Below are 209,451 nucleotides of genomic sequence, written 5' to 3' on the forward strand. Positions count from 1 at the left end.
ACTGACTCGGGCCGGCGGCTGCCGTACGGCGTACCCTGCCGATCATGCTTGTCGCCGCCGCAGTCTGTCCCTGCCCTCCGCTGCTCGTGCCCGAGGTGGCCGCGGGCGCCGCTCACGAAATGGATGCCGCGCGCGCGGCCTGCGCCGACGCGCTCGGTGTGCTCGCCGCCGCCCGCCCGGACCTCCTGGTGGTCGTCGGCCCCGCCGAGCAGAGCGGGCGCGGATCGTTTCCGCAGGGCACTCCCGGGTCCTTCCGCGGCTTCGGCGTCGACGTGGAGGTCCGTCTGGGCCCCGCCGAGGAGGCCGTCTGCGCGCGCGAGCTGCCGCCGTCGCTGGCCGTCGGCGCCTGGCTGCTGGAGCGGACCGGCTGGGCGGAGGCCCCGATCGAGGGACTCGGTGTCGGGGAACCACTCGCGCCCGAGCGGTGCATCGAAGCCGGAAGGGAGATCGGCGCCAAGGCCGGGCGGGTGGCGCTGCTGGTGATGGGAGACGCCAGCGCCTGCCGCACCGTCAAGGCGCCGGGTTACCTGGACGAGCGGGCGGCACCCTTCGACGCGGAGGTCGCCCGGGCGCTGGGCGCGGCGGACGTGGCGGCCGTCCAGGCGCTGGACGCCGAGCTGGCCCAGGAACTGAAGGCTTCCGGCCGGGCCCCCTGGCAGGTACTGGCCGGCGCCGCCGAGGGCGTGGGCCTCGGCGGCGCTCTGCTGTACGAGGACGCGCCGTACGGCGTGGGATATGTGGTGGCCACCTGGTCCTAGTGCGGCTCGGTGGCCACCCGGTCCTGGGGGACTCCGGTGTACGCGGACCGGCGGACGGCCGGGAGCGGTTGTGCTCCACGACCGTCCGCCGAGCCGCCCGCCGTGCGGCCGCACGCCCGTTCAGGAGGCTCGTGCGCCTCCGTTCAGGCTCAGGAAGCCGGTGGCGGGCCCTCCGGCCGGGCGGGCCGGGTGGGGGTCGTCGGATTGCCGCCGGTCCTCTCCGGGCCGTGACCTTCCTTGTGCGCGAGTCGGTCGACCGCGTGCTTGGCCTTGCCGGTGCCCGCGTGGATCTTGTCGCTGTACTTGTGCTTGGTCCGGTCGTCCACGGCCTTCGCGGCCTTGTCGATACCGTGCTGGACCTTGTCCCCGTGCTGTCGCGCGAGGTCCGACACCTTGTCCCTGGCCGGGCCGAGCTTGGCCTTCATGTTGTCCAACAGACCCATGGTCCACCTTCCCTCGCGGGGGAGTTACCTGCGGGCGCCCTCGCCGGCCTCGTTGTCGGCGGCCTCCTCGGCGGACTGCTGCTTGGGGATGCCGGAGCCGTCGGACGCGTCGTCCACGGCGTCGTCCGACCGCGTCGCCACGTCCTCGCTCCCGTCCCCGGCCGACCCCGTCGCCTCCGCAGACCCGGCCGTCCTGGCCTCCGCCGACTCCGCTTCCTCCGCCTCGGCTCCTTCCGGCTCCGCACCGGCCGGTGCCTCGGCGGCCGAGGTCTCCGGAGTCGTCTTCGACTTTCCGAAGAATCGAGCAAAAACGCCCATATCCACTCCATACGGTACTCGTGCGGGCGAATTCCCGCGTTACCCGGTGCGTACGGTTGCGCCGCCCGGGTCACCGCCTCCGGTGATCCGGATGGCGGTATCCGCCACGGGCAACGACCCGGGACCCCACCCGTCACGTAACTCGTTCGAGGCACGGCCTGGAGGTTTGCGAGACTGGTGCGGTGAGCCGTGCACCCTCCACCCCCCGTGTCATCGCCGTCGTCGGACCCACCGCGGCCGGAAAGTCCGATCTCGGTGTTTTCCTGGCCCAACAGCTCGGCGGGGAGGTCGTCAACGCGGACTCCATGCAGCTGTACCGAGGGATGGACATCGGCACCGCGAAGCTGACGCCCGAGGAGCGCGGCGGCATCCCGCACCACCTGATGGACATCTGGGACGTGACGGTGACCGCCTCCGTCGCCGAGTACCAGAAACTGGCCCGCGCCCGGATCGACGCACTGCTCGCCGAGGGCCGCTGGCCGATCCTGGTCGGCGGTTCCGGCCTGTACGTCCGCGGGGCCGTCGACAACCTGGAGTTCCCCGGCACCGACCCCGACGTCCGCGCCCGCCTGGAGGAGGAGCTGGCCCTGCGTGGCCCGGGCGCGCTGCACGCCCGGCTGGCCGCCGCCGACCCGGAGGCCGCCCGCGCGATCCTGCCCAGCAACGGCCGCCGTATCGTCCGGGCGCTGGAAGTGATCGAGATCACCGGCAGGCCCTTCACCGCCAACCTGCCGGGCCACGACTCCGTGTACGACACCGTCCAGATCGGAGTCGACGTGGCTCGCCCGGAACTGGACGAGCGCATCACGCGCCGGGTCGACCGGATGTGGGAGGCGGGTCTCGTGGACGAGGTGCGCGCACTGGAGGCGGAGGGGTTGCGCGAGGGGCGCACGGCGTCGCGTGCGCTGGGTTACCAGCAGGTGCTCGCGGCGCTGGCCGGGGAGTGCACCGAAGCGGAAGCCCGGGCCGAGACCGTACGCGCGACCAAGCGCTTCGCGCGCCGTCAGGATTCGTGGTTCAGGCGCGATCCCCGGGTGCACTGGTTGAGTGGGGCCGTGGCCGACCGCGGGGAACTTCCGCACCAGGCCCTGGCGTTGGTCGAACGACCGGTTACAGCCTGATCACGTCATGGCATCGGGATGCGCCGCCGGTCTTCGCGGCCTTCGGCGCCGTGCCATCATCGAGCTTCGATCGACCAAGTGGAGCCTAGTTGGGAGGGCGCGTGGCGATGGAGGCCGGCCCTCGCGACACCGCACAGAGTGCCGAGCAGGTCACCACTGCCGGTGACGAACCGGCTCCGGGCGGGCGTCTGGCTGACGACTGCCTGGGCGAGGACCGTCTGACCGAAGAGCGTCTGAACGGAGACCGCCTGGCCGGTCACCGGCTGCCCGAGGGCCGTCACACCGCGGACCTGCAGGCGGACGCCGAAGGCCGGCCGGCGGAGGACTCGCTCCCCGATGACGGGCTCGTCGACGACCGCCTCACCGACGACCGGCTCGTCGGCGCCCGGCTTGCCGATGATCGCCTCGCCGAGGATCGGCTCACCGCGGACCGGCTGACCGACGACGGCCTCGACGAGACGCCGGACGGCGTGACCGACGACGGGCCGGAACCCGAGGAGATGTACCCGGGCGGTCCGGAGGTCGAGGTCGAGCTGCGCCCGCAGCGCAGGCTCCGCCTCTGGCAGCTCGCTCCCATCGTGGGACTGTCCGCCGTCGGCTCCCTGATGTTCGCCTTCCCGCTCGCCTTCGACTTCGGCGACAGCGGCGCCGTCATCGCCATGCTCGGCCTGCTGATCTGCTCCTGCGCCGCCGGCTGGGGCATGATGGCCGCCCGCCGCGTGGGCTACACCTGGCCCGGCCTCCCGCCACGGGGCTCGGACCACCGCCCGGACTGGCGGGTGGTACTGGGATACGTCCTCCTGGTGGCAGTGGTCGTGGTCCTGGCGGTCTGGCGCGTGGCAAGGCTCCGCTGAGGCGCGACCCAGAAGGGCGCGGGGAACTGCACGGGCCCCCACCGGCCCGCAGCCTCGCGTGACCCTGCACCACCCCCTGCCTCCTTCGGCCAACCCAGCGGAGCGCTCCCGTACGATCGAGGAATGAGCACGCGCACGCGAATCGCCTTCCTCAAGGGTCACGGCACCGAGAACGACTTCGTGATCGTCCCGGACCCGGAGAACGCCCTCGACCTGAGCCCGGCCGCCGTCGCCGCCCTGTGCGACCGCCGGGCCGGCATCGGCGGTGACGGGGTGCTGCACGTGGTGCGCTCGGCCGCGCACCCGGAGGCCGAGGCGATGGCGGCCGAGGCCGAGTGGTTCATGGACTACCGCAACGGCGACGGCTCGGTCGCCGAGATGTGCGGCAATGGAGTTCGTGTGTTCGCGCGCTACCTCCAGCACGCCGGACATGTGGGCGAGGGCGACCTCGCGATCGCCACGCGCGCGGGCGTGAAGACCGTCCACATCGCGAAGGACGGGGACATCACCGTCGGCATGGGCCGCGCCCGCCTGCCCGAGGGCGAGGTCACGGTGAGCGTCGGCGAGCACAGCTGGCCCGCGCGCAACGTGAACATGGGCAACCCGCACGCGGTCGCCTTCGTCGACGACCTCGCGCAGGCCGGCAACCTGTACGACCCGCCGCCGTTCAGCCCGGCCGCAACCTACCCCGACGGGGTCAACGTCGAGTTCGTCGTCGACCGAGGCCCCGGCCACGTCGCCATGCGCGTGCACGAGCGCGGCTCCGGCGAGACCCGCTCGTGCGGCACGGGCGCGTGCGCCGTCGCCGTGGCCGCCGCCCGGCGCGACGGGGCCGACCCGGCCGTCACCGGCACCCCGGCCACGTACACCGTCGACCTCCCCGGCGGCCGTCTGGTCGTCACCGAGCGGCCCGACGGTGAGATCGAGATGACCGGACCCGCCGTGATCGTCGCCGAGGGCGAGATCGACGCCGGATGGCTGGAAAACACCCTCCGCTGACCCGGCGTCAGCGCGAGGAGGACGTCCCGCGGCTCCCGGATCAGCGGTTTCCGGGGCGCCGGGGCGTTCGAAACGGCGGTCGAGACCAAGATGGTTGGCGCAAACCCTAAACCTCCTTTTCATCGCTCGAATGGGTGATCCGTTTCACGCTCGGCGAGAGGCGGTCTGTCGCGCGTGGTGGGCTCGATAGCATCAAGCACCGGCACGGACGGGGGAACGTCGCCATCCCTGAGCCGCTACGCCCTGGGGCCTCCGTCCGCCGGTCCACGAGCCGGAGGTGCCCATGAGTGCGGAGGCCACAAACCCTGCGACCCCTGGCCCGGTAGCGCCCACCGCGTCCGCGGCGGCCACCGCCCCCGCGGTGCCCAGGGCGGACCGCAGGAAGTCCCGGCCCCGGATCGACCTGCGCAGGCTCGGCCGGGCCGCGCTGCTCGGCCCCGCGGTGCGCGGCAAGCTGCCCGACGCCATCAGCCATGTCGTGGAGGCGCACCGCGCCCATCACCCCGACGCGGACCTCGACCCGCTGCGCCGCGCCTACGTCCTCGCGGAGTCCTCGCACCGCGGCCAGATGCGCAAGAGCGGCGAGCCGTACATCACCCATCCGCTCGCCGTGACGCTGATCCTTGCCGAACTGGGCGCCGAGACCACGACCTTGACGGCCTCCCTGCTCCACGACACCGTCGAGGACACCGATGTGACGCTCGACCAGGTACGGGAACAGTTCGGCGAGGAGGTCCGTTATCTCGTCGACGGCGTCACGAAACTGGAGAAGGTCGACTACGGAGCCGCCGCCGAGCCGGAGACCTTCCGCAAGATGCTCGTCGCCACCGGCAGCGACGTGCGCGTGATGTCGATCAAACTCGCCGACCGTCTGCACAACATGCGCACCCTCGGCGTGATGCGCCCGGAGAAACAGGCGCGGATCGCCAAGGTCACCCGCGACGTCCTCATCCCGCTCGCCGAACGCCTCGGCGTGCAGGCCCTGAAGACCGAGATGGAGGACCTGGTCTTCGCCATCCTGCACCCCGAGGAGTACGAGCACACACGCCAACTCATCGCCGAGAACGCCGCCCGCCCCGACGACCCGCTCGCCGAGGTCGCCGACGAGATGCGCGGCGTGCTGCGCGAGGCCGGCATCCAGGCCGAAGTCCTCATCCGCCCACGGCACTTCGTCTCCGTCCACCGCGTGGCCCGCAAACGCGGACAGCTGCGCGGCACCGACTTCGGCCGCCTGCTCGTGCTGGTGAACGAGGACGCCGACTGTTACGGCGTCCTCGGCGAACTGCACACATGCATGACGCCGGTCGTCTCGGAGTTCAAGGACTTCATCGCCGTACCGAAGTTCAACCTGTACCAGTCGCTGCACACCGCCGTCGCCCTCCCCCAGACTCGAACCGACTCGCCCGGGGGGACGCCCATCGCCGCCCAGGTCGTCGAAGTCCTCATCCGCACCCACCAGATGCACAAGGTCGCCGAGGCCGGCGTCATCGCCCTCGGCAACCCGTACGCCCCCGCCACCGACGCCGCCGCCTCCGCCCCCGACGCCCCCGCCGACGGTGAGCGCGCCGACCCCACCCGTCCCGGCTGGCTCTCCCGGCTCCTCGACTGGCAGCAGGCCGCCCCCGACCCCGACACCTTCTGGTCCACGCTGCGTGAGGACCTCGCCCAGGACCGCGAGATCACCGTCTTCCGCCCCGACGGCGGCACACTCGGCCTGCCCGAGGGCGCCACCTGCGTGGACGCCGCGTACGCCCAGTACGGCGAGGACGCGCACGCCTGTATCGGCGCCCGTGTCAACGGCCGCCTGGCCACCCTCAGCACCGTCCTGAAGGACGGCGACACCGTCCAGCTCCTCATGGGCCAGGACCCGGCCTCCGAGCCCTCCCGGGAATGGCTGGAGCACGCCCACACCCCGGCCGCCCGCATCGCCATCCAGCGCTGGCTGGCGACGCACCCCGGCGGCGGCGCCGGTGCGGAGGACATGACCGGCACCCGCGCCGAAACGGCCGAGGGCACGACCCCCGCACGGCGCGCCGATGCGCCCCCGAGCACCGCCGCATCCCGCCCGGTGGACACGGCACCCGCCGAGGGCACCCCCGCTACCCGGTCCCGCGGCGCCGACGTCCTCGTGGACCGGCCGGGGGCCTCCGTACGGCTCGCCCGGTGCTGTACGCCCGTGCCGCCCGACGAGATCACCGGCTTCGCGGTACGCGGGGGAGTGGTGACCGTGCACCGGGTGGAGTGCGCCGCGGTGGCGCACATGAAGGGCAGGGGGCGCGCGGAGATCGGCGTGTGCTGGGGGGACACCACCGAGTGCCGGGTCACCTTGGTCGCTGAATCGTTCGGCCGCCCCCATCTGCTCGCCGACCTCACCGAGGCGATCTCCTCGACGGGCGTCGACATCGTCTCGGCGACCGTGGAACCGCCCAGCCAGCAGCGAGTACGGCACACGTACACTCTCCTGCTCCCCGACGCGGCCGCCCTCCCGGCCCTGATGCGCGCCATGCGCGACGTCCCGGGTGTGTACGACGTGGCCCGCGCCCAGCACCAGGCCCCGGGCTCCTGAGGGCGCGGGTGTGACCGAGGAGCGCCGGGATGACCGCCGTACGCGGCTGAGGCGAGCCGGACCGGCGGGCGCCGGGGCCTGAGGGGGTGCTCGGCACGGGACCGCCCCGCCGGGTTGGATCATGGGCTGCCGCGCTTGGATCAGAAGGCCCTCGGAACCGAACCCGATCGGGTGGGCCGGGTGCGAGTCGCCGTCGTAGCGCGGGAACGCACTGGTAGCGGTGGGGCATGCTGCTCAACCCCCGCGTCGGCCCGCGTGTCTGCTCCGAGTCACGGACCCAGCCCGGGACCGAATCCCGGCCACATTCCCGGCCCCGGCCCCGGACCCGGCCCCGGGTCTCCCGGCACCGGAAGGCGGCCCTGCTCGCCACCGCCGTCTCCGTCTGCCTCCTCGCCGCCGCGGGCCCGGCCGAGCCCCTCGGCATCGGCGACCGGCTCTACCCGGACCTGGGCAACCCGGGCTACGACGTGGCGTCGTACGACCTGTCCATCACCTACCCCGGCACCAACGACAAGCCTCTCCAGGCCGTCACCACCATCGACGCCTGGACCACCGCCGGCCTGGACCGGATCAACCTCGACTTCACGCACGGCACCGTGCAATCCGTCGAGGTCGACGGGCGACCCGCGGCCTTCGCCGGCGCCGGCGAGGACCTGGTCGTCACCCCGGACCACGGCATCGCGAAGGGCAGCTGGACCCGGATCACCGTGAAGCACACCAGCGATCCCGTCTCCGCCAAGGACCAGGACGGCGGCTGGGTGCGCACCAAGGACGGCCTCGTCATGGCCAATCAGGCCGACGCCGCCCACCTGGTCTTCCCGTGCAACGACCACCCGTCCGACAAGGCGATGTTCACCTTCCACATCACCGCCCCGAACGGCTACACGGCCGTGGCCAACGGTCTGCCGGCCGGAGCGGACCGGGTCGGCCGTACCACCACCTGGACCTACCGCACCCAGCACCCCATGGCGACCGAACTCGCCCAGGTGTCCATCGGCCGTTCCGCCGTGCTGCACCGTGAGGGACCGCACGGGCTGCCGATGCGCGACGTCGTGCCCAGCTCCGACGCCAAGGCCCTCGAACCGTGGCTCGCCAAGACGCCCGGCCAGATCGCCTGGCTGGAGAGCAAGGTCGGCAAGTTCCCCTTCGAGACGTACGGCCTGCTCATGGCACAGGCCTCCACCGGGTTCGAACTGGAGACACAGACCCTCCCCCTCTTCGAGAAGAACCTGTTCACCGAGCCCGCCTACCCCAAGTGGTACATCGAGTCGATCATGGTGCACGAGCTGTCCCACCAGTGGTTCGGCGACAGCGTCAGCCCCGGCACCTGGTCCGACGTCTGGCTGAACGAGGGGCACGCCACCTGGTACGAGGAGCTGTACGCCGAGGAGACCGCGCACCGGCCCATGGCGGACCGGATGAAGGCCGCGTACAGCGCCTCCGACCGCTGGCGCGAGGCCGGCGGCCCGCCCGCCCGACCCAAGGCGCCCGCCCCCGGCCAGAAGATCGGCATTTTCCGCGCCAACGTGTACGACGGCGCCGCGCTGGTCCTCTACGCCCTGCGCCAGAAGATCGGCCGGCCCGCTTTCGAGCGGCTGGAACGGATCTGGGTCCGCGCACACCGGGACTCCACCGCCACCACCGCCGACTTCGTCCAGCTGGCCTCGACGGTCTCCGGTCGCGACCTGAGCGGCTTCCTCAAGGACTGGCTGTACGGCGAGAAGACCCCGCCGATGCCCGGCCACCCGGAGTGGAAGCAGCAAGCACCGACCGAGACCGCCGGGCCCGTGGCACCGCGGAGCGCGCGATAACACGGTGACGAGACGGGCCGCCTCGTGCGACCATCATCGGGTCGGCGCGAGACGGGACAACGGGAATCTCCCGGGGTATTCGTACGTTGACCACATAGACGCGGTCCAGTGGGACCGGTTACCGACGCCGTAACGGCATCCATCGACGTAAGGATCCAATGACCTCCTCTTCTTCCCCTTCCCAGGAGACCAAGCGCCTCGCGTACGCCTATCCCGAGGGTCTTCGGGCCGATGCCCTGATGGAAGAGGACGACGCCTGGAGCTACGAGATCGACGGCGAGCGGGACGGCGACCAGTTCGACCGCTCCGAGCGCGCGGCGCTGCGCCGTGTGGTGGGCCTGTCCACCGAGCTGGAGGACGTCACCGAGGTCGAGTACCGACAGCTCCGCCTGGAGCGGGTCGTGCTCGTCGGGGTGTGGACCACCGGCACGGCTCAGGACGCCGAGAACTCCCTCGCGGAGCTGGCCGCCCTCGCGGAGACCGCGGGCGCGCTCGTGCTCGACGGTGTGATCCAGCGCCGCGACAAGCCCGACGCGGCCACCTACATCGGCTCCGGCAAGGCCCAGGAGCTGCGCGACATCGTCCTCGAAACGGGCGCCGACACGGTCATCTGCGACGGTGAGCTGAGCCCTGGCCAGCTGATCCAGCTGGAGGACGTCGTCAAGGTCAAGGTCATCGACCGTACGGCCCTGATCCTGGACATCTTCGCCCAGCACGCCAAGTCCCGAGAGGGCAAGGCGCAGGTCGCGCTCGCGCAGATGCAGTACATGCTGCCCAGGCTGCGCGGGTGGGGTCAGTCGCTGTCCCGGCAGATGGGTGGCGGTCGCGGCGGCCTCGCCACGCGTGGCCCCGGTGAGACCAAGATCGAGACGGACCGGCGACGGATCCGCGAGAAGATGGCGAAGATGCGCCGGGAGATCGCGGACATGAAGACCGGTCGCGAGATCAAGCGTCAGGAGCGCCGGCGCAACAAGGTGCCGTCCGTCGCCATCGCGGGCTACACCAACGCCGGCAAGTCCTCCCTGCTCAACCGCCTCACGGGCGCCGGCGTCCTGGTCGAGAACGCCCTGTTCGCGACCCTGGACCCGACCGTCCGCCGGGCCGAGACCCCCAGTGGCCGGCTGTACACCCTGGCGGACACCGTCGGATTCGTCCGTCATCTGCCGCACCACCTGGTCGAGGCGTTCCGCTCCACCATGGAGGAGGTCGGCGACTCCGACCTGATCCTGCACGTCGTGGACGGCTCGCACCCGAACCCTGAGGAGCAGCTCGCCGCCGTGCGCGAAGTGATCCGGGACGTCGGCGCCACCGACGTGCCCGAGATCGTCGTGATCAACAAGGCGGACACAGCAGACCCGCTGGTCCTCCAGCGGCTGCTCAGGGTCGAGAAGCGCTCCATCGCCGTCTCGGCACGTACCGGACGGGGCATCGAGAAACTGCTCGGCCTGATCGACAACGAGCTGCCCCGCCCGTCGGTCGAGATCGAGGCGCTCGTGCCGTACACCCACGGCAAGCTCGTCGCCCGCGCCCACACCGAGGGCGAGGTGATCTCCGAGGAGCACACCGCGGAGGGCACCCTGCTCAAGGTCCGGGTGCACGAGGAACTGGCGGCGGACCTGGCGCCGTACGCACCGGTGTCCGCGGCCTGATCCAAGGCCATGCGAAAGGCCCGCTCCCTTTTCAGGGGGCGGGCCTTTCGCGCCGCGTCAGGGGCGCGGGGAACTGTGCGAATCACCCACGACGGCCGTCAGCCGCCCGCGCTCAGTCACCCCTACGGCGAAGACGGTGAAGGCAACCGTCCTTACTGCCCGGCAAACTTCTTGCTGACCGACTCGTACACGCCCTTGGCCACCGACCCCAGCCGCGGCCCGGCGAGCCAGCCCGACGTCACCGGACCGATCGAGGTGTTGGACACCAGCGCCGGCTTACCGTCGGAACCGGTCTCCACCCAGCCACCGCCGGAGGAACCCGCGGTCATCGTGCAGCCGATCCGGTACATCGTCGGAGCCGACTGGTCGATGGACAGCCGGCCCGGCTTGTCCTTGCACTGGTAGAGCAGCTGACCGTCGAACGGAGCCGCCTCCGGGTAGCCGGACGCCGTGATACCGGCGACCTTCGGCACCGCCGGAGCGTTGAAGTTCACCGGCAGCGCCCCGCCGACGGTCTCCTCCAGCGACTTGCCGCCGTTGCCCTGCTCCGGCGTCACATGGATCACCGCGAAGTCGTAAGGGGCACCGTTGCCGCCGGTCTCACCGCCCTGGTCGATCCACTGCTGCGAGGTCCGCGCCGCATCGGCCCACCAGACACCGTACGGGGCGATCTCGGACCGGCTGGCGTTCTGCAGCTGAGCGACCGACTTGCCGGAGTTGTTGTACGACGGCACGAACGCCATGTTGCGGTACCAGCCGCCGCTCTTGCCGGCGTGTACACAGTGCCCCGCCGTCCAGACGAGGTTGGACTTACCCGGGTGCGCGGGGTCCTCCACGACCGTGCCCGAGCACACCATGTGGCCCTCGGGGGAGTCGAAGAACACCTTGCCCGAGGCGGCCGCGTTGGTGTGGTACGGCGGCGTGACCGCCTGGGCCTTCACCGGCTGCGGGGTCGGGTCCGTCACGCCCTGGTCACCGGAGATGTCGTTGTCGTTGACACCCTTGTTCGGGTCGTTGGCGTGGCGCATCCGGTTGGGATCCCACAGGCCCTTGATGATCGGGTTGATGAAGTCGTTGGCCTCGCGCAGCCAGTCTTCCTTGTTCCAGTTCTTCCAGGCGCCGTTCTTCCACTTGTCGATGTCGATCCCGTGCTCCTTGAGCCTCTGCTTGAGGTCGTCCGGGATCCTGATCTTGCCGTCGACGGTGCCGCCCGCGGTCGCCGAGGCGGCCGGCTTGTCGTCGGCCTTGTCGTCGCCGTTGCAGGCAGTGGCGGTCAGCGCCAGCGCCGAGGCGAGGGCGACCGCCGCCAGTACGGGGGAGGTACGGCGGGCGCCCCTCCCTCGCCGAACAGTGAACGACGGCCGTATGGATCGCATGCTGTGACTCCCCCTGCTGTGAAGGTACTCGGCGCTTCGGCCGTGCCACCGGCCGAGAACTCATGGGGAGTTCATGCCGGCCTCACGACCGTCTAGGAACGGCATCACACACTATGCGCTCGCTGTGGGGGACTTCCGACGGAACGGCAACGGTTCGGCTACAAGCCGTCTGACCAGCCAACCATCCGTGGATCGGCCGATTTGACGTCCACTCACCGAACCCGCTCTCCCCGTTGCCGTGTCCCTCCGGCGGCGTTTCCCGGCCGTCCGACCGCCCGGACCGCGCCGCAGCACGGAGCCATGCATTCCGCCGGCAGACCGCCCTCCCGTGACACCGCACTGGGCCCGCCGCCGCCCCGTCCTGGCAATGATCTTGTGCCAACCCGTAACTCGCCGAACGGTCCGCGGTTGTAGCGGTGGGGGGCCAGCTGCCTGTACCCGGTCCCCGCGGATCAACTCGCCTCTGGACAGCGGGGAGGACAGCGAGCCGTGGCCGTTACGGAGTCGATGGCTGCAGGGATGCACGGCGAAGAACGTGCTGTGCACGAGGGGATCCTCAGACGCCAGTCGGCGCGTGAATCCTCGGCCCGCACCTATGCCCGGGCCCTGCCCATCGTCCCGGTCCGGGCGCGAGGGCTCACCATCGAGGGCGCCGACGGCCGCCGCTATCTGGACTGCCTCTCCGGCGCCGGAACGCTCGCCCTCGGTCACAACCATCCGGTCGTACTGGAAGCCATCCGCAAGGTCCTCGACTCCGGTGCTCCCCTCTCCGTCCTCGACCTGGCGACCCCCGTGAAGGACGCCTTCATCACCGAGCTGTTCCGCACCCTCCCGCCCGGCCTCGCCGACCGCGCCCGCGTCCAGTTCTGCGGCCCGGCCGGTACCGACGCCGTCGAGGCCGCCCTCAAACTGGTCCGGGCCGCGACCGGCCGCACCGGCATCCTCGCCTTCACCGGCGCCTACCACGGCATGACCGCCGGCGCCCTGGCCGCCTCCGGCGGAGCCCGGGAGGTCCAGGTGGCCCGTCTGCCCTACCCGCAGGACTACCGCTGCCCTTTCGGTGTCGGCGGACAGCGCGGCGCCGAACTCGCCGCCCGCTGGACCGAGTCCCTCCTCGACGATCCCAAGTCGGGCGTGCCCCTGCCCGCCGGGATGATCCTCGAACCCGTCCAGGGCGAGGGCGGGGTGATTCCCGGCCCGGACGACTGGCTGCGCCGTATGCGCCGGCTCACGGCGGACCGGTCCATCCCACTGATCGCCGACGAGATCCAGACCGGAGTGGGCAGGACGGGCGCCTTCTGGGCCGTCGACCACAGCGGCATCACCCCTGACGTGATGGTCCTGTCCAAGGCCATCGGCGGCAGCCTCCCACTGGCCGTGATCGTCTATCGCGACGATCTCGACGTCTGGCAACCAGGCGCCCACGCGGGAACCTTCCGGGGCAACCAGCTCGCCATGGCCGCGGGCACCGCCACCCTCACCTATGTGCGAGAGAACGGCCTCGTCGAACGAGCGGCCGACCTCGGCTCCCGCATGCTGAACCAACTCGGGGAACTGGCCGACACGTTCGCGTGCGTAGGCGAGGTGCGGGGACGTGGACTGATGATCGGGGTCGAGCTGGTGGACCCGGCACGCGCCGGATCCGAGCCCCTCGACCACCGCCCCGCGGCCACGGGTCTGGAGCCCGCCCAGACCCCGTATCCGGCCGCGCCCGAACTCGCCGCGGCAGTACAGCGGGAGTGCCTCCAGCGCGGCTTGATCGTCGAACTCGGCGGCCGCCACTCGGCCGTGGTCCGGCTGCTTCCCCCGCTCACGATCAGCGAGGAGCAGGCGGCGGCCGTTCTGGACCGTCTGTCGGACGCGGTGGCCGCGGTCGCCCGCAGTCACGAAGACCACGGTCCACAGGGCCCACACCGTGGCAGACACCATGGCCCTGGCCAACGCGCGGGCTGAGAGCCGCACCCACACCGCCCGGCCCTCGAAGCCGGCACCAGCCTTCCGAACCCTGACCTTGCTCATCCAACTGCATCTCCTTCCAAGGACGCTCAGGCCGAAACGGGCTCCCATGACCCACCCCCAGCCCTCTCGCCCACGCTCGCTCTCCCCGCCGACCTGGCCCTTCGACGCGGCCGAGCCCACCGTCGACGCCGCCGAGACCCTTCGGCGCGAGGGAACGGTGCCCGAGCGACGGCACGAGCCCAGCACCACCCAAGCCAGCCACGAGGAGCCGTCATGAACGCCACTCCCACTCCCGACGGCAGCTCCGGCGCTCCCGAGGAACAGGGAGACTCCGCCACCCCGGCTCCTCCCGTGCCGCTCGCCGAGTCGGTTCCCCAGCAGAAGAGACGCACCGCGGATCTCACCCGTGTGACCGAGCCCGGCGCCGACCTGCTGGAACATCCCGACCCGCAGATCGCGGCCCAGGCCGCCGCCGTGGAGAGCCTGCTGCGGTGCTGGGTACGCGAGACCAACCTCGCCGCCCCCACCAGCGGGACTCTCCGCCTCCCCCTTCCGGTCAGCGGCGTCTCCCTGCTAGTGCCGGTCCGCTACTGGTCGCCTACCGGCACGCACCGCTTCGGTCCACCACGCCTGACCAGCGCCCCCGAGGACGCCCCGGCCGTCGACGCCGTCACCTTGGCGGCACTGCTCGCCCGGGAAACAGCCGGAGACACGGGCAGCACCCCTCGCGCCCAGGACCCCAGTGCAGCCGGCCCCCGCGGCGACGGCGATCTCGTGGCCAGGGTGGCCGACTCCCTCCGTCGCACCGCGATCTTCATCCGCGACCGGCGCGAGCACCCCACCGACGCGCCCGACCGCTTCCTCTCCGCCGAGCAGGCCCTCCTCCTCGGACACCCCCTGCACCCGACCCCCAAGAGCCGGGAAGGCCTGACCGAGACGGAAGCCCGCCGCTACTCACCAGAGCTGCGTGGCTCCTTCCCCTTGCACTGGATGGCTGTCGCCCCCTCCCTCCTCGCAACCGACTCGGCCTGGACCGAGCGCGGCCGTCCCGTCCCCGCCGGCCACCTCACCCGGCGCCTCGCCGCAACCGACCTGCTCCTGCCCGACGGCCATGCCGCCCTCCCCCTGCACCCGTGGCAGGTCCGCGAGCTGCGCCATCGCGAACCCGTCGCGGCCCTGCTCGACTCCGGTCTCCTCCGTGACCTCGGTCCCCTCGGCACCGACTGGCATCCCACGTCCTCCGTGCGCACGGTCCACCGATCCGGCGCCCCCGCGATGCTCAAGCTGTCTCTGGGACTGCGCATCACCAACTCCCGCCGGGAGAACCTGCGCAAGGAACTCCATCGGGGAGTCGAGGTGCACCGGCTGCTGCGCACCGGCCTCTTCAAGCAATGGCAGGCCGTACACCCCGGCTTCGACATCGTCCGCGACCCGGCCTGGCTCGCCGTCGACGACCCGGACGGCCGGCCCGTGCCCGGACTCGACGTGATGATCAGGCACAACCCGTTCAGTCCCACCGACAACGTCGGCTGTGTCGCCGGACTGGTCTCGCCCAGGCCCGTTCCCGAACCCGAAGGCAGCTTCTGCATCCAGCAGTCGCCCCGGCCCATGCGTTCCCTGCTGGCCCAGCTCGTGGCGAGGCTCGCCGCACGCACCGGGCGGCCCGTCGGAGCCGTTGCCGCGGAGTGGTTCCTGCGCTACCTGGAGCAGGTCGTCCGCCCCGTACTCTGGCTGGACAGCGAGGCCGGCATCGCCCTCGAAGCCCACCAGCAGAACACCCTGCTTCTGCTCGACGGCGACGGCTGGCCCGCCGGCGGCTACTACCGCGACAACCAGGGCTACTACTTCCGCGAGTCCAGGCGAGCCGAACTGGCTGCCCGGCTGCCCGGTATCGGTGAGCGCAGCGACACCTTCGTCTCCGACGAGGTCACCGACGAACGCTTCGCCTACTACCTCGCCATCAACAACGTGCTGGGCCTGATCGGTGCCTTCGGCTCCCAAGGCCTGGCCGACGAACGACTCCTCCTCGCGGCCTTCCGCCGTTTCCTCACCGACGTCGCCGCAGGACCCAACGCCCTGCGCACCTCCCTGCCCCGCCGCCTGCTCGACTCGCCCGTGCTGCGGTGCAAGGCCAACCTGCTGACCCGGCTGCACGGCCTCGACGAACTCGTCGGCCCGGTCGACACACAGTCCGTCTACGTCACCATCGCCAACCCCCTTCATTCCTGAGCGAATCGAACCGTCTCTCCGCACTTCCGAGGACCATGACCCACCTCGTCTCCTGAGAGGAGCGCACCATGCCTCCCACCGACGCGAACGCCGGCTCCGGCCCCGCCCGTCCGGGAGCCCCCGCCGGCCCTGGCGCCCCTGCCCACCTGGGGGTGCCCCCGCGCGAGCGAAGCCGAGCGTGGGGGAGCGCCGCCGGCCCCCGAGCGGACAGCATGGGTGCCCTGCGGGCCCCGTTCACCGGGTTCGCCGTCGAGGACGACGACGGGGACTGCGAGGACACGCTGGACCTGCATCTGCCCCCCGAGTTCCTCGCGCTGTTCGCCGGAGGCACGGCCTACCTCCTGGACCAGCTCCCCACGTGGGGCCCGGTGGTCACTCGCGTCGGCTCCTTCCAACTGGTTCCTGTCCGTATCGATGAACACCTGCCACTCATCCATCGCTGGATGAACGACCCCGCCGTCGCGGAATTCTGGGAGCTGGCCGGGCCCCAGAACCGGACGGAGGACCACCTGCGCGCCCAACTCGACGGCGACGGACGCAGCATGCCCTGTCTGGGCGTGCTGGACGGCACACCGATGAGCTACTGGGAGATCTACCGGGCAGACCTGGATCCGCTGGCCCGCCACTATCCGGCTCGTCCACACGACACCGGGATCCACCTCCTCGTCGGCGGAGCGGCGGATCGAGGGCGGGGGCTGGGATCCGCCCTGCTCCGCGCCGTAGCCGACCTGATCCTGGACCGGCGCCCCGCCTGCGCACGTGTCGTGGCGGAACCCGATCTTCGCAACACCCCCTCCGTCGCAGCGTTCCTGAGCGCCGGCTTCCGGTACGCGGACGAGGTCGACCTGCCCGGCAAGCGGGCCGCCCTCATGATCCGGGACCGAGTCCTGCGCGATGTTCTGTAGCGCTGTGTGACTGTGCGCTCACATGTAGTACGAAGCTCGGGTCGCTGGAGTTCCCGCGTTCCGAGAAAATTCTCGAAGCCGATTTCCCTCAGGAGCCCGGCCGTGATCCCGCCCTCCCTCTCCGTCTTGACCGCCCGTTTGTCAGTGCCGGGCCGTAGGGTGGTCGGGCTATGACGAAGCCCTCACTCCCCGAACTCCTCCATGCCGCTGTCACCGCTGTCGGCGGCACGGAGCGCCCCGGCCAGGTGACCATGGCCGAAGCGGTCGCCGAGGCGATCGACGACGGATCCCACCTGCTGGTCCAGGCCGGCACCGGCACCGGTAAGTCGCTCGGCTATCTCGTGCCGGCGCTCGCGCACGGGGAACGGGTGGTCGTCGCGACAGCCACACTCGCACTGCAGCGCCAGCTCGTGGAACGCGACCTGCCGCGCACGGTCGAGGCCCTGCACCCGCTGCTGCGCCGCCGCCCGGAATTCGCGATGCTCAAGGGCCGGTCGAACTACCTGTGCCTGCACCGCCTGCACGAGGGCATGCCGCAGGACGAGGAGGACGGCCTCTTCGACCAGTTCGAGGCCGCCGCGCCCACCAGCAAGCTGGGCCAGGACCTCCTGCGGCTGCGGGACTGGTCGGACGAGACGGAGACGGGCGACCGGGACGACCTCACTCCAGGCGTGTCGGACCGCGCCTGGACGCAGGTGTCTGTGTCGTCGCGGGAGTGTCTGGGCGCGTCGAAGTGCGCGTACGGCGCCGAGTGCTTCGCGGAGATGGCCCGCGAGCGTGCCAAGCTCGCCGAAGTCGTGGTCACGAACCACGCGCTGCTCGCCATCGACGCCATCGAAGGCGCGCCGGTGCTCCCGCAGCACGAGGTGCTGATCGTGGACGAGGCCCATGAGCTCGTCTCACGGGTCACCGGCGTCGCGACCGGCGAGCTCACGCCCGGCCAGGTCAACCGGGCGGTGCGCCGCGCCGCCAAGCTGGTGAACGAGAAGGCCGCCGATCAGCTCCAGACCGCTGCCGAGGGCTTCGAGCGGCTGATGGAGCTGGCCCTGCCCGGTCGTCTGGAGGAGATTCCGGAGGACCTCGGCTACGCCCTGATGGCGCTGCGGGACGCCGCCCGGACGGTCATCTCCGCGATCGGTGCGACGCGCGACAAGTCGGTGCAGGACGAGGACGCGGTCCGCAAGCAGGCGCTGGCCTCGGTGGAGACGGTCCACGACGTGGCGGAGCGGGTCCTGGACGGCTCGGAGTGGGACGTCGTCTGGTACGAGCGGCACGACCGCTTCGGTGCGTCCCTGCGGGTCGCTCCCATGTCGGTCTCGGGCCTGCTCAGGGAGAAGCTCTTCGCCGACCGCGCCGTCGTCCTCACTTCCGCGACCCTCAAGCTGGGCGGTGACTTCAACGGCGTCGGTGCGTCCCTGGGCCTCGGCCCCGAGGGTGTGGAGGGTGAGGACCTGCCGAAGTGGAAGGGCGTCGATGTCGGCTCGCCCTTCGACTATCGCAGGCAGGGCATCCTCTATGTCGCCAAGCATCTCTCCCGCCCTGCGCGTGATGGAGAGCGTTCCGACATGCTCGACGAGCTGACCGAACTCATCCAGGCCGCCGGTGGCCGCACCCTCGGGCTGTTCTCGTCCATGCGGGCCGCGCAGCTCGCGGCGGAGGAGCTGCGCTCCCGGATTCCCGAGTTCCCGATCCTGCTCCAGGGCGAGGAGACCCTCGGTGAGCTGATCAAGAACTTCGCGGCCGACCCGAAGACCTGCCTGTTCGGCACCCTGTCCCTGTGGCAGGGCGTCGACGTGCCCGGCCCGAGCTGTCAGCTGGTCGTCATGGACAAGATCCCGTTCCCTCGTCCCGACGATCCGCTGATGAGCGCCCGGCAGAAGGCGGTGGAGGACGCGGGCGGCAACGGCTTCATGGCGGTGGCCGCCACCCACGCGGCCCTGCTCATGGCCCAGGGCGCCGGCCGGCTCGTCCGCGCGTCGGGGGACCGGGGCGTGGTCGCCGTACTGGACCAGCGGCTGGCCACGGCACGGTACGGCGGCTATCTCAAGGCGTCACTGCCGGACTTCTGGTACACCACGGACCGTAACCAGGTGCGCAAGTCGCTCGCGGCGATCGACGCGGCGGCGCAGGCCGCGGAAGCGCGGCAGGCCGAGGCGAAGTGATCGTGGGCCGGCCTGACCGGCGCCGGTCAAGCCGGCCCACGATGCACAAACTCAGGGGACCGCGTTGGACACAGCAGGGCCCCGGAACCGGCGCAGGGGTTCCGGGGCCCGGTCAGGGAGCGAGCCGGCCGTGCGGCCCGCCCGCCGCAGGCGTCACACGCGCCGCAGCACCGCGACGACCTTGCCCAGAATGGTCGCGTCGTCGCCGGGGATCGGCTCGTAGGCCGCGTTGTGCGGGAGGAGCCAGACATGGCCGTCCTCGCGCTTGAAGCGCTTGACGGTGGCTTCGCCGTCGAGCATCGCCGCCACGATGTCGCCGTTCTCGGCGACCGGCTGACGGCGGACGGTGACCCAGTCGCCGTCGCAGATCGCGGCCTCGATCATGGAGTCACCGACGACCTTCAGCACGAACAGTTCACCGTCGCCGACGAGCTGGCGGGGGAGAGGGAAGACGTCCTCGACGGACTCCTCCGCGAGGATGGGGCCACCTGCGGCGATGCGGCCGACCAGCGGGACGTACGACGCGGCGGGCTTGCCGGCGGTGTCCGTGGGCTGCACGGTCACGGCCTGGTCCGAGCCCCGGACCTCGTACGCGCGCGGGCGGTGCGGGTCGCGGCGCAGAAAGCCCTTCCGCTCCAGCGCCATCAGCTGGTGGGCGACCGAGGAGGTGCTCGAGAGGCCGACGGCCTGGCCGATCTCCCGCATCGACGGCGGGTAACCGCGCCGCTGTACGGAGTCCCGGATGACTTCGATCACCCGGCGCTGCCGGTCGGTGAGCCCGGAGCTGTCCGCCCGGATGCCTGGAGGTCGGCCCGGCAGGGAGCGCTTGTGTCCCTCGGGATTCGTGGCTTCGTTCATCACGTGTACCGGCTCGACTCGTCCCTGGGAGCGGTCCTGGGCGGTGATGGTGGCACTGTCTGCGGTGGTGGTCACGTCGGCCCCTCTCGATGGTCTCCCTGCTGCACAACGGTAGTTGCTTTCGAAAGGTTGCGCCAAACACACGTTCGAGTGAAAAAGTGCGATTCACCTGACGCGATCATGTGTCTGGGTGTATCGCCGACACGCCACCTGGCGGGCAAAAGCGCCCATTGTTGTACTCTTCACCGCTGGAGTAGCCGACCTCGTGGGCCGCTGCCCCAGTCTGCCATCCGGAACCAACTCGTCCGGGCTCCGGGTGTCTTCTGTGCCGGAGTCCCACGCGTCCTCCGTGCGGCGCCCACGGTATCTCCGTAAGCCTCACAGCGATACGGCTCTGCGCCCGCGTGTCTCTGCGGGCCGTCTGCAGGTCGGCGTCCGCTTCCGTTTCTCGCGACACGCGATTTGGCCTCGGTGTATGAGCCAATCCCCACATCTAGTGGTTGGATGGCTACACCGGCCCAGAAGTTGTGGTCCCCCGGGTCTGAGGCGGCTCGGCGATCGCCTATGCTTAGGGCTGCTTCGCGGGGCCCATGTGGCTCGTGAGGTTTTTGAGTCTGCTGTGAGGAGGGTTGGAGATCATGCACTGCCCCTTCTGCAGGCACCCCGACAGCCGTGTGGTCGACAGTCGTACGACCGACGACGGCACGTCGATCCGCAGGCGCCGCCAGTGCCCTGACTGCTCCCGTCGTTTCACGACCGTGGAGACGTGCTCGCTCATGGTGATCAAGCGGTCCGGGGTCACCGAGCCTTTCAGTCGTACCAAGGTCATCAACGGCGTGCGCAAGGCATGCCAGGGACGGCCTGTCACCGAGGACGCACTCGCCCAGCTCGGCCAGCGGGTCGAGGAGGCGGTGCGGGCCACCGGAAGCGCCGAGCTGACCACCCACGACGTGGGGCTGGCCATACTCGGCCCGTTGCAGGAGCTCGACCTCGTCGCCTATCTGCGATTCGCCTCCGTCTACCGGGCGTTCGACTCGCTCGAGGACTTCGAGGCTGCCATCGCGGAGCTGAGGGAGGCGACGCGAGGCCCCGCCGCGGACGAGGAAGTCGCGGGAGCGGGGAGCCAGGAAGACGACCGCGGGCCCGGCGGGACCACTCAGGTCCGCGTGCCCGCCCACGCCGCCGACTGACCGGCGGGCCGGAATCCGGAGGAGAGCCGGTTCCGGCCGGGAAGCGGCGACCGAAGACCTGTTGCGGGCGGCAGCTGAGGGTGCCCGCAACACAAGACAGAACACCGTGCCACGGGAACAAACGGGGCACTTCAGGGCGTTTTTGCCCGTACAGGGAGGCGGCATGACAGAGACGGCGAGCGGTCCGGCACGAGGTTCCCGAGCCAAGGGCACCAAGGCGGGTAACAAGGGACTGCACATCGAGCGCATCCACACCACCCCCGGCGTACACCCGTACGACGAGGTGTCGTGGGAGCGCCGTGACGTCGTCATGACCAACTGGCGCGACGGCTCGGTCAACTTCGAGCAGCGTGGCGTCGAGTTCCCCGACTTCTGGTCGGTGAACGCGGTCAACATCGTCACCAGCAAGTACTTCCGCGGTGCCGTCGGCACCCCACAGCGCGAGACCAGCCTCAAGCAGCTGATCGACCGCATCGTGAAGACGTACCGGAAGGCCGGCGAGGACTACAAGTACTTCGCCTCGCCCGCCGACGCCGAGATCTTCGAGCACGAGCTGGCCTACGCCCTCCTGCACCAGATCTTCAGCTTCAACAGCCCCGTCTGGTTCAACGTGGGCACCCCGCAGCCCCAGCAGGTCTCCGCCTGCTTCATCCTGTCCGTCGACGACTCCATGGAGTCGATCCTCGACTGGTACAAGGAAGAGGGCATGATCTTCAAGGGCGGCTCCGGTGCCGGCTTGAACCTCTCCCGCATCCGCTCCTCCAAGGAACTGCTGTCCTCCGGCGGCAACGCCTCCGGTCCGGTCTCCTTCATGCGCGGCGCCGACGCCTCCGCCGGCACCATCAAGTCCGGTGGTGCCACCCGCCGCGCCGCCAAGATGGTCGTGCTCGACGTCGACCACCCCGACATCGAGGACTTCATCGAGACCAAGGTCAAGGAAGAGGAGAAGATCCGTGTCCTGCGCGACGCGGGCTTCGACATGGACCTGGGCGGCGACGACATCACCTCCGTCCAGTACCAGAACGCCAACAACTCGGTCCGCGTGAACGACGAGTTCATGAAGGCGGTCGAGGAGGGCGACAAGTTCGGCCTGCGCGCCCGTATGACCGGCGAGGTCATCGAGGAGGTCGACGCCAAGGCGCTCTTCCGCAAGATCGCCGAGGCCGCCTGGGCCTGCGCCGACCCCGGCATCCAGTACGACGACACCATCAACAACTGGCACACCTGCCCCGAGTCCGGCCGGATCACCGCGTCGAACCCGTGCAGCGAGTACATGCACCTGGACAACACGTCCTGCAACCTGGCCTCGCTGAACCTGATGAAGTTCCTGAAGGACGACGGCAAGGGCAACCAGTCCTTCGAGACCGAGCGCTTCCAGAAGGTCGTCGAGCTGGTCATCACCGCGATGGACATCTCGATCTGCTTCGCGGACTTCCCGACCCAGAAGATCGGCGAGAACACGCGCGCGTTCCGCCAGCTCGGCATCGGCTACGCCAACCTCGGCGCCCTGCTGATGGCCACCGGCCACGCCTACGACTCCGACGGCGGCCGCGCTCTCGCCGGCGCCATCACCTCCCTGATGACGGGTACGGCCTACCGCCGCTCCGCCGAGCTGGCCGCGGTCGTCGGCACGTACGACGGCTACGCCCGCAACGCCGACGCCCACAAGCGGGTCATGGCGCAGCACGCCGACGCCAACGGCAAGGCCGTCCGCATGGACGACCTGGACACCCCGGTGTGGGCCGCCGCCACGGAGGCCTGGCAGGACGTCGTCCGTCTCGGTGAGAAGAACGGTTTCCGTAACTCCCAGGCGTCCGTCCTCGCCCCGACCGGCACCATCGGTCTCGCGATGTCCTGCGACACCACCGGTGTCGAGCCCGACCTGGCGCTCGTGAAGTTCAAGAAGCTGGTCGGCGGCGGCTCGATGCAGATCGTCAACGGCACCGTCCCGCAGGCCCTGCGCCGCCTGGGCTACCAGGAGGAGCAGATCGAGGCGATCGTCGCCCACATCGCCGAGCACGGCAACGTGATCGACGCCCCCGGCCTGAAGCACGAGCACTACGAGGTGTTCGACTGCGCCATGGGCGAGCGCGCCATCTCCCCGATGGGCCACGTCCGCATGATGGCCGCGATCCAGCCGTGGATCTCCGGCGCCATCTCCAAGACGGTCAACATGCCGGAGACGGCGACCGTCGAGGAGGTCGAGGAGATCTACTTCGAGGCCTGGAAGCTGGGCGTCAAGGCGCTCGCGATCTACCGCGACAACTGCAAGGTCGGCCAGCCCCTGTCGGCCAAGAAGAAGGAGACCGAGGAGAAGAAGGCCGAGGAGCCCGCAGCCGTCGAGACCAAGGTCGAGAAGGTCGTCGAGTACCGCCCGGTCCGCAAGCGCCTCCCCAAGGGCCGCCCGGGGATCACCACCTCCTTCACCGTCGGTGGCGCCGAGGGCTACATGACCGCCAACTCCTACCCGGACGACGGTCTCGGCGAGGTCTTCCTGAAGATGTCCAAGCAGGGCTCGACCCTCGCGGGCATGATGGACGCCTTCTCCATCGCGGTCTCCGTCGGCCTCCAGTACGGCGTGCCGCTGGAGACGTACGTCTCGAAGTTCACCAACATGCGCTTCGAGCCGGCCGGCATGACGGACGACCCGGACGTGCGGATGGCGCAGTCGATCGTCGACTACATCTTCCGCCGCCTGGCGCTGGACTTCCTGCCCTTCGAGACCCGTTCCGCGCTCGGTATCCACTCCGCCGAGGAGCGTCAGCGGCACCTGGAGACCGGTTCCTACGAGCCGAACGAGGACGAGGTCGACGTCGAGGGTCTGGCCCAGTCCGCGCCGCGCACGCAGGAGCTGAAGGCCGTCGCCACGCCGAAGGCCGAGTCCGAGGCGGCCAAGCCCGCTCCGAAGCAGGCCCACACCAGCGCCGAGCTGGTGGAGATGCAGCTGGGCATCCAGGCCGACGCCCCGCTGTGCTTCTCCTGCGGTACGAAGATGCAGCGGGCCGGTTCCTGCTACATCTGCGAGGGCTGCGGCTCGACCAGCGGCTGCAGCTGATGAAGCGCGTTTTCTGAAGTGAAGTAAGGGGCGCCGGCTGAGGCCGGCGCCCCTTACTGCTACTGGGCCCTGCCCATGACCCGGGTGAAGGTCGCCGGGTCCTCCTCGAAGCCGTGCACGCCGGGACGGAAGCTCCACTCCCCGGAGTCGTCACGGACGAATTCCGCGATCGTGGCCGCCGTCGCGCCGAGGACCGAGCCGAAGTCGTCCTGGGCGAGCACGGTGTAGCGGTCCACCCGGATGCGCATGGCCGGATTCAGCACGTTGACGAACGTCCTGCGGCCGAACCGCTGTTGGATGACGACACCGACCACCACGCGCGCGTACCGGCCGTCGAGCCGGTCCAGTTCCAGCGTCATGACCTCGTCCCAGCCGAAGCCCCTGCCGTCCGTGCTGTCCCGGTTGAGGAAGATCGTGCCGTCCGGTGAGCGGCTGTCGAAGTGCACCACATAGGCCGGGGTCCCGTACGGGTCGCCCGACAGGAACGTCCCGGCGACGAGGTCGAGATCGGTGGGCGGCTGACCCGCAGGACTGGGGTCCCACTTGAGCCCGACCTCGACCTTGCCGATTCCCTTGCTGAAGCCGGTCAACGGGCTTCCCCTTCCCCCTGGTGGCTGCCTCACTCCCCAACTCGGGTGCAGTCAGGGCTCCTTGTCCATCGTGCCACGCGCGCGGGGCGCACGCGCGGGCGATCTCCGCCGTAGCGTGACCGACGCCACGCCCGGTGGCCTTACGATGGCGCGGTGCTGGTCAAGTGGATTCGCTGCACCGTGGTGGACCGCCGCGGCTTCGAGCGGGGGCAGCGGAAATGGGCGGGGCTTCTGGGGGAGCCGGGTTTCCGGGGGCAGGGTGGAGGGTGGAGCCGGCAGCGGCCGGGGGTGGCGCACATCTTCGCCTTCTGGGAGAGCCGTGCCTTCTACGACTCCTTCATGGCCCGCTCGCACGACCGCCTGGCGGCCGCCCAGTCCGGCACGTTCAAGGACGCGCAGGTCAAGCTCTTCGAGTACCGCTTCGATGTGAAGACGGGCTTCGAGCCGCGGTTCACCGACTCCGATCTGATCCGTGTGGCCCTGTGCCGGATCCACGAGGAGCGCGTCGAGCATTTCACGCTCATGCAGGAGAAGGTCTGGAACCCCGCGATGGCCGGTTCGCCCGGCATGATCCGCGGCATGTTCGCCGAGGCGCCGGAACAGGAGTTCCTGGTCCTGTCGATGTGGCGGTCGGCGGCCGAGCACGGCAAGTACCGTACCGAGCGCGTGGAACGTCTCGCGCTGCGCGCCCAGACCGAGGCCGACGTCGCGGCGCTCTCCGGTGACATCGTGGAGCTTGAGCCGTCCTGGACGGTCTGAGGCCACCGTCGTACGTTTGAATACCAAACTCACGGCCTGGAGGTGCGACTCAACGGGCCCGGGAACGGCCCTGGCAGCGGGATTTGTGTGACCTACGCCGTATGGGGCCGGTACGGGTGCTCGATCCTCCCTCGTTCGATCTAGGGTTTTGGCATGGCACGACCACGGCGCATCGTCCTTGTCCGGCACGGCGAGTCCACGGGCAACGTCGACGACTCCGTGTACGAGCGCGAGCCCGACCACGCTCTCGCGCTGACCGAGCGCGGCTGGCGGCAGGCGGAGGAGACCGGCAAGGAGCTCCGGGAGCTCTTCGCCCGGGAACGCGTGAGCGTGTACGTCTCCCCGTACCGCCGGACGCACGAGACACTCCGCGCCTTCCACCTCGACCCCGACCTCATACGGGTCCGGGAGGAGCCGAGGCTGCGCGAACAGGACTGGGGCAACTGGCAGGACCGCGACGACGTGCGCCTGCAGAAGGCCTACCGCGACGCGTACGGCCACTTCTTCTTCCGGTTCCCGCAGGGCGAGTCCGGCGCCGACGTGTACGACCGGGTCGGCGGCTTCCTGGAGAGTCTCTTCCGCAGCTTCGAGGCCCCGGACCACCCACCGAACGTCCTCCTGGTGACACACGGACTGGCGATGCGACTGTTCTGCATGCGCTGGTTCCACTGGACGGTCGCGGAATTCGAGTCACTGTCCAACCCCGGGAACGCCGAGATGCGGATGCTCGTGCTCGGGGACGACGGCAAGTACACGCTCGACCGGCCCTTCGAGCGCTGGCGGAAACCGGTGCCGTACTGGGCGAACGGATAGAGTGGCGGAGCGATGACCGCTGACTCCTCTTCCTCCGGATGCCTGGAGCGCGCCCTGGCGAGCCTGCGCGGACTGGCCGTGGGGGACGCCCTGGGCTCCCAGTTCTTCGTCCCGGCGAACTACCCCCTGCTGAAGCGACGCGCACTGCCCGCGGGGCCCTGGCAGTGGACGGACGACACCGAGATGGCCTGCTCCGTGGTGGCCGTCCTCGCCGCCCACCGGCGCATCGACCAGGACGCACTGGCCCGCTCCTTCGCCGAGCACCACGACTTCGACCGGGGCTACGGCCCCGCGGTCAACCGGCTGCTGAGACTCGTCCGGGAGGGCGAGGACTGGCGTGAGCTGGCCGCCGCACTGTTCAACGGACGGGGGTCCTGGGGCAACGGAGCCGCGATGCGGATCGCGCCCCTCGGCGCCTGGTACGCAGGCGATCCGGAACAGGCGACCCACCAGGCGGAGATCTCGGCCTACCCCACCCACCAGCACCGTGAGGCCGTCGTCGGCGCCATGGCCGTGGCTGCCGCGGCGGCGCTGGCCGGCTCGCCGGACGGACCGCCCAGCCCGGAGGCGCTCCTCGACGGCGTCATCGCCCTGGTGCCGAAGAGTGCCGTCGGCCAGGGACTCCGGCGCGCCCGGGACATGCTCGACTACGGCGACGCGGGCACCGTCGCGGCGGTGCTGGGCTGCGGACGCCGTACGACCGCCCACGACACCGTTCCCTTCGCCCTCTGGTCGGCCGCGCGGAGCCTGGGCGACTTCGAGACGGCCTTCTGGACGACGGCCGGGGTCGGCGGCGATGTGGACACGACCTGCGCGATCGTGGGGGGTGTGCTCGCCTCCGGCAAGGCCGGGACACCGCCCGCCGAGTGGGTGGAACGCTGCGAAGTGCTGCCGGACTGGGTGCCGACCGGGCTCTGACGGGGTCCGGCGGCGGTGGCCCGGGCGTACGGGTGCGATCTCGTGTCCCGAGCCGGTGCTTTTCGCGACCGGGCAGGCGGACCTGGAGACTCTCCGTGTCTGTCGGGAACTCTCCGTGACCGCGACCCGTTCCTCCCATGTCCGTCGTACGCGTCTGCCGTACGCCGCGGCTTACGGCGGCAGGTCGGCGGACAGGCGGAGAGCGGCGGTCGGAGGGGTGGAGATGGCCTACCTGGTGGCAGTGGCGGTGGTGGTTCCCGTCCTGGTGCTCCTGTCGGCGTCGGCGGCCGGGGTGCGGTCGGCCGGACCGTCGCGTGTGCCGTCCATCCCAGGGCGGCGGTCCGGCCGACTGTGGCTCCGTGTGGCTCGGGACGGGTCAGCCGATGCCCGGGCCGGCCACGCCGGCGAGGGAATCGAGATCGCTCTTGCGGACCCTGATCACCAGCCAGGAGGTGAGGAACGCGACCCCGGCCATCGCGGCAGCCGGCACGAAGGCGGTGGAGATGCCGTGGGCGAGCACCTCGTGTCCCCAGGGCGCGGGCAGCTGGTGCGTCTTGGCGAAGTGGGCCTGCTGCTCCGGCGTGCCGTTGGCGAGGAACTTCGGCAACTGCTTCTTCGTCTCGTCCTTGGCGGCCGAGCCGAACACGGTCGTCAGGATGGACAGTCCGAGCGAACCGCCCACCTGCTGCATGGCGTTGAGAAGTCCGGAGGCGGCACCCGCCTCGTGCTGGGCGACGCCGGACACCGCCGTGACCGTGGCCGTCACGAAGTTCAGGCCCATGCCGAAACCGAACACCAGCATCGGCCCCAGTACGCCGCCGACGTAGGAGCTGTCCGGCCGGATGAAGGTCTGCCAGGCCAGCCCGATCACCACGAGCCCCGTGCCGGCCATCATGAACGGCCTCGGGCCGAGCACCGGAAGGAAGCGCTGGGACAGTCCGGCCCCGACCGCGATCGCGACCGTCACAGGAAGGAAGGCCAGACCGGCCTTGATCGCGCTGTAGCCGAGTACGTCCTGTACGAACAGCACGATGTAGAAGAACATGCCGAACATCGCCGCGGCGAGACTCAACATGATCACGTAGGTGCCCCAGCGGTTGCGGTCCGCGAACATCCTGAGCGGGGTGATCGGCTCCTTCGCCCGTACCTCGGTGAGGACGAAGGCGACCAGCAGCACCAGGGCCGCGCCGAAGGAGCCGAGGGTGAGGTCGTCCCGCCAGCCGTTCTCCGAGGCGCGGATGAACCCGTAGACGAGCGAGGCCATGCCCGCCGTCGAGGTCAGCGCACCCGTGATGTCGAAGCGCCCGGGATGCCGCTGGGACTCGTTGATGTACAGCGGCGCGAGCGAGGCGATCAGCACGCCGATCGGCACGTTGACGAACAGGACCCACCGCCAGTCGAGCCAGTCCGTGAGCATGCCGCCCGCCAGCAGGCCGATGGCGCCGCCACCCGCGGACACGGCGGCGAACACACCGAAGGCCCGGTTGCGTTCCGGGCCTTCGGGGAAGGTCGTGGTGATCAGCGCCAGCGACGTGGGCGAGGCGATCGCGCCGCCCACGCCCTGCAGGGCCCGTGCGGCCAGCAGCTGCCAGGGTTCCTGGGCGAGGCCACCCAGCAGGGAGGCGAAGGTGAACAGGAGGATGCCGGTGATGAAGACCCGGCGGCGGCCGAGGATGTCACCGGCCCGCGCACCGAGCAGCAGCAGGCCGCCAAAGGTGAGCGTGTAGGCGCTGACCACCCAAGTCAGGTCCGTAGTACTGAACTTGAGTGCGTCTTGAATGTGCGGGAGCGCGATGTTCACAATCGTCGCGTCGAGCACCACCATGAGTTGGCAGGCCGCGATGACGGTGAGTGCGATGCCGGGATGCCCCTCCCGGCGGGCCACGCCCGGTTTTGGTTCCTGAAGCAGCTGAGAGGTCGTCACTATGGGTCCCCCATAAAGGCGTTAGTGAACGCTCGCGTTCACTGTCGCGTCCACGGTAGTGAGTCCGCAACAGTGAACGCAACCGTTCACTTAATCCTGCGCCCCGCTTTGCGTCCCCCTGTTGCTGCGGCGCGGCGCACCCTTCCCCCGGAATCCCCGCTTCCCTTGTTGGAGGGACACAGATGGTTACCTCGCGCTGGACGGCCGCTCCCGATCGGGCGGCTTCCCCTCGTCGGCGCGGAGTGGTGCTGGAGCGTGCGATCCTCGACGCCGCGCTGGAGCAGCTCGGTGAGGTCGGCTGGAAAGGCCTGACCATGGAGGGAGTCGCCGCCGGTGCGCAGACCGGCAAGGCCGCGGTGTATCGCCGCTGGCCCTCCAAGGAGGACCTCGTCGCGGACGCTCTGGTCGCCGGACTGCCACGGGTCGACACGGCCCCGGACCTCGGCAGTGTGCGCGAGGACCTCCTCGCTCTGTGTCGCGAGGTGCGGCAGATCATGTTCTCGCCCCCGGGTGTGGCGCTGCGCTCGGTGATTCACGAGTGCGATCAGGCCCAGGCGGAACGCTTCCACGAGGTGATCGCCGGAGGGGTGGTGGAGCCGACCGTCAAACTCCTTGGTGAGGTCATCACCCGCGGAATAGAGCGGGGCGAGGTGCGTCCGGATGCGGCCAACGGCTATGTCTTCGACGCCATCCCAGCCATGATGATGTACCGCTCGAAGATGTGCGCCAGTGAATGGAGCGATCGGGATCTCGAAGAGATGATCGACCAGTTGATGCTCCCGTTGCTGCGGCCCTACGGAAGCTGATCCCGGGCGGTGGCGATCCGTGCGGCAGTGGGGCGACCGGGGTGTCGGCCGACGACCCCGGCGGCGTACCCTAAGGGCGCCATGCCGTACGAACCGCCTACCCACACCGTCGAGCGCTCCCTGCGCGCCACGACCGGAGCGAAGGTCATTGCCGGTCTCGACGAGGTGGGGCGCGGTGCCTGGGCCGGACCTGTCACCGTCTGCGCCGCGATCACCGGACTCCGCCGCCCGCCCGAGGGGCTGACCGATTCCAAGCTGCTGACGATCAAGCGGCGCACGGAACTGGCGGAGGTCCTGCAGACGTGGGTGACGGCCTATGCGCTGGGGCATGCTTCTCCCGAGGAGATCGACGACCTGGGGATGACGGCCGCGCTGCGGCTCGCCGCGGTCCGCGCCCTGGACGTCCTACCGGTCCGCCCCGACGCCGTGATCCTCGACGGGAAGCACGACTACCTCGGCACACCCTGGAGGGTGCGCACGGTGATCAAGGGCGATCAGTCGTGTGTGGCCGTCGCTGCGGCATCGGTGATCGCCAAGGTCCAGCGCGACAAAATGATGGCCGAACTGGGTGTCGACCATGCACACTTCGGGTTTGCGGACAACGCCGGGTATCCGTCGCCCGTGCACAAGGCCGCGCTGGAGGAGTGGGGGCCCACCCCGCACCACCGTTTGTCGTGGGCGTATCTTGATGCGTTGCCTCAGTGGCGGCACCTCAAGAAGGTCCGCAGCTGGGCGGACGGAAGCGTTCCGGAAATCGAGGGTCAGCTCGGCTTCGATTTCTGACGGTTCCGCTCGCACTGATGTGTCACCCGGTCACCCGCGCCGCACCAATGTTTGATAAATATCAGCTCATGCCTCTCATTCCCGAGGAGCCTCAGATTCACGAGAGTGCCCAGGGTCCCCGCGCCACTCCGGCCAGCGGCCGTACCGCGCCGACCCCCCGCCCCGTACCCGGCCCCCGCCCCGCGGCTCCGTCCCGCCCCGGTCGTCCCGGCCCTCCGCGGCCGGCCCCGCCGGTGCAGCGCACGCCGCGTGACGCGGCTCCGGCCAAGCCGGGCCCGTCCGGCCCGGCCGCTTCCGCCGCCGCGGCGGCCACCCCGCAGATCCAGCTGATCCCGGCCTCGGCCGAGGGCGCGCTCGACGCCGCCGAGGAGGCGGTGGACCTGCTGCTGGACTCGGGCCGCGCCCCCGGCGACGTACTCGTGATCACCACTGGGTCCCAGCACCCGTGGGCGGAGCACGAGCTGTCCTTCGGTGAAACTTCCTACTGGGCGCAGCACGACGCCGGTGACGACGTCTTCTATGCGGACGCCGCCGTCGCATCCCGCGCCGCGTCTCGTCCCGTGGTCGTCGTGGCCGTCAACGGGGGCCCTGCTTCCGCTGCTGCCTCGGTCCTTCCGCTGGCTCACACCCGGGCCGGTGCCCTGCTGATCGTCTGCGGCGACCCGCAGCAGATCAATTCGGTGCTGGGCGCAGGCGTCTGAGCCGACTCCGACGTACCTCGGGGTTCCGGGGTGACGAGGATCCGCTCCGGTGGAATCCGCACGGCGTGGCCATGGGCATGCCCGCACGACGGCGGCCGTTCGGCTCGTGGACGGCTTCCCGGCACTACGCCAGGACGCCGAGTGCGGAGCAGCGGTTGCAGGGCGGAGACGGGACCCCGGCTCACGCCGCCGGCCTGTCGAGTCCGAACCGTCGGCTTGCTTGGCGCGGCACAGCCCCGTGTCCCCCGGGCACGGTATGGCCCTTACGCCGCTTCGGTCACGGGCGACCCTTGCGTTCCTCCGGCCACCACACGGCCTGGTGCGGCGCGGCGTCCTGGCGGTCGAGTGGTGAACGGTCGGCTCGCCGTCGGTGTGGGCAGGGCGGTGGCCGGCCGATGGTCGGGCGCGGGCACCTGTGGGGCCCTTCAGCGAGCCGCCGCGCGGCGCAGGACCTCTGAGACCGGGCCGCCGGTGCGCGGTGCCAGCGGCGGGGTCTCGGACGTGGCGAAGGGTTCCGGTGTGGAGTCGGCGTTGGGACGGCGGCCGCTGCGTCCTTCGCCGAGCACATGCCAGCCGTCGTGGGTCAGTGTGATGTACGCCCCGCATCGCAGCCCGTGCAGGGTGCAGGCGTCACGGAGGCCCCACATCCAGGCGCCGTCCTCCTCCGTCCAACGCGCGTCGCCCTCACGGCAGTAGACGAGGATGGCCGTGCGCACCGGGGTCCGGCGTCTCAGGTCGTGCGGAATCACCCGGCGCAGCTGGGCGAGCAGCGCGTTGCGGAACATCCAGCCGTCGGCCGGGGCCGGACGACGTGTGAACGACGCGCTGGCGCACAGCCGCTCGTCCGGATCGAGCACCGCCACGATCGCCGTGGAGGGCCTCGGCCGATGGCGGGCGTGCAGCCCGCTGACGACCTCACGGGGGTTGCGCAGCAGAGGGATTCCGGCTGCGGCCCATTCGGCCGGCTCGAGCAGACGACTGGCGGAAGCGGCGGACACGGAGGTCGACAACGAGGCCGCCGAGGACGAGGCGAATCCGAAGGTCACGTTCCTCCCTTCGGCTACGCGCCCATACTGCGGGCGAGGTCGGATTCGAGGGACCGCGCACCGCAGCAGAGCCCAACCGATCACGGACTAGCCGTGCGGGGAGCGGACCTCAATTCTTCCTGCCGAACTTGGATGCGGCAACGAGCAATTGGCGCCACCGACTGTTATCTGGTGGTGCGTGGCTAATATCCCTACCCAAAGGTAAGCCCGATGACGCCTGAGGTGTCGGGCCGAGTCCCGTACAGATGTCGCGGCGGGTGCCCGGTCAGCCCTGGACGGCCAGGACCAGCGGCAATACCGCCCGCGCGCCGGACTTTCTGAGCAGCCGTGCCGCGACCGCGAGGGTCCAGCCCGTCTCCGTGAAGTCGTCGACCAGCAGCACGGGGCCGTCGGCTGCGGTGAGCGCCGAAGCGAGGGCGAGCGGTACCGTCAGCGCACCGTCGAGGGCCTTCAGCCGCTGCGCGCTGTTGCTGCGCGACACCCGCGGCACATCCTCGGCGTACTCCACGGAGCCGAGCAGTGGCAGCCGGCCGATCTCGGCGATCCGGGCGCCCAGGGAGTGGATCAGCAAGGGCCGGGTTCGCGAGGCGACAGTGATGACGCCCACCGGCCGGGCCTGGGCGTCGGACGCCCCCGAAGCCCAGCCGCCGGGGCCCTTCGCCCAGTCGGCCAGGACACCGACCACGGCCCGCGCCACGTCGTCCGGCACAGCGGTGTCCGGCGCCTGGGGTGCGAGAAGCGGACGCAGCCGGTTGCCCCAGCCGATGTCCGACAGTCGACCCAGAGCCCGCCCCGAAGAGGCCTGTTCACCGGCCGGAATGCGTCCCTTGAGATCGATGCCGATGGCCGGCAGGCCCGTCGGCCACATGCGGCGGGGCTCCACCTCGACGCCGGCCCGGCCCAGGTCGCTGCGTGCGGCGTCCACCGCCGCCATCGACGTGTCGGCGGTGAAGCGCGGTCCGGCGCAGTTGTCGCAGCGGCCGCAGGGCTGGGCACCCTCGTCATCCAGCTGGCGCTGCAGGAACTCCATCCGGCACTCGGTAGTGGCCGCGTAGGCGCGCATCGCCTCCTGCTCGGCCGCCCGCTGCCGGGCCACCCAGTCGTAGCGCTCCGTGTCGTACGACCAGGGCTGCCCGGTGCTGATCCAGCCGCCCTTGACGCGGCGGACCGCTCCGTCCACGTCGAGGACCTTCAGCATCGTCTCCAGCCGGGAGCGGCGCAGTTCGACCAGGGGCTCCAGCGCGGGCAGCGACAGGGGGCCGTCCGCCCGGGCGAGGACGTCGAGGGTGCGCCGGACCAGTTCCTCCGAGGGGAAGGCGAGCGACGCGAAGTACTGCCAGATCGCCTCGTCCTCCTTGCCCGGCAGCAGCAGTACCTCGGCGTGTTCGACGCCGCGGCCCGCCCGGCCGACCTGCTGGTAGTAGGCGATGGGGGAGGAGGGGGAGCCGAGGTGGACCACGAAGCCGAGATCGGGCTTGTCGAAGCCCATACCGAGCGCGGAGGTGGCGACCAGCGCCTTGACCCGGTTGGCGAGCAGATCGTCCTCGGCCTGCTGACGCTCGGCGTTTTCCGTCTTGCCCGTGTACGAGGCGACGGTGTGCCCGCGCTGTTTCAGGAACGCGGTGACCTCCTCGGCAGCGGCGACGGTGAGCGTGTAGACGATGCCGGAGCCCGGCAGGTCGTCGAGGTGGTCGGCGAGCCAGGCCATCCGGTGCGCCGCGTCCGGCAGCCGCAGCACGCCGAGGCTGAGGCTCTCCCGGTCCAGCGGCCCGCGCAGCACCAGGGCGTCCGAGGTACCGCCGGTACCCAGCTGCTCGGCGACATCCGCGGTCACCCGGGCATTGGCCGTGGCGGTGGTGGCCAGTACGGGGACACCGGGCGGGAGGTCGCCGAGCATGGTGCGCAGCCGCCGGTAGTCGGGACGGAAGTCGTGACCCCAGTCGGAGATGCAGTGGGCCTCGTCCACGACCAGCAGGCCGGTCGCGGCGGACAGCTTGGGCAGAACCTGGTCGCGGAAGTCCGGATTGTTCAGCCGCTCCGGGCTGACGAGCAGGACATCGACCTCGCCGGCCGCGATCTCGACCTGCACGGCGTCCCATTCCTCGGTGTTGGAGGAGTTGATGGTGCGGGCGTGGATGCCGGCCCGGGCCGCGGCCTCCACCTGATTGCGCATGAGCGCGAGCAGGGGCGAGACGATCACCGTGGGTCCGCTGCCTCTGGCCCGCAGCAGCGAGGTCGCCACGAAATACACCGCGGACTTGCCCCACCCCGTGCGCTGCACGACCAGGGCCCGGCGCCGCTCGGCGACCAGCGCCTCGATGGCCCGCCACTGGTCCTCGCGCAGCCGGGCCTCGCCCGTGGCATCCCCGACGAGCCGGGCGAGGACGGCGTCCGCCTGCGCCCGGAGATCCGCGTTGCTCGTGTGCTCCATGCGTCCCATACAACAGGACGGGACCGACAAGCGGGCGGGCCACTGCCCCGGGCTGTGGACAATCGGGACGGTCTTGTCGTGTCCCTGATCCGACTTGTCCACAGGTTCAACCGGAATCGCAAAATCCGCGAGATCGTCTGCCGCATGACGAATCACAGCGAAACCACCGGACCATTCGAAAACAGCGACATCTCGGGACAGGCCCCGTTCACCGGCCCGTCTGCGCACGACACGCAGGTCACGCTGCGCACCCCCGCCGAGCTGGCCGACGCCCTGCCCTACCTCCTCGGCTACCGGCCGGAGGACAGCATGGTGCTGGTGGCCCTGCACGACCGCGAAGGCCGGGGCAGGTTCGGAGGCAGGGCCAGGCTCGGCATCCCGGCGAACGAGGAGGACTGGGAGGCGGCTGCACGCCAGCTGGCGCACGGACTGGTGACCGGCAGTGAACGGCGCGGCGCCCGGCCCGAACAGATGGTGGCCTACGTCTGCCAGGAACCGGCCCCGGGAGAGTCCGGTCGCGACGTCAAACGACGGCTCGAGCGGCTGGCCCACCTGCTGCGCACCCAGTGCGGCGAGCTCGACGTGCCGGTCATCGAGGCCCTGTGCATCTCCGACGGCCGTTTCTGGTCGTACTGCTGCCCGATCGAGAGCTGCTGCCCCGAGGACGGTTCGCCGATGGGCCTCCCCGGCACTTCCGTCCTGGCCGCCGCGGCCACCTACGCCGGCATCCAAGTGCGCGGCACGCTCAGGGAGTTGCGTGCCAGGCTACAGCCCTGGGAGACGACCGCGGCCCTGGAACAGGAGATCGCCCTGGACGCGGCCGGTATGACCCTGGTGCCCCGCATTCTCGACGAGGCGTCCCGCGCGGAAGTTGCGGAGGAGACCCTGGGCCTCGCCGAGCGCATCATCCACCGTTTCGCCGCCGCGGCACCGGTGTCCGGCACGCATCCGGAGGACCTGCGCGACGACCGCCTGCTCGCACACGACGAGGCGGCGACTTTGATCCTCGGGCTCCAGGACCGCACGACCCGCGACCGTGCGGCCGCGTGGATGGAGGGCGACGAGGCGGGTCCTGCCCTCCGGCTCTGGCGGGCCCTGGCCCGGCGCTGCGTCGGACCCTACGGCGAACACGCCGCGGCCCCGCTGACCCTGGCCGGCTGGGTCGCCTGGTCGACGGGTGACGAGCTGGAGGCCCGTGAGGCGCTGGCCATGGCGCTGGGCGCGGATCCCGACTATCTGTTCGCCCGGCTGTTGCACCAGGCCTGCAACGAAGGCCTCGACCCTGAAGCGGTCCGCCGCTGCCTGCGTGCGAACCGGGCGAACCGGGCGGACCGTGTGGACCGGGTGGCGGCGGAGACCGGCTCACAGCCGCACACGGAGAAGAAGACGGCTCGCGCCGAGCTCCCGGCAACCGAAGACGCAACAGCGACCGCCCGAGCGGACGACCAGGGCGGCGCCCAAGGGGGCCGAGAGACGGGCACGCGCCGACGGCGCCGTGTGCGACCGGCCGACGGCGGCGATGCCCCTCGCGCGGCCGGGCTCACGGGCGGACGGCGGAGGCCGGCCGGTTCCCATCCCGGCCCGTCGACGGCCGAACCTTCGCGCCCCGGCAGCCGCGGCCTCGGCAGCGCGCGCACGCGTGTGGCGGAAGGCACCACGACCGGCGCAGCCCCGTCGAAGAACGACCACCGGAAGCCCGAAGGGGAGGGGTGATCGCCCTGCGGGGGAATACCGGCGGGTACCCGGTCTAGCAGGTCTGCCCGGGGAAGACGCCCGGCGCATCGACGGAGTCTGCGGCGTGCGGCGCCCGCCCCCGGAGGCTGCTCCGGAACCGATCTCGCGCGAGCCGGTGCGGCGGCCGCGGCGGTGGTGCACTACTGGGCCTCCTGGCCGGCCGGGTCCATCGGTCATCCCGGACTGCTCGGGGCGCCTACGAGGGCCGATTTCGCGTCCGTTGGTGGAAGCGGCTCGTGACCGCCCTGAGCGGCACCGTCCGGCTCTTGCGCCGCCATTCGGTCGGCTTCCCCGACGCGGGCCGTGACCCGCACGAGCCCCCTTCCGTTCACCTGAGTGGCGGAACGCCAGGACGGCCCCTGCCGCCGCACGCCCCTTGTCCGAGGGGGCGTCCCACGGATCGCCCAGCATGTTCGAGGCGCCGCGAGCGCGGAGGAAGCCACCCCATGCACCAGCAGCCGACTCCGCCCACCGCCGCCTACGACGAACGTCCGCCCCGGGACCCGCGCGAGTGGTCGTCGCTGGACGGTGCCGATGTCATCGCACGGGAGGCCATCGGCTCGCCGCCGTCACCCAGGGACCTTGGGACGAACTCCGCGACAGCCCACGACAGACCACCGGCGTCGGATCCAGGACCAGGCCGGGGCAGATCACCGGCATCGGCCCCGGTCCCAAGGCAGGGCAGGTCACCAGCGTTGGCTGCGGCCCCGGGCCAGGGCAGGCCGCCGGTGCCTGCGCCGGGCCCCAGGCCGCGGCCGTCGGCCCGAAGCAGCCCCGTCGGTGCGCACACCACGCGGCAGTCGACCGGTGCCCGAGCTGCCTGCTGGAAGCGGCAGAACCCTTCGGCCGCCGGCTGCCGGAGATGCTCGCCGGTGAACAGCGCCACGCCGGAAGCACTCCCCTCCCGCACCCTGCGGCCTGCCTGCCGGCCGGCGGCCACCGCGGCAGCCTCGGGGATCATGATGCTCACCGCGCTCGCGGGCATCCGCCCCGACACCCCAGCCCGCACGGTCACCCCTGCGACCCGTGCGCAGCGCGCCGCTCGGCGAACGCGGCCTGACCGGGCTGCGCGTCGCCGGCGCCTCCCCTTCGCCGTGCGCATCAGCCGACTGGGGCTCGCCATGGTCGAGGCGGGGGGCGGCCTGCAACCGGGAGTGTGACCTCGTACGACACCAGGGAAGCAAGAACGGGAGCCGGTGCTGCGCGCCATACCAGAACGAAAGTGGAATCACCATCGATGCGGCCGGGGAAGGGAGTGTTTATCGTCAGGCAGACGACTATGATCGCGGCATGCCCTACGACCCGTCAGCCTTTCCGCCTTTCGCCGTCACCGTGGACCTGGTCGTGCTGACCGTGCGCCGTCATGCCCTGTGTGCGCTGGCGGTCCGCAGGGGCGAGCCCCCGTTCCAAGGGCGCTGGGCGCTGCCCGGAGGGTTCGTACGGGCCGACGAGGACCTCTCCCAGGCGGCCGCGCGCGAGCTCGCCGAGGAGACCGGGCTGTGTGCACACGACCCCTCGGCCCCGGCCCAGGACAACGGGGCTCATCTCGAGCAGCTCGCCACCTACGGAGACCCCAAGCGGGACCCGCGCATGCGTGTGGTGAGCGTCGCGCACCTCGCGCTCGCGCCCGACCTGCCCGCCCCGCGTGCGGGAGGCGACGCCAGCAACGCGCGCTGGGCACCGGTGGAGGAGCTGCTGCAGCAGGGCGGTTACGGCCGAGACGGCGAGCCCGTGGCGCCGCTCGCCTTCGATCACGCCCAGATCCTCGCCGACGGGGTGGAGCGGGCCCGATCCAAGATCGAGTACTCGTCGCTGGCCACCGCGTTCTGCCCGAGCGAGTTCACCGTCGGCGAGTTGCGCCGGGTGTACGAAGCGGTGTGGGGGGTGGCCCTCGACCCGCGCAACTTCCACCGCAAGGTCACCGGAACCCCTGGATTCCTCGTGCCCACCGGAGGAACGACCACGCGCCAGGGCGGGCGGCCGGCGCAGCTCTTCCGGGCGGGCGGCGCCACCCTGCTCAATCCGCCGATGCTGCGTCCCGAGGTCTGAGGGGCACAGGCGGTCGGCCGCGCGGACGATCAGGTGGGCCGACCGCAGAGCTGGGGCGGCGGTTCCCCCGAACGGCGGATCTGAACCAGGTTGGTCGGCAGCACGTGTGGTATTGGATCGGGAGATACCCGAAAAAAAGGAAATCGCACGCTATCTTGCTGCAGGTGATCCAGGCCTTCGGACTGACCAGCAATCCCCGCAAGGCGCACCCGCCCGCCGTCGACGACGTGTCCTTCGAAGCGCAACCGGGGCATGTCACCGTGCTCCTCGGAGGCGCCGGCGCGGGCAAGACGACGGCCCTCAGGCTGATGCTCGAGCTTCAACAGGGGCGCGGCATCACCTACTTCAGAGGGCGGCCCCTGCACCGGATCGCCCATCCCTCGCGGGAGGTCGGCGTGCTCCTCGGCGATGTCCCGGGGCATCCGGCCCGTTCGGTCCGCGGACATCTGCGCATGTTGTGCGCCGCCGCGGGAGTTCCGGCGCGACGGGCCGACGAGGTCCTCGAAGTGGTCGGCCTCGTCAGCTTCCGTGAGGAGCGCCTCGGCACGCTCTCGCGCGGGATGGACCGCAGACTCGGCCTGGCCTGCGCTCTGCTGCCCGATCCGCACACACTCGTCCTGGACGAGCCCGCCTACGGTCTCTCCGCCCGTGAGGCGCAATGGCTGCACGGTACGCTGCGCGCCCACGCCGGACAGGGTGGCACGGTGCTCTTCACCACGGCCGACCCCAAGGAGGCCGCGCGCACGGCCGACCGGGTCGTGACCCTCGACGGCGGCAGACTCGTGGCCGACCAGGCGGCCGGCGAGTTCGCCCGCACCCGGCTGCGTCCGCGCGTGGCCGTCCGTAGTCCGCACGCGGCTCGTCTCGCGGCCCTGCTCGCCAAGGAGGCCCGTACCGCGCGCCGGTCCGTCGAGGTCGTACGGGAAGGCGGCAATCGCCTGTCGGTGTACGGCTCGACGACCGCCGATGTCGGCGAGACGGCGTTCCGCCACGGCATCCCCGTGCACCAACTCGCGGACGAGACCGGCGACATGGGGCCGGGATCCGGTGCCGCGATCGGAGGCTCGTCGACGGAGGCGACCGCGGAGGCGGAGAACGAGCCCCACGCGGAGCTGGAGCACGCCGGGCCCGGCTCGTCGCCCGCGCAGCCCGAGCCGACGGTGCGCGGCCGGCCGGCGGTGGAGCCGGGTGCCCCGGGGATCGGCCTGGCCGCGTCCGCGTCCGGCATCCCGGCGCCCGGTTCGTCGGCGGCCGAGTCAGGCGCGTCGTCGTGGGACGCGTTCGTGTCGGGGCAGGCCCCTGTGGCATCCGCCCTGTCGTCGGGCGAGCGGGGCGTCATGGTGTCGGGTTCCTCGGGGAAAGAGCGGTCCGCCATGCCGTTCGGATTCTCGGTGGGGGAGCGGGGAAACGGTCCAGCGCACACGCCGGCGGCGCAGCGGGCTGTGTCCAGCGTCTCCTCGGGCGAGGAACCGCCGGCGGATGAGGGGGCCCAGGCCGCCGGCGGCGGGCAGCCGTCGCTCGGCGACACGTCCGAGGCCCGGCGTGGGACGGAGCACTCGGAGCCCATCCAGCGCGTACCGGCCGAGGGCGCCTCGCCGGACGACGCGGCCCCGGGAGCCGGCGGGACGGCACACGGCGATGTCGGTTCCTCTGGTGGGGACACGCTCGGCGGAAGTGTCGGAGTGGTGCCCGCCGAAGTGCTCGCGGGAGCCGACGGTGGCCGGGCCGCCGACGCGGCGGCTACCACGGACGCCGGGCGCGACGCGGCCTCGGCGGCCCAGGAACCGCAGCCCGGCGGCTCAAGCGCTGTGGCAGCGAGCCTCTCCGCCCTGCGCACCCGCCTCCCCGGCGCCAGGAAGCCCGGCACCCGTCAGTCGGAGGCCACCCGCGCCGCCCACCCCGACGGTGTCCGTTCTCCCGATCCCCTTTCCCCCCTCCCGCCCCCCATCTCCGTCCGCCCCGCCCCCAGCCCCCTCCGCCCCCTTCGCTACGAGATCCGGCGCGCCACCGGCACCGGCGCCGGCTTCGTCACCTGCGGTGCCGTACTGGCGGTGTCCGCGCTCACCGCCGTACTGCTGGCCAGGATCGGGCACACCCCGCAGGCGCGGCTGTTCGCCGCATGGCCGCGGGAGCTGCCGCTGCCGCCCGCGGCGCTCGCGGCGGGGTTGCTCGGTGCGCTGGCCTTCGGGGACGAGTTCCGCCACCCAGCCCTCGCGGCGGACCGCGGCACCGTGCCCCGCCGGCTGGGGCTGCTCACCGCGAAACTGCTCGTCTCCGGAGCCACCGCGGCCATGCTCGCCTTCCTCACCGTCGGCTGCGACGCCGAAGCGCTCTACATCGTCTACGGGCGAGAGCTGACACAAGTTCCCGCGGACTGGCTCTCGCTGGGCGCGAGTTGGTTCTGTCTGGTCGTCGGCTGCGCCTGGGCCGGTGTACTGGCGGCCGGTGTGTTCCGGTCCACCACGGGGGGCCTGGCCGCCGTACTCGCCGTACCCGTTGTCGTCGTCCCCGTCGTGCACAAGGCGATGGAGGGGCCCGCCCTGCGCATGGCCGCCGGGTTCCCGGTGCGGATGCGGGAGATTTTCCTGCTGCAGTGGCCCTTCGGCGGCGAGCGCTACCTGCTCGGGATGGCGCGGGTGCTCGCCCAACCCGTGGGCAGCGCACTGGCGTTGTCGCTGGCGGCGCTGCTGTGCGCGTATCTGTTCACGGCGCTGCGCACCCGGTTCCGGTGACGTGCGTGCGTCCACTTCCGATCCCGCCGTGTGCACAACTCCGCACGGGAAGCCCATTTCTTTCCGATAAGGCGTCAATTGCGACGGGGTGAGCGATCACCCTTTCGTGTGCTTTTCACCAAAGACCTCAAGGGAGTTGGAGGCGGCGCCGACAAAGGATCCGTGAGTACCCTTGCGCACACCATGATGACCGCCGCCCGCTCCACCGACTCCGGTCTGGCCGGCCCGGGCGAACTCGACCGCTACCCCTACGCAGAGCCCCAGGTGGCCGACCGCGTCGGAGCACCCTCCTGGGAGGGCGCGGACCCCGAGCTGGGCCGCGTAGGCCGACGCGCCGCGGGCAGCCGCGGACGTGGACTGCACGGCCAACTCGTTCAGCAGCTGGGCCAGATGATCGTATCCGGCGACCTGGGCGCGGACCGTCCGCTGGTGCCCGAGGAGATCGGCCAGCGCTTCGAGGTCTCCCGCACCGTCGTCCGCGAGTCCCTCCGGGTCCTCGAGGCCAAGGGCCTGGTCAGTGCCCGCCCGAACGTCGGCACGCGCGTGCGTCCCGTCAGCGACTGGAACCTGCTCGATCCGGACATCATCGAGTGGCGGGCCTTCGGGCCCCAGCGCGACGACCAGCGCCGCGAGCTGAGCGAGCTGCGCTGGACGATCGAGCCGCTCGCCGCCCGCCTCGCCGCCGGGCACGGGCGGGAGGACGTGCAGCAGCGCCTGTGCGACATGGTCGAGATCATGAGCCATGCCATGGCGCAGGGCGACGCGCTGACGTACTCGCGCGCCGACAACGAGTTCCACGCGCTGCTCATCCAGATCGCCGGCAACCGCATGCTGGAGCACCTCTCCGGGATCGTCTCGGCGGCCCTCCAGGTCTCCGGCGGTCCGGTCACGGGTTGTGACCGGCCGAACGAGACGTCGCTCGCGCAGCATGCGCGGATCGTCGACGCCCTCGGCACCGGCGACGGCGCGGCCGCCGAGACGGCCATGCGCCAACTGCTCACGGTCCACCCCGAGGTCGAGCGCGTGGTGCCCGCCCCGCGCGAGCACTGACCCCCGCGGTCGCGGTGTGCGGCGTGCTCGTGGCGGCGCCGGGCTCTTTGCCGGCCGCCGCTGGACCCCGCCGGACCCTGTGCGGTCCGGCGGGGTCCAGCGGTGCGACGGGCCGCCGGGGTCATGTGCGCGACCAGGCAGGACGGCAACGGTGATCTCGTCTGTCTATGTCTGACTGCTTTTGACCGCTTACGAGGTGTGACTCGGGCCACGCAGATTGGGCGTAACGCTCGTGGGAACAGCGCGATGACCTAAGAGGTGACAGCCGCGGAGGGAATACGGACGCCGACACAGGCGCTGTGCATCTTCCCGGCCCCCGCCCGCGCCGTCGGCCCATCCCCAGGCCGGTGGTCGGCTCCTGTCCGCAGTGGACGGTGCCGGAAGCCGTTTTCCAACGTTCCGAGAGGTTGTTCGTGTCGGCCAGCACATCCCGTACGCTCCCGCCGGAGATCGCCGAGTCCGTCTCTGTCATGGCGCTCATTGAGCGGGGAAAGGCTGAGGGGCAGATCGCCGGCGACGATGTGCGTCGGGCCTTCGAAGCTGACCAGATTCCGGCCACTCAGTGGAAGAACGTACTGCGCAGCCTCAACCAGATTCTTGAGGAAGAGGGTGTGACGCTGATGGTCAGTGCCGCAGAGCCCAAGCGCACCCGCAAGAGCGTCGCAGCGAAGAGCCCGGCGAAGCGCACCGCCACCAAGACGGTCGCGGCGAAGACGGTGACGACGACGAGGAAGGCCACCGCCACCACGGCCGCCCCCGCGGCGCCCGTCGCTTCTGCCGCAGCCGATTCCGCCGAGGAAGCCGCACCCGCCAAGAAGGCCGCGGCCAAGAAGACGACCGCCAAGAAGGTGGCCGCCAAGAAGACCGTCGCCAAGAAGACGGCGGCCAAGAAGACCACGGCCAAGAAGGACGACGTCGAACTTCTCGAGGACGAGGTTCTCGAGGACACCAAGGTCGCCGACGAGCCCGAGGGTGCCGAGAACGCGGGCTTCGTCCTGTCCGACGAGGACGAGGACGACGCGCCCGCGCAGCAGGTCGCCGCGGCCGGCGCCACCGCCGACCCGGTCAAGGACTACCTGAAGCAGATCGGTAAGGTCCCCCTGCTCAACGCCGAGCAGGAGGTCGAGCTGGCCAAGCGCATCGAGGCGGGTCTGTTCGCCGAGGACAAGCTGGCCAACGCCGACAAGCTGGCGCCGAAGCTCAAGCGCGAGCTGGAGATCATCGCCGAGGACGGCCGCCGCGCCAAGAACCACCTCCTGGAGGCCAACCTCCGTCTGGTGGTCTCCCTGGCCAAGCGCTACACCGGCCGCGGCATGCTCTTCCTGGACCTCATCCAGGAGGGCAACCTCGGTCTGATCCGCGCGGTCGAGAAGTTCGACTACACCAAGGGCTACAAGTTCTCCACGTACGCCACCTGGTGGATCCGCCAGGCCATCACCCGCGCCATGGCCGACCAGGCCCGCACCATCCGTATCCCGGTGCACATGGTCGAGGTCATCAACAAGCTCGCGCGCGTGCAGCGCCAGATGCTCCAGGACCTGGGCCGCGAGCCCACCCCGGAGGAGCTGGCCAAGGAGCTCGACATGACCCCGGAGAAGGTCATCGAGGTCCAGAAGTACGGTCGCGAGCCCATCTCGCTGCACACCCCGCTGGGTGAGGACGGCGACAGCGAGTTCGGTGACCTCATCGAGGACTCCGAGGCCGTCGTCCCCGCCGACGCCGTCAGTTTCACCCTCCTGCAGGAGCAGCTGCACTCCGTTCTGGACACCCTGTCCGAGCGCGAGGCCGGTGTCGTCTCGATGCGGTTCGGTCTCACCGACGGTCAGCCGAAGACCCTCGACGAGATCGGCAAGGTGTACGGCGTGACGCGTGAGCGCATCCGCCAGATCGAGTCCAAGACCATGTCGAAGCTGCGCCACCCCTCGCGTTCCCAGGTGCTGCGCGACTACCTCGACTAGGTCACGGTCGTACGACGGCGAGGGCCCGGTTCCGCTCGCGGGAGCCGGGCCTTCGTGCTGCGCGCGACCACGCGGTGGATCACTCTGGGTGTTCCGGTACCACCGAGAGTGAGGAGTCTGCATGCGCCGTTCCGTTGCGCGGGCCCTGACCCGGCCGCTGGTCCTGGCGGCGGCCATCACCGCCACACCTCTGGTGAGCGCGGCTCCCGTGGCCGCCGACAGCGTGGTGGTCGGGGGCTTTCCGATAGACGTGTCCCAGGCCCCGTGGACCGTCGCGCTGTCCAGCCGTGACCGGTTCGGAGGTACGCGGGCGGGTCAGTTCTGTGGCGGGGTGGCCGTCGCACGGACGGCGGTGCTCACCGCGGCCCACTGCCTGGCCGAGGACGTCCTCGGAGCGCCCCCGGACCGCGTGCGCGACCTGCGGGTCATCACGGGCCGCACCGACCTGCTGTCGGCCGAGGGGCAGGAGATCGCCGTACGCGATGCCTGGGTCAATCCGGGGTACGACAGCGGGACCAACGCCGGCGACTTCGCCGTGCTCACACTCGCCAAGCCGCTGCCGCAGAGTGCGGTCGTCGGCATGGCGGGCGCGGGTGATCCGGCCTACACCCCGGGCACGCAGGCCACGGTCTCCGGATGGGGGGACACGACCGGCGGGGGCGCCTATGCGCACAGGCTGTACGCCGCACGCGTGCGCGTGCTGCCCGACGACGTCTGCGCCCGCGCCTATCCGGGCGGTCCCGACGGCGCCTATCGGGCCGGCAGCATGCTCTGCGCCGGAGAGGCTGCCGGGGGCCCGGACGCCTGCCAGGGGGACAGCGGCGGCCCGCTGGTGGCGGGAGGGCGACTGATCGGGCTCGTGTCTTGGGGCAGCGGCTGCGGCAGGCCGGGCAGCCCCGGCGTGTACACGCGCGTGTCCGACGTCGTCAGAGCCCTGGAGGCGGTCCCGGAGAACCGCGGGAGGCCCCACGGAGGCTCCTGAAGCATCCACACAGGGACATGAGCACGGGCGGCCGCTCCTCGCCGGAGGAGCGGCCGCCCGTTCACCGGCCTGTGCCGGGGCTGGCTCGTCGTGTGTGCGAGATTCAGCGCTCTTGCTCGGAAGCGGTGTTCGGAACGGAGGTCAGCCGCTCCGTCTCGTCCTGTATCTCAGCGGCGATCTTCTTGAGTTCCGGCTCGAACTTGCGACCGTGGTGGGCGCAGAAGAGCAGTTCTCCGCCGCTGAGCAGGACGACGCGCAGGTATGCCTGGGCGCCGCAGCGGTCGCAGCGATCGGCGGCCGTCAACGGGCTCGCGGGGGTCAGAACAGTAGTCACGTCGCCTCTTCTCTAGCTCGACGAGCTGTCGTACCAGGGTCAACATCCAACCAGCCCGAAAACGTTCCCGCTCGTGGCTTTTCCTCGAAAAAATCTTCCGGGCGGCTGTCTGCTGCCGGTTGGCGGCGAATGTGCCGTAGTACGTCTCTTGTGGTGCTTACGGTTTCGCGCAGTGTTGTGTCTCGGTCCTCCAGGCGGGGTTGCCTGTTGTTCAGGAGGACGTGCCCGGAGCCTAAATGGTTCATGCCTCCAAGGGAACGTGATATGTACTTCACTCCATCGAGGGATCGAACATGCATACGAGCCTGGACTAGTCTGAGTTCTCGACGAGGGTGGCGTTACACCGGCTCTACCAGGCCTCGGTACCCTCTGAGCGGCGACCGAAGCCGTCCCCTTACCCAGTAGGGGGCCAACTGAAATTCAGCGAGGAGCGAACCGCGTGACCGCCGATACGTCCGTGCCGTCCACAGCGCTGCTGGCAGGAGCAGACCGGGACGGTTCCAACTACACCGCGCGGCACCTGCTCGTCCTCGAGGGCCTCGAGGCCGTGCGCAAGCGCCCGGGCATGTACATCGGCTCGACCGACAGCCGCGGTCTGATGCACTGCCTGTGGGAGATCATCGACAACTCCGTGGACGAGGCACTCGCGGGCGTCTGCGACCGCATCGAGGTGATCCTGCACGACGACGGTTCCGTGGAGGTGCGCGACAACGGCCGTGGCATCCCTGTGGACGTCGAGCCCAGGACCGGCCTGTCCGGCGTCGAGGTCGTCATGACCAAGCTGCACGCGGGCGGCAAGTTCGGCGGCGGCTCGTACGCCGCCTCCGGCGGTCTGCACGGCGTCGGTGCCTCCGTGGTCAACGCCCTCTCCGCCCGCCTCGACGTCGAGGTGGACCGCGGCGGCCAGACGCACGCCATCAGCTTCCGGCGCGGCGTGCCCGGCGCCTTCGCGGCCGACGGCGCCGATGCGAAGTTCGAGGCCAAGAGCGGCCTGCGCAAGACCAAGAAGATCCCCAAGACCCGCACCGGCACGCGCGTGCGGTACTGGGCCGACCGCCAGATCTTCCTCAAGGACGCCAAGCTCTCCCTGGAGAACCTGCACCAGCGCGCCCGGCAGACCGCCTTCCTGGTGCCGGGTCTGACGATCATCGTGCGCGACGAGTTCGGCCTGGGAGAGGGCGGCAGCAAGGGCGAGGAGTCCTTCCGCTTCGACGGCGGCATCAGCGAGTTCTGCGAGTACCTGGCGGGCGACAAGCCGGTCTGCGACGTCATCCGCTTCTCGGGCAAGGGCACCTTCAAGGAGACCGTCCCCGTTCTCGACGAGCACGGTCAGATGACCCCCACCGAGGTCACCCGTGAACTTGGCGTGGACATCGCGATGCGCTGGGGCACCGGGTACGACACCACCATCCGGTCCTTCGTCAACATCATCGCCACCCCCAAGGGGGGCACCCACGTCTCCGGCTTCGAACAGTCCCTGACGGGCGTGTTCAACGACGTGCTGCGCGCCAAGAAGCTGCTGCGCGTGGCCGAGGACAACATCGTCAAGGACGACGCCCTCGAGGGCCTCACCGCCGTCGTGACCGTGCGCCTGGCCGAGCCGCAGTTCGAGGGCCAGACCAAGGAGGTTCTGGGTACCTCGGCGGCCCGCCGCATCGTGAACAACGTGGTCACCAAGGAGCTGAAGGCGTTCCTGACCAGCACGAAGCGGGACGCCGCCGCGCAGGCCCGGGTCGTCATGGAGAAGGTGGTGGCCGCCGCCCGTACGCGCGTCGCGGCCCGCCAGCACAAGGACGCCCAGCGCCGGAAGACCGCCCTGGAGTCCTCGTCCCTGCCGGCGAAGCTCGCCGACTGCCGCAGCGACGACGTCGACCGCAGCGAGCTGTTCATCGTCGAGGGCGACTCCGCGCTCGGTACGGCCAAGCTGGCACGGAACTCCGAGTTCCAGGCCCTGCTGCCGATCCGCGGCAAGATCCTCAACGTGCAGCGGTCGTCGGTGACCGACATGCTCAAGAACGCCGAGTGCGGCGCGATCATCCAGGTCATAGGGGCGGGCTCGGGCCGGACCTTCGACATCGACCAGGCCCGCTACGGCAAGATCATCATGATGACCGACGCCGATGTGGACGGTTCCCACATCCGTTGCCTGCTGCTCACGCTGTTCCAGCGCTACATGCGGCCGATGGTCGAGGCCGGCCGGGTCTTCGCCGCGGTGCCGCCGCTGCACCGCATCGAGATCGTCCAGCCGAAGAAGGGCCAGGACAAGTACGTCTACACGTACTCCGACCGTGAGCTGCGGGACAAGCTCATGGAGTTCCAGAGCAAGGGCATCCGGTACAAGGACTCCATCCAGCGCTACAAGGGTCTGGGCGAGATGGACGCCGACCAGCTGGCCGAGACCACGATGGACCCGCGCCACCGCACGCTGCGCCGGATCAACCTGTCCGACCTGGAGGCCGCCGAGCAGGTCTTCGATCTGCTGATGGGCAACGACGTGGCGCCGCGCAAGGAGTTCATCTCCAGCTCGGCGGCGACGCTGGACCGGTCGCGCATCGACGCGTAGCCGCTGCGCTGGGCCTCGGCCGACGGGACGTGCCCGAGGTGGGCTGACCTGGTCGGCCGGGGGCGGCGACGGGGATTGGTCGGCTGCGGAGGGGAATGGTGGTCTGCCCCGCCGGGTGAGTGGTCCTCCTCGGTCGGCTGGGTGGTCCTCCGGGGTCGGCGGGATGGTTCTTCTCGGTTGGCCGGAAGGGGCTCGCCGGGGGCAAGTGGTCTTCCTCTGGCGGTTGCGTGCGGTGGCCGGTGAGCTGTGGCCTGACACGGCAGAACCTGTCTTCGACTGCGACGACCGGCTGCTGGGCGCCGGCCGAATAGCCGGCATCGCACCGGCGATGCCGGCTACGGCTGCGGTACCGGCCTGCGTGGGCTGATCTTGCTGGCGTGACAGACCCGCCGGCGCTTGTGTCAGCCCCACGTTCCCCGTTCGAGTCGTCGTGAGCACTGGGAAGGCCCGGCCCTGCCTGCGGGTCGGTGCTGGACTCCGCGCCCACCCCCGTCACCGGCCCTGTCGGCCAGGAGCCTGCGCCCCTCGCAGTCGGTCAGCCGGACCTCCCCCCGATCGGCCTGCGCCTCCGCCCCGGCTCGGCCTGCGCACCCGCGGGATCTACACCCGTGGGTGGAGACGAGCCGCCCCAGGTTTCCACCCGTGATCCACCCCGGCTCCGATCTCCCGACCTGCGCTTTTCCGTAGCTTCGTAGGTGTCGGCAGCACCCGCTCCCGGCACCACCTTCTCGCTCACGGAGGCTTTGATGTCCGGGCTGGTCAACGCGCTGGTGATCGTGGCCGTCGCCGCCACAGTGATCGCGCGGCAGTTCCGCGCCCGCGCGATCAACACCGACCGGCGCTGGTGGCTGATCCCCGTGGTTCTCGCCGCCGTCGCGCTGCGCAAGCCCGGCATCCTCGACGCCCACCATCATGCGGAATCCGCCGCGCTGCTCGCGGTGGAGCTGATCATCGGTGTGGCCACCGGCGCCGGCTGGGCCTGGACGACCCGCATCTGGAGAGAACCGGACGGCGTCGTATGGACCAAGAGCACCAAGGCGAGCGTCGCAGTATGGATCGTGGGCATAGCCCTGCGCATCGGTATCTACGCCATCGGCGCCGTACTCGGCCTGCACCAGAACAGCTCGGCCCTGATGTGCGCTCTCGCCGTCACCCTGCTGGTCCGCGGCGGAATCCTGGCCTGGCGGGCGCAGTCCCTCGACGCCGTGAACCACCCTGCCCCGGCATACGGTGACGGCATGCGGTCGGTAAGGAGGGAGCGCGCGTGAGGGAAAACGCCTGGACACGCTGGCCGTCACGGGAGGCTCTCGGCCGCGACGGAACCACCCGGCCCCGGCGTCTGATCGCCTGGTCCGTCAGGTGCCTGGTGATCGGCATGCTCCTGTGGGGCGCGTACAACCAGAGGCACATCGGCCTCTGGGGCGCTCTCGTAGCGATGGCCGGGGTCCTTGTCGCCGCTCTCCTGGCCTGGGCTTTCTTCCGGACCACCTACCAGCACCGGCTGGTGCCCTCCCTGACACTGATGGGCGCACTCATGGGCATCGCGGTCGCCGCTGAGGCCACAGGGTTCAGGGGACCGGCCCTCGTGATCTGGTGCGGCTGTGGGATCGGCGCCCTGGAGCGGCTGCCGCTCGCTGCCGCGGCTCCGGTGACCTCGGTGGGCCTGGCCGCGTACTCCGCTTTCAACAACGACGTCTGGCTGACCACGGCCGCCTCGGTCGCGGGCATGGCCCTCGCCGGATACGTCCTGCGGCTGGACGCCGAAGCCCGCGGCCACGCGCAGCAACTGCTTGCCCAGGAGCGCGCAGCCCGGGCGGCCGAGGCGGAGTCCGCGGCGCTGGCCGAGCGGGCCCGCATCGCACGGGAGATCCACGACGTGCTGGCTCACAGCCTCTCGGCGCAGCTGGTGCACCTCGAGGCGGCCCGGCTGCTGATCGAGAAGGGTGCGGACCGTGACCGCATCCTGGAGCGGGTGGTGGCCGCCCGGGGCATGGCCCGCGACGGACTCGCCGAGACCCGGCAGGCCCTGTCCGCGCTGCGGGGCGAGCTGACCCCGCTGGAGGACTTCCTGAGCGAACTCGTCAGCGGGGCCGACGACGCCGAGGTCACCGTGACGGGTGAGCGCAGACCCCTGCCGGCCGAGGCCTCCCAGGCCGTGCGCAGGGTCGCCCAGGAGGCGCTGACGAACGTCCGCAAGCACGCACAGGGCGCCAAGGTGCACCTGCGACTCGACTACAGCGAGCACGAAGTGAGGCTGGACGTACGGGACACGGGCGGGCGGCCGGGCGAACTCACGGGCTCCGGAGCCGGGTACGGTCTGCTGGGTATGCGCGAGCGGGCCGAGCTGCTGGGCGGCTCACTGGACGCGCGACCGCAGGAGGAGGGGTTCGTGGTGACGCTGAAGGTACCCGTATGACGGAGGGGGAGAAGAAGCCCGCACGGGTCGTGGTCGCCGACGACCAGACCGTGGTCCGGGAGGGCATCGTGATGCTGCTCGGGCTACTGCCCGGGGTGGAGGTCGTGGGTGCCGCGGGAGACGGCGAGGAGGCGGTGCGGCTGGTCGGGGAACTGGCCCCGGACGTCGTCCTGATGGATCTCAGGATGCCCCGCTGCGACGGTGTCGAGGCCACCCGGCGGATCCGGGCGCAGTACCCCGGGACCCAGGTCGTGGTGCTCACCACGTTCGCGGACGACGAGTCGCTTTTCCCGGCGCTGCGCGCCGGAGCCCGGGGTTATCTGACCAAGGACGCGGGCGGTGACGAGATCGTGCGTGCTGTGGAGAGCGTGCTGTCGGGAGACGCGGGTCTGTCGCCGAGTGTCCAGCGTCGGCTGCTGGAGCGGCTGTCGCAGCCCGAGCCCAGCCCGCCGGCGACCGTCCAGGCGCCGCCCGACGGACTGACCGCGCGGGAGACCGAGGTACTGCTGCTGATCGCCGAAGGGCTCAGCAATCAGGAGATCGCCCGCAAGCTGCATGTGTCGACCGCGACTGTGAAGACACACATCAACAATCTCTTCGCCAAAACAGGCCTCAAGGATCGGGCACAGGCGGTGCGTTACGCCTACAGCAAGGGGCTGGTGAGGCCGCCCACACAGTGAATCACCTGATGGGGTGAAGAGCCGGAGGAAGAAGAGTCAGGGATCTTCCCGATCTGTCCATCCTTGGGCATGCAGTCAAGCAACGGTCGTGCCCGGGGAGCCGGGGACGGTCCCGAGAGTTCGGCCGAGAACCGGCAAGACCACGGCGCGCCCTCCCGCGACGTGCCGTACGAAGATCCTTGGTACGACGCACTGGCCTCCGGGTGGGGCGAACTGGACGGCACCGGTGTGCCGGCGCCGGCGGTGCCACCGGCTCGCCGGGAGCGGAACGGAACGGCGGTGCGCGCACGTGATGTGTACGTCCAGGTGCAGCGCAGCGCGGACTTCAAGGAGGTGCGCACCAGGTACCGGCGGTTCGTCGTTCCGGGAGTCGCCGCCTTCCTCGCCTGGTATGTGGGCTATGTGGTCACCGCCACGACCGCGCCGAGGCTCATGGCCCGGCCCGTGGCAGGCGCGGTGAACGTGGCCATGGTGGCCGGGCTCGGACAGTTCCTCACCACGTTCCTGCTCACCTGGGCCTACGCCCGGCATGCGCGGCTCCGTCGGGACCGGGCGGCGCTGGAGCTGCGCTGGGACACCCAGGAACTCACCCGCGAAGTGCGGGGAGGTGCCTCGTGACCGGTGAGCATCAGACGCTGGCGCTCCTGCTGTTCAGCGGTTTCGTGGCCGTCACTCTCGGGATCACGACGTGGGTGAGCCGTCGCCGGCGTGGTTCGGCGGAGGAGTTCTATGCCGGAGGGCGGCTGTTCTCTCCCATGGAGAATGGTTTTGCCATCGCGGGTGACTACATGTCGGCCGCCTCCTTCCTCGGGGTCACCGGTCTCATCGCGCTGTACGGGTACGACGGGATGCTGTACGTCGTGGGCTTCCTGGTGGCCTGGCTGGTCGTGCTGTTCCTCGTGGCCGAACTGGTGCGCAACTGCGGGCGGTTCACCCTGGCCGACGTGGTGGCCGCGCGGATGAGCGAGCGGCCGGTGCGGATCGCCGCGGGAACTTCCTCGGTCACCGTGTCCGTTCTGTATCTGGTGGCGCAAATGGTCGGCGCGGGCAGTCTGGTGGCGCTGCTGCTGGGGCGGACGAGCGGGGCTGAGCAGGCCTGGGCGGTCATCGGGGTCGGCGCGCTCATGGTGATCTATGTGGCGTTGGGAGGGATGCGGGCCACCACCTGGATCCAGATCGTGAAGGCGGTCCTGCTGCTGAGCGGCACCATCGTGCTGACCGTCCTCGTACTGCTCCGCTTCCACGGCGATGTCGACCGCCTGCTGCTCACGGCCGCGGACCGCAGCGGTCATGGCAGGGCGTTCCTGGCGCCGGGACTGAAGTACGGCGGGACCTGGACCGCTCGCCTCGACTTCATCAGCCTGGGGCTCGCCCTCGTGCTGGGCACAGGCGGACTGCCGCACATCCTCTCCCGCTTCTACACCGTGCCCACCGCGCGGGCCGCCCGCCGTTCCGCCGTGTGGTCCATCGGGCTGATCGGCGGCTTCTACCTGATGACGATCGTCCTCGGCTTCGGGGCGGCCGCGGTGGTGGGCACGCATGCGGTGCGTGTTTCGAACGCGGCCGGGAACACCGCGGTGCCGCTCCTCGCCCTCGACCTGGGCGGTGGCGCGGGCTCCACCGGTGGCACGGTCCTGTTCGCGGTCGTCGCCGCCGTCGCCTTCGCGACGATCCTCGCCGTGGTCGCAGGCATCACCCTCGCCTCGTCGGCGTCGGTGGCGCACGACCTGTACGCCTCGCTGCGGCGCTCGCGAGGCAAGGCGCGCAGCGAGGTGGCGGTGGCGCGCTGGGCGGCGGTCGGCATCGGTGTCGTGGCGATCGCGCTCGGTCTGCTGGCCCGTGACCTCAACGTCGCCTTCCTCGTCGGCCTTGCCTTCGCCGTCGCCGCGTCGGCGAACCTCCCGGTGCTGCTGTATTCGCTGTTCTGGTGCGGCTTCACCACCCGCGGCGCGGTGTGGGCCGTGTACGGCGGGCTGATCCCGGCGCTCGGACTGGTGCTGCTCTCCCCGGTGGTGTCCGGCAGCCCCACCTCGCTGTTCCCGGACGTCGACTTCCAGTACTTCCCGCTGCAGAACCCGGGCATCGTCTCCATCCCGCTCGGCTTCCTCGCCGGCTGGCTCGGCACGATCACGTCCGACGAGGTCGCCGACGAGGCCAAGTACGCCGAGACGGAGGTCCGGTCGCTGACCGGCGCCGGAGCCGTGTAGCCGGGCCCCGGCGCCTCGCACGGATCGCTACGGCGCCACCCAGGCGTACCGGTGCTCCGGCCGGCCGGTGTCGCCGTACTTCAGGAAGAGCCGGAGCCGGCCGGCCTGTTCCAGGTGGCGGAGATAGCGCTGGGCGGTGGAGCGGCTCAGACCGGTCCTGGCGGCCACCTCGTGGGCGGACAGCGGCTGGTCGGCGCGGTGCAGGACGCCGCAGATCAGATCGGTCGTGGGCTCCGAGTGGCCGCTCGGCAGGCCGGGCGCGGACGGTGCGGGAGACGTCCGCAGCGCCCCGAAGATCCGGTCGACCTGTTCCTGCCCGGTCAGGCCGCGGCCGCCCACCCGGTCCACCGTGCGACGCAGTGCGGCATAGGAGTCCAGGCGGGCGCGCAGGGCGGCGAAGGTGAAGGGTTTGACCAGGTAGTGCAGGGCGCCCAGGCGCATCGCCTGCTGCACGGTCGTCACATCGCTGGCCGCCGTGATCATGATGACGTCCGTGCCGTGGCCCTGCTCCCGCATGCGGTGCACGAGATCGAGACCCGTCTGGTCCGGCAGATAGTGGTCGAGCAGGACCAGGTCGATGGTGCCGCGTTCTACGGCGGCCAGGGCCTGGGCAGCGCTGTGCGCGCGGGCGGTCACCCGGAAGCCGGGAACCTTGCCCACGTACTTGGCGTTTATCTCAGCGACGCGGAAGTCGTCGTCCACGACCAGGACGTCAATCATCGGGCCTCTCCTTCAAGGCCGACGAGCGTTAAGCCCGTGTTTCGGCTCCGCAGTTGTAGCGCGAGCAAAAAGAGCACAACAGGCTCTTGAGAGCAAAAGAACGGCTTGCGCTCACAAGACTCCTGCTGTGGCCGGGGCCACACCTACCGTCCCGGGCCATGAGCGCACACACCAGCCCCGCCATCGAGCTGCGGGGCGCGAGCAAGACCTTCAGAACCCCGTCAGGGGGACTGCACACAGCCGTGCGCGGTCTGGACCTCACCGTCGGGCGCGGTGAGTTCGTGGCCGTGGTCGGCCCGACCGGCTGCGGCAAGTCCACCACGCTCACGCTGGTCAGCGGCCTGGAGGAGCCCACTGAGGGTGAGGTGCTGGTGGCCGGCGAGCCGGTCGGCGGCGTCGGCGACAAGGTCGGCTTCGTCTTCCAGCAGGACGCCACGTTCCCCTGGCGCACGGTCCTGTCCAACGTCATGGCCGGCCCCCGCTTCCGGGGCGTACCGAAGCCCGAGGCCAAGGAGAAGGCCCGGGAGTGGCTGGCCCGCGTCGGCCTCGCCGCCTTCGAGGACCGTTACCCGCACCAGCTCTCCGGCGGTCAGCGCAAGCGCGTGGCGCTCGCCGCCACGTTCGTCAACGACCCCGAGATCCTGCTGATGGACGAGCCGTTCTCGGCACTGGACGTGCAGACCCGGGCCCTGATGTCGGACGAGCTGCTGGAGCTGTGGGAGGGCACGGGCGCCTCCGTCGTCTTCGTCACGCACGACCTGGAGGAGTCCATCGCGCTCGCCGACAAGGTCGTCGTGATGACCGCCGGACCCGCGACCGTGAAGCAGGTCTTCGAGATCGACCTGCCCCGGCCGCGCAAGGTGGAGTCGGTGCGCCTGGAGCCGCGGTTCATCGAGATCTACCGCGAGATCTGGGAGTCCCTCGGCGAAGAGGTCCGCATCACCCGCGAGAGGGGTGCCGCCCATGTCGCCTGAGGTCATGCCCGAGGCTCAGGTCGCGCCGGCCACGACCGAGCCCGCCGACAAGACGAACCGCGCGCAGACGCGCGCCCAGGCCGCCCGCCGCCGCAAGGCTTTCGTCGCCGTTGTGCGCGTGCTGCTGCTGGTGGCCGTCCTCGGCCTGTGGGAGGGACTGTCCCGGACGAAGGTCATCGATCCGTTCAACTTCTCGATGCCGTCGAAGATCTGGGACCAGATCTGGACCTGGGTGACCCACGGAACCGCGCTCGGCTCGCTGGGCGAACAGATCTGGTACACGCTCTACGAGGCACTGCTCGGCTGGGTCATCGGTGTGGTCGCCGGTGTGCTCCTCGGTATCGCGCTCGGACGGATCAGGTTGCTCGCCGAGGTCCTTGGTCCATACATCAAGGTGCTCAACTCGATCCCCAGGATCGTCCTGGCGCCGATCTTCCTGATCTGGTTCGGGCTCGGCCCGTCCTCCAAGGTCGCCTCCGCGGTCGTGCTGGTGTTCTTCCCGGTGTTCTTCAACGCCTTCCAGGGCGCCCGGGAGGTGGACCGCAACCTAGTGGCCAACGCCCGCATCCTGGGCGCCGGCGACCGCCGCGTGACGCTCCAGGTGGTCATCCCGTCGGCCACCTCCTGGATCTTCACCAGCCTCCACGTCAGCTTCGGCTTCGCCCTCATCGGGGCCATCGTCGGCGAGTACATCGGCGCGACCAAGGGCATCGGCCTGCTCGTCGCGCAGTCGCAGAACACCTTCAACGCGGCCGGCGTCTACGCCGCGATGGTCATCCTCGCCGTCGTCGCACTCGCCGCCGAGGGGCTGCTGACCTTCGCCGAGCGCCGCATCTTCCGCTGGAAGCCCTCCGGTTCCGACAGCTGACCGGCCCTTCCCCGATCCGTCGCAGGCCCCACCCCGGCCCCCTCACCGGCCACCCCTGGGCCCTCCAGGACCAGCCCCCCACGCCTTCCCCGTACCGCCCTCTCACAAGGACGTGAACCGCATGCGCAACACCGCCAGATACGCCTCCCTGGCCGCCGCCGGCCTGCTGGCACTCTCCTCGCTCACCGCCTGTGCCAACGACGCGGCCAGCTCCACGGCCGACACCGGGAGCGACTCGGGCGGCGGCAAGGGCGAGACCGTCAAGATCATGGTCGGCGGCCTGGACAAGGTCATCTACCTGCCCGCGATGCTCACCCAGCGCCTCGGCTACTTCAAGGCGGAGGGTTTGAATGTCCAACTCCTCAGCGAGCCCGCCGGTGTCCAGGCCGAGACCGCGCTCGTCTCCGGCCAGGTGCAGGGGGCGGTCGGTTTCTACGACCACACCCTCGATCTGCAGACCAAGGGCAAGTCGGTGGAGTCGGTCGTCCAGTTCTCGCACGCGCCCGGCGAGGTCGAGGTCGTCTCGAACAAGGCGGCCGGCGACCTCACGTCGCCCAAGGACTTCAAGGGTCGGAAGCTGGGCGTGACCGGGCTCGGTTCCTCCACCGACTTCCTCACCAAGTACCTCGCGGTCAAGAACGGCGTGCAGGTCAACGAGTTCACCCCGGTCGCCGTAGGCGCCGGACCCACGTTCATCGCGGCCCTCCAGAAGGGGGCCATCGACGGCGGCATGACCACCGACCCGACCGTCGCGACGATCCTGGACAAGAAGGCGGGCAAGGTCCTGATCGACATGCGCACCCCCGAGGGCTCGCGGAAGGCGCTCGGTGGGCCGTACCCGTCGTCAAGTCTGTACATGCAGACGGACTGGGTGAACGGACACAAGGACACCGTCCAGAAGTTGGTCAACGCGTTCGTCAAGACGCTCAAGTGGATGTCCACCCACAGCGCCGACGAGATCGCCGCCAAGATGCCCGCCGACTACTCCCAAGGCAACAAGACGCTCTACGCCCAGGCCATCAAGAGCACCCTGCCGATGTTCACCGACGACGGCGTGATGCCCCAGGGCGGCCCGGAGACCGTTGAGAAGGTCCTCAAGTCGTTCAACCCGAACATCAAGAATGCAAAGGTCGACTTGAGCAAGACGTACACCACCGAGTTCGTCGACGCTGCCAAGTAAACACTGTCAAGCACAGACGTCCGCTCAGCCGCGGGTCGCCCACACGTAACGGTGTTCGGGGCGGCCCGCGTCGCCGTACTTCAGGGTCAGCCGCGCCCGTCCGGTGCGCTCCAGGAGCTTCAGATACCGCTGGGCCGTCTGCCGGCTCACCCCGGTCCGCTCGGCGACCTCCTGGGCGGACAGCGGGCCTTCGGCGTTCATCAGCGCCTGGCGCACCAGTTCGGCCGTCGTCGGGGAGTGCCCCTTGGGCAGCTCGGGCTCCGACCTCGCGGACAGGGCGCCGAAGATGCGGTCCACCTCCGCCTGTTCGGCCTCGCCGCCGCCGTCCAGTGTGCGCCGCAGCCGGGCGTACGCCTCCAGCTTGGCGCGCAGACCGGCGAAGGCGAACGGTTTCACCAGGTACTGCAGCGCCCCCTGCCGCATCGCGGCCTGGACGGTCGACACGTCCCGCGCCGCCGTCACCATGATCACATCGGCCTGGTGGCCGCGCCGGCGCATCTCGCGGACGACGGCGAGGCCGGTGTCATCGGGCAGGTAGTGGTCCATGAGGACCAGGTCCAGCCGCGGCAGCGTCTCCACCTGCCGCAGCGCCTCGGCGGCGTTGTGCGCCTCGCCGGCCACATGGAATCCCGGCACCTTTTCCACGTACGCGGCGTTGACCCGGGCGACGCGGGTGTCGTCGTCCACGACCAGGACCTCGATCATCGGGTCTCCTCCTCGGTGACGGCAGCGGGCTCGAGGGGCTTCTCGGGCACCGCGGGTTCCAGCTCCGGCTCGGTCAGCGCCTCCGGCAGGACCACGGAGAACTCCGCGCCGCCGCCGGCCGCCTCGCCCACCGTCGCGCTTCCGCCCTGTCGTTGGGCGAGCCGGCGCACCAGCGAGAGCCCGAGGCCCCGTTTGCCGTGCGCGGGCGGCTTCTTGGTGGACCAGCCCTCCGTGAATACCAACTCGCGCTGATCCGCCGGGATCCCGGGGCCCGTGTCGTGCACCCTGAGGACGACCGTACGGGCCTCGGTGCGCAACTCGACCTCCACGCGCGCGTGCAGCGTGCCGGCGACCGCGTCGAGGGCGTTGTCCACCAGGTTGCCCACCACCGTGACCAGACCGCGCGGATCGATCAGCCGGTCGGGCAGCCGGGTGTGCTCGGACACCCACAGCGCGACGCCGCGCTCGGCCGCCACGGTCGCCTTGCCGACGAGCAGCGCGGCCAGCAGGGGATCCTGGATCTTCTCGGTGACCTGCTCGGCGGTGGCCCGGTGGTCGCCGACCACCTCGCCGACGAACTCCACGGCGTCGTCGTACATCTCCAGCTCCAGCAGTCCGAGCACGGTGTGCATGCGGTTGGCGTGCTCGTGGTCCTGGGCGCGCAGGGCGTCGATCAGCCCGCGCGTGGAGTCGAGTTCGCGCCCCAGCTGCTCCAGTTCGGTGCGGTCGCGCAGGGTGGCCACGGCGCCGCCGTCGTCGGTGGGCATGCGGTTGGCGACCAGCACGCGCTGGCCTCGCACGGTGAGCAGATCGGTGCCGGTCACCCGGCCGGCCAGGACGTCCGTCGTACGGCCCGCGCCGAGCGCCTCGTCCGGGGTCCGCCCGACGGCCTCGTCGCCGATGCCGAGCAGCCGCCGCGCCTCGTCGTTGAGCAGGCGGACGCGACCGCCCCGGTCGAGGGCGACCACGCCCTCACGGATGCCGTGCAGCATCGCCTCGCGCTCTGCGAGCAGCGCCGAGATGTCGGAGAAGGCCAGGTCCCGGGTCTGCCGCTGGACCCGCCGGGAGATCAGCCAGGCGGCCAGCGCGCCCACCGCGAGAGCGCCCCCGGCGTACGCGAACAGGCCCGGGATCGCGCTGATCAGCCGTGCCCGCACGCTGTCGTAGGCGATGCCGACCGAGACCGCGCCGATGATGCGGTGGCGGGCGTCGTACAGGGGCACCTTTCCGCGGGCGGAGCGGCCCAGGGTGCCGTTGTCGATCTCCATGACCTCATGACCGGCCAGGGCCTGCTTGGGGCTGGTGGAGACGTGCCCGCCGATCTCCGAAAGGGTGGTGTGCGACCAGCGCATGCCCCGCCGGTCCATCACCACGATGTACTCCGCGTGCGTGGCCCGTCGGATCCGCTCGGCCTCCTTCTGCACCGGACCGTTCGCGGTCGGTGAGGTGGTCAGCACGCCCTCCGCGATCTGCGGATCCTGGGCCGTCGTCTGCGCGATGGCCAGCGCGCGGTGCTCCGCCTCCTGGTCCAGCTGCCTGCTCAGCGGTGCCAGGAACAGTCCGGTCGCGAGCACCGCGACTCCCGCGGCGATCGCCACCTGCATCAGCAGCACCTGCGAGAACACCCGCCGCGGCAGACCGAGGCGCAGACGGCGTGCGGGGGGAGTGGGACTCATGCCCATGACGGTACGTGGGGTGACCGGACGTGCCCCAGGGGATGTGGTGGGGATCTCTTGACCAGTTCTTGAAAGAGGCGGTCGCTGTGGGAAGGCGGTCGCTCAGCCCGCCAGCGCCGTAGGCCTGAGCTCGCGCACGGCCACGACGTCCATCCGCGCCGGCGTGCCCAGCACCGCCGCACCGCAGCTCTCCGGGCGGGGCGGCAGCGACGCCCCCTGGGCCACGGTCACCCGCCAGCGGCGGCCGTCGGCGTGTCCGACGGTGACCTCCCAGCGCGGGGCCGCACCCTCGGTCCGTACGACGCTCAGCAGCCCCGCCCGGTACTCGCCCGCCACCGAACGGACGGCCAGCTCGGCCGCTTGACCGGGCCGTTCCCAGGCGGAGCAGCCGCGACACGCCTCGACCACCACGCGCCCCTCCTGCGCGCCGTGCAGCGCCTCCTTGATGGTGTGCGCCTCGGCGCGGCCGTAGGCGTAGCCGTACGGCAGGACGAGCACGGTCGGCGAGAAGCGATGTCCACCCAGATGGGTGACCTCCCAGACGCCGCGCACCCCCGAGGCGCACAGTTCGGCGGCGAGGGGACGGCCCAGGAGAGCGCAGCAGCGGTCGCGTTTGCCGTTGGTGCACACGAGCGCGAGCGGGTCGCCACCGTACGGCTGCCCGCCGAGCGCGGCGCCGAAGGAACGGTGGTCACCCGCTCCGAGGGCGGCGAAGTCGAGGCCGAGCAGTCGGCGCGGATCCCGGGTCGTGGCGCTGTGCAGCCAGACGCGACCCGGCACGGTGTGGGCGGCGTACACCTGCCGGACGGCGGACGTGCCGGGGTCGGCATGGCGCCCGGGCCGCCGGATGAGCGCGACGCGTACGCCGGTTCCCCCGGCCGCCGCCTCCAGCGCCCGCCCCACGGCGGGGTCGAGGTGGCTCGAAGTGAGCGCCTTGGCGCCCCAGGGGCCGGGCTGTTCCAGGAGCAGCCACGTCGTCGCCGTGGCCGCGGTACCGGAAACGGGCTCGTCGAGGCTCCGGGAGACGGTCGCGCACCTACTCACAGAGGTGAGCCTAACCTGACTCTCCCGGGGGCGACTTCCGGCCGTGGTTGTGTCCTACTCCGGGCGGGTTTCGGGGGCGAGTCGTTCCGGCAGTGGTTGCGGAGGGCGCGGGCCGACGTACTGGCCCACCGGGCGCATGCGCAGCGGGCGCTCGCCGTACTCCTCCAGGGCGTGGGCGATCCAGCCCGCGGTCCGCGCGACGGCGAAGACGGTCTCGCCGGCCGTGGCGGGCATGCCGCTGGACGCCGTGAACACCGCCAGGGCCAGGTCGACGTTGGCGTGCAGCGGGGTGTGCCGGGCGGTCGTGGCGACGATGTCCCGGGCGGCGAGCAGGGCGGACTCCGCGCGCGGAACCTGCTCCAGGAGGCCGAACAGCACGCTCGCGCGCGGGTCCTCGCCGGTGTACAGCCGGTGGCCGAGCCCCGGGACCCGGCGGCCGGCGCGCAGTTCGTCGGCGATCACCGGGACCGCTGTGCCCTGGTCGAGCACGTCGAGCAGCATCCGGTGGGCGTTGCCGCTCGCGGCGCCGTGCAGGGGGCCCTCCAGGACGCCGAGCCCGGCCGAGACGGCCGCGTAGGCGTGCGCGCGGGCCGAGGCGGCGACCCGGACCGCGAGCGTGGAGGCGGCCAGGTCGTGGTCGGCGAGCAGGGCGAGGGCGGTGTCCAGGACGCGCAGGGACGCCTCGTCGGCGGGATGGCCGGTCAGCCGGCTCCAGAGGCGGTGGGCGAGCGGGCCGTCGTCCTTGTGGTCGCGCCGGACCGGCGGCAGCGCGTCGACGAGCGTGGGGATCAGGATCCGCGCGGTGTTCAGCACGGCGCCCTCGGACAGGTCGAAGCGCAGCGGGTCCTCGGCCGCTGCCGCGACGGCCGCCACGCGCAGCCGGTCGGTGGGAGAGGCGTGCTCGGACAGCGCGTTCACCGCGCGGCGCGCGACCTCGACGGTGGGGCCGGGCGCGGAGAAGGTGACGCCGGGGGTGAGCCGGCCCGTCCACAGCCACTCCGCGACTTCCTCGTAGGAGTGACGGAGCGCCAGCTCGACGGCGTCCACACCCCGGAAGTAGTACCGGTCCTGCTCGATCAGAGTGATGCGGGTCCGCACGGACAGGTCCCCGCCGGAGCCGGGAGTTCCGGCCGCCTCCCGGCGGTGGCGCCGGGCGAGGGCCTCGACCTCCTTCGCCTCGAAGGTGCTGGCACGGCCGCCGGGCTCGCGCCTGCTGCTGAGCAGGCCGCGGCTCACGTACGCGTACACCGTCTCCGGCTTCACGCCGAGCAGTTCGGCGGTCTCCTTGGTGGTCAGCCTGCGCCCGGGACGGCCGGGAGCGGGTTCGTGATCGCGCATGGGGGTCACCGTAGCCTCCTCCGCACCTGTTGATCGATGACATTGATTCAATCAATATTGACATGAAATTGGTCAAGCATGGACAGTCGGATCAAGTCCAAGAAGGAGAATCATGGCCATCAACAGGACCGCAACCCCGTTCATCGACGCACCACGCGGACTCGCCGGCGTCGTCGTCACCGAGACCGAGATCGGTGACGTCCGGGGGCGCGAGGGCTTCTACCACTACCGCCAGTACTCGGCCGTCGAACTCGCGCGCACCCGTGGCTTCGAGGACGTCTGGCACCTCCTGGTCCACGGCACGCTCCCGGACGCGGAGCGCCGCGCCGCCTTCACCACCGAGACGGCGGCGCTGCGGCGGCTGCCCGAGGAGGTCGCCTCGGCGCTGCCCGCCATCGCCGCGGCGAGCCGCGTCTCCGGCCCGCTATCCGGGCTGCGCACGGCCCTGTCCCTGCTGGGCTCGGCGCGCGGACTGCGGCCGGTGTACGACATCGACGCCGACCGGCGCCGCGCCGACACCCTGGCCGTCTGCGCGGCCGTACCCACGCTGCTCACCGCGCTGTACCGGCTCGGGCAGGGCCTCGACCCGGTCGAGCCGCGCGAGGACCTGCCGTACGCGGCCAACTACCTGTACATGCTCACGGGCGAGGAGCCCGAGCCGCGACGGGCCCGTGCGGTCGAGCAATACCTGATCTCAACCATTGATCATGGATTCAATGCATCAACCTTCACGGCCCGCGTCATCGCCTCCACCGGAGCCGACGTGGCCGCCTGCCTGACCGGGGCCGTGGGCGCCCTGTCCGGGCCGCTGCACGGAGGGGCGCCCAGCCGGGCCCTGGACACCCTGGACGCCATCGGCACCCCGGACCGGATCGACTCCTGGATCCGCGAACGGGTGCTCGCCGGCGACCGGATCATGGGCTTCGGGCACGCCATCTACCGCACGGAGGACCCCCGGTCCCGGATGCTGCGGGAGATCGCCCAGAGCTTCGGCGGTCCGCGCGTGGACTTCGCGGTGGAGGTCGAACGCCGCGTCGAGGCGATCCTCGCCGAGCTGAAGCCCGGCCGCGAACTCCACACCAACGTCGAGTTCTACGCCGGCGTGGTCATGGAACTGTGCGGACTGCCCCGTGAGATGTTCACCCCCACCTTCGCCGCGGCGCGGGTGGTGGGCTGGAGCGCCAACATCCTGGAACAGGCGGCCGACTCCAAGATCATCCGGCCGATCGCGCGGTACGTGGGGCCGACGCCGCCGGTCGCGGTGCCGGCCGCCGGCTGACGCACCCGCCCCACGGGCCCCTCCTATCCTGGACCGGCAGCCGGTCCACACGAGAGAGGTCGCCCGTTGGGGAACAGCCTGGCGAACAGCCCGGACAGCAGTCGCAGCCCGCAGCAGATCCCGGTCGTCGTGCTCGCCGGTTTCCTCGGCTCCGGCAAGACCACGCTCCTCAACCACCTCCTGCACCGCAGCGGAGGCAGCCGGATCGGGGCGATCGTCAACGACTTCGGGGCCGTCGAGATCGACGCGATGGCCGTCGCGGGCGCCCTCGGCGACTCGACCGTCTCGCTCGGCAACGGCTGCCTGTGCTGTGCCGTCGACGCGAGCGAACTCGACCGCTATCTGGAGCGGCTGGCCGACCCCGGCACCGGCATCGACGTGATCGTCATCGAGGCCAGCGGGCTCGCCGAGCCACAGGAACTCGTGCGGATGGTGCTGGCCGGCGAGCACCCGAGGGTCGTCTACGGCGGCCTGGTCGAGGTCGTGGACGCCGTCGAGTTCGACGACACGCGCGCGAAGCACCCCGAGCTCGACCGGCACCTGGCGCTCGCCGACCTCGTCGTCGTCAACAAGCTGGACCGCGCGGAAGACGCCGACCGGGTTCTGGGCCTCGTCCGCTCGCTCACCGACCGGGCCGCCGTCGTCCCGGCCACCTACGGCCGTATCGACCCCGAGTTCCTCTTCGACTGCAGGCCGAGCGAGGAGCGGATCGGGCAGCTGTCCTTCGACGACCTCCACGAGCACACCGGGGACGATGAGCACGCCGGTCATCTGCACACCGGCTACGACAGCCTGTCCTTCACCTCCGAGGTCCCCCTGGAACCCCGCCGGCTCATGCGGTTCCTGGACAGCCGGCCGGAGGGGCTGTACCGGATCAAGGGCTATGTCGACTTCGGGCCGTACGACACCCGCAACCGGTATGCCGTACACGCCGTCGGCCGGTTCCTGCGCTTCTACCCGGAGCCCTGGGCCGCTGCCGGCGATCGCCTCACCCAGCTCGTGCTGATCGGCTCCGGCATCGACGGCGAGGCCCTCGGTCAGGAGCTCAAGGGGTGCCGCAACGACGCCCCACACGCCGACGAACACGGCATGTGGGGCGTCCTGCGCTATGTCCAGGGCCCGGACGGGGCGGACCTGGAAGATCCGCCGGCCTAGAGCACCGGTCCCGCGACCACCGCCACCGTCTTCGGCAGCGACGTGCCCGAACCGTCCCGGCGCGGGTCCAGCTCCGGAAGCTCCGCCGGGGTGCCGTTCTTCTGCGCCGCGAGCGCGGGAGCCGGGCCCGCCCAGGCCAGCGACAGACAGTCCTCGCCCTTCAGGAACCGCTGGCAGCGCACACCGCCCGTGGCCCGGCCCTTGCGCGGGTACTGGTCGAACGGGGTCAGCTTGGCGGTCGTCTGCACCGAGTCGTCCAGCGTGCCGCGCGAGCCCGCGACCGTGAACACCACCGCGTCGGCCGCCGGGTCGACGGCCGTGAAGGAGATGACCTTCGCGCCCTCGGAGAGCTTGATGCCCGCCATACCGCCGGCCGGACGGCCCTGCGGGCGCACGATGGACGCCTGGAAGCGCAGCAGCTGCGCGTCGTCCGTGATGAAGACCAGGTCCTCCTCGCCGGTGCGCAGCTCCACCGCGCCGACGATCCGGTCGCCCTCCTTCAGCGTGATGACCTCCAACTCCTCCTTGTTGGAGGGGTAGTCGGGCACCACGCGCTTGACGACGCCCTGCTCGGTGCCGAGCGCCAGGCCCGGGGACGACTCGTCGAGCGTGGTCAGGCAGACCACCGTCTCGTCGTCCTCCAGGGAGACGAACTCCGCCAGCGGCGCGCCTCCGGAGAGGTTCGGCGCGGTCGCCGTCTCCGGCAGCTGGGGCAGGTCGACCACGTTGATCCGCAGCAGCCGGCCCGCCGAGGTCACCGCGCCGATCTCGCCCCGCGCGGTCGCCGGGACCGCCGAGACGATCACGTCGTGCTTGACGCGCTTCGCGCCCGCGTGCTCCGGGAACGGCTCCGCCGTCGCCGTACGGGCCAGCAGCCCCGTCGAGGACAGCAGCACCCGGCAAGGGTCGTCGGCCACCTGCAGCGGCACCGCGGCCACCGGGGCGCTCGCGGACTCCAGCAGGACCGTACGCCGGTCGGTGCCGAACTTCTTGGCCACGGCGGCCAGTTCGGCCGAGACCAGCTTGCGCAGCTCCGCGTCGGAGTCCAGGATCCGGGTCAGCTCCGCGATCTCCGCGGTGAGTTTGTCCTTCTCCGTCTCCAGCTCGATGCGGTCGTACTTGGTGAGCCGGCGCAGCGGCGTGTCGAGGATGTACTGCGTCTGGACCTCGCTCAGCGAGAAGCGCCGCATCAGGCGCTCCTTGGCCTGCGCGGAGTTCTCGCTGGACCGGATCAGCCGGATGACCTCGTCGATGTCGACCAGCGCGGTCAGCAGGCCTTCGACCAGGTGCAGCCGGTCCCGCTTCTTGCCGCGGCGGAACTCGCTGCGGCGCCGGACCACGTCGAAGCGGTGGTCGAGGTAGACCTCCAGCAGCTCCTTCAGGCCCAGGGTGAGCGGCTGGCCGTCCACCAGCGCGACGTTGTTGATGCCGAAGGACTCCTCCATCGGGGTCAGCTTGTACAGCTGCTCCAGGATCGCCTCCGGCACGAAGCCGTTCTTGACCTCGATGACCAGGCGCAGGCCGTGCTCGCGGTCGGTGAGGTCCTTGACGTCGGCGATGCCCTGGACCTTCTTGCTGTTGACCAGGTCCTTGATCTTCGCGATGACCTTCTCCGGGCCGACCGCGAAGGGCAGTTCCGTGATGACCAGGCCCTTGCGGCGGGCGGTCACCGTCTCGACCGAGACCGTCGCGCGCATCTTGAAGGTGCCGCGGCCCGTCGCGTACGCGTCCCGGATGCCGTCCAGGCCGACGATCCGGCCGCCGGTGGGCAGGTCCGGGCCCGGGACGTGCTTCATGAGCGCGTCCAGGTCCGCGTTCGGGTGCCTGATCAGGTGGCGGGCGGCCGCGATGACCTCGCGCAGGTTGTGCGGCGGCATGTTCGTCGCCATGCCGACCGCGATGCCCGAGGAGCCGTTGACCAGCAGGTTCGGGAAGGCGGCGGGCAGCGCCACCGGCTCCCGCTCCTGGCCGTCGTAGTTCGGCGCGAAGTCGACCGTGTCCTCGTCGATCGACTCGGTCATCAGGCTGGTCGCCTCGGCCTGCCGGCACTCCGTGTACCGCATGGCGGCCGGCGGGTCGTCGTTGCCCAGCGAGCCGAAGTTGCCGTGGCCGTCGACCAGCGGCACGCGCATGGAGAACGGCTGGGCCATGCGCACCAGGGCGTCGTAGATCGACGCGTCGCCGTGCGGGTGCAGCTTGCCCATGACCTCGCCGACGACACGCGCGCACTTCACATAGCCGCGGTCGGGGCGCAGGCCCATCTCGTTCATCTGGTACACGATCCGGCGGTGCACCGGCTTGAGGCCGTCACGGGCGTCCGGCAGGGCGCGCGAGTAGATGACCGAGTACGCGTACTCGAGGTAGGAGCCACGCATCTCGTCCACGACGTCGATGTCGAGGATCTTCTCCTCGTAGGAATCGTCGGGCGGCGGGGTCTTCGTGCTGCGGCGGGCCATCGCTGCCGGCTCCTTGCTACTGAAGCGTTTGATGGATCTGACGCGGACCATTGTGGACCGCGGCACTGACAACCCGGGCCATGGCCCGGTCTTCCATGGTCCGCCCGGCACCGCAAGGCACACCGGACCGGCACCGCACAGTGCCCGCCGGCCGTCCTGCGGGCACGCGAGTCGCAGGCTACGCGATCCGCTGTGGGCGTACGTCCCGCGGGAACTTCGCCGAGGCCCCGCGCGGTTTGCATACAGTGGCAGGAACGGCAGGAAAACCGCGGTTTTCACAACCGCCTCCGCTCGCGAAGGGATGTACATGCCCATGGGTCACACGACCACAGCCGAGGCAGGCTCCGGGGGCCTGACAGCGACCGAGCACCGCCTGGCCAACGGTCTGCGCGTGGTGCTCTCCGAGGACCACCTGACCCCGGTGGCGGCGGTCTGCCTCTGGTACGACGTCGGCTCCCGCCACGAAGTCAAGGGGCGCACCGGCCTGGCTCACCTTTTCGAGCACCTGATGTTCCAGGGCTCGGCGCAGGTCAAGGGCAACGGTCACTTCGAGCTGGTGCAGGGCGCCGGCGGCTCGCTCAACGGCACCACCAGCTTCGAGCGCACCAACTACTTCGAGACCATGCCCGCCCACCAGCTGGAGCTCGCCCTCTGGCTGGAGGCCGACCGCATGGGCTCGCTGCTGGCCGCCCTGGACGACGAGTCCATGGAGAACCAGCGGGACGTCGTCAAGAACGAGCGCCGCCAGCGCTACGACAACGTGCCCTACGGCACCGCCTTCGAGAAGCTGACCGCCCTGTCGTACCCGGAGGGCCACCCCTACCACCACACGCCGATCGGCTCGATGGCGGACCTGGACGCGGCCACCCTGGAGGACGCCCGCCAGTTCTTCCGCACCTACTACGCGCCGAACAACGCGGTGCTCTCCGTGGTCGGCGACATCGACCCCAAGCAGACCCTCGCCTGGATCGAGAAGTACTTCGGGTCGATCCCGTCCCACGACGGCAAGCCCGCCCCCCGCGAGGGCTCCCTGCCGGACGTGATCGGCGAGCAGAAGCGCGAGGTCGTCGTCGAGGAGGTACCGGCGCGCGCCCTGATGGCCGCCTACCGCCTGCCGCACGACGGCACGCGCGCGTGCGACGCCGCCGACCTCGCCCTGACCATCCTCGGCGGCGGCGAGTCCTCCCGCCTGTACAACCGGCTGGTCCGCCGCGACCGTACGGCCGTCGCGGCCGGCTTCGGCCTGCTGCGGCTCGCCGGCGCGCCCTCCATGGGCTGGCTGGACGTGAAGGCCTCCGGTGACGTCGAGGTGCCGGTCATCGAGACCGCCATCGACGAGGAGCTGGCCCGGTTCGCCGAGGAGGGCCCCACGCCCGAGGAGATGGAGCGCGCCCAGGCCCAGCTGGAGCGCGAGTGGCTGGACCGGCTGGGCACGGTCGCCGGCCGCGCCGACGAACTGTGCCGGTACGCCGTCCTGTTCGGCGACCCGCAGCTCGCCCTCACCGCCGTCAAGCGCGTCCTGGAGGTGACCGCGCAGGAGGTCCAGGAGGTCGCCCAGGCCCGTCTGCGCCCCGACAACCGCGCGGTCCTGGTCTATGAACCGAAGTCCCCGGAGAAGGCCCCGGACGCCGACGTTCCCGAGGACCCGGAGCAGGAAGCCACCGTAGAGGCCGGTAACGAGAACGAGGAGACGGCCAAGTGACCGAGCTCGCCACCATGGACTTCCACCCCCAGCCGCAGGCCGGCGAGGCCAAGCCCTGGGCCTTCCCGGCCCCCGAGCGCACCGCGCTCGACAACGGCCTGACCGTGCTGCGCTGCCACCGCCCCGGCCAGCAGGTCGTCGCCGTCGAGGTGCTGCTGGACGCGCCCCTGGACGCCGAGCCCGCCGGCCTGGACGGCGTCGCCACGATCATGGCGCGGGCCTTCTCCGAGGGCACCGACAAGCACTCCGCCGAGGAGTTCGCCGCCGAGCTGGAGCGCGCGGGCGCCACGCTGGACTCGCACGCCGACCACCCCGGCGTCCGGCTCAGCCTGGAGGTCCCGGCCTCGCGCCTGGCCAAGGGCCTCGGCCTGCTCGCCGACGCGCTGCGCGCGCCCGCCTTCGCCGACAGCGAGGTGGAGCGGCTGGTCCGCAACCGCCTGGACGAGATCCCGCACGAGCTGGCCAACCCCTCCCGCCGGGCCGCCAAGGAGCTCTCCAAGGAGCTGTTCCCGGCGGTCTCGCGCATGTCGCGCCCGCGCCAGGGCACCGAGGAGACCGTCGAGAAGATCGACGCCGCCGCCGTACGCGCCTTCTACGGCCGGCACGTACGCCCCGCCACGGCCACCGCGGTGGTGGTCGGCGACCTCACCGGAGTCGACCTGGACGCGCTGCTCGCCGACACCCTGGGCGCCTGGACCGGCACCCCGGGCGAGCCGCGGCCCGTGCCGCCGGTGACCGCCGACGACACCGGGCGCGTGGTCATCGTGGACCGGCCCGGCGCCGTGCAGACGCAGCTGCTCATCGGCCGCGTCGGCCCCGACCGGCACGACCGGGTGTGGCCCGCCCAGGTGCTCGGCACCTACTGCCTCGGCGGCACCCTCACCTCCCGCCTGGACCGCGTCCTGCGCGAGGAGAAGGGCTACACCTACGGTGTGCGCTCCTTCGGCCAGGTCCTCCGGTCCGCGCCGGACGGCACGGGCGCCTCGATGCTCGCCATCAGCGGCTCCGTGGACACCCCCAACACCGGCCCCGCGCTGGAGGACCTGTGGAAGGTGCTGGGCACCCTCGCGGCGGACGGCCTGACCGACGCCGAGCGGGACGTGGCCGTGCAGAACCTCGTCGGGGTGGCGCCGCTGAAGTACGAGACCGCGGCGGCCGTCGCGAGCACGCTGGCCGACCAGGTCGAGCAGCACCTGCCCGACGACTTCCAGGCGACGCTCTATCAGCAGCTCGCGGCGACGGGCACGGTGGAGGCCACGGCGGCCGTCGTGAACGCCTTCCCGGTGGACCGTCTGGTGACCGTCCTCGTCGGTGACGCCTCGCAGATCAAGGCACCGGTGGAGGCGCTCGGCATCGGTGAAGTGACAGTCGTGGCGGCCGAGTAACCGCACGCGCGCGTGGGGCCCTGTCGGTCTACGGACCGTCAGGGCCCCTGCCGTTTTCGCTCCCTTACGGGATGCCCGATTTGAGGTGGAGGTTGCCTGTCTGCCCTGTGGGATGCGCTACAAAAGCCCGGATCCGTTTGGGGTTCGAAAGCCGGCTTACGTAGCGTCACCCGGGCTGTTCGTCGTAGGCAGTGCGCCGCACCCGCGGCACCGGACAGCAATCGCCGAGTCCCCGTACGGCGCGAGCCAGGGGAGCCGGGGACCCACGCAGTCCCTGGGGTGAATCGGGCGCCCGCGCGAGCGCGAGGGGGCCCGTAGGAGACCTTCCTGCTCCGAACCCGTCAGCTAACCCGGTAGGCGAGAGGGAAGGAAAGGACCAGCCACTCCATGGCGTTCATGTGCGCCACCGGGAAGCACCGCAAGCCCGGCCGGGTCAAGCGCACCACCGCTCAGGCGGCGGGCATCGCGGCCCTCACCACCACCGGTGCCATCGGCACCCTCGCCGCCTCCCCGGCGCTCGCCGCCGAGAACACCGTGGGGCAGACCGGCCTCACACCGGTCCTCACCCTGAGCGACGACGTGGCCGAGCACATCGCCGCGCAGGCCGCCGCGCAGAAGCAGGCCGCCGAGCAGAAGGCGGCCGAGGAGGCCGCGGCGAAGAAGGCGAAGGAGGAGCGCGAGGCCAGGGCCCGCGCCGCCCGGGAGGCCGAGCGCAAGCGCCTGCTGAACACCTTCGTCGCCCCGATCGCGAACTCCTACGTCTCCACCGGCTACAAGGCGAGCAGCTCCCTGTGGTCCTCCGGCTCGCACACCGGCATCGACTTCCACGCGGCGAGCGGCACCCCGGTCCACGCGGTCGGCTCCGGCACCGTCGTCTCCACCGGCTGGGGCGGCGCGTACGGCAACCAGATCGTGATCAAGATGGCCGACGGCATGTACACCCAGTACGGCCACCTGTCGTCCATCGGCGTCTCGGTGGGCCAGCAGGTCACCCCGGGCCAGCAGATCGGCCTGTCCGGCGCGACCGGCAACACCACCGGCCCGCACCTGCACTTCGAGGCCCGTACGACCCCCGACTACGGCTCGGACGTCGACCCCGTCGCCTACCTCCGCAAGCACGGCGTGACCGTCTGACGCCCCTTCGCGCGACCTGCGAAGCCCCGGCTCACCGAGCCGGGGCTTTCGTCGTTTTTTCACGGGCGCCACCCGATCCGCTGACCAAAAAATATCCATGGATTCCGGCCCGCCGTCGGAAATTCCGGCTCATTGGAATAGAGTCACGGAACACGCGTCCATCGTCGACGTTTCACGGGGATTAAGGCGGAGGTCGGTCATGCGTATTCCGGCGCACTCGGTGTGCACGGCCATCCGGGACGACATCGTCGCGGGTGTCTACGAGCGCGGCGGCCGGCTGACCGAGGAAGTCCTGGCCCGCCGCTACGGCGTCTCGCGCGTCCCCGTCCGCGAGGCCCTGCGGACCCTGGAGGCCGAGGGCTTCGTGGTGACCCGCCGGCACGCGGGCGCGTGCGTGGCCGAGCCGACCGAGCAGGAGGCCGCCGATCTGCTGGAGATGCGCCTGCTGCTGGAGCCGCTCGGTGCCGCCAGGGCCGCCCAGCGGCGCACCGAGGCTCATCTGAAGGTGCTGCGCGGCCTGGTCAGGCTGGGCCAGGAGCGGGCTCGCAGGGGCAACAGCGACGATCTGCGCTCGCTGGGCGGCTGGTTCCACGAGACGCTCGCCCAGGCCTGTGGCAGCCCCTCGCTGACCGCGATGCTCAGCCAGCTGCGGCACAAGATCGCCTGGATGTACGCGGTGGAGGCGCCGCCGAGCCCGGTGGACTACTGGGCGGAGCACGGCGCCATCGTCGATGCGGTGGCGCGCGGCGACGGGGAGCGCGCGCGGGCGCTCACGGCGCTGCACACCGAGCGCGCGACGGCCGTGCACCGGCTGCGTTTTTCCGGGACCGGCGAGCGTGTGAGGACTTCGCAACACGCCGTAAACATGTCGGGCCTCCGGCATTAACACGGGCGCCGTATACAAAGAAGAGGTATTCGGCTGCGCTGTATTTCCCGCTGCCTCAATTCCGGTGTGCGCGCAAAGAGCCCGGAAACGCAGAGCCGCGCCGCCCGAAAAGGGGCGACGCGGCTCCGGCGTATCAGCGTGCTGCTGTTCAGACCGTCTCGGGCAGTTCCTCGAGGCCCTCGGCGACCAGCTTGGCCAGCCGGTCGAGGGCGACGTCCGCGCCCTCGGCGTCGGAGGCCAGCACGATCTCCTCGCCGCCCTGGGCGCCCAGGCCCAGGACGGCCAGCATGGAGGCCGCGTTGACGGGGTTGCCGTCAGCCTTGGCGATCGTCACCGGGACGCCTGCGGCCGTGGCGGCTCGGACGAAGATGGAGGCGGGGCGGGCGTGGAGGCCCTCGGCCCAGCCGACGTTGACGCGGCGCTCAGCCATGTGTTGCTGCCCTTCAGTCTTCAGGGTTGTCTAGACCAGTTTCCCATATCGTGAAGCGTGCCCCGAGCGGACCTTCGTCCGCCCGGTGTGGCGTCGGAACCGCGGCCTCGGTTCCGGCTTCCGTCCTCCACAGACTGCCCTGCGCCGTTGTCGGACGCGAGCCGTACTCTGGGGCCCATGCAGACCTCGGCGGACCGGCAGGACCGGCACCAGTACCCCGCCCACTGGGAGGCGGACGTGGTGCTGCGCGACGGTGGTACCGCGCGCATCAGGCCCATCACCGTTGACGACGCCGACCGCCTGGTCAGCTTCTACGAGCAGGTCTCGGACGAGTCGAAGTACTACCGCTTCTTCGCGCCGTACCCCAGGCTCTCCGCCAAGGACGTCCACCGCTTCACGCACCACGACTTTGTGGACCGGGTGGGACTCGCGGCCACCATCGGCGGCGAGTTCATCGCCACCGTACGCTATGACCGCATCGGCGCCGACGGCATGCCCGCCTCCGCACCCGCCGACGAGGCCGAGGTCGCCTTCCTGGTGCAGGACGCGCACCAGGGCCGCGGGGTCGCCTCCGCCCTGCTGGAACACATCGCGGCGGTCGCCCGCGAGCGCGGCATCCGCCGCTTCGCCGCCGAGGTGCTGCCCGCCAACACCAAGATGATCAAGGTGTTCACGGACGCCGGCTACACCCAGAAGCGCAGCTTCGAGGACGGCGTCGTACGCCTGGAGTTCGACCTCGAACCCACCGACCGCTCCCTCGCCGTGCAGCGAGCGCGCGAGCAGCGCGCCGAGGCCCGTTCGGTACGGCGGCTGCTCATGCCCGGCTCGGTGGCGGTCGTCGGCGTCGGCCGCGCCCCCGGCGGCGTGGGCCGCAGCGTCCTCGGCAACATCCGGGCAGCCGGCTACGGCGGCCGGCTGCACGCCGTGAACAAGGCCTTCCCGCAGGACCTCGGTGAGGTCGACGGGGTGCCGGCGTACCGGCACGTGCGGGACATCGGCGGTCCGGTGGACCTCGCCGTGGTCGCCGTACCGGCCGAGCATGTGCCCGACGTGGTCGCCGAGTGCGGGGAACACGGGGTGCAGGGGCTCGTCGTGCTCTCCGCCGGGTACGCCGAGAGCGGGCCCGAGGGGCGCGAGCGGCAGCGGGCCCTCGTGCAGCAGGCACGCGCGTACGGCATGCGGATCATCGGCCCGAACGCCTTCGGGATCATCAACACCGCGCCCGGCGTCCGGCTGAACGCGTCCCTCGCCCCGGAGATGCCCCGCACCGGCCGCATCGGGATGTTCGCCCAGTCCGGCGCCATCGGCATCGCCCTGCTGTCCCGGCTGCACCGGCGCGGCGGAGGGGTCACCGGGGTCACCGGCGTGTCCACCTTCGTCTCCGCCGGCAACCGCGCGGACGTCTCCGGCAACGACGTCCTCCAGCACTGGTACGACGACCCGGAGACCGACGTCGTCCTCATGTACCTGGAGTCCATCGGCAACCCGCGCAAGTTCACGCGCCTGGCGCGGCGGACGGCGGCGGCGAAGCCGCTGGTCGTGGTGCAGGGGGACGGTTCCGCGCCGCAGGGGCATGCGGTGCGGGCCACCCGGCTGCCGCACGCCACCGTCTCCGCGCTGCTGCGGCAGGCCGGGGTGATCCGGGTCGACACGATCACCGAGCTGGTCGACGCGGGGCTGCTGCTCGCGCGGCAGCCGTTGCCGGCGGGGCCGAGGGTGGCGATCCTGGGGAACTCCGAGTCGCTGGGCGTGCTGACGTACGACCGGTGTCTGGCGGAGGGGCTGCGTCCTTCGCGTCCGCTGGACCTGACGACCGGGGCGACGGCGGAGGACTTCCATCGGGCGCTGGGCGCTGCGCTGGCCGACGAGACGTGCGACTCCGTCGTGGTGACGGCGATCCCCGCGATCGGGGAAGCGTCGCCGGGGGATGCGGAGCTGGCGGAGGCGTTGCGGTCGGCTGCGGCTGCCGTTCCGGGGAAGCCGGTGCTGGTGGTGCATGTGGAGCTCGGGGGGCTTGCGGAGGCGTTGTCGGCGGCGGCGAGTACCGCACCTCACGCCGTTGAAAAGGCACCCGGCACTGAGGGGGGTGCGCACCGTCCCCCGCTCTCGGCTTCGTTCGAGCGGGGGGAGCCCCATCGCCCTGCGGAACGATTGCCCACCGCGGTACCGGAAGCGGCCAGTCCGCCGGAAGGCATGCACCTCATCCCCGCCTACCCCGCCGCCGAGCGTGCCGTCCGTGCCCTGGCCGAAGCCGTCAGGTACGGGCAGTGGCGGCGGGAGGCCATGGACCCGGGGAAGGTGCCCGAGTACGACGACATCGACGAGAAGGGGGCCGCGCGGCTGATCGGTGAGCTGCTCGCGCGCGGGGAAGGACTCACGATCTCCGACGCGGAGACCTGCGAGCTGCTCGGCAAGTACGGCATCCCCGTGCGGCGCGCCCTGCCCGCGCCCACCTCCGACGCCGCCGCCGAAGCCGCCCGCGCCCTCGGCTACCCCGTCGCCCTCAAGGCCACCGCCCCGCACCTCAGGCACCGCGCCGACCTGGGCGGCGTCCGTCTCGACCTCGCGGACGAGGAGCAACTGAGGCGGGCGTACGCCGAGTTGACCGAGCTGTTCGGCAAGCCGGAGGAGCTGCGGCCGGTGGTGCAGGGCATGGCACCGCGCGGCGTCGACACCGTCGTCCGGGCCGTGATCGACCCGGCGGCCGGGGCCGTGCTGTCCTTCGGGCTCGCCGGCGCCGCCTCCCAACTGCTCGGGGACATGGCGCACCGGCTCGTCCCGGTCACCGACCGGGAGGCGACCTCGCTGGTGCGGTCGATCCGCACGGCGCCACTGCTGTTCGGCTGGCGCGGCTCCACGCCCGTCGACACACCGGCGCTGGAGGAACTGCTCCTGCGGGTGTCCCGGCTGGTCGACGACCATCCGGAGGTGGTCGCCGTCACCCTGGAACCGGTCGTCGTCGCCCCACACGGCGTGAGCGTCCTCAGCGCCACGGTACGGCTCGCGCCGCCACCGGCCCGCGACGACCTGGGCCCGCGCACGATGCCGGCCTACTGATCACCTGCTGATCAGGGGAGGGGGACCGCATGGAGATCGCCGGCCGTCCGCTGCCCGAGGGCAGCTGGTGGGACTGGGAGGTGATCGTCCGGGACGGCGGGCAGCTGCGGCTGGCCGCCGGGTACGACCTCATGCATCACCACGGCCTGGAGATCGTCTTCACCGACCCGGGCTTCGTCTCGTGCCCGTCCGCCTTCCAGGACCCCGTCTTCCGCGAGCCCACCGCCGAGGAGGCGGCACGGCTGCGGCGAGCGCTGGGCGAAACGCTGCCCGTCGTGGTCGCGTTCGAGGCGGACGGCGGCGGACCCGAACCCGTCTCCTGCCTGATCGCCGCGCAGGGGCTGGACATCCTGCCGGGGCTCGTCCCGCGGCGCCCACGCGTGCGTGCGCAGGCCGAAGCCGGTCTTCGTGACTGGCCCGGAGCCCCCATGCCCACGGATTAGGATGGACGCCATGGCCAAGACCAGTACGACGACCCAGGGGCTGCGCGCGGCGATCGAGCGCAGCGGCTACTACCCGGCCCTCGTGGCCGAGGCGGTGGAGGCCGCTGTGGGCGGCGAGCCCGTCCGGTCGTACCTGGTCCACCAGGAGACCACCTTCGATCAGAACGAGGTGCGGCGGCATGTGACCGTGCTCGTCCTCACCGGCAACCGTTTCATCGTCAGCCACACCGACGAGCAGGCCGCCGACAGCACCTCTCCGACGCCGTACGCCACCACCTCCACCGAGTCCGTGAAGCTCGGCCGGATTTCGTCGGTCGTGGTCAGCCGGGTGGTCGCCAACCCCGAGCAGTACGCGCCGGGCACCCTGCCCCGCGAGGTCGTGCTGACCATCGGCTGGGGCGCGGTCAGCCGCATCGACCTGGAGCCCGCCGCCTGCGGCGACCCCAACTGCGACGCCGACCACGGCTACACGGGCAGCTCCACGGCGGACGACCTCAGCCTGCGCGTCAGCGAGGCCGGAGACGGCCCGGAGACGGTGCGCCAGGCGCTCGCCTTCGCACAGGCCATCTCGGAGGCGACCGCGGACATCGCCCGCTGATGTCCCAGCTCTCCGCCTGGGACCACCCGGAACCGCTCGCCCTGGACACCGCACCGCTGCCCGAGTACGGCACCGGCTCCCTCGCCGATCTGCTGCCCACCCTGGCCGCCGGCCTGGGTGTCCCCGGCATGACCGCGACGATTTCCGAGCTGACCGCGGCCGACCGGGTCTGTGTCCTGCTGATAGACGGGCTCGGCTGGGAGCAGCTGCGGGCGCACGCCGACGAGGCGCCCTTCCTGACCTCGCTGCTCGGCACCTCGCGCGGCGGCACCGGTCGTCCGCTCACCGCCGGCTACCCGGCGACCACCGCCGTCTCCCTCGCCTCCGTCGGCACCGGCCTGCCGCCCGGCGTCCACGGCCTGCCCGGCTACACGGTGCGCAACCCGGCCACCGGCGAGCTGATGAACCAGCTCCGCTGGCAGCCGTACACCGATCCGCGCGCCTGGCAGCCGTACCCCACCGTCTTCCAGCTGGCCCAGGCAGCCGGGGTGCACGCCGCCCAGGTGACCTCGCCCATCTTCGAGCACACCCCGCTCACCAAGATCGCGCTCAGCGGCGGCAGTTTCCACGGCCGGCTCAGCGGCGAGGAGCGCATGGACCTCGCGGCGGAACAGCTGGCCGCCGGGGACCGCTCGCTGGTCTACACGTACTACTCCGAGCTGGACGGCGCCGGACACCGCTACGGCGTCGCCTCCGACACCTGGCGCGGCCAGCTGATGTACGTCGACCGGCTCGCCCAGCGCCTCGCCGAGCAACTCCCGCCGCGCAGCGCGCTCTACGTCACCGCCGACCACGGCATGGTCGACGTCCCGTTCGACGACGAGCACCGCATCGACTTCGACACCGACTGGGAGCTGCGCGCCGGGGTCGCCCTGCTGGGCGGCGAGGGCCGGGCGCGGCACGTGTACGCAGTGCCGGGCGCCGAGAACGACGTACTGGCCGTCTGGCGCGAGGTGCTCGGGGAGCAGTTCTGGGTGGCCTCGCGGGACGAGGCGATCGCGGCGGGCTGGTTCGGGCCGCACATCGACGAACGGGTGTACCCACGGCTCGGCGACGTGGTCGCGGCCGCGTACGACGACGTCCTGATCATCGCGTCCGAGCGGGAGCCCAAGGAGTCGTCGCTGGTCGGCAACCACGGTTCGATGACGCCCGCCGAGCAGCTGGTCCCGCTGCTCGAAGTACGCTCCTGACCCCCGACCTGCCCGACCTCTCGCCGAAAGGTGCTCAACTCCTCATGCCCGAGCTGGTGTTCTTCTCCGGAACGATGGACTGCGGGAAGTCGACGCTGGCTCTGCAGATAGAGCACAACCGCTCCGCCCGGGGCCTCGTCGGCATGATCTTCACCCGGAACGACCGCGCGGGCGAGGGCAAGCTGTCCTCCCGGCTCGGGCTGGTCACCGACGCGGTGGAGGTCGCCGACGACCAGGACCTGTACGCCTCCCTCGTGGAGCACCTCTCGCAGGGCCGCCGGGCCGACTACGTGATCGCGGACGAGGCACAGTTCCTCGCGCCCGCGCAGATCGACCAGCTCGCGCGCGTGGTGGACGATCTCGGCCTTGATGTGTACGCCTTCGGGATCACCACCGACTTCCGCTCCAAGCTCTTCCCCGGCTCGCAGCGGCTGGTGGAGCTGGCCGACCGGATCGAGGTGCTCCAGGTGGAGGCCTTGTGCTGGTGCGGCGCCCGGGCCACGCACAATGCCCGCACGATAGGCGGCGAGATGGTGGTCGAGGGCGCCCAGGTGGTCGTCGGCGACGTCAACCAGGCGGCGGGCGAGGTCGGCTACGAGGTGCTGTGCCGGCGCCACCACCGCCGCCGCATGACCGCCGCAACGGCCCGCGCGGCGGCCCTGTCGCCGGACGTGCTGCCGGTGTCGTCCAGCTGACTCCGACTCGGGGACGGGCTGATCCCGCCCCGAAGGCCCAGTGCGGGCTCTGATCCTCCCCGCAGTGCTCAGTGCGGGTTCTGGATCACCGAGAACTCCGCGCCCTCCGGGTCCGCCACCGTCGCCACCCGGCCGTGTGGGCTGTCGTGCGGCTGTCTGATGACACGCCCGCCGAGGTCCGCCACCTGTCGCACCGTCGCGTCGGTGTCGGCGACCTCGAAGTACGTCTGCCAGTGCGGTCCGCGGTCGCGGGGCAGGCCATGGCCCACGCCGTGCAGTCCGGCCACCGGACGGCCGGCGAGATGGAGGGTCACGTAGTCGAAGTCGGCGGAGACCACCGGCTCCCGCTCGTAACCGAACACGGTCGCGTAGAACTTGGAGACGCTCTCGGTCTCGAAGGTCACCAGCTCGTTCCACGCGGGCGTGCCGGGCACTCCGGTGACCGTGGTGCCGAGGTGCGGGGAGCCCTGCCAGATGCCGAACACCGCCCCGGAGGGGTCCGCGGCGATGGCCAGCCGCCCGGCCTCGGCGGCGTCCAGCGGCCCGACCGCCACGGTGCCGCCGCACTCCCGCACCGTGTCGGCCGTCTGGTCCACGTCGTCCGAGGCGAGGTACGGCGTCCAGGCGATCGGCAGCCGGTGGTCCGGCGGCAGCTGACCCATGCCCGCCACCTCGTGCCCGTCGAGCAGTGCCCGCACGTACGGGCCGAGCTGCTGCGGGCCCGGCCGGAACTCCCAGCCGAACAGGTCACCGTAGAACTCCTCGGTGGCGGCCAGCCCGTGCGCCATGAGGCTCACCCAGCAGGGCGTGCCGGACGCACGCCGCGCGTGCGGGCCGGCCGGCTCCCGTGCCTCGGTCATCGATCACTCTCTCCCCGGCCCTCTCGGTGGCCGTGTCGCTTCCGCTCCCCGGAAGGGGAGTCCACGCCGGCGGCGGGTACGCCCGTGCCGGTGCCCGCATCCTCCACGCCGCGACGGGACTTACCGCGCCGACGCTCGGCGACACCTCTGGGAGGATGCCTGGTCTGCCGTCTTTCGCTGCTTCCTGACGAAGGCCGGCGGGTGCCCGCCGGCTGTACAGCACGTGCTCGATCCCGTACGCCGGGTGATCGAGACTGTCCGGCCGAGCAGAGTAGCCGGACCTGGACGCCGCGGCCACCCCTGGCGTATGCATGGCGCCATGACAGCCATCATCACCGCATCAGATCTCGCACACGAGCTGACCGGGGACCGCCCTCCGGTGCTGCTGGACGTGCGCTGGCAGTTGAGCCTGGCGAAGGCGGCGGGCGCGCCGGCCTTCGACGGGCGGGCCGAGTACGCGGCCGGGCACATCCCCGGCGCGGTCTTCGTCGACCTGGACCGGGAGCTGGCCGGCGCGCCCGGGGAGGCGGGCAGGCACCCGCTGCCGGACCTCGCGGAGTTCGGCGCCGCGATGCGCCGCGCGGGCGTGTCGGCCGACCGGCCGGTCGTCGTGTACGACGGCGGCCAGGGCTGGGCGGCCGCGCGCGCCTGGTGGCTGCTGCGCTGGACGGGTCACCCGGACGTGCGGGTCCTCGACGGCGGATTGCCGTCCTGGCAGGGCGAGCTGTCCACGCAGGTGCCGGCTGTGGCCGAGGGCGACTTCCGGCCGGCTCCTGCCGCGTCGGGCCTGCTGGACGCGGACGGGGCCGCGGCCCTGGCCCGCGCGGGTGTGCTGCTGGACGCGCGGGCGGGGGAGCGGTACCGCGGTGAGGTGGAGCCGATCGACCGGGTCGGCGGGCACATCCCGGGCGCGGTCTCGGCGCCGACGACGGAGAACGTGGGCCCCGACGGCCGCTTCCTGCCCGCGGTGGAGCTGCGGGACCGCTTCAAGGCCCTGGGCGTCTCCACGGACACCGAGGTGGGCGTGTACTGCGGCTCGGGCGTCTCCGCCGCCCACGAGGTGCTCGCGCTGGCCGTGGCGGGCATCCCGGCGGCCCTGTACGTCGGTTCCTGGTCCGAGTGGTCCTCGGACCCGTCCCGTCCGGTGGCGGTGGGCGCGGATCCGCAGTAGCGGCGGTCGAGAAGCGGGGCACGCACGCGTGCAGCCGGAAGTGGGGGCACGCGAGCGTGCCCCCACTTCCCGTTTCCTACGGCCGGTTACTCCTGCTTCTTGCGGCGCGTGCCGAACACGATCTCGTCCCAGCTCGGCACGGCGGCGCGGCGGCCGGGGCGGACGCCGTCGGCCTCGGCCTGGCGGTCGGTGGCGCCGATCAGCCGGTCGCGGTGGCTGCCTACGGAGCGGGGCATGAGGACGTCCGCGTAGGCCGAACCGGCCGAGGCGGCGGGGGCCGGGGGCTCCTCGGCGGCCGGCTCGCCGTCGGGTTCCTCCGGGTTCTCCGCCGGGCGCTCCGGGACCACCAGGTCGCCCCGGAAGCTCGGTACCGCCTCCAGCAGGCTGGTCAGCGAGTCGCGTTCGCCCGTGCTCTCCTCGGGAGGCTCGGAGGCCTGCGCGGGCAGAGTCGGCCGCTCCCGCTCGCCCCGGTCCAGCGCGCGGTCCATCGAACGCTCGCGTGGCAGGCGGGCGATGCGCGGGACGAACGGGAAGCTCGGCTCGGGCACGGCGAGGTCGTCGGACTCGCCGATCAGCGAGCGCGCCTCGTCGTCCACGGCCTGCACGAGCCGCCGGGGCGGGTCGTACGTCCAGCTCGCCGAGTGCGGTTCGCCCGCGACCCGGTAGACGAGGAGCACCTCCCAGGTGCCGTCGTCGCGGCGCCAGGAGTCCCACTGCACGGTGTCCTTGTCGGCGCCGCGCAGCAGCAGCCGCTCCTGCACGGCCTCGCCGAGCAGCGGCCCGGAGTTCTCGCCGGGGCGGCGGACCGGGGTCTTGCGGGCGCGCTCGGCCATGAAGGCACGCTCGGCCAGCACGGGCCCCTCGAAGCGCCGGACCCGGTCGACGGGGATGCCGGCGAGTTGCGCGACCTCTTCCGCGGTGGCACCGGCGCGTATACGCGCCTGGATGTCACGGGGGCGGAGATGGCTCTCGACCTCGATCTCGATCTGGCCGAGGCGCGGCCGGTCGCCGCGCACGGCGGCGCGCAGCCGTTCGTCGATCGGAAGGGTGTACTCCGTTGCGTCGGCAGCCTTGAGCACCAGCCGTGTGCCGTCATTCGAGACGGCCACGACACGCAGTTCGGGCATGGGGACCTCCCGGGTGGTGCCTGCCGACGTCACGTGCGTCGCTGCTTCCGCTAGTCGAGTGTGGCCTGCCCGGGTGCAGCCTGCCACAACCTTGCCGAGTTGCCCGGCGTGTCGGGCACGGGCCCTGGGCCGCCGTTATGGCACGGTTACCTATTCGCAACGCTAAGTGACCAAATTCGTCACCCTGTGCAACTAGCCCCCTCCCGGCGGTCCTTCAAGGCCGCGGACACCCTGGTAGGAGACCGGACCCAGGGTTCGCAACAGTACTCCATTTGGACCATGTGCGTGGATGGGCGCGCCGCCCAACTTCTGGCAAGGCGTGCGACTTGGTCGTCGGCAACCGGTTTCGCCGATCATGAACGTGGCGAACTTCACGCAATCCCCAGAAACGGAACTAATGGTTTCCGTCGTACGTCCCTATCTCGTGCAGTCGGTGGATCAATGTCGATCAAGTACGGGAAAGGCGGGCAAGTTCCGGGTATGCGTGAGACGCCCGATGCGGGTCGCAAGCGGATCGACCTGAGCGTCCCCCAGGTCGCGGGCAGTGCCCTCGCGGCCGTCGTGGCGGCCAAACTGGCGTCGTACTTCGGGGTCTACGGCACGATTCTCGGCGCGGGAGTCGTCAGCATCGTGGCCACCTGCGGGGGCACGCTGTTCCAGCACTTCTTCAAGCGGACCGGGGAGCAGCTGAGGGAGGCGGCGGTCGCGGTCCGTCCCAGGGAGCAAGTGCCACCGGCTCCGGGCGAGTTCAACGGGGGCACGGTCTACCGCGCGCGGGTGAAGAGCCGGCGGCGGCCGGTGCTCGCGGCCGCCGTCGTGTTCGGGGTGACCATGGCCGGCATCACGACGTATGAACTGGTGTCCGGCGACAGCTTCAGCGGCGGCACGGGTACGACGGTCAGCGGCGCCGTCACCGGTCGGGGCTCGTCCTCCTCGATGTCCGACACACCCGTCAAGTCCGAAGAGACACCGGCCCCTTCGGCCACACCGTCCCGCGAGCACGCGTCCGGTGCCGGCGACGGCAGGGCCCACAGCGCGACGCCGACGCCCGGCGACTCCCCGGGCGGAGAGGCGAGCGACGGCCCGAGCCCGTCGCCGACCCCCACGCCCAGCGCGTCCGACGCGACGCCTACGACCCCAGAACCCTCCGCAAGTAGTCGTTCTGGAACAGCCGTTCCGGGTCAAGACGGTCCCTCAGCGCAGTGAACTCGCCGAAACGCGGGTACACGCGCGTGAAGTACTCGGCGTCCCGGGTGTGCACCTTGCCCCAGTGCGGCCGGCCCTCGTGCGCGGTGAAGATGCGCTCCGCCGCGGTGAAGTAGGCCTGGTAGGGCGTGCCCCGGAACATGTGGACGGCGACATAGGCGGTGTCCCGGCCGGAGGCGGTGGACAGGGTGATGTCGTCGGCCGGGGCTGTGCGCACCTCGACGGGGAAGCTGACGCGCAGCCCCGAGCGCTCGACCATGTTCTTCAGCTCGCCCAGCGTCTCCGCCAGGGCCGCGCGGGGGACGGCGTACTCCATCTCCACGAAGCGCACCCGGCGCGGTGAGGTGAACACCTTGTACGGGATGTCCGTGTACGTCCGCGCGGACAGGGCCTTGCTGGAGATCTGGGCGATGGCGGGAATGGTGGCGGGGGCGGCGCGGCCGACCCACTGGGCCACCTGGAAGACGCCGTTGGAGAGGAACTCGTCCTCGAACCAGCCGGCCAGCTGCCCCACGGGCTGTTCGGGACCGGCGCTGCGGTTGTTCCGCTTGGTGTTGGTGTTGCCGGTGTGCGGGAACCAGTAGAACTCGAAGTGCTCGTTCTCCGCCCAGAGTTGGTCGAACTCGGCGAGGACCCGGTCGAGGGGCATCGGCTCCTCGCGCGCGGTGAGCAGGAAGATCGGCTCCACGGCGAAGGTGATCGCGGTGACGATGCCGAGGGCGCCGAGGCCTATCCGGGCGGCCGCGAAGACCTCGGGGTTCTCCTTCTCGGAGCAGGTGAGCACCGAGCCGTCCGCCGTGACGAGTTCGAGCCCTTTGATCTGGGCGGCGATCGAACCCGACTCGCGGCCCGTGCCGTGCGTGCCGGTGCTGGTGGCCCCGGAGACGGTCTGCTCCATGATGTCGCCCATGTTGGTGAGCGACAGCCCCTCGCGCGCCAGAGCCGCATTGAGTCTCTTGAGCGGGGTGCCGGCCTCGACCGTGACCGTCATGGATTCACGATCAATCTTGCGAATGCCCGTCAACAGTTGAGGGCGGATCAATACACCGTCGGTGGCGGCTATAGATGTGAAGGAGTGGCCGGTCCCGACCGCCTTCACCTTCAGGCCGTCCTCGGCGGCCCGCCGCACCGCCGCCGTCAGCTCCTCCACCGACGCCGGCGTGACCTGCCGGGCGGGCCGGGCGGAGACGTTCCCGCCCCAGTTACGCCAGGTGCCGTTCTTCCCGCTCGCTGTGCTGCTCAACGGTGCCTCCCCGACCCGCGGCCGGCCTGCGCAGCCGGCGGTACCCGAGGAAACCGACCGCGACCGCGACGGCGCCGGACACGGCCGGAACCCCGTACCCCGCCCGCGCCCCGGCGGCGTCGATCACCGATCCGGCCACGGACGAGCCGAGCGCGACCCCGACCGCGAGGCCGGTGCTCACCCAGGTCATGCCCTCGGTGAGCTGCGCGCGAGGTACGTGCTCTTCGATGAGGGACATCGTCGTGATCATCGTCGGTGCGATGGACAGCCCCGCAACGAACAGCGCCACGGCCAGAAGCGGCAGGTTTCCGACCAGTAGGAGGGGGATCATACTCACGGCCATCGCCGCCACGCCCAGCAGCCAGCGGCGTTCCGGCGTCCCGGCGAACCGCAGCAGCCCGAAGACCACCCCGGCCACGCAGGATCCGGCCGCGTACAGCGCCAGGACCACGCTCGCGGCGCCCTTGTGGCCGCGCTCGTCGGCGAAGGCGACGGTGACCACGTCCACCGACCCGAAGATCGCGCCGGTCGCCACGAAGGTGGCCACCAGCACCTGCAGCCCGGCCGAGCGCAGGGCCGTACCGCCGCCGTGGTGCTCGCGCGGGTGCGGCTCCGGTTCGGTGGCGCGCTGGGCGGTGAGCCAGAAGACGCCGGCGGCCAGGAAGCAGGCGGCGAGCAGCGGCCCCGCCTCCGGGAACCAGGCCGTGGACAGCCCGATGGAGATGATCGGGCCGAAGATGAAGCAGACCTCGTCGACGACCGACTCGAACGAGTACGCGGTGTGCAGCCTGTCGGTGCCCCGGTACAGCGCCGCCCAGCGGGCCCGGATCATCGCGCCCAGGCTCGGCACCGAACCGATCCCGGCGGCGCACCCGAACAGCACCCGGTCCGGCCACTTCAGGTGCGCGGCGAGCAGCAGCCCGGCCGCCGCCGTGAGGGCCACCAGGGTCGCGGGACGCAGCACCCGGCGCTGCCCGTGCCGGTCGACCAGCCGGGAGATCTGCGGCCCGATCGCCGCGGCGGACAGCGCGATGGTGGCCGACAGCGCCCCGGCGAGCCCGTACCGCCCGGTCAGCTGGGAGACCATCGTGACCACGCCGATGCCCATCATCGACAGCGGCATCCGGCCGAGGAATCCCGCGGCGGAGAACGCCTTGGTGCCGGGTTCGGCGAACAGGGCTCTGTAGGGGCTGGACACGGGGTCTCCGAAGCGGCTCGGTAAGGCGCGAATGCGGCTGATACAGCTTACGAATTAGGTGACCCTAATTGCATCTCGTTTAACGCCGGGAAAAACCGGCATAAACCGGCTGGGACCCGACTCGTCACCCGGCTGTTTCCTGGCTGTCAGTACCGAGTGGCAGGATCGAGACATGCCAGACGCGCTCGATGCCACCCCGTACGACGCCCTGCTCCTGCTCTCCTTCGGCGGCCCCGAAGGCCCGGACGACGTGGTCCCGTTCCTGGAGAACGTCACGCGCGGGCGCGGCATCCCGAAGGAACGCCTGAAGGAAGTCGGGCAGCACTACTTCCTGTTCGGCGGGGTCAGCCCCATCAACGACCAGAACCGCGCCCTGCTGGACGCCCTGCGCAAGGACTTCGCCGAGCACGGCCTGGACCTGCCGGTCTACTGGGGCAACCGCAACTGGGCGCCGTATCTGACGGACACCTTGCGCGAGATGGTCGCCGACGGCCGCCGCCACATCCTCGTGCTCGCCACCAGCGCCTACGCCTCCTACTCGGGCTGCCGCCAGTACCGCGAGAACCTGGCCGACGCGCTGGCCACCCTGGAGGCCGAGGGCCTGCCGCTGCCGAAGATCGACAAGCTGCGGCACTACTTCAACCACCCGGGCTTCGTCGAGCCCATGGTCGACGGCGTGCTGCGCGCCCTCGAAGACCTCCCCGAGGACGTCCGTGCGGGCGCCCACATCGCCTTCACCACCCACTCCATCCCGACCTCCGCGGCCGACACCTCCGGTCCCGTCGAGACCCACGGAGAGGGCGGCGCCTACGTCGAGCAGCACCTGGACGTGGCCCAGCTGATCGCCGACGCCGTCCGCGAGCACACCGGCGTCGACCACCCCTGGCGGCTGGTCTACCAGTCGCGCTCCGGCGCCCCGCACATCCCGTGGCTGGAGCCGGACATCTGCGACCACCTTCAGGAGCAGCACGCGGCGGGCGTCCCGGCCGTCGTCATGGCGCCCATCGGCTTCGTCTCCGACCACATGGAGGTCCTCTACGACCTCGACACCGAGGCCAAGGCCAGGGCCGAGGAACTGGGCCTGCCGGTACGCCGCTCGGCCACCGTCGGCGCCGACCCCCGGTTCGCCGCCGCCGTCCGCGACCTGATCACGGAGCGCGCCGCCGTGGAGCGCGGCCAGGAGGTCACCCCGTGCGCCCTGGGCGCGCTGGGCGCGAGCCACAACCTCTGCCCGGTCGGCTGCTGCCCCGCCCGTGCGCCCCACCCGGCCGCCGCCGGCGCCGACAGCCCCTACGCATGAGGAGACCCGTGACCGACCCCCTGCCCCGGGAACTGCTGGAGCTGGCCCAGGAGGCCGCCCGCCGCGCCGGTGAGCTGCTGCGGGACGGCCGACCGGCCGACCTGGCCGTGGCGAGGACCAAGTCCAGCCCGATCGACGTCGTCACCGAGATGGACATCGCGGCGGAGAAACTGATCACCGACCTGATCTGCGGCCGGCGGCCCGACGACGGCTTCCTCGGCGAGGAGGGCGCCTCCGTGGCGGGCACCAGCGGCGTCCGCTGGGTGATCGACCCGCTCGACGGCACGGTGAACTACCTGTACGGGCTGCCGACCTGGGCGGTGTCCATCGCGGCCGAGCAGGACGGCGAGACCGTCGTCGGGGTCGTCGCCGCTCCGATGCGCGGCGAGACGTACCACGCGGTACGTGGCGGCGGCGCGTGGGCCACCGGCGCATGGGAGGGCGAGCGGGCGCTCGCCTGCCGCCCCGCGCCCCCTCTCGACCAGGCGCTGGTCTCCACCGGCTTCAACTATGTCGCCGCGGTCCGCGCCCACCAGGCCGAGGTGGCCGGCCGGCTGATCCCGCTGCTGCGGGACATCCGGCGCAGCGGCTCTGCGGCGGTCGACCTGTGCGATGTGGCCTGCGGCCGGCTCGACGGGTACTACGAGCGGGGGCTGAACGCGTGGGACTTCGCGGCGGGTGACCTGATCGCCCGGGAGGCGGGCGCGCTGGTCGGTGGGCGGCCCGGAGAGCGGCCGTCGCCGGATCTGACCGTCGCCGGGTCGCCGGGGGTGTTCCAGCCGCTGCAGGGGCTGCTGGAGGAGTTCGGGGCGTGGCACGACTGACCGAGCCCGCAGGTGAGAAACGGACAGGACCCCCGGCGCTGGATTCGCCGGGGGTCCCGCTGTTGCGCTTTCGGGCCGATCAGACGCGTGACGCGCCGACCTCCACACCGTGTTCGGCGGCGAGGCGTCGCAGGTCGTCGAGCTCTGCCTGCTCCACTTCGACGAGGAAGTCGTCACCCTCGTCACGAGCCCGCGACAGGTCGGACTCGGTCGCCCTTATGCGCTGCAGAAGTCCTGCGGTGAAAGCGTCCATGCTGCGCCCCCTCGTCCTGGGTCGTGGGTCGGTGGCACGGGGGTGTGCCTGTTTGGGAAAGGGGCGATCACGTCTCTCACGGGTGCCCAGCGCTGCCCTGCTGGGCGGCGACGGTGCCGGACACCCGCGCCCACTCTGCGGAAGCGGATCGCGGAGTACCGCATGGTGCTGCGGCACATGCAGAGCGTGATCGCGGGGTGTAAAGCCGTCCTCCCCCCGCTCCCTCACCCGGAAACCTCAACCGGAGGAGAAAATCTCGTATTCCCGCCCCGGGGCGCGGATCTGTGCGGTCCGCAACCCGCCTTACAGCCGACTTACGGCCGAAAAGGGCAGGATGGAGGTCACACCCCACGAACACCCCTGCCCGCACGCGCCCACGGCGCGCTACGCGGGTGGACATGAGGAAGGACAAGCGACGTGCGCGTACTCGTCGTCGAGGACGAGCAGCTGCTCGCCGATGCGGTGGCCACCGGACTGCGCCGGGAGGCCATGGCCGTCGACGTCGTGTACGACGGTGCGGCCGCCCTGGAGCGCATCGGCGTCAACGACTACGACGTGGTCGTCCTCGACCGCGACCTCCCGCTGGTGCACGGCGACGACGTCTGCCGCAAGATCGTCGAGCTGGGCATGCCCACGCGCGTGCTCATGCTCACCGCGTCCGGCGACGTCAGCGACCGGGTCGAGGGCCTGGAGATCGGCGCCGACGACTATCTGCCCAAGCCCTTCGCGTTCAGCGAGCTGATCGCGCGCGTGCGTGCGCTCGGCCGTCGTACGAGCGTTCCCCTGCCGCCGGTCCTGGAGCGCGCCGGCATCAAGCTGGACCCCAACCGCCGTGAGGTCTTCCGCGAGGGCAAGGAGATCCAGCTCGCGCCCAAGGAGTTCGCGGTGCTGGAGGTGCTCATGCGCAGCGAGGGCGCGGTGGTCTCGGCGGAGCAGCTGCTGGAGAAGGCCTGGGACGAGAACACCGACCCGTTCACCAACGTCGTGCGGGTGACCGTGATGACCCTGCGGCGCAAGCTGGGCGAGCCGCCGGTGATCGTCACCGTCCCCGGCTCCGGCTACCGGATCTGATCCGCCATGGCCGCCACACCCGCGCCGCCCCAGGCGCCACCGAAACCCACCTGGGACCCCAGGAGGCCGCAGCCCCCCTTCCCGTGGCTGCGCCCGACCATCCGCATACGGCTCACGCTGCTCTACGGCGGCATGTTCCTGATCGCCGGCATCCTGCTGCTGTCGATCATCTACCTGCTGGCCGCGCAGGCGATCAGCACCGGAAACCAGCCACTGTTCAAGATCGTCAGCGGGACGAACATCCGGGTCACCAGCGACAACTGCCCCGCGATCACCGCGATCAACTCCAACCCGGTGCCGCTGTCGGACTTCAACGAAGTGATCGCCCACTGCGTGGACCAGCAGCGCCAGGCGGCTCTGGACGACCTGCTCAGCCGCTCCCTGCTGGCTCTGCTGGGCCTCGCCGTGATCGCCTTCGCGTTCGGTTACGCGATGGCCGGCCGCGTGCTGTCCCCGCTCGGCCGGATCACCCGCACCGCCCGTCAGGTGGCCGGTTCCGACCTGTCCCGCCGGATCGAGCTGGACGGCCCGGACGACGAGCTGAAGGAGCTGGCGGACACCTTCGACGACATGCTGGAGCGGCTGCAGCGGGCCTTCACCGCCCAGCAGCGCTTCGTCGGCAACGCCTCCCACGAGCTGCGCACCCCGCTCGCGATCAACAGAACGCTTCTCGAGGTCCATCTGTCGGACCCGAACGCGCCGGTGGAGCTGCAACAGCTGGGCAAGACGCTGCTGGCCACCAACGAGCGCAGCGAGCAGCTCGTCGAGGGCCTGCTGCTGCTCGCCCGCAGCGACAACCAGATCGTCGAGCGGGGGCCCGTCGACCTGGCCGAGGTCGCCACCCAGGCCATCGACCAGGTGCACGCCGAGGCCGAGGCCAAGGGCGTGAAGATCCGCGGCGAGCGCAAGCCGGCGGTGGTGCAGGGCAACGGCGTGCTGCTGGAGCGGATCGCGCTGAACCTGGTGCAGAACGCGGTGCGGTACAACGTGTCCGATGAGGGCTGGGTCGAGGTGACCACCGAGGTCCAGCACGGGCAGGCGGTGCTGACCGTCACGAACACCGGGCCGGTGGTGCCGGCGTACGAGATCGACAACCTCTTCGAGCCCTTCAGACGGCTCCGTACGGAGCGCACGGGCAGCGACAAGGGTGTGGGACTCGGCCTGTCCATCGTCCGGTCCGTGGCCCGCGCGCACGGCGGCCACATCGTGGCGCAGCCCCGTGAGGGCGGCGGTCTGGTGATGCGGGTCACCCTGCCGCTGTGATCCGGGACCGGGCCGCCGGGGCCCGGAACCGACACACGCGGGAGATGTTCGCTTCACGCGGAATTTTTCAGCCGCCGAATGGGCTTGCCGTTGTGTGATCGATCACATGCACGGATTTTCAGCCATGTACTCTCTGTGATCATGAAACATGGCAGAAAGCCGGGAAAGTCCCAGTTTTCAGGGCTCATGATCACGGGAAGTACACGGTGAGGCGCCTTTGAGGTGCGGCATTCGAACCGTGTACGGTCCTCACCGCCATCCAAGCCGATCACTCTTGAGAGGTCGGGTTGGGTGTCGATTGAGTAACAGACCTTGATGTGAGGCAAAATCTCCGCCTCAGGTCGGGCACAAGTCCGGCCTCTCACGCGTTACGTGCGCTGGAGACACCGCAGACACCCAGAGGGGGAGAGCGATATGGCAACCGATTACGACACTCCACGCAAGACCGACGACGACGTCGACTCGGACAGCCTTGAAGAGCTGAAGGCCCGGAGGAACGACAAGTCCACCTCGTCGGTGGACGTCGACGAGTTCGAGGCCGCCGAGGGACTCGAACTGCCCGGTGCCGACCTCTCGAACGAGGAGCTGGCCGTCCGGGTGCTGCCGAAGCAGCAGGACGAGTTCACCTGCATGAGCTGCTTCCTGGTGCACCACCGCAGCCAGCTGGCCCGGGAGAAGAACGGTCAGCCGATCTGCCGCGACTGCGACTGAGGAGGGGTCGGCCGTGTCTGGCTCGACCCCTCCACGGAAGCGCCGCTTCTCCCTGGGGAAAGCGGACGAAGGGCCGTCCGACGGCTCGAACGGCGCGCGTGACGACGAGCGGGGCGCACCCGGAGTGGTGGCCCCGCTCGAACCGGCGACCGACCGGGCGGACCACCCGGCGCCGGTGCGGCAGCCCGCGCCCGTCGCCTGGCGACGGGCCGCGGTGATGCGTGACAAGGTCCGGGACATGGTCCTGGAAGGGGTCCGCAGGGGCGGCAGCAGCGCCCGCGCGGGCCTGGCCTACCTCGCGGACCGGATCATCGAGATCGCCCCGCGTGTCCCCGTACGCGACCTCGCGACCCTGCGCCGGCAGTTCCCGGGCCTCGGACCCGAAGAGCTCGCCGACAAGCTGGTGGCGGGCGCCGCGGCCGGCACCTCCACGGTGGGAGCCGGGATCGGAGCGGCGGCGATGCTGCCGGTGCCGCCCGCGATGCCGACCGAACTGGCCGCGGAGATCACCGGGGTCGCCGCGATCGAGCTGAAGCTCGTCGCCGAACTCCACGAGGTCTACGGCGTACGGCCGCCCGGGAACCTCAAGACCCGCAGTACCGCGTATCTGTCCTCCTGGTCGGGGGAGCGCGGCATCGACGTGACGAAGCCGTCGACGTACGACGCGGCCCTCGGCGTCCGTATGAAGCGCGAACTGCGCCAGCAGATCATGAAACGGGTGGTCCGCGACCTGCCCAACCTGATGCCGTTCATGGTGGGCGCCGCGGTCGGGGCGGTCATGAACCGCCGGGACACCAAGAAGCTCGCCGCGCACATCCGGGCCGACCTGCGCAAGATCCAGGTGCCCTGGGAGGAACTGGCAGAGCTGCCGCCGCTGGAGGAGCCGGCGGAACCGCTGAAGCTGCGCGACCTCCCCGAAGAGCTCTAGCCGCCCGCCGGAGCGCTACGCGTTCGCCTTGCGCGCGGCCTCGATCGCCGCCGCCAGCTTCTCCGGCTCCCGCGTCGACAGATACAGGTACGGCGTCGGGTCCTCCGGGTCCGTGACCTCCACCCGCAGCGCCGTCGGGATGTAGGCGCGCAGCAGCAGGAAGGCGCGCGTGTCGGCCTTGTACGTCCGCCAGGCGCGGGCCTCCTCCGCGTCCAGCACCTCGGACTCGCCCAGCGCCGACACCGGGATCTTCGCCTCGCCCGCGATCAGCGAGTCGCCCACGACCCGGATGCGCAGGGAGCCGTACGCACTGGCAACCACCGCCGCCGCCGCCGTACCGCCGACCAGGCCGCCGAGCAGCGGCAGAGTGCCGAAGGGCAGCAGGATCAGGGCGAAGGAGACGCCCACGAGGAAGCTGATCAGCCACCACGAGCGGGGGGTGGTGAGGCGTTCTTCGTAAGGGGTGGCGGAGAGCTGCATGGAGCCAAGCTTGGCACGGGATCCGTATCGGCCCGACGCGCGGGTAAGGTCTGCGCCTGTGAGTGGTAGTTCCGCAAGCCTTCAGCCCCCCGCCGACGCGGTGAAACCGGTACGGCACCCCGACGCGCCCGCGCCCGGAGAACTCCTCGGCGCCCACTACGCACACTGTTTCGGCTGTGGCCCCGGGCAGTCGCACGGACTGCACCTGGAGGCCCGGGCGGGCGAGGGTGTCTCGCTGACCGCCGAGTTCACCGTCCAGCCCGCCCACCAGGGCGCCCCGGGCCTCGCGCACGGCGGAGTGCTGGCCACGGCCCTCGACGAGACCCTCGGCTCGCTGAACTGGCTGCTGCGGACCATCGCCGTCACCGGCCGACTGGAGACCGACTTCGTGCGGCCCGTGCCCGTCGGCACCACGCTGTACCTGGAGGCCGAGGTCACCGCCGTCGCCGGGCGGAAGATCTACTCCACCGCCACCGGACGCATCGGCGGCCCCGACGGGCCCGTCGCGGTCCGCGCCGACGCCCTCTTCATCGAGGTCAAGGTCGACCACTTCATCGACCACGGCCGCGAGGAGGAGATCCAGGCCGCGATGAGCGACCCGGACCGGATCCGGCGTGCCCGCGCCTTCGAGGTGAACCCGTGAGCCGTGGCCCCCTGAACGTGCTGCTCCGGCGCGTCGACCCCGACGTACCGCTTCCGGCGTACGAGCATCCGGGGGACGCCGGAGCCGATCTGCGCACCACCGAGCCGTGCGAACTGGGCCCCGGGGAGCGAGCCGTGCTCCCCACGGGTGTGTCGATCGCCCTGCCCGAGGGGTACGCGGCCTTCGTGCACCCGCGCTCCGGTCTCGCCGCTCGCTGCGGTGTCGCCCTCGTCAATGCCCCGGGGACGGTTGATGCCGGGTACCGTGGGGAGATCAAGGTGATCGTGGTGAATCTCGACCCGCGTGAGAGTGTGCGGTTCGAGCGCTTCGACCGGATTGCCCAACTGGTCGTCCAGCAGGTCGAGAGGGTCCGCTTCCAGGAGGTCGCGGAGCTTCCCGACTCCACGCGGGCCGAAGGGGGCTTCGGGTCCACCGGCGGCCATGCCGCGGTGGGCGGCGAGAGCGGCACAAGCGGTCGGGCCGCCGAGGGCGGTCCGACGGGTGGGAATCGATACGCTTCGGTCGTATCCGACCGGGAAGGACAGTGACGTGTTCGGACGTCGCAAGAAGAAGGGTGCCGCCGAGGACGCGGCCGGCGAGGCCGAGCAGGTCGTCGACAGCGTCGACACCGAGGCGGACAAGGAAGAGGTAGAGGCCGAGCGCGAGCGTGTCCGGCTGGAGCCCGGGCCGCGGCCCGACGGACCCTGGGACAGCAGCGAGGTGCGCGAGCCGGCCGAGGGCCGGGTGGACCTCGGCGGACTGTTCGTACCGGGCGTCGACGGCATGGAGCTCAGGGTCGAGGTCGCCGGTGACGCGATCGTCGCCGCGACCGTCGTGCTGCGCGACAGCGCCATCCAGCTCCAGGCCTTCGCAGCGCCCAAGCGCGAGGGCATCTGGGGCGAGGTCCGCGAGGAGATCGCGTCCGGCATCACCCAGCAGGGTGGCATCGTCGACGAGGTCGAGGGCCCGCTCGGCTGGGAGCTGCGCGCCCAGGTGCCGGTACAGCTGCCGGACGGCACGGGTGGGTTCCAGGTCGTGCGATTTGTGGGCGTGGACGGCCCGCGGTGGTTCCTGCGCGGTGTGATCTCCGGGCAGGGAGCGGTGCAGCCGCAGGCCGCCGGGCTGCTGGAGCAGATCTTCCGTGACACGGTCGTGGTCCGTGGTGAGGGGCCGATGGCGCCTCGCGACCCGATCGTCCTCAAGCTGCCGAACGACGCGCAGATGGTCCCCGAGGGAGTGCAGCAGGAGGAGGGCTCCCGCTTCTCGGGCGGGATGGGGCAGCTGCAGCGCGGGCCGGAGATCACCGAAGTCCGCTAGGTGCTCCGCCGGGCTCAGCAGGGATGTACGGGCCGTGCCCTTGCGGGGTGCGGCCCGTTTTGCGGGGTCGCGCCGTTGGGTGCGGTTCACCGTTGCCGGGTGCGGTTCCGTCGTGGTTGCTCGCGCAGTTCCCCGCGCCCCCTACGGGACGCGACACTGGCCCCCAGCTGCTCGTCGGCGGTGTCATCAGGGTTGTGTCAAAGTTGCCCGTCGCCCGCCTCTCTGTCACGTTTGCCGTGATTGTTGGCCGTAAGGTCGACGCTGCGTAGGCAGCAGGCACACGGAAGACAATGGAGCCATGGCACGCGGCAAGCTTCGGATCTACCTCGGTGCGGCACCGGGCGTGGGCAAGACCTACGCCATGCTCTCCGAGGCGCACCGCCGCGTGGAGCGAGGCACCGACTGCGTCGTGGCCTTCGTCGAGCACCACGACCGGCCGCGCACCGAGGTGATGCTGCACGGCCTGGAGCAGGTGCCGCGCCGGCGGCTGGAGTACCGGGGCACCACCTTCGGCGAGATGGACGTCGACGCCGTGCTGCGCCGGGCGCCCGCCGTCGCCCTGGTCGACGAACTCGCCCACACGAACATCCCCGGCTCCCGCAACGCCAAGCGCTGGCAGGACGTGGAGGAGCTGCTCGCCGCGGGTGTGGACGTGATCTCCACCGTCAACATCCAGCACCTGGAGTCACTCGGCGACGTCGTGGACTCGATCACGGGGGTGCGGCAGCGCGAGACCGTCCCGGACGAGGTGGTACGGCGGGCCGACCAGATCGAGCTGGTCGACATGTCCCCGGAGGCGCTGCGCCGACGGATGGCGCACGGCAACATCTACCAGCCGGACAAGGTCGACGCGGCCCTGTCCAACTACTTCCGCCCGGGGAACCTGACCGCCCTGCGCGAGCTGGCGCTGCTGTGGGTGGCGGACCGGGTGGACGAGTACCTGAACGCCTACCGCAGCGAGCACCGGGTCTCCAAGATCTGGGGCTCCCGCGAGCGGATCGTGGTCGGGCTGACCGGCGGGCCCGAGGGGCGCACCCTGATCCGGCGTGCCGCGCGGCTCGCCGAGAAGGGCGCCGGCGGCGAGGTGCTAGCCGTGTACATAGCCCGCAGCGACGGGCTGACCTCGGCCTCCCCCAAGGAGCTGGCCGTCCAGCGCACGCTCGTCGAGGACCTGGGCGGCACCTTCCACCATGTGGTCGGCGACGACATACCGGCAGCGCTGCTGGACTTCGCGCGGGGCGTGAACGCCACCCAGATCGTGCTGGGCTCCTCGCGCCGCAAGGCCTGGCAGTACGTCTTCGGGCCCGGCGTCGGCGCCACGGTCGCCCGGGACTCGGGGCCCGACCTCGACGTCCACATCGTCACCCACGAGGAGGTCGCCAGGGGCCGCGGGCTGCCCGTGACGCGGGGCGCACGGCTCGGGCGGGCCCGGATCATCTGGGGCTGGGCGGTGGGTCTGCTGGGCCCCGCGGTCCTCGCGGTGCTGCTGAACAGCGTGGCCCTCGGCCTCGCCAACGACATGCTGCTGTTCCTGACCGTCACCGTCGCGGCGGCGCTGCTCGGCGGCCTGCTGCCCGCGCTGGCCTCGGCGGCCTTCGGCTCGCTCCTGCTGAACTACTTCTACACCCCGCCCCTGCACCGGCTGACCATCGCCGATCCCAAGAACATCGTCGCCATCGCGATCTTCTTCGGCGTGGGCATGTCGGTCGCCTCGGTGGTGGACCTGGCCGCCCGGCGCACCCATCAGGCCGCCCGGCTGCGCGCCGAGTCGGAGATACTCTCCTTCCTCGCCGGGAACGTGCTGCGCGGCGAGACCAGCCTGGAGGAGCTGCTGGAGCGGGTCCGGGAGACCTTCGCGATGGAGTCGGCCGCGCTGCTGGAGCGGGCGGGCGACACCGCGCCGTGGACCTGCGCCGGGCGCGCCGGATTCGGGCGGCCGCTGGAGCGGCCCGAGGACGCCGACGTCGACATGCCGGTCGGCGATCACATGGCGCTCGCGCTCACCGGCCGGGTGCTGCCCGCCGAGGACCGCCGGGTGCTCGCCGCCTTCGCCGCGCAGGCCGCCGTCGCCCTGGACCGCCGGCGCCTGCAGGAGGAGGCCGACCGGGCCCGCGCGCTCGCCGAGGGCAACCGCATCCGCACCGCCCTGCTCGCGGCCGTCAGCCACGACCTGCGCACCCCGCTGGCCGGCATCAAGGCGTCGGTGTCCTCGCTGCGCTCCGACGACGTCGAATGGTCCGACGAGGACCGGGCCGAGCTGCTGGCCGCCATCGAGGAGGGCGCCGACCGGCTGGACCACCTCGTCGGCAACCTCCTCGACATGTCCCGCCTGCAGACCGGTACGGTCACGCCGCTGATCCGCGAGATCGACGTGGACGAGGTCGTACCGATGGCACTCGGGGGCGTCCCGGAGGGCAGTGTCGAGCTGGACGTGCCCGAGAGCCTGCCGATGGTCGAGGTCGATCCCGGGCTGCTGGAGCGGTCCGTGGCCAACCTCGTGGAGAACGCCGTCAAGTACAGCCCGAAGCGCCGGCCCGTGCTGGTCTCCGCCAGCGCCATAGCCGACCGGGTCGAGGTGCGTGTGGTGGACCGGGGGCCGGGCGTGCCGGACGAGGCCAAGGAACGGATCTTCGAGCCGTTCCAGCGGTACGGCGACGCCCCGCGCGGTGCCGGGGTCGGGCTCGGCCTCGCGGTCGCCCGGGGCTTCGCGGAGGCCATGGGCGGCACCCTCACCGCCGAGGACACGCCGGGCGGCGGACTCACCATGGTCCTGAGCCTGCGGGCGGCAGGATCCGGTCCCGAGCCCCTGGACCTGGGCCCGGACATCGCAGAACCAGAAAGGCAGACCCTATGACGACCCGGGTGCTCGTGGTCGACGACGAGCCGCAGATCGTGCGCGCCCTCGTGATCAACCTCAAGGCGCGCAAGTACGAGGTCGACGCGGCGCCCGACGGCCGTACCGCCCTGGACCTCGCCGCCTCCCGGCACCCCGACGTGGTCGTGCTCGACCTGGGCCTGCCCGACATGGACGGCGTCGAGGTGATCAGGGGCCTGCGCGGCTGGACCCGCGTGCCCATCCTGGTCCTGTCCGCCCGGCACTCCTCGGACGAGAAGGTCGAGGCGCTGGACGCGGGCGCCGACGACTACGTCACCAAGCCCTTCGGCATGGACGAGCTGCTGGCCCGGCTGCGGGCCGCCGTGCGCCGGACCGAGCCGGTCGGGCCCGGCGAGGACGACCTGACGACCGTCGAGACCGAGGGCTTCACCGTCGACCTGGCCGCCAAGAAGGTCAACCGCGCCGGCCGGGACGTCCGCCTCACCCCGACCGAGTGGCACCTGCTGGAGGTCCTGGTCCGCAACACCGGTCGGCTGGTCAGCCAGAAGCAGCTGCTGCAGGAGGTGTGGGGGCCGTCGTACGGCACCGAGACCAACTACCTGCGCGTGTACATGGCCCAGCTGCGGCGGAAACTGGAGACGGACCCCTCGCGCCCGAAGCACTTCATCACCGAGCCGGGGATGGGCTACCGGTTCGAGAAGTGAGCGGACTGCAACGTGAGCGGGCTGCAAGTGGGCTGCGCTACGGCGCTGTCGGTGGGCCCCGGTACGCTTCAGGTATGAGTGCTGTTCCTCGTTCCGAAAAGCCGGCCGGCCGGTTCCGGCGCATGCTCGACCGGCTCTCCTCTTCGCAGGAGGACCTGGAGTCCGAGGAGCTGCGTGAGGACGCCGACGCCGCGGGCTGTACCAAGATCGGCGACTGCCACGACCGGCAGATCGTCACCGTAACTGGTACCTTGCGCACGGTCACCTTGCGTCCGCGCGCCGGGGTCCCCGCCCTGGAGGCCGAGCTGTTCGACGGCTCCGCCGCGCTGGACGTGGTGTGGCTCGGCAGGCGTTCCATCGTGGGCATAGAACCGGGGCGCAAGCTGATCGCATCGGGCCGGATCTCGATGAGCCGGGGCCGCCGGGTGCTGTTCAACCCGAAATACGAACTGCGACCCCTCGGACGGGAGTAGCCGGTGACGTCCCTCGACAAGCCGACCGAAGGCACCGACCAGAGTCCGCCCGACGGAACCGGTGATGCCCGTGCGGTGACCGAGGCCGCGCTGTTCGATGCGTTCGGCGGTGTCCGCGGCATGGTCGAGACGGTCGTGCCGGGCCTGCTCTTCGTCGCGATCTTCACGGTCGACAAGAACCTGCACGTGTCGGCGATCGCTGCGCTGATCGTGTCCCTGGTCCTGGTCGTCGTCCGGCTCGCCATGAAGGACACCGTCAAGCACGCCTTCAGCGGTGTCTTCGGCGTGGCCTTCGGTGTCGTCTTCGCGATGTTCACCGGAAACGCCAAGGACTTCTACCTCCCCGGCATGCTGTACACGCTGGGCCTTGCGGTGGCGTACATCGTCACGACCCTGGCCGGTGTGCCCCTGATCGGCCTCATCCTCGGCCCGGTCTTCAAGGAGAACCTCTCCTGGCGCACCCGCAACCCCGGCCGCAAGAAGGCCTATGCCAAGGCGAGTTGGGCCTGGGGTCTGATCCTGCTCGCCAAGTGCGCGATCCTCTTCCCGCTCTACTGGTGGTCCGACACCACCAAGCTCGGCTGGGTCCTGGTCGCCCTGAAGATCCCGCCGTTCCTGCTGGCGGTCTGGCTCACCTGGGTCTTCCTCGCGAAGGCTCCCGCGCCCATCGACGTCTTCGCCGAGATGGAGGCCGAGGAGAAGGCAGAGGAGGAGCGCAAGGCGGCGCTGGCCGCCGAGGGCGGCGAGGCGACCGGGGGACGGCACCGCCGGGAGGCCTAGCCGGCCACGGCACCGCGACTTCGCAGCGGCCCGGGACCCGTCGAGGTCCCGGGCCGTTCGCATGCCCTCAACCCCCTTGCCGCAACGGCAGGTTGTGTACGGTGACGGCACCGACCGCCTGCAGAGGAGCGGGGGTCTTCGAGGTGTGCGGGGCCCGGTGCCGCACCGGTGACCCGAGGGTGCGCAGCGCACCTGCTTTCGAGGCGGCGCCGACGGGCCTCGGCGTGACGGGCTCGTGGTGACGGGGAACCCGGGCCGTCCTGCTGCCGGCGGGGCTCGTGACCCGGTGCGCCCTGGAGGACCGGCGGGAGAGGTGGGCGGCGAGGGAGGGGAACACCTGGGAGCCGAGGTGGTCGGGTACCCGCACCCGGCGGACCTCGCCCGCGCGCTGCCCCACCCCGTGGTGGGGGCATCCCCGGGGCATCCCTGCACCGGCACCAGGAGATCTTCGAGGTGATGTACGGCAGCGCCCTGCCGGCGGTCGGGGAATGGCGGGGCTGAGGCATGCGGGGAGGTGTCGAACCGGGTGATTCCCCAGGAGGACTCCCCGCACCGGCTCGCCTGGTGGCGGTTCGTGCTGCGGCACCGGCGTGAGCGGCGCGCGGCCGACGGTCGGGGCCGGAGTTCGTGGGCGTCCGCACGGGAAGGGCCCGGCGGATCCGATGATCCCCGGGCCCTCGCGCGGCGGCGCACCGGCTAGCTCGAGGTGTCCTCGCGCCGCACCGACAGCAGCTCCTCCAGCTGCTCCTCGCGGGCCTGAGCGGCCACGAAGAGGAGTTCGTCACCCGGCTCCAGGGAGTCCTCCTTGGAGGGGGTCAGCACCCGGGTGCCGCGGATGATCGTGACGAGGGAGGTGTCCTCGGGCCACTGGACGTCGCCCACCTGGGTACCGGCCAGGGCCGACTCCTCGGGCAGGGTCAGCTCGACGAGGTTGGCGTCGCCGTGGCTGAAGCGGAGCAGGCGGACCAGGTCGCCCACGCTCACCGCCTCCTCGACCAGGGCGGACATCAGGCGCGGGGTGGAGACGGCCACGTCCACGCCCCAGGCCTCGTTGAACAGCCACTCGTTCTTCGGGTTGTTGACACGGGCGACGACGCGCGGGACGCCGTACTCCGTCTTGGCGAGCAGCGAGACGACCAGGTTGACCTTGTCGTCGCCGGTCGCGGCGATGACGACGTTGCAGCGCTGCAGCGCCGCCTCGTCCAGGGACGTGATCTCGCAGGCGTCGGCCAGCAGCCACTCCGCCTGGGGCACCCGCTCCACCGAGATGGCGGTCGGGGCCTTGTCGATGAGCAGGACCTCGTGGCCGTTCTCCAGCAGCTCGCTCGCGATCGAGCGGCCGACGGCGCCGGCTCCGGCAATGGCGACCCTCATCAGTGACCGCTCTCCTCTTCCGGGCCCAGGGCGAACGCCGTCTCGACCTTCTCGACGTCGTCCGCCCGCATCATCACATGCACGAGGTCGCCCTCCTGCAGCACCGTCTGCGAGGTCGGCAGGATCGCTTCGCCGAGGCGGGTCAGGAACGCCACGCGGACGCCCGTCTCCTCCTGCAGCTTGCTGATCTTGTGCCCGACCCACTTCGGGGAGGCGTGCACCTCGGCGAGCTGCACCCCGCCGGTGGGGTCGCGCCACAGCGGCTCGGCACCGGAGGGCAGCAGCCGACGCAGCATCTGGTCGGCGGTCCAGCGGACCGTCGCCACGGTGGGGATGCCCAGGCGCTGGTAGACCTCGGCGCGGCGCGGGTCGTAGATACGGGCGGCCACGTTCTCCACGCCGAACATCTCACGGGCCACGCGCGCGGAGATGATGTTGGAGTTGTCACCGCTGGAGACGGCGGCGAAAGCGCCGGCCTCCTCGATGCCGGCCTCGCGCAGGGTGTCCTGGTCGAAGCCGACACCGGTGACCCGGCGGCCACCGAAGCCCGGGCCCAGCCGACGGAAGGCGGTGGGGTCCTGGTCGATCACGGCGACCGTGTGGCCCTGTTGCTCCAGGGTCTGGGCAAGAGCGGAGCCCACTCTTCCGCAGCCCATGATGACGATGTGCACGACCGTCCTTCCGGTGTCCAAAAGTTACTGCTCAGCATCAGGGTCTCAGACCGAGGCCCAAAGCTACACACGGGCGCCGGGGGTGGGCACCCCCCTGCGCCGGTTCTCCATGATCACCCTCCGCGATCATGCGCGTGAGCAGCGTCAGCGATCGGAGTCGGCGATCACCGGGGGCGGGGGCCGGCGAGTGATGCTGCGCACGCTGCACAGGGTCAGGATTCCGAGGCCGAGGAGGGCGACAGTCGCCCCGATCAGCTCCGCGGTGCCGGGCATAGGTCCTCCGAGGTGCGATGACAAGCGGGGTCTGCCATCTAGGCACGGGGAGCGCGCGGACCGCGGAATCCGCAGTTCCGTGCGCCTCTGATTTCACTCGTGAGGCAGATCCCGGGGACCGGGTGGGCGTCTGCCAGTTCGAAGGCCTACCATCCTCTCTCGTGTCCAAACTGACCGACGTGCCCAAACGGATCCTGATCGGGCGCGCACTGCGCAGTGACCGGCTGGGCGAAACGCTCCTGCCGAAGCGCATCGCACTCCCCGTCTTCGCCTCCGACCCGCTGTCCTCCGTCGCCTACGCCCCGGGCGAGGTCCTGCTGGTCCTGTCCGTCGCGGGCGTGTCGGCGTACCACTTCAGCCCGTGGATCGCCGTCGCGGTCGTGGTGCTGATGTTCACGGTCGTCGCCTCTTACCGGCAGAACGTCCACGCCTACCCGAGCGGCGGTGGCGACTACGAGGTCGCCACCACCAACCTGGGCTCCAAGGCCGGGCTGACCGTCGCCAGCGCCCTGCTCGTCGACTACGTCCTCACCGTCGCCGTCTCCATCGCCTCCGGCATCGAGAACCTCGGCTCCGCCGTCCCGTTCGTGGTCCAGCACAAGGTGCTGTGCGCGGTCGCCGTGATCGTCCTGCTCACGCTGATGAACCTGCGCGGCGTGAAGGAGTCCGGCAAGCTCTTCGCGATCCCCACCTACGTCTTCGTGGGCGGCGTCTTCATCATGATCGTGTGGGGCGCCGTCCGGGGCCTGGTCCTCGGCGACACCATGCACGCCCCGACCGCGGACTTCCACATCAAGGCCGAGCACCAGGGTCTTGCGGGCTTCGCGCTCGTCTTCCTCCTGCTGCGCGCCTTCTCCTCCGGCTGTGCCGCGCTGACCGGTGTGGAGGCGATCTCCAACGGTGTCCCGGCCTTCCGCAAGCCCAAGTCGAAGAACGCGGCGACCACGCTCGCGATGATGGGCCTGCTGGCCGTCACCATGTTCTGCGGCATCATCGCCCTCGCCATGTCGACCAAGGTCCGCATGGCCGAGAACCCGGCCACCGACCTGATCCACAACGGGCATCCGCTCGGCTCCGGCTACGTCCAGAACCCGGTGATCTCCCAGGTCGCCGAGGCGGTCTTCGGCAAGGGCAGCTTCCTGTTCGTGGTCCTCGCGGCAGCCACCGCGCTGGTCCTGTTCCTGGCGGCGAACACGGCGTACAACGGCTTCCCGCTGCTCGGCTCGATCCTCGCCCAGGACCGCTACCTCCCGCGCCAGCTGCACACCCGCGGCGATCGCCTCGCCTTCTCCAACGGCATCGTGCTGCTCGCCGGCGCCGCGACCCTGCTGACGTTCATCTACGGCGCCGACTCCACGCGGCTGATCCAGCTGTACATCGTCGGCGTGTTCGTGTCCTTCACGCTCAGCCAGACCGGCATGGTCCGGCACTGGAACCGGCACCTGGCGGTCGAGCAGGACCCGGCGGCGCGCCGCCGAATGATGCGCTCCCGCGCGATCAACGCGTTCGGTGCCTTCTTCACGGGCCTGGTGCTGGTCGTCGTCCTGGTCACGAAGTTCACGCACGGCGCCTGGGTGGCACTGATGGGCATGTGCCTCTTCTACGCGACCATGACCGCGATCCGGAAGCACTACGACGGCGTCGCCGAGGAGCTCTCGGCCCCCGAGGAGCCGGACGACGACATGGTCCGCCCGTCGCGGGTGCACTCGGTGGTGCTGATCTCGAAGATCCACCGGCCGACGCTCCGCGCCCTGGCCTACGCCAAGCTGATGCGCTCGGACACCCTGGAGGCGCTGACGGTCAACGTCGACGCGGCCGAGACCAAGGTGCTGCACGAGGAGTGGGAGCGGCGCGGCATCGACGTACCGCTGAAGGTCCTGGACTCGCCGTACCGCGAGGTCACCCGCCCGGTGATCGAGTACGTCAAGGGCCTGCGCAAGGAGTCGCCGCGCGACGCGGTCTCCGTGATCATCCCCGAGTACGTGGTCGGCCACTGGTACGAGCATCTGCTGCACAACCAGAGCGCCCTGCGCCTGAAGGGCCGCCTGCTGTTCACCCCCGGCGTGATGGTCACCTCGGTGCCGTACCAGCTGGCGTCCTCCGAGGCGGCGAAGGTACGGGCCCGCAAGCGGCAGGACTGGAACGCACCCGGTGCGGTGCGACGCGGTCCGGCGGCGGAGCGGCCGAAGGAGCCGTCGAAGGAGCCGTCGGCGGCCAAGGAGTGAGGCCGGGGTGCTGAGCCCGGGCCGCTGAGCCCGGGGCCCGGCCTGTGGTGAACGGCCGGACGACAGCCACGTAGACTGGTGGGCTGTTGTCCGGCCGTTTCCCGTTCCCGATCTGGAGTCACCCCGCCATGCAGGCAGAACCGAAGAAGTCGCTGGCCGGGGAGGAGTACGAGGTCGAGATCGGCCCCGTCGCCCATGGCGGCCACTGCATCGCGCGCACCGCCGAGGGCCAGGTGCTGTTCGTCCGGCACGCGCTGCCGGGCGAGCGCGTGGTGGCGAAGGTGACCGAGGGCGAGGAAGGAGCCCGCTTCTTGCGCGCGGACGCCGTACGGATCCTGGAGCCCTCCAAGGACCGTGTCGAGGCCCCCTGCCCCTTCGCCGGGCCGGGCCGCTGTGGCGGCTGCGACTGGCAGCACGCCAAGCCGGGCGCCCAGCGTCGCCTCAAGGGCGAGGTGATCGCCGAACAGCTCAAGCGGCTCGCGGGTCTCACGCCCGAGGAGGCCGGCTGGGACGGCACGGTGATGCCGGCCGAGGGCGACAAGCTGCCGGCCGGCCAGGTCCCACAGTGGCGCACGCGCGTCCAGTACGCGGTCGACGCCGAGGGCCACGCGGGTCTGCGCCGCCACCGCTCGCACGAGGTCGAGCGCATAGACCACTGCATGATCGCGGCGGAGGGCGTCAGCGAGCTGGGCATCGAGCGGCGGGACTGGACCGGCATGGAGTCGGTCGAGGCGATCGCGGCGACGGGCTCGCAGGACCGTCAGGTGATCCTGACGCCGCGCCCGGGCGCCCGCCTCCCCCTGGTCGAACTGGACAAGCCGGTGTCGGTCCTCAGGGTCGACGAGAAGTCCGGTGGCGTCCACCGTGTCCACGGCCGCCCCTTCGTCCGTGAGCGCGCGGACGGCCGCACCCACCGCGTCGGCAACGGCGGCTTCTGGCAGGTCCACCCGAAGGCGGCGGACACCCTGGTGACGGCGGTCATGCAGGGCCTCCTCCCGCGCAAGGGCGAGATGGCCCTGGACCTCTACTGCGGAGTGGGCCTGTTCGCGGGGGCGCTGGCCGACCGGCTCGGCGAGAAGGGCGCGGTCCTCGGCATCGAGTCCGGCAAGCGCGCGGTGGAGGACGCGCGCCACAACCTCGCCGACTTCCCGCGGGTGCGCATCGAACAGGGCAAGGTCGAGTCGGTCCTGCCGCGCACCGGCATCACCGAGGTCGACCTGATCGTCCTGGACCCGCCCAGGGCGGGCGCGGGCCGTACGACGGTGGCCCACCTCTGCTCCCTCGGCGCCCGCCGCGTCGCCTACGTCGCCTGCGATCCCGCTGCGCTGGCCCGGGACCTGGCGTACTTCCGCGAGGGCGGGTACCGGGTGCGGACGCTTCGGGCGTTCGATCTGTTTCCGATGACCCACCACGTTGAGTGTGTCGCGATCCTTGAACCGGCCGCGAAGGGCTCCTGACCTGCGGTTTTGTGTGTGCGCATTATGTGCGGTGTGGGCGTTACGGGCGATATCTTGACGCTGAAATGACGCTCGTGACGCTCATTTGACGCTCGTTCTGATGGTGCGTCACCTAACTGATCGTGCAGATCCTACTGGGTGGAAGCGGTGCTCCCGAAGGCTGGCCTTGCGGGAACTTGAACGAAAATCAACCGAGTTTCGGACGGCCGTACTTCGGCGGGCCGGACGTTTCGCGGAGCGGGCGCTCAGTAGGTGGGCCCGTAGGGGTTCCAGTGCCCGAGGAAGGGCTTCAGATCGTCGGCTTGTGGTTCGGGGATGTCGGGCAGTCGGGGCGGTGTGCTCAGTGGGTCGAGGCGCTCGATGGTGGCCGCTGCCCAACTGATCCATGATTCGGCTTCGATCCTGGCCTGGCCCGGAGGCATGGCGTCGACACGCGTGCGTACGGCGCTCACGTACTCCGTCAGTCGGGTGGCGTGGCGCCATGCCGCTTCCTGCGCCTCGAAGTGCCTGACGCGGTACGCCTCGGCGTAGCGGATGCGGGCTTCTTCCATGGCGGCTTCCCAGCGGATGCGCTTCTGGCGCGCTGCTTCGATCTCGTCGAGGCGTCTGTGTTCGGCGGCTTCGCCACGGAGCGTGACCTCTTGGGCGATTTCGGCGAGCTGGTCTTCGAGAGGATGGTTGGGGGCGTCGGCCCATTCGCTCGACCGGTGCGGCTGGCCGCCGCTGAGGACGAAGCGGAGTCGTTCGGACGGGGTGTAGTCGTAGCGGGGGATCCTGATCCAGGAGTTCTTCGTGGTGGCGGCGAGTTCCTTCTCGGTGGCGACGTGCTCGGTCCGGTCCTGCTCCTGTAGGACGAGAAACCCCACGGTCTGGCCCTGTGCGGTGATGGTGAAATGGGGAGACGCGCTGCGGCGGCGATGAGATGGCGGCGCAAAGTCGGTCTGTCCGGCTGAGCTGGAGTGCCCATTGGCCTCGACGGCGGTGACCAGTGCATGAATGAGCCGGAGGGCACGTCCTTGGACGGGCTTGGTCAGGCCCAGCGGCTGGGATTCGGCTTGCATGGCCCGGACCACGGTGTGTGGCCGCGCGAGCCGGGAGGGGACGGGGACGGGTTCGAGGACGGCGAGGCGCCAGGAGGGGATGTCGACGAGCTTGATCTCGTACCCGCCAGGGCACCAGCCCCCGTACAACTCCTTCGTCTCCGGGACCCTTCCGGACCTGCGTGCCGCGGCGACGCGGGACGGCCACTTCTCCAACTCCGGCCCGTTACCGCTCTTGACGATCCGCCCGCCGGCGTCCGCGAGCTCCTGCAACAGCTGCTCCGTGAACGTCACACGAGGTTGTGCGGGAGGGCCTGGCTTACGTGCGGCGGCCGGAGTCTCCTGCGCCCGGGTGGACTGGGGTCGTGGAGCGGCGGCTTGGGCCTTCCTCGGGCGAAACCCACGGGGAGGGTAGGTGCCGTGCGCCAGATAGTGTCGGCCTGCACTCGTAAGGGCTACGCTCCACTGCCTCCCTTCCGGGAGACCGTGACCAGGCCCCGGTTCTGCAGTGCCTGACAGGTGGTCTTGTAGGAGCTGGTCTCCCAGACGCCCGCAGGGCACCCGTCTTCCACCCACTGCAGCACCGACAGTTGCCGTTCATTGACCTGCCGTTCCAATGGCCCGCCTTCAACTCGAGGTTGACGTACGACGGCGGCATGTTGTCAGTTTCGTTACTCAGCGACGGTTGGTTCGAAAAAGTCGCTCGAACGAGCGGGAGTGACGTGGACCGTGTCTAAGTCCGTGCGGTCGGCGTCATCACCGTTGCCGTCAGCTCGGCCTCCCTGACCTGCTGGCGAGTCGGCCATGGCGGCGGTGAACGAAACAAGAGCGGATGGGTTCCCGCCAGTTAGCCGGTTTTGATCAATCAGTGGCTCGCCACTGACGCTGCTGGGCAGTATGCCGTCCTGGGGCATTGTCGGTTGAGGGAACCGGAGGGGGAACATGGCGATCAGAGTGCTGCCGGTGTCTGCGGAACAGTCGGAGCTGCTGGACGCGGTTATCGCTTTGGGTAACCGGTATACGAAGTATCTCGGGCTGCTCACGCCTCCTGCCTACCGTAAGCACGCCGAGGACGGCGGCCTGCTGGTGGCCGTGGATGACGAAGAGGTCGTCGGCTACGCGCTCTTCGGGCTGCCCAAGCGGAGTCTGTATGTGCGGCTGGCTCATTTGTGTGTGGCTGAGGAACACCGAGGTAAGGGTGTCGCTCGTGAGCTGATCGACGCGATCCGCGCGCGGCACGCTCATAGGCTCGGTATCCGTGCCAAGTGCCGGCGCGACTACGGGCTCAGCGGCATGTGGACAGCGCTGGGTTTTGTTCCCAAGGGTGAGAGCCTTGGGCGGGGCAAGGACAAGGAGACGCTGGACACGTGGTGGCTCGATCTGGGACACGAGGATCTGTTCGCCGAGGCCCAGAGTGATGCGCTTCTGGTGGTGACCGTCGATCATGGCGTGTTCGCCGGGCTGCGCGGTGCGGGAACGGAACGCGCCGTTGAGGAGTCCCGTGCTCTCGCGGCAGGATGGCTCGCCGACCTGATCGAGCTCGCGTTCACTCCGCAGCTTCTGCACGATGTGCGTGATGTCGAGGAGCGTGAGGCGCGCAATCATCAGCGTGCGGGGCTTGCCGAGTTGCGGTCACTGTCTCCCGACAGCGCTGCCGTGGCCATCCGCTTGGAGGAGCTGGCCGCGGCAGCGAGGAAGGAGCTGCCTGCTGTTCCCCTCGATGATCGGCAGCGTGCCCGCTTGCGCTACGTGGCCGAGACGTCGTGTGCCGGGCTCCAGGTGCTGGTGACGCGCGATCCCGCACTAGCGGCTCTAGCGGACATCGCCTGGGACGTCGCACGGGTCAAGGTCGTCTCCCCGGCGGTGGTCACGCTGCATGTGGACGAATTGCGCCAGGCCCAGGTGTACCGTCCTGCGGATCTCATGGGCACTGCCTTCTCCGCCGAGGAGATCGCGCCAGGCGGTGAAGGAGAGCTGGTCGCCTTCTTCGACCAGGCCGAGGGCGACCGTGGAACGGGCTTCGCGGAGCGGCTGAAAAGCCTCGCCAATGACGGGGTGCTGTGGCGCAGGGAGTTGCTCCGGGATGGAGAAGGGCACCCGGTGGCCCTTTACGTCTGGGCGATGGACGGCCGCACGTTGAACGTCGCGTTCCTCCGTACGGCGTCGCACCCGCTGGAGGAGACACTTGCACGGCAACTGCTGTTCATGCTCAAGCGCCTTGGCCGGGAGCGAGGGGCGCAGGCGGTCCGTATCACCGATCCGTTCCTGTCTCCGACGGCTATGGCGGCTGCCGGCGCCGACGGCTTCACCGAGGACGAAAGCGGCTTCACCGCGCTTCTGGTCGACGTCTGCGGACCTGCTGAAGCGGTCTCGGAGAAGGCTGCGGAGATCGCGGGGCGGATGAGGCGGTCGACGCCACGGCTGGATGCTCGTGTGTCGCCCGAGATCGCGAGCGTGGCCGAGCGGGTGTGGTGGCCGGCCAAACTGATCGACACGGCCCTTCCCTCCTTCATCGCGCCCATCAAGCCGCGCTGGTCCACGGAGCTCTTCGACGTTCCGGCCATGCTGGTTCCCCGTGACGACGTACTGGGCATCAGCCGCGAGCATGTCTACTACCGCTCGTCCGGACACCGCGGAGAGAGCGTTCCCGCCCGAATCCTGTGGTACGTCAGTGAGGGGACTTCTGGGCAGCAGGGCAAGATGGTCATCGGCTGCTCGCGCCTCGACGAGGTGGTCATCGACGACCCCGACACCCTCTTCTCGCGATTCGAACACCTGGGCGTATATGGTCATGCCGAAGTGCGTGCCGCAGCCGATGTGTCGGGCAAGGCCATGGCGTTGAGGTTTTCGGACACGGAGATCTTTCCCGTACAGGTGACGCATGCACGAGTGACCGCGTTGGCCAAGGGGCTGGGGCTACGGTGGGTACCGCCAATGCAGCTGTCAAAGATCAGCAACGCGCTGTTCCAGGCCATGTACGAAGAGGGGCACCGAAAGACGTGAGTGATCCGGAGCGCGCGATGCTGCTGTCCGTCCACCCTAGGTTCGCCACGGCGATCCTGGCCGGAACAAAGACGGTCGAGGTCCGCCGACAGCGCGTCGCCGTCCTGCCCGGAACTCCAGTACTCCTCTATGCGACCGCGCCCACGATGGCCATCGTGGGCATGGCTCGGATCGCTTCTGTGCAAGTGGCCTCCCCGCGGGAGGTCTGGTCGGCCAGCCGCACGAGTGCCGGGATCAGTCGTCGCGAGTACGACGAGTACATGAGTGGAGCGACTCAGGCCAGCGGTCTGTTGCTCAAGGAACCGATCACCTTCGAGGACCCGGTAACGCTGGCCGCGCTGCGAGCCTCGGGACCGTTCCATCCACCGCAGAGCTACCGGTACTTGACCGGTGAAGATCTTCGGAAGGTTGCTGAGGCGGCACCGGTGACCGGGGCGGCCCTTCAGGGCGCATTGAAGGACCTGACGCCAGCCTAGGCCGAATACACCTGCTCAACATGCGGGAGAGGATGCGCTAACGTCGGGGCGCGCGCCCGCCTCCCTCGCCGACCTGGCCCAGGCCCGGACGGCTTGACCAGCCGAATGTCAACGCCCGCCATCCGAATGGTCGGCCGAGCATCGACCCGGCTACCGCCCGAGCGCTGTTTCTCACCGCCGAGGCGACTGCCGACCCAGGCGGGTCGGGCGAGGGCTACTCACTGGTGCCGTAGGTCGCGTGGTTGAGGTGTGCACCAGACTAGTGCTTGGGAACCATCCTGCTCCACGGTGCACCCCGCTACAGTCGGCCAGATGCAGATGGACCAAACTTCGCAACTGCGAGTGGAGTTGACGAGGTGGCTGACTCAGGTACGCGAGGCCAGCGCACTGGGAACACACGAGTCGGACTGGCGGCCCCTCGCCGGCCTCCCGGCCTGGCCATGCGTGAGGAACTGTGTGTCCGCGCTGGCCCCGCCGGAAAGGCGCGACGACTTGTATGCCGCGGACGGTAGCCTGCGGGATGAAACTCTGCTGTACCTGAGCGGGCTGAGCCGAGTGGCCCACGCCGTCGGCCACGGTGCGGACATCGACGATGATCAGGTGGCGGCGCGCTTCTCTACTTTTTGCACTGCGCCCCGGCCGGCCTCTGAAGACTGGCTGCTCCTTGATGGCCAGGCCCCGGCCGGCACAGACATCCCGCTCGGTGAGTACACCCTCCGCACCCTCCGGCGTGACGAACTGCGACACCTGCGCCCGCCGCTGCACTCTATTACCGGCTCTGTTGAGGAAGCGCCCGCTGCCGAGAACGTTCTGGACGGGGCGCTCGTCCTCCAACGCACGGTCAATGAAAGGGCGTTGGTCAATGGCTACCGCTTCCCTCTGATGGGGATGCACACCCGGCCCGAACTGCTGCACTGGCGACCGCTGCTGACCTTGCTGTTGTGGAGCAGCAACATGCTCCGTATGAACGCCTGGTTCATCGTCGAACGAGAACGCCGAGCAGACCTCCACGCTGGCACCGTGCCCGTGGTCCCCGACATCCACGTCGACGACACGGGTAGGGAGATCGAGTACGAGAGGCGTGACACCGGCCTGTGGCGGGTGACCAAGATGGACCTGCCACGGTTGAACGCATTCGCAACAGCCGTGGACGGGCTGATCAGCACGGTGCTGGCGGGTGCTGATCAGAAGAGCAAGAGAGCCAAGATGCGTGCCAGACGTCTGCAACGAGCAAGCGAGCACCTGGTCCGTGCCGCACACCGGACCTACGGCAACGACTTCGTCTGGGAGGACGATGCCGATGAGGTCACACTTCACTATGTAATCGCCTTGGAGGCGCTCCTGGCGGATGAGGAACAAGCCGATCTCAGCCGCAAGGTGAAACAGCGCGCCGCGGCTCTGTGGATGACCGACAGCCACAGGCTCGCTGTCGCTCAGGTCGTAGGCAGGGCCTATGGGCGCCGCTCGAAGTACGCCCACGGTGACGAAACCGGCGACGCCGACACAAAGGAATTGCACCAGTTGCGGCGCGTAGCCCACAGCACGCTGCTGCGCTGGCTGGTCACAACCGTGTCGACGGGCCCGGATCTCCCGCTGGAACTCGACAAGACCCTGCTGTCCGACGAGCTACGAACAAGCACGGTCACGGCCCCGTTGAGATCGTTCTACGAGGCCACACCGCCGGTGCGACTGCCTGCGGATTTGCTGTCTTCCTGACGCTACGAGGTCGGATCTGACCTTGGGCGGTTCCCAGTCGGCTCCAGACGCATCCGGGCTGGTGCTCATACCGCCAGTCGCGACCTGACTGAAGTCTCGCCGCGACTGGCTGAGTAATGCACATGTGCGGAAGGTGCCCGCCACACCTCCGCGCCGCCGTGATTGCAGGCCATTTGTCGTGGTGGTCTTCTGGTGTGCCCGGTCTGTGTATGACCGAGCAACGGCGGGCTCGGTCGTGGAGGTCAGGAGATGTATTCCTCCATCAGTTCGGCTAGGTGCACGATTGCCGGCCAGGTGGTCGCGATGGTCGTGTGGGCGTGGAGGCGTCGCTGAGCATGGACGTACATGGCCCAGTCGGCCGGGTTGTCGCCGCCTTGGAGGAAGGCGGGCACGATCTCCAGTGAGTTGGGGTTGGAGCAGGTCCAGGTCCGGTTAGCAGTCTGGGCCGGGTCGAGCTTGGTGAGGGTCAGGGGAGTCTGATTCTGATCGGAGCGCGGGTTAATGCCCCAAAAGGCGCGTTCCCCGACTTCGACCAGGCCGGAGAATCGTCCGTGTCGGCTGACAGAGATCAGTTCGTCGGAGTCGTCGCTGGCGCTGACCATCTCCTGGGTGATGCCGAAGGCTCTGGGTACCGCAGAGCGGTCGCCGCGCTCGCGTAGCCGGATGATGCGCAGGCCCGGTTGGTCGCCAGGCTTGCGGCGGACTGGGTCCGCGTTGGGGGCTGTGATGTCGATGCCCGGCAGCACGAGCTGGTCGAAGGTGATGCGGCCGTCCTGTAGCCAGGGCCAGATATTCTTGTCGCTCGTCCGGGCGCGGCGTACGAGCAGCAGGCGGTCGGCGGTGGAGTCCAGCGACAGCGCGTTGGTGAAGAAGTCGGCGAGGGCCGCGCGTGCCGTACGGGGTACGCGTCCGCGTCCGGCCACGAGGGCTTCCGGCAGTGCGGTCAGCGGCATGGGGTGCTCGGCTGGGCTGCCAGCCGTCGTCATGAGCTGTGCCGTGGGTTCCTCGTGGGTGTGCTGACGGATCAGCATAGGTACGAGCATCCGCTCACCGGCCGGGGCAAGCCATACGGTGATCAGCTCGAAGGGGCCGTCCACGCCGGGTGGGGCGGGAAGTTTGGGCAGGTGGCCCGCCTGGCGAAGGGCGTCCCGGAGAGCGGAAGTGGCGCGCTCGATGTCGGTCGTGGAGAAGTCGGTGCCGGGGAAGCGCTTGGCGAGGGTTGCTTTGCTGGGATTGGGGTTCGCTGGCGGGATGGGGCGCAGTCCCTGGACGTTACGGCGGAGGCTTGGGAGCACCTTCTTGAAGAGGGGCTTGGGGTCGCGTAGGCGTGTGCGGGTGAAGTAGGCCGCGCCTTCCATCTCCACGATGCAGGCGATGGGGTGGGCAAGGCGGGGGAATGCACGGGTGATTCGCATGGTGCGTTCGGCCTCGCTGGCTTCGTAGGCGGCCCGCCGCGCCGCTGGGTCCGACTCGGTGGAGCGCGGCAGGCCGGCGGTGAGGTCTTGCGGGTCCCGGCGGTGGAGGGTGAGGTTGATCGGCCCGGTGAAGCTGGTGCGATCCGCTGTTGCGGTGGCGGGGGCCAGGTCGAGTTTGCTGGCGGCGGTCTGCAGGCACTGCCAGGTGCGGTCAGAGGACGCCCAGACTTCGATCTCGTAAGCGGGGGATCCGGGCAGCTGCATGGGCAGGCGCGTCTTCGCACGGGTCCGCGCCTTAGGCGTGGGCGTCAGCGGGACCAGGCCCTTGTCCTCCAGCTGTCGGGCGACCTGAGTGAGGACCTCCATGTGGTCGCGGGGCTGGTAGCCGTGGCCAACGGGATGCTCGTGGGTGGCACGAGTCGGCGGGGCGCCGTCCTGGGCCGGATGGCGGTAGGTCATGCCGGTGCTGTGGACCAGGTGGGCAGCGAAGGGCTGAGCAGCGGCGTTGCCCGGGGCGTTACGCAGCTCGTCGAGGCTGGGTGGCTCGTGGTGGGTGAGGCGGGCGAGGATGCTGGCGACGCCCGGCTGCCAGGTCCAGGAGCTGTCCTGACCGCGTCGGCGGATGGTGACGGAGCTCTGCAGGAGCATGGGACGTTCGCGGCGGTGGATGAAGCCTTCCTTGGCGGAGAGCAGGACGCTGGCGGTGGGGTCCCCGTTTCCGCGGCGGGGGATGTAGTCGACGGCGTTCGTCGCGAAGCGGGTCATACCCAGGTCGACGTGGAGGTGGACTTCGGGGACGCCGGGCACGGTTTCCAGGTGGAAGGTGAGGACGTCCACGCTGGCGCCGGCCGCGCCGTCTTCATCGATGAGGAGCTCGGGTTGGCCGAGGTGCAGGGTGCGGCGGCCGTCGGCTTGGGTAGGGCCGAGGCGGAGATCCCGGTTGTGCCCCAGGAGCCGGAGTTCGGTGGTGGTGAGGTGTTCAGCGACGAGGCTGGGCAGGAGTTCGAAGACATGCGGTGGAGGGTTGGCGGTGCCGTTGGGATGGAGGCCGTGCTGGGCCAGGTCGAGGTCTTCTGGGATCCATTCGAACTGACCGGCTCCTTCAAGACGGCCGTACCAGTCGGCGTCCGGCACGTCGGGCGCGACGTGAGCGGAGGCCCATGCCGACAGCGCGATCAGCAGCAGGTCCGGGTCGATCTTGGTACGCCCGCGGAGCCAGGCTGGATGGCGTGGATCCCAGTGCACTGAGGAGATGTCCGGGTCGATAAGGGTGAGCAGGTCCCTCAGTGACTTGGTCGGCAGGTTGTCGGGCCCATTGCGCGTTCGGCGGCCGGGGCGGGCTTCCCAGGCTGCTTGGAGAAGGTTGAGCATCCCTGGTGGGCAGGTCGCGCGGTAGCCCGTGACGGGCCAGCTGGCCCCGGTGGCGAAGGTGAGCACGGTGGCCTGGGTGGCGCGGTAGGCAGGCATCAGCGGTGACCCCAGTCGATGTTGTCGAGGAGATGGGAGGCCAGGCCCCAGCAGGCGTGGGCGAGCGCGTGGTCTAGGCGTTCTGCCGCGCCGGCGGTCGGGGCTGGATCGGTGAGCCAGCCGTGTAGGAGTTGCTGGGCGGCGACGATCACGCTCGTGCGCGGAGTGTCGGCGGCGGTTTCGTCGAGCGTGGCGGTGCGGGGTGCGAAGGCGGCGTCGCAGAGGTACACCAGCACGGGTTCGTTACCGCGGATGCCGCGGCCGATCGTCTGGTGGAGCGGGACGAGGAAGTTGCCGACGAACGCCGCGTGTTCGACCGGGTCGGTGAGGCGGGAGAACAGCACCGGCTCTCCGACTCGCTGCTGCCAACGGCGGCGCTCGCCGTAGCGGAGTTTGCGCGCGAGGTCGACGGGATCGATCAAGGGGTCGGCCAGTTCAATAGGGTCGCGGAGGCGGCGCATCGCCTCTCGGCTGAGCAGGGAAAGTGGGAAGGTGGCGTCGTCGGCGGGCGGGTGGATGCGGGCCAGGTAGAACACAGCGCCGAGGGCGGCGACGCGGCGGGCGTTGAGGATGTTATGGCCGCGTTGGACGGCTCCTTCGGCAGCAACCAGGATGTCGGCGCCGGAAGCGGCAAACGTGGGCAGGCGGCGCCTTGGGATGCTGTGCCGGGTGGGCGGGTCGTCGTCGCGAATGACGTGCAGGGCCGTGTACGGCGTTTTGTGGTTGATGTAGTCGGCGACGGTCTGGGCGTCGCGAGTGCTCTGCACGGTGAACAGGACTTGCTGACGGTCGGGGGCCAAACGCAGACGGGCTTGCTGGAGCAGGGACTCGCGCGCGCCGGGGGCTGGGTTGCAGATCCAGTCGGCGGCCGTGCACAGGGCGTGGGCGTGGAGGGTGGGGTTGCCGCCGGTGCCCGAGGTGAAGACGGGACGACCGTCGGGGTAGCGCGGCGGCCGGAAGAACATCTTGCTCTCCTTCAGCGCAGCCCTGGCCTTTTCCGGCTCTCGTAGTACCAGGTTCGGGGCGACGTCCAGGTGGAAACGGGGCGAGGCGGGCATCCAGCTGGTGGCGGAGGCAAGGACGACATGTGGCCCCTCGATGCCCTCGACCGTCAGGAGATCATGGAGGTGGTAGAGCAGCCAGCGGCCGACCCCGCGGAGCCACAGGATGCTGAACGATCCGCTGTCACCGCCAGGGTTGGGCTGCCACTGAAGCGCCATCAGGTTCCCGGCAGCCTGTTCGGGCACGAACGGCATCAGGTCACGCGGCGGCTGCCGGCTCCAGAAGTCGTCCCCGTCGCCGATCGGGGAGGAGCTGATGGCGGGCAGCCGTTGGGCGACTTCGAAGAAGGACGTAGTGATCCGCGCGGCCCACACCCCGGCCTGCAGCAGTTGTGCCCACTCCGCCAGCGTGCCTCGGACATCCGCTTCGTCGATGGCGGGCTGGTGGGTGGTGATCCACGCCTCTGCGGCCTCCTGGGCCGAGACACGAGTGTCATGGGCTGCCGTCATCGCCTCGATCAGCTCCGCCCAGTTCGCCGCAGGAGCCTGGAACGGAGCGGAGAGCAGCGAGGCGAAGTGCTCTTCGAAATACTCGTCGACGGCTTTTTCCAGTTCCGCCTTGTCCGTGAAGTCGGTTCGTTCCCCAAGGCCGTGAAGGCTGCGCGCCAGGCGCCGCAGGAGGCTGTACCCGGTGAACGGTCCCTCGGCGATGACAGCTCGCAGGGCATCCGCATCAGGTGCGATGACCAGCCGGTACAGCTCGGTCAGGGCCTGATCGTGCCGACGGAAGTGCTTGTCGCTGGCCGTCACCTCCGGGTCGAGGAGGTCGAGGAACCAGGAGTGCTCAAGCCGCTGTCCGATACGGTCCCCCACCCGGTGACTCCAGCCCCTGCCGGGCTGGGAAAGGATCTCGTGCAGCAGGAACCGGTCGTCGAACTGCTGCTGCACGGTGTCGGCTTCGTCCACGAGCAAGACGGACAGGTGGTGCTGGGCCGCTTCAGCGACGCGGACTTCGATCTGGGACTGCGGCATCCTCGTTGACGCCAGTCCCGCTGCGGTCGTCACCCACACCTGTGCATCGGCAACCATGCGTGCCGCCGTATGCGACGGACACCGGGACAGAAGCGGGCAGTCCCGACGCCCGCTCTCGCCGGCCACGGTGAGCCGGCCTGTGCAGGGTCGCTCCTCACGTGGCAGCGGGGCCCGGTTGGCCCTGCTGGTCAGCCGCAGCTCCTCCAAGTAGCACTGATCGTCGGCGAACGCCGCGGCAGGGTCCAGACCAGTGGGGAAGGTCTTCTCGCCGTCGTGGAGGAGCGAGCGCCAGAACCGGTCCTTATGGACGCCTTCCCGGGTGCGTCCGAAGATGGGTACAGCCGCGATGCCCAGGGCTTGCAGGAAACTGACCTTGGCGAACACGTCGCTGCCGGAGGCAAGGACGAATCCGACCTTGCCGCCGCGATGGGCGACGATGAATGAGATCAGGTCCAGCAGGGTGGACTTACCGCTGTTCATCAGGCCGACCACATGCCACAAGCGGTCGATGGTCATCCGCCACTGCTGGTCGCGGAGATGACCTTCGATGTGGTCGGCCAGCAGGGCTTGCATCTGCTCGAACCGTTTGACGAAGTCCCGGTTTTCGATCTCCGGATGGGCTTCCAGGATCTTGTCGATCTGTTCGGCAGCCCACTGGAAGTCCTCTCGTGTGAGGCGGATGGGCTCCTGGGCCCGGGAGGCCGCTGCGGGCAGCACTGCTGGGACGGGCGCCGGGATGAGCGTCTCGGGGACGCGGATCTGTTCCCTGCTGCCGTCGGCCCGCTCGAAGAAGCACATCGAACCAGGCGGTGCTGGCCGGTATGGGGAGGCCGTCTGGTAGGGGGCGATCTTCTGCAGCGTCTGACGGTAGAGGTCATGTCGGCCCGCGGCGTACGGGGTGGACCGGCGTGTGAATACGGTCGACAACTCCGGCTTGTGGCCGGGCATGTCACAGGGCTCAAAGCCGCGTACCTGGGCCGGGAGCTTCACGTACTGATCGAGCTTCTCCCGCATGGTCCCGGTCTTGGCGAGCGGGCCCATCAGCTCCCGCAGCGTCCGGATCTGCGGGCCCAGGTCCTCATCCAGGCGCATGTATCCGGACAGCACCGGCCACAGCGCGCCGATGCCCCGGCCGGGCAGATGGTCGTCCAGGAACGACAGGCCCACCTCCAGGGCGCAGACTTCCCAGGGCCTCAGGGGGCCGAGCAGGGGGCGCACACTGTCGTCCGCCAATTCCTTGACCAGTGACTTGCTCCAGGCACGGGTGTCCCTCATCGCGTTCCTCCTGTCTGGCGCGCACGGACGGTGACCTGCCGCAGGAACGTCTTCTCGTCGAGGACCTCGACGCCGGAAACTCGGCCCTGCAGTTCGCGTTCGAGATCCGCGCGGTAGCCGGGAGTTCTGAGGCGGTGCATGGGGACTACGATGATGTGCCTCCGCGCTGGAACGCGGGGATCGCAGTGAAAGCCTCGGGCGAGCAGGGCGGGGCTTGAGCAGTCCTTGGCGTCGACGGCCCAGCACTCCGCCTCTGCACCTGGCTCCTTGGCCTTGAACGTCACTGCCATATCCCACGCGTCCAGGCACGGCCAGTCTTCGACGCACAAGCATTCGTGGGCGATTTCTCTCACCTGGTCCAGCAGCCGGCCCTCCAGCAATCCCGGGTCGTGGAAGAACTGGCGGGTTGCCCGGTGCTGTGTCCAATAGCCACCCAGACACGCCACTTCGTAGCGCTCTGCCACCCCCGTGCAGCCAGGAGTCCCACAACCAAGGGCCCTGTCATCCAATGGATTACGGCAGTCGGCACAACGCCGCAGGCGAACCTTCCCCGGCGTCTGGACCGGGTGGTGAACATAGGCGATGCGGACGAACTTCGCGAGGAACGAGTCATGGTCGGAGTCCTCTGCCGGTAGTTCCCTTGCCAGCGTCTGGACCTCGCGGTCGCTGAGCACCGGGTGGTCGATCAGCAAGCGTCGCAGCCGACGGTAGACCTGCTGGACTGCACCGTCGTCCCCACCGTTCATCCGTGCACACAGCATCAGGGCGGCGAAGACCTGATTCTGAACGAGTTCCGCCTCGACGTCAGCGTGCTGGACTAGGTCTGCCGCCTGCTCGGCGAATTCGGACAGGGAATCGCCCTCCAGCAGCACCGCTTCCAGATCGACTTCGGTTAGGGACAGCGGCACAGGCCACAACCCCAGCGGGCGACGGCACCAGTCGAACAGCTCCAAATCGTTGCCAGGCCCATCCAACCCCAGTGCCTGCGCCTTCCACCACAGGCGACCCCGCGCATCACGCCAGGCACGCGGCAATGGCCCCGACCCGTCCGTGCCGCGCGCTGGAACGCCGGCCCGCTGTCGTTCGAGGCGGATTTTCGCCAAGGCGGCACACAGCAGTTCCACTAGCAGGTAATCGTCCTGAGCGGTCGGCGGGTCTCTGTCGTCACCGGGGCTAGCGTCACGCGACGCAGGGACCGCAGCAGCCCCGTGGTCGTCATCTGGGGAGTTACCGTCAACCGATCGCGGCTGCGTATGGCCGTAGGAGGAGGTAGCGTCCTGAGTAACACTCATAGTCGATCGGTATACCGGAACCCACCGACAACGCACGCGTTTCATGTGAACAAGCGTTCATTTACTCGACCATAAATTCGAATCAATGCGTGGTGCTGCGACAATCTCGTGGTGCCGCTACTACGCGCCAGAAATCGAAAGGGAGCGGCTCTCCGCTATGCGGATGGTCATCAAGCCGGTTGCCGCAATACTTGATGCCCTTGCCGTCGTCCGTGGCTTGACCGGGGAGATTGGCGAGGAGATCCCGCTGGTTCTTGTGCCAAGCCGGTCGGTGACTGGCTCCGCCTACGCGATGGTCCCGGGAGCAACCGCCTTGAGGCGGTTGCTCCCGGGACCATGGAGTTGATCAGATCTCGGTGGTGAGGCGCTCCAGTATTTCTGCTGCGCACTGCTCAGCGTTGCGGACGATCTGCCCGCCCCAGTAGGACAGAACCGTCCATCCATCGGCACGCATGGCGTCCCGCTTGGCCTTGTCCGATGCCTGTCGCTCCGGGGTGTGGTGGTGCTTCCAGCCGTCGCAGAAGACGGCGACTTTCTGGTCGGGCCAGGCGAAGTCGGCCACCGTGACGGGGCGAGGCGTTCCATCAGTAGAGCCACGGTCTCCCCAGTTGTACTGGGCGTGGCCGCGAGGTGCTCCGAGGGCCATCAACGCGATGGCCAGACGCCGCTCAATTGCGGACCGCGGGCGGCCGTGGAAGGCGTCCGTGTAGCCGGGCACCCGACGCCCGTCCACTGCCGGAGCATTGGCGAAGCGACGCAAAAAGTCTGCGGCCACATGACGGTCGAGCAGGTCTTCTTCCAACTGGTTGCCGTAGGAGCGCAGGCAGGCGTAGCAGGAGCGCTCGCACGAACAGCCCTCCAGTACTGGGACTAGGGCGGCGGCCACTTCACCGAAGCGGGCGGCGAGCTGGCGCAGATAGCCGGCGCCGCCGGGCACGTCTTCGTACAGAACCGCGAGTCGGAAGGTGGCCTCGTCGCTTTCCGGATCGGGTCGAGGCCAGTCGAAGCCCGCGACTTCGTCGTCGCCAGCCTGGAGCATGACGCGGCAGCCAAGATCCAGGGCGGCGCGGATGCTCGCGAGGAACTCCTCGAGCCGGTCCGGGCGGATGTCGAGTGCCTCTAGGTCGGGGAGGACCTGCAGACAGTCGACGCGGCGGTCGACCTGCAGAATGCTGTATTCGAGCCGCTGGTTACTGCAGATCTTGTCGTGGAACTGCTTGCGGTCTCGTTGAGCGCGGGTCGGGGTGGGGCCCGGGATCGCGTCGAACCACAAGCCGCACCCGGTGCAGATGACGAAGCGCTCGCTGGTGCTCTGGGTTCTGGTAATGCGCCCGCGGTTGAGGACGGTCAGATCCGCGCCGCGCTCCCACTGCAGTACCAGGCCCTCGCGTTCGAAGAGGTAGGTCTCGGCGGTGTTGGGGGCGCCGAGGTGGTGGGTGACTTCGAAGGGAGATCGGGAACGGTGCTCTTCATCGGCGGAGATCCGCTGTCGGCGTGAGGCGCGCATGGCGCGCATCGGCACGCTGAGCTGAGGGCTCAGGTCGTCGCTGTCGCAGGACAGGCAGTGCGCGCTGGTCGGAGCGTTCACGGTGTCGCAGCGGTTGCACAGGTTGATGTGGTCGAGAGCGCCGATGCCGTCGGAGTTGATCAGGTTGGCCCGGCGGAAGTCGACTTGGTCAACGAGCCACTTGTCGCCGCGGGCGTAGACGAGCTGCCCAGGGGCGTAGTCCTTCAGTGCCTGGACGGAGTCCTGGGACAGCTCGGCAGTCTCGCGTTCAAGCGCAAGGCTGGTGGTGTCGGTGGGGAAGGCGTAGGACGGAAGGAAGCCAACGGAGCTGAGGTAGGACAGCACGTACGCGCGGTTGCGGTCGCCGCTGCGCATGGCCTCAAGACTGGCGTTGATGCTGGTGAGTGCGCGGGAGGCTTCCTTGTTTCCCGGCTTGCTGGCGGCCTGCATCCACTCTTCCAGCAGACCCTTTTGGCGGATGCGGTAGGGCTCGACGTGTGCGTTGAGGTCGTCGATCCAGGAGTCGACCACCTCGTATGCCCAGTTTTCGGTGAGCCAGGTCAGGTCGCCCTCGGCGAGGCCGAGGCGGAAGGCGGCGAGGATCTGGGTCGCAATGCGGTCGCGTCTTTCGGCGAGGGCGGTCTTGACTTCGTCTATGCCGTGGAGGTTCCCGTCCGTGTCCTCGGTTACCAGGCCCCGCATCCACTGGGGGAGGTTCTGTCCGCACAGCTCCAGTGCCATGGCTCGGGCGTGGCGTTTGAGCACACGCTGGTTGTCCAGCAGGAACGCCGGCGGGCGGATGGCACCGCGGATCATCTCCACCGGCCGGGCATAGTAGTAGCTGTCGTGGGGCATGCCGCCGGCGAAGGTGACGACGAGCGCGACCCGCTCCTCCCGTCGCCCGGCTCGGCCGGCGCGTTGGGCGTAGTTACTCGGACGCGGGGGCACGTTTCGCAGGATGACGGCGAGGAGCTGGCCCAGGTCCACGCCCAGCTCCAGTGTCATCGTGCAGACCAGCAGGTTGAGATCGCCCTCTTTGAACCGCTCCTCAATCTGCTCGCGGTCCTCCAGCGGCACCTGCCCAGAGTGCTCCTCGGCCTTGATGACCAAGGGCGCATCGCTTGCGGCCAGCAACCGCTCGTGGTCATCGGGGTCGCCATGCCACGGTTCCATGCTGCCCTTGCAGTTGAACGTCGCGCACCTGTTCTGCGGCGAAGGACCAGGCTGCACGGCCCGGCAGGCACGGCACCGGTAAGTGGTCTCGCTGGCGGGCTTGATCTCCACAGCCTGGGGCGGAACCTGCCGTAGCACGACCCGCTGTCGGCCGCTGCCCACCTGGGTGCCCTTCAGCAGCTCGTGCTCGGACAGCACGTCGACGGCCTTGCGTACGCCCCGCTCGATCGCATCGGAGCTGGTCACGCTTGGGAAAGCGGTCCGTACCAGACGTCCGGCCGCGCCCTTGGAGCTCATGGCTAGGGGATTGGCACCCGGCACCCTGATGTTGGTCTCGCCGTAGCCAGTGACGGACTGTCCCAACCCCATGGTGGCGCCAGCCTCGACGAGCTCGGCCTCCGTCTTGGCGTCCAGGCGCTTTTGGAGCAGGTCATGGCCGAGCCCACCGCGGGTGCGCACAAGATCTAGCATGCGGGCCAGAAGCCAGCGAGCCGCGGCGGTGTTCGCGCCCAACGTGTCGGTGAGCGGCTTGAGTGCTTCATCGCTCAGCGCTTCCAGGCCCGGATAACCGATCGTGACCAGCCCGAGGCGCTCCAGGGTCGGTGGCCGGCGCTCATCACTGGCGAGTTCCCCGAGTAGATCCCACTCGCACACGCGCAGAGCCCGACGGCGGGCGTCCTTGCCCGCCGGGTCTTCGTAGAGACCGGAGTCCTGGCCGCGCCGGAAGACGTCCTCGACAAGGCTGTTGAAGCTCGCGGGTGGCTCCTCCTTACGGACGCGGTCAGACACGCTCTCCACGATCAGGCGGCGCACCTGCACGGCCCGGGATCGGTCGCGCAGGTAGCCTGCCTGGAACGCGGTGTCCTGCCGCGAGTCGGCGAAGATCAGCAGGCGTCGTAGCATTTCGTCATCGCTTTGCGCTGCCAGCCCCGTGTGCAGGCTGAACGCGGCAGCAGTGACCGCGGCGGCAGTACGCGCGGTGAACTCCTGCACAGCGCCATGCGAGCGGAGGTACCCGCACACTGGGCATCGCGTGAGCGGCCGATCGGGCTCTGGCACAGCGACAATGACCTCACGGGTCGCGGCGCCGCACCCGAGGCACGTCGCACCGTTGGCGTCCTTGCCGCAGCTCGTGCACCGGCGCGCCGGGTACCAGTTCCGGTCACCGGTCTGAGGAACCTGCAAAGGTTCATCGGCCGTCAGACGGCGGGCCACATAGCGAGCGACCGGACCGTCGGCGTCATCCCGCTCCAGGTCGTAGTCCTGCCCACAGCCCAGGCACACCCCCAAGGGCGTTGTGACCTTGGCGCCACAGCCGTCGTGGCTGCACGTTGTTGCACCGTCCAGCAACAGATGCTCGGATTCCCCGGCACAGCGCACCGGAGTGGGCAGGCTCCGCAGGAACAGGTGAACCTTGGCTTCTAGGACAGGCGGGCCCTCTGGGGTGTGGGTGTCCGCCCCGAGCAGCAGCCAGCCAGCTACTTCGTCTTCTAGTGCTGCCCGGTCTGCGCCCTGCCGCTGCGGCAGACTCGCGAGAAGATCCATCAGCTCATCAACCGTGCTGGGCTCGGACAGGTGCGACCGCAGCAAATCCAGCACCGGACTTGCCTGTGGATCGCCCAGCACGGCCCGCAGCCGTGACGTGTTACCGCCGTCGGCGAGGGCCTGGCGAAGCTGGTCGCGGTCCGGTGCCGGGCCGATCAGGTCCACGTCCGGCTCGGGCTGGGGCACGGCCGTCTCTTCAATGATGCTGTCCACATCGAACGGGGCGGCGAACAAGCTGCTCGCGAACTCGGCGGTGCGCTGCAGGTCGACGGCGTGGTCGCCTCCCGCGCTCACAGTCGCGGACAGGCCAACACAGATCAACCCCTCATCGGCGACATGACCGCGAAGCCGCCGCACAAGGCCGGCGATCTCGGTGCCAAGCGCGCCCTGGTAGGTGTGGATCTCGTCCAAGATCAGATGGCGCAGCACGCCGTTCCGGAAGAGCTCCCGATCCTCCCGGCGCGTCAGGATGTACTCCAGCATGGAGTAGTTGGTAAGCAGGATGTCCGGGGGCATCTCCTGCATACGAGTCCGGTCGTGCGTAGGCGTCGCGCCCGTGTAGACCCCGTAGGTCAGACCCAGCGCCTCGCAGGCCGCCTTGATCCGGTCCTCCTGGTCGTTGACCAGGGCATTCATCGGGTACAGCGCAATCGCCTTCACCCCGGGACGGTGCCTGTTCTCGTAGGCATGCGCGATAACTGGGATGAGAAAGGACTCGGTCTTACCCGAACCGGTACCGGTGGCCACCAACGTGTTCAGGCCCTGTCGGATCCGGGTCACCGCAGTCACCTGATGCGTGAAGAGTCGCTCGACCCGAGGGAAGGCGGTCGTGACCTCAGGCGGCAAGCCGATGCTCGCCGCGAGGTCGGACAACGTAGCATCCAACTGGAAGCGCGGCTGGACAGACAGGTACGGGCCGCGCCACAGCAACGCCTCGTCATCCACCAGCCGCTCCAGGCGGGACCGCAGCCCAGAGTCGGCGATGGGATAGGTGGTCCAGGTGAACCGCCGGTAGTCCTCACGCAACCGATCAGCCAGCTCCAGCGGATTCATCTCTTGCCCCTCCTGCACCCGTTGTTTATCGCCTAGCCACACCGCTGGTGCCCCCAAGCAGGGGGCGCCGCCTGTGACTTGGATCGAGCGTAGTACCGAGCACTGACAACGCGTCCCGCGCGGTCAAGGTCAGCCAGCCAGGCGTGCGAAGTGCTCGCGGACGAGCGCCTTGTAATCCTCGCTGGGGCGAACCGGGCTTCCGTCTGCATCGGCACTCTGCCGGAAGTCAGAAAGGATCAGCTCCAGCTGGGGGGCCGAGAGACCGTACAGATGGGCGACGCGGGCGTCCAGCTCAGCCCGTAGAGCACCCTCCTCTGCCTTTGACAGGGGACCGCAGTCCACCTCGAGCACATCAGCCAACTCTGCGAATTCTTGCGTACGGCATGTAAGCCTTCCGGAGAGCCGCACGACTTCCGCGCCTGGGCCGTGATCGAGAGGAACATCCGCGACGGGGAGACTCGCCATCAGCGTCTTACTGACAGTACTGGATACCTTCCGACGAACCATGAAGTCCATGGTCAGGCTGTTTAGGAGAGCTACCACAAAGACCATCGCTCGCGAATCCAGCACGGTGCGGTATCCGTTAGCTGCATGGTCGAATTCGGAGCGATAAAAGAAGTGCATCTCCGTTAGCGCAGTATCTGGCGGAAGGATGGCGGCAATCAGAGTCCGTTCGTCTCCCGCTCTTGCCTTCCGTCGAACGCAAGGTCGGTAGTGGTCGGCAGGTACCTCAAATACGTCCTTTCGCAAGCCAGGGCTGTTCAATTCTGCTTCCCCCTTCAGGCGGTGCAAGCCCTGAAGGGTTTTCTTCTTTGCTCGCTTTCTGATGCGATTTACCAGGACGTCGTCCCCAACTCCTTCCTTGAGGTGGTAGATGGGCTCTGCGAAGTTGTGGACGTACTGATGTATGTCCTTGCCGTCACGCATGGGGATGCCTGCGCCGTTGACGCTGAAAGCTTTTTCGTCATCCTTCAGATGCAACTCCCGGCCCCACTCAATTCTCCACTGGCCGTTCGGCATGGGGTCTAGGAAAAGCGGTTTACCTGAATAGATGGTGTTGAACAAGTCAAGAAGTGACGGGTCGCGCGTGTCAGGAATTGCAAGATTTTCCGGATCGAGTGCTTCGATCGTGCTGCGTGAGATTTCCAATGTGCGGCGATCGAGATCGAGAAGATGCTCCAGTTTCGATACGTCGCCGGTGAAGCGCAGTGGATCGGTAGAACCCCCCTTGCTGGCCACGAGTAGCAAGAATTGCTCGCTCCTGTGGATCGGGAATAGCCCTTCCGTGTTGTCGCAGAGTACGAACTGGTCGATGGTGCAACGGTCGAGAAGTTCCCGTCGGTGCTCTACAGTTGCAGCGTCCGAAATCACCCCCGAGTCAATTACTAGGCCGATTCGGCCTCCTGGGGCCAGCATTTCCAGCTCGCGCTCCAGGAAAGCTCGATAATAGTTAAATGTGGTGCCGTGTGAATAGAGCATTCGGTAGGATCCCGAGCTCTTGATGAAGGATTTGACCCCAGTGAGGATACGATCTGCCTCCTCTCGGGCTGACGCTACCTCTGGCAGGAGGTCCAGTTCACTCTGACGGTTGAGCTTTTCTTCCTTTTTCTTAAGTAGCGAGTAGGACGGGTCAAAGCGTCCATAAAATTCTGCAGACTTGAAGGTGATTCCCTCCCAGGGAGGGTTGCCCAGCATGGCGTCGAAGCCGGCATCGGGGCGACGTTCCCCTGAGTTGTCAAAGAAGACCTCGGGGAATTCCACTTCCCAGTGGAATGGGCGGACCTTCGATCGCACCTTAGCCGGAATGTGTGCGAGATGGGCATGGAGTGGTTCGCCGCGCTTTAGAGCGCCGTAGGATGCAAGCCACTGTCCGCTATTTCCCTTAAGGTCTTCCGTGTAGAAGAAGGGGGCGACCCACCAGTCGCCAAGGGATCGTAGCCTGGTGAAATCGTCCCCTTCAAGGAGACGCTCAAATCGCTTTTCCTTGGCGCGGACCTGAAGGCGGTCTTCTGATGGGCCAGTTGCGAGAGCCTGACGTACTCGCACGAGGGAAGCAAGGTCGGGTTCCTCAACGGCGAACAATGTGTCTTGAAGGTCATCGACTGCTGAGACCCGCTGAACTCGCCCGCCTTGCGCTGGAGCGGGAACGCCGGACCAACTCCCCAGTTCAGCTCCGATCACTGCATTTCCGCAGCGCAGATGCGCATCCAGGAACGAGAGAGGCTTTCCTGCTGCGGCGGTGGTGAGCCAGAGCGAAACCTTGGCGAGCTCCACCGCCATCGGGTTGAGGTCGACGCCGTAGATGCAGCGTTCGACAATGAGGCGGCGATACGCGGCGCGCTCAGCGTCGTCCAACTTGTGGTCAGGAAGTTCGCCTTCTCGGGCCAAGGCTTCGCCGTAAGCCTCAGTCAACTGGTGCACGGCGGGGACGAGGAAGGCGCCTGACCCCATGGCGGGGTCACAGATCCTCAAGTTGAGGATGTCCTCAGGGGCGGCATCCTGGATCAGGGGGCGCAAGGTCTCGCCAACAACGAAGTGGGCAAGGGGACGGGCGGTGTAGTAGGAGCCGGAGCCCTTGCGCTGACCACTGGCTTCGAAGAGGTAGAAGGTGCCGGGGTCGTATGTCGCTAGGGTTTCGGCGCCCTCGGGTACCTTCTCGGCGTCGAGTACCTGCACGATGGCCGACTGTCCTCGCCCGATGCGGGCTAGGACCTTTGGAGTGTCGGCGATCTGTGGTTCGAAGGAGAGCAGCCCTTCATAGATGCTGCCGAGCTGTTCGACGCCAAGCTCACGGTAGTTGACTGCCCGTCGTCCCAGAGCTGTCTTGCCGGCGGAGCGTTCAGCCTCGGTCCAAGAGAGGGCGTGGATCGCGTCTCTAACGAAGGTGTCACCGACCGTCATGGCCGGGTCATCGAGTAGCGGGCACTTGGCTGGATCGAACAGGCCCCCGTTGAAGCCGGTGATCTGGAGCTCCCCGGCGTCGATCCCGTCACGCAGCAGGGACCATGATGCTTGGAGAGAGTTCCACAGCAGACCGCCGTCTGGTGCCCAGCCCGCCTCGGTGAGGATTTCCTTTCGAAGGGCGCGCAGGGAGTAGCCGCGGTCGTATGAGGGGGTGCCGACTGGCAGGAGGCCGCGGTCCTCGGCGTAGGCGACGAACAACAGCCGGTAGGCGATCTTGAGGGCCTCGGCGAAGAGGTTGCGTGGCTCGGGGATGGGCCGCTGATGTTGCCGCCAGTGGTGGAGGGCGCCATTGGCAATGGCACTGATGGCGGTGCGCACGCCGCCAGAGAGGTTTTCACTGACGGCGGTGGCAGCCTCGGAGCTCGCGTCTTCGACCCGTTTCCACAGGTTTTCGCCTGTGTGGTCGGGAGTGAAAGCTTCGGGCCGCAGTAGGGCCCACAGAACGCGCCATTCGTGGTCATCACCGAGTTCGGCTAGGCCGGCGAGATCCACTGAGAGGTAGCTGGCTTCCCCGCCGAGTCCAGGATCGCGTCTGATCACGCGTAGCTCGCTGCCGTTGCTGAGCAGGACAGCGGGTAGCCGGTGCTCGCGTGCGCACACTTCGCCCTGACGCTGGGGTCGCAGCTTGCCTGCGCGGCGGCCCGTGGGCGAGGCATCCAGGTGCTGCCCCGGTGGGGTGATCAGCACGGAGACGAGATCGGCTGAACCGGGTTGGCCGTCGGGAGCACTGGCGCGGCCGGGGACGGGTTCATCTATGGTCGGGAGGCTGCCGGCAAAGCTCCAGCCAAAGCACGACAGCCAGGTGAGCATGCGCTTGCGGGTTTCCCCCGTAGTGCTGGTCTCGTCGATATCGGCGACCAGGCGCCGCAGCTCACGCTTGGCATGGCGGATGCCATCTGCCGCGTCGTCGGCTCCGACCCGGTCGCGTTGTTCGCGCAGGAAGAGCGCCGGGTCCGAAAGGTAATACGTGGACAGGGTGGTGCCAGCGACGGTGATGTTCAGCATTCGGGCACCTCCACGCACACGATGCAGCCGACTGCTTCACCGGGGGTGACATCGGCGACCTGGTAGCCGCGGCTGAGAGTCTTGCGGCGTCGGCCAAACTCGTCGTCGACGGCGGCTCGGGCTTCTTCGAGGGTGTGGAAGGCACCGTGTCCGGTGTCAGCGAAGAGGCCGAACTGGACACTGTCACCCGTGCTCGTGGCGAAGCGTCTTTCGGCCTCGGCGAGTTCTGCCGCGTGCCAGCGGTCAAGGTCGGCGTGTAGGCGTTGAGATTGGGCGCTCAATTGTTCTCGCATGACTTCGGCGCGGACGGCGATTCGACGAGAGGCTTCTTGCTGCCCGAGGAGGGCGGCGGTGTCGAAACCAGGAGCCAGTTCCTGACGGGCCTTGTCGATGATGTCGAGGCTGCCCGAGGGCGCGGGGCGCTGGCGCAGGCGGCGCAGGTCTGCGGTCGGGTCCTGGCTGGGCGCGGCGGGTGTGCCATCGGCGTTGCGAGGGACGAAGACGGGTACCAGCGGCTCTTCCAGGACACGGCCGTCGTCGGAGGTGATTCGGGCGACGTAGGTGAACAGCCACCCGGCATGGCCCACAGCCACGGGTCGCACGGCGACGCGGTTGGCGGCGCGCTCGTCATAAAGGCGGGTGCGGACGCGCTGCAGGACTGCCCGTACCAGGGGGTGGGCTGGCGTGAGGAAGGCAATTCCGTGGTGCTCAGGCTCAAGGGCGACGGAGCGGCTGAAGGTGGCCTGAAATGCCTCTTGAGGGACGAGCGGATACTGCTTGAGGAGAGGTCCGGGCTCGATGGTCACGATGTCACCGTTGCCCGAAACAGAGCCGCCGCACTGCCTCACCACGGAGGCCACCAGTTGCCGGAACTCGTCGAAGTCCGGTAGGAGCCAGCGGGCCTGTTCGAGGGCGGCCGTGGTCTCGCCCTCGACCTGCTTCTCGTTCTTCATGCTTTGCATAAGCACGAGGGCACCGCTGCGGTCGAGGTAGTCACGGACCTGCTGGACTGCCCGTTCCAGGCGTTGTTCCAGTTCTTCAGCGTCGATGTCTTCCAGGAGACCATCGATCACGTCGCTTCGGCCGGCGACGCCCAGGACGTCGCTGCTGGAGCCGAGCTGCTTGGTGATGGTGGAAAGCTTGTCACGTAGCCGCTGAAGGATTTCCTCGTCACGAGTCTCGGCCAGATAGAGGTAGCTGATCTCGACGACGTGCGGCTGGCCATAGCGGTCGACGCGGCCGTTGCGCTGTTCCAACCGGTTTGGGTTCCATGGCAGTTCGTAGTGAACCACAACGTGGCAGGCGTCCTGCAGGTTGAGCCCTTCGCCAGCGGCATCGGTGGCCAGCAGGATTGCTCCGGGCGTGGCGGAAAACTTCTCCAGCACTTCGCGACGCTTTGCCAGCGGGATGGAGCCGTCGATCCGCAGCAACGGCCCGTGGCCCAGGTTTTTCTCCAGGTAGTCCAGTGTGTCGCGGTACTCGGTGAAGAGGATGACCCTCTCCCCCCGCCGCCCGGCGCGGAAGCCCTCCAGCCAGCCCTGTAGGCGGGTGAGCTTGCTGTCATCGCCGGGGCTGAGAGCCTCGACCATGTCCAGGAGCCTGCCGACCAGGCGCTGCTCCTCGCGCAGATGATCCTCTGGGAGATGAGCGGCCACGCCCTCCAGTGCCAGTTCCTCGGCGGCCCGCAGGTCTGCTTCCGGAAGTGCGGTGTCCCCGCGGTATTGCTGCAGTACGTCCATGCGCTGCCGACCGACATGATCGACCGGCGTGATGCCGAGACTCTCCGCTCGCCGGCGCAGGCTCTGCAAGAGCGCGTAGGGGCTGGACAGGGCGCGCTTGCGCAGCACCTCCAGGGCGAATGCCTGCACGTAATAGGAGTCCGTGCCGCGCAGGGCGTGCAGCGTGCGCTTGCTGTGCCCGCGCAGCCGCTGGTGGATCTCCTTCTCTCGGCTGGTTGGGCGGACCTCGATGGGCTGCGGTGGAAGGCGTCGGCTGATGGGCTGTGGCGGTTCGCCGCGGGTGACGTCGTCCTTGAGTCGACGCACGATGTAGGGCTGGACCAATTCTGGATCCAGCCGCCCGTCATCGGCGGCCAGGTGCGGAGACAGGAGCTGGAGCAGGCTGGCGAAAGACTCCTGGTACCCGTTATGCGGCGTGGCCGACAGCAGGACCAGCTCTCGGCTGTGGTCGGCCAGTGCGCGGGCCAGTCGGCTGCGGTCGGTGGCGCTGGAGCGCCCCTCTCCCGCGTATGCGCGGGCGACGTGATGGGCCTCGTCGATGATCACCACGTCGAACGGGGGCGCGGCATGAATGGCCCCGACGTTGTTCTTCAGGTAGTCGATCGATGACACCGCGTACGGGATGGCGGTCCATGGACTGACCGTGGTCGGATTGTCCCGGCGGACCTCCAGCCACTTCTTGCTATCGACCTTGGCGAAGTCCAGGTTGAAGCGGAAACGCATCTCCTCGACCCACTGGTCTTGGAGTCCTGCCGGGCAGGCGATCAGTACGCGGTCCGCGCGGCCACGGCGGGCCAGCTCCATCAGCAAGAGGCCGGCCTCGATGGTCTTGCCCAGACCGACATCATCCGCCACCAGCAGGCGTACGCGCGGCTGACGCATGCCGACGAGGACGGGCACCAGCTGGTAGGGCTCCACATCGATCCGGCCGTGCTCGACCGCCAGAAGGTCTCCGCGGCCGTGGGCCATAGTGAGGGCCAGCGCGTCATGCAGTTCGTTAAGCAGGACGGCGTTACCTGGCTCGAAGCGTAGCTTGGTCGGCGCCTCCAGGCTGATTGTCGGTTCCTTACTGGCAAGCACCGTCAGATGGCGTGGCCCGGGGCGCTCATCGGCCCGGCGTAGATCAAGGAATGTCTCGCTGCCTGCGCCGCGGACAGCCTCGACCTCCCACACGCGATCTCGGAGCCGTACCCGCATCCCGCGCTCGTACATGACTGACGTGTCTCCCTACCTGCTGATGAGCAGGTAGAAGGCTACCTGGACCTACATCGCAGGGAGACAGATCAGGCAATCAGGTCTCGCGGGGTAGCGCGGCATCATAGTCCCACCCCACAGTGCGGTTCCGGGCCTGGCGAAAGATAGGGGATCTGTGCAGGACGTCCGCGACTGTTGTTGAGGTGGCAGAGTGGCTGCAGCGGCAGAGTGCTGAATGTGGATGAGATATGGAGCAAGGGGCCTAGAACACGCCTGCTCCGTCCACTGAGCTACGGGTCCTGACCTGCGAAGACGGAGTATCTCAGATGCTTGCGAATGTCGCACCTGGGACGTATGTGGGATTTTCCAGCTTCCTGGGACGGTGGGACGCCGGGGGCCCGGACGTAGCACCATCTTCACAGGCCCAGAGCCCCTCGCGGAAACAATCCCGAGCCTGCCTGGCGTTGAGGATCACCGACCCTAGGAGGCGGAGGTGTCGGGCCTGAAGCTGTTCCACACGACGACGAGCGGCGCGACCGAGGTCGCGCCGCGTCTTGCTGAGACCGAGGCAGATGTGCAGGGTCTGGTCGAGACACACATGGAGACGCTTCTGGGCGTCCGGTTTCTGGCGAGCGAGTACAGCACTGGACCTTTCCATGGGGGCAGGATTGATTCGCTCGGCCTGGATGAGAACGGATCACCCGTCGTTGTGGAGTACAAGCGCGGTGTTGACGCCGGCGTCATCAACCAGGGGCTGTTTTACCTGAGCTGGCTCGTGGACCACCGGGCGGAGTTCGAGCACCTGGTCCGCGACCGGCTCGGGGCCAGGGCCGCGGCCCAGGTGCTGTGGAGCAGTCCGAGGCTGATCTGCGTCGCCGGGGACTTCACCCGCTACGACGTGCACGCCGTGCGCGAGCACCGGCGCAGCATCGACCTGGTCCGCTACCGACTCTTCGGCAGGGACCTGCTCGGCCTTGAGACCGTGGCCTCCGTCAGCGGCAGGTCGCCGGCTGCGCGACGGGTGCGCAGGCGGTCGACCGTACTGGCAGTGAAGGGCGGCCCGAGCACGGCGCTGGACGAGCTGGCGCAGGCGCTGGACGAGACACTGCTCGGTCTCGGGGATGGCGTGAACTGCGTTCAGCGTAAGACGTACCGGGCGTATCAGCGTCTGCGGAACTTTGCCTGCGCCTGCCCGCCGCAGAAGACCAAGCTCCTTGTCTACCTCAAGGTCGATCCGAAGGAGGTCGACCTGGTACCCGGCTTCACCCGGGACGTGACGGGGCTCGGTCATCACGGGACGGGTGACCTTGAGGTGCAGCTGCGCACGCTTCGGGACCTTGATCGAGCGCTAGACCTGTTCCATGCCAGCTACGCAGCTGCCTGATGGGCTCACAGGTAGCGCCGACATCAAGGAGCGGCGATCGGGATCGTGATCGCTTCGGTGGTGCCTTCCGACGCTAGCTCGCTAGATTATGTAGGTCGACGGACAGCCATAGTGACCGTTATGTGTTCGTGGCCCGTCCCTAACATCCAGTAAGGCATCGAAAAGTGAGGGTCGGCGGCCGCAATTAGCCTTGCTGATCCCGCCTAGGGGGATTGGGTGCAGGGCCGGGTGATGGAATGCTCGCTTCCACAAGATATGTAAAGTGGATAAGGGTCCCCATGGCTCGCGGAAGCCCCGCAAGTGTCCAAACAGTAAAGAATCCGGCCGTAGCGCAAAAAGCCATACGGATTTCCTGTGCTGCGCATGAGGGTATGGCTGACAGTGCGAGCAGTGACGCCCCCGCGAGAATTCCTAGAAACGTTACGGTGAAAAAGGGCGACAGGTGTCGAGCTATGGGTAGGATTGGATGGCTGGGGTCCGCTTTATCCGCAGCCTTCGCTGTTTTTAGAAACGTGCTATCGCACGCCCGTGTAATCATTGCCAGGGCAGCAATTACAGCCCCGATGATGATCGCTATCAGCGAAGCGGCGACTCGCGCGGCAGAATCCATTTGACTGGGTTCGCTGTGTCCCAGCCAAGCCCCTCCAGCGGCTCCGGCGAGTGATATGAGGAAGCTCCAAGGGTCGGGGCGTACACGCTTTAGAAATTCCCAGGTTGGTGTAGATAGGGCATTGTGGGACCTGGGGCTAGACTCCGGCGGTGACTTCGCGTTGCTCATGCCGAACCGCCCCGCGAAATCCACTCCTCAATCAGCCAGGCGACGGCCAAAATCAAGACCACCGGCGTTAGATCCCCGTAGAGCGCGAGGAGCCTGCTTTGGAATTGAGCCACGTGTGCTTTTGAGTCGTATGATTCGCCTGTCGAGGCGGTGGCCGCTATGTCGATGTGTCCGCCGCTTACGCCTTCATCTAGACTGTCGATTACCTCATGTGGAAGGTTCACTCGCGCGCCGCGAACTGTGAAAGCACCCTCCTCGCCGTGAAATTGAGCCAACTTCTCGATCAGGGGGCGCAGATCCCCTTGCCCTTTGTGTCTGCGAAGCCAAGAATTCGGTAGTCGAAACGTCATGGCGAGGTGGACGACTACCGCAAGTTCTTCAAGGCGTTCAGCGGTCAAGCCTGGGGGAGGTACCAGGTCGACGTTAATTGTTGCATCGGTGACGCCAAGCTCTTCTTTCGCAGCTTGCTGCATAGCACGAGCAACTGAAGTCGCTGTAGCCGTGGGAGATGTCGAGCCCGGCACGAAAAGTGCTATCCATCGACCTTGGTGATCGAGGGCAAACGTCTCTCCCGTGTCGAGTCTATACGTGTGGATGTTGTATAAGTCTCGGGCGTGCTTGGCTTCTTTCAGTGCCTCTTGTGCATCAGCGTCATTCGCTGAGTTGGGGCAGTCCAGACGCCACTGTTCAAGCGTCTTGGTTAGCCCATCGAATGTAGTCCGATGTCTATATGCCTCTATTTTCTCTTCGAAGGCGTGTAGATACTTTTGAGGGCATGAACGAATATTAACTCGTCCCAATGCTACTCGCTCGGTTGATTCGTCCGAGACAGGTTCTAGAGAATTAGGCATGACGGTTTCCACTGAATGGGGAGGTGTGTTGGTCGCTGCCGCTGTTTCTCTGAAGATCGTCCTGTAGCCCTTGCCTGGACATCTACAGCTTGCACCATGGGGGAGGAAAGCGCAGCTCGACGGCTTGATAGCTGCAGGCCCGGCAGTCCGGCTAGCGCGGTTCACCATTACGCGGAATGGTGCGACGTTGCAGACTACTGTGTGGCGGGTCGGCCACTGCATGCCCGTCAGTGGGGTGGTGATCCCAGCAGACTGGTCGCACTGACTGAGCGACGTCCCGGCTTGCTGTGTTTTTGCGTCATTGAGCTGCGGACCTACTCCGTAACGACCGCGAGGAAGCTTCTCCACTGGCGTCGATGGAGGGCGTGGTCATACGGAGGGGGTTCCTTCTGCCGACGGCCGCACCGGTTGGGTCCGGCCGCCGGAAAGGTTCGGTCAGCGTGCGATGCGGCTGGTCGGTGGGGCTGTGGTGGGCGGCGGGCCGGCGCGGGGCGCCGTCCTGGCCGTGCGGCGCGGGGACCAGGTTGTTGGCGTGGACGTGGTGGCGTGGTGCCACCGGGCGCGAATGGCGGTCATTTCGGCGAGGGCGCGGCAGCTGCCGACGACGAGTTGGTAGGGGGTGTTGGCCGGGTCGTCGGTGAACGCCACGATGCGGCGGCCGACGTGGTGGGCCGTGGTAATCACAGACCGGTGCAGTATGCGCTCGCCCAGGTAGAGCGCGGACACGTCCGGTTCGGCAAGGAAGGTGAGCAGGTGCCGATGGTCGTCCGCGGCGCTCAGGGCACCGCGCTGCTGGGCCTCCCATATGACGGTAACGGGGTCGACTGGCACGTCGCGGCGTACAAGTGCGGTGAGGCACTGCCAGAGCGCTGCGTGCAGGGGGTGGGTGAAGTCCTCGGGGGTCAGCCAGCGCATCTGCTCGACTTCGGCCGGGCGTGCCGTGCACGTGGCCAGCAGCAGCCGCTCCTCCTGGGCGGCTTCGCCGCCGTCGTGCAGGGGCGCCGGTGGTGGTGCGGGAGTGCGCGGCAGGGGCCCGGAGTGCGCTGGGAAGGCGGCGGCGATGTCGTCCACGACGGATGCGAGGGTGTCGGCCTCGGCCAGTGCGGCCGGCACGGGATGCGGGAGCGAGGCTTCCCGTGCCGTGTGCACCAGGCGGGCGGCGGCCTTGCGCAGGCGGCGGCGGGCGGATTCGGCCGCGATGATCCGGGCGTACGCGGGGGTGTGCCGGGGGTTGGGACATGCGCTGATGAGTCCGTGCAGGTGTGCGGCGGTCAGTCCGCGTGCCTGCTTGCGGGCAGTGGTGAGCACTTTGCCGAGCCAGACGATGTGCTCGGTGCGCTCGGCCAGGCCAGAGGGTGATTGCGCACGCAGTGCGGCGAACGCGGCGGCGTAGTCGGTGTTGTCGGCCAGGGCGGGGGCGGGCACGGCGCAGATCGCTGCGAACACCGCGGCGTGCGACGCGGTGGAGAACGCTTCTGGGCTGATCCCAGTTACGTCAGCGAGGTGCTGCGGGTCGGACAGGAGGGCGCCAAGTAGAGCCTGCTCGGCGTAGTACACCGGCGGCCACGACGTGATGGTGGCGAGGTCGTCCTCGTCAGGTTGTGGGGTGCGGGGCATCAGGCGGCCAGAGTGAAGTCGTCGGTGTTGAGCGGGACGTTCAGGTGCGGAGCGAGAAGGTGGGCGGCCAGCCGGGGCGGGACGGCGTTGCCGATCTGGGAGAACTGCTGGCCCTTGTTGCCCTGCCAGGGGTAGTCGGCCGGGAAGGACTGCAGGATCCCCGCCTCCCGGGCGGTGATCCGGATCGGCTCCGGCACCGCCAGGCTCTGCCCTTCAGGGAAGTGCAGGGGTACGGGAGCGGCGGGTTCGGCGACCCAGGTGCATTCGTTCGCGCGGTGCCCGAAGAAGAGTGTCCCGGCCGGCTCGTCTGCCCGTCGCACGGTGGCGTTGGCCTGGTTGTTGCTCCGCAAGGACCATGCCCAGCGGTTGGCTTCAGCAGGGCACGGCTGCGTTTCGCGGTCGACCAGCTGGTCGTTGCGGCTGCCGTGTCTGGCGGTCCCGCCCGGGTGTGGGGTCCAGGTGCCGCGAGCGCGGGCGTCGGTGAGGGTCTTGCGGGCCCCAGAGGGGAAGGGTTCGGGGCCGCCTCCTGGTCCGCCCCCGGCGCACACGGTGGGCACCGGGCCGTCGGTCCGGCCCCAGCCCAGGGCTTGGGCCATCGACACCCACCGTGCGCGGCCGGGACCGAACAACGATTCGGGCTCGGCGACCTGGGCGTGTGTGGGCGGCGGCGGCTCGGCGGTACGGACGCGGGAGGCGAGGAGGATCGCACGACGGCGGGTCTGGGGGACGCCGTAGTCGGCCGCGTTCAGGATCCCGGTCCACACGGAGAAACCCCAGGCACGCAGCACCGCGGCGTACTGCTTCCACAGAGGCAGAACGTCGGGCACCTCCTCCATGGCCACCCACTCCAGCTCGCCCACCGCATTCAGGGCGTGCAGGTAGCGCATGGGCTCGGCCGCGAGCAGGGATCGGGGGTCGGCGCACGCGGAGAGCACCTGCTCGCGGGTGTCGCGGCCGGCGGCGAGGTCGGTGACGGCCTGGTGGACGAGGGGCTGGTCGACCAGGCCGAGGCGTTTGCCGGCCATCGACCACGCCTGGCACGGCGGGGAGGCGATCAGCCCGAGCACGCGGCCGGAGAAGATCCATACCGGATAGCGGGCGACATCGGTCTGGATAGTCAACTGCCCGGCGCAGGCTCGCGTTTTGCAGGCCCAGGTGTCCCATTCCAGGCCGATGTCGCGGGCCCCGAGGACGGAGAGGGCGTGGCTCCACCCGCCGGGGCCGGCGAACAGGTCGAGGATGATCCGTCTCACGAGGCCAGGGCGAAGTCGTCCTGCACCAGGTCGGTCTCTCCTCGGCAGGTCCAGGGAGAGCAGCCGTCGACCACCCCGTTCTCCAGTTCCTCCTCCATGGGGGCGCGGTCGTCGAGTTCTTGCTGGCGGGCGGCCCACTCGGCAGCCGTGACGTGGTCGATCGGGGCCTGGTCGAGCGGCACCCGGGAGCGGTGGAGGAACGCCTGCCCGAGCAGCTGGTTGCCGCCGGCGTTCGAGCGGGCGTTGCCCTGGCGGATGGCGGCGTCGAATTCCACGACGTCCTGCCACTCGTCGGGGCTCGTGTCCCGAATGTGCCGCCACTGCGCGTTGCCGTGGAACGGGCAGCCCAGACAGCTGGACTTCGGGGTGTCCGCGAGACCCAGCGAGGTTAGGTAGCGGACGCAGTCGGTGCGCGACCAGCCCAGGTCGATGAGCGGGTGCCGGTTGCGCATGTAGCGGACGTCGGCGTCCTTGGCGCGGTGGAACTCGTCGGTGGAGATACCGACCCACTGCTCGACGAAGACGTCCTTTGGGACGCGCTGCGGGTAGGGGTAGCCGAGGAGTTCCCGGACTTGTCGTTTGATCGGTTTTATCTTGTATTCGCCGGTGCACTGGCGCCGGGTCATGCCCTGCTTGCCGTCCTGGTTGAGGATGTACAGGGGCATGGAGGCGAAGCGGTGACCGGGGTCGAGGGCGTCGCGTCGGATGTTGCCGGAGGAGACGCGCAGGATCGGTATCCCGGCGGGAGCGGCGATCTCCTTCTCCAGCCGGTTGAGGTGCCGGTAGACGGCGTGTGGCTCCCAGCCGGTGTCGGCGAAGATCGCGTAATCGGCCTTCGGGAGATGGCCGTTGGCGGAGAGGGCGAGCATGGCGCTGGACTGGACGCCGGCACCGAGCGATATACAGACGAGCGTGGGCGAGGCGGGAATCTGGGGGCTTCCTTGTGTGAACGAGGCTGCGGCAGGAAGGCAGGCGGTGTGCGCGTGTGGCGCCGTCAGCGGCGTGCGCGGACGGTGGTGGCCGTAGCCGGGGTGGAGACAGGGCGGGCCGCGGACAGGCGGATGTGCAGGGGGGAGCCGATGACCGTGCTGAGGACGGAAAGACCGAGAGATGTCAGGCGGACGCGGTCGCGTAGCGGCCCGCCAGGGAAGAAGGGGGGTGCGGAGGCGGGCTCGCGGGTGACCAGTTCCTGAGTTTCCAGGTGGCGCAGCACGTCGATGCCCACCGACACGGTGTGGCCGTAGCCGCGTTGCTCGTACTGCCCGGTAACGATGACATGGCCACGGGCGACTTCGAGCAAGGCGTCGCGATGGCCGGCGTCCATGCCGGGGACGGTGGTGCTGCTGCGCGCCCGGTCGGGAAGTCTGGCGGCAATATGCGTGGCGGACTCGACGATGGCGGCGGGAGCGAGGGCGGTGAGTTCGCGGGCCAGCCGCAGGTACTGACCGAGCCCGCGACGGGTATCGCGGGGTGCGTGCGCCGCATCGCCCTCGGGCAGAGCTTGCTGGGCGGCGGTGAGGTAGCGGGTGGCCCCGCTGGTCAGGTAGGCGATCTGCTTAAGCCGTACGACGGCGCTGGACACCGGTTCGATGGCAGGCAGGCGCTGCTGCCGGACCGCTGTGATGGAGGCAAGGGCCTCGCGTTCCAGACGCCGGGCGGATGACACGGAAGCCCCCGGCTCATGAGGGGCGCGGCCGGCGAACAGCAGGTCGATCCGGTCGTTGTGCTCGGTGTACAGGTCGGCAAGCGCCAGCAGCCGCTCCACGGGCATCAGCGGCACGGGCGCGTCCACGTCGAACAGGGGCGTGTGGTTGTGGTCGGGTGGTGTCGTCATCACAGGTCGCGGAGGTAGACGGGGTCAGCGCAGACGGGCGGCACGCTGGTCGGGGAGTGGCGCCGGCACGGCGAGCCCGCCGGGCGGCTGTGCGATCTCACAGACAGGCTCGACTCCGGTTCATGACGAGGGATTTCAAGAGCGCCAGGTGTGGTGGACCGCCGGCCTCCGGCCCCGTCGCAAGGGTTCAGGGGGCTTCCCACAAGAGCCGGGCGATGCGGTCGTTGCCGCGGTCGGTCCGGGGCCGGCGGGGGGTGTGCCAGCCGGCCCCGCGCAGGGACGCGCCGCTCTCGCCGTCCTGTGTGTAAGTGATCAACCGCCGGTATCCGAGGGCTTTCGCCGCTCGCCATGCCGCTCCGTACAACAGCGAGTTGGCGTTGCGCGCCCCGTCACTGGCGGTACGGGTCACTTCCAGGGTGGTGCCATCATCGAGGTGGCGGGCGACGGGCCGGCCCACGATCGCCACGGCACGCAGGGTGCCTTCCTCGTCGGCGGCTCCGACGGCGAAGATCTGTCCTAGCGGGGGCGCGTGGTGCCGGTGCCAGGTCCGGACGAAGTCCTTGGCCTCGCGGGAGCGGACCGGCACCAGGTGCAGCCGGGACTCGCTCATGCGGCCTGCCGGTAATCCGACTGGAGCGGGGCGTGTTTGGCGACGGCACGCTCGGTGATCGCCTTCGAGGCGCGGGCCGAGGCGGCGGCCAGTTCGCCGGCATCGGGTTCGGCGTACCAGGGGCGCAGGTCGAGCATCGCGGCGCGCATGCCGGTGGCGAAGACCAGGGCGGTGCCCTTGGGCAGGGCGCGGATCGCGTCGGCCGGCAGGATCCGCTCCTGCCGCATCGACACGGACGTCGATTTTCCGGACTCGGAGGTGGAGGTGGAGGTGGTTTCGACGTCGTGGTCGCCGATCAGCCGGGACAGCTTGTCCGCGAAGTCCGGGTCGTCGATACCGGAGCCGATGACCTTGACGGTCGCGGCCGACCACATCGCGTCCATGCCCGCGTCTCCCCAGACCTTCTGGCCCTGGCGGTAGGACTGCAGGATGGTGATCGGGATGATCCCGCGTGAGCCGAGGTGGGAGTACAGGTCCGGCAGGTCCGAGATCTTGCAGACGTTGGCGGCCTCGTCCAGGATCGCCAGCATCGGCGGGTCGAGCCGGCCGCCGGCGCGCTCGGCCTGAGCTGTGGCGGCCCGCATCACGGAGTCCGCGCACGCGGCGATCAGCGCCGACGCGCCTCCGCCGCCGTCCTTGGACAGCAGGTACAGGGTGTCGGTGGAGGTGACGAACTCGGCGGGCTTGAACTCGGGGACGTTCTTCTGCGGGGTGACCCAGGCGGCGATCTCGCTGTTGAGGAGGGCGGCGGCGTACTGGCGGGCGGTCTCGTAGATGCCGTCGCGGGTCTCGGGCGGGCCTTCCACGGTGCCCTTGAGCTGGGAGGCGACCGCGGTGAAGTTGTGGTCGCGCAGGATGTCGAGCGGGGTGCGGTCGGCGGGGAAGGCCAGCCACTGCATCACGTCGGTGATCGGCCGGTCATCGAGCGCGGCGGCGAGAAGGAGCTGGCTGAGGATGTTGGATCCGGCCTTGGACCAGAAGTCGCCCTGCTGGGAGGCGTCCACGGAGGCGGCGAGGAAGTGGCCGGCGAGGCGGCCGGCGCCGTCCAGGGTCTTGGCGTCGGCGAGGGGGTTCCACCACATCTCGCGGGCGGCGTGCGCGATCTGCTGTGGGTCCATCGACCACACCCGGCCCACCGTGGCGCGGGCGTCGAGGGTGGCGGTGTAGGCGTCGCCGGCCGCCTTGTTCGAGGTCAGCAGGACGGGTCCCGGCGCGTTGAGGATGGACGGGATCGCCAGCGAGGTGGTCTTTCCCGACCGCGGCGCCATGATGGCGACGGCCACGTCCTCGTACCCCATGCGGACCTCGTGCCTGGTGCCCTGGAGGTTGCCGAGGAGGATGCCGGTGTCGCGGGCGTCGATGTGCTTCGCGGTCTTCAGGCTCGGACGCAGTGAGCGCGCCTTGTCGGTGATCGCCTTGGCCATGAGAGGTTCGATGTCCTTCGGCTTGGCCATTCCGGTGATCTTCTTCTTCCTGCCGCCGCCGTTGTTCTTGTGCCGGGCCCACAGCAGTCCGGCCATTGCGCCGAGTGCGAGGAGCACGGTGACGGGGATGATGCGGGCACTGATCAGCAGGGACGTTTTCCCGGCCGTTGGCCAGAGCTTGTCGGGGTGGAGCAGGGCGGTGGTCGGCTGGTACGACGCCCAGGTGTGCCCGGTGAGGCAGGCGGTGATGTTGCCGGACAGCCAGGCGAGGTGGGACAGGGGGACGAGGACGGCGAGGACGCCCATCAGGAGACGGAAGGCGATGTCGTAACCGTCGGAGTTGTTGACGGAGGTAGGAGGCAAAGGGCTACGTGCTTCGGTGCGGGGACAAGGGCATCAGTGGGTGCGGCTGGGACCGGCGGACGGGCGTCGGGGGATGGCGGTTGGTGCTGCCGGGGCCGCGGGTCGGGCGGCGAGTTGGCGGACGCGGTCCTCCAGCGCGGAGGCGACCTGCTGGGCCGGTACTTCCTGGCGGGTGTGGGTGACCAGATCCGGGTTGTGGGTCGGGAGGCTGAGCACCGTGCCGGTGCGTGCTGCCGGGTGCGGGTCGGTGAGCGCGGTGGTGAATGCGGCGATCAGGTGTGCTCGCCGAAGCGGGCCTGCCACACCGGGGGCCGTGCGTCGTCCAGGACGGTGCCGATCCACCAGGTACCTGTCGTCTCGTGGACGTCGATCCGCACGGTGCCGTCGGGTGAGACGAACCGGTGGAGATTGTAGGACGGCGACCACCCGGCGCCCAGGAGCGGTGCCAGGGGGTCGTTGGTTTTGTCCCGGCCGGTGGTGGGATCGATGAGCGCGTCGGTGAAGGCCGCGATGATCTCGACGGGGGTGCGGGCGCCGAAGCTCGCGTACCAGGCGTACCGGTCCTCGGTGGGCGCGTGCTGGAGCGTCCACCACTGGCCGTCGGGGTCCGGTTCCAGCCGCAGGAGGGCCTTATAGTCGGGGCTGGAGAGGATGACTCGCGGCATCAGGGGGTCGTGGCCGTGGCTCCAGCCGCAGGCGCGGTGCAGGGGACGGTGATCCATGCGGGATCACCGCCGCCGGCCAGGTGACGTGGAGCAACGAAGTCGATGTCGACCGTCTGGGAAAGGCCGTCGTGCACCGTCACCTCCGTGCCGCCGCGGTTCGGCCAGTGGCCCGGGCTGGTCGCGTGGTGGGCGGGGGAGCCAGCGGGGACGGCGCGTGCCGGGCAGCGGTGTTGATCTCACTGATCACGTGACCGTGGGTGGCCCAGTCGTCGAGGTAGCTCCAGCACTCGGCGTGGTGCTCGGCAAGGGCGGCGTCGAAGACGTTCGTCCCGGGCTTGCCGTCGGCCGGGAGACTTTCGCGGGTACGGAGCCATTCCTCGTGCAACGTGTTGAGGCGGTCCAGCGCGTCGCGCAGGACGCCGAGTTGGTAGATCCAGCGAGTCTGCGCGGTGCCGGCGGGAACCAGGGACAGTTGCGCGTCGGCGGTGTCCAGCAGGTGCTGGGCGCCTGCGCGCAGGTTCTCGAACGCTGAGGCGGTGTCGGCATCGCGCTGTTGCTGGCGCAGCCCGTAGGCGTGGTCGTCGTACGGCCAGCCGTCGAGGTCGGTGTGCTCGTCGGAGTAGACGTTCCAGGCGTCGAGGATCTTCTTGGCCTCGTGTATGTAGCCGTCGAGGTGGTCCAGGAACCCACGGTGAGCGTGCGGGTGGGAGATAGGGGTGTCCTTTCGCGGGGTCAGCGGCGGGCGGCCGGCCGCGTGGCGGCGGGCGCCGCCGGGGAAGTGCTGGGTTTGCTGTTCTGCCGGCGGGCAGCACGGACCTTGGCACGGATGCTGTTGAGACGGTCCGTGTGTGCCTCGACGATCTGCTCCGGCCTCAGCGGGCTGGGCGTCTGAACGGCGCTGTGGTGGGCGGTGCGGTCGCCCATCCCGCGCTGGAGCGGGGCGGGGTTGACGAGCGCGGTGAGGAAGGCGTTGACCAGGTGGTCGGGCGTGCGGTTGTCGAAGGAGGCGTGCCACAGCCGGGGGCCGTGGCGCCCGCGGTCGGGATCGTGGACCTCCACCTGCCAGGACGGGAGGGAGTCGGAGCGTCGTTCGAGACGGCAGGCAGCGTCCGGTGAGCTGGCCGCGCCGCGTGCGTCCAGGAGCCATCCCGCAGCGGCCACCACATCCAGCGGGCTGCTGTGTTCGGTGGGTGCGGGGGCGACGAGGGCGTCGGTGAAGCCGGCGAGGACCTCGGCGGGCACGAGTTCGCCGAAGGTGGCGGTCCAGCCCGGCTCGGTGTCGGTGGATCCGGCCCACAGCCGCCACCAGGCGAACGTGCTGGACTGCGGGACGAAGTCGAGGCGGTAGCGGTGATCCGGGCTGCTCAGGACGATCTCGGGGCTGAGCGGGTCGGAGGTGCGTTTCCATCCGGCGGAGGCCAGGCCGTGGGTGACATGGCGGGCGTCGCCGGGGCCGGCGAGGTGACGGGGACTGGTGTCGAACGGGATGCGCCAGGCGTGCCTCCTGGCGAATTCTTCGAGCTGCTGTCCGCTCACCGGCACGAGCCGCACCCCACCGTGCGCGTCGGCTCGGAGGAGGCGTACAAGGCGCGCAGGTCGTCGATGACGTAGTGGAGAGTGTGCTGGTCGGTCTGTTCCCAGGCGGCACTGCGCAGTTCCTGGACCAGAAGGTCGACCTTATGGCCCAGCGGGGTGTCCGGGCGGTGGGTCTGCACGATGCGGGCGAGGGCACGCAGGGCGTCGGCGAGCTGGACGGGAAGGCCGGTGTACTCGTCCAGCAACGGCTCGACCAAGGCGAGGGCTTCAGCGGGGTCCGGGTCCTGGCGTAGGTATTCGGTGAGGCGGGAGAGGGTCTCGGTGGCGGCGTGGACGCTGTCCGGGGTGAGGTGGGGCACAGAATTCCTTGGTGGTGCGGGTCAGCGGCGGGCGCGGAATGCGCCGGCACCGGCGTGGGGTCGGGGAGTGGTGCGGGGGCGTGGGCTGCGGACGGAGTTGCGGGCCCAGGTGCCGGCGCGGGCGGCGGTGATGCGGGCCTGCTGCCAGGCGCTGAGCTGGGAGGGCAGGACGGACACGGAGGTGGTCCGGATCTTCGTGCTGTGCGGGACGCGTCCGCGGGGGCGCATGACCGGCTCGGGAGAGGCCATCGCGGTGGAGAAGGCTTGGACGAGGTGCATGGGGGTGCTGGGAGCGAACTGGGCGGTCCAGCCGTTGCCGCGCTCGTCCCGGGCACCCGACCACCACAGGGCGTTGCCGTCACCGTCCTGGCGGAAGTGCATCCACGCCGTACCGTCGGGGCTGGCCGCCGTGTAGTTCCGGCCCTCGAACTGCGTGTGCCAGTGCTGCTCTTGCAGGGGCGCCCACACGTTGGGGGCGTGCGCGGAGCGAGAGCGGGTGAGAGCGTCGGTCAGTCCCGCGACGATCTCCACCGGCGCCTGCCGGCCGATCACCGCCCACCACTCGGCCTGGTTGCCTTGTGCCGCGCTGCGGATGGTCCAGCCGCCGGGCTGGGTGTAGGGGTCGTAGGAGAGGCGGACCGCACGGTCGGGGCTCTCCATGACCAGAGGGCCGCCCATCTTGGACCTGTCCTGCCAGCCTGAGGCACGCAGGAACTCCGAGACGTGACGGATGTCGCCTCCGCCGGCCAGCGCCCGGGGCTCGACGAGGTAGTGCTGCTCGGCCTGCTCGCCCGGCCCCCAGCCCTTCCACTGGGTCTTCCTCACCGGCGCCGCCGGGCGACCAGCGGGGCCGGGGCGGGAGGCTTGCTCGCTGCCAGGCCCGTCCGTGTGCCGAACTGGACGAGAGTGTCCTTGTGTTCGTCCAGGTCCAGGCCGATGCTGTACAGCTCGTTCGCGGCCCGGCCCAGGGACAGCCACACTTCTGCCGGCAGCGCACCGCGTTCGGCCTGGTGCCGGGCAAGGCGGGACCCGGCTTCTACGAGCTGGGTGAAAGCGCCAAGGATGCCGTCATCCGGGTTGACGATGCGCGCGATGACCTGGACGGCTTCGTCGGCAGGCAGCTGGTGCAGATCGTGGGAAAGGTGTGCGAGCCGCTGGGTGATCTCGGCGGTCAGTCGGGCGGTGTTCTGTGTCGGGTGCGGCATGCTCCTCCAGGCGGTAGATCGGGATTACGGGCGGGTGGTCCGGTGGGCTTCACTGAGGGCGGCCTCGGGGCGCGCACCGGCCAGGAGACAGGTGCGGTCGGGCCCTGCCGGTATGCAGGCGCGCAGGTAGCGGCGGAACACGGCGGTCGCCAAGCGGGGGCTGAGGCGCCGGCTCATCGGCGGGGGTGTGCGGGGAGTTACGGGTTCTCCGAGTGGTTGTTTCGGGTGGGGGTGAGGGCGGGCCCCGGCTGGGGCCCGCCGCGTTTACGGGGTACGTCCGGTGGGCGCGGGGCGCCGGGAGGTGGCGGCAGGGCCGCCGGGCGGGTGGGTGGTCTGACGGGAGGTGCCGGATCGGATGTCGTGCAGTGCCTGCTGGTAGGCGGCCTGGTCGAACACCTCGGGTGTGCAGTTGACCTTGTATCCGGCCAGCAGGAGGGTGGGGATGGCGCGGGTCGCCAGGCGCTGCTGCTCGGCGCTGTCGAGGTGTGCGGGGACCTCGTGCCAGATGTAGACGGGCTCCGGGGTGGGGAACTGGTGTCGCTCGAAGCCCAGCTGGTCGAGCTGGTCGAGCAGCTTCGCGGGCGCGCCGGTCGGCGTCTCGACGTAGATGGTGGGATTCAGCCATCTGCGGTAGATCTCGACGTCGGTGCCGTACTCGTCGGCACGGTTGCCCATGACCCTCCCGTTTCAGCGGTTGCGGGATACGGCAGCGACAGGACGCTGTGCTGGGCTGTGCGTCCTCACGGCCTGCCCCGATTGGGCGGGCATGCGGGCGACGTCGTTTCGGACGCGGAAGATCTGGTCGGCGGCCCGCGAGAGCGCATCAGCCACGCTCCCGAGCTGCGCAGCCGGTTCCAGGTTTGCGCCACTGGCGCCGGGCTGCAGGGACCAGAAGCAGGCGACCGCTATGGCCTGCCGGGATGAGCGGCAGAAGTCCCTCGGCGGGTGCGGCGATCTCGGTCAGGAGGGCAGCCCTATCCTCGCCGCTTGAGGCACGAGTGCCCTGTTGGGCCAGCTCAGCGACGTACCGCAGTGCGGCCTCCCGGCCGGCGTCGGGTACGGCGAGGGCATTCAAAGCTGGGTCGAGGTGAACGCTGCATCCGGCGCTCAGCAGGGCGTGCGATGCGGCCCTGGCTTTCCGACGCTGTTCGGCGGCGGGAAGACCATGGGGAAGACGGTGGTACGTGCCGCGGGGGCCGGGGTGATCGAGGAAGCCGGCTCGCTGCAGGAGAGCGGCGGCTTGCTCTGTGCCGCCCAGGGCGACGACCAGTCCGCTTCGCGCGTCCTTGGCGATGGTGACGTACTCCAGGACATCGAAGTCGGGCTCGACCTCGCTCATCGCGTCCGGGCCGCCGACGCCCGGGACGCCGTCGGGGCCGGCGTGGCTACCGGCGCCGTGGCAGTGGGGGCGATCCGGCCGGAGGGGTGCTGGAGTGCGGTGCCAATGCCGTGGGCACGCAGCTGCTGGCCGGTTGCGCGGACGGCACGCGCCTGCGTGTAGGTGTCGTCGCCGGAGAGCCGGTACACGCCGGTCTGCTCGTCCTTGACGAAGCCGTTGGCGGCCAGCACGTTCGCGGCTGTATCCCCGACCGGGGCGGCGGCGAGGCTGCCGTCCGGCTGCCAGGTCAGCACGACCCGGTCCGGCTGCGAGGGCACGATGTCGTCCATGGCGTTGAGGCGGGCGCGGGCCAGGGCGGTGTCGTAGCGGGCGAGCAGGTCACCGGCGACCTGTTCTGCGGCGAGGAAGGGATCGTCGGTCACCGCGATGCCATTGGGCTCGGGCACGCCGCCGTACGCCTCATCGGGCAGGCCGCGCGGTGCAACGGCGGCGATGAGGAAACCGTCGCGCTCGTCGTGCCGGTCGAGAATGACCAGCTGGGCACCGTCCGGACGGGACAGGACGGCCGCCTGGCGCAACGGGTGCGCGGCGAGGGATTCGGCGACGAGGTCCAGATCCCAGACGCGGTCGGCCAGCTCGGCAAGAGCCTCCTCGTCCTTGGCGGGGTGGTGGGTGCTGCGCCAGGTACCGGGGAGTTCACCGGAGAGAACGTCCGCGAAGGAGGCGAGGCGCTCGGGGTCTTCGTGGTGGTGCATGGAGTCCTTGGCGGGGGAGGGGGTGGTGTCAGCGGCGCGGTCCGGCGGCCACGGGCGGGGGGACCGGGATGGCGCGCGGCGGAGGTGGGCAGGCACACATGGCGGACCGTTCGCGTTCGTCGGCAGGGACCTCCTGGGTGCACGCGACGCGGCCGGGGTGCGAGGCATGCCGGTCGGCGAGGTCATTGCGCGTGTGCACCAGGTCGGTGCGGACGACGGCGAGGCGTTCCTCGGCGAGATAGCGCAGCCGTCGCGCGGTGTACGGGGCAGTTGATGCGCCAAGATCGTCGTGGAACTCAGCCGCAGCAGTGAGGACTTGACCGACGGCATCGAGGATGCCGTCGCAGGGGCCAGTCAGCTCGGTCAGGATCTCAGCGACCTCCTCTGTGGTGGTCGCCTGTCGGATCCGGTCGGCGAGCTGGGCCACCGAGGCACCCAGCGGCTCGTACTGGGCGGGGCGGCGGTCGGTGTCGAAGGACGGGTCGCAGTCGACCTGGTAGCTGACCGCCCGCAGCCGGGCCACGGCTTCGGTGGCCAGGCGGTTCTCCTCGTCCTGCGCCAGGCCGGCGGGAGCGCGGTGGTAGGTCTCGTGGAGGCGGTGGACGGGCACGAAGCCGGCCCGTTGAAGCACGCTGTGGGCTTCCGGATCGCCACCGCGGCCAAGCACTTCCTCGGAGTGCGGGTCGCGGCGGATGGTCAGGGCGCGGTCGGCCAGAGGCAAGGGAAGGGTTTCTCCTAAGGTGAGTGCCGGGCACAGGCTCGTGCGGCCGGTACCACTGGCGCTGCAGTCGACCGCTTGAAGCGGGTGGTCAGATGGGCAGCGGCGTCATCGAGGTCCTGCTGGATGCCGTAGAGGCGGCGGGCGATCAGCTCCAGTTGGTGCGCAGTCGCTGGGCCTGTTCCTGGCTGGATAGAGGCGCGGTGCGAGGTGTGCTCGATAAGGCCGCGCACGGTGGCCAGCGGACCGGACCGCTCGTCGGCGAGCTGGGCGAGGACGGTGGCGAGTTGAGCGGAAGCGGTCGGTACGGCCCTGGCCCCCTGCCGGTCGTCGGATGCGGACGTGGTGGTGGTGAGGCGCAGGTCCTGCTTAATGCGGTGGGCCTCAGATGCGAGCCGTTGCAGCAGGTCGGCTGCCAGGCGTGCGGGCCAGAACCGGAACGATGTGTCCCTGGTGGCCTGGGTCCGTGGGCGCGCCAGTGTGGGGGCGCGGCCGGGGCGGCGGAGAGGCAGTCTCACCGGCCGCCCCGGGCATCGGCGATGTGGACCAGTTGGCCGAGGGCCGTGGTGGTGTACCAGCCGCAGTCGATAACAGCGTCGGCGTGGTCGGCGTACTTCGGCATCAGATGATCAGCCATGGCTCGCAGGTAGCTCATGCAGTCCGGGCAGCGGCGCGAGAGGTGCACGAGGTAGCGGGGGTGCGCGGTGATGAACGTCTGCGCTCCGCCGTTGGGATCGCGTAGCCGCCAGCCGTCCTCGTCGGTCGGGGTGTGCCAGGACGAGGCGACGACCTGCATCGCATCCCCCCACAACTCGACCCCCGACACACCCTTGACGACCACGACTTGGTCGCCGGCCTCGAAGTGCCCATGAGTGATGTCCCGATAGGGCGTGAGGGGATCGGGTGTCGGCGCGAAGGCCGGGGTGGATGGCGGGGTCCAGGATGGTGGGAGCATGCGGATTCTTCCACGCTGTGCGTGTGGCGGCGGGAGGATCAATGGTCCGCAGGATCACCGGTTTGGCTAACCGGCGATCTGCGGCTATGTTGCGCCCCGATCCGGAGGCCGGTATGCGCCGTGCTCTGGCGGAAAGTCACTCGCAGTAGACGCTGTCACGTGGGTAGAGCGCCGGGGAGAACGCATGTCGGATCACCTTGGGGGGTAGCAATGCGACGGTCACCGATTTCTGGCAGGGATCGTGGCGACGCTGTTCATCCTGGAGGCCGCAGCATCCGGTGGTCTTAACTGGGCCAGACCCAGAGGTCGTTTTCGCCTGAGTTGCCCGTGTATCCAGTGGATTGTTAGACCGCTGGGTTCTGGTGATCTTACTGCTGAGGGGCGGGTTGATTACTGCTAATCAGGTGGGGTGACAGGCGAGGCTGGAAGTGGCTTGTGCCTGTCTCACGCCAGGGTGCCCGGCCTTCGCTGCCGAGTGCTTCCGTTGTCGCGGCTGTGCGCCGGGGCGAAGTCAGTCCGCGGCGGTACGTGGAGACACCCCGACGTGACGCCCTTATCCGAGTGATCCGTCCGATGTTCGCTGGGAGTTGATCGAGCCGGTGCTGTCGGCCTGGCGCTTCGAATTCCGAAACGATGGGCTGTGGAGCGGACACCATCTCTTGGCCCGACCCGACACCACACGCCAAACGTCACATGCAGTGATGAAACACCGAGAAAAGCGACCTCTTAAGGGGCTTCATCGACGCCGTGGTGGAGGTACCAATCACTGCTGGCTAGCCCGTAGCGCAGGGCTGTATCCCAGGCGTTTGGCCCATGTGTACGGGCGTGCTGCTTAGCGGCCTCATATAGGTGATCGGTCAGGGCGGGTATGCCTCCTTCGCTTCGTATCTGCCGGTGCAGCCACTGGTCCGCAGTCACCACGGACACGCTGAACTCGGCATAGCGGTCAGCCAGTTGGAATGTGTCGAAGTGGTACTCCACGCGGGCACGGAGCTCAGCGTCCCAGTTGGGCAGGGCCTGGATGTGGAACTGCACGGGCCAGCCCGTGATGTCCGCAACGAGATACCGGCCAGTTTCGCCGGGGCGGTCGTAGTAGGGATGCAGGGTGCGCTGGCCAGCGGTGATGCCGATCCGATCGCCTTTCATCTGGTTGCACTTGCCGCAGGCCGGCACCAGGTTGACCGGACAAATTGCGTACAGCGGCAGTGCCTCCTTGGGCAGGTGGTGATCGAGCGAACCGATCTCACTGTTGCCGCACAGGAGGCAGCGCCCGAACGGTGCGCGGGCCTTGAGCTCGTCGTACTTCCTTCTCCCGTCGCGACGCCCCACCAGCCCTGCACTGTAGAGGGTCTTCAGATGTACCCCGTCACGGTCCGGTGTCTTCTTCTCGGCGTCGCGCTCGTAGATGGCAAGTGCGTAGAGCCGGTCCTGCTCGGCGAAGTAGGTGTACTTCTTCTCGGCTGCGGACAGGTCTGCTTCGCGGGCCAGGAGCCGCTTCTTCAGGACGGGGTCCTGCAGGCGTCTGCAGGCGGCGGTCAGTGTGTCTTTCACCGTCATGGCCGGAGGGTCGATCGGAATCATGAGGTGCTTCCCTCCCGGCGGAGGGTGAGGACACGCAGCAGACCGCGGGCTTCGCTGCCCAGGGACTCGAAGTCCGCCACAATGTCCTCGTAGCTCCGCCCCGCGTCAACCTCCCTGGCCAAGGCCGCGTAAAAGCCGGTGGCGGCGGACTCCAGGCCGAATGCCTCGTGCGTGAGTGCGCTGACGTTCTCCCCGTAGGTCTCCATCTGGGGCCGCTCCGCTTTCACCACGTCGCCGTAGCGGCGCAGCGTGTAGACGCACGACCGCGGTACCTCCTGCAGGACGACCGGTGAGTGCGTAGCCACGACCGCCATCCCGTTGACGTCGGACAGGAAGTCCGACAGGGCGCGGATGAACGCCGAGAGCAGGGGTGGCTGAAGGTGGGCTTCGGGCTCGTCCACGAAGACAACCGTGCGCTCGGTCACCTCATGGACTAGCCGTGTCAAGGTCAGCAAAGCGATCTTGTGGCCAGAGCTCATCGGCTCAAAGAGCTGCTTCGCGGCGGCTTCGAACCGGCGGTCAGATCCCTCGGACAACAGCGCTTCGAGGTCGCCTTCGTAGTCGTCCAGAAAGCCGGACTCCGGATACCGGAGCGTAGCCATGATCTGTTCCCAGCGGCTGCGCCGGGCACCGATACGGGCCGTGGCAAGACTGCTGGCGAATTCCTCGGACAGGTCCTCACCCGTCTTCAGGCGCTGCGGATCACTGCCGTCCCGCAGACCGATGTACGCGAACCCCGCAGGCGCGTCCTGGTGGTGAAGTAGTTCATCGAAGGCGCTGAAGGACACCAGCACCACGTTCGGTGTGACCTGGGCAGATCGGGACGTCGTGAGCTGTCTGACCTCGATACTTCCCGAGGCTACCCCGGCAGCCATCGCACGCATCATGCTGGTCTTGCCCACTCCGTTGCGGCCGATCAGTGCGTGTACGTTGCTCGGCGGCAGTGACGCCGGGATGGCACGGAACTGCAACTTGGGCGGTTCATGGCCAGCATCGGGAGGTCGGGGAGGCGTATAGTCCCACTCGAAGGTGACGACCCGCTCTCGGCCTCGAGCGATGAGGTGCAGGCGCTCCAGTTCCGCTCGAGGATGGCGGACGTCCCGCATTAGGGAGTCTCTGAAGACCCGCAGATCCCGCACACGGTCCACAACGTCGTCGCTGTAGTCGTATGCGATGTCTCGCAGGGCAGTCAGCACGCTGACTCTCTCGCCATCCGTCAGCGTGCTGAGCGCCTCGTAGTACCGGTCATCGACGCCCAGGCTAAAGAAGTCCTCGTCGAGAGCAGTGAATCGGCGTGGCAGCCGACTCTCCGTGGCGTTGAACTCACCACGGCCACCTGACCCCATCTCAACGTGCCCGATACGGACACCGCCAACGGTCTGCGAAACACTCCCGCGACGCTTGATGCGCAACTTGTATAGCGTCACGAAGCCGTAGTCGTTCCAGTTGTCCGGCACCAGAAAGGCGCCGTCGAACTCCGCAGGTAGATCCCGTGGCCCTTCCACCACCACGAACTGCATGACGCCCCCTCATCCCCCAGCTCACCCTTGATCACACTGTAATCCAAAGACCGCGACCAGCTACAGAAACCCTGAGTCGGACGACGTGCTGCCCACCCGGTCGGCAAATAAAGGGTCGTTTCTTCCTGGTGTTTCATCACTTATGTGACGTTTGACGTCTGGAGTCGGGTTGCGCCAGGAGATGGTGGTCTCGTTGGTGAGGCGTCGGACCATGAGGCCGGTCATGGCGTGTGGATCAAACGCACAAGGCAGTTCCCCATCATCATGGATGGCGAGTACCGGGCGGGTCGCGCGAGGTCCCCTGCTCACTACTTCGGCGCGGTCAGTTCCTAGCGAAACGGGTTCTCGGTACCACGGTCATGCTCGGTGGCGGCGTCGAGGAGTTCGGGCAGGTCAGTACCGTCAGCGTCGCGCTGATCGATCCACCACCCGGCCCGTGTGACCGTACGGGCTTTCTCCTCCAGATCTGCCCAATCGGCCTCGTCCCAGGGGCCTTCGACAACGAGCGTGGTGTGGGCTGCAGTCATGAGTTGGTGGCGGGAGCGTTCACCCCAGTCCACGGCGCGTTCCGGCCCTTCCAACGGGGGCATGCCGAACTTGGTGGCCCACTCGGCGGCGGCCCGCTGTTCCTCGGCCCGCTTGACGGCAAGCCACTCCTCCTTGGAGGCAGTGTCGTTGCCGCGGGTGGCCTTCCAGCATTCGGTGCAGTCCCGTTCGCCGAGCCAGCGGGCGAACCCGGCCCGCCGGTCGGCGGCGCGGTCGGACAAGTCATGGACGATTTCGTGGCCGCAGGCGTGCTCGACGGTCCACTTCGTATGGACAGCCATAGATCGATCTCCTTGAACGGGTCGTGTGTGAGTGAAGGTGAAAAGGGGCCAGCCCGCCGAATCCGCAGGCGGTCCTACGCTCGGCGGGTGACGGCCGTGCTACGGGGCGGCGCTGGGGGAGGTGTGGTGCTCAGGGCGGGGCGGGGCCGCATCCGCGGTGGTACCGGGGTGCGGTATGGCGGCAGCACGCCGACCGTGGCGGCGAGATCCTTGGCCGCGTCGTGCACCTCGCGGGTGAGGAACGTGAGTTGCCAGCCAAGGGCGTCGAGCTGCTGCCCGCGGACGGTGTCCAGCTGTAAGAGAAGCGGCCCGCCGTATCAAGGAGGCGCTCCAACCGGACCAAGGGACCGGCTTCGTAGCCTTGCTGCGGCGGTGAGCAGGGCCTCGGAGACCTCGCCGGCGGTGCGGGCCTCGATGACCTCTTGGAGCAGCTCCTGCATCGGAAGGTTTCAGCGGCGGGGCGGCCTGCTGGGCGGTGCATCGGCAGTCATGGCCGGCGGCCGTGAGGGCGCGGCCGGCGCCTCCTGGCCGGGTGGGTGAGGGCGAAGACCGGGGTCGAGGTGCACCGGGTAGCGGGCGGCGGTGAGCATGTCCGCTGCCCAGGCCGCGTGCTCGTTCTCCCAGCCCTGGCCGAGGTCGAACGGCAGCCGTATCCAGTGCCCGCGCAGGGCCGGCAGGAAGAGGAACCCGGCTCGGAGCAGGATGTCCCGCGCGAACGCGTCGATGGTGCCGGTGACCTCGACCTCGCCACCCCGTCCGCGGGTGATGCGGATCGTCTCACCGCAGGGTGTCATCGGGAGCGTCCAGCCGACAGGTGAACGGTCGGAGCATAGGTGGGCTTCGGCGGGATGGCTCGCGCGACCGGTGCGGTGGTGGTCGGCGCCGCACGGCGTTGGGGGGAGCGCATGGCCGCGGCCTGTGCGATGCGGGCGCGACGATCCGAGACAGCGTGGCGCCATACCGGGCGCGGTGCGGCGGCCGGTGCGTCCGGATCGAGGCCCATGTCGGCGGACACCGAGTAGCCCTGGGCCCGCAGATCACGGACGGCCTGGCGGGTGCGGCGCGGACCGTCACGGTAGGGCTCGGTGAGGCGGTAGAGCCCGGGACGATCGGGGACGGGCTCGAACTGCTCGCGGGTGAGGAACCAGTGGGCCAGGTGCGCGGGCATTGTGGCGGTGAAGGAGGCGACGAAGCCGTGTTGGGGATGAGTGCCGAAGGCGAAGTGAGTACCAGGGTCCAAGAAGGTGGGTCTCCTTAGGAATCGGGTGCCGGTCAGCGATGGCGTGCCTGGCCGGGCGTGAGCCGGTGGGGCGGCTGGGGAAGGGCAACAGTGGGGCGTGGGCGAGGGGAGGCAGCGCGGGCCTGGCGCAGAAACTGCTGGCTGTAGGCGAGCCAGGTCTCGATGGCCGGCCGGGTCTGTGCTCGGTGCTCGGCGGGAGACAGCGGAACGCCGCTGTTCAGGTCCTCGCGAACCTGCAGCGTGGTGAGGAGCGCGACGGCGAGCTGGTCGAGCACCTCGGCGTCCTGCGGCCACGCGCTGGTCGCTGGACGGCACTGGTCGAGTAGCGCCGGGGCGTGGTCCAGGACGGTGAGGAACTCCCGCCACGCGCTTTCCAGGAACTCGCCGGCGGCCGTGGTGAACACCGGGGGTTCGACGCGCACGGCACCGCCGGGCTGGGTGGCGGCAGGCAACTCATTCCAGGAGCCCCACTCCGACTGGATGAGGTCGAGGGCCTCGGCCACGTGCGCGATCCGGCGCTCGTGGACGGCGCGGTCGTAGGCGGGCAGGTAGCGCTGGCTGATCACCTGCGCGGCGCGGCCGGGGAACGGCGGCACGGTGATGCTGCGGGGAGCGTGCGGATCGTCGAACCCCTCACCGAACGGCTCCGGTGCGAAAGCGCCGACGAGGTAGCCCAGTTGATGACCGGGGCGTTCGACGAGGAGCAAGGTGGTGCCGGAGATGGGGTCGGTGAGAGTGGCGGCGTAGGGGATTCGGTCGGTCTGTACGACGCGGGCGAGTTCGCCGCAGTCCCACAGGTAGGCCACGAGGTCTTCCTGCCACACCGGGTGGGAGTAGATCTCGACCCGGGTGTCCCACTGGCCGGGCAAGCAACGGGCGATGTCCTGGGCGGTATCACCGATGAAGCGCCGGCTGCTGGCCGTCACCTGTATCCCCCGCGCCTCGGCACGCTCGGCCAAGTGGGCCAGGGTGGCTCTGACTGCCGCCTCGTCCGTGTAGGTCAGCTGGTACACCCCGGCCTCGCCCCGGCGAAAACCGGCATCGTTCAACGCGCTTTCCGCGGACTTGTACTGCTCGCCGGTCGCAATGGCGACGACGCCGACATTCCGGCTGTAGGTGAGCGTGATCTGTGCGTCAGCCACGCAGGGCCTCACGGTGCAGGAGCGAGCGCAGGCTGCGGCCGTACTGCCAGGCGTGCTCGCGGGCGGCGCTCTCCAACTGGTCATATCCCGGCTGTGCGGTCATCTGCCCGGGGTGCTTGCGGTAGCGGTAGACCGGAAGTGGCAGCAGGATGCCGGAAGCGAGGCTGGTGATGCCGACAGCCGCCATGTAGTCCTCGCCCTGGACAAGGCCGCCCATCGGGGCCGCGCGCACCAGCTCGGTGCGGGCCAGGATGGTGGTCGGTCCGATCGGAATGGTGTCGGCCGGTGAGCGCCAGTACGTCCATACATCCCCCGCCTCGTGCCGACCGGGCGGCGCCGGGCACCGCCAGAGCGTGGTGGTGCCGTCGGGGTGGAGGTCCTCGCTCCACCCGGCGCACCAGCCCACCCCCGCCTGCTCCAGGGCGCCGAGCCGGGCGGCCATTGCGTGGTCCGGGAACAGGTCGTCGCCGTCCGCCCAGTTCACGTACGGGGTGCGGACGAGGTTGAGGGCGAGGTTTCGGGCGCAGGCGGCGCCGACGGGCCGTGGCACTGCCAGGGTGCGTACGCGCGGATCGCTGGCGAGCGCTGCCGGCAGACGGTCGGGGCCGACGCCGTCGAGGGCGAGGACAGCCTCCCAGGGCACGGTCTGCCGACAGAGACTGCGATGCATGGTGGTCAGGAAGCCGAGGCGGTCCTCGCGTAGGCGGGTGGCGATGACGACCGTGATCAGGGGGGTGGACAGGGTGAGGTCTCCGGTGTGCGGGGGCGAGTGGTTAGCGGCGTGCGGCCGTGCGGGGCCGTGGCGAGGCCGCGGCCCAAGCGGTCCGCGGGGCCCTGCGCGTGGAGGTGGCGAGCGGCGTGGGCGTGGGCGCGGGCCAGTCAGCCGGATGATCGCTGAAGAGGGTGCGGGGATCGGTGTCCCAGCCGATGATCGGACCGGCGTCGGCGTGGGGCACGCTGATCACTTCGATGCCCTCGGAGCGCAGGACATAGCCCCACTGCACGTCCTGGTCGGCGGCGGTTCGTTCCGTGACCGTCATACGGACCGACGGAGAGCCGTCCGGGGTGATGAGGTGGTCGAGGGTGCGGCTGGGCCACTGCTCGCCGCCGGTCAGCGCCGTGACTACCTGTGGTGGCGCGCCGGCGAGGAGGTCGGTGCCCAGCTCGTCCCAGCCGACGGCCACGCCGTCGACGAGGTGTTGGACCATGGCTTCGACGTCGCCTTCGAAGCGGTACTGGAAGGCGGCGAGGAGCAGGGGCAGCTTCGCGCTCGGCTGGCCGTCGAGCTGGACGTAAATGCCGTCATAGCCACTGGTGGTGGGGCGGGCGATGAAGGAACGGGTCGACAGAAGGAGCCTCCAGAGGTTGTGATCAGCGACCCGGGGCCGCACCGGTGGGCGGTGCGCCGGGCGGCGCGGGCGGGAGGCCGGGCTCAGTGCGGCCCGGGAACGGGCGGGGCGGCGGCGGTGTCGGGTCGTACTCGGCGCGCAGGATCGCCAGATCCGCTTGATGGCCGAGGGCCAGCGCCGACAGGCTGTCGCTGGCCGCCCTCATCAGCATCTTGGGCGGTGAGCCCAGCTCCGCTCCGCGGTTCTGGCCCCGCCACCGGGCGGCAGCCACAAGGTACTCACTCACCGCTTCGAGCACGGGTGCAGCGGCATCCAGCAGGCGCTGGGTGACCGCACTGGCCTGCGCGGGAGTCTCGGCGGCGGCAAGGGCATGGAGATAGGGGCCGAGGTCGGGCGCCGGCAGCATCTGCTCGGGCAGCGGGTGCTGGGCCAGGAACGGCTCGGCATCCCGCCTGGCCCACCGCAGCAGGTCGTTGTCCGTGGCGATGCCGTAGCGGGCGGCGGCGGTCTGGTCGCCGTCGCGTCCGACGTTGTCGTACAGCTCGAAGTCGGGATCTCGCAGCGCCGGCTCTTAGAGGGAGAAGTCGGGGACAGTGGGCTTGGCGTCCGTCCGGCGGCAGCCGTAGCCCAGCAGGCTGGAGGGCTTCGGCGTGGCCGGGACGGCGGCGACGTCGGAGCAGGTGAAGGTGTAGGTGAAGGCAGGGGCCGGTGCTTTGAGCCAGGCGCGGTCGAGCTTGTCCGGCACGATCTGAAGCCCCGGGGCGGCCACGGCGTCGTGCTGCGTGTGCGTGTGGGAGAAGATCACGAGCGCACCGGTAGTCGTCTTCAGCGCGTACGCATCAGGGAACTCCGTATCGGTAGAGGAGAAGCGGGTGGTGCCGCGTGTGCCGAACTTGCGGGTCGTCTGGTCGTGGACCTTGGTCTGCCGCCGGGATGCCTCGGTCGGGATGAAGACCTTCTTCCCCGTCTTCTCGCCTCCGGTGGCGAAGTTGTCCGCGATGGCCGTCCGCAACACGCCGACCGGCGCGTCGACCGCGGTGGCGTAGCCGTCCTTGTCGAGGATGATGTTCGGCAGCTGCACGGGGTCGTCGAGGTCGACGGCCGCGACCATCTCCCAGCGCTTGGTCTTCGTGTTCTCGGCTAGGACCAGAAGGCGGGCGTACTGCTTCTTGCTGCCGGATAGGGTCACGGCGGCGAACCACCGCTGTTGCCCTGGCGTGATGCGCGGGATGTAGACATCCGTTGCGTCGAGGTCGTACGACCACGGCCGGTACGGCTCGCGGTCCGACCTCGGCAGGGCCGCCTCCTCCTTGAGGTCGGCGGACGACATCGCGTACAGCGGTCCGTCCTCGACGGTGTCGAGGAGCTTGGTGTCGCCGGTGGCGTTGACCGTGTTGTTGATCTTTGAGTAGTGGGCGATCTGGGCCAGGGCCTCCTGCTTCGCGAGCGCCGGCTCGGCGGCCGGCGTGGGCTGCGCGGTGCGGTGCGGGGTGGCCGCAGTGGCGTCGTGGGCGCCGCTGGAGGAGGAGCAGGCGGACACGGTCAGCGCGACAGCAGCGGCGGTGAGCAGAAGTGTGGTGCGGCGGACAGAAGTGTGCAGGGGAATGGGGAAACTCCGGGGGGATCGTGATTCAGCGGGTGTGGGCTGGCGCGGCCGTCGGCGGTGACGGAGCTGGCCCTATCGATTGGGCGTCCGCGGCAGTGCGCAGGCACTTGGCGGCACGGGCGAGGTGCGCGCGGCTCTCGGCAAGGTGTGCCACGAGTTGCCGGTGCGCGGAGGTCACGGTCCGGTTGCCGACGCGGCCGGAACTTCGATGACTGAGATCGGCGAGAACGCCGAGGCAGTGGACGGCGCCGCCCAAAGCGGCGAGTGCGGCTCCGGCGGGCTCAGCAGCACGCGCGAGGGCGAGCGTGGTGCGGCGTTGGGACGGCGTCACCTGGTGCGCATAACGGGTAGCGGCCCGGTGGCGGAAGGCGCTCTCGCCGGCCAGGTAGCACAGCAGCCGGGCCAGGTGCCGTACCTCATCGTCCAGAATCTCGCCGAGTCCGGGGCCCGGTTGGACCTGGTCAGGAAGCGGGAGCTGGTCGGCCACGGTGTTGATCCGGTCGGCTATGTCGTGCAGCAGCATCCGCTGGTCGGGATCGGACAGCGACGGTGTTCGCACAGGGAGGTCCGGTTCTACCGCCGGGCGGCCGGCTGCCTCGCGCCGGGCGGTGCGCCCAGCGTCGGTGCTGCCGTGCTGATCGGACGGGATGGGGTGGGTGCGGCGTGCCGGAAGTTGACGCCGATGCCTTGGGCGGTGAGCTGCCGGACCGCGCTCTGCAGCAGCAGGGCGCGGGCCCCGGTGCTGTAGGAGGCTGGCAGGACGAACGCCGCCTCGTGCGGGCTGTACTGGAAGCAGCAGGTGTACAGCACGGTGCGGGCCACGGCGGGCACGCTGGCGGACGGGGCGCCCACCACGCCGTCGGGGTACCAGATCAGCGTGAGCGACTCGGTGACCTCAGGCGCGGCGGGTCGGTGCGGTGGCTCCGGCTGACGGAGGGCGCTGCGCCGTACCGCGTTCAGGGCTTCGGCGTAGCGGGGCAGGACACGGCGGGCCACCTGGGCGGCGGCACGGACCGGATCGTCGGGGACGGCGATGCCGTTCGGCTCGTCCATCCCGCGGAAGTGGTGCGGCTTGAACCCGTCGGGCCGTAGCGACGCTACCAGGTACTGGCGGGGGTAGCGGGGGCGCGGTATCACGCAGAGCTGTTCGCCGGCTGGCCCGTCGAGGAAGGCGGTCGGCGGGTCCCAGTCGAGCAGGGCCGAGTGGGTCGGCCCGCAGTCCCAGACCTGGCCTGCGACATGCGGCTGGTCCTGGGGCGGTGGGAATCCGGTGTACCGGCGGTGCCACTGCCCAGGGAGGTGCGCCGCGAGTTCGGTGGCGAAAGTGCTGTGAGTCTGTGATGACAGGTGGCTCCTCCTGGGGGCGGAAGGGGGCGGCCAGGGCAGCAACGTCAGCGGCGGGACCCGGGCGTGTGCCGTGGGGCGGTGGGACCCAGCGAGGTGGTGGCCGTGGGCGCGGTCGCGCGTGTCGGTTCTGCGTTTGCTGTCGGTGGCGCGTAGTGGGCGCGCAGGTTCTCCAGGTCGGCTTGGGCCACCTTGGCCAGGGCGGTTCGGATGCTCAGGGCCGCTTCGCGCAACAGGCGCACCGACTGGGGCGTGTGCCGGTGCTCGGTGCCGGCCCAGAGGGCTACGGCGATGAAGTGGCTGGCGATGTGGTCGAGGATGGGTGCGGTGGCGGCGACCAGCTGGTGGGTGATGGCGCTGACCTCGGCAGGTGTCTTGGCCGCGGGGAGCGCCTGGAGGTACGGCGTCAGGTCCTCTAGAGGGGTGGGCTGGTCCGGCAGCGGGTGGTTGGCTAGGAAGGTCTCGGCGTCGCGGCGGGCCATGCGATAGAGGTCGCAGGGTGGAGCGGGGCCGTCGGACTGTGTGGAGGGGCGTGGCGACAAGGAGTCTCCGGTGCGGTGGGCGAGGCCGTCCAGGGTCAGTGCATGCGGGCGTCGGTGTCGAACAATGCCAACTCGTCACTGTGGAGCAGGTGTTGGACGATGAAGGACCTGCCGGCGACCTTCCACAGGCCACGGCCGCGGTTGAGGTGGGCGATGGCGTCGACTTCGACGGAGGTCAGGCCGAGCAGGGAGGCAGCGGCGTGGAGCTGGTCGGTTTCCTGCCGGTAGATGATGCGGGTGGAGCAGTCGGCGAGGAGGCCCTCGGCGAGCGCCCGGCCCTGTGATCCGGCGTCGCCGGCGGTGAGCAAGTCGCTGAGCCTGTGGATGACCATGAGGTTGGCGATGCCGAGTCCGCGGGAGAGCTTCCACTGGGCCTGCATGCGCTGCAGCAGGCCGACGTGGCGCATCAGGCGCCATGCCTCGTCGTAGACGATCCAGCGCCGGCCGCCGTGCGGGTCGGTCAGGGCGGACTCCATCCAGGCGGAGGCGCAGGTCATGGCGAGGACGAGGGCGGTGTCGTCGCCGGATCCGCCGAGCCGGGACAGGTCGATGGTCAGCATCGGCGCACGCGGGTCGAAGCGGACTGTGGAGGGCGCGTCGAACATCCCGGCGAGGTCGCCGTGGACGAGGCGGCGCATGGCGTGGGCGAGGTCGCGGGCGGCCTCGCCGAGGTGTCCGGACATCGTCCCGGCGGCCTCGTCGAGCTGGGCCGGGTTGTTGAGGGCGGAGGCGACGTCGCCGAGCAGCGGCGTGCGGCCGGTGCCGGCCGCACGGTTGACTGCGGCGTCGAGAGCGACGTCGAGCGCGGTGTGCTCCATGGGCAGCAGGTCCCGGCCCAGGACGGTCCGGGCCAGGGACCCGAGCAGGAGCAGGCGCCGTTTGCGGATCTCGCCTTCCCAGTCGGCCTCGGTGATGCTGTCCGGGCGCGGGGCCGCGTCCAGGGGATTGAGGCGGCCGGGTAGCCCGGGGCCGAGGGCGACGGAGGTGCCGCCCAAAGCCTGGGCGACCGGGGTCCACTCGCCCTTGGGGTCGCAGGGGACGTACACGCGGTAGCCGAAGGCGATGGACCGCAGGGCGAACGACTTCGCGAGCGCGCTCTTGCCCTGGCCGATGACGCCGGCCAGCAGCACGTTCGGGTTGGTGAAGCCCTCCACCTTGCCGTACAGCGCGAACGGGTCGAAGACAAAGGATGCTTCGGCGTGGACATCGCGTCCGATGTAGATGCCCTCCGCGCCGAGCCCCCCTTCGGCGAGGAAGGGATAGGCGCCCGCCGCGATGGCGGTGGTCATGCGGTGGGCGGGCAGCTTCAGCCGGTTTCCTCGGGCGGACGCCCGTCCGGGGCGCCCGCCGGGCGGATAGACGGGTGCAGGCGTGGCGTGCTCGTCCGGTGCCGGGCCGGTGGCCGGATGGGTGGCTGTCTCGGCGCGTGCCTTCGCGGCGGCTTCGGCGAGCTGCCTGCGGGCGGCGCGCCGGGCGGCGCGGTCGGTGCCGTGCGGGGTGAACAGCGGGCTGGCGGAGGCGCGGCGGGCGCGGCGGGCGGGCCGGTGGTTCATCGTGGGCCCTCGATTCGGCGGATGGTGCTCATCGCACGCACGAGGTGGTGTGCGGTGCGCGGTGCAGGTCGGTGGGGGTGGTCTTGCGGCGGACGATGTGCCCGGCGGCGAGGTGGCGCTGGCAGATGGTCAGGAAGGGAGGCCCTTCGGGGAGCTGTCCGGGCTGGCACTCGGCGGAGTCTGCGGACGCGGCCGGCAGAAGGTGGAAGGCCGCGTGGATGTCGGTGGTGGCCTGCCACAGCCGGGTGCGCGCCGCAGCAAGGTGCCGGCCAGCTGCGGGATGCGGGGGCCGTGCCGCCTCGGCCAGCTGGTCGAGGAGCCGGTGCAGTTCTGTGAGGTGGGCGTGAAGGGCGTCGAGGTGCGTCCGGTTCGGGAGGCTCTCGGCTACGGAGCCGCTGAAGACACGCCTGTGATGGCGGATGCCTGCGGTGGCGGCCCGCAGGTAGGGGTGGGAGTCGGTCTCGCGGGAGCGGGGCTGGGGCAATGGGGGGTCCTTGCCGCCGTGGAGGCGGGAGCGGTGGCGCTTAGAGGGTGGTGCGGGCGAGGGGGAGTGCCGCGACGGCGAAGGCGTCGGGCTGCTGATACCAGAGCCTGCGCAGGTCGACGCCTGCGGTGACGGCGGCGGTCTCGATCTGGGCGCAGGCGGCGTCGAGGGCGGCGTCGGTGTCGGCGGTGACGGTGATCAGGCCGGTCAGGGCGACGTCGGCGTGCCCGGCGATCAGCTGGCGCTCGCGGTTTTTGACGTCGGCGTACTCGATGGAGTCCTCCTCGCTGTCGACCTGCCCGCGCCGGGCGCGTTCGGAGGCGTCAGCGATGATCGCGGCCTTCTTTCGCTGGACGTCGCGCAGCGCGGACTCGAGCCGCTGTGGGACGTAGGTGAGGGAGAGGGTGCGGCGCACGCCGGCGGTGAACATCAGGCCGTGCAGGAAGCCTGCGCCCATCTCGGTGCGCGGCCAGTTCTCCACCCAGTAGGTGGCGTGGCGGGCGGAGTCGGTGGCGATGCGGTCGTACTCCTCGACCTGGACGACGGGGCCGGCGGCGGCAGGGTCCGCTTCCGCGCGGCCGGTCGGTGACCACTGCTGGAGCGCGGCGAGTGCCTTGGGGTCGTAGGCGGTGCGCACGACGGCGGCGATCTCACGCGCGGACAGCCACCCGGTGATCACCAGCCCGGCGTTCCGGGCGGCCTGGGCGATCGAGGCGGTGGTCTGTTGCATGACGGTGAACGCGCCGGGCAGTCCGCCGCCGGCCTGGGAGACGAGGCGCTTGGCGGCCTTGAGGTCGAGGGAGATCGCCAAGTAGGTCTCGTGCGGGGCGGCGGCCGGTCCGGCGGAGGCGACCAGGTCTGCGTATACCTGTCCTGCGACCGGTGCTTCGGGCCGGCCGTGCTGGGCCCAGTGCCGGGCCAGGGTGTCACCGGAGTCGGGGACCGTGCGTTCCAGGACCTGCACGGTGGCGACGTGCCCGGTGCGGGCGGTGCCCGCCAGCGCACGCCCCCAGCCGTTGACGTTGTGGTTCTGCGTGGCCGGGTCAAGCAGGGCGAAGGCACGGCTGCTGACGCGGGCGACAGCGGTGAGGGTCTGCTGGTGCGGGTCGTGGACGGCGGCGGCCCCATTGGCGGAGTCGCCGGGGGTGACGACCTTGAGAGAGGCCGCCGTGCCGGGCAGATGAAGGATGCCGTCCTGGCGGGGCCGGGTGACGGGCTGGGCCAGCCACAGGGTCTGTCCGCTGTGGCGGCGCCAGGCGAAGCGCGCGACGATCGGCGCCCAGTCGATCAGCGAGCGTCCCTGCCGGCGAACGGCGACCAGGACGGCCACCGCCGCCCACAGCGGAGTCAGCGTGATGGCGCCCAGCAGCCCGGTGGTCAGGACCGTGACCAGGAGCAGAGCCAGCGCGGCAGAGACGAGGACGAGCTGGTGGAGGGTGAGGCCGAGCAGGATGCCTCGGCGGCTGCGGTGCGGGAACTTGACGGTGGCTGGGGATACGGCGAGGTCGGACAAGGAGGCTGCTCCTGGAGCGAGGGCCCGGGGGCGGGAAGGACCGTGAGCCTTCCCACCCCCAGGGATCGGGCATCGGGCAGGAGATCAGAGACCGGTCGCGGGCGGCGGCGGTGAGGCCGCACCGGTCGGCCCGGAGGTCGTGCCAGCGGTCTGTGTGCCCGCGGCGGGCGGGGCGCCCTGTGGCGGCGGGGTCGTGGCCGGAGGAGCGGACTGCCATCCGCCGCTGTGGCCGGCGGCTGCGGCACCTTGGCCGAATCCGCTCGCACCGGTGTCTGCGCTGGTAGGGCTGCCGCCCATCTGGCCGCTGGTGTCGTCGGCGACGTGGGTCGGCGGCGGCTGGATGGCCTGCTCCAGACCGGACTTGGCGGAACTGCCGCCCGACGGGCCATCGGAGGCACCGCCTTGGGCAGAGTCCTGTCCGTTGCCGGACGAGTGGGAGGCGATGTCGCCGGGGAACCCGTCCTGGCCGGGCACGGTGTCCGGGCCTTGCGGAGCTGCTGCGGCTCCGGCCGCGGCACCGCCGGTTCCAGCGGTGGCCGCCATCGCCGCGGCCTTCCGGCCCGCGCGCTCGGCGTGCTGCCTGGCCAGCTGCGCGCCCGCTCCGCCGGCACGGTGCAACGTCTCTCCGTCGGATCCCTCGGCCGCCCAGTGCACGAACTTGAAGGTGGCGTAAGGGCACAGCAGCACCAGGATCATGACGACGATGCCGGCGAGGACGTCCGCGAGGGCGGCCAGGCCGTCCTTGGCGTCGGTCTTGCCCATGGCGGCGATGCCGAGGACGAAGACGATCGTCATCAGCAGCTTGGAGACGACGAGGGTGGCGGTGGCCTCGATCCAGCCCTTACGCCAGCGGCGGGCGACTTCCCAGCCGCCGCCGGCTCCGGCGAACACGGCGAGGGTGACCATGACCAGGATGCCGACCTTGCGGACCATCATCACGCACCAGTACAGGAAGGCGCCGATGGCGGCTCCGATGCCGGCGAAGACGGCGACGAGCCAGCCGAGCCCGGCAAGTCCTGGCAGTGATGCCACCTTGACCATGCGGCGGACCGCGGAGGCTATGTCCGTGTGCGCGGCCTGGAAGAGGCCGGCGGAGAGGGCGTCGGTGACTTCGATCGCGACGGTGGTCAGGGCGATCGCGGCGAACGCGAAGATCACGCCGGAGGCGGTGCCGGTGAACGCCTGGGTCAGGGCCTGGCCGTCGCGGCGGATCGCGGCACGGACCAGCTGCGCGCAGAAGGTGGCCACGAGCATGACCAGGCCGATGGGCAGGATCGTCTCGTAGTTGTCGCGGAACCATCCCGCGTTCAGGTCGACGCGGGTGGTGGCGTCGACGGCCTTGGACGCCAGGTCGGCTGCGGACGCGGCGAGTTCGCCGGCGCTTTTCGCCATCCAGTCGCCGATGTACTTGCCCGGGTCGGAGGCGAAGTCGATGGCCTCACCGACCGCGCAGACCTTGTCCGCGACGGGGAGATCACAAAACCCCATGAGGACTCCTTTCGGTCAGGGCGCGACGCGCGGGGCGATGGCGACGAGCGAGCAGTCGGCGGAGGGGCGGCACTGCACAGCGAGGGTGATCGAGCGGTCCTCCGCACCCCCGCCGCCCTTGGTCCAGGTGATCGTCTGCTTGCCGGTGACGGTGACCGCGTAGATGTACGCCTTGGTGATCGCGGCCGGGTCCTCGGACAGGGCCTGTTTGAAGGCGGCCGGGTAGTGGCCTTCGCTGATGGTCGCGGTGGCGTGCTGCTTCTGGTCCGCCATCCGCGACCACAGCACCGGGTCCGGTATCTGCGCCGAGACCGACGCCCAGTCGCCGTACTCGCTCTCCTTCGTCATCCACGCCTCCATGCCGGCCAGCTGCTGGGCCTGGCTGGTGGTGCGGGTGTCGTAGGACCAGAGCATCTTCGCGGCGGCCTTGGCGAACTCCACCGGATCGGAGATCCTCGGCGGCCCGGCCACCGGGCCACTGGCGGAGGAGGGCTGGGCCGTCGGGGAGGCGGAGCCGTGCTCGGGCGGTGGGACGGGCGGGACAGCGTGGGGGCGGTTGCCGCGGCCGGTGAAGATGGCCGCTGCGGCAGCCAGGGCGAGCAGGCAGGCCAGGCCGACCCCAATGGCGACGATGCGGCGATTCGGTGCCCAGCCGAGGCCGTATCCGGGGAGACGTTTGAGCATCAGTGGACCTGCGACCCCAGACCGGAGAAGAAGGCCACGATGCCGTTGGCGGCGCCGAGCCCGAGGGCAGCGCCGGCGGAGACGGTGGCGCCCTTCTTGCCGTTGGCCTCGGCCTGGTGGCCACCGGTGTGGTGGCCCCACGCCCAGACCGCGAGGCTGACGGCCAGGGCGCCGACGACCGCGATGATCGCGAACATGTTGATGCTGTTGACGACGTTCTTCAGGACGGTCAGGCCCGGAAGGCCGCCGCCTTTGGGGGAGATGCCGGGATCGTAGGCAAGCTGGACGGCACGGGCAGCGAGGGGTGACACGGGTATGAAGGGCTCCTTGCGTGGACAGGCTCGAAGGCCCTGGCGGGAGTTCAGAAAGAGGGGGGTGCCGAGCGGCGGGAGAGAGGCCGGCGTCAGATGACGCGGCGGGCGGCGAGGACGGCCCAGTCCTTGAGCGGCGTGATCCGTACCGGCTTGCCGGTCCGGGGGGCTTCGATGACCAAGCCCTCGCCGATGTACATGCCGACATGCTCGGGCCGGGCCGCGGTGCCACGGCTGAAGAGCAGGTCACCGGGCTTGAGGGCCTTCGGTGAGACGGCCTTGCCCTCGCCGACCTGGGTGTAGGTGGTGCGGGTGAGGGTGATGCCAGCGTGGGCGTACGCCTGCTGCATCAAGGAGCTGCAGTCGCAGCGGGCCATGGCGTCCGGGCCGTGGGGGTTGGTGCAGGATCCGCCCCACTGGTACATCGTGCCGAGCTGCTGCAGCGCCCAGACGATCGCCTTGCGGGCTCGCGGGTCGGTGCCCTTGGGCATCTTGTAGCCCTTCGGGACGGCGCCCTCGGGGATGGGCCCGTAGGACGTGCCGTCGGCGGTGTCGCAGCCGGTCGCGGGGGCGGGCTTGTCGTCGGTCTTGCCGGCGTCCTTCTCCCCGGAGTCGGGGAAGGTGGCGGCAATCGCCTTCTGCAGCGTGGTCGCCAGCGGTTCCCACTGTGCGTAGGCGTCCGGATAACCGGAGCGCTGCACTGCTTGGGCGGCCTGGGTGACGGTCATCTGCTGCCAGCCGTGGACCTTCAGCAACGCCTTGTAGAACTGCTCGGACGCGTAGACGGGGTCGTGGATCTGCGCGGCGGTGCCCCAGCCCTGGCTGGGCCGCTGCTGGAACAGGCCGAGAGAGTCACGGTCGCCGCCGCCGAGATTGCGCAGCCGGCTCTCCTGCATCGCGGTGGCCAGCGCCACGATCTGACCGCGCTCGGGAACGCCGAGGCTGATGCCGGTGGCGACGATGGTCTGCGCGTTCGGGATCTGCTCGCCGGGCAGGTCCAGGTCCTTGATGTGCACCTTGGACGGATCCGCACCGTCGAGGATCTTGGTGACCTGATCAGCGATCTTGCTGGTGTCCACGTCGGAGAGGCAGTCGAGCGATGAGGTGGTGCTTTGGGCGGCTTCGCTGGAGGTGGCCATCATCACGGCGCCGCCGCCGAGAAGGAGAGGGGAGAGGAAGACGACGCCGATGCCGGCGGCGAGCCCCTTCAACCTGTGGTGCCCACGCGCACATCACTGGTTTCGGGCAGGGGCGGATAACGAGACGTCATGCAGGGGTCCTTCGGGTGCGGTGTCCGGCACGCCGCGCGAGCGCAGGGAACGCGGGAAAGGGAGCGCAGCAGACCGGGGTGGGCGAAATCAGGAGTGGCCGGCCACAGGCGAGTAGCCGCTCGCCGAGCGTGGCCGACAGGTGAGCTAGGTATGCGGGGGCAGCGTGAACCTCCACGAGCCAAAGGGGGAGTGGGCCAGCGTCGGTGTACGCCGGGCGGTTCAAAAACAGTAGGCTCAGATCGGCCGTTGACCAAAAAGTCGGCGTGAGGTGCCGGAATCCGTCCCCTCAGCAGCGCACTTCTTGGTCATCGGCCGAATCACGTCTACAGTTTTTGAACTCCCCCTCGCCCTCCCCAGACCATGGTCATGGGCCTGCTCATGCCCGTTTTCCGGCCAATGGGGCTTGCCGACGCGACGGGCATTCCACGCACGCACTCCCACCCGAATCGGGGTTCCTCTTTGCCTTTTTCCCTGCATCAGGGCGACGCGCTGAGCGTCCTGTCCAAGCTCCCGGACGACTCCGTCGACGCAGTCATCACTGACCCGCCGTACAACTCCGGTGGGCGCACGGCGAAGGAGCGCACCAGCCGCTCCGCCAAGCAGAAGTACACCTCCGCCGACGCCAAGCACAGCCTGGCCGACTTCACCGGCGAGAACATGGACCAGCGCTCTTACGGGTTCTGGCTGACCCAGATCATGACGGAGGCCCACCGCCTCACCAAGACCGGCGGTGCGGCGCTGCTGTTCACCGACTGGCGCCAGCTGCCCATCACGACGGACGCGATCCAAGCGGCCGGCTGGCTGTGGCGCGGCGTCCTGGCCTGGCACAAGCCCCAGGCCAGGCCCCAGAAGGGACGCTTCACCCAGAACTGCGAGTTCATCGTGTGGGCGTCGAAGGGCGCCATCGACGGCTCCCGCAACCCGGTCTACCTGCCGGGCATGTACTCCGCTTCACAGCCGTCGGGCTCCCAGCGGCAGCACATCACGCAAAAGCCCGTCGAGGTCATGCGCGAGTTGGTCAAGATCTGTGCGCCCGGCGGCACAGTCCTCGATTTCTGCGCCGGCTCCGGATCCACCGGCGTGGCCGCCCTGCTCGAAGGCCGGGACTTCATCGGTGTGGAGAAGACCGAACACTACGCGTCCATCGCCGCCGACCGGCTGACGGAAACGATCCGTCAGTCCCTCGGCCAGGACGACGTGGTCCTCACCGCCTGACTCCACCGCCCCGCCACATGCGGATCACCGACCGCCGTATTCGGCCGGTGCACTGCTGGATTGTTCCTGTCCCCATTTCCGCGGCACTCAGGAGGTTGCTTCTCTCATGTCCGAATCCATCGACCCCCCGGCTGACGGAGAACTGGAGCCGGTGCGCATCCCGGACACGCAGCTGGAGGGGATCGAAGCCAGTGTCCGTCGGCTGATGGAACAAACCGCAGAGCAGGCCCGGCAGTTGGATCACCTCGCCTCCGCTCCGCCCGCAGCTTCGCCGTTTGCGGCGTTCGGCATGCCGGGGTTCGGTGGACCACCGGCACCGGCACCGGCACCGGCTGCGCCGGAGCCGCGCCCCATCCTTGAACTGGAGGGCGAGGCATACGAGGACGAACTCGACGCCCTGTCGGACTGGGTCGACGACTTCCTCCTGCCGATCTACGGGGCGGAGGTCACCACGGCGGCGCCCTGGTGCCTGCAATGGCAGGAGCACAGCGACGTCGTCGCCTGGCTGCATGCCCTGTGGCTGGCCTACCAGCAGCACAAGGACCCCGAGGCGGGCCTGGCCGGCATGTTTGTCTGGCACCGCGACTTCCTCACCCACGCCATGGCCGCGATCCGCGCACCCGGCGGCCCCCTGTCCGCCTGCATGACCTCCCCGGACCGTCCCGCGCACCGTCTCCTTCCCGGACCGCCCCCCTCGGCCCGCGCGGAGAAGGAGTCCGCCGAGGCGGAAGCGTCCGGGCCCGGTGAGTACGGGCTGACGTCATGAGCGAGGGGCAGCCGCCGGCTTTCGGCCTGAGCTTCGATCCCCGAGCCTTGAACGACCTGCTCCAGGCGCCATCCGACATCCGCGATCTCACCCTCGCCTATCTGCAGGAAGTGGTGAACGCCGAGCGCTTCGGGCTCCGCCTGACCGGTGACCTGGAGGGCTACCGCAAGCTGTTCGTGGACGCTCGCAAGGACTGGCGGGTCGTCTACGGCATCCGCTCGGCGCCCGAGTCGTCGGCGCACCGGCGGGAGATCCACGTTGTCGCCGTACGGGCGCGAGCGGGTAACGACGTCTACGACGAGGTCGGCCGCCGCCTGGGAATGACCCGCCGACCGCTCAGCGCCCGCACCCACGCGGCACGCGCCCGTTCCCCGCAGCTGGCCACCCGCGGTCCCGTACCCAGGCCGGCACCGCTGCCGTCCGCCATGCCGGGCCTGCCCCGCCCCGCGCAGAGCCCCTCCCCGCTTCACACTCGCTGACCACAAGGAACCGCCTATGCCCCCTGATCCGGCGCCCACGGCTGCCCGCCGCGCTGTGTCCCCGCTCGACCCTCGCATCGAGGCAGCCACCGGCCACGACGTCGACACCCTGTGGGACCACCGCGACCGCGGCATCCTCGACCAGAAGCACACCGAGCTGGTCGACCGGCAGCGGGAACTGGCCCAGGCCGAGACCGGCGTCACGTTCTACCGCACCCTCCTGCACCGGCTGTCCTCCGGGGAGTTCCCCGTCGATGCCGCTTTGTTCGAGCGGATCGACCGCACCGTGGACCAGCTGGACGAGGCCGCCGCATCCCGCGACGCCGCCATGCGGCGGGTGCTCGACGCGCTGGAGCCGATCGAAGCCGCCGCGCGATCAGCACAACGTGGCGGCGAGGCGCAGATCACCGCGGCTGATCAAGCGGCGCTGCTGGCCATCGCCGGCGGCGCCAAGCTCTACGAGCATCTCCTGACCGGCCGGCTGTCGGTGACCACCGCCTCAGGCACCCGCGTCCCCTACGCCGAGCTTCAGCGGCTCCAGTCCGCCGGTCTCGTCGCCCTCGATACCAGCCATCCCGTCCATGCCGGTCAGCCGGTCAGTCTGACCGACGCCGGCCGTGCCGCGCTGACCGCCAACCGCCGTACGACGCAGGCGTCGTTGCCCACGGCGCGACCGGGAGCATGGCCGTCCGCACCGGCACAGCGACGCTGAACTGAAAGACCGAATGCCCACCCACCAACCATCCCCACCCGCCGACCGGGACCGGTCCCATTCCCTGAACTTCCGGGTGGACGACCTTGACGCCGACGAGCAGGTCAGCGCGGCCTTCTTCCGTCTCGTCAGCGTTCACGAGGACATGCTCGTCTCCCTCGCCGAGCACCACAGCGCCGATGGCGCCCGCAGCTTCTATGTCCTGTACGACGGCTCGGCCACCTGGGACCACCCGGGTGTGCCGCAGTACGTAGCTCTCCACCTGCAACGAGACCTGGAGAGAAGCACGTTCAGTTTCGAGCGGGCCACGTTGCCTTTGCCTTCGATGGCGCAGTCCTGGCTCATCCGCCGCGGCTGTCCGCCCGAGTTCCTCACGCTCGATGCCGAACGGGGCACAGCGCCGGCCGACGAGGCGACGCGGGCCTTGGAGCAACGGCTCATGAGGGACGGGGACCACTACGCGCTCGGCTGGTCCCACACCCAGGACGACCCGGACGACTGGGTCACGCTCGCGGTGTTGCGGGCCCTGGACGAGCGCGCCCGCTCCCCATTCCGTGTCGTAGTCGAGGAAGTCGACATCGAGGCGGGAACGCACACACTGCGCGAGGGCGGCTTCGATTCGGTCGAAGGAGCCTTGCAATGGTGCGATGACCGCCTCGGTGGCCTAAGTAAGGCTCTGCGGCTGGTCCGCCCGGTGCCATCACTTTCCCGCCCTGCTCCTGCGCCGAAAACGGCGTCCTCCCGGCCCTCTGGCCGCTCACGCTGAAGCCCCGTTTTCCCGTCGGCGCGGCGAAACATAGCCCATGATCGCCGGTTGGCCAAACCGGCGATTCTCCGGACTCTTATACGGCCGCCGGGAGCACCCCGGGTTCGGCACTCCCCAGCATTCCTTTCCTTCGTATGGAGGTTCTTTCCGCATGCGCGCAACCCGCATTGCCGTATCCGCTGCGATTCTCGGCGCCCTCGCCCTGCCGATCGCGTCGGCGACCACCGCCACGGCCGCCCCGAGCAGCGCCCTGACCTCCCAGTCCTGCAACGACCCCGGTCCGTGGGTCATCGGCACGAAGGCCGTGACCATCCGCTTCAAGGCGTCGGCCAAGTCCACCGCCGTGGGCATCCTGTACCGCGGGCACAAGTTCACCGTCCACAAGACCAGCGGCAACTGGCGCTACATCACGGACCGAACGACGGGTGTGAAGGGCTGGGTGTCCGCCACCTACGTCTACCGCGACGTCCGCATGTGCCTCGACTAAGCCGCGCACGCCAGTAACTCGACTGTATAGCGGCGCTTTTGAGCGTTCGATTCCCTCCCGGATCTGCCAGTTAGAGGATCCCGGTGTCTACCAAGAGGAGTCTCCCGTGTCTGACGCTCCACTCGATGCGATAGACGATGTCGTGGGCGTGCTCACTGAACAGATCGAAATCCGTTTCGGGATGAGCATGGATCAGTTGAAGGCCGCCGTCGCCGCTGCGCCGACCGCCAACTCGCAGGCCACCGACGTGGTCAAGTGGCACGGCCTTCTCCTCGAATCGCAGGCAGCGCTGGAGCGTGCAGAGGACACCCTCGTGGCCGCGCTGGACGGCCAGCCCAGTGAGGTCGACGACCCGACGATGGAGTTGGCCCATCGCGTCAACGCTGCCGTCACCGCCCGCGACGGGCGGGCCATGGTCGTGCGGTGGCTAATCGACCCGGACGCCAGGGGCAAGCAGGACCTGGCCGCCCGGCGGCTGGCCCGCATGCGCGGGCGTCAGGGACCGGCCGTCCCCACCAGCCCCCCGCCGAGGCCGGCGACCACCCAGCAGCAGGGAAGGAGCCTTGCGCGGTGAGCGCCCGGCTCAAGCCCAGCTCCGCGGACGACCGGCTGCACCAGGTCTTCGGCGTCCCGGTCGGCGACCTCTACACGGCAACAGTTCGTCCCGACGCTTCTCCCGCGCTGTGCCGGGCTCTGGAGCTGCGGTCCTTCCTGGCTCTGGCCGAGGCCCGGGTCCGTGACCGCGTACACGCGGCGATGGCCGGGGACCGTGACATGGGCGAGCTGTCCGCCGAGGACCTGCGGATGGACGCGCAGTGGCTGGAGGCGGCGCTCGACGCCCGTGACGGCTACCGGGCCGCGCTGGACGACCTGCTGCGCACCATGCCCCCACCCGGGCAGCGCGCACGGGCTGTCCGCACCGTACAGCCGACCCTCGCCACCGTCTTGCCATCGGCCGCCCCGGCGCCCAAGGGTGCCGGGGCGGCCCAGGCCCGCCGACTGTGAAGGCTTCCGCTTGACCCACCCGACGTCCGCCGAGATAGCCGGACGGATCGAGGACCTCTTCGGCGAACCGCTCGCCGCCCTCACCTCCCATGCCCAGGACCAGCCGCCCGGCATGCTTTCCGCCCTCCTCGGCCTGCACGACACGCTCGCCTTCGCCGAGCGCAGCATCGCCTTCCACCGCGAGCGCCTCGCTCAGCTCATGCACCCCGAGCGGCACATCACCACCCACGAGGTGCCGCACGTACTCGACTGCGCCCGCCGGCTGGCCGAAGCGGTCGCCGTACGAGACGCCCAGGCCGCCACGGCGTCGGCTGTGCTGCAGAGCCTCGTGCGCGTCGAGCCGCCCGAGCCGTCCCTGGCCCCGCCCCCCACCGCAGTGGCCGCGGCCCCCTCGGCTGCGGCCACGAGCGCCGTTCCGAGCCGCTGACCCCGTCACTCATACAGGAGTTCTCCCTTGGCCCTGACCCGTCTGCCTCCCGACACCGATGCCGACATAGCCCGGGTCACCGAGGCACTCGCCATGATCACTCCGCGCTGGAACGTGCGGATCCTGCTCGCCCTGAACGGGCAGTCGCTGCGCTACAGCGAACTCGCGGGCAAGGTGTCCTGGCTGCGCGACGGCCAGCTGCACCCCAAGGTGCGGCAGCTGTGCGAAGCCGGTCTTGTCCAGCGAAACGAGCACACCCCGCGGCAGGTCACCTATGGGCATACCGACCGTGCCACCGCGCTGCTGCCCGTCCTGCCGCTGATCGTCACCTGGGCCGAGCAGTACCTGGAACAACCGGACCAGCCGCTGACCGCGATCGAACAGATCGAGGACAGCTTCACGCTCCTGACCCGGCGGCACGCCGCCGCGATCCTGTGGGCGCTCAAGATCCGGGGAGAAGCCAGCGGCCGGGCTCTGGCCCAGACGGTCATGCCCGGCAGGGACTGGACCAACATCTACCCGCCGCTGCGGCAGCTCGTGGACGACGGTCTCGTCAGAACCGGCGGGATCGGCCAGCCCTACCGCCTGTCCGCCGCCGGCGACGGTCTCGGGCCCGTCCTGGGCGCTCTGTCGGCATGGTCCGCCGGCCAGCCCCTCACCCGGGCCGGACAGCACCCGGTCTGGGGACAGACCAGCGCCGCACCGCAACAGCGGATGTGGCTCAGCAGCCAGGCACGGACTGCCACCCCGGCGACCCCGCCAGCACCCACCAAGACCGATCGGACACCGCCGCCGGCCTGGCAGCGCAACGCCCTGTTCTCCCACGCCACCCCGCCCCGCCCGCTGGCGGCTCTTCCCACTGGAGCACCGCGCCGATGACCACCCTCACCCCAGCCGCCATCCGGCACGCCTGCACGGTGCTGTCCGCGCCCGGCCTGATCCGCCTTGTCACCGAGATCGACGACAACGGCCCCATCCCGCCGCGCAGCCTGACCCGCACCCTCCCTGACCTGCCAATTCCTCAACTGAGGTATTCCGTCGAACAGGCCCGCGCTCTCCGGCTGGTCCACAACCGGCCTGGTGCCGGGCTCAGCCTGACACCGTCCGGATCCGGCCTGGCCGACGTCTACGACGCGATGGCCCGCAGGGCGCGCCACCACGGCCTTCCGGCTCCGGTCTGCGACTTCACCAGCCGCGTCCAGCACACCCTCTCGCTCTACGCCGTGCCTACCGCTCTCACTTCGCAGGAGCCGGTTATCGAGACCGGCGAGAAGCATGCCCACCCGCGTGACCTTCTTACCCAGTGGCTGCACGAGAACCCGCAGCTTGTCCAGGGCGCCGAGCCCGTGCTGGCCGCGTGAGGGCTGGCAGCGCCCGGCAGGCCCGCCACCCCTCCTTGTTCCGCAGCGTCTACCTGCCCCGCTCGGCTGACGGCGCCGCGTTCGCGATGACCACCTACGGCATCCCGCTGATCGTGGTAGCGACGACAAGGTCGGCAACCCTGACGGGCGTCGCGTTCGCGCTGGAGTGGCTGCCCCGCCTGGTGGCGTTCACGGTGGCCGGCTCCCTCGTCGACCGCCACGGCGTCTCCCGTATCTTCCGTACCGCGTGTGTCGGCAGGGCTCTTGCCGTCCTGCTGGCAGCGCTCCTGCTGGCGGCGCCTGACGTCGGGGTGCCGGCGGCAGTCACCGTGATGGCGCTCGCCCCGGTCAGCGGCATCCTCACGGAGTGCAGCTACATCGCTGCGGAAACGGCTGGCGGCGAGGCGAGCCGGACAGCCGGATCGCGGGCGCACCGGGTGCAGTCTGTCCTGCTGGGGATCGACCAGACCGCCATGCTGGCCGGCCCTCTCGTTTCCGGCTTGCTGCTGAAGTACGGCGGGCCGGCGCTCATGCTCAGCACGCTCGCCGCCTTCTCACTGCTCGCCGCCGCGCTGCTTCCGCGCCGGCCGACCGCGCCGAGCCGTTCCCCCGCGAGCAGGAGTGGCGTGCGGGCAGGCTGGGGCACTCTGCGTGACCTTCCGGCCCTGGCCTGGCTGGTGGGCGGCCTGCTCGTCTCCAATACGGCCATCGCCCTGTTGCAGTCGGCGATGCCGGTGATCGTGGTCACCGAGCTGGGCCGCTCCAGCGCCGACGCTGGCCTCATCTGGTCCGCCGCCGCTGTCACCTCCCTGCTCGCCATCGCACTCGCGCGCCGGGCGATCGACCGGTGGGGGCTGTGGCCGGTCGGCGCCACCGCAGCCGCCGTTGCCGCGGCAGCCACCCTCGCGGTCGCCAAGGCCGACACCTACCCCGAATACGTCCTGCTGATCGCCGTCCTGATGGCAGGCGAAGGCGGCCTCACCGTCGTCCTGCGCACCCTGCGCTCCCACCTCATCCCGCCCGAGGTCTTCGGCAGCACCCTGAGCCTGACCATCCTGCTGCTCCTGGTGCCCTTTCCCGCCGCCGGACTGCTCGTCGCGGTCATCCCGCCCGCCCAGATCGGGCACGCCGTCACCGTCACCGCCCTCATGCAGGCCCTCGGCCTCTTCACCGCCTTCGCCCGGCTGCGCACCTTGCGCACCACGCCCGCCTGAACCCCACCCCGAAAGGAACCGCTGCCCGCATGCCCTCCACCGTGCAGGACGGACTGCCCGGCCTCGACTTCCCGTACCGGGACGGACGCACGATCACCGAACAGTTCCGCGCCTTCGACGCCCAGTACCCCTGGATCTACCGGTCTTTGGAACGGCTCGTTGAGGAACGTCTTGCCGCCGGAGCCAAGCGAGTCGGGATGAAGGCGCTGTTCGAGGCCCTGCGCTGGCGCCAGCCAGCAGGGGTCAAGGGCCTGAACAACAACTACACCGCCCTCTACGCGCGCAGGCTGCTCGCCGCCCACCCGGAGTGGGCGTCCGTGATCGAGGTCCGCCGCCGACGCAGCCCGTAAAGCCTCCCTCGGCCCCTTCATCCCCCGTTGATCTCTGAGGAGTTCGTACTTGTCCCACCGTCCTGTCGTCCTGGTCGTCGCCGCCGCCGACATGGAAGCCGAGGCGTACCGCGGCTACTGCCTCCAGTCCGTGGCCGCCGCCTACGACGTCGTCCTGATCACCGGTGAGGAGCCGTCGTGGGAGGTGCCCTATCTCCGTGACTGCGTGGTGGTGCCCGACCCGGCCGACCCGGTACAGCTGTCGGCCGTCGGGCAGGCGCTGGCCGACCGCTACGACCTGGCAGGCGTGTTCACCTGGACCGAGTGGTACCTCGTCCCCGTCGCCCGCCTCGCGCGCCGGCTCGGCCTGCCCACCAACGCCCCCGAGGTCATGCAGGCGTGCCGCAACAAGGCCGTCTCGCGCAGCCTGTTCGCCCAGCACGGGGTCCCGTCGGCCGCCTCGGTGACGGTACGCACCGAGGCCGAGGCCGAGGCGGCGGCCGAGCGGATCGGCTACCCGGTCGTGCTGAAGCCAGCCGCGCATGCGGCCAGCATCGGCGTGATCCGCGCCGACACCCCCGGACAGCTCACGGCCGCGTACGCGTTCGCCAAGAAGGCCGCCGGTCTGGGGCAAGAGAGCACGAGCGTGCTGGTCGAGGAGTATCTCGACGGGCCGGAGGTGTCGGTGGAGTGCGTCACCTACCGGGGCAAGACCACCGTGGTCGCGGTGACCCGCAAGACGGTCAGCGAACCGCCGTACTTCGAGGAACTGGCCCACGTGGTGGACGCCGCCGATCCGCTGCTCGACGTGGTCGCCCCCGCAGCATGCGCCGCGATCCGCGCTCTGCGGATCACCGACGGTGTCAGCCATGTCGAGATGCGCCTGGTCGACGGCCAGCTGAGGCTGGTCGAGGTCAACGGCCGGATCGCCGGCGACATGATCGGCCACCTCGTGCACCTGGCGACCGGCATCGACCTGCCGCGCGCCGCCGCCGACATCGCCTGCGGCCGGGCACCCGATCTCACCCCCAACCGCTCCTCGGCCGCCGCGATCCAGCTGATCTACCCGGACGTCTCCGGCACCCTGCGCCGCGTCTACTTCGATGGCATCTGCCCGCGCTGGCTGGAACGCGTCCACTTCCAGCACCAGGCCGGAGACCCACTCCTCCTCCCGGCCGACGGCGGCACCATGTTCACCGCCCGCATCGGCTACCTGATCACCACCGCCCCCACCGCCGACCTCGCACGAGCACGCGCCGAACAGGCCGCCCGCCGCCTCCACATCGACATCGCGCCCCTCGCGGGCGATGCGTCTGGCACCGGAGGTCGCACCGCGTGAGCCGTCCCACCACCGCTGCCCGCCGCAGCCGGATGCTGCTGACCGGCTACTTCCTCGGCCTGGGCGTGGTGATGGCCATCTGGGGCGCCCGGATGCCCGCCGTCCAGCACGCCGCCCACCTCAGCACCGCCCAGCTGTCCTGGGTCCTGCTCGCCGCCGCCCTCGGCATGGTCGCCGGCCTGCGAACCGGTGGCCGCCTCGCCCGGCCAAAGCGGCTTCCCGTGCTTCTGATGGGCGGCGCTGTCGGCCTCGCCGGGGCTCTCGCCGTGCTGGGCCAGTGCCGCACCCTGGCCTCGCTGCTCGCGGCGGCGCTCGCCTTCGGCATCGCGCACGGCGTCCTGGACGTCGCCGCGAACTCCGCGGCGGTGCGCTGCCAGAACGCCTACGGCTGGCCCATTATGTCCTCCCTGCACGCCGCCTACTCCCTCGGCGCGCTGGCCGCCGCCGCCCTGGCCGCAGCCACCTCCGCGATCAGCCACCACACCCTGTTCCTCGCCACCGGCCTGACGCTGACCGCTGCTGTGCTCGCTGCCGGACCAAGCACCCTCGCCCTGCACGGCACCGATCAACCTCTGACGTCCAACAACGCCGGCTCCGGCGCTGCGCAGGCGACACTGGCGCCCACGAGGCTGTGGCTGCTGGGTGCACTGGCGGCCGCAAGTCTGCTGGGGGAGGGGACGGCAGCCGACTGGGCCGCCGTGCACGCTCACTCCCTGCACGCCACCACGGCCGTCGCAGCGAGCGCGTTCGCCCTCTACAGCGCCGCCATGGCCCTGGGACGGCTGAGCGGCGACCGGCTCACCGCCGTCTTCGGCGCCCCCACCGTGGTCCGTACCGGCGCGCTGCTCGCCGCCACCGGCCTGACGGTCGGTGTCCTGGCCGACAGCGTGCCCGCGGCCCTGGCCGGCTGGACGGTCTTCGGACTCGGCCTGTCCGGCACGGTCCCCTGCCTGATCACCGCTGCCGGGACCGGCGGACCGAAGGCCGTGGCCGCGGTCTCCGTCACCGGCTACCTCGGCCTGCTGGCCGGCCCTGCACTCATCGGTGCCCTCGCCAGCACCACCACCTTGCCCACGGCCCTGCTGCTGCCCGCCCTCCTCGCAGCCGCCATCGCCTTCCTCGCCCACCGCGCCCTGGAGAACACCACCTCTTGACCCGCCACACCGGCCTCGACGCCGTGATCCTCGACTACAACGGCGTCATCGGCCTGCAGCCCACTCGCAGCCAGTGGCTCCGCCTCGCTCGCACCGCGTCCTGGCCCGACGACGACCTCACCGGTTTCCAGCGCGCCTTCTGGAGTGCCCGCGAACCCTACGACGCCGGCCAGCTCAGCGACATGGCGTACTGGGCCCGCGTCCTCGGCTCCCACCCCGGCCCCCGGCTCCTGTGCGAACTCCTCACCGCGGACACCGACATGTGGACCGGAACGGACGAGCACGTCCTGGCCGTCCTTCGCCGCGTCCACCGGACGGGACTGCCGATGGTGCTCCTGTCCAACGCACCCCGCCACCTCAGCGACGTGCTCGACACCCACGACTGGCAGCAGCTGATGACCCAGGCCCTGTACTCGGCCCGGCTGGAGGCGTGCAAGCCCGACCCGTCCGCCTACCACCATGCCCTTGCGGCCACCGGCGCCCGCAACCCGGAGCGCGTGTTGTTCGTAGACGACCGCGCCGACAACTGCCAGGCCGCTCGCAGCCTGGGGCTGACCGCGCTGCACTACACCGGCCGGCCCGCCGTCCTTGAAGCGGCACTGCTCCCCACGGCGTGAACCGCCCCACCTCACCGTCCAGGATCCTGTGCTACCTCACGACGACACCATCGACGGGGACGTCTACGTCTCCCCGCGCTACCTCGCCCGCACCACCGCGATCGGCGATCCCGGCCTCGACCCGCTGCGCAACCTCGGTTGGGAACTCCGCCACGACGATCTGGGCAACGCCTACCTGACCGCGCCCGACAACACGGTCCGCCTCGGCTACCTCCCCGAGGGCGAGGACGACGGCCTGTGGCGCATCAACGCCTACAAAGACCCCTTCGGCCCGCCCGTCTGGGGTGTGTGCTTCAACGACTCCTGCCCGACGGAGTTCGTCACCGCCTTCACCACCACGCTCGCCGAGGCATATCAGCAGGGGCCGGACAGCTACCTGGCCAGACCCCTTTCGGGGGACAAAGACCATGACCCCTTCCTCGCGGTCGCACCACTCATCAACCGGGGCTGGCTCATCGACCGGCCCCGCTGGGGCGTCTTCGCCGTCCAGTCACCCGACAAGCTGGCCGGGCTCGAATACACCACCGGCGACCTCGACCCGGAAACCGAGCTGACCACCCGTGGGGCACGCTGGCAGCTGTGGGCCGGCACCTCCATCGACCGGCCCTACTGGTACGCCACTGCCAGCACGGACACCCCCGTGGCCCTGCTCAAGGCCGTCACCGAGTGCGTCTCCGACCCGGCGCCGCTGCCTCGCTGGCGCGAGGACACCTACAGCTACGTCAAGAGCAAGGCCCAGGTCACCTCCATCGTCCCGCCGAGCCCGCCAGCTCCGACCCCGCTCGATGTCCAGCGTGCCGTCACCCGCCGCCCGACCGCCCGGCCCGCTGCCAGCGTCCCGCGCTGGAGCACCACCAGCCGACCCGGGCTGGCCGGGCCACACCGCTGACACCACCGGGAGACCCACATGGCCATGCACGCCCCCGAGTTCTTCGCCCAACTCGACTTGCCCTTCGCCGACAGTGCCGTTGTCGGCGACACCTACTACGCCACCCCCGTACCCGGGGGACCGCTGCGGCTGCGGATCGACTTCAGCCCCACCCAATGGGCCAACGAGTACGCCGGCCTCCGCCTCGCCACCCTCCACCGGGACCGCGGGCAACTGGACGTCACCGTTCTGCGGTTCGCCGATCACAGGACGTTCGATCACCGCGACTCCACGCGCGGCCTTCAGCCGCACAACTCGGGCTACGGCACGTTCAAGGAGTTCAAGGACCGACCCGACTGGGTGCCGTGGGAAGGCGCCCACACAAACGGCCTGCGCGATGCGATCGAGCAGTACAGCGCTGTGTGGTTCCCCGGTACGTGGCCGGCACCCGCCCTCAGCCGAGCCGCGGGCCGGACGGCGCGGCCGGTCCCGTCGCCGGCGGCTCAACGCAGCGCCGCGAGGGCCCGCTGACCACGAAATTCCCACAGACAGGATCCCTTTCTGTTGCCCGACCCCTTCGAAGACCTCGACCGTGATCAGACGGTGCGCGTTCTGCCCCGCCACCTGGCGGGTCCCGGCTCGGTCGACTTCCGAGCCATCTGGCCCTTCCCCTTTGACGACGACTGGTCCCTGCATCAGCCTTCAAAGGAGGAAGGGGCGGTCGCGTGCAGCCGTGCCTTCGGCTCCGTACCGGCTACGTCCCCGACCCCAACAGGCGGGGCCACATGCAGTGGATCACCGCCGCACACCGCGACCCCTTCGGCCCGGCCACCTGGCAGATCACCTCTGACGCCACCACGCCGGTCGAGCTGCTCGGCGACGTGCACAGCGAACTACTCGACCTGTACCTCGAAGACCGACACAGCGACAAAGATCATTTGTTCCAGTCCCAGACGTCAGCGCAGGAGGCGTACGTCCCGCTGCTCGCCCACGGCTGGAGGCACACGATCAAGACCCACGGCACCCAGACCTTCCTCGCCCCAGATGCCCTGAGCGGGATGCAGCACCAGTACGACAGGACCCCCAGCTCCGACCTCGCGCCGTCCTGGCGGATCTGGGGCGGCCAGCCGGCCAACCCCGACTGGCGCGTGCAGTTCTCACCATCAACCCCCGTCGCGCTGGTCGCAGCGTTCACCGCCTCCCTGCTTTCCACCGAACCGCTAGAGCGCACAGTGAAGGACATCCCCTTCTTCACGCGCCACCACGTCTCCATAGCGACCACAACGGCCAAGCAGAACAAGCCCTTTCCCCCGGTCGCTACGCCGCCTCCGAGACCGGCCATGAGCCGAACCCGCTGACACGCCAGTACCCGCCACCAAGGAGCCCGCTTTTCGTGCACCCCCGTACCGTCCGCGGCACCGTCCGCTCCACTGCCATCGCAGCCGCGGTGGTCGGCACCCTCACCTGGGCACCGGCAGCGACCGCACAGCCCTCCCAGCCGACGCCCTCCAGCACCACCCTCACCGAGACCCCGGCACCCGATGGCGGAAGTGTCACGCTCACCGCGAAGGACCCGGCCGGAGACGTTGTCCAAGGCGCCTCATATCTCCTTCTCGACGCCACCGGCCAGGAGGCTGGGCGCGGCACAACCGACGCACAGGGAACGCTGACCTTTCCCGGCCTCGCCCCGGGCGTCTACCGGCTGAAGGAGACCGCCGCCGGCAGCCCCTTCTACGACGTCGTGGCCGACCAGGACGTGATCGTCACACCCGGCGGCACAACCCGCCTGGCCATCGTCGCCCCGTTCAAGCCCGCCCACGTCCTGCTCCAGGCCAAGGACGACAAGACCGGCAAGCTCCTGCCCGGCGCCACCGTGAACATCGGCAGCGGCGACACAACCCTGCTCACCCTCACCACCGGGCCCAAGGGAACGGCCACCGGTGACCTGCCGGTGAGCAGCCGGAAGGCCGAGTTCTGGATCAAAGAGACCAAGGCTCCCGCCGGATACGACCTCTACACGCGCACCAAGACCTTCACCGCAGGCCCAGGCGACCCGGTCACCGTGAACGTCACCAACTCGAAGCGTTCGACTTCGCCGAACCCCACACCGACCAAGAAGCCCACCCACACCCCGTCCGCACCGGGGGACGAGCCGACCAGCGGAACCTCCGGCGGATCCGGACCCAACCCGGCCACCTCCGGCACACCCGAAACCGCACCTTCGGCCGCCCCGGTGCAGGACGCGACCGATGATCCATCGCCCACGGCCCCGGTCGGTTCTCTGGCCCACACCGGAGCCGACGCCAGCCCGTGGCTCCTGGGCGGCGCGGGACTCCTTGTCGCCGGCGGCACCACCGCCGTCATTGCCGCTCGGCGACGAGCCAGGACCGACAGTGAGGAAACCCCTGCCGACAACTGACCCCAGCTGAGCACAGAGCCCAGTTGCCCCCGGAACCCTCGCGGACCGGGGGCTCTCGGCTGTTCAGCCCACCTGCGGGGCGGTGGCTTACACCAGGCGCCTTGGAAGAGCACCGGAAGTCGGCGCGCTATGGGTTGCTCGGCGCGTTCATCCCTTCAACGAGGAACTCCCGGGCGCCGCGCAGGCAGGTGACCAGCTCGCGTTGGGTCGCGCGGCAGTCGAGGCGGACGTCGAGCCCACCGGGAATCCCGGATTCGCTGCGCCGTCCCGCCCGCAGCCTGGAGATGTCCAGCCCATCGCGGCGGGCGATGAGAACACCGAGGTCGTAACGGCTGACAGACTCGGCCCCCGCAAGATGGCGCACACCGGACGCGTCGGAGAACCCCAGCTCCAGCAGGGCGGCGGCCAGATCGGACACATGTACCGGGCAGCGGACGTCGTCCGTGAACAGCGCCCCGTCCCACCTGCCCGATGCCAGATCATGCACTACCCGGACATGAACAGAGCGTCGGTCGCCGATGATCAGGGAAGTACGGGCGACGACGGCGTCCGGGTACACGAGGCGGACGCCGGTCTCAGCGGCTGCCTTCGCCGCGCCGTACGGGGTGACAGGATCGGGCAACTGGGACTCGTCGTAGTGGACGTTCGCGCCGGAGAACACCGCGTCGCTCGACACATGGATCAGCCGACAGCCGTGCCGGGCGGCGGCCAGCGCGAGCCGCACAGGTCCCTCTGCCGTGACCGCCCAGTCGGCTCCGCCGCTGGTTGCGTTGATGATGACGCACGGTGCCAGGTCAGCAACGACGCTTTCCACGAGCTGTGGACGTCGCAGGTCAAGGGCGTGCCAGCTGGCGTCCGGAACCGAACCCGGCCGGGTCGCGAACGTCGCGGCCGTGACATGACCAGCAGCTCTCGCCTGACGGACCAGCTCGCTGCCGAGGAATCCACTGCCGCCAACGATTAACACCGACATAGGGCGACACCATAGGCAATCCCGTAAGTCTCCAATTGGCCTTCCACAAAAGGCACACGGGGGCAAGTGGGCTGACTGATGAGTGTTGGCCCAAGGTGGCGGTGGAGGGCGGCCCTACGACACGATGCTGCGATGTACGAGGAGCCGTTGGAGGAGTGGGCGAGGCGGCGCGAGGAGCGCCGAAACGCCTCGAAGGGGAAGCTGCGCGCGGCACCGCTCACCTCGGGCCCCCACCGAGGGACGCACGTGGAGCCCAGCGCGCCCAGGGCGATCGAGGAATGGAACGGCGTCCAGTGGGTGACCGTGGGCATCGTCCCGGACCTGGCAGCCGCGAAGGCGTTGCTGTACCCGCCACCGGCGGTGGAGGAGAAGCCTGCTGAATGGGGCCGACCTGCGCTGGGCAGGGGGCGGGGTCGGCACCGCAAACCGTCCCCGGCGGACGAGCGGAATCGGTGAGTCGCCGGGCCGCGCTGTGTGCCCGAGGGGCGCCGCTGCCGTGGGTGACCAGGAGGAGGGCGGGCGGGGTCGTCGCGGTGCCGCTGTGGGGTACGACTGCTGATCGCCGCCCTCGCCCTCATGGTCCGACTCTGATCAGCCCGCACAGCCTGCAATGCAAAAGAAGCCCACCGATCAGCCTTCGGTGAGGCCGTTCGGCTTCGGTTCGACGATCAAACGGACAGTCTTCTGCTCCGACATGCGCTGAAAATCGAACACATGATTGAATCTGGTCATGAGCCCCATCCCCAGCGACCTCGCTCGTGCACAAGAGGAGTGGCGCGCTGTCTACCGCCAGCTCGCCGCGCGACCGCAGACCGCTCAGCGGCGCCAGCTCATCCACCTGTCGGCGCAGGTGCTGTTCCACCCCTACTGGCAGGGCCGGAGGACCGGAGCCTGGGCAGCGTTGCACGGTGCTCGCCATGTCCGAGCTGCCTCCTGACCCGCCCCGCCTTCGGGCGATCCTCGCGTACCTTGACCGGCAGATCGCGGAGAACGACACGGTCGGCAGGTATCTGCGCCTTCAGTACGACGCCGTACGGAAGGCGCTAAATCGCGCCGAGCGGCCGGCGTCGCCGCCGCGGCGCCCGAGCCGCCCTGTGAAGGGCGGCGGCTCACTGCCCGCCTTCCCTCCGGCGCAGGTGAGGACCGGCTACGTAGTGCAGCGGAAGCGCACCCCGAACGGTCCGGAGCCTGCCCTCGTTCACCTCGCAGACTGCTCCATGATCGAGGGCACACCGCACCCGATCAGAGCAGATGAGGCACGAGCCGCGCTTACCGACCCCACTATCGAGCCCTGTGTCTTTTGCAGGCCGGACACCGAGCTGGGTATGGATCTCGCGTGACCATCGCTGTGCGCGCGCCCCCGCAGGGCCGGATATTCGCACTTATGGACGGGGTGCTTCAGCGCATCGACCCGGAAACAGACCGGTCCGTCGCGGCACGCCTGTTGGGTTGTGCACCCGACGAGGTCGGGTACTGCCCGCGCTGCCAGGGGCTGACTCACCGATACGGTCGTAATGCCCGGATCATCTGCCCGGCCTGCCGCGCCGCTGAGCCCACGCCGACGGCTGGTTCTTCGGAGTGACATGGTGCTTCGACCGCCGGTGGAACCGATGCTGGCGCAGGCCCGCGACAGCCTGCCCCCGCCTAGCGCGCTCGCGGGCGAACTCATATTTCAGCCGAAGTTATGGACAGGGTTTGAGATTGTCCGTTGTCCACGACGAAAGCGGGGTCGGGTCCCTCAACATGAGGGACCCGACCCCATCCATGCGTTTCAGCTCTGGCATGCGCACGCCGACGTGGTCTTGGCTTCCGACACGGTGATGCTGGGGCCGACGGAGGTCTCGTCTGAGCAGGGACGACCGCCGGCCGTCACTCGGTGTGCAGGACGCGGGCGATGGTCTGCCGGGCCGCCGCACGCGCTGGCAGCACCGCACCCAGTGCGGCGATCGCCACCCCGGCCAGCACCATCAACGTCATCACCCCTGGGTGCCACACGTCCAGCATCCGAGCAGGAAAGGTGAGTTGGGCCGCGTGCTCGGTGATCGGGATCACCACGTGGTACGCGGCGACTCCGAGCGGCAGTCCCAGGATCCCGCCGACCAGCCCGAGTCCGGCCATGGACACCACCATCATCACCGTGACCTGGCGTGGTGTCATGCCGATGGACTTGAGCATCCCGAGGTCGCGCTGGCGTTCCCGCGCGTTGAGTACGACGGTGTTGAACACGCCCATCGCTGCGACCAGCGTCAGCATCAGGGTCAGTGCGGAGGCGGAGCTGATGACGGTCACGGCGTCCGTGTTCAGCATGGTGTTTTTTGTCGGGTAGAGCCCCGGGTCGGCGGCTTGTACGGCCTTCGTGTAGGCGTTGAAGTCGGCACCGCGGGTGAGGTGCACCCAGTACTGGTTGGCCTGCGCGTCCGGTGCCAAAGCGGTCACCGTCGACCAGTCCGCGCGCATCCAGTCTTCCGGGCCGGCCAGGATCTCCCCGACCAGGGTCACGCGTTCCTGGCGGCCGTCCGCTGCGGTCAGGGTGAAGGAGTCGCCGAACCGTAGCCCCTGTTTGGCAAGGAATCTGCCTGAGGCCACCACTTCGCCGGGTCTACTCGTCCAGCGGCCCCGCGCCAGGCTGTCCGGGGGAGCGGACCGCCCCCCGCGCACGCCCTCGATCACCACTCCTTCGCTCCGGCCGAGGATCCGTACGTTGATGAAGCCCACTGCGGCCACGTCTGCGACATCCGGCACAGAGCACAGGAGTTTCTGCGTTGCGGCGTCGTTGTGACGCGGGGCGGTCTGGTCGAACTTGGTCTGTCCTCGCCAGACGGTCGACTGTGCCGTGCCGTAGTCCTGTTCCGCGTGGCCGTAGGAGACCATGGTGGCCGACAGGCCGGTGGCGAAGGTCACCGTGGCCACGCCGAGCAGGACCGAGGCGACGGTGAGCAGCGCCCGTCCGGGCCGGGCGAAGGGCAGGCCCAGGCCCAGAGTCACCGAGCGCGGCAGCCGCACCCCGCTCAACCACCGCTGCACCGTCGAACTCCGTCCGGCGTGCGGTGCGCTGCCTGCGCTGATGGCGCGTGCCGCGGATAGCCGGTGTGCGCGCAGGGCCGGGATCAGCGCGGCCATCAGTACCGTCAGGGGCATGCCGAGTGCGGCGGTCGCGTACGCCCAGGAGCTGATCGTCGGGTGCACGGTCGCGGTGCCGAGCTTTGCGCCCTGGAAGACCTGGTGCAGCAGCGGCGGCGCGACCACCCCGCCCAGGGCCGTGCCGGCCAGCGCGCCCGCTGTGGCGGGGACGCAGACCATCACCAGGTAGACCGCGACGACCTGATTGGGCGTGAAGCCCAGGGACTTGAGTACGCCGATGTGGCGGAAGCCGGAGACGACGGCGCCGCTGACCACGTTGCCCACGATCAGGACGGCCACCAGTAGGCCGAGGACCCCGAAGGCCAGGAGGAACGGCACGTAGGCGTTGGGGTTGGCCGCGACCTGCGCCTTCAAGGTCAGGTACGACTGATGCGCCACCAGCGACCCGGACGGCAGGCCGGCGCTCACCGCCGAGGTGTCCTCAGTGATCTGACGGGCTGTCGCGGCTCGGTCGAACCGGTAGAGCATCTGGTACGCCGTGGGGTGCAGGGACGTGATCTGCCGCGGAGAGACCCATGCCTGCGCGGTGCCGCTCACGCTGGAGGCGAGGCCCACCACGGTCAGGGGCCGCTGCCCAGGCAGCTGGATCCGCTTGCCGAGCGGCGAGTGCGGCCCGTGGCCCATCCCGGGCGCGTCCGGCAACGCCAGCACGATCTGGCCCGGTCTGGTGGCCCAGTGCCCGGCGAACAGGTCCAGTCGGTCGACGTCGCCACCGGGATCCGGCCGCCCGACGACTGTCAGGGGGCCGGGCGCCGTTCCGGGCATCTGGGACGCCGCGCTTTCCGGCATGTCGATCACGGCTTGCGAAAACGGCCCGGCCGAAGCCCGTACACCCGGACGCTTCGCGGTCCGCTCCAGCTCCGCGCCGGAGACCTTCGCCGCGTCGAAGGTGGCGACGACGTGCGCGCCGTGCACTTGACCGAAGATCCGGTCGAAGGGCCCGGACGCGACGTCGAGCAGGCCGAGGGCGACCACCAGGGCCGTACTGGAAACGAGGACCACTGCCGCGATCACGGAGGTCTGGAGCCGTCGGCGGCGCACGGCCGCGCGGGAGGCCCACCACACCGCGCTCATGCCGACCGCTCCAGGGTCCGCTCGCCGGTGATCCGGCCGTCCGCCATCATCACCAGGCGGCTGGCACAGCGGGTGGCCAGTGTCTGGTCGTGCGTTACCAACAGCAGAGTTTGGCCCAGTTCGTTGAGGTCAATGAGCAGGTCCATCACCTGTTCGCCCGCGTGGCTGTCCAACGCGCCGGTCGGCTCGTCCGCCAGCAGCAGCGCGGGCCGGTTCATCAGCGCGCGGGCCACCGCCGCGCGCTGGCGCTCGCCGCCACTGAGCGCGGCGGGGTAGACGTTCCTGCGGTCGGCGATGCCGAGTTCGTCCAGCAGTTCCAGCGCCCGGCGCCGGGCCTGACGGGTGGGCGTTCCGGTGAGCTGGGCGGCCAGGGCGACGTTGTCGATCGTGGGCAGGTCGTCGATGAGGTTGAAGAACTGGAAGATCATGCCGATCCGGCGGCGCCGGAAGAGCGCCAGCCCGGTCTCGTTCATCGCGCCCAGGTCCTCGCCGTGCACCCGCACCTGGCCGGCGGTCGGCCGGTCAAGGCCGGCGATCATGTTGAGCAGTGTGGACTTGCCGCAGCCGGACGGCCCCATCACCGCGACCGCCTCCCCGGCGCCGATCCCCAGCGACACCCCGTTCAGGGCGACGGTGTCGCCGTACTCCTTGCGCAGGCCGCTCACCCGGACGACGCCCTGCTCGTGAACGGCGGCCGGACCGGGGCCCGCAGTCGTGCCGCTGCTGTCTTCGGTGGTCATGACAGGGACGGTAGGCGGCGTGGGCAGCCCTGAGCGTCAGCCCCTGGAGGTATCCGGCGGCGGCGGTCATCCCGGAGATGTATGGGGTGGACCCGGAGAGGGACGCCCGCTCCTCGGCCAGCTGGCACGATGGACGACGTGTGGAGATCGGAGACGGGCTGGCTGCTCATCGCCCTGGCGACCGTGAGCCTGGCGGCGACCGGGGGCGCCACCCTGCTGCTGGCGCGCGCTCGCCGCCGCTACCGCAAGATTTTGGAGGACCGACGCTGGCTGCTGGAGCGCGAGCGGGAGGCTGCCGCCCGCACGGCGGTGACGGCCGAACGTGCCCGTATCGCACGGGAGTTGCACGACATCGTCAGCCACAAGGTCAGCCTGATGGTCGTGCAGGCGACCGCGGCCCGCGAGGTGCTCGCCGCCCTGCCGGACGCGGCGGAGACCGCGTTGCAAGCCGTGGAGGGTGCCGGACGCGATGCGATGACCGAACTTCGGCACCTGCTGGGCCTGTTGGCGCCGTCGCCGGACGGCGACGACGACCGGACCGGGCACGACGGCGCGGGTGACCCCTCCGCACTCGCCCCCCAGCCGAGCCTGAGCCAACTGGGCACCCTGGTCGACCGGATCGCCTTCGCCGGGCTCCCGGTCGAGGTGCGCATCTCCGGGGAGCCGCGCCCGTTGCCGCCCGGCATCGACGTCACCGCCTACCGGATCGTGCAGGAGGCGCTGACCAACGCGCTCAAGTACGGCGACGGCGGCACGGCGACCGTGATGGTGCGCTATGCGGACCACGGTCTGCGGGTCGAGGTGCTCAACAGCGGACCGAGCGTGCTGTCCGCCGGCCCCGCGAGCATGGGAGCCCGATCCGGCCACCAGCGCCAGAACAACGGAGCGGGACACGGCCTGATCGGTCTCCGCGAGCGCGTCGCCGTCTACGGAGGCCACTTCGACGCCCGACGCCGCGTCGGTGGCGGGTACCGTGTTCGCGCACGCATCCCCCTGGAGCGCCCGTGACCCAGCGCGCCGCCGACCGCCGCATCCCCCAGGCCCCGAACCGGATCCCGAGCACCCAGGAGCCAGGACCGAACCCGAGCAAGGAAACCGTCGCCCCGCGAGTCCTCATCGCCGACGACGAGGAACTCATCCGAACCGGCTTCCGCCTCATCCTCACCTCGCGCGGCATCGAGGTCATCGGCGAGGCCGCAGACGGCGTACAGGCCGTCGCGGAAGCCGAACGGCTACGCCCGGACGTCCTCCTGATGGACATCCGCATGCCCAAACTGGACGGCCTGGAAGCCGCCAAGCGCGTCCTGCGGCTACTCCCGCGCTGTCGGGTGCTCATGCTCACCACGTTCGACCTCGACCGCTACGTCTACGCGGCGCTCGCCGCTGGGGCGAGCGGATTCCTGCTCAAGGACGTCACCGCCGCCCATCTCGCCGCGGCGGTGCGGCTGGTGAACACGGGCGACGCGCTGCTCGCCCCTTCGATCACCCGCCGCCTGGTCGAACGCTACGCGACCACCCACGAGACCGACCAAGCCGAGGCGGCTCACCGCCTCGCCAATGCGGCGACCGTGGACCGCACACCCCCGCTTCACCGCGACCTCGCTCCGCTGACCCCCCGCGAACGCGAGGTGCTGGTCCTCATGGGCCGGGGCCTGTCGAACACCGAACTCGCCGAAGCCCTCACCCTCAGCGAGGCCACCGTGAAGACCCACGTCGCCCGGATCTTCGCCAAGCTCACCCTCCGCGACCGCGCCCAAGCCGTCATCCTCGCCTACGAGACGGGCCTGGTCACCCCCGGTAGCTCCACCGCCGAATGACACCCCTTCCCCAGCACGCAGCACCGACGCCCTCCGATCCTCTTCTCACATCGATCTGCAACCGTCACATCTACGTGGTGCTGCCGTACACGTGTGCTGAGCAAACCGAATGGGTGCAGTTCAGGGCTGTGATGGCGGGGAAGTTCGGCTGCGGGCAGGCAGGGCAACGACGGTGGCGCCTTGACGCAAGGCGTCGTTTTCGAGGGTGAGCTGTCGGATGGCCTCCTCGTAGAGGGCGAGGGTCCGGCGCAGGTCGGTGTTCTCCTTCCGCAGTCGGCGGAGATTCTCCTCGTTCCTCTCGTCGGTTTCTGGCCGGTCCGTGCGCGTCTCGTCCTGGGTTGGTGTCGGGATTCGGGGGCGGAAGTAGGTGTCGAGCAGGTCGGCGTAGTGGCGGTGGAATGTGGCGTGGGGGATCCCGAGGTGCCGCTCGATGGCGGTGACGGTCGGGCGCCGTCCGCTGGCGGACGCCTCTTGAAGGATGGTGTCGATGGCGGCCTTGACGGTGTCGGCGTCGGGCAGAGCACGTTTCATTCGGCGGGCTCCGGATCGTGGCGGGCGAGGAACACGGCCGTGGCACGGTGCTGTTCCTGCAGGCGGTGGCGGATGTACGGGGCGTGGTGGTCGCCGTCGGCCAGGGCTTTCTCCAGCTGGTTGAGGTGATCGGCCAGGGCCTGGAGGTTGGCGGGGGTGAGGGCGGTGTTGCGGCAGGCCAGGGGCTGGCAGTCAGCCATGGCCGGATGTTCGCCAGGGTCGGCGGATGTGCGGCACAGGGCGCGGTCGGGGTTGTAGACGCAGGTGACGAAGGTCCCCGGGTACACATGGGGGTCGTGGCGGGCCACGATGCGGCGCAGACGCGCTTCGTCGGTGACGACCTGCCCGTCGAAGAGGGTGTGGCGGGCGAGCTCAGCGAGCCGGGCTTCGGCCTCGGCGCCGGCCGGTCCGGTCAGCGTCGGCCGGTCGGCGTCGGTGCCCATCTCGACGAGCAGCTGGCCACGGGCGAGGGCCTCTTCGGCTTCGACCTCGTCCCGAAACCCTGAGTCGCTGGTGCCGGCGTAGCCCTCGAACATCTGAATGCGCTGGTGGCGGTATTGCAGGGCTCCCGCGATGGTGCCGCCCGGGCGGCGGGCGATGAACCAGGCCAGGGTCCGCCGGAACTGGCGCGTGGTCAGCCGAGGCAACCGGCCCCGGTGCAGTGGTATCCCATCCGGACGGCCGTGGTCGCTGCAGTAGGCCGTGATCCAGGAGAGGAAGAAGGCGATGTCCTTGTTGGTGGTGTTGCTGTTGGGCACCGGGAACGCCGTGCGGCGCGGGTGGTTGCGGCGGGAGCTGAACGCCGGGGCGAGGAGGTAGGGCTGGTCCTCGGGCTGGAACCGTTCCAGGACAGCGATCGCCCGGGCAGCGGGGGCGGTGACGACCCAGGTGGCCTCCACGCCGTGGACGTCTTCGCCCTTGAAAGCGAGGCTGCGCAGCCGGTGGCGGTAGACGTGCCCGTCCGGGGCCTGCTGGATGCTCAGGCAGCCGCGCTGGAGGTGTTTGATCTCGGAGTCGCGCATGCCGGAGAGGTAGGCGATCACGATCCAGCAGGACACCTGCAGCAGCCGCTCCAGGCGGGCGACGTCGTAGTACGAGATGCGCTCCAGCCATGGCCGGTCATCCAGCCGCCCCTGGGGAGCGTGCGCGAGGGGACAGTCCGTGTCGACTCCGACGTCGCGGGCCACCTCCGCGATCATCTGCCGTGGCCGGGCCTCGTCCAGGCGGTGTACGGGATAGCCCAGCAGCCGGGCGAGGTAGCTGGTGCTGGGGAAAGGCGCCCCGCGACGGCCGGAGGCCAGGCGCGCGGGTGCAGCCGGCAGAGGGTGCCGCCGGCGGCGGAAGTCGTCCAGCAGTTCCGCCAAGGCGGTGGGAAGATCGGGGCCGACGGGCGGCCGGGCGTCGATGGCGTCACGCTCCTCGCGGGCGGCCAGGACGTCGTCGGCAAAGTCGTCGACCCAGCGGATCGCCCAGGTCAGCAGCGGCCCCACGACCTGCTCGGGGATGCGGTCGGTGAGATTCTCTCCGGATGGTCTGCGGTGAGCGCGTGCCCATGCCCACCACAGGGTCCGTCGCAGCGGGTCTTGTCCGAGGTGGTCGGGCAGGACGTTGCGGTAGGCCCACAGCATCCGTACCGCTCGCCGGTGGCATCGGGTCGCGCCGCCGGACAGCCTCCACGTCACGATCTCCCGGTGGTAGTCGTCCAGATCCTCACCATCGATCTCCCGCAAGGCGCGATCTCGCTTGTGGACCCACCACAGGAAGCGCCTGACGCAGGTGTAATAGGTGCGGATGCTATCGATCGCCAAAGGCAGTTCCCCCGGCGGTGTGTCCTGGGCGAGCAGGGCGAGGAACAGGGGCTTGGCGACGTCGACCAGCTGGGGCGGCAGGAGGGTGAAGTCGAGGCGGAGGGTCTTCTGGTCGGCCCGCAGCCATGCTGGCGTCAGCACCCACACGTCCTCGGCGTACCGGGACGTCTCCTCCAGCACAGCATCGTCGCGCAGCGGGCGTCCGGCGAGCACCAGAGTGTCACCGGGTACCGCGGCCGGCCGTGCGGCGGTTTCGAAGGCAGTGGTCACGTCGGCTCCTTCGGGCCGTCCAGCAGGTCGAGCGGCAAGACGGGTTTCACCTGGGCAGCAGCGTCTCGCTGGGCGGGGCTGAAGCGGGGCAGGATGTCGCGGGTGAGCAGCTGCCAGGTCATGCCGTGGCGCGCCGTCCATTGCTCGGCGTCCCGCTGCTGTAGGTCCCCGCGCAGGATGTCGGCCAGGGAGAGGAGGGCGGGCAGGTGGCGCTCCAGCACGACGGCGTTGGAGCAACTGAAGCAGTTCAGGAACGAGCTGTGGCACCGGCCTCCGGCCGGATGATGCTCGATGTCCAGGCACGAGGTGGCCAGCGTGTCGAGCTCTCCGGCTTCGGCCCGGCTCCGTACGGTCGCCGGCACGGCCGTGGGGTCGGCGCCGCCCAGGCGGAGCATGACAGCGCGGGCGTGGTGTTCAGCGTCGGTGATCGCTTCGGTCAGTACCTCGGCAGCCCACTCGGTGATGAACGGATCCGTCCGCAGGTAGTGGGCGAAGGAGGTCTGCGCCGTGTTGGTCAGCCGCGCGGAAGGCAGGTGCCCGCCGACCTGCTTGGCCGTACGGGCTTCGACCGTCTTCTTCATCCGGGTCAGCATCATCTGCAGCGGCGCCCCGTCGTCGCCGACCAGGCCGTGGCCCTTGGCCCACTCGCCGAGCTTCAGCTTGCGGGCCAACTCGGCGTCGAACGGGCCCGTGTGGCCTCCGGTGGCGGCATGCCGGGCACCGCCGCGGCCGCTGCCTGCCCAGATCGACCACACCGAGGAAGTCCCGGAGAACGCCCGGCTGCGAGCCGTCAACCGGTGCACCAGCAGGTAGTAGCTGCCCATCGTCCTCAGCTGCCGGCTGGGATCCGGATCGACACTCCAGTGCACGGTGGTCCGGGAGTTGGCCTTGCCCCGGCGGCGCTTGGTCAGCATCACTGCCACCGCCCGGTCCTCCAACATGCGGTGCTCGGCGGGCAGCTCCTTGAGCGTCTCAGGATTCCGGCCGCTCAGCCCGGCCGCGTAGATCAGCAGCGGGGCAAGATCCTGGTCGACCACGAATAGCTGCCGTGCCTGCGCGTAGCAGGCCGCCGGATACTCGCCCACCGCAAGCCCCCGGTAGTCCACCTGGACCCGGCCTGTACGCGCCATCGCCTCCAGCCGCGCGCCCTGCTCCCGCTCGGCACAGGACAGGGAGTCGGGCTCGTCGAGGAAGCGCCACAGCAGGCCCTCGCCCGCCGCGATCCGGTCGCGGATGGCCACCACGTCCGAACGAGCTGCGGCCATGACGGCCTGGAACTCGCGGTCCGAGTACCCCGGACGAATCTCCTGCTGGGCATCCACCCCGTGCCCGCGCCGTCCGGCGTAGTCTGCCGCCGCCCGGTCCAGTCGGTCCTGACCCGGCAGGGCACGCATGATCCGCAGCAGGTCCTGCAGATCTCTGCGAGCGGACCGCTCCGAGCACGTCTCCCGCCGCGACATCAGATACCGCTCCAAGTGGCGCACCCGCAGATCCTCCACCCGCTGAGGCGGAACGGGAAGATGGTCCAAGAGCAGCAGGAACCGCTTGATCGACTGCCACTGGCCACTCGCCGCGCGTTGCGTCCGGCGTCCGCCACCGGGCCCGATCCGCACCCCCAGCGCATGCGCGAAGGCCCGGTGCAGGCCCGGCAACGGCAACTCCTCAAACCGGAAGACCCGCTCCCGCCCGTCCTCGCCTGTAAACCGCACCACCGGCGCCCCGCCGCCCTGGGGGAACTCCACCGTCGGAGGCGGTTGGTAGAACCCCTCGGGCACGGCCGCCGCACGGCCACGACCCGCTCGCGGCGCACTCCCACTCACGCAGCCACCTCCGACCGCTCCAGCCAGCCCTCATCGCTGAAACCGGCTGGCTCCCACGCTCCCTCGGGCACGAGCTCCAGCCGTGTGCGCATCTTCAGTTCCTGCAAGGTGTGCAGGTAGATCGCCGTGGTGGTCGCCGACCGGTGGCCGAGCCTGATCCGCACCCAGTTCAACGGATCACCGAACACCCGCTGATAGGTCAGCCGCTGCTGTTCATTCATCTCGCCGAGCGACTGCAGATGGCCTCGCCACAACAACTCCAGAGTGATCACTGCGTACGAATGCCGCAGCATGTGCGGTGTCGCCGCCACCCCGACACGCTGAACACGGCATCGCTCGTTGGCATCGACGAAGACCTGCTTCCACCCGGACATCGTCATCGGCAGGCCCCACTGGTTCAGCCACACCATCGCCGGCTCCCACCCACCGTCCTGCGTGGCCACCAGCAGCCGCCGCCGCTCGGCCGCATCCAGCCGGGACACCGGCACCCACCGGCCACCGATCCTCACCCTTGGCCGGGCCGGCTCCTCCACCAACAGCGACCTGCGCGTCGGAGTGTAAAAGCCGCGCGAGCGGCCGTAGTCGAGCATCTCGGCCCGATCCCACTCCATGTAGTCCCGTACATCCCGCAGCACCGACACCGGCCAGTACACCGCCCGCCCCGAGTGCCCCTTGGCGATCGCATGCGGAAGCACCGCACGAGCGTTGACGACCCCAGACCCCGGCGGCGGCAGCTCCGGCAACTCGAACACCGTCAGCGCCGAGTGCTCACACAGCCGCTGCCCCGTGCGAATCATCGAGTCCGCGTACACCGCGTTCCGCGCCGCCCACCTGCCCCGGAACGCCCGTCTCGGCATCTCCTGCGCGTCGAAGCCGTACAGCCCCACGTTGCGCCACAGCTGGTACGACCGCGGCGGCAGCCACTTCACCTCCCGACGCGGGCCCGTGTGCGACGTCTCAGCCGGCACCTGGCGCACTACATCTCTGCCCACCCCATGTCCCCGTGCAGACCAGACGGCAGCAGTGCGCTGGCGGATCGGGTTTGCCCGTACGAGGTCCTGCTCAATCGCCCACAAGTAGAACTGGTTGACCGTGGAGACCTCCCGGTCCCAGCTCGTGTCTTCCAGCCGAGGCCCATGCTCGTCGCGACGGCGCCACCACTCGTACGCCGCCCGATCGTCCACCGTCGCGTACCGCCAGTCGCGCTGTCCCCGTGAGAACCACAAGAAGTCGAAGTAGGTCCGCAGGTCCCGGGCGTGCGCCGCCTGCGTGTTCCACGGAGAGGACACCAGCCACACCGAAAAGTAGCGGTTCAATGCCACGTCGTACTCGCCCGCCGGACTGATCAGGAACGGTTGGCCCTCGGGCACACCCAAGTCGTCCAGTTGCTGATCGAGACCGATGAACAGGGCACTGAACTCCCTCATCAACGAGGTCGCTTCGCACGGCCACGCCTGGTCCCGGCGAGTGAAGTGCACCCGCCATCCGGTGATCGACATGGTGCTGGACGATAGCTCGTGGACAGCTCAACACTGCATAACCGAAGTGGGACGGCTACAGGGCGATCTTGTTTACTCCCTGTCCGTCGCCCGGACCGGTGCTGCTGCAGTCTCGCCGGGGGGCACTCATCCAGGGGCGGTTCCCTGACCTGGTGAGTGCGGCGTCCAGCCTGCCTGACGGCCTGGTCCTTGATGGCGAACTGGTCGTCCTTGCCGGTGAGCGACTTTCGTTCGAGGCCCTCCAGCGACGTGCGGCCTCCAGGGGACTGACCGCTGCCCGGCTTGCCGGGGAGGCCCCGGCCCACTTCGTTGTGTTCGACGCCCTTCAGATCGATGGGCGTGAACTCTTGCGGACGCCGTACGCCGAGCGACGTGCCTGCCTGGAGGCCATGTTCACCGAGCATCGACTGAGTGACCCCTGGAGGCTGTGCCCGGAGACGACTGACGTTGCCCTCGCGCAGGAGTGGTTTACCTCCTGGACCCAGGTTCCCGGCATCGAGGGCCTCGTGATCCGGGGTAGCCAGCAGCGCTACCTCCCCGGAGCTCGAGCGCTCATCAAGGTGCGCCGTCGGGATACGACGGAGGCCATCGTGGGGGCGATCACCGGCACGCCGCGCTGCCCTCAGACATTGTTGCTGGGACGCTTCGATCAGGGCGGGGTCCTGCGTCCTATAGGGCGGAGCACGCCGGTGCGGCCGGACGCCGCCCGGCAACTGGCCGGCCAGCTGACGCTTGCAGGACGGGACCACCCATGGGAAGGCGTGCGGTTCACCACCTCGTGGGGCTCGCGTACCCCACTTGATGTCGTACTGGTCCAGCCCGACTTGGTGGCCGAGATCGTGGTCGACACTTCTCAGGACCGCGGGGCGTGGCGCCACCCGGTTCGTTTCGCCCGGCTGCGCTCGGACGTCACTGCCAGGGACGTACCTCCCTTCGGTGCGGGTGCCATACCGTCCGCAGGATGACCAGGGCCTCCGGGTCCGCAGGTGACGGACCGGCACGTTTCTAGGATCCGCGGATTGGTTAGCAGTGGCGGGCAATTTACCTGCAGTGCTGTCGACGTGCTCAACGCGACAACACCGGGGCTCTCGGCGGTGATGCGCAATCGGTGGCTGTGCGACGTCTTCGGGCGTCACGTTCGGTGAGACGTAACTGACCGGCGGGCTGACCCTGCCACCGCGACCGGCGGCCACACACCGCCGGTGGACTCGTGCACGGTTGTCTTCAGTTGCTCAGGGCGGCCTCAGCGCCGGCGACGGTGTTAAAGACCCGCAGGACCTGATCGGCTCCGGTCATCTTCAAGATCCAACGCAGGGTGCCCGGGACGCAGACCAGGACCAGCACTACTGCTGCCTTCTCCGCCTTGCGGCGGGCTCCCAGTAGCACGTTCAGCCCTGCCGGGTCGCAGAACGACACATCCGTCAGATCCAAGTGGCACTGGCCTGCTGGTGGTCGCCGTGAGTGAGATACGCGATCTCTGTGATCTCGGCGCACGGTGGGCGCACGGTGTCGGCGTGCCGGTATGTGCGGCGGGGCGGTCAAGCAGAGTGTTCGCGCGAGCGTGCCTGCTGGTTTGCCGTCGGCCGGAGCCTCGATGACCAGTAGCGGGGTGGTGGTGGCCGCGTTGAGGATGACGCCGAGTTCCTCGCGGATCTCGCGGACGAGGGCTTGCTCGGCGGTCTCGCCGGGTTCGGGCTTGCCGCCGGCGGGGCGTTAGGTGGGGGGGTCGCCAAGTCCTGGTGAGTTGTGCTGATATGCCGTTTCCCCCCTACGCCGGTTGCCGCTGTGCTGTCATGGAGGGGTGGACACCCTCGTGGCGTTCCGGGCCGAAGCAGGCTCGGCAGACGGTAAGGAGCCGCCGACGCCCCGTCACGAGTGGAGCGTCGGCGGGCCCGGTGGCTGAAGGACCTCAGCGTGAGAAGAGGTCGAGCAGCCAGGTGACCACGGCACGGGCGGTGCCACTGACAGCGGCACCGAGCACGGTCTTCGCCCAGGGCGTCTGTCCCCGGCGGGGCTGGCGGGTACGGGGCCTGCTCATCGTTCTCCTTCCGGCTGGACACGGATGGGTGGTGTCGGCCGACAGGAAGACGATCCAGGAGACGGCACCGGCAGCGGGCTCAGCCGGACGATCCGGCACAACACGAGCGATCCGCCCTGGTCACACGAAGTGCGGCTGCGCGCCGCTCGGGACGATTCTGAACGGGTTCATGGTGGGGGGCCGACATGACGGTATGGGACGAAGCCCGCAAGCAGTTCGCGGGCTGCCTTGCGGAAGTGCACCGCGCGGCGAACAGTCCTTCGTTGGCGGACCTGGCAAAGGCGGGCAAAAAGCAGAGACGTGAAACGGAACTGCACCCCTCCAAGGTCAGCCTCCTTCTCAGGGCCGAGTTCACGGAACCGCCGAAGTGGGACCTGGTCGATCTCTTCGTCAGGACGTGCAAAGCGATCGCATCCCAGCCGATTCTGCGGATCCCTGAGCTCTTCGACGACGAGTTGTGGAAGCGCCGGCATGATGTTCTTGAGCAGGTGTGGCAGCTGGTTCGGGAAGCGGAGACCGGATCCCCCGCGGACCTCCGGCCTTTCCCACCGAAGGATGCGCAGCCGCTGGCGGCGGATCTGCGCGGGCAGCCGAGTCAGCTGCTGCTGGCCCGCCATGAGGTGGTGCCGTTCACCGGCCGGGCAGATGACCTGGCCGCGCTGGCCGGCTGGCGGGACGGCACCGCGCAGGACGGCCAGCCGATCGCCGCCTCGGTCGCGTTGCTGCACGGCTTCGGCGGGCAGGGCAAGACCCGGCTGGCCACCGAACTGGCCCGCCGTACCGCCAAGCTGGGTTGGAAGGTGTGGCAGGCCGTCCGGGCGGACCAGGCCGCTGCCGATACCGGCCGCGGCAGGCGGTCGGCGCTGGCCCGACGCGCGCTGGTGGTGGTCGACTACGCCGAACGCTGGCCCGCCCGCGAGCTGGAGCTGCTGCTGGAGAGACTGGCCGCCCGGCGCGGGGAAACGCTCCGGGTGCTCCTCATCGCCCGATCGACGAGCTGGTGGTCCTACCTGCTCGACGACCTGCGGAAATGGGGCTTCGCGCACACCGAGTACCCGTTGCGGCCTCTTCCCGACGAAGACGTCGACGCCCGGCTCCAGACCTTCACGGTCGCCCGCGAACGCTTCGCCGACGCTCTCGGGCTGCCCGCGGAGGACGCCGCGTCCCTTGCGGTGCCCGGGGACCTGACCCATCCGGCCTACGGACTGACGCTGACCGTGCACATGGCCGCACTGGTGGCCGTGGACGCCCGTATCTGCGGTGACGAACCGCCACGGCAGCCGGGCGCGCTGTCGGCGTACCTGCTGGAGCGTGAGCGCGGCCACTGGTCGAAGCTGGAGCAGCGCAAGCACGCCTGCGCCGCACCTGCGGAGGTCATGGCCCAGGCCGTGTACACCGCGACCCTCACCGGTCCCAGGGACTACCGGGCGGCGATCACCGCCCTGAAGTCCGCCGAGGTGGAGAATTCCGCGTCCCATCCGCAGGTGCTGCGGGAACACGCCGCCTGTTATCCGGCTGACGATCCGAGGACGTACCTGGAACCGCTCTGCCCCGACCGCCTCGGCGAGGACTTCGTTGCCCTCAGCACCCCGGGGCCCGTCGGCAGTCATCTGGCGACCCCCTGGGCCGAGCAGGCGGCGGCTCGTCTCCTCGGTGTCGCCGCGCACACCCCTGCCGGCTCCCCGGCTCCGGAGTGGAGCCGGCACGTCCTCACTCAGCTGATCAACGCCGCCGCCCGCTGGCCCCATCTCGCTGCTGGCGAACTGGCTCCCCTGGTCACCAAGCACCCCGGCCTCATGCTCCGCGCGGGCAACGCCGCCCTGGCCACCCTCGCCCGTATCGAGCAGCTTCCCGTTGAAGCACTGGAGGCCATCGAGGAGGCCGCTCCCTGGCGGGATCCCGACCTCGACGTGGGGATCGCCGACATCACCGTGCGCTTCTGCACGGAGCGGATCGAGTCCGCCTCCGATCCTGCCGTCCGGGCCGCCCTGTACGCGAAGAAGGCCGGGCGGCTGTCCCACTCGGGTCGGCACGAGGAGGCCGTGAAGGCGGCCGAGGAGGCGGTGCGGCTCCACCGTGGCCTGGCAGGCAGCGGCGACGTGGAAGCGGTGGCCGATCTCGCGTGGGCGCTGAACGGCCTGAGCAACGAGCTGCATTACACCGGACGCCACCCGGCCGCGCTGGAATCGGCAGAGGCGGCCGTAGCGCTTTTCACCAAGGTCGTCGCCCAGGGCCATCCCGAGAAGATCGCCAATCTCGCGGTCGCCTTCACCACCCTGTCTCTGCGGCTCGACCAGCAGGGCCGCATCGCCGAGGGTATTGATCTGCTGCAGAGCGCGGTCCGGATCACCCGGTACACGGCCGAGGTGAGTCCTGCGGACTTCCGCCCCGACCTGGCCGGAATGCTGCACAATCTGGGGTGCCAGCTGTCCAGGGTCGACCGGTACCGGGAGGCCGTGGCCGCGGAGTCGGAAGCGGTGTCCCTCTACGAGAAGTTGGTGGAGCAGGCGCCCGAGGCGCACCTGGACCACCTGGCGAACGCACTCGACGGCTTGGCGCTCGCCCTGCGCGGCGAAGGCCGTCACCGGGAGGCTCTGCGGGCAGGTGAGAAGGCGGTCGGCTTTCTGCGCGGCGGTGCCGAGGACAACCCGGGAGCCTTCGGCCCTCCGTTGGCCAACGCCTTGCTGCACCTCGGTGACGGTTTTGGCGAATCGGGTCAGCTGCAGGAAGCCGTACGCTACTGCGGCGAGTCCGTCGACATGTCCCGGGATCTCGCGGCCACGAGCCGGGCCGCCCATCTGCCGCTGCTCGCTCGTTCGGTGATGAATCTGGGTATCTGGCTCGGCAGGTCGGGGTCCCCCCAGGAGGCCGTCCCCCTCTCCGAGGAGGCCGTCGGGCTGTTCCGGGAACTGGTCGAGCGCGGCTGCGAGAACCATCTGCCGGATCTCGCGGACTCGTTGCTGAATCTCAGCCTCACCCTGTCGGAGACGAGCCGGATCGAGGAGTGCGTGGCTGCGGCCCGGGAGGCCGTCGGACTGTACCGCCGGCTGGGCCCGGCCAGGCCCGTCGTGTACCGCCGCAAACTCGCCAGCGCGTTGGTGAACCTGGGGAACGGGCATGCTCGGCGGGACGATCCGGCCGCATCCGTGGAGTGCCTGCGGGAGGCGGTCGATCTGGCCCGCGAGGTGGCCGAGGACGACCGCGTCGCGGGCCTGCCGATCCTGGCCGATGCCCTCACCAACCTCGGGCGCGAGTTCGGCAGGGCGGGACTGCGGGCACCGTCCCTCTCTGCGGCGCGGGAGGCCGTCGGTATCCGGCAGTCCCTGGCGAGGACCGATCCGGCCGTGCATGAGCCGAACCTGGCGGCGGCACTGGTGATCCTCTGCGACGCGCTGAGCGGGGTGGGGCGCTACGAGGAGGCAATCGCACAGGGAACACAGGCCGTCGCCATCCTTCAGCGGCTCTCCCAGGCCGCCCCGACGGCCCACCGACTCCGCCTGGCGCTCTCACTCAGAAGCCTCGGCCGGCCCCTGGCGGCACTGAACCGTCTTGACCGGGCCGTCGAGGTCGGCGAGCAGGGGGTCAACGCCTGGCGGTGCCTGGCGCAGGCTGACGAGGGCCACGAGTTCGATCTGGCGGAGGCGCTGGAAATGCTCGGCCGTCTGCTGACGGCGACCGGCCGGCACAAAGAGACGGTCCGCACCTACGAAGAGGTCGTGGCACTCTGGCGGCGCCTCAGCCACCCTGAGGCCGATCAGCTACTGGCCCTCTCCCTCATCAATCTCACGCAGGCACTGGCCGAGCTGAACCGGCACGAGGACGTCCTCGCCAGGGGGGAGGAGGCGGTCGCCATCCTGCGGCGGCTCGCCCAGGAGGACCCGGCCGCCCACCAGCCGACGCTCGTCATGGGACTGGTCCAGGGACTCGGGCTCCCACTGGCACGGTCGGACCACTGGCAGCTGGCCCAAGGCCACCTGCGGGAGGCTGTCGACCTGCAGCGGCAGCTCGCCCGGGAGGACCCGGCCGCCCACCGGCCCGCCCTTGCGGATCTGCAGCTGGTCACGGTGCGGGTCCGGATCAGTCGGCGGCACGGCCTGCAGGACGCGCTGGCCGCGGCCGAGGAGGCCGTAGAGATCTACGGCACTCTGGCCGCCCGGAGCCCGGCAGCGTTCCGCGCCCCGCTGGACGAGGCGCTGCAGCTGCGGGACCATCTGCGCGCCACTCTCCCCTTCGATGCCGAACGCCTGGAGCAGGGCGAACACTAGCCGCCGAGCCCCTGAGCCGGTTCGGGGACTGAGGGGCGGCGGACGCTCTCTCCGCGGGGGCGTCGGCGCCACGCTCCACCGAACATCCCGCCAGTGCATGGACTCAACGAAGTCCGCCGCTCGCAGCGTTCTTTCGCGGAGAAGATCGGAAGCGGCCCCGCAGAGAGACCGTTACTGAACGTAGTCAGTGCCAACCGAATCGCGGATTTGCTAATCCACTGTTAGCGAAGCGCCTTCATTGCTAACGAAGTCGCGGATCCTAGAACGTTGCAGGCAATCGCAGCAGTTCGCCTGGGGCAGACATGAAAGACCCGCGAAAGACTGGCCAACACTTCCAGCGGCATGTCAACGTAGACGACCTTCCTGGAAAGGGCCAGGTCAGGAAGGTGATGGCGCGTGAAGGCCGACCGCTAGCCGCTTCTCCGAAGTTCCTTCAATGGGAGACGCCGGCCGACATGCTGCCTCGCCGCCGTCCCAGAGGTGCCGGAGCCGCCCGACGCGTGCAGCGCGCCCGAACTCCAGGCTCTGCCTATCGGCTGGCCGCCCATCCCCATGCAAGGAGGCTGTCCGTGCCGTCTACGGAAATGACCGTTGGAGATCTCATCGACCTGCTGTCCGCCTGCGACCGCGACGCCCCGGTCCGGCAGGCGATCAACCCGTTCTTCCCGACGGAGCACCGCCTCGCCCAGGTCGTCCAGTCCCTGGACGCAGCCGGGCAGACGGTCGTCCATCTCGCCGAGGGCAGCGATGAGCACAGCCAGCTCGGTGTCCTGCCGCCCGAGGTAGCCGTGACGCTGGCCTGGCAGTCTCCGGTCCAGCCACCGCGTCGGCCCCGCCGCACGGCTCGCGGCGGCCAGTAGATCCTCATCATCCTGGAGGTGCCCCTGAATCCCGACTTCCCCCTCGACCCCGCCGCACCCGATCGGACCCAGGCCGCGTACTGGGTGGGCCCCCGCCACCTGGCCGGCGACGACGGACGGCTCTACGACACCGTCGCCGACACCCTCACCGGCCTTGGCTGGATGAGCCTGACGATGGTCCGCGGCCGGCAGGAGCCGGACGAGGCACCAAAGGACCGACAGGTCGTACGCAGCACCGTCCTGCACCTCAGCCCCGACACCCTCCGATGGGCCCAGTGGGTTCTGGCGGACGAGCCGTTCCTGCTGGGGGACCTGCCAGTCGCCTGGCAGGTGTCGGCTCGCACGGACACGGCCAGTCCGCTCGCGCAGTGGTCCGCGTACTTCACCCCCGACGTCCCCGGAGAGGCCATCGTCGACTTTCTCGTCGCACTCGACGCACGGCAGCGCCCGGCCGAGAAGTTCGGCGGGACCGAGCTGGTCCTCGACGCCGTCACCACTCACGGCTGGCTCCTCGACATCGACCAGCCCCGTGCGGGAGCGACGGACGCGACCTTCACCTCCCACATCAGCTACGGCACGGTGCCGGCCCTCATTCAGGACGCCGACCCGCGCACCTTGACCGACGACACCGGGACGAGCCTGGACGGGTGGCAGGCATGGGCCGAGCCGGTGCTCGGCGCACGATGCCTGTGGGCGGCGTCGTTCAGCTCCAGCGTCCCGCACGACCTGGTCGCCGCCTTCGCAGGCTCGATCAGCTCCACCACACCGGTCCTGCGCCGGGTGCTCCCCGCGAGCACCGAAGACCGGCTCCTGCGCGCCCCGGCCATCTGACGCCACGCGTCGTGATCCCACAAGGACAGAGAGGAGAAATGAGGTCAGGGCCCTTGTTCGGCATCGACTGGTCGGAGCCCTCAATGGGGCATGTACCTAGCGGCCCTCCGCGTGCTATCGAAAGGCCCGGACACCCCTCGAAGGTGTCCGGGCCTTTTCGCGCACCCGTCACATGTCTTGTGCTCATCAAGAACGCCAGAGATACGAATAAAGCGCCGCACGGGTATGGGTTGGCGCCGTAGGCTGACCTGTTCGCCCAGGAAGGCGCGGGGAGTTGAAAGAATGAGCGAAGCCGAGAACGCGTGGCGGCCAACCGAGCACGGAGCCAACATCGGACACTCGATTGCCGTTATGGCCCACCGGAAGGTGGCTCTGGACGTTCACAGGCTTACCCATGAACGCGATTCCTGCCGGGCCGTCATAGACGCTCCGTATACGGTGATGGCACTGCGCCACGTTTTGCGGGGCGTCGAGATGACACGCACACACGTGAAGACAGAAGCAGCTCGGCAGTTGGTCAGCGACGCCCTTGAGGCATTCGACCGTGCGGTGCCGGGCGGAAAACACGCCCGGGATGTAATCGAGCACTTCGACGAGTACGCCATGGGCGTTGGCAACCTGCAACAGCCCCAGGTGCGCAACTTCAGACAGCGGCAGCCGGACGATCAACTGTCTGAAGAATTCAGGCACCGTCTGGAGTGGGCCGGGACCGGTGACGAACGACGCCCCGTATACGTCGCCGGCCCCTACCGCATCGACATCCTGGCCGCGGAGGACGCCGCATTCCGGTTGATATGCGACACGTACGAGGCCCTACTGCTCGACGAAGGACGGCCTGTCCCACGCGGGTGGGCGTACGAGGTCCAGCGCGGCTCGCTGCGATGTGAATGAAGGGCCATGCGACGGTGCCCCGCCAGGAACGCGCGGGGCGGGACACCGAGCAGTGGGCGTTTCAGCGGCCTGCGGTTGCCTTGGTGAGGGCCTTGTCGAGGTGCCGGTCGACGAGAGCGGGCGAACCGGAAACGACCACGAGGACGTTCCCGTCGCGGATCGCTGTCTGCTTTACCACCCTGTCGTGTCCGCCGGCGGAGAAGGTCAGCAGCTGGCTCCACTGCTCCTCGCCGAAGTGGGGCGATGCCGTCTTCTGGGTGGCGATGTCAATGGCGGAGCCGCCGACGAGGATTTGGTACTCGGGGCACCCGGCCATGGCGTCGAAGACCTCGACCATGCCGTCGGACAGCTTGGCGGGCGTGTCGCTGTACAGCTCCTCCGAGACCTCGGAGTCGCTGTGGCCGGCGTAGGTGAAGGAGGTCTTCGCCTGGCGGGGGAAGTCGAGCGATCCTCCGGTGGCCGCCTCGCCGCCGAGGTCGGAGAGGGCAGGGCAGCCGAGAACGGTGACGTCGTCATGCCGTGCAGGGAGCTCGGCCTTGCGGGTGTAGCCGCTGCCCAGGTCGCTCTCGTCGAGCAGGCGGGCGGTGAGTGCGGCCGACGACAGTGGGGTGCTGTTCACCTCATTGACGGCCGGGCTGCCGAAGGCGGCGGAGGACGACGGTGCAGGAAGTGCCGCGCTGTGGGGCGAGCAGGCGGGCAGGGCGAGCAGGGCAACGGCGGTGATGCCGACGGCGGTGGTGGCGACGCGAACGCGCACGACTTGACCCCTTGGTTCTGGGAGAGGTTGGGCAGTGGGGGCCAGTGGGCCCTGTGGGGTCGTAGGGGTATAGGGGTCAGTGGCCGAGGTGGCGCAGGCAGTCCTCGAACGTGGCGTGCGTGGCATCGACCGGCGCGGAGTTCCGGTTGTACCAGGCCGTGTCCAGGCGAGTCTCCTGTTGCTGGTGACCGGCGCGGCAGCGCAGCCAGATCTGATCTTGGGTGGAGATGATGATCCAGTCCCGGTACGCGCCGCACTCGGCACAGGTGACGACCTCGCCGTCCAGGACGAGGGGCCGCAGCCAGGGCATCATTCGGCCGGCGACCTGGTCGTGGCTCGGGACGCGCAGATCCGGCGGCAGGAAGTCGTCCACCTCGGCCACTGGCTCGGACAGCTGCACGCCAGGCGGTGGCATCGTAGGCGTGGGCAGGGGCATGCGCTGCCACATCTTCCACATCTCCTCGTGCCGGCGCTGCATCTCGATGTCGAACGCATCCGGCTTGCGGCGGCGTATCCGATCAAACACGCTGGCGTCCTCCTGCGTCTCGTCCTGCTCGCGTCATGATCGTCCTCGAAGGCATGTGACCTGTTCAACTCGCAAAGTCCACAGTCACGACCGGCCTCGCCGGGCGGTGGTCCGGCCCTGCGCCGCGCGTCCGGTGCGGCTGGTCAGGCGCTCCGTCCCGCTGTCGGCGGTCACGGCATTGCTGGTGTCGACGGGCAGGTCGGCACTACGGCGCAGGCGCCACACCAGCACGTCGCTGACGGATTCTGCGGTGTCGAGTTCTCTGCGTACGGCGGCATCGGCGAGGAGCACGGTGGCGTTGTGGCCGGCGGCTTCGGCGTCGGCGAGGGTGGCTGCGAGCGCGTACCAGCCGGGCTCGGCCAGGACCTGCTCCGCCAGCTCCGGCACAGCCTCACGCAGCACGGCCGTCTGCCGCTGCAGGAGAGGGTGGCCCAGGCGCCGGCCGCGCTGGTAGAGGGCGCCCAGCGGCTGGGCGGCGGCGGCCTGGTAGGCGGCACGAAGGTGTTCGGCGGCTTGACGGGCGGCGGCGGCCTGCTGAGCGTGGCCCTTCTTCGCGTGCCAGTGCATGGCCGCGGTGACGAGGAAGAACAACATGTCGATCGCCATCGCGGTGGTCGCGCCGTCCTCCCCGCGGCCAAGCGCGGGCCCGCTGAGGACCAGGTCGCGGGCGGCCTGCCGCAGCGCCCGGTCGTGGCCGCGCTCAGCCCGCACGTGCGAACGGGAGGCCCGCTCGAAGGCGACGGCGGCCCCGCGCAGTTGGGTTCGGGTGTGGGCGGCGGAGGTCTTGGCGAGCGCGTCCAGGACCTCGCCGGCCGAGGCGATGTGAGCGGCGGCGACCGCGTCGTCGCCTTCCTCGATGACGATCAGTGCCTGCCATGCCGCGGAGGCAGTGCCGCGGCGCGCGGTGGACGGGGCGCTGGGCGCCGTGCGTGACGGCGCAGCGACTGAACCGCTGGCCTGGTCGTCGGCGGACCAGCGTTCGCGGATGCGGGGCAGCGACAGGTCCGGGGCAAGTTTGGATCCCGAGTAGAAGATGGGCTCGCCGTCCTTGTTGCGGTCGTCGGGCAGCGCGACGGTGTACCCCAGCAGGTCACCGGAGGGCGCGATCCGCCGCCGGATGAGCAGGCCGGCAGCGGCGAGCCGGTCGAAGAACTCCCTCTCGCCGGTGGCTCCGGCCACGGCACGGCGAACGGTTTCACGCAGTTCCTCGCGCGGGGTGCGTTCCCGCTGCTGCCGTTCGGCCTTGTGGCGCTCGGCGCTGGTCGGCCGCTGGGCGGCGGTGCCGTCCCCGGTGTTGAGCCGCTTGAGGCCGTACTCGGCTTCGATCAGACGGGCTTCGGCCTGAGCGCGTCCCGCGTCGTTGTTCAGGCGGGGCCTACGACCGTCCTCCCGGACGAGGGTGGCGATGATGTGGATGTGGTCGTCGGCGTGGCGGATGGCCGCCCAGCGGCAGGCGGCGGCGTCGCCGTCGGGGGCGATGCCGGTGGCCGCGACCATGCGCCGGGCGATCTCGCCCCACTGCTCGTCGGAGAGTACGGGGTCCTCTGGCGCGGCACGCACCGACAGATGCCACACATGCTTGGCCGGGCGACGGCTGGGGGCGAGGGCTTCGACCGGCTGGTCGAGGAGCTTCTGCAACTCGGTGTACGTCGCCTGCGGGTCGCGGCCGGGGTCTGGCGCCAGGCTGTCCCAGGCGGCCACGAGGTGCGGGTCGACGTGTTCCTCGTGCGTGCCCGGCCCGTACAGGTAGTACAGCAGCCCGATGGTGCGTGTCCCGCGCTTGTGGACTCTGGGGATCATGAGACGTGGTTCTCGGTGTCCAGGTAGTGCTGGGTGAAGGTCTCCACCCGCTTGGCGGCGCGGTGGACGGCGTCGAGGACGGCTTGGGTGTGCGGGACGTCGGCGCCGGCGTTGGTGGCCTTGGCCACCTGGTTGAGGTTGTTGCCGATCTGGCCGAGGTGCCGGCGTACGGCGAACAGCTCGGTCAGCACTTCTCGTTCGGTGGCGATCTCGGCAGCGGTGCGGTCGAGGTCACGGGCGGCTTTGAGGGCGGCGTGGGCGAGGAAGCTGGCGACGCTCATGCGGCAGGCGGACGCGGCGCGGACGAGGAGCTGGTACTCGTCGTCGTTCATACGGCAGCTGGGCTGACGCATGCGCTTGTGCTCGTCACGCAGGCGCTCGCGCTGGTGCACGTGTGGCTTCGGCGGCGCGGCGTGCTCGCAGTACGCGGTGTGGCACGTGTGCGGCAGTCCCCCTTCTGGATGTGGTCCGCCCTCGGTCGCATCCTGGTGGACCGGCACCCCCCGGTGCCGGTCCGCTCCCGCCACTCCAGGGGCGGGGGAGGCAAGAGCATTGCTCCCGACGGGAGCAATGCTCTTGCGATAACTTGCTCGCCCCCAGACCGAGTTGGGGTCCCGAGCAGGATCCGGGGTGGCGCTGTTCTCGTTCGGGTTCGTCATCGGCTGTCGGGCCTCGCCGTACGGAGCTGCCGCTGGATGGTGGCGGCCAGATCGAGAACGGAGGCCGGTCCGTGCAGGAGCTGGACCGGCCCGTTCGGCACCTGCTGGACGAGCCACTGGCCGGTCGGGACGGGCACCATGGCGTAGACGAGGTGCCGGCGGACCAGGACGGTGGCCCACGCAGCCGCCTCGGTGGCCATGTGCCGCGACGGAGGGATGGGGTGGGAAACCACGGGATGCCTCTCGGTACGGGGCGGTGGCCCGGGGTGCGCCGGGCCACCAAAGGGGGGCAGGGGGAGTGACCTGCTGGTTTGCAGGGTCAGCCGCACTCGGGGCAGCGTCCGACGTGGCCGCTGAGCGCCCGGGCCATCCGCGCCTTCGTTGAAGCGGCGTACGTCGAGCTGGCCTTCGCCGACGGCTTGCCGGCATGCCGCCTGGAGTGGGCGCTCAGATAGCCGATCTCCCGCTCGTATTCCTCACGGATGGCGGCGAACTGCGGGCAGGTCCTCATGGTGTGGTGCTCCTTGTCGTCGTGTTGCTGTTTGGGCTGCGCAGGGCTGCCAGGACCAGGCTGAGTCGGTCGTTTCGGCCGCCGGGGAGCTTCTCGCGGCGGATGATCTCCCTGAGCTGGACTCGAGTCACGGCCGCGTTGCCGTCCCGTTCCAGCAGCGCGGGCACGTGGGGGCGGATCAGCTCGACCAGATGGTCGATGTCCTGCTCCGGCTCACGCGCCGGACGCTGAGCCTGCGGGCCGCGGGACCGGCTACTGCGCTTGCTCTTCCCCTTTGCCTTGGGGGCCGGCGTCCGGCGCAGGGGAACCTGGTGCCTCCGGTCCCCGGTGGTGTCGGTCACCGTGTCGTTCGGTCCCCGGTCCCCGGTGGTGTCGGTCACCGTGTCGTTCGGTCCCCGGTCCCCGGTGGTGTCGGTCACCGTGTCGTTCGGTCCCCGGTCCCCGGTGGTGTC

At 69.9% G+C, this 209,451-nt stretch carries 183 protein-coding genes, 5 pseudogenes and 1 riboswitch; of the genes and pseudogenes, 100 read left to right on the forward strand and 88 right to left on the reverse strand.

Annotation, left to right across the window (positions count from 1 at the left end; genetic code table 11):
• The first annotated feature begins 44 nt into the window (after window positions 1-44).
• A complete protein-coding gene (locus ACZ418_RS28565; protein WP_468368476.1) occupies window positions 45-758 on the forward strand; it encodes a class III extradiol dioxygenase subunit B-like domain-containing protein in 714 nt (237 codons plus the stop codon).
• Window positions 759-907: 149 nt separating this feature from the next.
• Here ACZ418_RS28565 and ACZ418_RS28570 read toward each other — a convergent pair whose 3' ends face one another.
• Together ACZ418_RS28570 and ACZ418_RS28575 are read right to left on the reverse strand one after the other, a co-directional pair.
• Window positions 908-1,201, reverse strand: coding sequence for an antitoxin (locus ACZ418_RS28570; protein ID WP_468368479.1), 294 nt, complete (start codon window positions 1,199-1,201; stop codon window positions 908-910).
• Window positions 1,202-1,225: 24 nt separating this feature from the next.
• On the reverse strand, window positions 1,226-1,519 hold the full coding sequence (locus ACZ418_RS28575) for a hypothetical protein (protein ID WP_468368481.1): 294 nt from the start codon (window positions 1,517-1,519) through the stop codon (window positions 1,226-1,228).
• 182 nt (window positions 1,520-1,701) lie between these two features.
• Here ACZ418_RS28575 and miaA point away from each other — a divergent pair, with 182 nt between their 5' ends.
• The 6 genes from miaA (at window position 1,702) to hflX (ending at window position 10,519) form a co-directional block, all read left to right on the forward strand.
• Entirely contained in the window at window positions 1,702-2,640 is a 939-nt protein-coding gene (miaA, locus tag ACZ418_RS28580) for a tRNA (adenosine(37)-N6)-dimethylallyltransferase MiaA (protein ID WP_468368484.1), read from the forward strand.
• A 290-nt stretch (window positions 2,641-2,930) separates the two neighbouring features.
• Window positions 2,931-3,494 carry a hypothetical protein gene (locus tag ACZ418_RS28585; RefSeq protein ID WP_468368938.1) on the forward strand — a complete coding sequence of 188 codons (564 nt, stop codon included), beginning with the start codon at window positions 2,931-2,933 and terminating at the stop codon, window positions 3,492-3,494.
• A 123-nt stretch (window positions 3,495-3,617) separates the two neighbouring features.
• Window positions 3,618-4,493 carry a diaminopimelate epimerase gene (gene dapF, locus ACZ418_RS28590; protein WP_468368486.1) on the forward strand — a complete coding sequence of 292 codons (876 nt, stop codon included), beginning with the start codon at window positions 3,618-3,620 and terminating at the stop codon, window positions 4,491-4,493.
• A 283-nt stretch (window positions 4,494-4,776) separates the two neighbouring features.
• The gene (locus ACZ418_RS28595; protein ID WP_468368488.1) at window positions 4,777-7,059 is read left to right on the forward strand and encodes a RelA/SpoT family protein; all 2,283 of its coding nucleotides are present in this window, start codon (window positions 4,777-4,779) and stop codon (window positions 7,057-7,059) included.
• A gap of 227 nt (window positions 7,060-7,286) precedes the next feature.
• On the forward strand, window positions 7,287-8,870 hold the full coding sequence (locus tag ACZ418_RS28600) for a M1 family metallopeptidase (protein ID WP_468368491.1): 1,584 nt from the start codon (window positions 7,287-7,289) through the stop codon (window positions 8,868-8,870).
• Window positions 8,871-9,028: 158 nt separating this feature from the next.
• Entirely contained in the window at window positions 9,029-10,519 is a 1,491-nt protein-coding gene (gene hflX, locus ACZ418_RS28605; RefSeq protein ID WP_468368494.1) for a GTPase HflX, read from the forward strand.
• Between the two features lie 152 nt (window positions 10,520-10,671).
• On the opposite strand, the gene ACZ418_RS28610 is transcribed toward hflX, so the two are convergent.
• Window positions 10,672-11,895, reverse strand: a complete 1,224-nt coding sequence (locus ACZ418_RS28610; RefSeq protein ID WP_468368496.1) for a trypsin-like serine peptidase — start codon at window positions 11,893-11,895, stop codon at window positions 10,672-10,674.
• Window positions 11,896-12,402: 507 nt separating this feature from the next.
• On the opposite strand from ACZ418_RS28610, the gene ACZ418_RS28615 reads away from it, so the two are divergent.
• The 5 genes from ACZ418_RS28615 to ACZ418_RS28635 all read left to right on the forward strand — a co-directional run bounded on the left by ACZ418_RS28615 (window position 12,403) and on the right by ACZ418_RS28635 (window position 19,150).
• Window positions 12,403-13,848: a diaminobutyrate--2-oxoglutarate transaminase family protein gene (locus tag ACZ418_RS28615; protein WP_468368499.1), complete on the forward strand. Its 1,446-nt coding sequence runs from the start codon at window positions 12,403-12,405 to the stop codon at window positions 13,846-13,848.
• 112 nt (window positions 13,849-13,960) lie between these two features.
• Window positions 13,961-14,131, forward strand: coding sequence for a hypothetical protein (locus ACZ418_RS28620; RefSeq protein ID WP_468368502.1), 171 nt, complete (start codon window positions 13,961-13,963; stop codon window positions 14,129-14,131).
• On the forward strand, window positions 14,128-16,083 hold the full coding sequence (locus tag ACZ418_RS28625) for an IucA/IucC family protein (RefSeq protein ID WP_468368504.1): 1,956 nt from the start codon (window positions 14,128-14,130) through the stop codon (window positions 16,081-16,083). Before ACZ418_RS28620 ends, ACZ418_RS28625 begins: the two co-directional genes overlap by 4 nt.
• A 68-nt stretch (window positions 16,084-16,151) precedes the next feature.
• Window positions 16,152-16,988, forward strand: a complete 837-nt coding sequence (locus ACZ418_RS28630; RefSeq protein ID WP_468368507.1) for a GNAT family N-acetyltransferase — start codon at window positions 16,152-16,154, stop codon at window positions 16,986-16,988.
• A 170-nt stretch (window positions 16,989-17,158) separates the two neighbouring features.
• Window positions 17,159-19,150, forward strand: a complete 1,992-nt coding sequence (locus ACZ418_RS28635) for an ATP-dependent DNA helicase (RefSeq protein ID WP_468368510.1) — start codon at window positions 17,159-17,161, stop codon at window positions 19,148-19,150.
• A 153-nt stretch (window positions 19,151-19,303) separates the two neighbouring features.
• On the opposite strand, the gene lexA is transcribed toward ACZ418_RS28635, so the two are convergent.
• Window positions 19,304-20,083, reverse strand: coding sequence for a transcriptional repressor LexA (gene lexA, locus ACZ418_RS28640; RefSeq protein ID WP_055710152.1), 780 nt, complete (start codon window positions 20,081-20,083; stop codon window positions 19,304-19,306).
• A gap of 563 nt (window positions 20,084-20,646) precedes the next feature.
• Here lexA and nrdR point away from each other — a divergent pair.
• Both nrdR and ACZ418_RS28650 read left to right on the forward strand, forming a co-directional pair.
• Window positions 20,647-21,198: a transcriptional regulator NrdR gene (nrdR, locus tag ACZ418_RS28645; protein ID WP_468368513.1), complete on the forward strand. Its 552-nt coding sequence runs from the start codon at window positions 20,647-20,649 to the stop codon at window positions 21,196-21,198.
• Between the two features lie 163 nt (window positions 21,199-21,361).
• Complete coding sequence (locus tag ACZ418_RS28650; protein ID WP_468368516.1) at window positions 21,362-24,253, forward strand: vitamin B12-dependent ribonucleotide reductase; 2,892 nt, start codon at window positions 21,362-21,364, stop codon at window positions 24,251-24,253.
• A 59-nt stretch (window positions 24,254-24,312) separates the two neighbouring features.
• Here ACZ418_RS28650 and ACZ418_RS28655 read toward each other — a convergent pair whose 3' ends face one another.
• On the reverse strand, window positions 24,313-24,843 hold the full coding sequence (locus tag ACZ418_RS28655; protein ID WP_468368518.1) for a TerD family protein: 531 nt from the start codon (window positions 24,841-24,843) through the stop codon (window positions 24,313-24,315).
• A 153-nt stretch (window positions 24,844-24,996) separates the two neighbouring features.
• Between ACZ418_RS28655 and ACZ418_RS28660 the strand changes: the two genes are divergently transcribed.
• The 3 genes from ACZ418_RS28660 to ACZ418_RS28670 all read left to right on the forward strand — a co-directional run bounded on the left by ACZ418_RS28660 (window position 24,997) and on the right by ACZ418_RS28670 (window position 27,333).
• Window positions 24,997-25,602, forward strand: a complete 606-nt coding sequence (locus ACZ418_RS28660) for a YdbC family protein (protein ID WP_468368520.1) — start codon at window positions 24,997-24,999, stop codon at window positions 25,600-25,602.
• Window positions 25,603-25,755: 153 nt separating this feature from the next.
• Window positions 25,756-26,415, forward strand: coding sequence for a histidine phosphatase family protein (locus ACZ418_RS28665; protein ID WP_468368523.1), 660 nt, complete (start codon window positions 25,756-25,758; stop codon window positions 26,413-26,415).
• Between the two features lie 12 nt (window positions 26,416-26,427).
• Entirely contained in the window at window positions 26,428-27,333 is a 906-nt protein-coding gene (locus ACZ418_RS28670; protein WP_468368526.1) for an ADP-ribosylglycohydrolase family protein, read from the forward strand.
• A 376-nt stretch (window positions 27,334-27,709) separates the two neighbouring features.
• Here the strand turns inward: ACZ418_RS28670 and ACZ418_RS28675 are convergent, their stop codons facing one another.
• Entirely contained in the window at window positions 27,710-29,257 is a 1,548-nt protein-coding gene (locus ACZ418_RS28675) for an MFS transporter (RefSeq protein WP_468368529.1), read from the reverse strand.
• A gap of 182 nt (window positions 29,258-29,439) precedes the next feature.
• On the opposite strand from ACZ418_RS28675, the gene ACZ418_RS28680 reads away from it, so the two are divergent.
• From ACZ418_RS28680 to ACZ418_RS28690, 3 genes are all read left to right on the forward strand, one after another.
• The gene (locus tag ACZ418_RS28680; protein WP_468368532.1) at window positions 29,440-30,063 is read left to right on the forward strand and encodes a TetR/AcrR family transcriptional regulator; all 624 of its coding nucleotides are present in this window, start codon (window positions 29,440-29,442) and stop codon (window positions 30,061-30,063) included.
• Between the two features lie 81 nt (window positions 30,064-30,144).
• Window positions 30,145-30,846, forward strand: a complete 702-nt coding sequence (locus ACZ418_RS28685) for a ribonuclease HII (protein ID WP_468368535.1) — start codon at window positions 30,145-30,147, stop codon at window positions 30,844-30,846.
• A gap of 68 nt (window positions 30,847-30,914) precedes the next feature.
• Window positions 30,915-31,547, forward strand: coding sequence for a hypothetical protein (locus ACZ418_RS28690; RefSeq protein WP_468368537.1), 633 nt, complete (start codon window positions 30,915-30,917; stop codon window positions 31,545-31,547).
• Between the two features lie 425 nt (window positions 31,548-31,972).
• On the opposite strand, the gene ACZ418_RS28695 is transcribed toward ACZ418_RS28690, so the two are convergent.
• Both ACZ418_RS28695 and ACZ418_RS28700 read right to left on the reverse strand, forming a co-directional pair.
• Window positions 31,973-32,593 carry a hypothetical protein gene (locus ACZ418_RS28695; protein ID WP_468368540.1) on the reverse strand — a complete coding sequence of 207 codons (621 nt, stop codon included), beginning with the start codon at window positions 32,591-32,593 and terminating at the stop codon, window positions 31,973-31,975.
• A gap of 265 nt (window positions 32,594-32,858) precedes the next feature.
• Complete coding sequence (locus ACZ418_RS28700; RefSeq protein WP_468368542.1) at window positions 32,859-35,024, reverse strand: RecQ family ATP-dependent DNA helicase; 2,166 nt, start codon at window positions 35,022-35,024, stop codon at window positions 32,859-32,861.
• 144 nt (window positions 35,025-35,168) lie between these two features.
• Between ACZ418_RS28700 and ACZ418_RS28705 the strand changes: the two genes are divergently transcribed.
• The 7 genes and pseudogenes from ACZ418_RS28705 (at window position 35,169) to ACZ418_RS28735 (ending at window position 45,529) form a co-directional block, all read left to right on the forward strand.
• Window positions 35,169-36,737, forward strand: coding sequence for a DUF4192 domain-containing protein (locus ACZ418_RS28705; protein WP_468368544.1), 1,569 nt, complete (start codon window positions 35,169-35,171; stop codon window positions 36,735-36,737).
• An 841-nt stretch (window positions 36,738-37,578) separates the two neighbouring features.
• Window positions 37,579-37,918: pseudogene (locus tag ACZ418_RS28710) on the forward strand (glycogen debranching N-terminal domain-containing protein); the annotation flags it as partial.
• Between the two features lie 130 nt (window positions 37,919-38,048).
• Window positions 38,049-38,807 (forward strand): NUDIX hydrolase, encoded by a 759-nt coding sequence (locus tag ACZ418_RS28715; protein WP_351208985.1) that lies wholly within the window; start codon window positions 38,049-38,051, stop codon window positions 38,805-38,807.
• A gap of 164 nt (window positions 38,808-38,971) precedes the next feature.
• Entirely contained in the window at window positions 38,972-41,539 is a 2,568-nt protein-coding gene (locus tag ACZ418_RS28720; RefSeq protein ID WP_468368941.1) for an ABC transporter ATP-binding protein, read from the forward strand.
• A 162-nt stretch (window positions 41,540-41,701) separates the two neighbouring features.
• A complete protein-coding gene (locus ACZ418_RS28725; RefSeq protein WP_468368546.1) occupies window positions 41,702-42,589 on the forward strand; it encodes a FadR/GntR family transcriptional regulator in 888 nt (295 codons plus the stop codon).
• A gap of 413 nt (window positions 42,590-43,002) precedes the next feature.
• A complete protein-coding gene (locus tag ACZ418_RS28730; protein ID WP_468368548.1) occupies window positions 43,003-44,547 on the forward strand; it encodes an RNA polymerase sigma factor in 1,545 nt (514 codons plus the stop codon).
• Between the two features lie 121 nt (window positions 44,548-44,668).
• Window positions 44,669-45,529: a serine protease gene (locus ACZ418_RS28735; RefSeq protein WP_468368550.1), complete on the forward strand. Its 861-nt coding sequence runs from the start codon at window positions 44,669-44,671 to the stop codon at window positions 45,527-45,529.
• A 103-nt stretch (window positions 45,530-45,632) separates the two neighbouring features.
• On the opposite strand, the gene ACZ418_RS28740 is transcribed toward ACZ418_RS28735, so the two are convergent.
• Window positions 45,633-45,863 (reverse strand): DUF7455 domain-containing protein, encoded by a 231-nt coding sequence (locus tag ACZ418_RS28740; protein WP_360736867.1) that lies wholly within the window; start codon window positions 45,861-45,863, stop codon window positions 45,633-45,635.
• 439 nt (window positions 45,864-46,302) lie between these two features.
• Here ACZ418_RS28740 and ACZ418_RS28745 point away from each other — a divergent pair, with 439 nt between their 5' ends.
• The 6 genes from ACZ418_RS28745 (at window position 46,303) to ACZ418_RS28770 (ending at window position 53,729) form a co-directional block, all read left to right on the forward strand.
• Window positions 46,303-48,426 (forward strand): DNA gyrase/topoisomerase IV subunit B, encoded by a 2,124-nt coding sequence (locus ACZ418_RS28745; RefSeq protein ID WP_468368552.1) that lies wholly within the window; start codon window positions 46,303-46,305, stop codon window positions 48,424-48,426.
• 746 nt (window positions 48,427-49,172) lie between these two features.
• Window positions 49,173-49,694 (forward strand): DUF1453 domain-containing protein, encoded by a 522-nt coding sequence (locus ACZ418_RS28750; protein ID WP_468368554.1) that lies wholly within the window; start codon window positions 49,173-49,175, stop codon window positions 49,692-49,694.
• Entirely contained in the window at window positions 49,691-50,842 is a 1,152-nt protein-coding gene (locus ACZ418_RS28755) for a sensor histidine kinase (protein WP_468368556.1), read from the forward strand. The genes ACZ418_RS28750 and ACZ418_RS28755 overlap by 4 nt, the downstream gene beginning before the upstream one ends.
• Window positions 50,839-51,522: a response regulator transcription factor gene (locus ACZ418_RS28760; protein WP_468368559.1), complete on the forward strand. Its 684-nt coding sequence runs from the start codon at window positions 50,839-50,841 to the stop codon at window positions 51,520-51,522. Before ACZ418_RS28755 ends, ACZ418_RS28760 begins: the two co-directional genes overlap by 4 nt.
• 69 nt (window positions 51,523-51,591) lie before the next feature.
• On the forward strand, window positions 51,592-52,140 hold the full coding sequence (locus ACZ418_RS28765) for a DUF485 domain-containing protein (RefSeq protein ID WP_468368561.1): 549 nt from the start codon (window positions 51,592-51,594) through the stop codon (window positions 52,138-52,140).
• Window positions 52,137-53,729: a solute symporter family protein gene (locus tag ACZ418_RS28770; RefSeq protein WP_468368564.1), complete on the forward strand. Its 1,593-nt coding sequence runs from the start codon at window positions 52,137-52,139 to the stop codon at window positions 53,727-53,729. The genes ACZ418_RS28765 and ACZ418_RS28770 overlap by 4 nt, the downstream gene beginning before the upstream one ends.
• Window positions 53,730-53,756: 27 nt before the next feature.
• Here ACZ418_RS28770 and ACZ418_RS28775 read toward each other — a convergent pair whose 3' ends face one another.
• A complete protein-coding gene (locus tag ACZ418_RS28775; protein ID WP_468368567.1) occupies window positions 53,757-54,449 on the reverse strand; it encodes a response regulator in 693 nt (230 codons plus the stop codon).
• A 158-nt stretch (window positions 54,450-54,607) separates the two neighbouring features.
• Here ACZ418_RS28775 and ACZ418_RS28780 point away from each other — a divergent pair, with 158 nt between their 5' ends.
• The 3 genes from ACZ418_RS28780 to ACZ418_RS28790 all read left to right on the forward strand — a co-directional run bounded on the left by ACZ418_RS28780 (window position 54,608) and on the right by ACZ418_RS28790 (window position 57,471).
• Window positions 54,608-55,423, forward strand: a complete 816-nt coding sequence (locus ACZ418_RS28780; RefSeq protein ID WP_468368570.1) for an ABC transporter ATP-binding protein — start codon at window positions 54,608-54,610, stop codon at window positions 55,421-55,423.
• On the forward strand, window positions 55,413-56,291 hold the full coding sequence (locus ACZ418_RS28785; protein WP_468368573.1) for an ABC transporter permease: 879 nt from the start codon (window positions 55,413-55,415) through the stop codon (window positions 56,289-56,291). The genes ACZ418_RS28780 and ACZ418_RS28785 overlap by 11 nt, the downstream gene beginning before the upstream one ends.
• 121 nt (window positions 56,292-56,412) lie before the next feature.
• Window positions 56,413-57,471: an ABC transporter substrate-binding protein gene (locus ACZ418_RS28790; RefSeq protein WP_468368576.1), complete on the forward strand. Its 1,059-nt coding sequence runs from the start codon at window positions 56,413-56,415 to the stop codon at window positions 57,469-57,471.
• Window positions 57,472-57,495: 24 nt separating this feature from the next.
• Here ACZ418_RS28790 and ACZ418_RS28795 read toward each other — a convergent pair whose 3' ends face one another.
• The 4 genes from ACZ418_RS28795 to ACZ418_RS28810 form a co-directional block, all read right to left on the reverse strand.
• Complete coding sequence (locus tag ACZ418_RS28795; protein WP_468368578.1) at window positions 57,496-58,176, reverse strand: response regulator; 681 nt, start codon at window positions 58,174-58,176, stop codon at window positions 57,496-57,498.
• Entirely contained in the window at window positions 58,173-59,852 is a 1,680-nt protein-coding gene (locus ACZ418_RS28800) for an ATP-binding protein (RefSeq protein ID WP_468368580.1), read from the reverse strand. Before ACZ418_RS28800 ends, ACZ418_RS28795 begins: the two co-directional genes overlap by 4 nt.
• A gap of 102 nt (window positions 59,853-59,954) precedes the next feature.
• Window positions 59,955-60,896, reverse strand: coding sequence for a sucrase ferredoxin (locus tag ACZ418_RS28805; RefSeq protein ID WP_468368583.1), 942 nt, complete (start codon window positions 60,894-60,896; stop codon window positions 59,955-59,957).
• A 54-nt stretch (window positions 60,897-60,950) separates the two neighbouring features.
• The gene (locus tag ACZ418_RS28810) at window positions 60,951-62,234 is read right to left on the reverse strand and encodes a citrate synthase (protein ID WP_468368586.1); all 1,284 of its coding nucleotides are present in this window, start codon (window positions 62,232-62,234) and stop codon (window positions 60,951-60,953) included.
• A 112-nt stretch (window positions 62,235-62,346) separates the two neighbouring features.
• On the opposite strand from ACZ418_RS28810, the gene ACZ418_RS28815 reads away from it, so the two are divergent.
• Together ACZ418_RS28815 and ACZ418_RS28820 are read left to right on the forward strand one after the other, a co-directional pair.
• Window positions 62,347-63,513 carry a citrate synthase/methylcitrate synthase gene (locus ACZ418_RS28815; RefSeq protein ID WP_468368589.1) on the forward strand — a complete coding sequence of 389 codons (1,167 nt, stop codon included), beginning with the start codon at window positions 62,347-62,349 and terminating at the stop codon, window positions 63,511-63,513.
• A 66-nt stretch (window positions 63,514-63,579) separates the two neighbouring features.
• Entirely contained in the window at window positions 63,580-64,668 is a 1,089-nt protein-coding gene (locus tag ACZ418_RS28820) for a CobW family GTP-binding protein (RefSeq protein WP_468368591.1), read from the forward strand.
• Here ACZ418_RS28820 and ACZ418_RS28825 read toward each other — a convergent pair.
• Window positions 64,665-67,124 carry a DNA gyrase/topoisomerase IV subunit A gene (locus ACZ418_RS28825; RefSeq protein WP_468368594.1) on the reverse strand — a complete coding sequence of 820 codons (2,460 nt, stop codon included), beginning with the start codon at window positions 67,122-67,124 and terminating at the stop codon, window positions 64,665-64,667. The two genes, ACZ418_RS28820 and ACZ418_RS28825, sit on opposite strands and share 4 nt — an antisense overlap.
• Before the next feature lie 307 nt (window positions 67,125-67,431).
• On the opposite strand from ACZ418_RS28825, the gene ACZ418_RS28830 reads away from it, so the two are divergent.
• The 4 genes from ACZ418_RS28830 (at window position 67,432) to ACZ418_RS28845 (ending at window position 72,231) form a co-directional block, all read left to right on the forward strand.
• A complete protein-coding gene (locus ACZ418_RS28830) occupies window positions 67,432-68,826 on the forward strand; it encodes a M16 family metallopeptidase (protein ID WP_468368597.1) in 1,395 nt (464 codons plus the stop codon).
• A complete protein-coding gene (locus ACZ418_RS28835) occupies window positions 68,823-70,211 on the forward strand; it encodes a M16 family metallopeptidase (protein WP_468368599.1) in 1,389 nt (462 codons plus the stop codon). The genes ACZ418_RS28830 and ACZ418_RS28835 overlap by 4 nt, the downstream gene beginning before the upstream one ends.
• A gap of 212 nt (window positions 70,212-70,423) precedes the next feature.
• A riboswitch (cyclic di-AMP (ydaO/yuaA leader) is annotated at window positions 70,424-70,586 on the forward strand.
• A 12-nt stretch (window positions 70,587-70,598) separates the two neighbouring features.
• Window positions 70,599-71,345, forward strand: a complete 747-nt coding sequence (locus ACZ418_RS28840) for a M23 family metallopeptidase (protein WP_468368601.1) — start codon at window positions 70,599-70,601, stop codon at window positions 71,343-71,345.
• A 199-nt stretch (window positions 71,346-71,544) separates the two neighbouring features.
• Entirely contained in the window at window positions 71,545-72,231 is a 687-nt protein-coding gene (locus ACZ418_RS28845; protein WP_468368603.1) for a GntR family transcriptional regulator, read from the forward strand.
• Between the two features lie 148 nt (window positions 72,232-72,379).
• On the opposite strand, the gene ACZ418_RS28850 is transcribed toward ACZ418_RS28845, so the two are convergent.
• Window positions 72,380-72,661: an HPr family phosphocarrier protein gene (locus ACZ418_RS28850; RefSeq protein WP_053655224.1), complete on the reverse strand. Its 282-nt coding sequence runs from the start codon at window positions 72,659-72,661 to the stop codon at window positions 72,380-72,382.
• A gap of 177 nt (window positions 72,662-72,838) precedes the next feature.
• On the opposite strand from ACZ418_RS28850, the gene ACZ418_RS28855 reads away from it, so the two are divergent.
• The 5 genes from ACZ418_RS28855 to ACZ418_RS28875 are packed head-to-tail and all read left to right on the forward strand — an operon-like array spanning window position 72,839 to window position 78,644.
• Window positions 72,839-75,718 carry a bifunctional acetate--CoA ligase family protein/GNAT family N-acetyltransferase gene (locus ACZ418_RS28855; protein ID WP_468368606.1) on the forward strand — a complete coding sequence of 960 codons (2,880 nt, stop codon included), beginning with the start codon at window positions 72,839-72,841 and terminating at the stop codon, window positions 75,716-75,718.
• A 29-nt stretch (window positions 75,719-75,747) separates the two neighbouring features.
• Window positions 75,748-76,161, forward strand: coding sequence for a hypothetical protein (locus ACZ418_RS28860; protein WP_468368608.1), 414 nt, complete (start codon window positions 75,748-75,750; stop codon window positions 76,159-76,161).
• 10 nt (window positions 76,162-76,171) lie between these two features.
• Window positions 76,172-76,759, forward strand: a complete 588-nt coding sequence (locus ACZ418_RS28865; RefSeq protein WP_468368611.1) for a DUF5998 family protein — start codon at window positions 76,172-76,174, stop codon at window positions 76,757-76,759.
• Window positions 76,759-77,949 carry an alkaline phosphatase family protein gene (locus ACZ418_RS28870; protein WP_468368613.1) on the forward strand — a complete coding sequence of 397 codons (1,191 nt, stop codon included), beginning with the start codon at window positions 76,759-76,761 and terminating at the stop codon, window positions 77,947-77,949. Before ACZ418_RS28865 ends, ACZ418_RS28870 begins: the two co-directional genes overlap by 1 nt.
• 44 nt (window positions 77,950-77,993) lie before the next feature.
• Window positions 77,994-78,644: a thymidine kinase gene (locus ACZ418_RS28875; protein ID WP_468368616.1), complete on the forward strand. Its 651-nt coding sequence runs from the start codon at window positions 77,994-77,996 to the stop codon at window positions 78,642-78,644.
• A 68-nt stretch (window positions 78,645-78,712) separates the two neighbouring features.
• On the opposite strand, the gene ACZ418_RS28880 is transcribed toward ACZ418_RS28875, so the two are convergent.
• Window positions 78,713-79,504 (reverse strand): VOC family protein, encoded by a 792-nt coding sequence (locus ACZ418_RS28880; RefSeq protein ID WP_468368619.1) that lies wholly within the window; start codon window positions 79,502-79,504, stop codon window positions 78,713-78,715.
• Between the two features lie 319 nt (window positions 79,505-79,823).
• Between ACZ418_RS28880 and ACZ418_RS28885 the strand changes: the two genes are divergently transcribed.
• The gene (locus ACZ418_RS28885) at window positions 79,824-80,675 is read left to right on the forward strand and encodes a sulfurtransferase (protein WP_468368622.1); all 852 of its coding nucleotides are present in this window, start codon (window positions 79,824-79,826) and stop codon (window positions 80,673-80,675) included.
• Between the two features lie 86 nt (window positions 80,676-80,761).
• Here ACZ418_RS28885 and sepH read toward each other — a convergent pair whose 3' ends face one another.
• Window positions 80,762-81,802: a septation protein SepH gene (gene sepH / locus ACZ418_RS28890; protein WP_468368624.1), complete on the reverse strand. Its 1,041-nt coding sequence runs from the start codon at window positions 81,800-81,802 to the stop codon at window positions 80,762-80,764.
• A gap of 480 nt (window positions 81,803-82,282) precedes the next feature.
• Between sepH and ACZ418_RS28895 the strand changes: the two genes are divergently transcribed.
• A complete protein-coding gene (locus ACZ418_RS28895) occupies window positions 82,283-83,008 on the forward strand; it encodes a hypothetical protein (RefSeq protein ID WP_468368626.1) in 726 nt (241 codons plus the stop codon).
• Here the strand turns inward: ACZ418_RS28895 and ACZ418_RS28900 are convergent.
• Together ACZ418_RS28900 and ACZ418_RS28905 are read right to left on the reverse strand one after the other, a co-directional pair.
• Window positions 82,932-84,251 (reverse strand): D-arabinono-1,4-lactone oxidase, encoded by a 1,320-nt coding sequence (locus tag ACZ418_RS28900; RefSeq protein WP_468368628.1) that lies wholly within the window; start codon window positions 84,249-84,251, stop codon window positions 82,932-82,934. The genes ACZ418_RS28895 and ACZ418_RS28900 overlap by 77 nt on opposite strands.
• Window positions 84,211-85,449, reverse strand: a complete 1,239-nt coding sequence (locus ACZ418_RS28905; protein ID WP_468368631.1) for an MFS transporter — start codon at window positions 85,447-85,449, stop codon at window positions 84,211-84,213. Before ACZ418_RS28905 ends, ACZ418_RS28900 begins: the two co-directional genes overlap by 41 nt.
• Before the next feature lie 172 nt (window positions 85,450-85,621).
• Between ACZ418_RS28905 and ACZ418_RS28910 the strand changes: the two genes are divergently transcribed.
• Both ACZ418_RS28910 and ACZ418_RS28915 read left to right on the forward strand, forming a co-directional pair.
• A complete protein-coding gene (locus ACZ418_RS28910) occupies window positions 85,622-86,749 on the forward strand; it encodes a ferrochelatase (protein WP_468368633.1) in 1,128 nt (375 codons plus the stop codon).
• Window positions 86,750-86,757: 8 nt separating this feature from the next.
• Complete coding sequence (locus ACZ418_RS28915; protein ID WP_468368636.1) at window positions 86,758-87,573, forward strand: inositol monophosphatase family protein; 816 nt, start codon at window positions 86,758-86,760, stop codon at window positions 87,571-87,573.
• A gap of 79 nt (window positions 87,574-87,652) precedes the next feature.
• On the opposite strand, the gene ACZ418_RS28920 is transcribed toward ACZ418_RS28915, so the two are convergent.
• Window positions 87,653-87,826 (reverse strand): hypothetical protein, encoded by a 174-nt coding sequence (locus ACZ418_RS28920; protein WP_023546087.1) that lies wholly within the window; start codon window positions 87,824-87,826, stop codon window positions 87,653-87,655.
• A 417-nt stretch (window positions 87,827-88,243) separates the two neighbouring features.
• On the opposite strand from ACZ418_RS28920, the gene ACZ418_RS28925 reads away from it, so the two are divergent.
• The 4 genes from ACZ418_RS28925 to ACZ418_RS28940 all read left to right on the forward strand — a co-directional run bounded on the left by ACZ418_RS28925 (window position 88,244) and on the right by ACZ418_RS28940 (window position 91,799).
• Window positions 88,244-88,897 (forward strand): response regulator transcription factor, encoded by a 654-nt coding sequence (locus tag ACZ418_RS28925; RefSeq protein ID WP_023546086.1) that lies wholly within the window; start codon window positions 88,244-88,246, stop codon window positions 88,895-88,897.
• A 6-nt stretch (window positions 88,898-88,903) separates the two neighbouring features.
• The gene (locus ACZ418_RS28930) at window positions 88,904-90,160 is read left to right on the forward strand and encodes a sensor histidine kinase (RefSeq protein ID WP_468368638.1); all 1,257 of its coding nucleotides are present in this window, start codon (window positions 88,904-88,906) and stop codon (window positions 90,158-90,160) included.
• 414 nt (window positions 90,161-90,574) lie between these two features.
• Complete coding sequence (locus ACZ418_RS28935) at window positions 90,575-90,871, forward strand: DUF4193 domain-containing protein (protein WP_003997302.1); 297 nt, start codon at window positions 90,575-90,577, stop codon at window positions 90,869-90,871.
• A gap of 13 nt (window positions 90,872-90,884) precedes the next feature.
• Window positions 90,885-91,799, forward strand: a complete 915-nt coding sequence (locus ACZ418_RS28940) for a hypothetical protein (protein WP_468368640.1) — start codon at window positions 90,885-90,887, stop codon at window positions 91,797-91,799.
• Window positions 91,800-91,814: 15 nt separating this feature from the next.
• Here ACZ418_RS28940 and ACZ418_RS28945 read toward each other — a convergent pair whose 3' ends face one another.
• Window positions 91,815-92,279 (reverse strand): DUF3093 domain-containing protein, encoded by a 465-nt coding sequence (locus ACZ418_RS28945; protein ID WP_468368643.1) that lies wholly within the window; start codon window positions 92,277-92,279, stop codon window positions 91,815-91,817.
• A 58-nt stretch (window positions 92,280-92,337) separates the two neighbouring features.
• Here ACZ418_RS28945 and ACZ418_RS28950 point away from each other — a divergent pair, with 58 nt between their 5' ends.
• The 7 genes from ACZ418_RS28950 to ACZ418_RS28980 all read left to right on the forward strand — a co-directional run bounded on the left by ACZ418_RS28950 (window position 92,338) and on the right by ACZ418_RS28980 (window position 99,032).
• On the forward strand, window positions 92,338-92,922 hold the full coding sequence (locus tag ACZ418_RS28950) for a PaaI family thioesterase (RefSeq protein ID WP_468368646.1): 585 nt from the start codon (window positions 92,338-92,340) through the stop codon (window positions 92,920-92,922).
• Complete coding sequence (dut, locus tag ACZ418_RS28955; protein ID WP_468368649.1) at window positions 92,919-93,470, forward strand: dUTP diphosphatase; 552 nt, start codon at window positions 92,919-92,921, stop codon at window positions 93,468-93,470. Before ACZ418_RS28950 ends, dut begins: the two co-directional genes overlap by 4 nt.
• Before the next feature lies 1 nt (window position 93,471).
• Window positions 93,472-94,239 (forward strand): DUF3710 domain-containing protein, encoded by a 768-nt coding sequence (locus ACZ418_RS28960; protein WP_468368651.1) that lies wholly within the window; start codon window positions 93,472-93,474, stop codon window positions 94,237-94,239.
• 298 nt (window positions 94,240-94,537) lie between these two features.
• Entirely contained in the window at window positions 94,538-97,093 is a 2,556-nt protein-coding gene (locus tag ACZ418_RS28965) for an ATP-binding protein (protein WP_468368654.1), read from the forward strand.
• Window positions 97,090-97,779, forward strand: coding sequence for a response regulator (locus tag ACZ418_RS28970; protein WP_468368656.1), 690 nt, complete (start codon window positions 97,090-97,092; stop codon window positions 97,777-97,779). The genes ACZ418_RS28965 and ACZ418_RS28970 overlap by 4 nt, the downstream gene beginning before the upstream one ends.
• Window positions 97,780-97,853: 74 nt before the next feature.
• A complete protein-coding gene (locus tag ACZ418_RS28975; protein ID WP_351806002.1) occupies window positions 97,854-98,252 on the forward strand; it encodes an OB-fold nucleic acid binding domain-containing protein in 399 nt (132 codons plus the stop codon).
• Between the two features lie 3 nt (window positions 98,253-98,255).
• The gene (locus ACZ418_RS28980) at window positions 98,256-99,032 is read left to right on the forward strand and encodes a DUF3159 domain-containing protein (protein WP_468368659.1); all 777 of its coding nucleotides are present in this window, start codon (window positions 98,256-98,258) and stop codon (window positions 99,030-99,032) included.
• A 67-nt stretch (window positions 99,033-99,099) separates the two neighbouring features.
• Here the strand turns inward: ACZ418_RS28980 and ACZ418_RS28985 are convergent, their stop codons facing one another.
• The 4 genes from ACZ418_RS28985 to ACZ418_RS29000 form a co-directional block, all read right to left on the reverse strand.
• Window positions 99,100-99,399, reverse strand: a complete 300-nt coding sequence (locus tag ACZ418_RS28985; protein WP_468368662.1) for a hypothetical protein — start codon at window positions 99,397-99,399, stop codon at window positions 99,100-99,102.
• A 329-nt stretch (window positions 99,400-99,728) separates the two neighbouring features.
• Window positions 99,729-100,406 carry a potassium channel family protein gene (locus ACZ418_RS28990; protein WP_468368664.1) on the reverse strand — a complete coding sequence of 226 codons (678 nt, stop codon included), beginning with the start codon at window positions 100,404-100,406 and terminating at the stop codon, window positions 99,729-99,731.
• Window positions 100,406-101,077: a potassium channel family protein gene (locus tag ACZ418_RS28995; RefSeq protein WP_468368667.1), complete on the reverse strand. Its 672-nt coding sequence runs from the start codon at window positions 101,075-101,077 to the stop codon at window positions 100,406-100,408. Before ACZ418_RS28995 ends, ACZ418_RS28990 begins: the two co-directional genes overlap by 1 nt.
• A gap of 144 nt (window positions 101,078-101,221) precedes the next feature.
• Window positions 101,222-101,350, reverse strand: coding sequence for a hypothetical protein (locus ACZ418_RS29000; RefSeq protein WP_468368670.1), 129 nt, complete (start codon window positions 101,348-101,350; stop codon window positions 101,222-101,224).
• Between the two features lie 161 nt (window positions 101,351-101,511).
• Between ACZ418_RS29000 and ACZ418_RS29005 the strand changes: the two genes are divergently transcribed.
• Together ACZ418_RS29005 and ACZ418_RS29010 are read left to right on the forward strand one after the other, a co-directional pair.
• On the forward strand, window positions 101,512-103,575 hold the full coding sequence (locus ACZ418_RS29005; protein WP_468368672.1) for an APC family permease: 2,064 nt from the start codon (window positions 101,512-101,514) through the stop codon (window positions 103,573-103,575).
• Between the two features lie 128 nt (window positions 103,576-103,703).
• The gene (locus ACZ418_RS29010; RefSeq protein ID WP_468368675.1) at window positions 103,704-105,032 is read left to right on the forward strand and encodes a class I SAM-dependent RNA methyltransferase; all 1,329 of its coding nucleotides are present in this window, start codon (window positions 103,704-103,706) and stop codon (window positions 105,030-105,032) included.
• Window positions 105,033-105,277: 245 nt separating this feature from the next.
• Here ACZ418_RS29010 and ACZ418_RS29015 read toward each other — a convergent pair whose 3' ends face one another.
• Window positions 105,278-106,366 carry a hypothetical protein gene (locus ACZ418_RS29015; protein ID WP_468368678.1) on the reverse strand — a complete coding sequence of 363 codons (1,089 nt, stop codon included), beginning with the start codon at window positions 106,364-106,366 and terminating at the stop codon, window positions 105,278-105,280.
• A gap of 648 nt (window positions 106,367-107,014) precedes the next feature.
• Between ACZ418_RS29015 and ACZ418_RS29020 the strand changes: the two genes are divergently transcribed.
• The 3 genes from ACZ418_RS29020 to ACZ418_RS29030 all read left to right on the forward strand — a co-directional run bounded on the left by ACZ418_RS29020 (window position 107,015) and on the right by ACZ418_RS29030 (window position 111,267).
• Window positions 107,015-109,075, forward strand: a complete 2,061-nt coding sequence (locus tag ACZ418_RS29020; protein WP_345576893.1) for a GNAT family N-acetyltransferase — start codon at window positions 107,015-107,017, stop codon at window positions 109,073-109,075.
• Window positions 109,072-109,551: an ASCH domain-containing protein gene (locus ACZ418_RS29025; RefSeq protein ID WP_345576891.1), complete on the forward strand. Its 480-nt coding sequence runs from the start codon at window positions 109,072-109,074 to the stop codon at window positions 109,549-109,551. The genes ACZ418_RS29020 and ACZ418_RS29025 overlap by 4 nt, the downstream gene beginning before the upstream one ends.
• 456 nt (window positions 109,552-110,007) lie before the next feature.
• Window positions 110,008-111,267: a hypothetical protein gene (locus ACZ418_RS29030; RefSeq protein WP_345576889.1), complete on the forward strand. Its 1,260-nt coding sequence runs from the start codon at window positions 110,008-110,010 to the stop codon at window positions 111,265-111,267.
• Window positions 111,268-111,509: 242 nt separating this feature from the next.
• Here ACZ418_RS29030 and ACZ418_RS29035 read toward each other — a convergent pair whose 3' ends face one another.
• The 6 genes from ACZ418_RS29035 to ACZ418_RS29060 all read right to left on the reverse strand — a co-directional run bounded on the left by ACZ418_RS29035 (window position 111,510) and on the right by ACZ418_RS29060 (window position 130,947).
• Window positions 111,510-114,149, reverse strand: a complete 2,640-nt coding sequence (locus ACZ418_RS29035; protein WP_468368683.1) for a pPIWI_RE module domain-containing protein — start codon at window positions 114,147-114,149, stop codon at window positions 111,510-111,512.
• The gene (locus ACZ418_RS29040) at window positions 114,149-117,457 is read right to left on the reverse strand and encodes a pPIWI_RE_Z domain-containing protein (protein WP_345576885.1); all 3,309 of its coding nucleotides are present in this window, start codon (window positions 117,455-117,457) and stop codon (window positions 114,149-114,151) included. Before ACZ418_RS29040 ends, ACZ418_RS29035 begins: the two co-directional genes overlap by 1 nt.
• A complete protein-coding gene (locus ACZ418_RS29045) occupies window positions 117,454-118,581 on the reverse strand; it encodes a restriction endonuclease-related protein (RefSeq protein ID WP_345576883.1) in 1,128 nt (375 codons plus the stop codon). The genes ACZ418_RS29040 and ACZ418_RS29045 overlap by 4 nt, the downstream gene beginning before the upstream one ends.
• 514 nt (window positions 118,582-119,095) lie before the next feature.
• Window positions 119,096-124,027, reverse strand: a complete 4,932-nt coding sequence (locus ACZ418_RS29050; RefSeq protein WP_345576882.1) for a DEAD/DEAH box helicase — start codon at window positions 124,025-124,027, stop codon at window positions 119,096-119,098.
• Between the two features lie 129 nt (window positions 124,028-124,156).
• Window positions 124,157-127,996: an Eco57I restriction-modification methylase domain-containing protein gene (locus ACZ418_RS29055; RefSeq protein WP_468368688.1), complete on the reverse strand. Its 3,840-nt coding sequence runs from the start codon at window positions 127,994-127,996 to the stop codon at window positions 124,157-124,159.
• Window positions 127,990-130,947, reverse strand: a complete 2,958-nt coding sequence (locus ACZ418_RS29060) for a helicase-related protein (RefSeq protein ID WP_468368691.1) — start codon at window positions 130,945-130,947, stop codon at window positions 127,990-127,992. Before ACZ418_RS29060 ends, ACZ418_RS29055 begins: the two co-directional genes overlap by 7 nt.
• A gap of 475 nt (window positions 130,948-131,422) precedes the next feature.
• Here ACZ418_RS29060 and ACZ418_RS29065 point away from each other — a divergent pair, with 475 nt between their 5' ends.
• Window positions 131,423-132,313 (forward strand): DUF5655 domain-containing protein, encoded by an 891-nt coding sequence (locus ACZ418_RS29065; RefSeq protein ID WP_345576869.1) that lies wholly within the window; start codon window positions 131,423-131,425, stop codon window positions 132,311-132,313.
• Window positions 132,314-133,087: 774 nt separating this feature from the next.
• Here the strand turns inward: ACZ418_RS29065 and ACZ418_RS29070 are convergent.
• The 9 genes from ACZ418_RS29070 to ACZ418_RS29110 all read right to left on the reverse strand — a co-directional run bounded on the left by ACZ418_RS29070 (window position 133,088) and on the right by ACZ418_RS29110 (window position 141,765).
• Window positions 133,088-133,954, reverse strand: a complete 867-nt coding sequence (locus ACZ418_RS29070) for a hypothetical protein (RefSeq protein WP_468368694.1) — start codon at window positions 133,952-133,954, stop codon at window positions 133,088-133,090.
• Between the two features lie 423 nt (window positions 133,955-134,377).
• Complete coding sequence (locus ACZ418_RS29075) at window positions 134,378-135,559, reverse strand: DnaB-like helicase N-terminal domain-containing protein (RefSeq protein WP_468368696.1); 1,182 nt, start codon at window positions 135,557-135,559, stop codon at window positions 134,378-134,380.
• Window positions 135,559-136,803, reverse strand: a complete 1,245-nt coding sequence (locus ACZ418_RS29080) for a DNA cytosine methyltransferase (protein ID WP_468368944.1) — start codon at window positions 136,801-136,803, stop codon at window positions 135,559-135,561. Before ACZ418_RS29080 ends, ACZ418_RS29075 begins: the two co-directional genes overlap by 1 nt.
• 5 nt (window positions 136,804-136,808) lie before the next feature.
• Window positions 136,809-137,681 (reverse strand): adenine nucleotide alpha hydrolase family protein, encoded by an 873-nt coding sequence (locus tag ACZ418_RS29085; protein WP_468368699.1) that lies wholly within the window; start codon window positions 137,679-137,681, stop codon window positions 136,809-136,811.
• 125 nt (window positions 137,682-137,806) lie between these two features.
• Entirely contained in the window at window positions 137,807-138,646 is an 840-nt protein-coding gene (locus ACZ418_RS29090) for a hypothetical protein (protein WP_468368701.1), read from the reverse strand.
• A gap of 187 nt (window positions 138,647-138,833) precedes the next feature.
• The gene (locus ACZ418_RS29095; protein WP_468368704.1) at window positions 138,834-139,256 is read right to left on the reverse strand and encodes an XF1762 family protein; all 423 of its coding nucleotides are present in this window, start codon (window positions 139,254-139,256) and stop codon (window positions 138,834-138,836) included.
• Window positions 139,253-141,043: a type IV secretory system conjugative DNA transfer family protein gene (locus ACZ418_RS29100; RefSeq protein WP_468368706.1), complete on the reverse strand. Its 1,791-nt coding sequence runs from the start codon at window positions 141,041-141,043 to the stop codon at window positions 139,253-139,255. The genes ACZ418_RS29095 and ACZ418_RS29100 overlap by 4 nt, the downstream gene beginning before the upstream one ends.
• 33 nt (window positions 141,044-141,076) lie before the next feature.
• Window positions 141,077-141,346, reverse strand: coding sequence for a hypothetical protein (locus ACZ418_RS29105; RefSeq protein WP_345576855.1), 270 nt, complete (start codon window positions 141,344-141,346; stop codon window positions 141,077-141,079).
• Window positions 141,316-141,765, reverse strand: a complete 450-nt coding sequence (locus tag ACZ418_RS29110; RefSeq protein ID WP_345576853.1) for an SPDY domain-containing protein — start codon at window positions 141,763-141,765, stop codon at window positions 141,316-141,318. The genes ACZ418_RS29105 and ACZ418_RS29110 overlap by 31 nt, the downstream gene beginning before the upstream one ends.
• Window positions 141,766-141,922: 157 nt before the next feature.
• On the opposite strand from ACZ418_RS29110, the gene ACZ418_RS29115 reads away from it, so the two are divergent.
• Window positions 141,923-142,240, forward strand: coding sequence for a hypothetical protein (locus ACZ418_RS29115; RefSeq protein WP_468368709.1), 318 nt, complete (start codon window positions 141,923-141,925; stop codon window positions 142,238-142,240).
• Window positions 142,241-142,440: 200 nt separating this feature from the next.
• Here the strand turns inward: ACZ418_RS29115 and ACZ418_RS29120 are convergent, their stop codons facing one another.
• The 10 genes from ACZ418_RS29120 to ACZ418_RS29165 form a co-directional block, all read right to left on the reverse strand.
• Window positions 142,441-143,244, reverse strand: coding sequence for an SPDY domain-containing protein (locus tag ACZ418_RS29120; protein WP_345576849.1), 804 nt, complete (start codon window positions 143,242-143,244; stop codon window positions 142,441-142,443).
• Window positions 143,241-143,603 (reverse strand): hypothetical protein, encoded by a 363-nt coding sequence (locus ACZ418_RS29125; protein WP_345576847.1) that lies wholly within the window; start codon window positions 143,601-143,603, stop codon window positions 143,241-143,243. The genes ACZ418_RS29120 and ACZ418_RS29125 overlap by 4 nt, the downstream gene beginning before the upstream one ends.
• Window positions 143,604-143,624: 21 nt before the next feature.
• On the reverse strand, window positions 143,625-144,428 hold the full coding sequence (locus tag ACZ418_RS29130) for an SPDY domain-containing protein (protein ID WP_345576845.1): 804 nt from the start codon (window positions 144,426-144,428) through the stop codon (window positions 143,625-143,627).
• A complete protein-coding gene (locus tag ACZ418_RS29135; protein ID WP_345576843.1) occupies window positions 144,425-144,808 on the reverse strand; it encodes a hypothetical protein in 384 nt (127 codons plus the stop codon). Before ACZ418_RS29135 ends, ACZ418_RS29130 begins: the two co-directional genes overlap by 4 nt.
• A 264-nt stretch (window positions 144,809-145,072) precedes the next feature.
• Complete coding sequence (locus ACZ418_RS29140) at window positions 145,073-145,483, reverse strand: hypothetical protein (RefSeq protein WP_345576841.1); 411 nt, start codon at window positions 145,481-145,483, stop codon at window positions 145,073-145,075.
• 148 nt (window positions 145,484-145,631) lie between these two features.
• Entirely contained in the window at window positions 145,632-146,147 is a 516-nt protein-coding gene (locus tag ACZ418_RS29145; protein ID WP_468368714.1) for a hypothetical protein, read from the reverse strand.
• Window positions 146,144-146,902 (reverse strand): hypothetical protein, encoded by a 759-nt coding sequence (locus ACZ418_RS29150; protein WP_468368716.1) that lies wholly within the window; start codon window positions 146,900-146,902, stop codon window positions 146,144-146,146. The genes ACZ418_RS29145 and ACZ418_RS29150 overlap by 4 nt, the downstream gene beginning before the upstream one ends.
• Before the next feature lie 28 nt (window positions 146,903-146,930).
• Window positions 146,931-147,623, reverse strand: coding sequence for a hypothetical protein (locus tag ACZ418_RS29155; RefSeq protein WP_468368719.1), 693 nt, complete (start codon window positions 147,621-147,623; stop codon window positions 146,931-146,933).
• 14 nt (window positions 147,624-147,637) lie between these two features.
• Window positions 147,638-148,138 carry a hypothetical protein gene (locus ACZ418_RS29160; RefSeq protein ID WP_468368722.1) on the reverse strand — a complete coding sequence of 167 codons (501 nt, stop codon included), beginning with the start codon at window positions 148,136-148,138 and terminating at the stop codon, window positions 147,638-147,640.
• The gene (locus ACZ418_RS29165) at window positions 148,135-148,575 is read right to left on the reverse strand and encodes a hypothetical protein (protein ID WP_468368725.1); all 441 of its coding nucleotides are present in this window, start codon (window positions 148,573-148,575) and stop codon (window positions 148,135-148,137) included. The genes ACZ418_RS29160 and ACZ418_RS29165 overlap by 4 nt, the downstream gene beginning before the upstream one ends.
• Window positions 148,576-149,123: 548 nt before the next feature.
• Between ACZ418_RS29165 and ACZ418_RS29170 the strand changes: the two are divergent.
• A pseudogene (locus ACZ418_RS29170) lies at window positions 149,124-149,216 on the forward strand (IS5 family transposase); the annotation flags it as partial.
• 85 nt (window positions 149,217-149,301) lie between these two features.
• Here ACZ418_RS29170 and ACZ418_RS29175 read toward each other — a convergent pair.
• From ACZ418_RS29175 to ACZ418_RS29270, 20 genes are all read right to left on the reverse strand, one after another.
• Complete coding sequence (locus ACZ418_RS29175; RefSeq protein WP_345576833.1) at window positions 149,302-150,156, reverse strand: hypothetical protein; 855 nt, start codon at window positions 150,154-150,156, stop codon at window positions 149,302-149,304.
• Entirely contained in the window at window positions 150,153-151,676 is a 1,524-nt protein-coding gene (locus tag ACZ418_RS29180) for an ATP-dependent nuclease (RefSeq protein WP_345576831.1), read from the reverse strand. The genes ACZ418_RS29175 and ACZ418_RS29180 overlap by 4 nt, the downstream gene beginning before the upstream one ends.
• Before the next feature lie 329 nt (window positions 151,677-152,005).
• Window positions 152,006-152,503 (reverse strand): hypothetical protein, encoded by a 498-nt coding sequence (locus tag ACZ418_RS29185; RefSeq protein WP_468368728.1) that lies wholly within the window; start codon window positions 152,501-152,503, stop codon window positions 152,006-152,008.
• 449 nt (window positions 152,504-152,952) lie between these two features.
• Entirely contained in the window at window positions 152,953-153,297 is a 345-nt protein-coding gene (locus ACZ418_RS29190) for a hypothetical protein (protein WP_345576827.1), read from the reverse strand.
• A complete protein-coding gene (locus tag ACZ418_RS29195) occupies window positions 153,294-153,743 on the reverse strand; it encodes a hypothetical protein (protein ID WP_345576825.1) in 450 nt (149 codons plus the stop codon). The genes ACZ418_RS29190 and ACZ418_RS29195 overlap by 4 nt, the downstream gene beginning before the upstream one ends.
• A 32-nt stretch (window positions 153,744-153,775) precedes the next feature.
• Entirely contained in the window at window positions 153,776-154,885 is a 1,110-nt protein-coding gene (locus tag ACZ418_RS29200; RefSeq protein WP_345576823.1) for a hypothetical protein, read from the reverse strand.
• Entirely contained in the window at window positions 154,878-155,615 is a 738-nt protein-coding gene (locus ACZ418_RS29205) for a glycosyltransferase family 2 protein (RefSeq protein WP_468368947.1), read from the reverse strand. The genes ACZ418_RS29200 and ACZ418_RS29205 overlap by 8 nt, the downstream gene beginning before the upstream one ends.
• A 43-nt stretch (window positions 155,616-155,658) precedes the next feature.
• Window positions 155,659-156,276, reverse strand: coding sequence for a hypothetical protein (locus tag ACZ418_RS29210; protein ID WP_468368731.1), 618 nt, complete (start codon window positions 156,274-156,276; stop codon window positions 155,659-155,661).
• Window positions 156,257-156,640: a hypothetical protein gene (locus ACZ418_RS29215; RefSeq protein ID WP_345576821.1), complete on the reverse strand. Its 384-nt coding sequence runs from the start codon at window positions 156,638-156,640 to the stop codon at window positions 156,257-156,259. Before ACZ418_RS29215 ends, ACZ418_RS29210 begins: the two co-directional genes overlap by 20 nt.
• Before the next feature lie 165 nt (window positions 156,641-156,805).
• Window positions 156,806-157,774, reverse strand: a complete 969-nt coding sequence (locus tag ACZ418_RS29220; RefSeq protein WP_468368733.1) for a DUF8094 domain-containing protein — start codon at window positions 157,772-157,774, stop codon at window positions 156,806-156,808.
• Window positions 157,775-157,865: 91 nt separating this feature from the next.
• Window positions 157,866-158,399 carry a hypothetical protein gene (locus ACZ418_RS29225; protein WP_468368735.1) on the reverse strand — a complete coding sequence of 178 codons (534 nt, stop codon included), beginning with the start codon at window positions 158,397-158,399 and terminating at the stop codon, window positions 157,866-157,868.
• A 14-nt stretch (window positions 158,400-158,413) separates the two neighbouring features.
• Window positions 158,414-158,893 carry a hypothetical protein gene (locus ACZ418_RS29230; RefSeq protein ID WP_468368738.1) on the reverse strand — a complete coding sequence of 160 codons (480 nt, stop codon included), beginning with the start codon at window positions 158,891-158,893 and terminating at the stop codon, window positions 158,414-158,416.
• A 338-nt stretch (window positions 158,894-159,231) separates the two neighbouring features.
• Window positions 159,232-159,666 (reverse strand): hypothetical protein, encoded by a 435-nt coding sequence (locus ACZ418_RS29235; protein ID WP_468368740.1) that lies wholly within the window; start codon window positions 159,664-159,666, stop codon window positions 159,232-159,234.
• A 95-nt stretch (window positions 159,667-159,761) separates the two neighbouring features.
• A complete protein-coding gene (locus ACZ418_RS29240) occupies window positions 159,762-161,279 on the reverse strand; it encodes a VirB4 family type IV secretion system protein (RefSeq protein ID WP_468368743.1) in 1,518 nt (505 codons plus the stop codon).
• Between the two features lie 28 nt (window positions 161,280-161,307).
• Window positions 161,308-161,763 carry a DUF6238 family protein gene (locus ACZ418_RS29245; protein ID WP_468368746.1) on the reverse strand — a complete coding sequence of 152 codons (456 nt, stop codon included), beginning with the start codon at window positions 161,761-161,763 and terminating at the stop codon, window positions 161,308-161,310.
• Between the two features lie 40 nt (window positions 161,764-161,803).
• Window positions 161,804-163,276: an SCO6880 family protein gene (locus ACZ418_RS29250; RefSeq protein ID WP_468368748.1), complete on the reverse strand. Its 1,473-nt coding sequence runs from the start codon at window positions 163,274-163,276 to the stop codon at window positions 161,804-161,806.
• 84 nt (window positions 163,277-163,360) lie between these two features.
• On the reverse strand, window positions 163,361-164,764 hold the full coding sequence (locus ACZ418_RS29255; RefSeq protein ID WP_468368751.1) for an SCO6881 family protein: 1,404 nt from the start codon (window positions 164,762-164,764) through the stop codon (window positions 163,361-163,363).
• A 15-nt stretch (window positions 164,765-164,779) separates the two neighbouring features.
• Window positions 164,780-165,448 (reverse strand): hypothetical protein, encoded by a 669-nt coding sequence (locus ACZ418_RS29260; protein WP_468368754.1) that lies wholly within the window; start codon window positions 165,446-165,448, stop codon window positions 164,780-164,782.
• Window positions 165,448-165,765: a DUF6112 family protein gene (locus ACZ418_RS29265; protein WP_208903360.1), complete on the reverse strand. Its 318-nt coding sequence runs from the start codon at window positions 165,763-165,765 to the stop codon at window positions 165,448-165,450. The genes ACZ418_RS29260 and ACZ418_RS29265 overlap by 1 nt, the downstream gene beginning before the upstream one ends.
• An 86-nt stretch (window positions 165,766-165,851) precedes the next feature.
• Window positions 165,852-166,970, reverse strand: coding sequence for a C40 family peptidase (locus tag ACZ418_RS29270; RefSeq protein ID WP_468368756.1), 1,119 nt, complete (start codon window positions 166,968-166,970; stop codon window positions 165,852-165,854).
• Window positions 166,971-167,489: 519 nt separating this feature from the next.
• Here ACZ418_RS29270 and ACZ418_RS29275 point away from each other — a divergent pair.
• The 20 genes and pseudogenes from ACZ418_RS29275 to ACZ418_RS29370 all read left to right on the forward strand — a co-directional run bounded on the left by ACZ418_RS29275 (window position 167,490) and on the right by ACZ418_RS29370 (window position 182,188).
• Window positions 167,490-168,245 (forward strand): DNA-methyltransferase, encoded by a 756-nt coding sequence (locus ACZ418_RS29275; RefSeq protein ID WP_208898264.1) that lies wholly within the window; start codon window positions 167,490-167,492, stop codon window positions 168,243-168,245.
• Window positions 168,246-168,450: 205 nt separating this feature from the next.
• Window positions 168,451-169,011, forward strand: a complete 561-nt coding sequence (locus ACZ418_RS29280) for a DUF4913 domain-containing protein (RefSeq protein WP_442697674.1) — start codon at window positions 168,451-168,453, stop codon at window positions 169,009-169,011.
• Complete coding sequence (locus ACZ418_RS29285) at window positions 169,008-169,490, forward strand: hypothetical protein (protein WP_468368760.1); 483 nt, start codon at window positions 169,008-169,010, stop codon at window positions 169,488-169,490. The genes ACZ418_RS29280 and ACZ418_RS29285 overlap by 4 nt, the downstream gene beginning before the upstream one ends.
• Before the next feature lie 16 nt (window positions 169,491-169,506).
• Window positions 169,507-170,202, forward strand: a complete 696-nt coding sequence (locus ACZ418_RS29290; protein WP_468368764.1) for a hypothetical protein — start codon at window positions 169,507-169,509, stop codon at window positions 170,200-170,202.
• Between the two features lie 76 nt (window positions 170,203-170,278).
• Complete coding sequence (locus ACZ418_RS29295) at window positions 170,279-170,968, forward strand: hypothetical protein (RefSeq protein WP_468368766.1); 690 nt, start codon at window positions 170,279-170,281, stop codon at window positions 170,966-170,968.
• Window positions 170,969-171,119: 151 nt separating this feature from the next.
• Complete coding sequence (locus ACZ418_RS29300; RefSeq protein ID WP_468368769.1) at window positions 171,120-171,455, forward strand: SH3 domain-containing protein; 336 nt, start codon at window positions 171,120-171,122, stop codon at window positions 171,453-171,455.
• A 106-nt stretch (window positions 171,456-171,561) separates the two neighbouring features.
• Window positions 171,562-172,029 carry a hypothetical protein gene (locus tag ACZ418_RS29305; protein WP_468368771.1) on the forward strand — a complete coding sequence of 156 codons (468 nt, stop codon included), beginning with the start codon at window positions 171,562-171,564 and terminating at the stop codon, window positions 172,027-172,029.
• Window positions 172,026-172,460, forward strand: coding sequence for a hypothetical protein (locus tag ACZ418_RS29310; RefSeq protein WP_468368773.1), 435 nt, complete (start codon window positions 172,026-172,028; stop codon window positions 172,458-172,460). The genes ACZ418_RS29305 and ACZ418_RS29310 overlap by 4 nt, the downstream gene beginning before the upstream one ends.
• Window positions 172,461-172,470: 10 nt before the next feature.
• Window positions 172,471-172,887, forward strand: a complete 417-nt coding sequence (locus tag ACZ418_RS29315) for a hypothetical protein (RefSeq protein WP_468368776.1) — start codon at window positions 172,471-172,473, stop codon at window positions 172,885-172,887.
• Window positions 172,888-172,914: 27 nt separating this feature from the next.
• On the forward strand, window positions 172,915-173,766 hold the full coding sequence (locus tag ACZ418_RS29320) for a winged helix-turn-helix transcriptional regulator (protein WP_468368779.1): 852 nt from the start codon (window positions 172,915-172,917) through the stop codon (window positions 173,764-173,766).
• Complete coding sequence (locus ACZ418_RS29325) at window positions 173,763-174,248, forward strand: hypothetical protein (RefSeq protein ID WP_468368782.1); 486 nt, start codon at window positions 173,763-173,765, stop codon at window positions 174,246-174,248. Before ACZ418_RS29320 ends, ACZ418_RS29325 begins: the two co-directional genes overlap by 4 nt.
• Before the next feature lie 86 nt (window positions 174,249-174,334).
• Window positions 174,335-175,462, forward strand: a complete 1,128-nt coding sequence (locus ACZ418_RS29330) for an MFS transporter (protein ID WP_468368950.1) — start codon at window positions 174,335-174,337, stop codon at window positions 175,460-175,462.
• Window positions 175,463-175,491: 29 nt separating this feature from the next.
• Window positions 175,492-175,812: a hypothetical protein gene (locus ACZ418_RS29335; protein WP_468368785.1), complete on the forward strand. Its 321-nt coding sequence runs from the start codon at window positions 175,492-175,494 to the stop codon at window positions 175,810-175,812.
• A 91-nt stretch (window positions 175,813-175,903) separates the two neighbouring features.
• Window positions 175,904-177,130 carry an ATP-grasp domain-containing protein gene (locus ACZ418_RS29340; protein WP_468368953.1) on the forward strand — a complete coding sequence of 409 codons (1,227 nt, stop codon included), beginning with the start codon at window positions 175,904-175,906 and terminating at the stop codon, window positions 177,128-177,130.
• Window positions 177,118-178,284, forward strand: a pseudogene (locus ACZ418_RS29345) (MFS transporter); the annotation flags it as partial. The gene ACZ418_RS29340 and the pseudogene ACZ418_RS29345, both read left to right, overlap by 13 nt.
• Complete coding sequence (locus tag ACZ418_RS29350) at window positions 178,281-178,901, forward strand: HAD-IA family hydrolase (RefSeq protein ID WP_468368788.1); 621 nt, start codon at window positions 178,281-178,283, stop codon at window positions 178,899-178,901. The pseudogene ACZ418_RS29345 and the gene ACZ418_RS29350, both read left to right, overlap by 4 nt.
• A gap of 28 nt (window positions 178,902-178,929) precedes the next feature.
• Entirely contained in the window at window positions 178,930-179,790 is an 861-nt protein-coding gene (locus ACZ418_RS29355; RefSeq protein WP_468368791.1) for an SPDY domain-containing protein, read from the forward strand.
• Window positions 179,791-179,808: 18 nt separating this feature from the next.
• Window positions 179,809-180,300, forward strand: a complete 492-nt coding sequence (locus ACZ418_RS29360) for a hypothetical protein (RefSeq protein ID WP_468368794.1) — start codon at window positions 179,809-179,811, stop codon at window positions 180,298-180,300.
• A 194-nt stretch (window positions 180,301-180,494) separates the two neighbouring features.
• Window positions 180,495-181,127 (forward strand): SPDY domain-containing protein, encoded by a 633-nt coding sequence (locus ACZ418_RS29365; RefSeq protein WP_468368796.1) that lies wholly within the window; start codon window positions 180,495-180,497, stop codon window positions 181,125-181,127.
• A 35-nt stretch (window positions 181,128-181,162) separates the two neighbouring features.
• On the forward strand, window positions 181,163-182,188 hold the full coding sequence (locus ACZ418_RS29370; protein WP_468368799.1) for an MSCRAMM family protein: 1,026 nt from the start codon (window positions 181,163-181,165) through the stop codon (window positions 182,186-182,188).
• Window positions 182,189-182,315: 127 nt separating this feature from the next.
• Here ACZ418_RS29370 and ACZ418_RS29375 read toward each other — a convergent pair whose 3' ends face one another.
• Entirely contained in the window at window positions 182,316-183,161 is an 846-nt protein-coding gene (locus tag ACZ418_RS29375) for an SDR family oxidoreductase (RefSeq protein ID WP_468368802.1), read from the reverse strand.
• Between the two features lie 132 nt (window positions 183,162-183,293).
• On the opposite strand from ACZ418_RS29375, the gene ACZ418_RS29380 reads away from it, so the two are divergent.
• From ACZ418_RS29380 to ACZ418_RS29390, 3 genes are all read left to right on the forward strand, one after another.
• On the forward strand, window positions 183,294-183,617 hold the full coding sequence (locus ACZ418_RS29380) for a DUF6087 family protein (protein ID WP_208898249.1): 324 nt from the start codon (window positions 183,294-183,296) through the stop codon (window positions 183,615-183,617).
• Window positions 183,618-183,891: 274 nt separating this feature from the next.
• Window positions 183,892-184,098 carry a hypothetical protein gene (locus ACZ418_RS29385; RefSeq protein ID WP_468368804.1) on the forward strand — a complete coding sequence of 69 codons (207 nt, stop codon included), beginning with the start codon at window positions 183,892-183,894 and terminating at the stop codon, window positions 184,096-184,098.
• Complete coding sequence (locus ACZ418_RS29390; protein WP_468368807.1) at window positions 184,079-184,501, forward strand: DUF6233 domain-containing protein; 423 nt, start codon at window positions 184,079-184,081, stop codon at window positions 184,499-184,501. Before ACZ418_RS29385 ends, ACZ418_RS29390 begins: the two co-directional genes overlap by 20 nt.
• A gap of 529 nt (window positions 184,502-185,030) precedes the next feature.
• Here ACZ418_RS29390 and ACZ418_RS29395 read toward each other — a convergent pair.
• Both ACZ418_RS29395 and ACZ418_RS29400 read right to left on the reverse strand, forming a co-directional pair.
• Window positions 185,031-187,376, reverse strand: coding sequence for an ABC transporter permease (locus ACZ418_RS29395; RefSeq protein ID WP_468368809.1), 2,346 nt, complete (start codon window positions 187,374-187,376; stop codon window positions 185,031-185,033).
• Window positions 187,373-188,116 carry an ABC transporter ATP-binding protein gene (locus ACZ418_RS29400; protein WP_468368812.1) on the reverse strand — a complete coding sequence of 248 codons (744 nt, stop codon included), beginning with the start codon at window positions 188,114-188,116 and terminating at the stop codon, window positions 187,373-187,375. Before ACZ418_RS29400 ends, ACZ418_RS29395 begins: the two co-directional genes overlap by 4 nt.
• Window positions 188,117-188,245: 129 nt before the next feature.
• On the opposite strand from ACZ418_RS29400, the gene ACZ418_RS29405 reads away from it, so the two are divergent.
• The gene (locus tag ACZ418_RS29405; RefSeq protein WP_468368814.1) at window positions 188,246-189,124 is read left to right on the forward strand and encodes a sensor histidine kinase; all 879 of its coding nucleotides are present in this window, start codon (window positions 188,246-188,248) and stop codon (window positions 189,122-189,124) included.
• Between the two features lie 44 nt (window positions 189,125-189,168).
• On the forward strand, window positions 189,169-189,933 hold the full coding sequence (locus ACZ418_RS29410; RefSeq protein ID WP_468368956.1) for a response regulator: 765 nt from the start codon (window positions 189,169-189,171) through the stop codon (window positions 189,931-189,933).
• Window positions 189,934-190,053: 120 nt separating this feature from the next.
• Here the strand turns inward: ACZ418_RS29410 and ACZ418_RS29415 are convergent, their stop codons facing one another.
• From ACZ418_RS29415 to ACZ418_RS29430, 4 genes are all read right to left on the reverse strand, one after another.
• Window positions 190,054-190,464, reverse strand: a complete 411-nt coding sequence (locus tag ACZ418_RS29415) for a hypothetical protein (protein ID WP_468368817.1) — start codon at window positions 190,462-190,464, stop codon at window positions 190,054-190,056.
• Complete coding sequence (locus tag ACZ418_RS29420; RefSeq protein WP_468368819.1) at window positions 190,461-192,542, reverse strand: hypothetical protein; 2,082 nt, start codon at window positions 192,540-192,542, stop codon at window positions 190,461-190,463. Before ACZ418_RS29420 ends, ACZ418_RS29415 begins: the two co-directional genes overlap by 4 nt.
• Complete coding sequence (locus ACZ418_RS29425; RefSeq protein ID WP_468368822.1) at window positions 192,539-194,284, reverse strand: hypothetical protein; 1,746 nt, start codon at window positions 194,282-194,284, stop codon at window positions 192,539-192,541. Before ACZ418_RS29425 ends, ACZ418_RS29420 begins: the two co-directional genes overlap by 4 nt.
• 74 nt (window positions 194,285-194,358) lie before the next feature.
• A complete protein-coding gene (locus ACZ418_RS29430) occupies window positions 194,359-195,861 on the reverse strand; it encodes a site-specific integrase (protein ID WP_468368824.1) in 1,503 nt (500 codons plus the stop codon).
• Window positions 195,862-195,917: 56 nt separating this feature from the next.
• Here ACZ418_RS29430 and ACZ418_RS29435 point away from each other — a divergent pair.
• Window positions 195,918-196,826: pseudogene (locus ACZ418_RS29435) on the forward strand (ATP-dependent DNA ligase); the annotation flags it as partial.
• Between the two features lie 259 nt (window positions 196,827-197,085).
• Here ACZ418_RS29435 and ACZ418_RS29440 read toward each other — a convergent pair.
• Both ACZ418_RS29440 and ACZ418_RS29445 read right to left on the reverse strand, forming a co-directional pair.
• Window positions 197,086-197,355: an STAS domain-containing protein gene (locus tag ACZ418_RS29440; protein ID WP_468368827.1), complete on the reverse strand. Its 270-nt coding sequence runs from the start codon at window positions 197,353-197,355 to the stop codon at window positions 197,086-197,088.
• A 415-nt stretch (window positions 197,356-197,770) separates the two neighbouring features.
• Window positions 197,771-197,899 (reverse strand): hypothetical protein, encoded by a 129-nt coding sequence (locus ACZ418_RS29445; RefSeq protein WP_468368829.1) that lies wholly within the window; start codon window positions 197,897-197,899, stop codon window positions 197,771-197,773.
• Between the two features lie 185 nt (window positions 197,900-198,084).
• Between ACZ418_RS29445 and ACZ418_RS29450 the strand changes: the two genes are divergently transcribed.
• The 4 genes from ACZ418_RS29450 to ACZ418_RS29465 all read left to right on the forward strand — a co-directional run bounded on the left by ACZ418_RS29450 (window position 198,085) and on the right by ACZ418_RS29465 (window position 204,746).
• Complete coding sequence (locus tag ACZ418_RS29450) at window positions 198,085-202,164, forward strand: tetratricopeptide repeat protein (RefSeq protein ID WP_468368832.1); 4,080 nt, start codon at window positions 198,085-198,087, stop codon at window positions 202,162-202,164.
• A 569-nt stretch (window positions 202,165-202,733) separates the two neighbouring features.
• Window positions 202,734-203,024, forward strand: coding sequence for a hypothetical protein (locus ACZ418_RS29455; protein ID WP_468368834.1), 291 nt, complete (start codon window positions 202,734-202,736; stop codon window positions 203,022-203,024).
• Window positions 203,025-203,036: 12 nt separating this feature from the next.
• A complete protein-coding gene (locus ACZ418_RS29460) occupies window positions 203,037-203,855 on the forward strand; it encodes an SPDY domain-containing protein (RefSeq protein ID WP_468368958.1) in 819 nt (272 codons plus the stop codon).
• A 282-nt stretch (window positions 203,856-204,137) separates the two neighbouring features.
• A complete protein-coding gene (locus tag ACZ418_RS29465) occupies window positions 204,138-204,746 on the forward strand; it encodes a hypothetical protein (RefSeq protein WP_468368837.1) in 609 nt (202 codons plus the stop codon).
• A 61-nt stretch (window positions 204,747-204,807) separates the two neighbouring features.
• Here ACZ418_RS29465 and ACZ418_RS29470 read toward each other — a convergent pair whose 3' ends face one another.
• The 7 genes and pseudogenes from ACZ418_RS29470 to ACZ418_RS29500 all read right to left on the reverse strand — a co-directional run.
• Entirely contained in the window at window positions 204,808-205,503 is a 696-nt protein-coding gene (locus ACZ418_RS29470; RefSeq protein ID WP_468368840.1) for a hypothetical protein, read from the reverse strand.
• 76 nt (window positions 205,504-205,579) lie between these two features.
• A complete protein-coding gene (locus tag ACZ418_RS29475) occupies window positions 205,580-205,951 on the reverse strand; it encodes a hypothetical protein (RefSeq protein WP_425580590.1) in 372 nt (123 codons plus the stop codon).
• Window positions 205,952-206,113: 162 nt separating this feature from the next.
• Entirely contained in the window at window positions 206,114-207,829 is a 1,716-nt protein-coding gene (locus ACZ418_RS29480; RefSeq protein WP_468368843.1) for a relaxase/mobilization nuclease domain-containing protein, read from the reverse strand.
• Entirely contained in the window at window positions 207,826-208,221 is a 396-nt protein-coding gene (locus tag ACZ418_RS29485; protein ID WP_468368846.1) for a plasmid mobilization protein, read from the reverse strand. Before ACZ418_RS29485 ends, ACZ418_RS29480 begins: the two co-directional genes overlap by 4 nt.
• A 263-nt stretch (window positions 208,222-208,484) precedes the next feature.
• Window positions 208,485-208,688, reverse strand: coding sequence for a hypothetical protein (locus tag ACZ418_RS29490; RefSeq protein WP_058083009.1), 204 nt, complete (start codon window positions 208,686-208,688; stop codon window positions 208,485-208,487).
• A 119-nt stretch (window positions 208,689-208,807) separates the two neighbouring features.
• On the reverse strand, window positions 208,808-208,999 hold the full coding sequence (locus tag ACZ418_RS29495) for a hypothetical protein (protein ID WP_058083010.1): 192 nt from the start codon (window positions 208,997-208,999) through the stop codon (window positions 208,808-208,810).
• Window positions 208,996-209,451, reverse strand: a pseudogene (locus ACZ418_RS29500) (hypothetical protein); the annotation flags it as partial. The pseudogene ACZ418_RS29500 and the gene ACZ418_RS29495, both read right to left, overlap by 4 nt.

Source organism: Streptomyces sp. NPDC030820 (assembly GCF_055572075.1).

Excerpts from the sequence above, each read along its gene's own strand:
- ACZ418_RS28565 (WP_468368476.1), top strand. The coding sequence starts at position 45 with ATGCTTGTCGCCGCCGCAGTCTGTCCCTGCCCTCCGCTGCTCGTGCCC.
- ACZ418_RS28570 (WP_468368479.1), bottom strand. The coding sequence starts at position 1,201 with ATGGGTCTGTTGGACAACATGAAGGCCAAGCTCGGCCCGGCCAGGGAC.
- ACZ418_RS28575 (WP_468368481.1), bottom strand. The coding sequence starts at position 1,519 with ATGGGCGTTTTTGCTCGATTCTTCGGAAAGTCGAAGACGACTCCGGAG.
- dapF (WP_468368486.1), top strand. The coding sequence starts at position 3,618 with ATGAGCACGCGCACGCGAATCGCCTTCCTCAAGGGTCACGGCACCGAG.
- ACZ418_RS28595 (WP_468368488.1), top strand. The coding sequence starts at position 4,777 with ATGAGTGCGGAGGCCACAAACCCTGCGACCCCTGGCCCGGTAGCGCCC.
- ACZ418_RS28600 (WP_468368491.1), top strand. The coding sequence starts at position 7,287 with ATGCTGCTCAACCCCCGCGTCGGCCCGCGTGTCTGCTCCGAGTCACGG.
- hflX (WP_468368494.1), top strand. The coding sequence starts at position 9,029 with ATGACCTCCTCTTCTTCCCCTTCCCAGGAGACCAAGCGCCTCGCGTAC.
- ACZ418_RS28610 (WP_468368496.1), bottom strand. The coding sequence starts at position 11,895 with ATGCGATCCATACGGCCGTCGTTCACTGTTCGGCGAGGGAGGGGCGCC.
- ACZ418_RS28615 (WP_468368499.1), top strand. The coding sequence starts at position 12,403 with ATGGCTGCAGGGATGCACGGCGAAGAACGTGCTGTGCACGAGGGGATC.
- ACZ418_RS28620 (WP_468368502.1), top strand. The coding sequence starts at position 13,961 with ATGACCCACCCCCAGCCCTCTCGCCCACGCTCGCTCTCCCCGCCGACC.
- ACZ418_RS28625 (WP_468368504.1), top strand. The coding sequence starts at position 14,128 with ATGAACGCCACTCCCACTCCCGACGGCAGCTCCGGCGCTCCCGAGGAA.
- ACZ418_RS28630 (WP_468368507.1), top strand. The coding sequence starts at position 16,152 with ATGCCTCCCACCGACGCGAACGCCGGCTCCGGCCCCGCCCGTCCGGGA.
- ACZ418_RS28635 (WP_468368510.1), top strand. The coding sequence starts at position 17,159 with ATGACGAAGCCCTCACTCCCCGAACTCCTCCATGCCGCTGTCACCGCT.
- nrdR (WP_468368513.1), top strand. The coding sequence starts at position 20,647 with ATGCACTGCCCCTTCTGCAGGCACCCCGACAGCCGTGTGGTCGACAGT.
- ACZ418_RS28650 (WP_468368516.1), top strand. The coding sequence starts at position 21,362 with ATGACAGAGACGGCGAGCGGTCCGGCACGAGGTTCCCGAGCCAAGGGC.
- ACZ418_RS28665 (WP_468368523.1), top strand. The coding sequence starts at position 25,756 with ATGGCACGACCACGGCGCATCGTCCTTGTCCGGCACGGCGAGTCCACG.
- ACZ418_RS28670 (WP_468368526.1), top strand. The coding sequence starts at position 26,428 with ATGACCGCTGACTCCTCTTCCTCCGGATGCCTGGAGCGCGCCCTGGCG.
- ACZ418_RS28680 (WP_468368532.1), top strand. The coding sequence starts at position 29,440 with ATGGTTACCTCGCGCTGGACGGCCGCTCCCGATCGGGCGGCTTCCCCT.
- ACZ418_RS28685 (WP_468368535.1), top strand. The coding sequence starts at position 30,145 with ATGCCGTACGAACCGCCTACCCACACCGTCGAGCGCTCCCTGCGCGCC.
- ACZ418_RS28690 (WP_468368537.1), top strand. The coding sequence starts at position 30,915 with ATGCCTCTCATTCCCGAGGAGCCTCAGATTCACGAGAGTGCCCAGGGT.
- ACZ418_RS28700 (WP_468368542.1), bottom strand. The coding sequence starts at position 35,024 with ATGGAGCACACGAGCAACGCGGATCTCCGGGCGCAGGCGGACGCCGTC.
- ACZ418_RS28705 (WP_468368544.1), top strand. The coding sequence starts at position 35,169 with ATGACGAATCACAGCGAAACCACCGGACCATTCGAAAACAGCGACATC.
- ACZ418_RS28715 (WP_351208985.1), top strand. The coding sequence starts at position 38,049 with ATGCCCTACGACCCGTCAGCCTTTCCGCCTTTCGCCGTCACCGTGGAC.
- ACZ418_RS28735 (WP_468368550.1), top strand. The coding sequence starts at position 44,669 with ATGCGCCGTTCCGTTGCGCGGGCCCTGACCCGGCCGCTGGTCCTGGCG.
- ACZ418_RS28750 (WP_468368554.1), top strand. The coding sequence starts at position 49,173 with ATGTCCGGGCTGGTCAACGCGCTGGTGATCGTGGCCGTCGCCGCCACA.
- ACZ418_RS28760 (WP_468368559.1), top strand. The coding sequence starts at position 50,839 with ATGACGGAGGGGGAGAAGAAGCCCGCACGGGTCGTGGTCGCCGACGAC.
- ACZ418_RS28765 (WP_468368561.1), top strand. The coding sequence starts at position 51,592 with ATGCAGTCAAGCAACGGTCGTGCCCGGGGAGCCGGGGACGGTCCCGAG.
- ACZ418_RS28775 (WP_468368567.1), bottom strand. The coding sequence starts at position 54,449 with ATGATTGACGTCCTGGTCGTGGACGACGACTTCCGCGTCGCTGAGATA.
- ACZ418_RS28780 (WP_468368570.1), top strand. The coding sequence starts at position 54,608 with ATGAGCGCACACACCAGCCCCGCCATCGAGCTGCGGGGCGCGAGCAAG.
- ACZ418_RS28785 (WP_468368573.1), top strand. The coding sequence starts at position 55,413 with ATGTCGCCTGAGGTCATGCCCGAGGCTCAGGTCGCGCCGGCCACGACC.
- ACZ418_RS28790 (WP_468368576.1), top strand. The coding sequence starts at position 56,413 with ATGCGCAACACCGCCAGATACGCCTCCCTGGCCGCCGCCGGCCTGCTG.
- ACZ418_RS28795 (WP_468368578.1), bottom strand. The coding sequence starts at position 58,176 with ATGATCGAGGTCCTGGTCGTGGACGACGACACCCGCGTCGCCCGGGTC.
- ACZ418_RS28800 (WP_468368580.1), bottom strand. The coding sequence starts at position 59,852 with ATGAGTCCCACTCCCCCCGCACGCCGTCTGCGCCTCGGTCTGCCGCGG.
- ACZ418_RS28810 (WP_468368586.1), bottom strand. The coding sequence starts at position 62,234 with ATGCGCGATCACGAACCCGCTCCCGGCCGTCCCGGGCGCAGGCTGACC.
- ACZ418_RS28815 (WP_468368589.1), top strand. The coding sequence starts at position 62,347 with ATGGCCATCAACAGGACCGCAACCCCGTTCATCGACGCACCACGCGGA.
- ACZ418_RS28825 (WP_468368594.1), bottom strand. The coding sequence starts at position 67,124 with ATGGCCCGCCGCAGCACGAAGACCCCGCCGCCCGACGATTCCTACGAG.
- ACZ418_RS28830 (WP_468368597.1), top strand. The coding sequence starts at position 67,432 with ATGCCCATGGGTCACACGACCACAGCCGAGGCAGGCTCCGGGGGCCTG.
- ACZ418_RS28840 (WP_468368601.1), top strand. The coding sequence starts at position 70,599 with ATGGCGTTCATGTGCGCCACCGGGAAGCACCGCAAGCCCGGCCGGGTC.
- ACZ418_RS28845 (WP_468368603.1), top strand. The coding sequence starts at position 71,545 with ATGCGTATTCCGGCGCACTCGGTGTGCACGGCCATCCGGGACGACATC.
- ACZ418_RS28850 (WP_053655224.1), bottom strand. The coding sequence starts at position 72,661 with ATGGCTGAGCGCCGCGTCAACGTCGGCTGGGCCGAGGGCCTCCACGCC.
- ACZ418_RS28855 (WP_468368606.1), top strand. The coding sequence starts at position 72,839 with ATGCAGACCTCGGCGGACCGGCAGGACCGGCACCAGTACCCCGCCCAC.
- ACZ418_RS28860 (WP_468368608.1), top strand. The coding sequence starts at position 75,748 with ATGGAGATCGCCGGCCGTCCGCTGCCCGAGGGCAGCTGGTGGGACTGG.
- ACZ418_RS28865 (WP_468368611.1), top strand. The coding sequence starts at position 76,172 with ATGGCCAAGACCAGTACGACGACCCAGGGGCTGCGCGCGGCGATCGAG.
- ACZ418_RS28870 (WP_468368613.1), top strand. The coding sequence starts at position 76,759 with ATGTCCCAGCTCTCCGCCTGGGACCACCCGGAACCGCTCGCCCTGGAC.
- ACZ418_RS28875 (WP_468368616.1), top strand. The coding sequence starts at position 77,994 with ATGCCCGAGCTGGTGTTCTTCTCCGGAACGATGGACTGCGGGAAGTCG.
- ACZ418_RS28880 (WP_468368619.1), bottom strand. The coding sequence starts at position 79,504 with ATGACCGAGGCACGGGAGCCGGCCGGCCCGCACGCGCGGCGTGCGTCC.
- ACZ418_RS28885 (WP_468368622.1), top strand. The coding sequence starts at position 79,824 with ATGACAGCCATCATCACCGCATCAGATCTCGCACACGAGCTGACCGGG.
- sepH (WP_468368624.1), bottom strand. The coding sequence starts at position 81,802 with ATGCCCGAACTGCGTGTCGTGGCCGTCTCGAATGACGGCACACGGCTG.
- ACZ418_RS28895 (WP_468368626.1), top strand. The coding sequence starts at position 82,283 with ATGCGTGAGACGCCCGATGCGGGTCGCAAGCGGATCGACCTGAGCGTC.
- ACZ418_RS28910 (WP_468368633.1), top strand. The coding sequence starts at position 85,622 with ATGCCAGACGCGCTCGATGCCACCCCGTACGACGCCCTGCTCCTGCTC.
- ACZ418_RS28920 (WP_023546087.1), bottom strand. The coding sequence starts at position 87,826 with ATGGACGCTTTCACCGCAGGACTTCTGCAGCGCATAAGGGCGACCGAG.
- ACZ418_RS28930 (WP_468368638.1), top strand. The coding sequence starts at position 88,904 with ATGGCCGCCACACCCGCGCCGCCCCAGGCGCCACCGAAACCCACCTGG.
- ACZ418_RS28935 (WP_003997302.1), top strand. The coding sequence starts at position 90,575 with ATGGCAACCGATTACGACACTCCACGCAAGACCGACGACGACGTCGAC.
- ACZ418_RS28945 (WP_468368643.1), bottom strand. The coding sequence starts at position 92,279 with ATGCAGCTCTCCGCCACCCCTTACGAAGAACGCCTCACCACCCCCCGC.
- ACZ418_RS28965 (WP_468368654.1), top strand. The coding sequence starts at position 94,538 with ATGGCACGCGGCAAGCTTCGGATCTACCTCGGTGCGGCACCGGGCGTG.
- ACZ418_RS28970 (WP_468368656.1), top strand. The coding sequence starts at position 97,090 with ATGACGACCCGGGTGCTCGTGGTCGACGACGAGCCGCAGATCGTGCGC.
- ACZ418_RS28975 (WP_351806002.1), top strand. The coding sequence starts at position 97,854 with ATGAGTGCTGTTCCTCGTTCCGAAAAGCCGGCCGGCCGGTTCCGGCGC.
- ACZ418_RS28990 (WP_468368664.1), bottom strand. The coding sequence starts at position 100,406 with ATGAGGGTCGCCATTGCCGGAGCCGGCGCCGTCGGCCGCTCGATCGCG.
- ACZ418_RS29000 (WP_468368670.1), bottom strand. The coding sequence starts at position 101,350 with ATGCCCGGCACCGCGGAGCTGATCGGGGCGACTGTCGCCCTCCTCGGC.
- ACZ418_RS29010 (WP_468368675.1), top strand. The coding sequence starts at position 103,704 with ATGCAGGCAGAACCGAAGAAGTCGCTGGCCGGGGAGGAGTACGAGGTC.
- ACZ418_RS29020 (WP_345576893.1), top strand. The coding sequence starts at position 107,015 with ATGGCGATCAGAGTGCTGCCGGTGTCTGCGGAACAGTCGGAGCTGCTG.
- ACZ418_RS29035 (WP_468368683.1), bottom strand. The coding sequence starts at position 114,149 with ATGCCTGCCTACCGCGCCACCCAGGCCACCGTGCTCACCTTCGCCACC.
- ACZ418_RS29040 (WP_345576885.1), bottom strand. The coding sequence starts at position 117,457 with ATGAGGGACACCCGTGCCTGGAGCAAGTCACTGGTCAAGGAATTGGCG.
- ACZ418_RS29050 (WP_345576882.1), bottom strand. The coding sequence starts at position 124,027 with ATGAATCCGCTGGAGCTGGCTGATCGGTTGCGTGAGGACTACCGGCGG.
- ACZ418_RS29055 (WP_468368688.1), bottom strand. The coding sequence starts at position 127,996 with ATGCTGAACATCACCGTCGCTGGCACCACCCTGTCCACGTATTACCTT.
- ACZ418_RS29060 (WP_468368691.1), bottom strand. The coding sequence starts at position 130,947 with ATGTACGAGCGCGGGATGCGGGTACGGCTCCGAGATCGCGTGTGGGAG.
- ACZ418_RS29075 (WP_468368696.1), bottom strand. The coding sequence starts at position 135,559 with ATGCCCCGCACCCCACAACCTGACGAGGACGACCTCGCCACCATCACG.
- ACZ418_RS29085 (WP_468368699.1), bottom strand. The coding sequence starts at position 137,681 with ATGCTCGCCCTCTCCGCCAACGGCCATCTCCCGAAGGCCGATTACGCG.
- ACZ418_RS29090 (WP_468368701.1), bottom strand. The coding sequence starts at position 138,646 with ATGACGACACCACCCGACCACAACCACACGCCCCTGTTCGACGTGGAC.
- ACZ418_RS29095 (WP_468368704.1), bottom strand. The coding sequence starts at position 139,256 with ATGAGCGAGTCCCGGCTGCACCTGGTGCCGGTCCGCTCCCGCGAGGCC.
- ACZ418_RS29110 (WP_345576853.1), bottom strand. The coding sequence starts at position 141,765 with ATGGATCACCGTCCCCTGCACCGCGCCTGCGGCTGGAGCCACGGCCAC.
- ACZ418_RS29135 (WP_345576843.1), bottom strand. The coding sequence starts at position 144,808 with ATGCCGCACCCGACACAGAACACCGCCCGACTGACCGCCGAGATCACC.
- ACZ418_RS29140 (WP_345576841.1), bottom strand. The coding sequence starts at position 145,483 with ATGGGCAACCGTGCCGACGAGTACGGCACCGACGTCGAGATCTACCGC.
- ACZ418_RS29145 (WP_468368714.1), bottom strand. The coding sequence starts at position 146,147 with ATGAGCGAGGTCGAGCCCGACTTCGATGTCCTGGAGTACGTCACCATC.
- ACZ418_RS29150 (WP_468368716.1), bottom strand. The coding sequence starts at position 146,902 with ATGCACCACCACGAAGACCCCGAGCGCCTCGCCTCCTTCGCGGACGTT.
- ACZ418_RS29165 (WP_468368725.1), bottom strand. The coding sequence starts at position 148,575 with ATGCTCCCACCATCCTGGACCCCGCCATCCACCCCGGCCTTCGCGCCG.
- ACZ418_RS29175 (WP_345576833.1), bottom strand. The coding sequence starts at position 150,156 with ATGATTCCGATCGACCCTCCGGCCATGACGGTGAAAGACACACTGACC.
- ACZ418_RS29180 (WP_345576831.1), bottom strand. The coding sequence starts at position 151,676 with ATGCAGTTCGTGGTGGTGGAAGGGCCACGGGATCTACCTGCGGAGTTC.
- ACZ418_RS29185 (WP_468368728.1), bottom strand. The coding sequence starts at position 152,503 with ATGGCTGTCCATACGAAGTGGACCGTCGAGCACGCCTGCGGCCACGAA.
- ACZ418_RS29190 (WP_345576827.1), bottom strand. The coding sequence starts at position 153,297 with ATGACACCCTGCGGTGAGACGATCCGCATCACCCGCGGACGGGGTGGC.
- ACZ418_RS29215 (WP_345576821.1), bottom strand. The coding sequence starts at position 156,640 with ATGCTGCCGGCGCCCGACCTCGGCCCCTATCTCCATGCCCTTGCCGCC.
- ACZ418_RS29230 (WP_468368738.1), bottom strand. The coding sequence starts at position 158,893 with ATGGACGAGCCGAACGGCATCGCCGTCCCCGACGATCCGGTCCGTGCC.
- ACZ418_RS29235 (WP_468368740.1), bottom strand. The coding sequence starts at position 159,666 with ATGGCCCGCCGCGACGCCGAGACCTTCCTAGCCAACCACCCGCTGCCG.
- ACZ418_RS29240 (WP_468368743.1), bottom strand. The coding sequence starts at position 161,279 with ATGAACCACCGGCCCGCCCGCCGCGCCCGCCGCGCCTCCGCCAGCCCG.
- ACZ418_RS29255 (WP_468368751.1), bottom strand. The coding sequence starts at position 164,764 with ATGGGGTTTTGTGATCTCCCCGTCGCGGACAAGGTCTGCGCGGTCGGT.
- ACZ418_RS29260 (WP_468368754.1), bottom strand. The coding sequence starts at position 165,448 with ATGCTCAAACGTCTCCCCGGATACGGCCTCGGCTGGGCACCGAATCGC.
- ACZ418_RS29280 (WP_442697674.1), top strand. The coding sequence starts at position 168,451 with ATGGAACAAACCGCAGAGCAGGCCCGGCAGTTGGATCACCTCGCCTCC.
- ACZ418_RS29285 (WP_468368760.1), top strand. The coding sequence starts at position 169,008 with ATGAGCGAGGGGCAGCCGCCGGCTTTCGGCCTGAGCTTCGATCCCCGA.
- ACZ418_RS29290 (WP_468368764.1), top strand. The coding sequence starts at position 169,507 with ATGCCCCCTGATCCGGCGCCCACGGCTGCCCGCCGCGCTGTGTCCCCG.
- ACZ418_RS29300 (WP_468368769.1), top strand. The coding sequence starts at position 171,120 with ATGCGCGCAACCCGCATTGCCGTATCCGCTGCGATTCTCGGCGCCCTC.
- ACZ418_RS29325 (WP_468368782.1), top strand. The coding sequence starts at position 173,763 with ATGACCACCCTCACCCCAGCCGCCATCCGGCACGCCTGCACGGTGCTG.
- ACZ418_RS29330 (WP_468368950.1), top strand. The coding sequence starts at position 174,335 with ATGACCACCTACGGCATCCCGCTGATCGTGGTAGCGACGACAAGGTCG.
- ACZ418_RS29335 (WP_468368785.1), top strand. The coding sequence starts at position 175,492 with ATGCCCTCCACCGTGCAGGACGGACTGCCCGGCCTCGACTTCCCGTAC.
- ACZ418_RS29340 (WP_468368953.1), top strand. The coding sequence starts at position 175,904 with ATGGAAGCCGAGGCGTACCGCGGCTACTGCCTCCAGTCCGTGGCCGCC.
- ACZ418_RS29360 (WP_468368794.1), top strand. The coding sequence starts at position 179,809 with ATGGCCATGCACGCCCCCGAGTTCTTCGCCCAACTCGACTTGCCCTTC.
- ACZ418_RS29375 (WP_468368802.1), bottom strand. The coding sequence starts at position 183,161 with ATGTCGGTGTTAATCGTTGGCGGCAGTGGATTCCTCGGCAGCGAGCTG.
- ACZ418_RS29380 (WP_208898249.1), top strand. The coding sequence starts at position 183,294 with ATGTACGAGGAGCCGTTGGAGGAGTGGGCGAGGCGGCGCGAGGAGCGC.
- ACZ418_RS29385 (WP_468368804.1), top strand. The coding sequence starts at position 183,892 with ATGAGCCCCATCCCCAGCGACCTCGCTCGTGCACAAGAGGAGTGGCGC.
- ACZ418_RS29390 (WP_468368807.1), top strand. The coding sequence starts at position 184,079 with ATGTCCGAGCTGCCTCCTGACCCGCCCCGCCTTCGGGCGATCCTCGCG.
- ACZ418_RS29395 (WP_468368809.1), bottom strand. The coding sequence starts at position 187,376 with ATGAGCGCGGTGTGGTGGGCCTCCCGCGCGGCCGTGCGCCGCCGACGG.
- ACZ418_RS29400 (WP_468368812.1), bottom strand. The coding sequence starts at position 188,116 with ATGACCACCGAAGACAGCAGCGGCACGACTGCGGGCCCCGGTCCGGCC.
- ACZ418_RS29405 (WP_468368814.1), top strand. The coding sequence starts at position 188,246 with ATGGACGACGTGTGGAGATCGGAGACGGGCTGGCTGCTCATCGCCCTG.
- ACZ418_RS29415 (WP_468368817.1), bottom strand. The coding sequence starts at position 190,464 with ATGAAACGTGCTCTGCCCGACGCCGACACCGTCAAGGCCGCCATCGAC.
- ACZ418_RS29430 (WP_468368824.1), bottom strand. The coding sequence starts at position 195,861 with ATGTCGATCACCGGATGGCGGGTGCACTTCACTCGCCGGGACCAGGCG.
- ACZ418_RS29445 (WP_468368829.1), bottom strand. The coding sequence starts at position 197,899 with ATGAGCAGGCCCCGTACCCGCCAGCCCCGCCGGGGACAGACGCCCTGG.
- ACZ418_RS29450 (WP_468368832.1), top strand. The coding sequence starts at position 198,085 with ATGACGGTATGGGACGAAGCCCGCAAGCAGTTCGCGGGCTGCCTTGCG.
- ACZ418_RS29465 (WP_468368837.1), top strand. The coding sequence starts at position 204,138 with ATGAGCGAAGCCGAGAACGCGTGGCGGCCAACCGAGCACGGAGCCAAC.
- ACZ418_RS29475 (WP_425580590.1), bottom strand. The coding sequence starts at position 205,951 with ATGTGGCAGCGCATGCCCCTGCCCACGCCTACGATGCCACCGCCTGGC.
- ACZ418_RS29480 (WP_468368843.1), bottom strand. The coding sequence starts at position 207,829 with ATGATCCCCAGAGTCCACAAGCGCGGGACACGCACCATCGGGCTGCTG.
- ACZ418_RS29490 (WP_058083009.1), bottom strand. The coding sequence starts at position 208,688 with ATGGCCACCGAGGCGGCTGCGTGGGCCACCGTCCTGGTCCGCCGGCAC.
- ACZ418_RS29495 (WP_058083010.1), bottom strand. The coding sequence starts at position 208,999 with ATGAGGACCTGCCCGCAGTTCGCCGCCATCCGTGAGGAATACGAGCGG.